The sequence below is a fragment of the Chryseobacterium phosphatilyticum genome (assembly GCF_002899825.2).
Classification (GTDB): domain Bacteria; phylum Bacteroidota; class Bacteroidia; order Flavobacteriales; family Weeksellaceae; genus Chryseobacterium; species Chryseobacterium phosphatilyticum.
On record NZ_PPED02000001.1, the window covers coordinates 865,073 to 1,095,758 of the forward strand.

Genomic DNA, 230,686 nt, shown 5'->3' on the forward strand with positions numbered 1-230,686 from the left:
CTTCTGGATAATGACAATCCTGAAGATTGTATAAAGCGTGAAACTGAAGAGGAAACAGGATATAAAATTTCAAAAGTTGAGAAAGTATTTAATGCGTATATGTCTCCGGGTTCCGTAACAGAAATCCTTCATTTTTTTATCGCTGAATATTCTAACGAGATGAAAATTAATGATGGTGGCGGGCTTGAAGAGGAAGGAGAAAATATTGAAGTATTGGAGTTTTCTTTTGAAGAAGCTCTCAACATGACAGGCACAGGAGAAATTAATGATGCTAAAACGATTATGCTATTACAACATTTGAGAATTAAAGGGATTTTATAGAATTTTCACCTTACAAAAAAGTAGTAGGGATAGTATGTTTTCCGCACTCTCCTACTGCTTTTAAATCTTCAACTCAATGAACAACATGATTCAGGATCATATTACTATCAAAAACCGCTATGCATACTTCGTTAAAAAAGTGTGCGAAACAGAAACAGTGTATGCTTTAAGTGATGGAAAAGGATATGCTACCTCCCACTCCAACGATCTGGAAGATAAAGATGGTGCACCTGTACAAATTATTTGTTTTTGGTCCGATACTGCCAGAGCAAAATCCTGTATACAACAAGAATGGAGTCATTACGAAGTTTCTTTTATTCCACTTATTGAATTTGTGGAAAACTGGTGCCTAGGAATGAACAGCGATGGATTGTTGGTAGGGATCAATTTCGACAGCCATCTTTTTGGATATGAGGCAGAGCCTCTTGAACTCTGCCTGGATATCATTAGAGAATTAAAGAACAAAGGAAAATCATTAGTCTTGAAAAAATTTAATGATATTAATGACATGGAAACTCAGATTAAAAACGTTCTTGAAGATGAGTAATCCCGGTTCCCAGAAAACTTAGCTATTAAAGAAATCGGCATCTATTGATGACAAATCCTGGTGCATAAAGATCATTCAGGCACCAGCACTTTTCTCAGTGATTATTTTCAGCATTATACTATTGAAAACGATTTCTCAATATACTTCTTTTGAAAAAAAAATGCGGCCTTTCTCATGTTTAAACATCATTCAAAAACAACAATCTCTATTTGTAAAAATTATTTCTCTTTGTTTTAAAATACTATTATGAAAATAAAAAATATAGATCATCTTGTACTTACAGTCGCGGATATTGACACGACCGTTGAATTTTATACCAGAGTCATGGGGTTTGAGGTCATCACTTTTGGGGACAATAGAAAAGCGTTGACTTTTGGTAATCAGAAAATCAACCTGCATCAAAAAGGTTATGAATTTGAACCTAAAGCAGAGTCTCCTACCTGCGGTTCTGCAGATCTCTGTTTTATTGCACAAACTGATATTCATAAAGTTGTTGAAGAACTAAAAAGTCAAAATATAAGAATCATAGAAGGAATAGTAGAAAGGACAGGAGCCTTGGGAAAAATAAAATCTATTTATTTCCGGGATCCGGATCAAAACCTCATCGAAGTAAGCAACTATATTATTTAGATTTTTATCAACCTTAGCATATTATAGTAAAATATAAAGTTCAAAAACACATACTTATCCTGCATTAACTCTGGAAAAAATAAAATCATTAAGAAAAATTTACATCACATTTATTTAAAAATTGAAAAAAATACACGCAAAAAAGATATTTGATTTAATAAAAGTTAGTGTAAAAAAATATTCATTTATTTCATTAATATTTCACCATAAAGTTACTTATTTTATTTGTTATTTCTTTTTAGTATAGTATATTTGTCACGCAAAACCAAAATGACACGCATGAAAAAAAATAGACGCCAGTATCTGAATTCCAGATAAATATACTTTATTCAATAACCATCCAATTTCAGAGGTTAATCAGTTTTTGAACAACATATTTCTTCTATATTTCTTTGAATAGATATATCATATTTCTCTTTCATAAGAATTATTCCTATTTACGAAAGACAATGCCCAGATTGGGATATGTACAAATAGCAGGAGAATAGCACCAAAAATTTTTAAAACCTTTTCTAAAAGCATGAGTATACAATATATACTGATTATCTGTCTATGCCCAATATCAAGAAAATCATATCAATAAATACAATTTAAATTATGCAAAATCAAGAAAAATTATTCGAGAAAGTTTATGAAATTTTAGCAGACATTACCGAATGTAATCCAAAAGAAATCCAACCTGATACCAATCTGATGCGTGAAATGGGAATGACCTCCCTGATGGGACTTGAGGTTCTGGTAGAGCTTGAGCGCAACTTCCAGATCAGTCTTGATGAAGAGCTGCTGGTAAATATGACCACTCCTAAAGATATTATTAAAGTTTTACAGGAGGAGCTGGCAAACTAAAGTCCCTGTTTCTTTTTATTTATTACAATTTTGAACAGGTAGGGAAATAAACAATTCATTAACAAACACAAAAAAATGATTAAAAACCTCGATACTGATGATCTGGTAATCGGAGCAGGTCTCTGTGGACTAATGTATGGCTTAACTGCCGTCACAGAAGGTCGCTCCGTTATTATTAGTGAAGCCCATCACAAAGCAGGTGGCTATGCAACCAACTTTTACAGAAATAAAAGAAAATTCATTTTCGATTGCAGTCAGCACAAAGTAAGCGGAATCAGGGAAAATGTAGGGAATCTTTGGAATACCCTGCAAAGATTAAAACTCCACTCATTACTGGAAGAGTTTATACTCCATGAGGAAATCGGAACGGTCGTTTATAAAGAACGATTTATCAGAATTCCATCGGAACCGGAGGAAATCAGAGAAGTCCTTTGCGCTCATTTTCCGGAAGAGCGCACAGGAATACAACAGCTCTTCAAAGATATAGAATCTCATGGCTATCAACATTATATGTTTTTTAGAAGACTTATGAATGAATACACCATTAATAAAGAAATCCTGAGAGAAAGCAGAGGCTTAGCCAAAATAACAGCCAGAGAATACTTTAACCGTATTTTTAAAGGGCAAGATATTATAGAAGTACTCAGCCCTATTGCGATTTATTCAGGATCCATATCCAATGAAGTGAATGCTTTTTATTTTCTTCATTGTTTATATGCAATGTTTTATGGCGGCCAGGCATATGTGAAAGGAACCGGACAAAGGCTTTCAGATGAATTACTTAAGGAGTTTATTAGCCGTGGTGGCATTTTACTGAAAAAGAATCCGGTATATGAAATGGAAGATCACCAGGAGTATATGCAGATAAAAACCCGAAAAAGAATAATTAATGCCAGAAAAGTAATTGCCACATGCCCTCCGGAAGATGTTTTGAAAATGCTTAAGAAAGATAAATATACTGAAGACTTTCAAGATGTTATCAACAATTTTGAGGTTGGATGGGGCCATTTTTGTGTATACCTTGTTATTTCTGTACCTCCTGAAGAAATAGGAATTTTTTCTCCTGAATATCTTTTGGTTTCCGATTACGGCGACAACTTTACCAGAGAAGACTTTGAAAATGACCGATATTATGATCTTTTTACATTAAGTTTAAGCAACTATCACAGATTTGATCCTGATGGTGGCTATATTCTCCAACTGGTCATGCTTGATCATGGGGACCGATGGTTTCACCTCACAGAGGAAGAATATCTAGTCCGAAAACAGAAAATCCAGGAAAAGCTTATACAGAGGGCTTTCAAAACCTTTCCTGATCTTAAGGGAAAACTGATATACATTGAATCATCAACTCCTAAAACAAACTACAAATTTACTCTTGCTACAAAAGGCTCTGCCTTTGCCTATAAAATGCTTCCTAAAACCAATTTAAGTCTGCTCAGCAGTTTTCCAAATGATAAAATCAATCTGGTCAGTACCTGGTCTGGAGGTCCCGGGTATGAAACTGCCATGTGCTTTGGTTTTACGCAGGGGAAGTTATTAAGTAAAACACAAAAATATGAATCCATTGAAGAAAAAAACACTGAGTCCTAAATTTTCAGAGCTGCTGGAAAAGCTCAACAAAGCATCTGAAAAAAAGCAAATGAGCCTTCTTCTTGATCATCCCTGGGATGAGCCTACCGAAAATGCATGGCTTAAGAAAAGAGAAAACATTTCTATCTACGGCACCCCTTATTATGATCTTGCATCAGAGGAAGAAAGAAGGTTGTTGTCTGTCTATGAAACCGGATCATGGTGGTATACATTCATTGTATTTGAAAACCTGGTTTCAGAGTATTATATGAAAATTGTCAATCATGGCTCTTTGAAAAGATTTCCAGAAGTAGTAAAGTATATTCATCATTTCTGCAAAGAAGAAATTGTTCATGCTATGGTATTCCGAAAAGCCATGAACTATTTCAATATCTCTCCTTTTCCCATGCCTTTAAATCTGAAAGAAATATACAGTCATAATGCATCAATGTCTGAATTTCCACTAAAAGCAATTTATTTAACAATTTTAATAGAATGGCTGGCTGAGAATAATGCTATGGAAGACTGCAACAGTAAAGATATTTCCAAGCTGTCAAGAGCAGTCGCTGTAGAGCATCATAAGGAAGAAGCCAGACATATAGAATGGGGAAAAAATATGATCAGAGAATTTATAGATGTTGTTCCCGAATTTTTAGATGAAGCAAAGCAAATAACGGCACCTATGCTTCGAAGTATGCTGGATATGTCGGTGTCAAGTATCATGGTATATTCCCGTGTGGGGTTTAAGGATAAGGCTTTCAGGAATTATAAGGATCTTATTCCTACAGTACTTCATTCCGAAAACAGGAAAAGAATCAATTCTAAAATCATGGCTCCAATGATGAGGTATTTTGTAGAAATAGGAGTATGCACCACCGGCAATATGCCAGTATGGAAGGAAAATGGCTTTGAAAAAGACGCAGAAGATGCGATCAGCTATTTTACTAAGAAGTCAGAATCGGAAAAAGATATAGACAATGTTATGGATAAGAAGTTTGAATAACCTAAAAATAAAAAATTATTATGCATATTAATCTGGAAGGAAAACATTTCCTGGTAACAGGTGGCGGCCGTGGAATTGGAAAAGCCATCGTCCGGAACCTGCTTTCTTCAAAAGCATCCGTCTCTTTCACTTATCATCAAAACAAAGAAACTGCTGAAAAATTTCTGCATGATCTATTGGAAGAGTTTCCGGGAAAAGTAGCTTTATACCATTCTGATATTCAAAACGAGGAACAATCAAAATCTTTAATCAATACCATTGAAAAATCTCCTTTAGGTTCTCTGCATGGTCTTATTAATAATGCCGGAATTACGGCTGATTCTCCTTTTTTCAGCATGACTCATGAGGTGTGGAAAGAGGTCATCAGCACTAATTTAAACGGAACTTATTTTCTTTCAAAGGCAGTTATAAAATCTTTTATCCGGAAGAAAAATTCAAAAATCATCAACATTTCTTCTGTTTCAGGAGTGCGTGGAGCTATGGGACAGGCTAATTACGGAGCTTCCAAAGCAGCTATCATCTCACTTACCAAAACACTGGCTTTGGAGTTTGCTAAATTCAATATGCAGGTTAATGCGGTAGCCCCCGGATTTATAGATACTGAGATGGTTGCTAAAATGAATGATCATGATAAGAAAAGAATAGATCAGATGATTCCTATGAAAAGGATGGGAACTCCCGATGAAGTTGCTGATCTGGTCATTTTCCTCTGTTCTGAAAAGAGCAATTATATAACCGGTCAGACCTTTGTTATTGATGGTGGCTTAACAGTATAAAATTAAACACAAAACATATGAAAAGAGTTGTTATTACGGGAATGGGAGTTGTAAGCCCAATTGCCTGTGAAAAAAATGCTTTTTGGGAAAAAATCCTTAACGGGGAAAGTGGCATCAATGATCTCACCAAACTAGAGCCATCTCATTTTAAAGGAATTACAAAAGCAGCAGAAGTACATCTTGAAAAAGAATATACAAATCAGGAACTTATTACCCATTTTCATCCCTTCGGAAAAGCAGTTACCTATACGGCAGCGGCTGTGGAAATGGGATTAAAAGATGCTGGTCTGGAAACTAAATTTACGTCCAAAAACAACTATGGAATTATTCTCGGAACTACTAATGGTAATCAGGATATTGTAGAACGTATTGTGGATGAATGGGATCTGGAGATGGATCATGCTCCTTTTCATCAGGAGGCCAAAGAAATCCTTGATTATTTCAGACCCATAGAACTCAGTTCAGGTATTGCCAAATACTTTAATCTTGGAGGAAGCAATATGGTAATTCCCACAGCCTGTGCAGCGGGAAATTATGCCATCGGGACAGCTTATTCTATGATTCAGGAAGGACGCTCCCCTCTCATCATTGCCGGCGGAGCAGATCCATTTACAAGATCATGCTATACGGTGTTTTATAGATTAGGAGCGATGTCAAAAGACTATTGTAAGCCTTTTGATCAAAACAGAACAGGAATGATTGTTGGTGAAGGCGCTGCCATACTGATTCTTGAAGAACTGGAGCATGCTTTAGCCCGGGGAGCAAGAATCTACGGAGAAATTAAGGGTTACGGACTTGCCTGTGACGCATATGACCCTACAGCTCCGGATCCGGAAGGCTCAGGAGCCACGCTTTCTATGAGGAATGCCCTTGTTTCAAGTCATATTGATAAAAAAAATATAACCTATGTAAGTGCTCATGGGACAGGAACCAAAGCCAATGATGCTCATGAAGTAAAAGCAATGACCAATGTTTTTGGAGAAGATATCAAAACTCTATATGTAAACGGAATAAAATCAATGCTGGGGCATTGTATGGGGGCTGCCAGTGCGCTTGAAGCCGTTACTTCATTATTATCATTGTATCATCAGCAAATTCCAAGAAATAGAAATACAGAAAAAATTGATGAATCTTTTAATACCCATTTTCAATTGCAACCACCTGTAGAAAAGGAATACCATGTAGAACATGTTCTCAGTAATTCTTTTGCCTTTGGTGGTAATATTTGCAGCGTAATATTTAGTAAATATGAAAACAACAACCAATAACAATATTGTCATTTCTTCCATAGGCTTCAACAGTGCCATGGGTACAGATATCAGTGATTTCTTTAATTGTAGTATGGATTCCTTTAGTTCGTCTGTCACTATTGAGAATCATGATCCTCAAAATTTTTTAAAGCCTAAAGGGCAGCGTTTTCTCAACAAAGCGACATTGGTCTACTGTAATACAGCATTTCAAGCGATCCATAACCGAGAATTGATTCGCTATATTGAAAAAACTCCTGAAAGAGTCGGACTTTATGATGGCACTGAGCTCGCCAATCTCGAAGATTGCTTTCTTTTTGATCTTACTGCTAAAAATCAGGGGCCGGACAGAGTAAGTCCTATGAAAGCTCCTAGTACCATTGCTAATGCAGCTGCAAGTCAAATGGCTATACAGTCGGGAATTAAAGGACCCAACTTTAGTGTTTGTGCAGGGATGGCCGGAAGCCTTCAGGCAGTAGACATTGCTTGTCTTCATCTCAAGCAGGGAATAATAGATTACGGGGTCATCGCCTCTACAGAAGTTAGAAATCAATATCAGCAGGTTATTCAAAACAACAGGCAAAAAAAATCTCAGGAATTAGGGGTTTCCATGATCCTTGAACGAGCAGAATCTCTGGAAAAAGATAATAAAAGGCCATTAGCAGGAATTGCTATGCTACATTCTGAAACCTATACAGATCATCCTGATTATTTTGAAGCCTATCTGTATGAAATGCTTGCTCCGGTCATTCAATCTTATGATCTTGATATCATAATTGTTTCAGGAGGAGCATCTACGTTAAATAGCAACCGGTTTGAAAGTTTTTTGCATGACCATAAACATTCTCTAAAAATCTTATATCCTGAAAATAATTTTGGAGATCTTGATAATGCAGGAGGAATGCTGGGCATTGCTTATGCTATTTCGGTATTTAACGGGCTACAACCTTACAAAACAAATAAAATGTACATTCTTGTTTTGTCGATAGATCCTTCCGGAATCATCATCTACACTATTATTGAAAAAAAATAAACATTTCCATGAAAAACATTTTAGAATCTTATCAGATTATCAAGCTTTTACAGTACCGATATCCTTTCCTGCTTATCGACAGAGTTACTGAGTACGAAAAAGGGAAAAGATTAAAAGCCGTTAAAGCTGTCTCTGCAGGTGAGCCCTGTTTTTCCGGTCATTTCCCGGATTATCCGATAATGCCGGGAGTTCTTATTACTGAAGCATTGGCACAGTCCTCTTCCTTAATGACTGTCTTAGATGCTTTAGATTGGAAAATAGGGGATGGTATTCCTGAATCACAGTCGGATTCGATGGGAGTTCTGGGAAACGTTCAAATCAGCTTTTTACAATCTGTATTGCCGGGAAATTTACTGGAGCTGGATGTAGAGTTGGATTGGAAAAAAGGTTCAGCCAGCTCAATACATGTGAAAGCATCTGTAGAAGGGAATGTCTGTGCAAAAGGTAAAATCACAGTAATGACTGTCAATAAGAATACAATGTTTTCATAATGAATGATCCCATTTTATTTTGTATCCCCTACGCAGGAGGTTCATCAATGTCATTCTCAAACATTGCCAGCCTAATTACTATCGAGGGGCTGGAGATCCAATGTCTGGAACTTGCCGGAAGAGGATTAAGACATAAAGAACCTGTTCCGGCTTCTGTGGATGAGGCAGTAGAGGATCTTTATTCAAAAGTACAGAAGAGTTTTGAGTTATCCCAACGCCCGGTTTTCATCTGGGGACATAGTATGGGAGCTATTCTTGCTTTATTACTTTCTTTCAGATTAGTTAATGATCGTTTTGCTGTTGCCGGATTATTAGTTTCAGGGATGAAAGCACCTACCTATCCTGCTTCTCATCATACTTTGTCTGAAAAAGCTAAAAATAAATTGTTATCAGATCTTCTTCCTATTAAATATGAACAGAATAAGGAAGCACCTCTCTTTCAACGGATTTATCAAAAAAGAATCAAAATCATGGAAAAAGATGTGGAAATATTGGAAAAATATCAGTTCAATAAATGGCCTGAAATCTTTGTCAACACAAATATATCAGTCATTATGGGTAAAGATGATGAACTCTACCCTACCCGCGAATTCTATGAAAATTGGAAACTCCATACTTCAGGTAGAACAGATTTGTTTTCCATTAAAGGGGATCATTTTTTTCCGATGCAGTATCCACAAGAAACAGCTGATTTATTAACCCAAATCATTTCACAAACAGTTAATAAAAACATTCTTTATTATTAAAAAAACAACAATGAACGTAAAAAAATTATTTTTGCCGGCAATATCTATTGCCCTGTCAGGTATTGTGTTTTCATGTTCCAATGACAATATGACATTGGAACCTATCTCTGAAACCAATGCCGAAGTATCTGCTTTATCTGCTGCCAGAAATGCTTCGTCACTGGCCGCATACTTTGGAGATAATATAGATCTCAGCAATTTACCAAACTATGCGAATCAAGCTATTCCTATGTATGTATTCAGAAATAACACTCCGTTTATTAACAGGATTACTGATGAGGGAGCAACGTTGGGGAGAGTTTTATTCTATGATAAAAGTCTTTCCAGTAACAATCGTGTTTCTTGTTCCAGCTGTCACAAGCAGGAATTGGCTTTTGGAGATGATAATGCAGCGAGTCAGGGTGTAAACGGGAAAACGGGAAGGCACTCCATGAGGCTGATCAATGTAAGATTTGCTGAGGAGTTCAAAGTATTCTGGGATAAAAGAGCCTCATCTCTGGATACCCAAACGACAATGCCTATCAGAGATCATGCAGAAATGGGTTATAGTGGTAGAGATGGAGCTCCTTCGTTTGATAACCTTATTGCAAAACTTCAAAGACTTGATTATTATCAGGAACTTTTTACCAGAGTTTACGGAAGTCCGGAAATTACAGAAGAGAAGATACAAAAAGCATTAGCTCAATTTGTCAGCAGTATTATCTCTTTTGATTCAAAATATGATGAAGGCAGGGCCATGATTTCTTCAGAGTTTCTGGATTTCCCTAATTTTACAGCAGAAGAAAACCTCGGAAAAAAACTGTATATGGAGTTCCCTGTGGCTGTGGCCGGTACGCGGGCAGGAGGAGGGCTCGGCTGCGCAAGCTGTCACTTTGCCCCTGAATTTGGAATGACCACTCTTAGTGGCAATAACGGAGTCATAGATAAAATGGGCAGTACAGAAAAAGATCTTACGGTGACCAACTCTCCTTCTATGCGGGATCTTGTGAATGCCAATGGGCAACCCCATGCTCCTATGATGCATTCCGCTGTATTTTCTACCTTAGAACAAGTCATAGATCATTATAATAATATTCCAAAAGAAGCCAGAACAGATAAACTGGATAACAATCTGCGATTAAGAAGTTTAAATGCAACTCCTGAAGAGAAAAAGGCAGTTATAGCATTTATGAAAACCCTTACCGGGAAAAACGTTTATAAAGATAAAAAATGGTCAAACCCATTTATTACTCAATAAAAAAGATCTTCTTAAAACACAAAAAGCTGGCTTTTGCCAGCTTTTGTTTATATGTCCATCTCATTTTCTTCACCATATTCTTTCCAATATTGATATTTTTGAGGATCAGCAAAGGCAGGATCTTCTTTGTAATAATGTAAAAGTCTTTCTAATGCATAGAAGTAAGGAGAATACTCCAGGGCTTTCTCGTAATGACCGATTGCCTTTTTTATGCTTTGTTTTACCCCAAAACCATGATCATAAAGAATCCCGTAATAAATGTTTGAATAGGTATCACGGTTATAATCTTTTTTTAGATAACGTTGTAGGTTAGAATAATCCCTGTTCTGATAATATATTTCAGATATATTCGCTTCATTGAATTGAAATTTCTTTTCTGCCATTTTATAATACCCGAGAGCAAGCTCATAGTCTTTCTCTACGTGTTCTCCGTAAAAATACAGATGTGCCAGATTTTCAAAGCACATTCCGTTTCCCAATTCAGCCCCTTTTTTGTAGCATTCCAGCGCTTTCTTAATATTCTGAGGATAACCTTTTCCGTTCTGGTAGTGATAACCCAAATTATTCCATGCGTACGGTTGATCCTGTAGTGCTGCTTTTTCATAGAAATCAATTCCTTTTTTCAGATCATAAAATTCAGGAATGCTCTCATCGGTATAAATAAATCCGAGCTCAGTCATCATCTCTCCGGCTCCACGATCGGCTCCTATGGTATATAACCGGATTGCCTCTTTAATATTTCCTTCTTTACGATATTCATTCCCTCTCGACTTTAAGGTTTCATTATCAAAAAACGTTTCAAATCCGAAACCAATTCTTTCCTGCCAGGTTTTATAAAAATCAAGGAAATATCTTTGATCTTTCCCACGCAAGTTGTATTGTTTTTCATACAAAGCCCCCATCTCAAAATCAGAAACCTGATGAAGTTCCCTGTTTTCATCAAGGACCAACAATTGTTTTCCTTTGAAAAGGCAAAGTAACTGCTCATGAAAATCTATCCCTTCACAGATATAATCATATAATGCACTTTTTGTATTGGTTTTCTGATCGTAATAGAACATACCTTCCGAAACGCTAATTCGGAAAATCTCCTGTTTGCAGGATTCAATTTTTTTATAATCTTTAGATTGCGGAATAAGCCAACGATCTTCAGAGGTATAATAGATGCCGGTTCCATTCTCATTGGAAACGATAAATACATTGTTCATAAATTGTGTGAACCAATCGACATGGATGTTTTCAACGTTCTGATCAGTTAACCTGAATTGTTTTTGCTGAATATCATACAAATACCATTTTTTATCCTTTCGGTAGGCAAAAGAAGTGTAGTTATCCAATACTGTTATTTTGTCTATTTGCGAATCGAGAAGGGTTCCGTCCGGTTTTATAATACTGATCTTCTTCTGAAATTTATGAGGGCTTACCCAATAGTATCCGTGTAAAATCGGAGACAAAACGTCCTCAGGATATTCACCAAGAAAGGTTCCTTCTGAAGTATAATACAGTCTTTTGGAAGTTCCTTTTTGTTTGAGGAAGATGAGGTTATCATAACCATACTCAAAAGGAGTTTCTGAATGATTTGTAATGATCTTATGGTTCAGTACATTGATGACATGATAGTGTTCTTCTTTTTTTGCATTGAATAATCCTTTATACATCAGCAATTCCAGCTCATCATACTCGCAGGGTATTGTTAATTGTCCAGTTGTAATACTGACAAGTCCCTGTTTGCCATTTATTTGTACAACACCATAGTTTTTTCCTTCGACATCAAAAGCATCAAAAGCATCTTCATAAATGCCATCTACAGCTACTATACCATTGTTCCTTATATATCCGAATTTCTTCTCTTTCTGAATAACCGCAATCCCTTCATCGTTAAAGGCAAAAATCTCCTGATACTCGGGTTGGGATATAACTTCTCCTTTCTTATTTTTGAGTCCCCAGAGTCCATTTTCTTCAAAAGTTTCTGAAGGATTCTTAAAGATTTCTTCATTCCAGTATCCTAATCCGTATTCAATCCAATCTGTTTCCAGCATCGCTAAAAAACTATCATATCCCTTAAAGATAAAAACTTCTTTTTCCAGAGAAAGAAGATCCTGGGTTTCTTCTGCCTGAATATACAAGTTGTTTCTTTCCCTGATCACTTCAGCCCACTCTTTTGCCTGATCTTTATGACTTTCTTCATTCATATGGAAGACGTCTGTGGCATCCATTACAAAAGTGTCATAAGGAAGGGTTTCAAGGAAATCAAACATTTTGTTCACAGGTTCACTATAGGCCTTTTTATAGTTCAGCTGATGATGATCAGCCAGAAACTGATAAAACATTCTCAGTCTGGCTACTCCTTCTTCTTTATCAAAATACAGAAGTTTTCCCTTTGCTCTGGGATTACCCGCAAATAAGGGAACAAGCAGTTCCGGAATTTCATAATTCCATTCGCCAAGATAATGAGGATATTCTTCTTTCGTCTTTGAATCAATATTATATAAGTAAATACGATGTGCCATATTTTTGCTTCTTACAATCCAAACTTAGAAAATAATCCGGGTTTCTTCCATGAATTTTTATATTCATCAGCAACAGGATTGTAATCGGAAAAAGAACGAACATAATCCAGAACGGCATGGGCTTCCTTAAGTTTTCCCATTTGATACAATACGATTGCTTTCGCCAATTCAACATCTTCCATCAAACTGTCATATCCCCATTCTTCAGCACTGTAAATTTTTGAAAATCTTTCGGCAAGTACGAATGTCTGTTCTTTATTATTCAATTTTGCATACACCTTAACTCCATAATGTAACCAAAGTACATAATCTTCTGCCTTCATAATTTCAGCATGTGATGCATCATATTCGCTAAAAAGAATAGCTGCATCCTCATAATTCCCTTGAAAATAATCACTTTTCACAATCATATAAAGGGTTTTAGCCTTATCAAATATATCAATCAAAAAGTCCTTTTTATTTTCCAGATAGGTTTTAGCCGTATGAGCAATTCCATTATAATCTTCATTTTCATTATAAATCTGCATCAAAACGTATTGTGGATTGGGTTCCAGAGGGAATCGTTTTGCTGTATGTTCATAGTAAGTTTGTCGGGTTATTCTGTCTTCTGCTTCAAAACGTTCATACAGAATTCTCTCCAAAACATTTTTTGCAGCCTCCAGATCCCTGTAGTCCTCATCATCGATCTCTCTGTTATCCAAAGTATGCTGATATAAAGAGGTTAGCATTTCTTCCACATCAGCATAAATATCAAAAGTCTCCAGAATACCATGAACTTCAAGCTGCCGGGCCTTATTATAAAGATTTTTATAGTAAAAATTTTCTGATTCATCATAGAGATGGAAATAATTTTCTAATGCAACGGCTCCATTTTCATAATCTTCACCATCTAACAAGGCATCAATCAGCACAAGATGAAGCTCTCCAAATTCTGAATACTGCAATCCTTCAGAAGCAGTTTCTGCTGCTGAATGTGAATCTCCCGACAGAGAATATCTGATGGCCAAATTATTACAACACATGGCTCTGGTATGCAAGTCATTGTAATAATCACTTTCAAATTTTCCCCCTTCATAATATTTTCTGAAAGCATCATAAGACTGCTGATATAGCTCTCCGATTATTTCTCCCCATTGTATTTGATCATTTTCATCTTCTATTTCATCAATAAATTCCGACAAATAAACCCCTTCGTTATAAATATCAGAAGGATAATCAGTAAACACCGGAACTTCACCTGGCACTTCTTTATACAGGTAATATTCTGATTCTACTTTCCTTCTCCATGCTGTTGCATTTGAAGACAATTCTACCGCTTTTCTAAGTAAAGAAACCGCCTCAGAATATTGTCCTTTTTCGTAGAGGTATGTTCCTGCAAAATGATACCCTGAAAAAAGCTCAGGGCGGGTATTAATGATTTCCAGAGCATGATGATAATAAAATTCTTCTGCAATGTTCAATAAATCCGGATAATTCCTTTCAATAATCAGCTGATAATAAAAGACATCAGGATGACTGAATCCTTTTTGAATCAATCCGTAAAAACGCTGATGCCACTCTACCAGCTTTTCATGAATAGCTAATGCCGAATTTTCTCCTTTAATGGCTTTCAGCATCATTTTCAAAGCAAGATCCCAGGCCCCGTTTTCATACGCAATATCAGCAAGGTTAATAAGATCATACTCATTTCTGCTTATGAATGTTGTGTGTTCTTTTTCAATAATAGCCGTAAGTTCTGCTCCTGAGATTATTTTCTCACGATCGAGAAGATAAATTTTTTTGATCCAGAAAAGAGATCTGTTTCTGTCTAGCAATTCCCGGTTATCTCCAAATTCTTTTTGGAAATAATACATACCGGCTTCCAAACTATTCAAAAGGGCTTTGCTCTCTCCCAGTGATTCGTAAATTTTAACCAAAAAATCATATCCAAAGACAGTATTTTCAGGATCTTCAAGCATTTGTTCTGCATAAAAGATAAACTCTTCTTTATTCTGTTCAGTAATATGTTTTTTTGTTTTACCAATCTGAGCCAAAGTATATTCATTATCTAAAGAATAGCTCAGGATACTGTAAAGTGATTTCTGATGATTGGGATTTAGTTTTAAAACTTTACGGAAATAGGGAATCATCTTTTGCTGTATGACATCGAAAACAGCTTCGTGCCCGTCATAATACACCTTGTCATGGCTGGCAATTGCCATCAAAAATAAAATTTCTTCATCATGCGGATGAGACAGTAAGTATTCTTCACCCTCTGCAATACACTGCTCCAGCTCTCCCCTGTAAAACAGTTGCTCTAATTTGTCGTACATATTAATATTTTGTTCTGTAATTCTATGGTTACATTTCCTGTCTCTTTACTTTTGAGCCAGGTTTTTATTTTGTGGTATGCAAAATAAATGAAAACAAAATTAAAAAAAGCTTAAAAAGCTCATAAAATGGGAAAAAATTGAATAACGAAATTATTTTAAATTATCTATTTTTTAAAATAAACCCACAATTTCTGGCTCAAAACATCTGTTGATAGTCACCTGATCTCTAAAAATCTCTGTTCTTTACGATAATTCTTATGAAAAAAATAATAATATTTTTTTTTCAAAGAACGCAAAAAATTCCTGTCATCAGAGCTTTTGGTCCTGTAAAATATGAACACCTGTGTTGTCAAAAACTTTTCCGGAGAAAATTGAGGAGAAAATACTATGATAAAACCTTCACAAAATAAAGACAGGAACCAGCCTTAGATCATAATACAAAACACTGATTTTCATAAAATTACCAAACACGTCTAAAAGTATTAATTGAAAATATTATCAAATTAATAAAATAAACACATAAAATTGGCCTAATCCTTTAATTTTCAAATTTAAAGCCTTAATTTTGGGACGAAATTTAAACATTCGGATTCTTCAATTACTATGTACATGAAAAAAATGATGGTTGGGCTTTCTTTGGCTCTATCTGTTACTACCATATGCGGGCAGAAAGCCCCTGCAAAAAACAGCAGTCTGACTCTTTACAATTATCAGACTTTCAATTGTGACAACAAAGGATATTTTGACGCGACCAAATATAAAAAAGAAGAAATAGACGGAGTCAATAAACTTTTGTATCAATTCAATGGTGTACAGTTTGATATCCAACCCGTTTTCAAGCTTTCGAATCTTGAAGAAATCCGTAAAAATAAGGAAGAGTATCTAAAACAGCTGGAACAACAATATCAGGAAAAGAAAAAGGAATTGTACAGCCTTGAAGTCATTAATCTCCCGATGTGGAAAAAGCTCCAGCAACAGACCATCGAATCTTTTGAAAATGAGTACCAGCTAAACAAAGAAGAAATTCTCGCGTACTCCGATCCCACTACCCTGAAAGACAGCAAATTCTATACTAGCTGTAGAGAACATATTGATGCAATATCCTCTCCCGACAGAGAAAAAATGTTTGCAGCATGGAAAAGCTATATTGAATTGAAGAGCAAAAGCAATGCTGATCCAAAGGGCGTACTGGCAAGATTCAATACCAAAATGAATGATCCTCAGAAAGAAGATTATGCTCTGATTGATATGATTGGGCTTAGTTTCCATAACTGCGCCAACAGTAGCTTCAGACAGAAAATTGATGAAGAAACCAATGCCTATAAGGACTTTGACAAAATATTTACTAAACTAAAAAGAAATTGTGATGAGCCGTAAGGTTTGTTGAAAGGTTTAAAGAAGATAATAGCAGTACTCTATTCGGGTACTGTTTTTTATTACGTTTATTATAAAATATGTACTCTTATATCGTCACTCCATGCGTATTCTTTACTTCAGCCATCACAAAAGTGCTATGTGTACTTCCGATAGAATCTACTGATCCCAATCTATTGAATACAAAATCCTGGTAATGTTTCATATCCCGTACCTGAACTTTAAGGAGAAAATCAAAGTCACCGGAAATATTGTAGCATTCTGCCACTTCTTCGATATCCAGGATATCTTTCACAAACTGATGTCCTACCGATCGGTCATGAATTTTCAATTTCACCTGACAAAAAACGGTAAAACCACGATTCAGTTTTTCCGCCTCTAAAACGGCTGCATAATGCTTGATATATCCTTCCTGTTCTAATCTTTTAACCCTTTCAAAAACGGGTGATGGGGACAGGTTTATTTCTTTGGCCAGCTCCTTTACGGTCAGTTTAGCATTCTTTTGCAGGATTCTTAGCAGTTGAAGATCCTTCTCATCAAGTCTTTCCACAGGATATTATTCTTTTTAGGGTTTATTTTTTCAAAAATAAAGAATATTTATCTTTTAAAACAATATAAAACAAAATATTATCCTTAAATCATAAAACAATACCAATTAAACAACTTGATTATATATCTTTACACCCTATTTTGTTCTTTAAAATACTTCATCAACCGGAAGAGGTTTTACATCCCGTAGATTAATAGGGAATCGTGTGAAAATCACGAGCTGTCGCGCAACTGTAAGTAACACACCAAAGGTTTTTATCGTAGAATATCCACTGCCAAAAGCGGGAAGGATGATAAAAACTGTTACAAGCCAGGAGACCTGCCTGTTCTGAATTGACAATGCTTTCGCGGTTTGAAGCTTTGGGTCATACAGATGATACTTTTGAACGTATTCCACCGTTAACAGGAAAATTACGTCCTTTTTGTATCTCAACATTTTCCCTTTGTTTCTTTCCGAAAAGTATTGTGAGGCATTCAAAAGAGCTTTTACAACCATTGTTTAATTTAAAAGTTGAAAAGAAAATGCAAACACACATTCTTGGCTATCCGCGTATTGGTAGCAACAGAGAGCTAAAAAAAGCCTGTGAACAATACTGGGCAGGAAAAACTTCCCTTACTGAATTGCTTGAAACGGGAAAAACCATCAGTCAGCAAAACTGGAAATTACAACAGGAAGCAAAGGTTGATCTTATTCCTTGTAATGATTTCTCCTATTATGATCAGGTGTTGGATATGACTTTAACAGTTGGTGCCATTCCTGATCGTTACCAGGAAATTGCGGTGAATGGTTCTTACTCGGAACTGGATCTGTATTTTGCAATGGCAAGAGGTCATCAGAAAGACGGGTTGGATATTACTGCAATGGAAATGACGAAATGGTTTGATACCAATTACCATTATATTGTCCCGGAATTCCAGAAGAATCAACAATTCCGGTTATTCTCCAACAAAATTATTGAAGATTTCATCAATGCAAAAGCAACAGGGGTCAATGCAAAACCTGTGATCATCGGTCTTATTACGTATCTTCTTTTAGGAAAAGAGAAAGAAAATGGTTTTGATAAACTTGACCTCATAGAAAATCTGTTACCGGTTTATATTGAAATCCTTACAGAACTCGAAAATCACGGAGCAGAATATATTCAGTTTGATGAACCTTTCCTTGCATTAGATCTTAATGATAAGGCAAAGGAAGCCTATGAATTGGTATACAGCGAAATCAGAAAGCAATTTCCTAATTTAAAATTCATTGTCGCCACCTATTTTGAAGGGCTAAATGACAACCTTTCTCTGGCTACGTCCCTTCCTATTGATGTACTTCATATTGATCTGGCAAGAAGTCCTGAACAACTGGATGAGGTGTTATCTGTAATTCCTGATACCTTAAGCCTTTCTTTAGGAATTGTAGACGGCAGAAATATCTGGAAAAATGACTTCGAAAAATCTCTACAGTTTATAAAAAGAGCTGCGAATAAGATTGGATCCGAAAGAATATTCATCGCTCCATCATGTTCACTACTCCACTCTCCTTTTGATCTTGATTCAGAGAATAATGAAGATATTTTATCTCCTGAAATCAAGCAATGGCTTGCTTTTGCCAAGCAAAAAGTGCATGAAATTGTTCTCTTGAAAAAATTAGCTTCAGGAAATCCGGATTATCCCACGTTACAATTACTGGCAGAAAACAAAAAAGCACTGGAAAATCGCAAAACATCGACCCTAATCCATAATCAGGAAGTAAAAAACCGTATTGTGATAACTACTGATGAAGATGCCCAGAGAAAGAACCCGTTTAGGGTAAGAAAAGAGATTCAGCAAAAAGAGTTGCAACTTCCATTATTTCCTACGACAACGATTGGTTCGTTTCCACAGACTAAGGAAGTCAGAGGATGGAGAGCCAAATTTAAAAAAGGGGAACTTACCGCAGAGCATTATGATCATCTGTTGAAAAAAGAAACCGAAAGAACCATCCGGTGGCAGGAAGAAATTGGAATCGATGTGCTTGTTCACGGAGAATTTGAGCGTAACGATATGGTGGAATATTTCGGAGAACAACTTGCAGGATTCGCCTTTACCCAAAACGGGTGGGTACAAAGCTACGGAAGCCGATGTGTAAAACCTCCTGTCATTTATGGCGATGTACACCGCCCTCATCCTATGACGGTTTACTGGTCACAATATGCTCAATCACTAACCCATAAATGGGTAAAAGGAATGCTTACCGGTCCTGTTACCATCCTGCAATGGTCTTTTGTACGGGATGATCAACCTCGTTCCTTAACTTGCAAGCAGATTGCTTTGGCTATTCGTGATGAGGTAAACGACCTTGAAAAGGCTGGAATCAGGATTATACAGATTGATGAACCAGCTATCAGAGAAGGGCTTCCGTTGAGAAAATCGGAGTGGCAGAATTATCTGCAATGGGCAGTGGAAGCTTTCAGAATTTCAGCAAGTGGTGTTGAAGATTCAACACAAATCCATACCCATATGTGCTATTCGGAATTCAATGACATTATCAAGAATATTGCAGACATGGATGCCGATGTTATTACGATTGAATGTTCCAGAAGCCAGATGGAACTGTTAAATGCCTTCGCAGATTTCAAATATCCAAATGAGATTGGACCGGGTGTATATGACATCCACTCTCCAAGAGTGCCATCCAAAGAAGAAATGCTTGAATTACTGAAAAAAGCACAAGCAGTAATTCCTGCTCAACAGCTGTGGGTAAATCCGGACTGTGGTTTGAAAACACGCCACTGGGATGAGACAGAAAAAGCACTTAAAGCCATGGTAGAAGCTTCAAAAGAGGCAAGCCTTACTTTCGCATAAATTCACTTAGTTTTTAATTACGTATTTCTTGAAGCAGGAGTCATCTCCTGCTTTTTTATTTGATATTATTTAAAAATATTTCTCTCTTATGAATAAAAATTTGATGTACATTTGACCTGCGAATAACCAACCCAAAATGAAATCTATTATATTCAGTATTAGCATTTTTGCCAGCTTTTCGATGTTTAATGCTCAAATTGGCAAAACCACAAAAGAGATCAACAAACAAATTTCTTTACCCGAACAGGACCGGAAGCTCGGGCAATGGTTAAAAGAAAATAGAATCCCTACCCTTGGTCTTGGAATTATTAAGAATGGTAAATTAGAAAAAGCTAAAGTCTACGGAGATTATCAGAATGGAATTCCTTCACCGGATAATATGAGATTTAATGTTGCTTCACTCACTAAACCGGTTACTGCAATGGTTGCTCTAAAGCTGGCAAGCCAGGGGAAATGGGATATAGATGAGCCTCTTGAGCACTACTGGACAGATCCGGATATAGCCAATGATCCAAGGAATAAACAACTGACGACCAGGATTGTTTTAAGCCATCAGACAGGCTTTCCTAATTGGCGGATTTTAAATCCCGATGGAAAATTAAGCTTTCAATTTGATCCGGGTACGAAATATCATTATTCCGGAGAAGGCTTTGAGTATCTGAAAAAAGCACTGGAAAACAAATTTAAGAAACCTCTCAGCCAGCTTGGTGAAGAATTAATTTTCAAACCTTTAAAAATGAAAGACACCTCTTATATCTGGGAGAAAAATACTGATGCTTCCCGCATTGCTATTGGATATGATAAAAATGGTAAAGCCTACGATCCCGTGAAAAAAGAAACAGCAAGTGGTGCTGATGATTTGATGACAACTGTTTCAGATTACAGTCGTTTTTTAATCGGCGTGATGAATGGAGAGGGACTTTCAAAAAAAATCTTTGCAGAAATGCAAACAAATCAGGTGGCGACCGTAAAAGGAAAACATTTTGGACTGGGATTTGAAATTTATAATCTTGGAAATGGAACCATTGCTTTATCTCATGGAGGATCTGATGATGGAGTAAGAACTCTCTTCGTCATTATTCCGCAAACAAAACAGGGACTTGTTATTCTGACCAATTCCGACGAAGGAACCAGGGTCTATGAAAAACTTCTGACTGATTATCTGGGAGAATATGGAAAAAAGGTTGTGGAGGTTGAAATGAAGTAAAAATATTCATAACCTTACACAGATTTATTCTGTAAAAACGGTAACATTCATATCAATATTTTGACAAACGATCATCTTTCTTTTTTTTGTTTTTCAAGTATTTTGAGTTGACCTTTTGACAACAATTTAATATTTTAATTAATTGTGTTTTCTATTTTCATTTTTTTAGTAAAAAAACAAATTCAATCACACTAAAAAAAACACATATACCATTAATAAACAACAAATTACAATTCATTTTTTTTATATATTTATACAGTAGTCACTGAAAGATATACATCAAAAAAACAAATTGATAATGGTAAAAAAAGTATTTTTTTTTGCAGTCATAAGTTTATGTACTGTAGCAAAAGCTCAGGGAGTTATTGAAGCCACACATGGAAACAAAGAAAAACGAGGAGTCCTTAACCCAACAGACAAATCCCTTATACAAGCTCCATATCTAAATCCCAAACTCAATATTGAAGAAAGAATCAAAGATCTTTTTCCCAGACTTTCATTGCTGGAAAAGGCAAAACTTACCCACGGTGCAGGAGGCTTTGCAGACTATGGAAATATTCCCAGAATCGGCCTCACTAAGCTTACAATGACTGATGGGCCGCAGGGAGTGAGAACTTCCGTTTATGCCACAGCCATGCCATGTGGCATCGCAATGGCATCCACATGGAATCCGCAACTTATTGAAAAAGCAGGAAAAATAATGGGAACCGATGCCGCTGCAACAGGAAATAGTATCCTATTAGGCCCGGGACTGAATCTAATGCGTACTCCTTTAGGGGGGCGAACTTTTGAATATTTTGGAGAAGATCCCCTTTTGGCCGGATATATAGCTGCCGGTTATTCCAGAGGAGTACAATCTAAAAACGTAGCAGCTTGTTTAAAACACTGGCTCGCCAATAACCAGGAAACGAATCGTTTAAAATTGAGTGTAGAAATTGAAGAACGCCCTTTACGAGAGTTGTACTCCAGAAGTTTTAAAATTGCAATCCGTGAAGCAAACCCCTGGTCAATTATGCCGGCATACAACAAAATAAGAGGTGAATATTGCGCTGATAATTCTTATATTAATAAAACTCTCGCTCGGAATGATTTCAAATACGACGGTGCCTTTATTACAGATTGGGAAGCGACTTCAAACCCTGAACGTCAAATTAACGGAGGCAGCACCATCAGGATGCCTTTCGATGAAAATGAAAAATATGACCAGGAAATACTACTTCTTCTGAAATCCGGGAAAATAAATCAGGAATCTTTTGATGATGCTATCCGTAGAAATTTACGATTACTTTTCAGAATTGGTGCCTTTGATCCGGCACCCGTAAATAAAGAAAAAGCTGTATCTCAGGAAGCTATTAGTGTAGCAAGAGAGGTCGCTGCTGAAAGCATTGTTCTTCTTAAGAATCAAAATAACTTTCTCCCGATTGATAAAACGAAGGCCAAAAAGATCTTGGTTCTGGGCCCCAATGCTGACAGACGCTTCACCATGTCTGATCCCAAAGACTTATCCGGTTTTGGAGGTTCGGGAGCCACTTATCCTCCCTATGAAATATCCACACTGAAAGCATTAAAAGAAAGATTAGGAAGTTCTGTTATCACTACAGAATGGGAAAATACACCGTCGCAAGAACTCCTCAAACTTGCTAAAAATGCTGATCTGATTGTATTCATAGGAGGGCTCAATCATTCCATAGATCACGAAGGTTTTGTAAATCCTCCCGACAAAACTGACCTGTCTCTACCGGGCTCACAAGCTGAAAAAATTAATTTTTTATCTCAGGCTAATCCAAACACTGTTGTTATTCTAATAGGAGGCTCTCCGATGGTGGTTGAAAAATTTGAAAAAAATGTACCTTCAATCCTTCTCGCATGGTACCCCGGAATGGAAGGCGGAAATGCTATAACAGATATTCTTCTGGGGGATCTTTCACCCTCCGGACATTTGCCGGTAACTTTTGGCAAAAAGCTTGAAGACTGGCGGGTACATCGTATGGGAGCCAACGTTTTTCCGGGATCAGGGGTAAAAAATCCTCCTTTACAATATATGGAGGATGGTATAGAAAATTACAGTGAAGGGATGTATATTGGTTACAGAGGTTTTGCAGCAGACAAAATAACACCTCGATATAGCTTTGGTCATGGACTTTCCTATACAACATTTGCATTTGAAAATCCCACAATACAAGTGGAAAAAAAATTCATAAAAATCACATTTACTATTAAAAATACAGGAAAAAATCGTGGTGCCTCAGTTCCGCAGATCTATGCTAATGCTCCTCAAAACACCAGTAATTTCCCTCTTGATGAAAGACCTGTGAGAGGATTAGCAGGTTTTACAAAAAAATATCTTCTTCCGGGAGAATCTAAAATTGTATCAATCAATATTCCAAAAGCTGATATAGCGCGCTGGAGCCCTTTAAAAAAAGACTGGATCATTGATAAAGGAAAATGGATTTTTGACATTTCGGAATCATCTGACAACACAAAACTTTCTGTTGCCATTGATTTATAGTGTTATACAAAACAAATTAATAATGAATAAGTTATGATTTTTCGGATTTAATTTCTTAATTTTGCACCCCGAAAATAAGGAATACCTATGAAAAAAATTGGTGAGCACAGAACACTTCTTGGAGTAGATAAAAATGCTACGTTAAAAGATTTAAAAACAATTTACAGAAATGTGATGAAAGATACACATCCTGATAAATTTATCAATGATGAAGCCGGCAAACTGGAAGCTGAAGAAAAGAGTAAATCTGTGATTGAAGCCTATCATTTTTTGGTAAGCATTAATCCTGAAACGCAGGAAAAATATAAGGAAGAATATACTGAAACCATTACCAAATCTAATATTCAGGATTTTTATCTTGAAAAAGCAGTATTGACGGTTCAGCATTTGAACGGCAACATGTACGAATATATCGGAGTTCCGAGAAATACCTACATTAAAATGGTGAACGCCGACTCTCCAAGCCGTTTTGCAAGAAGACATATCTATGGAAACTTTATCTATAGAAAGTCCGGTGAGGCAATGGCTGATTAATTTTTTCTCATATAAAAAATATATAAAGGCTTTCGGTAGATTCCGGAAGTCTTTTTTATTAAAAAAACATCATTTCCTGCCAATAATTAATATATATACTATAAAAAGCGCCTCAGAAAATCTGAGGCGCTTTCGGTTAATTAATAAGGTTTATTTTATTTATCTAAATGCTTGGGAGTAAATCCGTCTTCATTCAGTTCTCTGTGTACATAATCTGCTTTCATTTCAGCTTCGTAGTCTACTTTATTGTCTTTCCCCATTCTTCTTAGAATAGAATCAAATAATGAGTATACTACCGGTACAATAATCAATGTAAGGAATAGAGACGACGTTAAACCACCGATAACTACCCATGCAAGACCTTTGTTCATCTCTGCTCCTGCTCCGGTTGCCAATGCAATCGGTAACATACCGAAGATCATCGCAATCGTTGTCATCAGGATCGGACGAAGACGTGCATGATTCGCTTGTACCAATGCATCGTGAGTAGTGGCTCCGGCAGCCTTTCTTGCGTTGGTAAAGTCTACAATCATAATCGCATTCTTCGCAACAAGACCAATCAACATGATCATACCCAACATGGTAAAGATATTCAATGAATTGGCTGTCAAGGCAAGAATTACCATTACCCCGATCATCGCCAACGGGATAGAGAATAATACTACGAAAGGATATACGAAACTGTCATATAAGGATACCATTACCAGGTATACCAATACGATAGCCGCTAATAATGCGATTCCTAAAGTACCAAATCCCTCCTGCTGGTTTTCCATATCACCACTCCAGATGTAATCTACACCAATAGGCTTGTCTTTACTATCTTTAAATTTGGCGGCCCATTCATTGGCCACATCACCCACCGGTCTACCTACTGCTTTTGCTCTTACTTTTACAGATGGAGATTTATCTCTACGTTCAAGTAAACTTGGTCCTGAACCCATTTTCACATCCGCAAACTGGCTCAAACGAACCTGCTCACCCTTAGGATTTGTGAACATCAGATTTTTAACATCATCAATGGATTGTCTGTTAACATCACCAAAACGGATATTAATATCATATTCATATTCTCCGGCTCTAAACTTTCCGTCCGTATTTCCGTTGAATGCAGTCTGCATTGTTTGTCCTACACTTGAAAGATTCAGTCCTAGTGAAGCCATTTTATCTCTGTCTATATTTACCTGAACTTCAGGGCTTCCTGAGTCTGTTGATAATTCAGCATCTACTGCCCCTGGAACTTTTTTCAACAGTTCAAGAATTCTTGTTGCTTCTTTTACAGCTTTTTCATTATCCGGAGCAGTTACTACCATTTCAATCGGAGCATTTTCAGCCCCCATGATACCAATTGGCGCTGTTTTAAACTCAACTCCTGTAAACTTCTCCTCTAAAGCTCTTTTTACTTTAGCTGCCTTGATATTGGTACTTTCCGAACGCTCAGATTTATCTGTCAGGTTTACCTGAACTTCCGATTGGTAGGTTGTTGCCTGAGCCCCACCAAAACCTGTTGATTGCTGACCAACCGTAGTAATTAAGTCTACAACATCTTTATCATTTCTTAGAAACTTCTCAACGTCTAATGTCAGTTGGTTTGTTTTTTCAATGGTTGCATCCTTCGAAAGCTCCATCTGTACCAGGAACTGTCCACGATCAATCGGCGGGAAGAATTCACCTCCAATGAAACCAAAGATTACCAACAAGAATGAACTGACCAAAATAATGAAGGTAACAACCACTGTTGTAATTCTTCTTAATGTTGTTTTTAAACACCATTCAAGAATATCTGTAACCCAATGGGTAAATTTATCAATTAAACCTTCAAACCAAAGGATAAATTTCTCGAACCAGTTTTTACCGGTTAAGTGCTCCAGTTTTCCAAATCTTGATGATAGCCATGGGATAATGGTAAATGAAGCCAATAATGATAATAAGGTTGCAATAACTACCGTGACACAAAACTGAGCCAGGATGTTGGCTACAAGACCGGAACTCATTGCAATCGGTAAGAATACCACCACAATTACCAACGTAATCGCTGCAACGGTAAATCCAATCTCTGAAGCACCATCATACGCTGCCCTGATCTTGCTTTTACCCATCTCCATGTGACGGTAAATGTTTTCCAGTACTACAATTGCATCATCCACAAGGATACCTACCACCAATGATAGCCCCAGTAAACTCATCAGGTTCAAGGTATACCCCATCAAATTCATTCCAATGAAAGCTGCAATCAATGAAGCCGGAATCGACACCATTACAATGAATGCATTTCTGATACTGTGAAGGAATAACAACATTACAATCGCCACAAGAATAATCGCCAGGAACAAGTCGAAAATAACGTGGTTTGCCGATTCCAGGGTAAAGTCTGTTGTATCATTTACAATTTTCACTTTTATTCCCTGCAATTTATAAGCTGCTTCTACTGTTTTAATCGTCTCCTGAACGCTTTCAGAAACGGCAACAGCATTGGCATCAGATTGCTTTTTAACCTGAATCAAGATGGTTGGAAACTGATTAAATCTTGCTACTTTTTCAACATCTTTCTGAGAGTCAAAAACTGTTGCAATATCAGATAAACGAACTTGTGCTCCATTTTTATTGGAAACAACAAGATTATTCATTTCCTCTGTAGATTTATATTTTCCTGATAACCTGATGGTAGATTTTGTCGTTCTCGTTTTCAAGCTCCCCGTTGGAAAGTCAAGGTTTGAGGAAAGGATCGCTTGTTGTACATCCGAAACTGAAAGTCCGTAACCTTGTAATTTTTTCTCATCCAGATTGACCTGAATTTCTCTTTCCTGTCCACCTACAAGATCCACTTTTGCAACCCCGTTTACACGTGAGAAGATCGGTTCTATCTTTTTATCTAATAAATCATAAAGATCTTTACTGTTCAGTTTATCGGATGAAATACTCATCGTAATAATGGGTAGATCATCCAGGGAGAACTTATTCAGTGAAGGGGCTTTTACATCATCCGGGAAGTCTCCCAGAATTGCATTTACCTTTCTTTGTGCATCATTCAAAGCAAAGTCAACATCGGCTCCATTGTTCAGCTGAACCATAATAACGGATAAGCTCTCATAGGAAGAAGACTCTACTTTCTTTACATTTTCCAGGGAACCTACGGCATCTTCAATCTTTCGGGTTACCGAGGTTTCCACCTCTGCAGGAGAAGCTCCCGGATACACCGTAGAAATAGTTACCATATTGGTTTCAAACTTCGGAATCAATTCGTACCCCATTTGAGTATAACTCAGGATACCTCCCAGCGTCAGAATTGTAAATAATACAATTACCAACGAGGGTCTTTTAATCGATATTTCTGCTAACTTCATAAACCTGCTACTTAATGATGTTTACTTTAGATCCGCTATCCAGGTTGATTTGTCCGCTGGTTACCACTTGCTCACCTCCGTTTAATCCACTTAATACCTGAACTTTATCCCCGTAGACTTTTCCAACAGTTACTTTAATCAACTTAGCCACTCCATTTTCAACCACAAAAAGCTGACCTGAGCTTACCCCGTTTACAAAAGCTTCAGCAGGAACTGTTAACATATTCTGGGTTTCTGCTCCATGATTTGTTTTAAATGTAGCTGTAGCGTACATCCCTGCTTTTAAGTTTCCTCTGTTCTGAACTTCAATTTCAACCGGGAAATTCAAAGAAGCATCACTCTTAGGTGCGATAAATGTGATTCTACCTGAGAAAGAATCTTCCGGTAGAACATTCACTTTAATCGGAACTTCCTGCCCCAGCTGAATTCTTCCAATCTGGCTTTCATCCACTAAAACAGAAAGCTTTAAACTGTTGATATTAACAATTTCAAACATGGAAGTTCCCACAGAAACAACTGTTCCGGGCTCAACCATTTTTTTGTTAATCGTACCGCTTATTCCTGCGCGGATGCTTGTATCATTTACTCGTACTCCCTGCGCTTTTACAGCAGCCTGCATATTTTTAAGCTGTAACCTTGAATTGTCAAGTTGTTGTTTTGTAACTCCACCTGTTTTATATGCGTTTTCGTACCGTTGGTTATCAATAATGGCATTCTGAAGATTATTTTGAGCCTGAGTAACATCCACTTCGATAGCATCTCTTTTAATGGTTGCCAGGACCTGGCCTGCTCCTACTCTTGAACCTTCTTTTACCATTACATTTACAATACGACCGGCTATTTCAGAAGATTGGTTCATTTCCTGTTTAGGAATAAAAGTTCCGTTTGCAGAATAATCCGTATCAATATTCTCTCTTGAAACCGTTACAATATTAACATTGATTTTATCTACCTGCTTGGCAACTTCCTTTACTTCCTGAGTCTGTTTCTCTTTGTTACCGGCAATTTTATAAGCGGCTAAACCTATCAGTACAGCGGCTACGATGATATATATTAAAGTTTTTTTCATTTGTTTATTATAAGTTTTGTAGTGTGTTTAACTCTCCTTTTGCTTTAATTACCTTGATCTCAGCTTGTTTATAGTCCAGCAATGCATTCGCATAGTTCTGTTTAGCCTGCGTAAGAGCATTTTCAGTATCCAATACTTCAGTAAGTGTTGCCAAACCATATTGATAGTTAGACTGAGTATTTTTCTGTACTTTTTCAGCAAGATCCACATTATCCTTCATGCTTTGAATATTGATTATTGCATTTTCCATATTGGAAATAGCATTTTTATAATCTAAACTCAGGTTCAATTTTTTGTTCAGGATATCCTGATCTAGATCCTGAATATCAATTTCTGCCTGTTGAATCTGAGCTCTTGTCGCACCTCCCATGAAGATTGGAATTTTAACCGCCAGGCCAATAGATGCGTAATCTCCCCAATTGGTACCCTGAGCAGATCCTGTAGTATAGGGAAATTTATTTCCAAGACCTTGCCAACCATAGTTAGCAGTAAGCCCTACAGTGGGATAAAGATTAGCTATCGTTGCTTTTTTATTGTATTGTAAAAGCTCTTTTTGCTTGTTTAAAACTTTCAGCTCTGAACGGGTTTCCAAATTAACATTAGTTGCCAATAATTCAGGATTGGGTATAATTTCCTTTTGTTCCAGTTCAATCGGAGTATCAATAGGAACTCCCATATAAAACTTCAATGAGTTTTTTGAAACTTCTACCCCATTGATCAATTGTTGTTTATTGGATTTAATATTAGTAAGCTGAACATTGGTACGATCAAGGTCGATAGATTTGGCTAACCCATTATCTACCAAACTTTTAATAACGTTTCTTACACGTTCTGTATTGGCATAACTTTCTTCAACCGTTTTAAGATTCTCTTCCTGAACAAAGACCTGATAATAAGCTGTAGCTACATTTTCAATAATTTGTTCATTCGTTAATTCAGAATTTAAAAGATAAAATTCACGGGTTGACTTTGCCGCTTTAAGACCAATAAACACTCTTTGGTCAAAAATATTCTGATTAAGAGTAACAACATTTACAGATTGCCATTTTGTTCCGAAAGCTACCGGAATAAGCTCACCCGGTTTGCCTACGATCTCTCCCGGAAGGACAGACTTTTGCAGAATGGGATTGTATGTATTGTTTATCGTTGCACTGATCTGAGGTAGAGCTCCTGCTCTTGCCTCATCAATCTTATATTCAGCTTTTTTGACCTGTAAGGCAGCTTTTTTTGCTTCCGCCTTATTTTGAAGTGCCTGTTTGATTGCTTCCTGCAGGGAAACCTGCTGCTGGGCAGACACCGATGAAAAGCTGAAAATCATAAATGCTGCAGCTATCCCAATTTTTAGCTTTTTAGCAGTTATACGTTTTCTTTTCATAATTTTATACTTCGTTTATTTTTTATTTAGTTCAGTCTTTATTTTTCTAAATGACGAATCATTTTAAGAAATACTTTAGTTTTTTTTAATTTTTAAATAACATATTGATAATAATCCCTCTTCGTTCTGAGATAATCTTATCATATTCCTCATCATTAATTAATAAATTCTCCATGAATAGTGGTCTTATTGCACTTGGAAAAACCAATAATGAAACCATATTCAGGATAAACTGAACAGGTGCCATTTTTTCGATATTCCCCAATTCCATTTCTTTTTCGATATCCCTGTATAAATTTTTCAGAATATCCTCTTCAATTTCTCTGTGATGACAGGTTCCTTTATTGATCTGTGAAACAATGTAAGTTTCCAGATACGGATACTGAAGACTCGTAGCCAGGCTGCTTTCTATGAATTTGCTGATCTTCTCTTTAAAAGGTAGATCTGAATTCTGAATAATATTCGATTTTTCCTGTTCTACTTTCTGAGCCTCATCAAAAATGATTTGAATCAGTTTATCTCTTGATCGGAAATAATAATTAATAAGAGTTCTGTTCACTCCGGCTGCATCGGCAATCTCCTGCGTAGTAGCATCAAATTTTCCTTTCACAAAGAATAAATTCTTCGCTGTCTCCTTGATCAATTCCTGTGTTTGGTCTTTTTTTGCTTGATTTGACATTTTTGTTAAACAAATTTGTGCAAAATTAAACAATTTTCGTTTTTGACAAAATTGTTAAACAAAAAAATTAAACTAAATTGTTATGATTTGCATCATGTTTTCAAATTTTCAATCAAAAGTTCTTTTTCTATATTTTAAAGCAAAAAAAATAGGCTGCATGATGCAGCCTATTTAATTTATATTATTTAAATCAATTTTTCACAAAATCTTTTTCTATAACAATTTGATTTTATCATCTAAGATATCAATAATTTTATCTTTGTAAAGTCCTCCGACGGCCTTCTTAAAGTTCTTCTTGCTCATTTGAAGCTCATCTCTGATCTCTTCAGGAGAAGATTTATCCGACACATACAGAAGCCCATAATTCTCTTCCAGTTTGTTCAAAATCTTTTGTCTGAATTCATCAATATTTTCAAAACCTTCCGGCTGCAAAGAAATATCAATTTTTCCATCTTCACGAATCGCTTTAATATAGCCCGTTTCTTCTGATAATGGATATAACTTTTTGAATACATCAGATACATAAATCAGACCGATATATTTTTTGTTGATCACCACATTCCAGCCTAGCTCACTTTCATTCATCATAATCAGATCAACCTTATCTCCTTTTCGAAATGGCAAATCCTGATATTGTGGGTTTCTCTTAAACTTGGTAGTTCCGGTAATCAATTCCATATCTTCTTCAACATAAATGTATACCAAATACCTTTTTCCTTCAATAATTTTGGTTTTCTGCTGTTTATAAGGAATAAATAAATCTTTAATAATTCCCCAATCCATAAAAGCCCCGCTTGGAAGACTCTGAACACAGCTCATTACGGCAAACTCTCCCACTTCAGCCAATGGAATTTCAGTAGTAGCTTTTAATTTATCATCATCCTGATAAACAAAAACTTCTACTTCTTCACCTACTTCTTTTTCATTTTGAATGAAGATTTTAGGTAAAAAAGCCTTTTCACCGGATCCATCTGTCAGGATCCATCCTGAATTATTTTTTTCTGAAATTTCTAAACTTTGAGTTTTTCCGAGTTGCATTGATGATAAATTAGCTGACAAAGGTACGGAAATTTGAAGATTTCAACCTAGTTAATCACAATCTAATGTGTTTAAAGAACTAATTAATCGTTAATGAAGCCGATAAAACCAGTACATTTGAATAAAAATACTAAAACATGAAAAAATACTGGATCATAACATTTCTTCTTTGTGCCTTCACTCTGAATGCACAGATTTTTGAAAAAACAGCTTTTAATCTCGGATATCGCTATACAGGAAGAAATGTTTTACAGGCAGGGCTGGAGCTCAGAATCGGGGAATCAAGCTATAAATCAGTGATTATTGGTCCATCTGTACTGTACACCCGCATCAATCAGACGGATAAATTCCTTCCGGAAGCTAACATTTATTACACTAACAATGGGCAACTCTATGGGGCTTCCATCAATCCGTATTCGATAGAACCCAGAATTGGTATTTCCGTATTCAATCTGTTTTTTCTGAATACCGGTTACGCTTTTCCTATTCATAAAGATAAGTATTTTAAAGGCATAACTTTTGGAATACAGTTTAATATTGCTCCTACAAAAGGCTCAAAATTTTATAATCAGATGAAAATGATGTAGTTTTCAGTTACGAATTACTTTACCTCATACACGACCATTTTTATTCGTGAATAAGTGGCATCTTTTTATTTTCAATAAAATACAAAGATAGTTTCTTACTTGAAGTTTTTTGCCACGAATACACGAATAATTCTACCTTAGTTATCTGTTAATGATAATATAAGGATGTGGTTTTATGGCTCTGGAAGCTCCCTATAATCTGGAAATATAATCCATCAATTCACGTCTGCTGTTTTCAAAATCAAAAGCATCACTCACGACAAAGTATTTGTTTTTATCCACACAATTATGGTACATTGATTTAGCCAGTGCCAGTTTATTTTTATCAAAACTCATAGATTTTACAAGATCCCTGATCTGAACAGCAGTAAACATGGAGGTACGCATTTGCTGGTTAATGAACTTTATTTTTCCATCATCAAAACTTTCTTTTTTCTGTAGCATTTCGAAAAATTGACTAAAGGTACGATCGTCCATTACATTTCCGGAGTTATTCCAATTTCCGGATGAATTTCCGTACGGATTATTCCATATATCATTCCAGTCACTAAATCCATATTGCCCCTGAACAGGATAAGAATCCAGCAAATACAAACCTTCATTAGTAAAGAAATCCAGTACCATTCTATTGTTATTGCGTAGCATCAGAGTTGTTCTGTAGATGAGAAAACCATTTTCATAGATGGATATAGGCATTCTTCCCGATTGCAAATCAAAAAAACGATACTTTCCGGAGCCATTTGCCATCATCTGATCACCTATTTCAACGGTGAAAAATCCTTGTTCAGGAATACGCAAAAAAACTTCTGCATATCCATAATTTTTATTCCATTGATAGGTTGAATTCTTACTTTTATTTCTAGGATCAAATGTATTACGGTCGGAGGTTTTATTTTTCAGCCTGGAGTTATCAGGAGACTGCATTTCTGTTTTGGATGCTTCATTTCGGAGTAATTCTCCTGTTTTTCCTGCTTCCTGAGCGAATGTATTTACAGTGACTGCAAACATCAAACTTATAAAGATTTTCTTCATGTCTTTTTTCCTACATGACAGTCCATTTCTATGCCAAAAAAAGAGAAATCATGTATGATTTCTCTTTTTATATTTTGATGACTAAATCTTTAATCAAGTCTTAAATATGAATAGGTCTTTTTCCTGTAGCATCTAATGCAGCCTCTTTAATAGCTTCTGCATAAGTTGGGTGAGCGTGAGAACTTCTTGCAATATCTTCAGCACTTGCACGGAATTCCATTGCAATTACTCCTTCAGCAATAAGGTCAGCAGCTCTTGCGCCTACGATATGCATCCCAAGAACCTCATCTGTTTTCTCATCAGCAATAATCTTAACGAAACCATCAACATCACCACTGGCACGGCTTCTTCCTAACGCTCTCATCGGGAAGTTACCTACTTTATAAGCGACTCCTTCTTCTTTAAGCTGCTCTTCTGTTTTTCCTACTCCTGCCACTTCCGGCCATGTGTAAACAACACCAGGAATTAAGTTGTAGTTGATATGTGGTTTTTGACCTGCTAAAATTTCAGCAACCAACGTTCCTTCTTCACTCGCTTTGTGAGCAAGCATTGCTCCTTTGATCACATCTCCGATAGCATAGATGTTAGCCACGTTAGTTTGAAGATGATCGTTTACTTTTACTCTTCCTCTTTCATCAAGCTCTACTCCTGCTTTTTCAAGACCAAGACCTTCTGTATAAGGTTTTCTTCCCACAGAAACTAAACAGTAATCTCCTTCTACAACTACTTCTTCACCTTTTTTATCTTTAGCAGTAACTTTTACAGTATCTCCGTTTCTTTCAACACCGGAAACAGCTGTAGAAAGCATAAACTTCATACCTTGTTTTTTAAGAACTTTAGTTAATTCTTTGCTTAAAGCGCCATCCATTCCAGGGATAATTTTATCCATGAACTCCACTACCGTTACCTGAGATCCTAATCTTAAGTATACAGATCCTAATTCAAGACCGATCACTCCACCTCCGATTACGACAAGATGTTTAGGGATTTCTTTAAGATTTAAAGCTTCAGTAGAGGTAATAACTCTTTCTTTATCAAGAGAAATAAAAGGTAAAGAAGAAGGTTTAGAACCTGTTGCTATAATTGTATATTTTGATTCAATCGTTTCAGAAGAACCGTCATTTTTTGTGATTTTGATTTGAGTAGCAGATTCAAAACTTCCTACTCCTTCAAAAACAGTGATTTTGTTTTTGTCCATCAAATAGTTGATCCCTTTTGTTGTCTGATCTACCACTTCGTTTTTACGAGCAACCATTCTTTGAATATCAGCCTGTGGATCATTAATCAAAATTCCATGACTTGCAAAATTGTGTTTTGCATTCTCAAAATGCTCAGAGCTATCTAAAAGTGCTTTTGACGGAATACATCCAACGTTAAGACAAGTTCCGCCTAAAGTTGAATATTTTTCAATAATTGCTGTTTTGAAACCTAACTGTGCTGCACGGATAGCAGCTACATAACCTCCAGGACCAGAACCTATTACGGTAACATCGAATTGACTCATGTTTTTTTATGAATTTGTTTATTATTATCTATCTTAACTCTCACAAATTTACATATAAATTACCAAGCACCAAAGTGAGTTTTATCAATTTTGAGATCAAAAAATTTTAAATATCTTACCGTGGTCATCAATCTAACTTCAGCTTTCCACTTCCTATGGTTCCAGAGCTTTCAAAAAATGAACCTCCGTAGACATACCATTCAAGATTTTCCAGAAACTCTATTGTATTTTCCGGGGTTATCTGTGAACGTTCTTTTTTTGAAACAATTCCTTTGTACCATCTTCCGGATTGGGAATAATGCTCATATTCAACAAAATAATGAATCCATATCCTCTGACATAACTTACACTGCTGAATACTTACTTCCCCATGTCTTCCGTTGGTGTGATCGATACCTAATTCCGAGTTTCTAAATTCAGTATAATTAAAGTCAGGTTTTTCACAAGCGCATCCTATCTGCGAGATTTTATTCATTGAAATTTATTTTACCAGATGTCAAATCTAAGAAAATAAAAGCCCATAAGGCAAATCATATAGTGATACTACTTTATTAAATCCAGCAAAACTTTTTCATATTGATTCAAAATAATGTCCTTTGAAAATCTTGATTTAATTGAATTTTTTATGGCATCCCTGTTATAATTGTTCTGGAGAATTGTAGTAATTTTCTTAGCAAAATCTTCATAATTCTCGATATTTGAAATTTCTCCGTTGACAGTACTTTGGATAATTTCATTAATCCCACCCGGACAATTATTTGCCAGGGAATAAGTTCCACAGGCCCCTGCTTCCAACAGTACATTCGGGAATCCTTCATACCTTGAAGACAGGATAAATAGATCCGCATATTTTAAAAACTGATAAGGATTTTCCTGTCTGCCATGAAAAACAACATTTTTAAGATCCAGAACATCTCTCATTTGATACAGCATCTCTTTATCTTTTCCATCCCCAAGAATATGGAGTAAGATGTTTTCACTTTTAAGTCTTGCAAAAACTTTCAGCAAATTATCAAAACCTTTTCTGGCTGAAAGATTGCCAATAGCTACGACATGTTTATAATTGTATTTAAAACTTTCTGGTTTCAGTGATTCTGTAATTTTTTCATTAATAAAATCAAAGTCGACAGGATTATTGATCTTGACAATTTTTTTCTTTTTGATATTAAAATTATTGATGAGATCATTTTTCATATCATCACTTTGCGCAATGATTCTCTGATAGTTATTGTAAAAATTATAGAAAAATTTGATTTCTCTTCGGGTAACATGTTGGGTAACCACATTGGTCTCCCTAGCAATGAATTTCGTTCTCGGAAAAAGCTTGATAAATAAAGCCAGATAAGCATTCACCTCTCCAAAACCTGAAAAAACAATATCAGGTTTTCTTCTGTAGATTTCTCCCAATATCGGTTTCAATGAATGTCTGATTCTCTCCGTATTGATATCAATAATTTCGACATCTTTCTTCAGGAAATTAAGGTATCCCCCACTTTTACGCAACAACAAAATCTTAGGTTCAAAACGATCCCTTGAAAGGTGATTGGCAATCGTAGTAACAATTCTTTCCGCTCCTCCTGTTTCCAGATCGGGCAGAATAAATATGACAGAGATTTTTTTCATCAGTTAAAGTTACTAAAAAGTTTAGTTACAAGTCAAATATTCCTTTTGCCGTTACAGTATTTTACTCATGCATTGTGGTTAAAACAAACAGGCTGACTCAGTTTTGAATCAGCCTGTTATTTATTTTTTTTATTTCAGACCTTAGTTTGCTACATCGCTGATAAACTTGATTCTCAGCATTCTTACTTCTTCATCAGAAAGTTCATCTCCAAATTCATCTAACAATACCTTCATGCTGTCGCTTTCAGATTCGTTCATGAACTCCATAAAACCTTCTACAATATCTTCATCGAAATTATCTTCAATATAATAGTCTATATTGAGTTTTGTTCCCTGATAAACGATCCTTTCCATTTCTTTCAAAAGCTCGTCCATAGAGAGGTTTTTGGCTCTTGCAATATCTTCAAGATCAATCTTTTTATCTGTACTCTGGATGATGAACACTTTATGGCTGGATTTATTAGCCACTTGTTTCAATACCATGTCCTGGGTACGTTCAATATTATTATCTTCTACATAAGTCTTAATATAATCGGCAAACTCTTTGCCATATTTTTTAGCTTTTCCTTCTCCTACTCCGTAAATTTTGGTAATCTCATCTACTGTAATCGGATACTGAACGGTCATATCCTCCAAACTTGGATCCATAAATACCGTATAGGGCGGAATACCATGTTTTTTGGCTACTTTTTTCCTTAGTTCTTTTAAAAGGTTAAACAATTTCTGATCCATTCCTCCACTGGCCAGTTGTTGTACCTGATCACTTTCTGCCTTTGCCTGAGTAAGATCAAATTCTCGGTCTTCTGCAATTAAAAATGCTCCTTTAGACTTTCCATTCAGCACATTTCTACCTTTTTCAGCAATCTTTATGACGCCATAAGTTTCAATATCTTTTTGTAAAAAATTCTGTACCGTTGCCTGTCTAAGAATCGTTTTCCAATAATTATCTTTTTCATGTTTGCCAAAACCAAAATAAGTACTTTGTTCAAGTTTATATGATTTTGTCACAGCAGTTTCCTTTCCTACAATAACAGAGATAAGATCTTTAGCTTTAAATTTCTCCCCTGTATCATTGATCAGTTCAAGAGCCTTTTTCAAATCAGCGGTTGCATCTTTCAACTTTGGAGGATTGGATGAATTATCACACATTTTTGCTCCTTCTCCTTTCACAGGATCAAAAGCTTCTCCAAAATAATATAAGATATATTGTCTTCTGCTCATTGACGTTTCTGCGTAACCTACAACCTCGTTAAGAAGCTGCAATCCGATTTCTCTTTCAGAAACAGGTTTTTGTGCCAGAAACTTTTCTAATTTCTCTATATCTTTTGGATCATAGAATGCCAGACAATGTCCTTCACCACCATCTCTTCCTGCTCTTCCTGTCTCCTGGTAGTAACTTTCCAGTGATTTAGGAAAATCATAATGGATTACGAAACGTACATCCGGCTTATCAATTCCCATCCCGAAGGCAATGGTTGCCACAATGACGTCCACATCTTCCATCAGAAACTTATCCTGGTTTGTTACTCTTATTTTTTGATCAAGACCTGCATGATAAGGAAGTGCATTGATGCCATTGACTTGCAAAAGCTGGGCAAACTCCTCAACTTTTCTCCGGCTCAGGCAATATACAATCCCGGATTTTCCTTTATGCTGATTGATAAATTTTACGATCTCCCTATCTACATTAATTTTAGGACATACCTCATAATACAGATTAGGACGGTTGAAACTTTCTTTAAAAACTAAAGCATTTGTCATCCCTAAAGTCTTCTGAATATCATCCTGAACTTTAGGAGTTGCTGTTGCCGTCAAAGCAATCACCGGTACATTGGCAATTTTATCTATGATCTGTTTTAAATTTCTGTATTCAGGTCTGAAATCATGTCCCCATTCTGAAATACAGTGTGCCTCGTCAATGGCAAAGAAAGAAATTTTAACATCTTTCAAAAAGTCCAGATAATCATCTTTAATTAATGATTCCGGAGCTACGTACAAAAGTTTGGTTTTTCCACTTTTAATATCATCAAAAACCTGTTTCGTCTGTGTCTTGTTTAATGATGAATTTAATACGTGTGCCACCCCATCTTCTGATGAGAGGCCGTTTACTGCATCTACCTGATTCTTCATTAACGCGATTAGGGGCGACACAACGATCGCCGTCCCTTCCGAAATAAGAGCCGGAAGCTGGTAACATAATGATTTGCCACCACCTGTAGGCATCAAAACAAATATGTCTTTCCCATTCAAAAGATTTTCTATGATTTGTTCCTGCTGACCCTTAAATGTAGAAAACCCAAAATACTTTTTCAATTCGCCTGATAAATTGGCTTTTTTTGCGCTCATCTAATTTTCTATTGCTAAATTTGCATCTAACCCAAAGTTATAAAAATTCTGCTTAAAATAAAAGCGAACGAATTTATAAAAAATAAAATTTATATTAAATATTCTTTTTAAAATATAACGTTTTTTAAGAACTTTTTTGTATACCTTATCAAAGTAAAATGGAGAGAACCAACATTATATCAATTGCTAAAACTACTTTAGAAATTGAAATTGCAGAGCTTGAAAAATTAAAAAACAGAATTGATAACCAATTTGCAGAGGCGGTAGAGATCATTCATGCTGCAAAAGGGAAGCTGATTGTAGTAGGAATAGGAAAATCTGCCCATGTGGGAAATAAGATTGTTGCCACTTTAAACTCTACGGGAACTCCATCACAATTTCTTCATGCCTCGGAAGCTATTCACGGGGATCTGGGTGTAATTCAGAAACAAGACGTTGTCTTATGTATATCCAATTCAGGAAATTCTCCTGAAATTACCAATCTTGTTCCTTATTTAAAAGACTATTCTTCTGCTTTGATAGGAATGACAGGAAATAAAAACAGTAAACTTGCTGAGTTTTCCGAAATTATACTAGATACCCATGTAGATGTTGAGGCTTGTCCTAATAAATTGGCTCCTACGAGCTCTACAACAATTCAAATGGCTCTTGGTGATGCTTTGGCTGTTGCTTTAATGGAACTCAATAATTTCAAAGCAAATGATTTTGCCAAATTCCATCCGGGAGGAAGTTTGGGTAAAAACCTTACTTCAAAAGTTGAGCAGTTTCTTTCTTCACAGAAACCTCAGGTAACAGAAGATGCCTCTATAAGAGATGTTATCATATCTATCAGTGCTTCAAGCCACGGAATTACTGTAGTTACCCGTGAAGAACAAATCATCGGAGTTATTACAGACGGAGATTTGAGAAGGATGCTGATGAAGGGAGAAGATATCACCAAGGTTTTGGCTAAAGATATTATGTCTGCTCACCCAAGAACTATAGAAAAAGAATCGCTGGCCAAAGAAGCGATGAAAGTTTTAAAAGAAAATAACATCGGACAGCTGGTGGTGACCGAAAATGGAAAATATTTTGGAATCATTGATCTGCACAAGCTCCTTGATGAAGGAATAAACTAATCCTGATGTCATGAGTGATTTTCTGAAAAAACATATCAGCGAACTCATCCATTTGACTGATGATGAATTTGAAACGGTACAAACTTTTTTCATAAAAAAGAAATTCCGCAAAAGACAATTTCTTGTACAGGAACAGCAACCTGTAACCGAAATTTATCTGATAGAAAAAGGGATTCTTAAAAGCAGTACTCTCGACAGTACAGGAAAAGAACATATTCTTCAGTTGGCAACTGCCCATTGGTGGATTTCAGATTTTGCCGCTTTTTTTAAAGAGGAAATTTCTTCATTAGCTGTTGATTGTATTGAAGATTCTGAAGTATATGCTATTTCTTATGAGAATCTAAATATCCTTTGTTCAAAGCTTCCCGCTATGGAACATTTTTTTAGAATAAAATCCAATTTTGGATATGTAGCATTGCAGCAGAGAATTCTTTCATTAATGAGCAAAACCGCCAGAGAACGATATGAAGATTTCGTAAAGCAATATCCCGGATTTATAGATCATATACCCAAACAGCTTATAGCAAGCTATCTTGGAGTTTCAAGAGAAACATTAAGCAGACTATATTCTTAGATGTGACCTGAGTCACATCTTTTTTTTGACTTATATCCTTATATCAACTGCCGGAAATTTCCAACCTTTGTATCATAATTTTTAAAACAAAAACAATGAAAAAGAAAGCATTAATCGTAGTAACAAGTGTAGAAAAATACCCTGATATGGATCGGGCAACCGGACTATGGCTGGGTGAAGCTGTTCATTTTTATGAAAAACTGCATGAAAAAGGATACGAAATTGATTTCGTGAGCCCAAAAGGAGGTTATACCCCACTTGATCCCATTTCTTTGCAAATGTTTGTACAGCCTGTAGATTGGAAATATTATGCGGATAAAACATTTAGAGAAAAACTCGGAAACACTCTAAAGCCAGAAAATATTATTCCCGGGGAGTATAGCATAATTTATTATTCCGGAGGACATGGAGTGGTATGGGACTTTCCTGACGATGAAAAATTACAGGAAATAGCTCGTACAATCTATGAAAACGAAGGAATTGTTTCTTCTGTATGTCACGGAGCTGTTGGTCTTTTCAATATTACACTTTCTGACGGAGAATTATTGATTAAAGGAAAAACGGTTACCGGATTTTCAAATTCGGAAGAAATTGCAGCGGAACTTGCTGACCACATGCCATATCTTACCGAGGACGTTCTGAAGAGTAAGGGTGCTCATTATGTAAAGGCTGATCAGGATTTTGTTCCATTTGCTGTTGCGGACGGAAAACTGGTCACGGGACAGAATCCTCAATCGGGAGGCCGTGTTGCAGAAAAAGTATTGGAAATACTGGAAAAGTAAATATGGAATTGGTCGCGTTGAAAGCCAGATACAGCCAAACAAGACTCTTGATTGGCTGTATTTTTTTAAATAATATGAAATCTCAGCAGCTTAAAACTTGAAAAAAAACATGAACAATAAATTCTAAATACTGATTATTATTTCATAATTTCGCAGACTTAAACTGCTACCCTATGTTGGGTTGGCATTTTGGATAGATTCTATTTTATGGACAATAATAAAGAAATGTCCTTTCTTGGGCATATTGGGGAATTAAGAGGGCATCTGGTCCGTTCGATTATTGCTATCGTAATTGCAGCTTTTGTAGTTGGATTTAATATCAACTGGATTATGGACCATATCTTTTTTGGTCCTACAAGAAATGATTTCCCTACCTTCAAAATTGTAAATCATTTTTCGAGAATGATTTTGGGAGAAGATAGTATTCATCTGCCCAAAGATTTTCCTGTTCGTGTACAGAGGTTGTATCAGCAGTTTAATGTAATGATGGCGGTTTCAGTTTTTGGAGGAATGGTTTTGGCATTCCCTTATATTGTTTGGGAATTATGGCGTTTTATAGGCCCGGCTTTACATCCAAGAGAGAGAAAAAATTCAATCTATATTATCAATGCAGTATGGATGCTTTTTATGACCGGGGTTTTATGCGGTTACTTTCTCATCCTCCCTTTTGCTGTCAACTTCGGTGTTATTTTTAAAATCTCAGATATTATCGTTCCGTTATATGACCTCAGTGATTATACCACCTTATTTTTACAGGTAGTATTGGGGATGGGGGTGATTTTCCTCTTCCCTATTCTGATCTATTTCCTTACCAGTATCGGAATTCTGACACCAATATTTATGAAAACCTATCGTCGTCATGCTATTGTTTTAATCATGGTGGTAGCAGCAATTATAACTCCGGCAGATGTTTTGAGTATGTTGATGGCCGCTTTCCCACTGTTGATCCTCTATGAATTTAGTATTATGATGTGTACTTTTACGTATAAAAGAGTTCAAAAAAGCAATGGAAATCTTCCTGCAGTACAGAAATAATTGAATTGCTAAACTATAAAAAGAGCTGGTTCCATATGATGGAACCAGCTCTTTTTTATTACTCATATTCTAAATAACCTCCATTTTACTGTTTATTTTTTTCATCAATAATACTAATATTGTAAAAAAAATAAACCAATTGTCATTTATACAAGTTATTAATTCAATAAGTGAATTATTTTACAAAAAACAGGTGTTAAATTTATAATTTCAATATTTAATTAATTATTTTTACACCAAAATCATAAAAAAAACAATACATTACCAAATCTTTATGAAAAAGAAAATTATTTTCGTTTTTGCGTTAGCCATTGGGTTAACGAGTTTACAAGCACAACGTTGGGAAGTTGTTTCTCAGAAAATCAATCCAATAAGGAAAGAAGTAAAGGTAATCCAATCTTACAAAGTTGATCTCAATTCACTGAGAGAGTTATTAAAAACTGCTCCCGAAGCGGGTAAAGGAAATCCTATTGTGGTTTCTATTCCCACTACCGATGGTAAAATTGAAAGATTCTCAGTTTACAGTTCACCTGTTGTGGCAAAGTCAATGGCAGATAGATATGATTTGGGGGCTTATTCAGGTGTTGGGCTTGATAACCCTACAAAGCAGGTCAGGCTAAGTACGGCACCCAATGATTTCCAATCGATGCTTTTTGATACCAAGACAGGACAGTATGAATTTATAGAACCTATTAATAAAGAAAAAGACATCTTTGGAGTCTTCTTTAAATCTAACAAAACATCTGACGGGAAACCTTTTGAATGTAAACCATCTGAACCTAAACAATCAAAGGAACAGATGAAAGATCTTCTTAATTCAAAAAGTGTTTTGGAAAAAGCCGGAACATTTAACAGAAGTACAGACCAAAAATACAGAACCTATAGATTGGCAGTATCTGTGAATGGCGAGTACACCCAACTGGCGGGAGGAGTTCCCGCTGCTGCAGGACGCATCAACGCGACTATAAACAGGGTAAATGCCGTATATGAAAAGGATTTGGGAATCCATTTGATCGTGCAGGATTTACCTCAACTGATTTTTACAGATCCCGCAACGGACCCTTATTCAGATGCTGTTCTTAATCCCGATGGTTCCTATTCTGCTCCTGATGACTGGAATTTGCAGGTTCAGCGAACCCTTACCAATACTGCGGGTGTAGGCAACGCAGCATATGATGTGGGACATTTTTTTGGACATAGAGGTGGTGGCGGATCAGCAGGGGATATCGGAAACGTGTGCCGAAATCCTGCCAATAACGATGATGACACTTCAAAAGGAGCAGGAATTACCTCGCCTGCAGTAAATGATCAGCCTTTTGGAGATGCTTTTGATATTGATTACGTAGCCCATGAACTAGGCCACCAGTTTGGAGGACGTCATACCATGTCTGTTATTCATCCTCAAACAGATCGTCCGATAGAACCGGGATCCGGGTCTACGATAATGGGGTATGCCGGTATTACTCAGGCAAATGTGCAAATGCACTCTGATGCTTATTTCCATGTGTTAAACATTGAACAAATACAACAATATGTAAATTCTCAAGGTTGCGGAACAGTTACCCCTGTAGCCAATACTCCACCTCTCATACAACCAATTCCTAATAAAAACATTCCAAAAGGAACTGCTTTTGTATTGACTGCAAGTGCCGCAGATGCACAAAATGATCCAATGAGTTATACCTGGGAGCAATATGATATTGCAACCAGCAAATTTAATAATGTAGATGCTAATCGTAATAATGGAGCCAATTTCAGATCATTGTCACCTACCGATTCTCCTACACGCTATTTTCCGAAACTTTCGAGTGTCTTGAATGGAACACTTACCAATAACGCAGACTGGGAAACGGTATCCAATGTAGCAAGGGAAATGAACTTCAAAGTAACCGTGAGAGACAACAATCCGGATATTACTCAACAGCAGACTCAAAGCAGTTTGGTTAAATTGAATGTCGGAAGTGACGGGCCGTTTAAAGTAAGTTCCTCGACGGTTTATAATAATACGGCCGGAGCTATTGCCTGGGATGTGGTAAATACTAATAACAGTACCTACAATGTATCGAACGTTAAAATAGATTACACTACAGATAACGGAACAACATGGACCGTAATTTCACCTTCAACACCTAATGACGGAACAGAACCATATTCTTTCTCTTCATTGGCTACGGGTGCCAATGTAAAGATCAGAGTAAGTGCTATCGACAATGTATTCTATGCCATAGGAAATGCTACTGTTTCTGCTGCTGCTGCGTGTTCTTCCAATGCTCCGTCAGGAGTTTCTGTTTCCGGAATCACCAGAACTTCCGCCAGCATCAATTGGCCGGCTTTACAAGGTGCTACTTATTCTCTGATGTATAGAAAAACAGGATCAGCTACCTGGACAACGGTTCCTGTAGCAACAAACTCCTACTATGTTTCAGGATTAGAAGAAGCTACTCAATATGAAGTACAGGTAGCTAATATCTGTGGTAGCACTACCGGCAGCTATTCGACCTCTACCAATTTCACAACATTGTCGGTTACCGCATGTGTAGTTTCTTCCGATCCTTCAGATGAATTTATCTCCAATGTTACGATAACTCCAGTGGGAATGGCAGCCGTTTCAAATAACAGTGGTGCATCAAACTATAGTAATTTTACTACTGATCCTACAAAACTCATCACTCTTAAAAAAGGGTCTTCAGGTAATACAATCAGTGTTACAAAGCAATGGACTTCAAGCCAATACAATGAAGGAGTTACTGCCTGGATAGATTTTAATAAAGATGGGGCATTCTCTGCCTCAGAAAAAATATTCACAAGTCCTGCTAATAAAGTAACGCCTGTTTCCGGAACATTCTCCGTACCGGTAGATGCTGTCACCGGAGGAAATCTTATCATGAGAGTGACGATGGCTTATAATGCTCAGCCACAAGATGCATGTGTCAGCCCGAGCTATGGTGAAATTGAAGATTATCCTGTTCGTATACAAGATGATGCGTTAAGCACAACCGATATAACGAAAGATAACAGTAATATTCAAATCTACCCTAATCCGGCAAGTGATGTACTGAACGTAACAAAGGTTTCAGGTAAAGCTCAATTTACCATTACAAATGCAGCAGGACAGCTAGTGATGAAGGGCCAGATTACAGATAATAAAATCTCTGTGGCCAAACTAATCACGGGAGGGTATGTTATTTCAATTGAAGATAAAGGAACAACTTCTAACTTGAAATTCATTAAAAAATAAAATCATTTTTCAATATCAGGCCCGACAGGAATGTCGGGCTTTTTTATATTCTGAAAACAACAATTTTCACATTTATTTACATTTTTACTTATTCGCAATTTTGCTGTTAATTAAATTTTCTATTTTTGAAAAGATTATTAATAAAGTTAAAATGAAAAAGCTGTCATATACACTTTTATTTGTTTCCGGAATTGCCTTTGGTCAATTCTTTGAAAAGGATAAAGTATTCACTAAACAAGATACTCTGAAAGGATCCGACACTCAATTCAGAAATTTCTGGGATGTCAAAAAATATGATCTTTCTGTAGAACCGGATTTTGCCCAGAAAAGCATTAAAGGAAACAATAAAATCAGCTTTGAAATTATTAAAGATATTACAAATCCTGTGTTTCAGATCGACCTTCAGCAACCAATGAAAGCCGATAAAATAACAGGAAATTTCCCCATTAAAAACTATAAGCAGGATGGTGATTTCATTTTTGTAACAGCCAATAAAACTTTTAAAAAGGGAGAAAAATATAGTATTGATGTTACCTACTCCGGAAATCCTTTAATTGCCAAAAGAGCGCCATGGGATGGAGGCTGGGTTTTTACCAAAGATGAAAAGGGGAATCCATGGATGAGTGTTGCGGATGAAGGAATCGGAGCGTCTATCTGGCTTCCTACTAAAGATATTTGGAGTGATGAGCCGGATAACGGTATCACGATGAAAATTATTACCCCAAAGGATCTTGTAGGAGTTGGAAACGGAAGATTAATTGATCAAAAAACCGTGGGTACCAAAACAACTTATACCTGGGAGGTCAAAAATCCTATCAATGCCTACTCCATCATCCCTAATATCGGAAAATATGTAAACTTTAAAGATATTTTCAACGGAGAAAAAGGAAAGCTGGATCTGGACTACTGGGTGTTGGATTATAATTTGGAAAAGGCCAAAAAACAATTTCAACAGGTAAAGCCTATGCTCTCAGCATTTGAATATTGGTTTGGCCCTTACCCATTCTACGAAGATTCCTATAAATTGGTAGATTCACCTTACTTAGGAATGGAGCACCAAAGCAATGTTGCTTATGGAAACAACTATGAGAATGGCTATCGTGGAAAAGATTTATCAGGAACCGGAATCGGATTACATTGGGACTATATCATTATTCACGAAAGTGGCCACGAATGGTTTGCCAACAATATTACAGCAAAAGATCAGGCGGATATGTGGATTCATGAAAGTTTTACCATGTATTCAGAGGTTCTCTTCACTGAAAAGTATATGGACAAAAAATCGGCTGATATTTATATGATCGGACTGAGAAATGTAATCCAAAACGATATTCCTATCATTGGACATTATGGAGTAAGAAATGAAGGTAGTGGGGATATGTATCCGAAAGGAGCCAATATGCTTCACACCATACGACAGGTAATTAATAATGATGAAAAATTCAGACAGATTTTAAGAGGTTTAAGCAAAGATTTTTATCATCAGACCGTTACAACCCAACAGATTGAAGATTATCTTTCTTCAAAATCAGGAATTGATTTCTCAACGGTTTTTGACCAGTATTTAAGGACTATAAAAATTCCAACACTTGAATACACGCAGACCGGCAATACTTTGAAATTCAGATATACGGACATTGTGAAAAACCTTAAACTACCTATCATCATTCCCGGAGACCAAACTATTAATCCGACGGAAGAATGGCAAACCGTACAACTAAAAAACAGCAATCCTGTTGATTGGAATAAAAACTATTATATCAACTACAACAATGTTGAGTAAATAAGAGAGTAAAGGGTGAAACTTCAGTTTCATCCTTTTTTATTTGAATATCTACTATTTATTATACTTTCCAGCCTTTCAATAAATTTTAAGAAAAGTTTAATACTTCATCCCGTAACAAAATGAATAAAAAAGCAACTATTTAACTATAAAAAAGATCTTAATGAAAAAAATAGCACTTAGCTTAGGCCTTTTTGCCGCTTTTTTAGCGAATGCACAGTCTATAAAAACAACGATTGACCTCGTCAATGTAAAAGATGATAAAGTAGCCGTTACCATGGAATTTCCGAAAATGAAATCCGGGGATATTAAGTTTCATTTCCCAAAAACAGTACCGGGAACTTATTCAGAAGATGATTACGGAAGATTTATAGAGGGAATTAAATTCTACGATAATAAAGGCAGCGAGCTTACTTATACAAAAGTTAACGACAATACCTATGCGTTGAAAAACGCTAAAAACCTTACCAAAGTATCCTATCTCGTGAATGATAGTTTTGATGATGAAACGGATACCTCAAAACATAAGGCCGTATTTTCTCCTTCCGGTACGGATATCGAACAGGGGAAAGTCTATATGATCAATACCCATGGATTTATTGGCTATATCGACAATATGCAGGACGTTCCCTATCAGTTGATTATTCAGAAGCCTGCAGACTTTTATGGAACAACAGCTCTTGTAGACCAGGATAAATCTGAATCAACGGATACTTTTACTTTGGCCAATTATGCTAAGGTTACCGATTCTCCCCTTATGTATACAAAACCGGATTACATTACCTTCAATGCAGGAGGAATGGAGCTTGTATTAGGTGTTTATTCTCCTACAGGAAAGTATAAAGCGGCGGATTTCAAGGACAATCTGGAGAAAATGGTGATTGCTCAGAAGAAATTTCTGGGTGATATGAACACCAACAAAAAATATGCAATCATGCTTTACCTTTCAGGAGGTGACGGACCAAAAATTAAAGGCTTCGGAGCCCTGGAGCATCATGAATCGACGAGTGTGGTTCTTCCGGAAATGATGCCAAAAGATGCTATTGATAAAACGATTACTGATGTGGTTTCCCACGAGTTTTTCCACACGGTAAATCCATTGAAGACGCATTCTGAAGAGATTCATTATTTTGATTATGCAGATCCTAAAATGTCCCAACATCTTTGGATGTATGAAGGAGGAACTGAATATTTTGCCAATTTATTCCAGATTCAGGAAGGGCTTATCAATAAAGATGAATTCCTTGAAAGAATTGGAGAGAAAATTGCCAACTCTAAAAATTATGATGACACCATGCCATTTACGGTAATGAGTAAAAATGTATTGAAAGCACCTTACAAGGATCAGTACAGAAATGTGTATGAAAAAGGAGCGCTTTTGGCGATGTGTTTAGATATTGAGCTGAGAAAACTTTCCAATGGTGAAATGGGTTATCGTGATATGATCAGAAAGCTTTCTCAGAGATTTGGAGAAAATAAGCCTTTCAAAGATGATAAATTAATTGATGAACTGGTAACCGTAACGGGATATCCTCAGATAAAAGACTTCTACAACAAATATATTTCCGGGAATCAGCCAACCCCTTATGCAGAATATCTGAATACGGTGGGGGTAGAAATCCAAAAACAGGAAAGCCGTCCTATTTTCTGGTTTATTAAAAATCCTAATCAAACCGGATTTGATGACAAAAACAATGCTTTTGCCTTTGATGAAAATTCAGCATTATCTCCTTTTGCCAAAAGTATCGGATTTAAAATTACCGATCAGGTTCTTGCCTTAAACGGGAAGACAGTAGATATCAAAAATGTTCAGGATTTTATCGGGTATACCCAAACCATTAAAGACGGACAAGATGTTACGGTAACCATCCTTAGAGACAATGCCGGTAAGAAAGAGAAAATGACTCTGAAAGGAAAAGCGGTCCTGGATAAAATGACCATGGAAACGCTTAAATTCAAAGCCAATCCAACCCCTGCAGAATTGAAACTTCAAACTCAGTGGCTCACTGGTAAAAAATAACAAAAGCGGGGAAATCTCCCCGCTTTTTCATTATGTTTCAAGGTAAACTTATATGACCTTTTACAGTTCTGGCTACAGCTTCATCTTCCCTTATGCTTTTCTGATGGTGATTCTGAAAGTACTTCCTTTTCCGACTTCCGTCTGGGAAATTTTAATATCACCATTATGATACTCATGAATAACTCTTCTTGCTAATGACAGTCCTAATCCCCACCCTCTTTTTTTGGTAGAATATCCGGGCTTAAAAGCATTTCTTGCCTGCTGCTTGGTCATTCCGCTTCCATTGTCTTTTACTTCAATGAGAATGTTTTTATTTCTTTCGAAAACAGACATGATAATTGCTCCTTCCCCCTTCATGGCATCTACCGCATTTTTAACCAGATTTTCAATGACCCAGCTCATCAGTATTTTATTATGAGGAACCAATACTTTATAATTAGGAAGATTAAGGGTAAAATTAACTTTCCTTGAGATCCGTGTTTTTAAATAATCAAAGTTTTCCTGAATGGTTTCATTAAAATCCATGTCATTCAGCTCAGGAACAGATCCTATTTTTGAAAAACGTTCAGAAATAGTCCTAAGTCTTTCAATATCTTTTTCCATCTCATATACCCCTTCAGAATCCGGATTATCCAGTTTCATAATCTCCATCCAGCCAATCATTGAAGATAAGGGAGTTCCAATCTGATGCGCTGTCTCTTTGGCCAGGCCTGCCCACAAATATCCTTCATCCGTCTTTTTTATCGTTCTGAAAAACCAAAAAGAAAAACCAAAATACAACAGGATAAATAATCCTAAAATATAAGGTGAATATCTCAAATTATTGAGCAAATGGGAGTTGTCATAGTATACAAACTGATTATTTCCGTCAGGCACTTTAATCTCAATAGGATCATAATTTTTCTCCATAGTCATAATAAGACTTTGAAGTTTCTGAGGATCTTTTATGGTGCTTTCAGGAATATTCCTGTGATATCCCAAATCAAGAATCGGATTTTTGTATTTATCTGTTACAATAAACGGAATGGTATTATTAATATTAAGAATATCGGGTAACAGATCAAGAACATCGGTATCCGGCGTTTTTACTTCCTGCTGAATTCTTATTGCTTTAGAAAGGAGGCTGATCCTTTTGATTTCCTCTTTTCTGAGAAAATTAATAAGCGTTGTGGAAGCTACAACAATGGCAATTACCAAAGTCGTCATGACCACAAAAATAATCCAGTTATTGAGTCTGGTAAGTATGGATTTCCTCAAAGTGATTTTTATTTTAAAACATTCAGAATTTTCTGCAACTCGGTACCACCACTTCCCTGATAGTTATTGATAATAATTGAAAACACATATTTTTTGCCATCTTTTGCAGTATGATATCCTGCAAAAGATTTGGTATCTCTCATTGTTCCGCTTTTCATTTTCATCCCATTATCCTGCACAGGAAATCCATCATAATAGGCTTCGAACCAAGGTTGTTTTTTAGCATATAAAAGAGCTTGTACTTCTGCTTTTGCCGCAACATAATTTTGAGGAGAAAGACCGCTTCCGTCAGCAAAGTTGATCATATTCGGATTGATCCCTTTTGATTTCCAGAATTCTTTGAGATAGCTGACACCACTTTTAAAGCTGGAATTATCTTTCTTTTCTTTTCCTAAAGTTTTGATCAATGTTTCCCCGTACATATTGACACTTTTTCTCAAAAACCAAAACACTATTTTATCCAGCGTTGGAGACTGATAGGTTAAAATTACATTATTTTCAGGAGCTTCCAAAGCTTTTTTCCCCTCTAATTCAAGCTGTGAATTGGTCACTGCTTTTCCGGAAAGTTCAATTCCGGATTCTTTTAACCATTGATTCACTTCCATTGCCAGCTGTGCAGGTGGATTAGGAGTAGAACCGGAAACTGTTACTGTTTTTCCTCCAGGAAGCATTCCATTGATTAAAGCTACATTGGAATGAGGGGCTGTAAAAATCAAGCTCTGATCGGAACTCCCGCCTGCTTTCAGATCATTCAGCCATTTTACATTTTCCAATGGATAGGAAAAGCTTTTAAAATCTGTTCCATTGATGTTGATATCAAATTGGTTTTCTCTCCAATTAATTCCCCAGACTCCTGCTCCGTAGTAATTTCCAAGATCATCCCACGGCCATCCGCCGGGAATGGTCTGATGGTCAAAATAAGAATCATCGATCACCAGATCACCGGAAATCTTTGTGATCCCGGAATTTTTAATGGCTTCTATCAGTTTCTTTTTAAAACTTTCAGGTTTATAGGCTTCATATCGCCAGCTTCCCAGGGTAGGATCACCGTTGGAGCTGATGAAGAGGTTTCCGTTCAGATTCCCGCCTGAAATGCTTCCGGAGTAGCTTGAAGTGGTAGTATAGGTATAATTTTTCCCTAATGTTTCTAAGGCGGCAGCGGCCGTAAATATTTTCTGGGTAGAGGCTGTAGAAAGGCCTTTACTTCCCTGATATTCGTATATAAAATTACCATTTTCATCTGATACATAAAATGATAAATTAGAAGCAACTGCACTTGAAGAATCCATAAGATCTTTGGTTGCTTTATCTAATTTCTGGGCCATATTCTGGGCCGAAACCATCTGTACAGAAAGTGCGAGAACTGCAAGTGTTTTTTTCATTGCATTGTTGTTTTATACTACACATGTTATTCCGAATCCTCCCTGATAGCCTGTAAATGCAGCCCAGAAGTGAAATGAAGAATCTTTATTTCAAATCAGATTCCTCCTGCGTCGGAATGACAGTCATTTAAAATTGTATGTATTACTTTATTTAAAACGCTAACTCAAATATAGTTAAAATAATAGCTTCTTATATTCCTCAAGATCAGCGGGAGTAAAAAGAATCTGATGGCCAGGAATTTTCTCAAATGAATGGTCATATTTAAAATATTCCTCATAGCCATCCTCATCTATGAACATATCCATTTGACATTCTTTTATATATTCAAGCTTTTCTCCATAGTCGTCCTCGTGATATTTACTGGAACCCCAAGGTTCATTATGACACCGTAAACAGGATTGATGATACAGGGCTTTGTGTCCGCATATTTCACAATCTTTCAGATTTTGAAACAGGTCTGAAATCCTGCCCTGCATACCTTCCGGAAACAAATGTAGAGGAACTGCGTTTAAAAGCAGATAATAATTCGGGTCCTGTCCTGCAAAAGAAAAAGGTTCATCTGTAGCGATGGGATTTTGTATGTAAAGGTTCAGTTGTTTCAAATCGAATTCCACTTCGGCTTTTACAATATCCTTCATGTTCAGAATAGACTTCTTCTCATAAATAACATTCTGCTGTTCATCAATTTCCATGATAGGCTTCTGATCAATAAAGTGATTAATGCATAAGGTGGTTTCCCAGGAATTAATGATTCTTAATTTCCCCTCATTACCACAAATTTCACAGGTCTTTCCAGACAGTCGGGCATATTTATGAGTGATCGTTCTCAGTCTGGCATTCAATTCTTCATCTTCAGAATAAATAGAGCATCGCAATCCCCCGAATTTTTCTTTTCCAAAAACATCGTGCTTCATATTCCATCCTGCAGCAATCAATTCAGAGAGCATTTTTCCGATCAGATCATTCCAACCGGTGCTGTTTACTGAAAAATTCTTCAGATTGTGTTCTATAAAACTGTTGATGTCCTCCTGTTCCATTATAACGAGCTTCCGGCTTCTATTTCATAAGGTTCTTTTCCTTTTTCAAAGATTCGGGTCAATTCACTTCCTTCCACAGTAATTGTGTCATTGATTCTTCTGATCCAGTTTCCTTCTCTTAAGCCTACTACCTTAGTCTCATTTTGGGTAAGAAACTCTTTGATTCTGGTTTCTCTGGTTTCTCCATTATGTTTTAAATCCGGGTTCGGATCAAGATAATGCGGATTTAGGTTGAACGGAACCAATCCCATACAGTCGAAACTTGGCGGATAAACAATCGGCATATCATTCGTTGTTTTCATATTCTGTCCACCGATATTGCTTCCTGCACTGCATCCTAAATAGGGTTTTCCACCTTCCACATTTTCTTTTAAAACAAACATCACCCCTTCCTGATGAAGTGTTTTAACCAGCAAAAATGTATTGCCTCCTCCTGTAAAATATCCTTTGGCATTATGTAAAGCTTCTGCTTTATTTTCAAACTCATGAAGCCCCCTTACCTTAATATTAATAGTTTCGAAAAAAGAACGGGCTTTAGCAGTATAGTCGTCGTGGGAAATTCCACCAGGTCTGGCAAATGGTATAAAAACAATTTCATCGATTCCGTTATATAGAGCAATAAGTTCTTCTCTTAAGTATTCTAAATATTCTCCACCAAAAAGTGTGGAAGTTGAAGCTAATATAATGTTCATATAAAGATTTTATAGTAAAAAAATGGTTGAATGAACAAAGATAGAACTCCAATATCAACGAATCAAAAATTACATTAAAAAAAACATCAATCCCGTTAATATTTTCTAAAAAAACCTAAAGCTTCTAAAATTTGAGCTTTTCTGGAATTATTCTTGAACTTCAACAGTTAGAATTTTAAAAATATACGATTATGAAAATGCCGAAAGTTAATATTAAAAATCTTTTTTTAGGTTTACTACTTGTAGGAGGTGCAGGTTTTGCCCATGCACAAACTACTCAGGCGGACAGTACTGCCAAAACAGCTAATATAGCAGCCACAAGTCAAACAGCCAACCCTACTATTGAAGGTCTTAAGAAACAAATTGAAGCCAATCCAAAAGATGCTGAGTCTTTAGCAAAACTGGCTACAGCATATCAGGAAGCATCAGACTGGACCAATGCTATTGATACATGGAAAAAGATTTCAGCTTTACTCCCGGATTGGGCCCCATCATATTATAGCCAGGCTTACGCCTATCAATCTGCTAAAGATGACACCAATGCAAAACTTGCGTACGAAAAGTATATTGCAACGGTAAAGCCTGAAGAAGTAGAGCAAAATAAGAAAAATCTGGCGTATGCTTATTTTTATCTTGCTTTTACAGAACAGCAGAGCAATCCAAACAAAGCGAAAGAACACATTGCTAAATCTATACAGTATGATCCTACTAATCAGGATGCCATAAAACTTAGCAAAACTTTAAATTCATAGTATTCAAAATCCGGAAAAATTTTCCGGATTTTATTTTATCTGAAGTGGGCATCACCTCTTTTCTTAATCAATCATCTTTCCAAAAAAGTCCTTTTCACCATGCAGGTGGCTTATAATTTTTTCAATATTCCGCTGGATGCTTGCCTCGGTTTTTAAATTATTGATGTAACGGATCAATTCATTTTGTCTTGAAGGGGTCAGTTTTTCAAAGTTTGCAGCAGCAAGAGCACTGTCTTTGATTGCTTGTCCCAATTTGGGATGAATAGAAATACTTCTGTCAGAATCATCATATTCCACCACTATTTCAATAGTTTCTCCTATTCTTTTAGGAGATTTTTTAAGCATGACTGTATTAATGTACAATCTCCACTCCCCAAGGTATTTCATCAAATTTTGCTGAAATTCTTGCCCATTAACCGTTCCTTTCACCGGAATCGGACTTTTACTTTTTCCGGAATCATCAAAAATTGTGTCCAGAATTTCTTCCGGAATAAAAACAAATGGATTGATACCAATAATTTCCAGCACAGCCTTGAAAGATTTGTTTTGCATATATCAGTTAAAAGTTAAGGGTAAAATTAATAAATAGACTTTACATTAACCCGGTTTTTTTTGTGATCATTAAATTCTTATATGTTCGCCCCTTTCTCCATTCAAACTCCAAACTCTCCTCACTTTCTTACTCTAAAACTCTGCTATCCTCAAACTGCTATCCCATAAAATTCATATTTCAAAACTCAATTAATTCCCTATCTTTGTAAGAATAAATCTTTAATTTAACGAAATGAAATTTTTTATTGACACAGCTAATTTAGAGCAAATCAAGGAAGCTAGAGATCTTGGAATCTTAGATGGTGTAACCACCAACCCATCATTAATGGCTAAAGAAGGAATTCAGGGAGCTGAAGCAATCAAAAACCATTATAAAACGATCTGTGAGCTTGTAGACGGAGATATTTCTGCTGAAGTACTTTCTACAACCTATGAAGAAATGATCAAGGAAGGAGATGAGCTGGCTGCTATTCACCCGAATATTGTAGTAAAAATACCAATGATCAAGGACGGTATCAAAGCTTTAAAATATTTTTCAGACAAAGGAATCAGAACCAACTGTACGTTGATTTTCTCTCCGGGACAAGCACTTTTAGCTGCTAAAGCAGGAGCGACTTATGTTTCTCCATTCCTTGGAAGATTAGATGATATTTCTACAGACGGTCTTAACCTTATTCAGGAGATCAGATTAATTTTTGATAACTATATGTATGAAACTGAAATTTTAGCTGCCTCCATCCGTCATTCAATGCATATCATTGATTGTGCTAAAATCGGAGCTGATGTAATTACATCTCCACTTCCTCCGATCTTGAGCTTATTGAAGCACCCATTAACAGATAGCGGATTAGCTCAATTTATTGCAGATTCTCAGAAATTAGCATAAAAACAGATTTCAATCTTAATAAAAAAACCGGAATTTCGTTCCGGTTTTTTTATTAACTTATCAATCATAGAAGTTTGTGATGAATAGAGCTACCTAGCTTATTTACTTTTAATTATCAATATTTTTGACCACCTTACAAGGATTTCCTACTGCCACGACATTATCAGGGATATCTTTGGTCACAATACTTCCTGCACCAATCACTGAATTATTTCCTATCGAAACTCCCGGTAATACAACAACATTTCCTCCAAACCATACATTATCTCCTATGGTAATAGAGTGTGCGTACTCCAGACCTTCATTTCTTTGTTGCACATCGAGAGGGTGTCCGGCTGTATAAAAGCTGCAATTGGGACCAATAAAAACATGGTTTCCAAATTTCACAGGAGCACAATCTAAAATAATCAGGTTATGGTTGGCATAAAAGTTCTCTCCTACCTCTATATTATATCCGTAATCGCACCAAAAAGAAGGTTCTATACAGATATTTCCTTTTATATTGCCTATGATTCTGAGGAGCAGATTTCTTCTTCCTTCAGCATCGGAATTTTTTAATCCGTTATATTCAAGGCACAAATCCTTGCAGGCAATACGTTCATCAATTAATTCCTGATCATAATTGGCATTGTATAGAAGTCCGGCTGCACATTTTTCCTTTTCTGTCATCATATTAAAAATTCAAGGTTTAGGATGATAAAAATATAGATATTAGTCCTTATAATACGAAGTTTTGTGCATAAACTTTTATCATGATCTTATAAAAACAAAAAACAGGATTACCTGAGAAGCATCCTGTTTTTTTGTAAAATAAAATAATTTAATTCACCAGATCCGGTTCAATCGGGTTGTTATCTTTTTGAAGCATTTCTTTCGTTCTTTTTTCCATCTCTCTGAATACCTGATTCGGGTCAGAGATTTCTTTTCCATCTGCAGTTTTTACCTTAAAAACAACTCTGTTACCTGATTCACCACCATTTTTCATCATCAGTTCACGCATATTTTTGGTAGGATCATTCACATAAGCTTTCCAGGCTTTTTTAAACTGGTCTTTGGAAACCTCAATATCCTTTCCTCCCAGTCCGAGAACTTTTACATTTTCCGGCATCTGCATTTCTTTTTCTGTGTCCGGAGTTTTTACGGTCTTATTTCCGACCAATATCATGGTATGAGAGCCTGTACTATCTTCAAGTTTTATAATAAGTCCGGGTAATCCATAAAAAATATAAGGTCCGTCCTGAAAAGGAATATCTGTTGAAAACCAGGCAGTCCATTCTCTTCCGCCCAAACTAGCAGTGGCTTTTTGAGTATTATATTCCCCAATCTTTTGTTTTTCAGGCAATATTTTCCATTCCGGTTTTTTATCCTCCCGTATTTTATAATTATCCATGGAAATTTTTCTGAAAAGGTAGGTTTTAAAATCAGGATATGACTTGGACACCTTGTAAGAAACCTGTCCCGGTTTTTCACGTTTGTTGACACTTATGTTTCCACCGCCGGCTTTTAACTGTTTCTCCAGCTCTGCCCTTCCAATGGAATCTGCTACAAATGTATCCTGACTATAATAATGAGATCCGTTTTTATCAATATCCAGCAACATCATTTCCTTTTTCACCTCTTCTTTATGATCAGAATCGGGGATAAATTTATACTCATAAAAAAATCTGTTGACCTGCGCGCCGGCCATGATTCCCAGCAATAAAAAAAATAGAATTGTACTTTTACTTTTCATATGTATTATAAAAAAAGCTTTGTCAATAGGATTGACAAAGCTTGGTGAAACTTTATTTCTTTGTCTGAATTCTTATCTCGTCATCAGTACCTTTTGCCAGATTTCTTTTGTTAACGTTAATACTGGCGATAGTATCCGGGTTTAAGGAATTGGCTTCTTCTTTAGAAACCGGTCTTCCGTCGATATAGTATTTTATATTATCCGGTCCAATTACCTTGAATTTCTTAATTCCATTCAGGCCTACATTTCCATTCCCGTCTTTTTTAATATAATCCGCCTGCATAATCATTACTTTAGGAGAACCTGTGGTGGTGGTAAAGCTCATATTTCTGAAATTGTTCACGCTTTCTTTGGCTACCTTTTCAGCCTCAATCTTTGCTTTTTCAGCTTCCTTTCTTATTTTATCAGCATCCAGTCTGATTCTATCACTTTCACCCCTTACTTTATCTGCTTCCTGCCTTGCTTTATCGCTTTCTTTTCTTGCTTTTTCACTTTCTTTGAGCGCTTTTTTGGCATCTTTCATTGCTTTGCGGACTTCTTCTTTTTCTTTAGGGCTTAAGTCTTTATAATAGGAAACATTGCTATCTTTAAAGTAGGCCACTTTAGGACTTTTCGGAGAAGATAGAGGAGCTGCATGTTCTGTTGGTTCAGCTGGCGGATCAGGAAAATCAACATCTACATCGATATTGGAAAGATCCGGAATTTCAACCTTCATATTTTCAATTTCCTGCATTTTGTTTTTCCATTCCGGAGATCTGAAATATTCTGTAGTTGCTTTTAAAGCAGCATTGTCTGCTAACTTTCCTATTTCTCCGGCAAGATCATTGATTTCTTTTATTTTTTTGTTAAAAGCATCACTTCCCGGCTTTAGCTTATCGAGCTCTTTTCCTTTTTTATCAATTTTCTTTTCAATTTCAGCCAGTTTTTTGTCATCACCAGGATTCATCGCTTTTGATTCCAGGGTTTGATGTTCTGTTTTCTCAGACTTTACAGTGTCTTTCTGTATCTGTGAAACGGCTTGCTTAATGGAAAGGTTTGTTTCTTCAATTTCTTTGTTCTTTGCATTCACCAGGTAAGCGAAAGCAATAGTAAAGACAACCGGCAGGGCAAAAATTCTTCGCGCATACCCGAATTTGGTTTTTGGTTTTTGTAGCATCTTAAGTCTTTTTTTAAGGTTTGAACTAAGAAACGGACTGGTGGCAGGCAACTGTGTTCCGGAAAAGTGGCTTGCCAAAAGCATCTGCGCAAATGCTTTTGTGTCCGAATGTTTTACGGCTTTTTTATCAGCCAGATATTCATGTATTAAGTTAATTTCTTTTTTGATCAGATGAAAGAACGGATTGAACCAGAAAACGGAGGTCATCAATTCAATAAATATTTTATCAAATGAGTGTTTCTGTTCAATATGCACCATTTCATGTTTTAAAATCTGTTTTCCAATATCAGAATTCAATATAATTGTATTCTTCCAGAAAAGATTTTTAAAGTATGAAAAAGGAGCTTCAGTCAGGTCTGTACGGTAAAAATTGATCCCGTCAAAACTTTCTTTCTGAAACTGTTTTTTAAACTGCTGGATTCTAAAAATCCCATAAATCAATTTCCCTAAAAGATAGAGAGAAACCAGTCCCAGAGTTGAAAAAATAATGTTAAAATAAAGGTTACCATTGTTTAAGTTTTTTTCTGTATTAAAATTCTGAATTTTATCAAGAAGCATATACATATCATTATTCACCTCTATCGTAAAATCTTCTACTTTGATAAGCGGTAAAAGCAGCGATATCAACATTGCAGACAGCAGATAAAATCTGTTATAATGATGGAACGTCTTGTCTTTTAAAGACAACTGATAGTACAAAAATGTTACACCAGAACATAAAATTACTTTTCCAAAGTACAATAGTAGAGCTTCCATGGTTATTAATTTTTCTTTTTGAGTTCATCCAGCAACATTTCAAGATCCTCTACAGTCATTTCATTCTTTTCTACCAAAAATGAAACGGCACTTTTGTAGGACCCTTTAAAATAGTTTTTTACAAGACTTTTCATCGTTTTCCCTGAATATTGTTCTTTGGATACCAACGGAAAATATTCATGTTGTCTTCCATAAACATGAAAATCTACGAATTCTTTGTCCTTCAATACTTTTAAAATTGTTGAAACAGTATTGGTATGAGGTTTGGGCTCAGGGAAAAGATCAAGAACATCTTTAAGAAATCCTTTTTCAATTTTCCATAGATACTGCATTACCTGCTCCTCTGCTTTTGTTAAAGTTTGAATTTTCATATCCTGTTCATTTATTGTTATAATGATATCAAGTACTCAATTTTCATATCACTAATAAATTAGTTATACAAATGTAGAAATAAATCTGAATAGAACAACTATTTTTTTAGTGATAAAACATTATTGAAACATAAATAACTGAAAATCAATAAAATAAATTTACATAAAATATATTAATTTTTCATTGGAGTCAAATTATCACCTAGCTAATCAGCATAAAAATAGCTGTTTCAACCTCAATTTCTTAAAACTTGTTAATTTTTATTAAATAAAATTAAAATGAATTTGTTTAAACCGGGAAATTATATTTATTTTAGTGCTTTAAAAATTTCTCATGAAAAGATATAATTTATTGATTGTACTATTACTGCTAATTTTTAACATTACTACGGCACAAAAGAAAAGCTCTTCTCCCGCTGCCGATCTTAGTATATTAAAGGATACAAAATCAAAAATCGAAGCTACCGTTCCATTGGTTATTAAACATCTACAGACTATCGCTACCAAAGAAGGAGATAATACTATTGTCAACAACGGGAAAGTTGCCGTAGGTAAAGAATATGGCATTTTAGAATCTGAGTGGTACTTATACAGAAACAATATGAAGAACTGTATTTTAAACAACTCTTCCAAGAAAGCTAAAAAATGTATGGAATACCATACTCAGTATTTAAGAAACACCTTTATCAATTACAATAATTATATTTCAAATCTTACCAAGAAGAATGGTTACCTGGGAGTAGAAGGGGATACAAAATTTGATTTCAAACCGGCAGATATCACGACAAAATTAAGTGAAGCTTACTTTAATGCCTATGATGCAGCCGCAAGAATGAAAGCCGATCAGAAAAGGGAATTTTTGGGACAGACAATGTCTGATGATAATAAACTTACTCCTTATAATCAGCTTGCTCAATAGAAGCAATCATAATAAAATAACAAAGAGAACTACAGATGTAGTTCTCTTTGTTATTTAAAGCAAAAAACCTCCGCCGGAAAAAGCAGTTTTGTGGTACTAATCATAAAACTTCGGGGAAAAAGTAGAAATCGGCGGAGATTTTATTGCAAACACTCTTACAGGATCAAACTGTCCTACCCATGACCTGTAAGAGCAATACAAAAATAGAATTATGTGCTCTACCTGTAGAAAAATACCTGTAGAATTAAATCCTATACTTTGTAGAAGTAATACTACTTAAAGATATTGGTAATTCTGTGCTTTCTGTTAGTTTTAGTTTTAACTTATTTCCACCAATAGTAATAATTATGCAGCCCGTCATATTCAAAACTGCAACGGGGATATAATGTATTTCCAATATCATTGGTTTTCTCGGTTTCCAGCATCAGTCCACAGGCTCCTGTCTCTTCACACCATTGTTTACTACGGTTAATAAGAGCTACCGACAATCCTTTCCCTCTGTAATCCGGATGTACAAATAAATCACTCAGCAACCACTGTTTTTGCAATCTGGTATAGTGAAACAATTTATAAAGCTGTACAAAACCTACAGCCTTTCCGTCAGCCATGGTCAGAAAAATATCAGATTCGCTGTTTAAAAATCTTTCTTTAAGAAAAGCCTTTCCTTTTTCCACATCAGATTCCTGTCTGTAAAAAACACGATACAGGTTGAATAATTCTGCTGTTTCATCAAGATCCTCAAGACTTGCTTTTTTAATACTGTAATTCATCGTTATATTTATTTAGTTTGACAATGCAAAAGTATTTCTAAAAAGCCCCCTTTTTATCATCCAGATTAAAGCTATATCGCTGGTCCAGCTTTTTTTCAACAAAACAAATACCACATGTTTCGGATTTTCTACCCGGAAATAACATGTGATCTTTGCAGGATAAAACAAAATAAATGACATCAATTATCCAGAAAATAGAAGATACTGATTGGCAAAACATTACAGAAGAGATGCACCAAAACGGATATGCCCTGATTCCCGGTGTATTAACTGAAGAAGACTGTCAGTCATTAATCTTAGCTTATGATCAAGCTTCATTATATCGTAAAACGGTTATCATGGCGAGACATCGTTTCGGCCTGGGTGAGTACAGGTACTTTGATTATCCATTACCGGATTTAATCCAAAATCTAAGAACCCACCTATATCCACATCTTGCTTCTATCGCTAATTCATGGTTTAAAGCCTTACATATTGATATGCACTATCCGTCAAAACACTCAGCGTTTTTACAGCAATGTCATTCTGCTAATCAACAAAAAGCAACTGTTTTGATCCTAAAATATGGAGAAGGAGGCTTCAACACACTACATCAGGATTTGTATGGTGACATCTATTTTCCCATTCAAGCTGTATTGATGTTAAGCGATCCGGACAAAGATTTTACGGGAGGAGAATTTGTATTGACTCAGCAGGTTCCAAGAGCTCAATCCAAAGCAATTGTCATAAAGCCTAAAAAAGGAGATGTTCTTATCTTTACTACAAATTTTAAACCTGAAAAAGGGAGTAAAGGATATTACAGGGTACATATGAAACACGGTGTAAGTGAAGTAAAACAAGGTAAACGCTATGCATTGGGAATCATCTTCCATGATGCAACGAGTTAGTCTTAAAAACACATCTGAATTGTTTGTACAAAACATTTAATTAAAAATCATGATTTATCATTCCCAAATATCATCCAAAAGCTTAAGAAGTAAGATCCACAATCATGAAATTGGCCTTGGAGGAAATAGAAAACTAAAGATTTATGGATTACTCAGTTGTCAATCAGGAAAAAGAATGAAAATAGAAAACAGAGTTTTTTTTTCAAATGAATATGAAGCATTAAAAAACAAATATCGTCCCTGTGGACATTGTATGAGAAAAGAATATAAAATATGGAAGGCAATACATCTGAACATAAAATAAAAGCAATTGTAAGAGAGCAAACCAACCCAGATCTCATATCAATATTCCGTGTGTTTGATATATAGAGCAAAAAGTGAAAAAAAAATTTAAATTCAATTGAAAATGCGTGTATTTATCATATATCACAATTAAGTTACATACAATAAAAATTAAAATAAAACCACCAATAAACAATTATAAATAATTTATTAATAAAATTAAGCATATTATTTAATTAAATTCATACATTAGCTCTTACATCAAATCAAAAAACAGTTAATCATGAATTATGAAAATTTCAGTACTCTTGAACTGCTACGTAAGCAGTTCAGATACCCCTTCCCAACACTAAAAAACCCCAATGCAGAACAACTGCAAGAGGTTACTGAGAACCAATGGATCGATGGAGAATATTTATGGCTTTATGAACAGAATCCAGATCTTCGTAAAAAATACAAAAAAACCAAAACAGCACATATTGCTGCGCAATGGTTCCCTACCGCATCTCCTGAAAGATTTAAACCTATCTGCAGGCTGATGTTGTGGACGTTATACAATGATGATCTTTATGAAGAGAGCGATCCTAATGATATCGAATATGTACATATTCAATCAGTAGCAATTTTAAATGGTGAAATGACCGCTGCAGAATCCGGAATACCTTTAGGATCAATGCTAGCTTCCCTGAGAGAAGAGTTGTTACAGTTTATTCCACAAGAATCTATCTCTCGTTTTACCCACATGATCAGCAGATACTTCAGAGGTCTGGAAACAGAGTTAAAGTATAAAAAAAGTAAAACTTATCCCACGGTAGCAGAATGCATTACGTTACGTGAAAATTCTATATGCCTCTATCCGTTCCTGCAGCTGACAGAACTTGAGACCGGCATTATTCTTCCTCCTGAAATACATGAGCATCCGGTAATCCAGCGTTTGCAAGCATTAGCCTGCCATCTGGTAACATTTTTCAACGAGGTACAGTCAGTCATAAAAGATGAGGCAACAGATAGCATCTATTATAATATCGTAAAAGTGCTTCAACATGAACGACAAATGTCATTGAAGGAAGCCTGCCTTGAAGATCTTCGCTTACACAATGAAGACCTCAAAGAATTTCTGGAGTTGCAAGCCTCACTACCTGATTTTGGAATATGGCAGGATGCGGTTGTTAACTGGGTACATTATATGAGCATGGTTCTAAGCGGCTGGAAGAATATTTCCACGAAACTGGATCGGTATAACCAAGCTGAATTTCCAGGAGCGACGGAGCTCAAGGCAAAACTCGATCAGATATAAATAAAACAGTAATTAAAAACTGTTGTACTATATTTCACCCATTTAAATTCAAAACAATATGACACCAGAAGAATATAATTCAAAAGATTATTTACCCCGTGGGTATTATCCTTGGCCAGATCTTATCAATCCACATGCAGAACAGATGGGGAAAGATATGGATGGATGGATTGATAATGACTATACTTTCCTTACAGAAAAACAACGTGAAACATACAAAAAAATGAAATTGCACATGTGTACCGCACGTATGTGGCCCGACTTAACCTATGAGCAGACCATTCCATGCAACAGGTTTATGCTCCAGTATGTTGCTCTTGATGATCAAGTAGAAAATTCTTCTCTTGAAGAAATCCAACAGTTACGGATTCGTTGTGTAGATATTCTTAAAGGCGATCAGCCAAAGTCGGATGAAAATGCACTTTATCAGCATATGGCATTAATTAGAGATGAATTCCGTGCGTTCATGCCAGATCTATGGGTTGAACGTTTCATCTATTATTTCTATCAATCTTTCAGATATGGGATTGAACTGGAATATCCTTATAAAATAGCGCAACACCCCCCGTCACTCACACTTTTCAAAACCATTCGCGAGTATTCCGTTCTTATGCGTCCATATTTAATCTTGGGTGAAATTGAATCAGGTCTTGTTCTTCCGGAACATATTTTTGAACATGTTGTTGTTCAAAAAATGATATCTCATATGACCTTAGTTGTTGCATGGCAAAATGACATTCATTCTCTGCCAAAAGAAATGGCAAAGGGAACGGAAGTTTTTAATCTTGTTTTTGTATTGCAACAAGAATATAATCTTTCATTAAAGGATGCTTGTGACCGCGCATTTTGCATACATAATGAAGAAATGGAAAAATTACTTGCTTTACATGCCGAGTACCGTGAATTTGGTGAGTATCAAGAGCATGTTGATAAATTTGTTCATTATGCAGGAGTGGGATTGCAGGGAGTAAATTCTTTTTATCTGGAAACTGAAAGATACCGACATGGCGGAGTGGGATTTGCCTGGCCAGAGGCTGAAACTAAAATGTAAATAAAATTTTTTATTCCCTATATCTGATGAAAAAAAAGAGAAGCAATGTTATATTGCTTCTCTTTTTTAGTAGCGGGAACCGGACTCGAACCGATGACCTTCGGGTTATGAGCCCGACGAGCTACCTACTGCTCCATCCCGCGGTGTATTTTTAGAGTGCTTACCGAAAACACTTGCTTAGTAGCGGGAACCGGACTCGAACCGATGACCTTCGGGTTATGAGCCCGACGAGCTACCTACTGCTCCATCCCGCGGTGTATTTTTAGAGTGTTTACCGAAAACACTTACTTAGTAGCGGGAACCGGACTCGAACCGATGACCTTCGGGTTATGAGCCCGACGAGCTACCTACTGCTCCATCCCGCGGTGTATTTTTAGAGTGCTTACCGAAAGCACTTACTTAGTAGCGGGAACCGGACTCGAACCGATGACCTTCGGGTTATGAGCCCGACGAGCTACCTACTGCTCCATCCCGCGATATTGGATTGCAAATGTACGACTTTTTTTTGAAAGTCCTAATTTTTCTTTTAAATAAAGGACTTTTATAAAAACTATTTTATTATTTGTATCTTTGTTTTATGGCAAAAATATTAAAAATTTATCCTGATAACCCGCAGGAAAATCTTATAAATGAGGTTATTAAAACTTTGAATAATGGTGGTTTGATTATCTATCCTTCAGATACCATTTACGCTTTAGGCTGCAATATTTTTGATATAAAAGCCATGGAAAAGCTGGCTCAACTGAAAAAGATGAAGCTGGAGAAGGCAAAGTTTTCGATTATCTGTAATGATCTGAGTCATCTTTCGGACTTTACAAGGCCCATTGACACTTCCGTTTTCCGATTTTTGAAGAGCCATCTTCCAGGACCATTTACCTTCATCCTTGATGCCAATAAAAGTTTACCTTTAGCCTATAAGGGTCATAAAACGATTGGTATTCGTGTTCCTGACCACCCCATTCCACAACTTATTGTTGAAAAACTGGGGCATCCTATTGCATCAACTTCCATTAAAGATGATGATGAAATTATTGAATACTCTACTGATCCTGAGCTTATCGCTGAAAAATATGATCATCTTGTAGATATTGTCATTGATTCAGGATATGGTGATAATGTTGCATCAACGATTGTAGATCTTACTTCCGGAGAACCTGAAATTATCCGTCAGGGAAAGGGAATTATTTAAAGGAAAGTTTATCATTCTAGGGGTACAGAGGAAACATGGCAATACGAATTAATGGGAAATATTCGATAGGAATTTTACTCACTTTTACACTTCTGGCAGCAGCAATGTTATATGTTTTCCCCGTCATTTATATGATGACAGGGATAAAAAACATTACAACATTCACTTTTTCTCTCAGCAGAATTGCGCTCTGGACCATTTTACTGATTCTACTTTTATATAGTAAACTGGTTGAAAAAGGGCCTTTTTTACTTAAGAAGGAAAATAAATTTGCCTTATCGTTTTCTATCAAGTCCATCATCAGTCTATATCTTATCTGTGTTGTCGGCGGGGCATTGATCAATGCAGCACTTCAGTTCATAACTCAGGAAAAAATGAGTGATAAACTTTTTGAACTTACATCAATTTTTAGAAATAATTATTTTTTAATTATTTTTACCTGCTTTACGGCAGGTGCTGTGGAAGAATTTCTGATGCGTGGGTATATACAACCCAGGATTGAAAACATATATAATAGTCCGATTTCAGGAGTTTTGGTTTCAGCTATCTTGTTTGGAATTTTACACAGTACATACGGAACCATAGGTCAGGTTGCTATTCCTTTCTTTATTGGACTCGTTTTTGCCTTATTTTATAAAAAATATTCAAATATTAAAATTCTGATCATCTGTCATTTTATGATTGACTTTGTGTCATTGATGATTATGAATAGTCTTGATATTAAACACTTATCTGTATTTTAACATTATGAAAATTGTAACATCCCCTGCGAAATTAATGAATGTAGAAAACTCAACAGACCTGTTGAAATCAACTACTCCAAAATTTATTGAAAATGCAGCATTTATACAATCTTATTTAAAAGAGAAGTCTCCAAAATATCTTTCCGAGCTCATGGAAATATCTCCAAAGCTGGCAGATGAAAACTGGGAAAGAAACCAAAAATGGAAATCCAAACCTACATCCAAAGAATCTGCACCTGCAATGTTTGCTTTTACAGGAGAAGTGTACAGAGGATTAGATGCCAAAACACTGGATAAAGATGCGGTAGATTACCTGCAAAAGAATTACAGAATGCTTTCCGGGCTGTATGGTCTGTTGAGACCATCTGATAGAGTAATGCTTTACCGCTTGGAAATGGGACGTCCCTTTAAGTTTGATCAATATAAAAACTTATATGACTTCTGGAGAGAAAAGATTACTGAACAACTGAATTCTGAGATGAAAAAAGGTGAAGTTCTTCTTCATCTTGCCAGCAATGAATATGGAAAAGTAATCGACAGAAAGAAACTCAACCATCCTGTTGTTGATTTTGATTTTTATGAATTAAAAGATGGAAAACTAAAAACCATCGTAGTATATACCAAACATGCAAGAGGTCTCGTCGTGAGATATTGTGCAGAAACAAACGCTAAAACGTTAGACGATGTCAAAGGATTCAACTATGAAGGGTATAGAATTGACGAGGAAAAATCTACAGATACAAAACTGGTTTTTACAAGATAGATGACAATTTCAGCATTTAAAAAATATTTCAAAACTGAACTTTCCGACCTTTATACCGAGTCGGAAAGTGCTTTTTTATCCTCTATATTTTTACATAAAATTGTTGGTTTTGACAATTTCCAACAAAGAAGGCTTTCCGAACAGGAGCTTTTAGTGGATGATGAACAGCAACTTTGCAGTATAATTTCCCAATTAAAGACAGGCAAACCCTACCAGCAGATCATGGGAGAAAGTGAATTTTACGGAATGAAATTCTTTGTTGACGAAAATGTACTGATTCCACGTCCTGAAACAGAAGAACTTCTAGAAATAGCCATCCGTGAAATTCAGGACTTACGATTTAATGCTCAGGTTGTAAAGATATTGGATATCGGAACGGGAAGCGGTGTTATTCCCCTTGTTTTAAAAAAACATTTTCCAGAGGCACAAGTCTCTTCCATTGACTTCTCTGCAGAAGCTTTACAAACAGCTCAACGAAATGCAGAATATCACCAACTGGATATAACTTTTATTCATGCTGATTATCTGGATTTTGAACTCAAAGAACAATATGATATTATTATTTCAAATCCTCCTTATATCGGCATAGAAGAAGAAGTTGAAATTGCTGACTCTGTTAAAGAATTTGAACCTAAAATGGCACTCTTCTCTCCTACTTCTGATGCATTGATCTTTTACAGAAAAATTGCACAAGACTCTAAAAAACACCTCAATAGCGGAGGCCTTTTATTTTTAGAAATCAACCAGAAATTAGGTCCGGAAACATTGGAATTGTACCATTACTTTTCCAAAGCCCGATTGCTAAAAGATTTGTCTGAAAATGACAGGTTTATTTATGGAAAAAAGTAAGTGTATTAATCCATGATAAGTCAATTATTTTCAAGGCTTTAATAAATATTTTTTGTTAATTTCGCTGGACAACTCATTAAAACAAAAACATTTCACTCATGGTAATCAAATCCCATCATATTAACAATACAAAAATTGCAGAAGTAGTTTCCGATGAAATCATCATCCGATCTGCCGAAGATGGACTGGATCTTATGGGAAATATTTATTACCAGGGATTTGATAAAGTTGTTCTCTACGAAAAAAATATTACCCCTGGTTTTTTTGATCTGAAAACAAAAATTGCCGGTGAAATTCTTCAGAAATTTTCAAACTATCGTATCGGATTGGCTATTGTTGGTGACTTCAGTAAATATGAAAGCAAAAGCATGAAGGATTTTATTTTTGAAAGCAACAAAACAAAACATATTAATTTTGTAGAATTGCTGGAAGAAGCATTAGAGAATTTTTCAAAATAATTTAATTTTCTTAATTTGAAATAAACAATAAAGATTAATTCATTCAAATATGCCCATAAAATAATTTTATGGGGTTTTTATTTTCATTTTTTTTAAATAAAAGTATTTCAGAATGTTACCATTTTGCTACCGAAAAATAATCTATAAAATAGATAAAATAAATAATAATTTAAATAATAAATTTATTTTTAATTAAAAATATAAATAAAAATAAATTTAACTCCTGAGATACAATGGATTAACGTAATTTTTCCTATATTTGCAACAAACACAAGAGGTATGAATTTTAGTTATTTACCAGCCGAACAATATTGATATCATCATATTAAGGCTTTTAACTCACATTTTTTTCACTCTTTTTTTAACAGAAATTTTACAGAATCTCTTCTTAGAAGTTCTTATAATTCCTGTAGCAACTTTTGTGTGCGTAGATTAAATCTTATAATGCAGTACAACTTACTGTTATAATTTTTTTTCTACCATTCAATGCTATTTTATTAAAAAACTTAAACCATAAAACACAAATCATTTCATAGATCACAAACCTTAACAAAAAAATAAATTACACTATGATGAAAAATCATTTCTTATCCTTCGCTTTTTTATGCATCGCTTTATTCTGTAACGCCCAGGTAGGGATCAATACTCCTGCTCCTGATAATAGTGCTGCTCTTGATGTTTACAGTCAAAATCGGGGAATGCTGATTCCCAGACTCACGACTGCTCAAAGAAATGCAATTACAAGCCCCGCCAATTCACTTCTAATTTATGACACTGATAAAAAATGTTTAAGCCAGAACATTGGTACTCCAACTAGTCCCGATTGGTTATGCATCAGTGGTAATGCAGTTAAAATGTTTTATATGCCAAGTGTTTCTTTTGATACTTCCAGAAATGCCACTGCTCAAACTAAAGATTTATATACATTATACAAGAATCAATTTGGTTCTCCGAAAGCTAAAAGTACGAGTGCACCAGCATCTATTCCTTTTTTCCCGTCCAATAGAGACCTTTATTATTATGTAACGGACGCGGATTCCAATGTATTCAGTAACATCTCTATTTCGGATACAGGGGTCATGACTTATGATGTAAAAGCCGCAGCAACAGATTGCTCTTTTATTAATATTGTTTTTGTAGTGAAATAATTTGAGTTATGATGAAAAGTATCTCAGTTTCAGTATACAATAAGCTTTTATTTATTTCTTTATTGTTTATTTTTTCTCAAAACATCAGAGCGCAAAATGAACAAGGAACAGGTTATCCCTATTTCGTGAACTTTACTCAGGGATTACAACCTCAGGAAGCTTATAAAGTAACAACAAGTGGTGTTCAAAATGATGCAACTTTTACTACTGATGGCTTACGTTTGACCAGAAATGTGAATAATATTTCCGGTGGGGTTATATTAGCTGATAAAATATTTAAAAGTGATCAGGGAATAAAATTTGAATTCGAATATGTAATCTATGGCGGAGACTCCAATGGAGGAGATGGTATTTCTATATTTTTAGTAGATGGGTCAATTCCCAAACAACAACTCAATATTGGATCTTACGGAGGTGGATTAGGCTATACTCATGTGATGAGAACCTCGAGATGGGGAGGAAATTTAGAGGGGCTGAGAGGAGCTTATTTAGGAATTGGTCTGGATGAATTTGGAAATTTTAAAACCAGATTCCTTCAGGGAGACAGAACAAGAAACGGACTTACTGATGTATCATTAGCTGGGGGGCGTAGTAATGTAACTTTAAGAGGTAAGCGAGGAAATCAATATTTATCATCTTCAGAACCTGCCGGATATAATGGGTATCCATTATTGTACAGCACAGCGACCAATGTGGCTCCTTCAAGTAATAACCGTTCCGTCTACCTGGATGTTCAGACCGGTAAGCATGTGGGTATTAAAAATCCCAACTTTGGCCAGTTCAATATGGAAAATGGTGGAACTTCAATTCCTCAAAGTGATACGGATGCGAGATTTCGTAAAGCCTATGTAACATTAGTCCCTAATCCTTCAGGTGGTTATAATGTTACCCTGGAGATTCAGCATGGTACTGTTAAAGAGAAAATCGTTGATAATTATTACTATCCCACATCTTTAAAATATACGGAGAATGCCATGCAAAACAATCAGGTAAGAACCCTGGACACTTCACCTCCTGCTACTTTCAGGATTGGATTTGCAGCCTCAACGGGTGCTGCTAAAAATATCCATTTATTAAAAAACCTGGGAGTAAGTAAACCATATGCAGCCGAAGTAACAGATGATTTGTTTGCAGGATGTCCTAAAATAAAATCAATATACTCCCCCTTATTAAATGATGCTGCTTATTCTAAAAGAAACGGGCAAAATCCTCCTACGGCTTCTTATGATAATATTGATTTCAACTCGTTCAGATTTTTGGATATTAATGGTGCTGTCATTCCAAATATTGTAGGTGGAGTTTACACGAATAATGAAGGTACCTGGACCTATTATCCATCTACCGGAAAACTTTCTTTCAAACCAGCTGATGGTTTTACCGGAGTTGCTCAGATACGATATGACATAAAAGGTGGAGGCAGAGACGGAACCGAGATTCCTTATAATCAGGAAGATTACAGATCTATGCCCGGATTAATACAAGTCAACATCTCAAATTCAAACAATTGCAGTAAGGCCTGCGTTATTTCGAATAAAAATGTAACTCAAAAGATAAAAACTGAGTAAGAATCAGTAAGAAACTCATCATCCTAAAGCTTCTTCTTAGAACATGCTTTAGGATGATTTTTATTAAAAGGCACTATATTAATTCAGTAAGCTCAAAAATACCTTTAGCTCAATGCAAAAAATCACGGTATTTTCACTAGACTAAAGTATTCAATAGCATCCTGTAACGCCTTGTCTATAGATTTATACCGAATACCAAGTTCCTCTACTGATTTTCGGTTGGAATAGTAATTATGAACCTGAAGAGCTTTCATATTGGAAGTACAGAGATTCGTTTTTATATTCATCTTTCTCAGCCCATCCCCTATCCAACCCAGAATACTGATAACTGTATCAGGAATCGGAATCATAACTGTTTTCTGATTGGTAATATGATTTACTTTTTTAAAAAAATCTTTATACTTTAGGTTTTCATGGGCTAAAAGGTATTTTTCACCACTTTTCCCGTATTCGATAGCTTGTACAACTCCTTGTGCTGCATCTTCTGCATGAACAAAATTTTTCCCGCCTTTAGGATAGAAAATCACTCTCTTTTTCCATGCCCAAAAGATTATTTTTCCAGAACTTGGCTTATGATCATATTTACCTATCATAAAAGTAGGATTAAGAATAATGAGCTGTGTTTTTCCAGCATGCTGCAACAAATAATCCTCTGCTTCCATTTTGCTTTGAGCATACATTGATTTTGTAAAAGGATAAAGTGGAGAACTGTTTTCATTTCCCGGATTTTTCCGGCTTCCATATCCTAATGTATTAGCTGAACTTATAAAGATAAATCTTTTGACACCGCAAGCTTTTGCCTGCGTAAACAAACTCAGTGTTCCGTCATAATTCACCCGTTTATAATCTTCGTAAGTAACAAGATCCTGCCGGGTTTCGGCAGCAATATGAATAAGACTGTCTATTTCGGGAAGAAATGAAGAAATATCGGCAAATAAATCTCCTTCAATAAGCTTCAGATTCTCGTTCTTTTCACCCAAATAGCTGCTTTTCTTGCGCACCAAAGCAATAACAAAATAACCATCTTTTAACAATTTAATTATAACATTCGCTCCCAGAAGCCCTGTAGCTCCGGTAATAAAAATTTTCTTCATGCTTCAATTTCTTTTTTTATGGCCTGAGTCATCAACGGCAGCTTTATCCAGATTGGCAAAATTTTCATAACCAGCCAACTTATTGGATTCACCATAATTACGGAATCTTTTTTAAATAGCTGCCGGATGCTGTATGATGCCACGTTATCAGGATCCAAAAGCGTCAGTTTACCCCAAAACCCCTGTTTTTCAATCCTTTTACAGACATCAGCGTTGGTTTTCATCGCACCCGGATTCACAACACTTACAAAAACATTGGTGTCTTTTAATTCTTCATGTAAGCCTCTGGAAAATGAATGAATAAACGTTTTGGATGCAGGATAAACCGTTTTAAATCCAATGGGAGAAAAAGCCGCCATACTGGAAACATTCAGGATATACGCCCTGGGTTGTCTTAAAAGATTGGGCAAAAGCTGGTGGGTAATCAATGATGTTGCGGCCACATTAACCTGTAGAATTGTATTGATATAGTCTGAGGTCGCTTCTGTAAACTTTTTCGTTCCCCCAAGGCCCGCATTATTGATTAAAAGATGAATATTAAAGGATTGGTTGAGCCATTCCGTAAGCTTCATCACGTTTTTATTCACCGAAAGATCAACTTCATAATAATGAGCCTTTATAGGATAGTTTTCCTCTAATTTCCGACAAAGATCTTCAAGCTTCTGACCCGGAAGGCTTACCAAAATAAGATTGATATGTTTCTTTGCCAGGTTTTCTGCAAATGCTTTTCCTAAACCCTGGCTTGCTCCTGTAACCACGGCGTATGATTCTTGGGTATCCATAATATTAAATTTTACAGTACAAATCTATTATGGAAATGCTCTTTCTATGTTCAAGTTGATCTGAACGAACCTATTTTTATACACAAAAAAAATAAAAAATAATAATTTGATTAACAGCAACTTAAACAAAAACAAAAGTAAAACTTTATAAATCGGAACCTATTTTTTAAACTCGGAAGGAGTTAAGCCGGTCACTTTTTTAAAAGTGGTATTAAAAGAGGTCTTGGAATTGAAACCTGATTCATATGCGATTCCAAGAATGGAAAGTTTAGAATCATTTTGTTTCAGAAGTACTTTTGCATATTCTACCCTGAACTCGTTAACGTATTGGAAGAAATTCTTTTCAAAACCGGTATTGATCACGTAGGATAGTTGATGGGTAGAAACGGAGATCATGTCAGCCAATTTGATGAGATTCAACTCACTGTCTAGGTAGGGCTTGTGAAGCTCCATGGTATTTTCCAGCTGTGTTTTTATCTTTACCAGTTCTTCATCAGAAATGAGTTTTCGTTTTACTTCTTCTGTATCAGAATCTGCGTCGATAGAAATCAGCTCATTTCGCTGTTGCTCTTCCAAAGGATAAATTTCTTTCTGTTTCAGCGAATAATAAGCTACAAAGTAAATAACCACAAGAAAAACCGTGTTAATGAAAAAATTCAAAGATTTCGGATCATACAACAGATTGTAAATCACATAAATGATATTTACAATAAGAAGTACCAGAATAATATATTCCAGCCAATTCAGGTTAATCCCTTCAGTGTTGGATGAAAACTGCTGAATTTTCTTTTGATGTTTTCTGATAGTTATATAAGAAAGACCCGTGTAAAACAGTGCCTGAATCAAAATAAGAATAATACTGAGATATTCAAATGGCTTTTCATAGCCTAAAGCAATACACCAGAGAGTTATCAAAAATACCGTAGGAAGAAGAAAGTATTTGGTATCTGCAATTTTAAAAGTAAAGGAAGGGTTTGTAAAGAATAATACACTGAAATAAAAAAAGATTGGAGTAAGATATTGTATAAAGCGAACGGGAAGCAAAGAATGAAATTCTATGGGTGAGTCTGTAACGAGAAATAGAATTTCGTCCAGCCAGAATGTAGACCACAAAAAGAGAAAAAGCCCAAACCAGAAGTTGGCCTTCTTATTTACTTTTAAAGGATTGGCCAAGGTCAGCAAAGACAGCAAAACCAATGAACCATAGATGAGTATCGCGATGAAACTGTTTAATTCTGATGTGTTCATTGGTTTTGATATTTTATAGTAAAAATAGTCTTTTATCCTATTCTTTTCCTTACAAATATTTCATAGGCCAGATAAATTAACGGAAGTGACATAATACCAATGTATATTCCGTTATTCATTGCCTGTTCGGGAGCATTCACAATAGCGTACAAAAGCCCCAGAAATGCACCTCCCAAATGGGCAGCATGCCCGATATTATCGTGAGGTCTGGGATTCATCATCATATATACAGAATACCCGAAATAGACTAACCCGAAAATAAATCCGGGAATTGCAATCGGAATGAAGAACATATAAATTCCGCTATTGGGATATAATGCTATGGAAGCAAAAAGAATTCCTGAAACACCACCACTCGCTCCTACCGCAGAATACCAGGGTTGCTTTTGGTAAATATACAAGGAAAGAATATTTCCTAAAAGGATCGATCCAATATATACAATCAAAAAACCTATGTTTCCAAAATGCTGCATGACAATAGGTCCAAAGAAATATAAAGTCAGCATATTAAATACAAGGTGCATAATATCTGCGTGCAAAAATCCGGATGAAAGCAAACGGATGTATTCTTTCCGATGCAATATCGCCCCGACACTAAATTTATATTTCTCGGTAATCGCCGGGTTATTAAAAGCAATAAAGCTTATAATAGCTGTGGCTATAATACACAATATCAAGATATTCATCTTATTTAATTTTCAGGTTCATCACTTTGAAACAGATCCCCGATCATTCCTCCTTCATCATCAGAATCTCCTGTAGATTCAGGTTCTTCATATACTTCCGGTTCTTCTTCTACAGGTTCAGGAATTGTTATATTAATGGCTTTTACTTTGAATTTTGTGAATTGATTTCCAATCGCTTTTATTCCTTTTACTGCAATAAATTCATCAATATTGACAGTTTCAGGTTCACGTTCTTTTCCTTTATCCTTTGCAAAAATAATTTCTGCAGTCACATCATTAGCAACAATCACATTTTCGATGAAAGATTTCGGATGTTCAGATGGCATGAAGGTTTGTACGTTCACCGTATTCTCCAATAAGAATCTTTTGATGAAATAAATATCTTTTTCCCCATCGTAGTAAATGCAGGTAATCGGCTGTGCAGGTCTCCATTTTTCCAGAACCAGGTACTCATCATCAAAACGGTTCCCCAGATCAAAAGAAACCAATTTGACTTCTCCATTGGTATTAATCGTTAAGATTTTGTCATCACCTTTAAAGTTACCCAGCAAAGTTCCTCTTGCATCTGCATTCAATCTTCTTACCGTATCGTCAAACCAGATTTTTCTTGGAGCCAGTGTAGAAACACCTTCTTCTTTCATATCTACTTTTTTTACCGCATACTTGGTCACCAGATTTCCTTTGGAATCACGTCCTTTGATGGCAAGCTCTGAGAAATTGATTTCCATCTTATTCTTTCTGATCCTTGGATTGGGCTTTAAAAGTACAGTCACCGTTTCTGCTTCTCCGTTTGGATTTGCTGAAAAATAAAGTGTCTCAGACCCTTTTTTATCTGAAGCTAACGGATAGTCGGTATTTCTTGTCACCCCGGTCACAGAGAAACGTTTCATATAGTAGGGACCTTCCCTGCCTTCACGATAGATCATATTATAGACCGTTCTTTTATCATTTTTCTTCCAGATTGCGACGTGGAGAATATCTTTTCCTACAAAGGTTTTAGCTTCCACTTTTACCACTTTCATGCTTCCGTCTTTTCTGAAAATAATGATATCATCAATATCAGAGCAATCAAAAAGATATTGATCTTTTCTAAGAGAAGTTCCAATGAAGCCTTCTTCAAAATTCGCATAGAATTTCTCATTGGCTACGGCTACTTTTGTAGCATCAATCGTATCAAATATTCTAAGTTCAGTTTTTCTCTGCTTATCTTTTCCGTATTTTTTCTGAATGTTTAAATAGTAATCAATGGCGTAGGCAATCAGATTCGCCAGATTATATTTTACCTGTTCTATTTTGCCTTCCAGAGCAGCTATATTCTCTTTAAACTTATCTAAATCAAATCGGGAAATCCTCTTGATTCTGATTTCTGTAAGCTTCAGGATATCTTCTTCTGTGACAGCTCTTAAAAGGTGTTTTGTATGAGGCTTTAATCCGGCGTCAATCGTTTTCAAAACATCTTCCCAGGTTTTTACTTCTTCAATGTCATGATAAATCCTGTTCTCGATGAAAATTCTTTCCAGAGAAGAAAAATGCCAGCTTTCCTGAAGTTCATGAAGTTCAATTTCCAGTTCTTTTTGAAGTAAAGAAACGGTATGATCCGTATTCATTTTCAAAATATCGGAAACATTCATAAACATTGGTTTATCTCCAACAATTACACATGCGTTCGGGGAAATGGTCACCTGGCAGTCTGTAAATGCATATAATGCATCAATCGTTTTATCAGGGGAAACGTCATTATGAATATGAACAAGGATTTCTACTTTATCAGACGTGTTATCCTCAATTTTTTTGATTTTAATTTTCCCTCTCTCATTAGCTTTTAAGATTGAATCAATCAGGTCACTTGTCGTTTTGGAGAATGGAAGCTCAGAAATTACCAACAAGTGCTTGTCAGTTTGGGTAATTTTTGCTCTGGCTCTTACTTTCCCGCCTCTGTGACCATCATTATATTCCGAAACATCAAGATAACCCGCGGTTAAAAAGTCCGGGAATATTTCAAACTTCTTTCCTTTCAGATGGGCTACAGAAGCATTAATCAATTCATTAAAGTTGTGTGGAAGGATTTTTGTGGAAAGTCCGACCCCAATTCCCTCTACTCCCTGGGTAAGAAGTAACGGAAATTTAACCGGTAAATCGATGGGTTCATTATTCCTACCATCATAGGATTTGGTCCAGTCAGTCGTTTTAGGATTAAAGACCACTTCCAGAGCGAAAGGTGTCAGTCTTGCTTCAATATACCTTGCTGCTGCAGCTGAATCCCCGGTATAGATATTTCCCCAGTTTCCCTGGGTATCAATCAGTAATTCTTTCTGCCCGATCTGTACCATGGCATCTGTAATGGAAGCATCACCATGAGGGTGATATTTCATAGTATTTCCTACGATATTGGCAACCTTATTATAACGGCCATCCTCCAGTTCCCGCATAGAGTGCATGATTCTTCGTTGAACAGGCTTTAACCCGTCAAACACCGAAGGAATAGCCCTATCTAAAATTACATAGGAAGCATAATCCAGAAACCAGTCTTTATAAAGACCTGAAACTTTCTTCAAGCTTTCACCTTCATGCGAATATTCTTCTGTCGTCATCTGTTTTTACTATCTTTTTTTCTCTTTATTAGCTTTTACTACTTTATTCAGAGAGAGTTTTAAATCATTTACTTCTTTTCTGGTCAAGTAAGAAATCTGGTACTTTAACATGGTAGAACCATTGGTCTTACTTGAAACGGTCACATATAATCTTTTCATAAAGAAAATAGTGACCACATCATATTTTATGAGTTTATATTTAGGAAATTCATCATGAAGAGGCTTGTTTAAAAAGGGAATAATATTCCTGTTTTTGAAATTCAATGCTTCTCCATCACTATCATATTCAAAAATTTGCCGACCATTAAGATGAAATACAATCAATAACAGAACAGGAATAATAATCATTAAATAACTTTCCTTTCCCACTGCCTTGAACCGGTATTCATTGGCTAAAAATCCGACTATACCAAACACGACTACCATTATCAGTAGTGTGTTTATAAAATTATAAACTGATGCTTTGTTACGATTACTTAATCTCATTTTGCTCTTTTGGTGTAAGTTTCGAAATACTTACTTTCTCCCAAAATGTGTTTTTATATATTTTTTCCAGTCTACATTTTTTAATTTTCAACTACATCAATGATTTCTTTTTTGTCAATATCAGTATCATCTTCCACAACCAGATTTTCGAGGATAAATACCTGTCTGTCGGGTGTGTTTTTTCCCATATAAAACTCCAGAAGCTGCTCGATGGTCTGATCTTTTCCTACCACCACAGGTTCTAAGCGGATATCTTTACCAATAAAGTGTTTAAATTCATCCGGAGAAATCTCTCCAAGTCCTTTAAATCGTGTAATCTCAGGGTTTCTACCCAATTCATTAAGAGCTTTTACTCTTTCTGTTTCTGAATAGCAGTATCTGGTTTCTTTCTTATTCCTTACCCTGAATAAAGGGGTCTGAAGAATATAAAGATGTCCGTTTTTGATCAGATCAGGAAAGAATTGCAGAAAAAATGTAATCATCAACAGACGGATGTGCATTCCGTCGACATCGGCATCAGTTGCAATAATTACCTGATTATATCGTAGATCTTCCAAACTTTCTTCGATATTCAGGGCTGCCTGAAGAAGATTAAATTCTTCGTTTTCATATACGACTTTTTTCGTGAGGCCATAGCAGTTCAAAGGCTTACCTTTTAATGAAAAAACAGCCTGTGTTTCCACATCTCTGGATTTTGTGATAGATCCGGATGCAGAATCTCCTTCGGTAATGAAAATTTGTGTATCTCCTTTTCTTTCGGCTTTCTGGTCGTTATAATGTTGTCTGCAATCACGCAGCTTTTTATTGTGAAGAGATACTTTTTTTGCTCTTTCTCTTGCCAATTTCTGGATTCCGGAAAGTTCTTTTCTTTCTCTTTCAGAGATCAAAATCTTTCTTTGTATAGCTTCAGCTATTTCCGGATTTTTATGCAGGAAATTATCCAGTTTACTTTTAAGAAAATCGATAATAAAGGTTCTCACGGTAGGTCCGTTTGGTCCCATATCATTAGATCCCAGTTTGGTTTTGGTCTGAGATTCAAAAACCGGTTCTTCTACATTGATGGAAATTGCAGCAATAATTGATTTTCTAATATCTGAAGCATCAAAAGTCTTATTAAAAAACTCACGAATCGTCTTCACATAGGCTTCACGAAAAGCATTAAGATGCGTTCCTCCTTGTGTAGTATTCTGTCCGTTAACGAATGAGAAATAGGTTTCAGTCTGTGATTTATCAGAGTGGGTAATAGCCAGCTCGATATCGTCACCTTTCAAATGAACAATCGGATAAAGAATATCGCTTTCCAGTTCTTCTTCCAAAAGGTCTTTAAGACCATTTTCAGAAAAATAGGTTTCCCCGTTAAAAATAATTTTCAATCCCGGATTCAGGTAAGCATAGTTACGGAGCATCCTTTCGATGTATTCTTTTCTATACTTAAAATGAAGAAATATGTCACCATCAGGAATAAAGGAGATTTCTGTTCCGTTTCTGTCTGAAGTTTCTTTTTCATCGAAATTTTCAGTGATAATTCCCCGGGAAAACTCTGCTACTTTCATTTTGCCGTCACGGAAAGAACGCACTTTGAAGTACTCTGAAAGAGCGTTCACTGCTTTCGTACCAACCCCGTTCAGACCGACCGACTTTTTGAAGGCTTTGCTGTCGTATTTACCTCCGGTATTCATTTTGGATACAGCATCTACCATTTTCCCCAGTGGAATTCCACGACCAAAGTCACGGATAGTAACTTTACCATCGTCCAGTTTTATTTCAATTCTTTTACCGGATCTCATCCTGAACTCATCAATTGAGTTATCCAGAATTTCTTTAAGTAAAATGTAAATACCATCATCAGCTGAAGAACCATCACCAAGCTTCCCGATATACATTCCGGGGCGCAAACGGATGTGTTCCTGCCAATCGAGGGTTCTGATATTATCTTCTGAGTAGGTTGGATTTATTTCTTGTGACATATATGATTTCAGCAAACATACAAAAGTACGAAATTGTCTAAAAATATCCGAATTTTTTCCATTTGATTTTTAGTATTTCCTCTGATATATTGCATTATTATTTTTCAAAGCATATCTTTACATTATTATTCAATAATACGTGAAAAATTTATCTGTTTCTCTAATAAATATTTATTTTTTTCTTTTATCTTCAATATTTTACGCTCAGATTCCCGGGTTGGTAAATTATAGTGAAGAAGAAGGATTGAATAGTTCGTACACCTACACCTTAAGCCAGGATATGAATGGTTTTATCTGGGTTGGAAGCGATAATGGACTATTCCGGTTTGACGGAAAAGAATTCAAGCAGTACAATAAAAAGAACGGTTTGAAAAATATTGAAGTACTATCTAGTCACCAATTATCCAATGGTGAAATTTTCATTGTCTCTTTTTTAAATGATTTTGCTTATTTGAAAGACGGCATAATTGTTAATTCCGATGTAAACAAAGAACTTAAAAAAATACATTTCGAACATAATCCCAGTGTTTATATTCACCAGGATGCAATCTATATGTATGCAACCGGCGATCCTAAGAATATTTATATGTACAGAAACGGGAAGGTACATACAATTCCGATATCCATTAGCAACAGCAGATCACCTGACATGTATACCTTTTCCTTTGACCTTTCTAACCACCTGCTTTACTTCTCTGATAAAAATATAAAAAAGAATATTGAAGCGTATGATATAATTACAAAAAAGAAAACATCCTGTAATATTTCATTAGAGAAATACACAATGGTATACAGGAAAGATGATTATTATATTTTTAAAAACAAAGGAAAAATTGATATTTATAAGCTATACAATAAGTTTACCTTTAAAAAAATTCAGACTTATTTCACTAATGAGAAAATTCAGCATGTACTGGTAGACAATAATTACGGTATTTGGCTATGTCTGGAAGATGGCGGTGTACTGCACTTCAAACAAACCTTACTGGACAACCGGAAGCTTTCTGACCCGATCAAATTTCTGGACAAGTATGTCATCAACAGTATTCTGGTAGATCGTGATAATAATATCTGGTTTTCTACCCAAAACAACGGAATTTATTTTATAACCGAAAGATTCCTTAAAAGCTATATGCATTTGCCGATCAAAAATAATTCGTCTTATATTACGGCTATAGCCAAAAATGACAGTGGTGTTTTTTTAGGATATAATGAAGCAAAAAGTGGCATATACAATGCCAATATTATAAAGGATATCACTTTTGAAGAAAACAGAAAAATAGAGCATAAAGCAATATTTTCAGAAGGAAACACGGTGATCTTTGGCTTAAGCAGGAGTATTATACAATACAACACAACGACTCATCAAAAGTATATTTTAAATTCTGGAGATTATAATCCGAAAAATGTCCTGCCCTATACCAGGGGATCTGCATTAATCTGCTCAAGCGCGGGTCTGGCTGCTTATAATTACAGTACTCATCGATATTCCCCAATATTGCAGCAGGAAAGAATATATACAGCCCTGCTCTATGATAGCGACAGCCTTTTTGCAGGAAGTTTTAAAGACCTGTACAAACTGGACGTAAAAACAAAAAAGAAAACCTTATTCCTGGAAGGCTATTATTTTACAGACATTAAAAAATTAAAACATAATGTATATGTAGGAGCTACCAATTTGAATGGAATTATTCTTTTCAGCAATAACAAAGTCCTCAAAACAATAGCACAAAGCAATGGTCTTCTGACCAGCCAGATCAAAAAAATAGAGGTAGAAAATGAAAATGTGTTCTGGGCAAGTACCAATTCGGGAGTAAGCAGAATTGAAATCCGGGGAACAGATCTAAAAATAAATAACTTCACACAAACTGACGGTTTGCCTTCCAACGTTGTGGCGGGATGTGTAATCAAAGGAGATACGCTCTTTGCCGGAACTTCAAAAGGCTTGGGAATACTTTCGATCAGAGATTTATTATCGCAACAAAAATTCATTAACAAAAGGGTTATCATTAACTCTGTTACCATCGGCAATCGGGAATTTTTCAATGTAAAACAAAAACTTACCGGCCAGACTCCAAATAACAACATCATATTTAACCTGAGCTTCCCGGACTATGCCTCGCAGGGGAAAATAAGTTATAAATATAAAATTGAAGGCCTGAATAATCATTGGGAAACCAGCAGTTCTCCAAAGATCATACTGAATGCTATTCCTCCGGGAGTGTATACCTTTAAAGTATTCGGGATAGGCTATAACGGAAAGCAATCATATGCTTCTTCGGATGTTAGTTTTGAAATTGAACCCAAGTTCTGGCAAACTTGGTGGTTTAAGTTCTTAATGATCATTCTGGGAGCTTCTGTACTATGTATTTTAATTACTTTGTATTTTCAGAAGAAAAGAAATAAGAAACTGGAAACTCTTTATTATGAAAAGAAGATTGCAGAGCTGGAACTGCAGGCCATAAAAGCACAGATCAATCCTCATTTCATCTACAACTGTCTCAATTCTATACAATTTTTATTATATAAAAAAGATTATGCAGAAACAGAAAATTATCTGGATGTTTTTTCGCAGATGATCAGAAAAACATTGCATTATTCTGAAAAAACATTTATGCCTATACAGGAAGAAATAGAATACCTGTCTCTTTATCTGAATATGGAGAAACTCCGTTTAAAAGAGCAATTCGATTATTCAATACATGTATCCGAAACGGTGGATAAAAGCTGGACCATTCCTTCTTTACTGATACAACCTTTTGTCGAAAATGCAATAAAACATGGTATTTCAAAATTATCAGACCGAAAGGGAGAAATAGATATCCGGTTTGATTATATGGATACATCACTGTGTATAAGTATTGAGGATAACGGAAACGGAATAAACAACAAAGATCAAACAAGTATAAAATCCGGTTCTTTTGGGGTAAAATTATCTCAAAAAAGAATTGAAACATTTAAACAACTTTTTGAGACTAATATAACTTTAGTTATCAACAACCTTTCTGAAGAAAAAGAAAAACAAGGAACACAAATTAAACTTTATATTACTCCTTATGAAAACCAAAATACAAGCCTGCATCATTGATGATGAACAAGACGGTAGGGATTATATTGCTCTCTTATTGCAAAACGAGTTTCCGGAAATTGAGATTGTATTTCAGGCAACAAGTATAGAGGAAGCTTATATTTATCTTTCCAAGAACTCACCGGGTATCCTTTTTCTGGATATCCAGCTCAAGGATGGGACAGCTTTCGATCTGTTATCAAAATTCAAATTACTGGATTCTCAGATTATTTTTATTACTGCATTTGAAAATTTTGCAATCCAGGCGATTAAAAATGGTGCTGCAGACTATCTTTTGAAACCCATCAAAAAAATAGATTTTATCATTGCTGTTAATAAGACCTTAGAAAATATTAAAAAAAACAAGATAATCCCTGCAGGTTCTTCGAAGAAAAATAAAATTAGCCTTCCGACTCTGCAAGGTTTTAAATTAACAGATATCGGTGATATCATACGATGTGAGGCAGATTCCAGCTATACTACATTCTACCTTACAGACAAAACCAAAATTATCGTTTCCAAAACACTCCATGAATTTGAAGAACTCCTTACAGATTATAATTTTTTCAGAATACATCATAAACATCTCATTAATCTTAGCCATCTTAAAGAATACATCAAAGGAAAGGGAGGTCAGGTGATTATGACGGACAACTCTGTGCTGGATGTTTCAGTTCGTAAAAAAAATGATTTTTTATCCAACATAGAACAAATGGATTAAAAGGAAGGATTCAGAAATATCAAAAAAAATAACGATTATTATTACACCATAACCTCAATTATAAGAGACTTACAGACATTTACTAAGAAAATCTGTACACTTATCAACTGGCATTACCGCCTGTTTCAATATCATAATACCTTTATAAAAGCCAAATACACAAATTTTAATCTTAAAGTTTTTTATTGATTTTTGATGCATAAAATCAATACTGTATTATGATAAATACGTACATTTTTACCATCTGCATGTTCCTGGGGAGCCTGCTCATTAAAGCTCAGGCACCTTGTTCAGATTTTAACTCCACTACCTTTCCGTCCGGAAACTGGGTTCCTGCTCCTTTTCCTAATGGCAATGTAACTGTTTCAAGCGGTAGTCCCAATACTCTGGATGGCTCACAGTTCCTCAAACTGGTTGATGACTCCGGCGGTTCACTGCTTATCAATACTATAGATTTTAAAAATCTGGGACAACGGTTTCAGGGACAATGTTTATTTTTTGATTTCTATCTTGAAAATGACGGAACTTTTAACGGATCTCCTCCTATACATCCATCGATTCACATCATGTCCGGTAGTAAAATAATTACTTTTGTTGCTAATATTACCGTAACAGAAGGAAGCGGATGGGTCCGGGTACGCGCTCCTATTGCCAACTGTACAGGCTCAGTTCTTCCTTCCAATTCCGAAGGGACATGGACAATGGATCCCAGTAGTGGTACAACCTGTACGGATTTCAATACTATCATCAATAATTCAACCGCAGTAATGATCACTCCTGATTATACCGCCAACCCTGTTGAAAGAGTATGGTATGATAATATCTGTGTAAAACCATGTGCTGACTGTGACCCGAATTTCAAGCTGGAAACATCGTTTAGTTCTACAAGCAATACTGCAACAGCCAAAGTACTTTTAGACAGCTATAATCCTCCTAATAACTATTCTGTAGACTGGGGAGACGGTACACCACTTACTGATCATATGACCGCACATACCTATAACACACCCGGTTCATATACAGTCTGTGTTATTCAATCTGACAGCAGGGGATTAAAAAAATGCAGCACTTGTATTACATTCTGCTATTCAAGAAGAGTTATTTTAAAAGAGACCAGCAACATGGGACTCAATCAACTTCCAGACCTGGAAGCTATTTCTAAAGAAGAAATTCAGGCTAACAAACAAAGAGAAATTTCTTTGGTTCCCAATCCCGCGAAAAACTATGTAGATGTGCAAACTTTTTTTTTAAAGAAGGAAACGGCAACGGTAAGGATTATTGACAGCTCAGGAAAAACGGTATTCGAAAAATCTGAAAGTCTGGATAGCGGTCGCCCGAGGATCAGATTAAATACTGAAAATCTCATTGAGGGAACTTATATCGTTGAACTGAAATCGAACGGTAAAACAAATTCTCAAAAGCTGTTAATCTCAAAGTAACTGAATTTAGAGTTAAAATAAAGTTTTGCATTTAATTCTTTTGAATATACAGTTACCAACAAAACAGTTACACTTACAAATTACCATTTGATTTTGAACAGCAATCTATCTAATCTTGTTACAACATTGTAAATAAAGTTCGTCAGCTTAAGAAGTTATGAAGACAATAACTTTATCAGCAATGAAACAAGGGTAAAAACAATAAAATGAATCAAAATGAAACTAGAAAGTTTAAAATCTAAGAAATTCAAAAAGCTGGAAAGTCATCAAATGACTGAAATCAAAGGGGGCTTAACTCAAAGAACCGGGGCGGGTTCTCTTATAGGCCTGCCGGGAGGCGGAACAAGAACGGCAAGTTCTGATACACTCACGTGGGGAGATAACGGTGAAGGGCTACAATTTGTAAGTTTTGTAGACGCTAAAACCGGATTGGAAATATCTTATCCTATGTAAAACAGACTATAAAAAAGAGGTACAATTAAAATCTAAACAACATGAAACTAGAAAGCTTACAATCAAAAAAATTCAAAGAATTAAACAACGACCGTATGGCTAAAATAAGAGCCGGTGTGAATGTGGGGACAAATGCGGGAGCATTTATGAACGGTGGCGTTCCGGATCTTTCAACCCATGATATCAATGTGTATAACGACAGAGGAGTCTTACTCACTCAAATATTCTATGCTACGGATGGCAGTAAACATGTCATATCCGTGTAAAAAAAAACGCTGAACAACTACTTCATGGCGGTAAGACAGAAGTATAAACCAAATCAAAAAATCATGAAAAAATTAGAAAGTTTAAAGTCTTTGAAATTCAAAGAAATAAGCGCAAGTCAGATGAGTATCTTCAAAGGAGGAGCCATTATTTCAACTACGGGGTCCTATTCACCAGATCACGGAAAATCATGGATACGATGCCCCGACAGGGAAGACACTGTTCTTAAATGCAGAGAATATCTTATTAATGATGTATGGTATGGTGGTACTTATTAATCATCAGCTATTATAATTATCACAGTAATATTTAAGTTATTGCGGGATGCGATAAGTATCCCGCATTTTTGTATACAGGTGATTACATGACCTATTCATTTTACTAAGCAAAATAATTATATGTACTTCATTCAAAGCAATAAAGATGACCATTCAACCAATGATGTACTGGATTGGCTTTTCTATCTGGAAAAAGAATCTATTATTAATCGATTCAATAATGAAACATCAATTCGCGCAATCAGCTTTAGTATCTCTAATGCTGAAGGTCTTTCTACTAAAATATCTACCGATAAGGGAGCATTAGACGCAAAAGAGATAAAGCACTTCTGGTATCGGCGAGGAGGCTTTAACTGGAATACTTCTTTTACATTTCCTTCTGAAGATATTACATTAAAGAACCTGGTTTTTAAAATTCAGAATAATTTTCAAAATGAAAATGAAAAGATGACCGATGTTCTCTATTCATCCTTTGAAAAAAACAAAAGAATCAACAATTTCCGGGAAAATTTCACCAATAAAATCCACAATCTTTCAGAGGCTCATTATGCAGGATTAAAAATTCCGGAAACATTAATCACCAATAATATGGATGAGCTGGTAGAATTCTCTTCCAGATATGATTCAATCATCACAAAAGATATTGAGTTTAATACATTTCACTTTACTTACCAAGAGAATCAGGAAGTATATATCCATCAGCCGGTTGTAAAGCTTTCAAAAAAAGAAATTCAGGATCAGAGCTCAAAGACTGCAGAAAGAGAGTTTCAACACTTTTCTATGTATCAGCAATACACCGAGAAAAAGTATGAACTGAGGATTTTTTATCTGAGAGGCAGGTTTTATACAATGGCCATCTTCTCGCAAGCTAATGAGAAAACAAAAACAGACTTTAGAAATTATGATACAGAGAGACCCAACCGATGTATTCCTTATCAGCTTCCTCAAGACATAGAAGAAAAGCTAAATCTATTCATGCAGAATATCAACCTTAATTGTGGTTCCATAGATATGATTTATACTCCGGAAAAAGAGTATGTTTTTCTGGAAGTCAACCCTATCGGTCAATTTCAATGGTTATCCAAATCTTGCAACTATGATATTGAACGACAAATCGCCATGAATCTGTTAAATGAAAAAACATGAAAGAAGAACAACAAAAAATAAAAAAGGAAATACAAACCTGGATAGAGAAAAATCAACACCAACTCTCTCCCAATGCCAACAGCTGGCAGGTTGATGTATTTGAAAAACCAGAAAAGACAGATCCAACGAAGCCTATAAACATTGGCAGGTATAACGCTGAGCTCACACAAACAGATCCTTTTTATAAACCATATTCTAAAATGCATTTATTATAGCTATGAACCCATTATTACTTCTGTATAGCCACTGTGTCATCGTAAAAGGAGCTTCCCGTTCAGTAATCTGTGATCTTCAGAGAAGGAAAATTCATCCTGTCCCTGATTCTTTTGTATCCTTATTTACAGAGGATAGATATTGTAATGTTTCAGAAATACACTCGCAACTGGATGATGAAGGAAAAGAAGTTCTTAACGAATACCTGGAATTTATGGAAGAGCATGAATTAGCATTTTATTGTTCCTTCGAAGAATTGCCCCTATTCCCAAAAATGGCTGAAGAGTGGCTCTTTCCGGCTCATATTTCTCATTGTATATTAGATGCTGAGCAGGATTTATTCTATTTTGATAAAGGTTTCTTACAACAGCTTGAAAACTTATGCTGTAATTTTATCCAATTTCGTTTTTTCAAAGAGGTGTCCTTCACAGAATTGTATCGAATAATGGAACTCGTAGCTTCTTCACAAATAAAGTCAGTGGAAATCATCCTGCCTTACACGGAAGAAGACAATTTTTATCAAAATATAGAATTATTGGTCAGAAAATATAGAAAAATAAGCAGTCTTACCATCACCGGAGCCTCGTCAACAAAAATTCACAAGGAAGGTAACTATGGGATGGGATTTATTCTTCAAACGGATCAGCTGATTGACAGCGAACTTCACTGTGGTGTTATTCACAACAGTTTATTCTCCATCAATATCCCCACCTATACTGAATCCTTACAATTCAATTCTTGTCTTCACCGAAAAATCGGGATTGATAAAACGGGGAATATTAAAAATTGTCCCAGTATGAAAGAAAGTTACGGCAATATCACAAGTACTCCTTTGCAGGAAGCCGTTTATCATCCTGAATTCAAAAAATACTGGACCCTTCATAAAGAGGAGATTACAAAGTGTAAAGACTGTGAATTTCGTCATGTATGCACAGATTGTCGTGCCTATCTGGATGATCCTGAAAATATATATTCAGCACCCCTCAAATGTGGCTACGATCCTTATACCTGTTCATGGGAAGAATGGAGCACCAACCCTTTAAAACAAGAGGCAATATACCATTATAAAATGAAGGAATTCATTGCTGTATAAAAACAAATATTTCCACTCTCAAAAGTTTTTCTCTTTACTCATAAAACAATTCCAAACAGTCAGAACCGGCAACCCCGGGCAACTTAAAAGCTTTTCGTATTTATCACGCAACCGTTTCAAATATTTCATTAAATTCGATATTTACAAAATTGCTTTTATGATACAACTTCCTTTATCCAAACTTTCCAATGTGGGAACCACCATTTTCAGTCAAATGACCCAACTGGCCAATGAAAATGAAGCCATCAATCTTTCACAGGGATTCCCAGATTTTATGCCCGATCCGGAACTATTAAACCAGGTTGATTATTTCATTAAAAAAGGGTTCAATCAATACGCTCCATTAGGGGGAATGATTGGTTTAAAGGAAGAAATTGCAAGAAAAATCGAGAACAGCCATCAGGCCATCTATCATCCGGATACTGAAATAACGATAACCGCAGGAGGTACTCAGGCAATATTCACCACTATTGCAGCTTTTATCAAAAAAGAAGATGAGGTCATTATTTTTGAACCTGCTTATGATTGCTATGAACCTACTGTAGAGCTTTTCGGGGGTATTGTTAAACGATTTGAAATGAAAGCTCCGGATTATGAAATCGACTGGAATGCTGTAAAAAAACTGGTTAGTGAAAAAACCAGAATGATTATTCTGAACAATCCCAACAATCCTTCAGGAAAGATTTTAAAGGAGAATGACATTCAGGAACTTATTGATCTGGTAAAAGGAACTTCTATTCTCATCCTTAGTGACGAAGTATATGAAAATATTGTTTTTGACGAAAAGAAACATTTAAGTATTTGTAAATATCCGGAGCTTAAAGAAAGAAGCCTTCTGGTGGCGTCTTTTGGAAAACTTTTCCATGTTACAGGCTGGAAAGTCGGATATTGTGCTGCCCCTAAAAATTTGACTGACGAATTCAGGAAAGTTCATCAGTTCAATGTTTTTTGTGTAAACACCCCCATTCAGCTGGCTTTGGCAGAATACATGAAGAATGATGAACATTACAGTCATCTTAACCAGTTTTTCCAGGAAAAAAGAGATTTTTTAAGAAAAGGACTTTCCGGAACCTCTTTTGAATTGCTGGATTGTGAAGGCACTTACTTCCAGGCGATGAAATACAACAAAATTTCAGATAAAAATGACCTTGATTTTGCCACTGAACTTACCATCAATCATAAAGTAGCCACTGTTCCTTTTTCTTCATTCTACAAAAACAAATTGAATGAAAATGTAATCAGATTATGTTTTGCAAAAAAACAGGAAACATTGGAGAGAGCAATTGAAAACCTGTCGAATATTTAATCTTAGAAAAAAATATTTTATTATAAAGAACCATCCTTCCGGGTGGTTCTTTTGTATATCATTAGTATCTCTACTGATTTCTGATGGATTTCAATTATTTTACTTATTTTAGTGTAAATCAAACCTATAAAAACAAAACCATGGACAAAAAACTTTTATCTAAAGGCAAAAAGCTTAGCAAAAGAGAATTAAAAACAATTGCAGGAGGATTGCTCAACTGTATGCAACCGGGAACTCCTTGTGAAGGACCGCTTTGCGATCCACCTATCGTTTCTGATGATCCGAGAGATTACTGCACAATCTTTTCTCCACGTTGTGCACAAATAGTGTGCAGACCTTAATTTCTTTAACTATTAACCATTAAAAACAAAAATATGAGTAATCAGAATGTAAACAAAGGAAAAAAATTAACTAAATCTGAATTAAAGACAATCCACGGAGGTCTTGGAACTTATCCATGCGCTCCTGACGGGTACTGTAAGTTTATAGGACCGGGCTGCAGAGAAGAGAAATGTCAGCTACCCATACCTGTAGAACCCATTGACCCTGACTTTCCTGTTATAATTCCTTAATCCGGAAGCTTATCATTATAAAAAGAACCAACTTTATCAGGTTGGTTCTTTTATTCTATTTAAAAAATTCTGAGATTCAGATTCTTCCTGTTCTTAAAGAAACATTCCTCCTGAAGCTTCAATTCTTTGCCCGTTGATCCATCCTGCATCTTCAGTACATAAAAATGCTACTACTCCACCAATATCATCAGGAAGCCCTACTCTACCTAGCGCTGTAGCACCGGCAACCACTGCATTAATCTCCTTATTATCCCTTACTCTTCCTCCTCCGAAATCAGTTTCAATAGCTCCGGGAGCAACAACATTTGCTCTGATCTGTCTTGATCCCAACTCTTTAGCCATATACTTCGTTAGCATTTCTACTCCGGCTTTGATTGATCCGTACACAGATGATCCCGGCGTTGCAAATCTGGCCAATCCTGAGGAGATATTAATGATGCCACCTCCATTATTGATGAACGGTAAAAATTTTTGAGTTAAAAAGAACACTCCTTTGAAATGGATATCTACCACATCATCAAGCTGCTCTTCCGTCACTTCATTAATCGGTGAATATAAGGCTGTTCCCGCGTTATTGATCAGGTAGTCAATGTGAGTACTTCCTGTATTTTCCTGTAAATGATCTGTTACTTCTTTGATAAATGCATCAAAGCTTTTAAGGTCTTTGGTATCCAACTGAAAAGCAACCGCTTTTCTTCCCATTCCTTTTATTTCGTTGACTACCGCTTCAGCTTCATCTTTGTTACTTCTGTATGTAATAATAACATCCAATCCTTTTTGAGCAATTTTAAGTGCGGAATTTTTTCCTAATCCACGACTTCCTCCTGTTATTAATGCAATTTTTGTTCTTGTTTCCATTTGTCTTATTATTTTGATGATACAAAGTTGGGAGATTTTCGAAATAAAATGTTTGCTTGAATCAATCTGATATTTGCAAAATTCAAATTATGTACGAAATTCTAATGGAGTAAATGAAGTCTTTCTTTTGAAGAAGTTTGAAAAGTGAGCAATTTCTTCGAAACCTAAAGCATATGAAATTTCAGAAACATTCCATTTTGTTTGTTTTAAAAGTATTTTAGCTTCCTGAATAACACGGTCAGCAATCAATTCTGTAGTTGTTTTTTCAGTATTTTCTTTCAATTTTTTGTTGAGATAGTTTACATGTACCGCTAGTCTTTCTGCATAGTCTTTTGCTGTTTTCAATTGCAGTCTCTGATCCGGTGACTCGATGGGAAACTGTCTTTCCAGAAGCTCTATAAACAAAGATACAATTCTCATTGAAGCATCATTTGAAGTTGATATTTTGGTTGCAGGTTGTAGCTTTTGACCATAATGAATCAGTTCCAGAACATAGTTTCTTATCAAATCATATTTAAAAATATAATCAGAATCAATTTCTTTCTTGATCTTCGTAAAAAGGATCTCAATCTCATCGGCCAGCTCATCATTAATTTCAAATACAGGCACGCCTCCGGGTTGAAAAATCGGAAGATCTTCAAGATTATTGAAAGAGGTACCTTTAAAAAGGAAATCTTCTGTAAATACACAAAAACTTCCCGACTGATGGGGATCTTCGGGCACCCAATGATAAGGTACTCTGGGAGTGGCAAACAATAGAGCATTTCCTTTTATTGAAATTGTCTTGTCGGCATATTCTGCCCTGTTATTTCCTCTGATCAGGCTTATTTTATAATATTTCCTTCTGTTGTAAGGCATTTCAGAGGTCATCTTTACCTTCTCAATCGTTTGAGCGATATCAAACACATTAAAATGACCGATATCTTTGTGAAGACCTTTTGGAAAAATACTTTCGAGGTCTTTACCTAGTTTGGCAGCCATTTCTGTATAAAAGTCTTCCAGTGAAGTATGAGCTGTTTTTTCCATTGCAGAATATTTGTAAAATTCAAATATACAAACTAATTGAAACTCATTTGATTTTTATATTTTTAAATTATATGGGTAAGCCACACTTCACTTTTATCAAAGATTTTTTGCAGATATTCCAAACTCTTTTTTGAAGGCAAAAGAGAAATGTGAGAAATCTTCAAAGCCCAGATCAAGATAGATATCTACAGGTCTTTGTTTTTTCTCTTCAATCAGAAAACGGGCTTCCTGTAAACGTCTTTTTACCAACCACCGATTAGGTGTTTCATTAAAAATCTTTTTAAAATCTCTTTTAAACGCCGATAAACTTCGCCCGGTAAGAAAGGCCAGCCGCTCTACATTCACATTGAACTTATAATTTTTTTGCATAAACTGCTCAAGGTCCAAACGTCCGGGAATTCCAAAATCAAATAGTACATCTGATAATTCCGGATGTAATTGTAAGAGAATAAGCAAAAGTTCTTCTCTTTTTATATCGGAAAAGGCATCGTTTATATTCCCCGAATCATTATAGTAAGGCTCTAATGAAAGTAAAAAATGGTCAATCAGCTTATCTTTTTTTATGGAGATAAATGCATCTTTTGAATAAAAATTCTGAAAAGACAAGCTATGTTTTTTCTGGAAGTCTTTTAAGAACTGTTCATCAAATATGAAAATCACTTTTTCAAATTCGTTGTTATCTTTTTGTTTATTGTAACGGGCCAGCCGGTTTTTCCGAACAATGCAGCTCTCCCCCGGTTTAAGTTTGTAGTGCTTATTCCCATCATAGCCATTCATTATTCCTTTTGCCAGAAATAAGAAAAAGTGCTCTGATATAAATTGTTCAGGAGAAACAGCAGGGCCCACAAAACAGGATTTTATTTCCGTAATCTTCATTGTTTACTACTTTATGTTTTTCCACCATTGATTAAATGATTGGGTATGATCATCCAGTCTCACTATTTCACCAATCATTGGGGTAGCTAAACGATAGTCTTTTGATTGAGATAAGGTATAAATTCTGTTCAGAGGTTCATTCCATGGATGCCTTGCCAACGTAAACTTGGAATGATGCACAGGCAGGAGATTTTTGGCTTTTAATTCTGTAGTTGCCAAAGCTACTTCTTCAGGCAGTTCGTGTACTGATTGCCACGCTTCGTTATATTGTCCACATTCCATAATCGCCCAGTCCACAGGGGGATATTTTGCAGCGATTTTCTTAAAACGATCACTATACCCTCCATCTCCGCTGTAGTAGATATTCATGGAAGGAGACTGAATAAAAAAAGACAACCACAATGCCTGGGAATCGGTAAATCCTCTACCTCCGGCATGATGTGTATTTTCTGCATAAATCGCAAAACCCGGTCGTACTTCCAGTTTATCTCCCCAATCTTTTTCTATGATCTGCTGTGGTTGGTAGCCCCATTTTTCATAATGTGCTCCTGCTCCTAAACCGCAGATGACAAATTTTACTTTAGCCTGTAATGCCTTTACAGTTTCATAATCCAGATGATCATAATGGTCATGAGAAAGCAACATATAATCAATCTCAGGCATATCTGCAACGGTATAGATATCACTCCCTTTATAAGCCTTCACACCCCAGGGCAAAGGAGATGCTTTACCACTGAAAACAGGATCCACTAAAATTTTCACCCCATCTAATTGCAAAAAGAAAGAGGAATGCCCAAACCACACTATCACATTATGATCGGGAGGAATAGATTTGAGATTTGTTTTTACTGAGGGTAAAACATCTACGGGCTCGGTATTCGGATAGGTTTCAACCAGAGATTTCCATATTTCGGTTATAAAATTATGTCCCGGGGAAATAACAGGTTTTTCTTCAAGGTTTCTGAATTTTCCATTCTTGTAGTGAACTGACTGTTTGACCAACTCCAATCTTTTACCTTCCGGCAGTGCTCCAAACTGCGGCTGTTTCGTATAAAAATAGCCAATAATGACCATTATTAAGATCAGTGAAAGTAATACAACAAATGTTTTTTTAATAACCTTTAAAAATCTTTTCATCGGGCAGCTTTTTTTATGTCCTCAACTTCCAAGACAGGAGTCTTATATCCGGTTTTTGCACAATGAATCATCGCTAAGCCAACTTCTTCCATCTTACAAATCCAACCGGGAAAAAGAAAGTACCATACGGGTGAGAGGACATCAAAAATACGGTAAATAAAGCGAACATTCTTTTGGCCTTTCACAGGTCTCATAAACCCAGGACGGAAGTTATATACTGCTTTAAAAGGAAGCCTTAACAAAGCATTTTCTGTTCGTCCTTTTACTCTTGCCCACATTACCTTTCCCTTTTCGGTGCTATCGGTACGATTTCCTGAGACATAGATGAAAGTCATGGCAGAATTTATTTGACACATTATTTCTGCAAAAGATACTACAAAATTGTAAGTCTTTCTTGTAAAACTTTCTTCGGTTTCTCCTACAGAACTCACCCCCGCACAGAAAAAACACGCATCATATCCCATTAGCTCTGCATTATCATTCTTAATTTCAGAAAAATCCTTTATAATAAGTTCTTTCAGCTTAGGGTGTCTATGCCCTGATGATTTTCTGCTCACCGTCAGTACTTCTGTGATTTCGGGATTTTTCAGGCAGACCTGCAAAACACCTTCGCCTACCAGTCCGGTTGCGCCTGTAATAATAACTTTCATTTTAAATCTGATTAAATTTGATTAAACTTTTGGCAGCAGCCACTATCGCCTCCTCTGCACTTCCCGGATTCCAGTTTAATACCGTTTTTGCTTTTTCATTACTTGCTCTTTTTACAAGTCCTAAATGGGGAACGATCATTTTTATTTTTGGATTAAAAACTGCTAATATTCTTATCATCCAGTTGGGCAGTTCTTTTGCAGGTGTTTTACCAGCGATATGCCCCAGGTTTTTTCTCAGAATTTTTGCTACGTCCAGCATTGATAAAGCTTCTCCGGAAACAGCGATAAGACGTTGTCCATTTGCCTCAGGCATTGTCAAAGCTCTGAAGTGAAGATCTGCAACATCCCGAACATCCACATAGCCGGTTACCAGTTTAGGACAACCTTTCATCTCTCCGTTTAACATCTGCTTTATAATCTGAATGGAATGGGCATAATCACTTGATAAAACAGGTCCCATCACCGTTGTTGGATTAACGACTGATAACTCCATACCATCTCCTTCAGTCCGGATAAATTCCCAGGCTGCTTTTTCAGAAATGGTTTTGGATCGCTGATAAGGAAAAACAGTATCATTAAGTACTGTCCAGTCTTCTTCTGTATAGGGAGTGTCTTTAAGGGTTCCATAACTTACCGCTCCAAAAGCAGAAGTTAACACAACTCTTTTCACCCCCTCCTTTTTGGCAGCCCGTAGCACAAAAAGAACGCCATTCCTGGCCGGAATAACAAAGTCATCTTCTGTTTTTGCTTCAGTATGTGGGGTTGGCGAAGCGGTATGAATAACATACTGACAACCTTCAACTGCTTTTTCCCAGCTTGCTTCATTTTGTAAATCGGCCTCGGCAAAAGATAAATCTTCAAAAGTCTTTATTCCTCCTTCTTTCAGCATTTGCTTTACCAATTCTGCTTTTTTAAGAGAGCGAAGTGTAGCTCTCACTTTATATCCGTTATTCAATAAAGTAATCATACAGTAACAGGCTATAAAACCTGAACCTCCAGTTACCAAAACGGTTTCTTTTTTTTCCATTTTATTGATGTATTGATAAAGCAAATTTCTTTATTAAAATACAAATAAAATTTGTTGAAAAGTCCATTTTTATGTGTTGAGAAGTTCAGTCTATTGATAGGACTTAATTTAGGTTATAATTATACATTTATTCATATTTGATTAAAATTATTCTTATTTTTTCCACAAAATGTGATATACGTTCAATTATTTTCATTACATTAGCTACAACTAACTCATTAAAAATCAAACTCATGAAAAATCAAATTTCACAAATTGGCAAAAAGCTGAACAAAAAAGAATTGAAATCTATCACAGGAGGAATGTATGACTGTATGGTTCCTGAACCTTGTGAACCTTACCCTGGAACTTGTGAATCTCACGCCGATGCTAATGGTTGTACCATGATCCATCCTCGTTGCGGGCAAAAAATCTGCAGACCTTAATTATAATCTAAATGACGATATACATCTAATACCATGAAAAATCAAAATTTAGCCAAAGGGAAAAAACTCAGCAAAAAAGACCTGAAATCAATCACCGGTGGTTTGATCAGTTGTGTTGATTTAACAACAGGGCGCTGTTATATAACAGGAACAATTTGTGCGGAAAGACAATGTCGATTCGTCCCTGAGCCACATCTTCCTTAGTGAAGGACTTTAAAAAGATTTATCCTAAACCATCACATACATGAAAAACCAACTTTTAAACAACGGAAAAAAACTCAACAAAAGAGAATTAAGAAGTATTACCGGAGGATTAAGGCAATGCATTGATCCTATGACAGGTCAGTGTCGTGCATTTAGTATAAGATGTGCTGAACCACAATGCATGCCAATATTGGAACCATAAAACCTGTATTCATTTTCAGGAAGTTGATCAAAAAACATAAACTTTAAACCATCAAACACTATGAAAAATCAAAATCTCAACAAAGGAAAAAAGCTCAACAAAAAAGAGTTAAGAATTATTACAGGAGGAAAAGAAATGTGCTGGCTGTCTAACCTGGTATGCAGTAAAATTTCTTTTAGCTGTGCAGAACCACAATGCCAGCCAAGCATTGAAATTGAATAATATAACAAAGGAAAAGCACTTTCATATATCCGGAGGTGCTTTTTTTATATTTTTTATGTACAACAAAAAACTAAACCATTTGAAATTCAAAAAATAATGAAAAAACAAAATTTAAATCAGGGAAAAAAACTGACTAAAAAGCAATTAAAAACCATTTCAGGCGGAGTCATGATCTGTACTCATGGTGGTAGATGTGCCCAAATTCACCCATCATGCTATGAAAAACAGTGTCGCCCGGGAGCAACTGAAGTATGCATGCCTACCTCCAATACATGTACAAAAAAATCTTTTAGTTGCGTAGAGCCACCATGCTGGCCGGATTTAGAACCTCCAATTCAATAAAATACAAACGCTTCCTTTGCAGGAAGCTTTTTTTCTGCAATATAAAAAGCGCTTCCAAATTCATGGAAACGCTTTTTATTACAAACTAACTTTAATATTTTTCTTTTATACGTTGAATCTAAAGTGCATGATGTCACCATCCTGAACGATATATTCTTTACCTTCTACAGAAAGTTTTCCGGCCTCTTTTATTTTCACTTCTGAACCATAGTGAACATAATCAGCATACTTAATAACTTCTGCACGGATAAATCCTTTTTCAAAGTCTGTATGAATTACTCCTGCAGCCTGAGGAGCTGTCCATCCTTGTCCGATAGTCCATGCTCTTACTTCTTTTACTCCGGCCGTGAAATACGTCTGAAGTTTTAAAAGATCATAAGCTTTTCTGATCAAACGGTTAACTCCCGGTTCTGTAAGACCTAATTCATCAAGGAAAATTTCTCTTTCTTCAAAAGTTTCAAGTTCATTGATGTCTGCTTCAATCTGAGCTGCTAAAACAACAACTTCTGCCCCTTCATTTTTAGCCATTTCTTCAATCTTACCGATCCAGTCATTTCCATTTTTAATAGAGTTTTCGTCTACATTACAAACGTAAAGAACCGGCTTATTGGTTAACAACTGAACTTCTCCGATAATGGATTTCGTGAAGTCATCTGTTGCAAACTCTCTTGCATTTTTTCCGTCTTCAAGGAATTTTTGCAAGTTCTGAAGCGTTTCGTAGGTAAGGATATCCTCTTTCTTTCCAGACTTGATGAATTTTTTAGCTTTTTCAACCGCTTTTCCTACTGTTTCAAGGTCTTTCAATTGAAGCTCAATATCAATAATTTCTTTATCTCTTAAAGGATCTACAGAACCTTCAACGTGAACGATATTTCCATTATCAAAACATCTTAAAACGTGGATAATTGCCTCACATTCGCGGATATTTGCCAGAAACTGGTTTCCTAGTCCTTCTCCTTTGCTGGCTCCTTTTACCAAACCTGCAATATCAACGATTTCAACTACAGCCGGTAAAACTCTTTCGGGTTTTACGATTTTCTCCAGTTCAAACAATCTCTGATCCGGTACAGAAACCGTTCCAAGGTTCGGTTCTATGGTACAGAAAGGATAGTTGGCTGATTGAGCTTTTGCATTACTCAAACAGTTAAAAAGAGTTGATTTTCCTACATTTGGCAGGCCTACGATTCCACATTTCATATTGTAAAATTCAAAGTTTAAGGTTTATGGGTAAGACAAGGTATCTATCACTTTAAATATTGAACTATGAACCTTGAATTACGAGTGTGCAAAGATAGTGAAGTTTAACCAGAATTAAAAATGTTTATTTGTAATTAGATTTTTGAATAAAGTCATATAAATTTTCTACTATAGAGCATATTTTAGGATTTGATTTAAAATCATTCCAAGTTATTTGTTCTTTCTCTGTTAATTCTAAAACTTTATAACTGACTTCAGATTTGTTCATTAAAGTTCCCTCAGATTTATCCCAAATTTTATTTAACTCCGGAACATTTGCTTTGATATTCTTTAGCAACTTTCCAATATAGTCACCTTTATAAGTCTCTTCATTTTTTCTTTTTAAGGAATTTGAAATCTTATCTTGAACTTTTTTAAAATCTTCTTCAGTTTTTACTGTTCTCTTATCACAGAAATTTATTAAAATTTTATCCCAAATATTAAATGGTAATAAATTTTCAATTTCTTTATAATCCTTAGTTGTATGATATTTAAAATTATTATTCTCCTTTTCTATTTCTTCGTAGAAGAAATGTTTTTCATCTTTATAAGGACCATCATAATCAGAAATCAAAAATATTTTATTATTAATTGAGAAAGCATTTATTTTTTCTTTTAATTCATCTTCATCAAAATTATAATGATCAATATTACTTCCTGCATATTCAATGAAAGCAAATTCAATATCTTCTTTAGGATAAACCTTTAGAGTATCTTTACAATAAGCTTTTAAAAATGCTTTCAAATAATTCCTATCAGAAATTCCCTCAACCCATATAGAACAATTCGCTAGAAATACAGAAGAATTGGTTACACCAAGGTATTGAAGAGCAGAATTATCTCCATGATTAACATTTTTTACAATAAATTTATCCTTATTTATTTTATTAAATAAAAAAATAGAAATATCTTCTTTTTCAATTGTTAAGTCTAAGAAATGATTTGAATGCGTAGATATAAAATAGGTTATTTTCTTTTCTTTTAAAAACTTATTGCTTGTAATCTGTTCTAGAAATAACCTCTGCATTCCCGGATGCAAATTAATTTCTGGCTCATCAATAAAAATAATACTATCATTTTCGCAAGTGTAAATTTTATACATTAAAATAAATAAAGCTTGAATTCCATCGCCTAGCTCATGCAAATCTTTACTTTCTTCATCAATAAAAACATTAATAATTTCTGAATCATCTTTACCATTGTGTTTATCATAAATATTAAATTTTGCTACAATTTCTACACGTTTACCATGAAAAAAGTTTTGAGATAAGAATTCTTCAAATTTTTCAAAACCTACCCTTTTGTCTTTTATATCGTTCCTTACATTTACAATTTGATAATATAAATCCATACCAGTAAAAACCTCAACCATTTCATTATCTAGGTGGTAGCTTTTTATAATTGTATCTTTTAAAATATCTGTTGAAATTTTTGAAAAGCTATTATCATCTTTTCTTTGAAAAATTGAATGTGCCGTTCGAAGTGTTGGAATAAAAATTGTTTTCATCCCAGATTTTATTAACTTTTTCGAAATTGAATTAGTTAAATTATCAATCAGCTTATTAATTCTTTTTAGATCCGAATCATTAATACCGTAAAAATCTCCATTTAGACGAATATTACTGTTTTGAATAATTCCAACATTATTAAAAGCTAAAATATCTTTATTCTTATCCAGTAATTTTTTATTTTCGTTTTCAAAGTATAGATCATTCTTCTCAAATTTCACTAATTTAACTTCTCCATAATCACTCTCTAAATCTTTGACTAAGAAGCCTCCTAAATTTTGATGTCTCTTATAGTTATTAAAAATTACATTTTCATCATTAATACTTAAATTCCAAAAGTTTATTAAATTTCTTATTTCTTCAATAAATATTTTTTTGCTTTGAGAAGTTGTTAAATTTCTAATGAATCGACTTTTACCACTGTTATTAGCACCTACAAAAAGATTAATGCTAGATGCATTATTTAACAATTTTAAAGTTCTATTTTCTTCATTATAATATGATTTAAATGATTCTGATTCCTCTAAAATTATATCGTATTTCATACATAGTTTTTCCAAAAATACAAAAACTATCTAAAAAAATCTGTCAGCTTTCTGACAGATTTTCAAACGATTTTGATCTACCGAACAGGTTTTAGGGATTGTTCCCGGTGGCATTCTGAGCCAATGGCACATCATTAGGTGCCTCCTGTAAAGTTTTATCTAAAGTAAATAAAGATTCATCCGTGGCACGGTCGCCTCCGGCAATTTTTAATTTATCTATTAAGTTCTGAGCCAGTGTTTCTTCTTCAATTTGCTCCTGTACAAACCACTGCATAAAATTCCATGTCGCCCAGTCCTTTTCTTCCATGGAAAGGTCTACAATTCTGTAAATAGCCGTTGTATTATCAACTTCGTGTTTAAATACACCATCAAAGCAAGCGGTAAGGCTGTCAGGATCTGAAGGCGGAGCAGGAATAGCGTCCACTTTTGGTTTTCCACCTCTGTTTAAGATATATTCCATGAATTTAATCGAATGGTTTCTTTCTTCCTGTGCGTGTCTGTACAAAAAGTTGGCAATTCCCTGATATCCTTTATCATCTGCCCAAATTCCATAAGATAAAAAAACGTGTGATGCATGAATCTCCTTATTCATCTGGTCACTAAGTGCTTTTTCCATGTTGGTGGAAAGTCTTTTAGTATTCATAATGTTATATTTTGGTGATTATAGAGTTAATCATGCAAATATAGTTCCGATAAAGTTTTTATTTTCAACCAAATACCACACAAACTATTTATATAAATCTGATAATCATTATTTTGTGTTAATAATTTATATCTATTCTAAAATAAAATCTTTAAGTTTTGTGGTATAAGGTTATATCTCAAACTGCTGGACATTTACTCTTGTCTACCTCCTGATTATTTCAGAACGACAAACTTTGTGTTGTATCACACAAGATTATGATGATGACTTATTCTGGTCATTCCGTAGGAATCCAAACTCCTTTTTAATGATAGAACTGGACAATATGTTGAAGTAAACGATGCTCAAAAAAAGAGGTTCAACATAAAGTTAAACCTCTTCTAAGTTATATAAGATCTCTGGCAGCGAATTACTTCACTTTTTTTGCCATATAATCACTTTCATTTCCCAGCCTGTCTATCGCTTTAATGGCTAATGCATTAAGCTTTTTTCCGTCTTTAAACTTGGGAATATCTTTGGAAAGAGTATCCAGCGTCATAATTTCTGTTTCCCAAACGCCATTGTATTGCTTGAAAAGAACCCATTGAAAGACATTTGCTATATTCCTAGAACTCCAGCTTGCCTGTGCAAAGCTTCCGTTATCCGTAATAAACAAGGTAGGTGTCTGCAATGGAACGGCTTTGATCCATGGCGTTTTCGGAACTAATGCTTTTTCACTGTATGGCCCGTTTTTCAGGGTGGGAAGCATACTGGCATTTTTTGTCAATCCGGCAATGCTCCAATGAATTTCTCCGGCATCCTTTTTCAGGATGTTTCTGGAAATTTCAATCTGGTTCCTGATTTCTGTCGGACGATCCGAGACTTTGATCTCAACGGTATTCAGCCCCGGCCATAAGTGACGATTCATGGTATTTTCAGACTGCCACCAGCTTAACAAGGCTTCGAAGCCTTGTCCTTTAGAATCAATCGGCCAGTATAATTGTGGTGAGAAATAATCTACCCAACCTCTGTTTAACCATAATTTAGCATCAGCATATAACTCGTCAAATTGAGAGGATCCAACAATTCCGGCCGGATATCCGGGTTTCCAGATTCCAAAAGGACTGATTCCAAATTTCACATAACTTTTTTCAGCGTGAATTTCTTTATAAATCCGTTCAACAAATTTATTGACGTTATCTCTTCTCCAGTCTGCTCTTGATAATGTTCCTCCACTGCCTACATAAGCACTCCATGTTGCGTTATCAGGAAAATCTGCTCCTTTGTTGTAGGTTGCATAAGGATAAAAGTAATCATCGAAGTGAATGGCATCAATATCATATCTTGTGACAATATCCTTTACCACATTGGAAACGTGGCCTTGCGTTTTAGGATTAGCAGGATCAAACCAATACATTCCGTTTTTTAGCCTTACAACAATGTCTGAAAGTTTATTGGCCATAGAAAGTCCATTGACAGCACCTCCATTGGTATGGTGAGCACGGTAAGGATTAAGCCATACATGAAGTTCCAATCCTCTTTTGTGTGATTCTTCAATCCAAAACTGAAGGGGATCATAATTGGGATAAGGAGCTGTTCCGGTTTCTCCTGTCAGAAAATAAGACCACGGTTCGATATTACTGGTATACAAAGCATCTGCCGACGGTCTGATTTGAAAAATAGCTGCATTGAAGTTGTTATTTTTCAACATATCAAGCATATTGATTGCTTCAGCTTTCTGTTGATCTACCGTAAGATCATTTCTTGAAGGCCAGTTGATATTAGCTACACTGGCGATCCATGCTCCGCGAAATTCCCTTTTAATCTCGGGAAGATTCGTTCTGAACACCTCATCTGCAGATGTTGGAGGTGTTACCGTTGTCGGTTTTGTTGCCGCTACAGGAGGTTTGGGTTGAGTGGTATTGTTGTTGGGTTTTGTTGTATTTTTAACGGGAGGAGTCTTCGTAGCATTGTTCTGAACGGAACATGAGGTACTGTAAGACGCAAAAACTCCCAATAAAACGATAAGTTTTAATTTATTCATTTTCATAGCCGCAAAACTACTTTAAATTATATTTTACAATTTGGATTATTCCATTGAAAAAATAAACATTTTTTCTAATGTATCAGAAAAAAAGCCTCGAAAAATCGAGGCTTTGATTTTATTTATAAGAATGTTATTACGCTTTAGCTGATCTTTCCACTCTTTTTCTTTCTTCTTCAGAAAGAAGTTTCTTTCTCATTCTGATGAAGTTTGGAGTTACCTCAATCGCTTCATCACCCTGAATATATTCCATACATTCTTCTAGTGAGAATAAGATTTTTGGAGCAACACCGGTATCTTTATCTTTACCTGAAGCTCTCATGTTATTCAACTGTTTTGCTTCAACGATGTTTACAACCAGGTCTCCCGGTTTGTTTTGTTCACCGATGATCATTCCTGCATAGATTTCCTCACCCGGATCAACGAAGAACTTCCCTCTGTCTTGTAGTTTCGCAATAGAATATTCTGTAGCCGGCCCTTGAGTTTTGCTGATTAATACCCCATTGTTTCTTCCAGGAATAGCACCTTTGAAAGGCTTATATTCAGTGAAACGGTGTGCCATGATCGCTTCACCTGCCGTAGCGGTCAACATCTGAGAACGTAATCCGATCAAACCTCTTGAAGGAATCTCGAATTCCATGTGCTGCATTTCACCTTTTGTTTCCATAATGTGAAGGTCACCTTTTCTCTGAGTAGCAAGGTCAATCACTCTTGAAGCATACTCTTCAGGAACATCAACAACTAAAGATTCATAAGGCTCACAACTTACACCATCAATTTCTCTTAAGATAACCTGTGGCTGACCAATTGTCATTTCATATCCTTCTCTTCTCATAGTTTCAATTAAAACGGATAAGTGAAGAATACCTCTACCAAATACTAAGAAAGTGTTTGCATCATCAGTCTGCTGAACTCTTAATGCAAGGTTTTTCTCTAACTCTTTAGTTAATCTTTCTTTCAGGTGGTTGGAAGTAACATATTTACCATCTTTACCAAAGAAAGGTGAATTGTTGATCGAGAACGTCATGTTCAATGTAGGCTCATCAATTGCAGTTCTTTCCAATGGCTCTGGATTTTCAAGATCTACGAAAGAATCTCCGATCTGGAAAGCATCGAAACCTACTACAGCACAGATATCTCCTGCTTTTACTTCAATTACTTTTTTCTTTCCTAATCCTTCGAAAACGTAAAGCTCTTTTACTTTTCCTTTCACCACTTTACCATCTGCCTGAGCTAAACCAATCCATTGAGATTCTTTAAGCTCTCCTCTGGTTACTTTTCCGATAGCAATTCTTCCTAAGAAAGAAGAGTAATCAAGAGAAGTAATCTGCATCTGAAGATTTCCTTCAGTTACTTTTGGAGCAGGAACATATTGTAAGATTCCATCTAATAATGGTAAAATATCTTCAGTTTGTTCTAATGAAGTGTTGAACCAACCTTGTTTAGAAGAACCGTAGAATGTTGGGAAATCCAACTGCTCTTCAGTAGCCTCCAGGTTGAAGAATAAATCAAATACCTGATCGTGAACTTCATCCGGACGACAGTTTGGTTTGTCTACTTTATTAATAACAACTAATGGTCTTAAACCTAATTCCAACGCTTTCTGAAGTACGAATCTTGTTTGAGGCATTGGTCCTTCGAAGGCATCCACCAACAAGATAACTCCATCAGCCATTTTCAATACTCTTTCTACTTCCCCACCAAAATCGGCGTGACCAGGAGTATCGATTACGTTAATTTTTGTGTCTTTATAAGTAACAGAAATATTCTTGGATAAGATCGTGATCCCTCTTTCTCTTTCAAGATCATTGTTATCCATAATTAATTCCCCACTCTCCTGATTTTCTCTGAAAATGTTGGTAGCGTGGATGATCTTGTCAACCAAAGTTGTTTTTCCGTGGTCAACGTGTGCGATAATCGCAATATTTCTAATGTTTTGCATATAGGATTTTTACGGGTGCAAAAATAGTGATTTTAAATGAATTAATTAAAATGTTTATGCAATATTTAACAATTTCATAATGAGAATTTTAGATAATTCTACTTTAATCGACCTAAAAAATATAGAACAAACAGCTTCTGTGATTACCTTAATTTCACTCTATTTTAAAATAATTCCAGGGAATAGTTCAGATAATGGTAAATAAGGCATTCGATACTTAGTCATGTCTTTTATTAATGTCTTATCAATCGATACAGCAATACTACATCAATTAATACAACAATAATAAATTTCATCAGGAAAGATTTCTTGGAAATTTTATGATTAAAGAGAATCATTCCTGAAGCAGCTCCTACAATCCCACCCAGCAACGAAATTCCTAAAAGAGTATTTTCAGAAATCCGCCATTGATGTTTTTGGGCTTGCCATTTATCAAATCCAAAGACACCAAAGGCAGTCAGGTTGATGATGAGTAAAAAAGGGATCATTCTAAAATTAATTTAATGCAAAAATAAAGTTTAATTTAAATATAGCTGAGGCTGAAGAAGATTTATCATTGTACCGGACTAAGATTTTTTAAATTTGCAGTCTATAAAAAATAATCAATGACAGTTCATGATCTGGCCGGAAGTTACTCTATTAAAGGAAGTAACCAGGAAGAATCTAACCACACTTCTTATGAGGGTATATTAATTTTATCCATTGATGAAAGCAACCGTATTATTGCCCAATGGATCATTGGTGACCATATACAAAATGGCACAGGTTTTTATAAAGATCAGATTTTAGTTCTCAACTTTAATTATGAAGGAGATGATCACAAAATGTATAAAGGAGTTGCTGTATACCGTTGTCTGAGCAAAGATATTCTGGATGGATTTTGGTCTGAAAAACATGGCAATCCTTTATACCTGGGAAGTGAGTATTGTATGCGTATTCAGAATTCATGGCTATTTAATTAATTCAGCAATTTTTAAAATAAAATTTTCAATAGTATAAAAAAAGCCCGGAATGTCTAAATTCCGGCTTTATAATTTTTAATGTGAACTATATACCTTGTTCCACATGTTTTCCTTCTTTGAATTCTTCTACCATTTTAGCATTAAAGGCAGGAAGATCTTTTGGAGTTCTGCTTGTTACCAATCCGTTGTCCACGACAACTTCCACATCTTCCCAATGAGCTCCGGCATTTATTAAATCTTTACTAATTGAATGTACAGAAGTCATATTTCGACCATTTACCACTTCAGCATTAATAAGTATTTGTGGTCCATGGCAGATGGCTGCAACCGGCTTATTTTGTATAAAGAAATCCTTTACAAAGGCCAGCGCCTTATCATCAGTCCTCAGCTTATCAGGATTAAGAACACCTCCGGGAAGCACTAACGCATCATAATCTGAAGCTTTAACCTCGCTCAATGTTCTGTCAACACTATATTCTTTTCCCCAGTCTTTTTCAGCCCAGGCTTTGATGGTACCGGATTCAGGGCTTACAATGTCTGCCCTCCATCCCTGCTGCTCCAGATATTCTTTTGGAGATTGAAGTTCACTTTCCTCGAAACCGCTTGTAGCAAGAATTGCAATTTTTTTTGACATAATATTATATTTTGGTGTTATTTGATTAAAAGAGAAAATATGATGCCGCATTGTATAATAAAATGCTAAAAAAAGTTAAATAGATACCACGGAAAAGCCACCTTTTTCAAGGTGGCTTTTCTGTATTGAAAGTGTATTCAATTATTTTTTTGCTTTAACATCGATGGCAATTTCGATATCTTTACTGATCATCCATTCAGCAGGATCAGCTTCTGAAGTACCGAATTTGATTCCCCAATCTGTTCTGTTTACTGTAAACTTAGCCTGAATATCTGCAGAATTATCTGTAACATCTACTTTAGCAGGGAAAGAAACATTCATTGTTTTTCCTGATAAGGTAAGGTTTCCGCTTACTGTCTTATTAGCTCCTGCTACCGCATCCTTAGGTGCTTCTTTTAAATCTGCTACGCTTGTAATTTTAAAATCTGACACCGGGTTCTTTGCTACATCAAAGAAATCAGCGCTTTTTAAATGCGTTTCAAGCTCTGCAGGTTTTTTATCTTTTTCTGTTACTGAAGCAGGATCAACTTTAATAGAAGCCATATCAATATTGAAGTTTCCGGCTACAACTTGTCCTCCTTCAATATTTAAATCTCCAGATTTTACGTTAAGAGTTCCCCAACGAGGTGCAAAACCTCCTTTATGAAAGGCTTTCCAGTTTACTACAGAAGTTGTGGTATCTACCGTTAATGTTTCTCCTTTTCCTTCTGCAACAGCTTGCTCTGTAGCTACTGCTGTATCTGTTTTTTCTTTACTGTTACATGATGCTGCAAGCAATCCTACTGCTACTAATGCAATTACGCTAATTTTTTTCATATTGAACTGTTTAAAAAAGTTTATTTAAAATCTTTGTTGTTTTCGGATACAAAAATAGAAAAACATTATGATTGACATCTTATCATATATCAAGAAATGCTCTGCTACAATTTATGATAACTAATGGTGAAAAATATAGAAAATCTTACATCATTTTGTCAAAAAACATCAACACAATCACATATATTGAAAAGTAAATAACAAACCACCTTATATATTGAAAATAAATAGTAATTTTACACAAAACACAATCAACAAAATACATAATTACTTAATTAATTATAAAATCAACAAAAACAATTACATGAATTTAAAAAATTAAGACAAAACATTTATCACCCTAATAATCTACTATATGAAACAATAAATAAGAAAATAACAAACAGATCCCCCTTTCACCTATACCCTCTAAAATATGAAATAAAAATAATTATTCTTTAAAAAAACACCTTCAGCTATATGAAAAAAACATTACTATTCAAAAAGAAATCCTGTTTCATATGGGTTTTCTTATTTTCGATTTTATACTGTCAATTATTGTACGCACAAACACCTCCCACATGTTCAGGTTCATGGGGTCCCCCTATTGTCAATCAAACATTTGGCCAGGGGAGCCCAACAACAATGTGGCATGGTCCTTTAGCTAGTTTTGCTCCAGGTGTAAGCACCGGAACTGTTTTCGTTGGGCCAAATGGAGGAAGTGCTAACGGGAACCTGGCCCCTGGTGAATCCGGATTAGTCAGAAATTCAGGCACACCCGTAGTAAACGAGTGGTGGATCAATCAAACAGACCATACAGGTAATCCTAATGGACTTATGATGTTAATAGACGCTCCTTTAACCCCTAATAAAATTTTGGCTGAATACTTAATTAATGATCTTTGCCCGAATACAACTCTACGTTTATCCATTTGGGTATTAAATACGAACCTTGCATCCAGTACTAATTATCAAGGTTATGTTTATCCTAATCTTACATTAAAAGTCGTAAACCCTACATCAAATGCAATTATTGGATCATCCATAACAGGAAATGTTCCGGCCGACACCAACTGGCATCAATACTCTCTGATTTTTAATAATTCAAATGATTCTTCTATCCGACTCCAAATCATAAGTCACGTAGCGGGTCCCGGCAATGACCTGGCTATAGATGATATTACTGTACAACCCTGTATTCCGGCAACTATTCAGGCTATCCCCGGAGCAAGTACCATACTGTGCCCGAACGTAAATGCTACCGTAAACTTTACGGCAACGCTTACCGGAAGTTCATACAATCCAGCCGAATATCAATGGCAATATAGCAGTGACGGAGGAGTAACCTGGGCAGATCAGGGATCTCCAACTGGCAATCCTACTTACACCTTCAATTCTAATGGCAAGCCTCCCGGTAATTATTTAATCAGATTCAAGGTAGGACCTCAGGGATCAGTTTTAAATTCACAATGTAATGCAGTAAGCCAGACAGCCTCAGTTACGATTGGGAGTCTTCCGGTTGTTACTGACAGAACAATAAAGTCATGTTATATTCAAACCAATCCCTCCACGGCTTCTTTTAATCTTACAACAGCTAATATAACTTCCGAGCAGGGAACCACCAAACGATATTTCCCATCCTTAACGGACGCTACTAACGGGACAAATGAAATTACCACTCCCACAACATATATTGCACCTAATGGATTCGTATTCGTGAGGGTAACGAATAGCAACGGCTGTTTTGCCGTTGCAAAAGTTACATTACAAGTGATTCCCCCAACAACATCTCCGGTATTGGTTGATCAAATTATTTGCATTGAAGGAAGAACCACTCTCGATGCGGGACCTGGCTTTAACTCTTACATCTGGAACACAGGAGCTACCACTCAAAAAATCAACAATGTAGGTGTAGGAACATACTGGGTAGATTTAAAAAGCGGAGAATGTATTACCAGACAAACAGTGAAAGTATATGCCTCATCTAATCCTGTCATCCAATCTATAGATATTACCAACAATACGGCAACAATTAATGCCAACGGAGGAACTCCCCCCTATCAATTTGCATTGGATCAAACCGGTAACTGGCAGGATTCAAATATTTTCAAAAACCTTACAAGGGGGCAACATATCTTCTATGTAAAAGACAAATACAACTGTATCCCGGTTTCTGTAGAATTAACGGTTGTTAACCTCGTCAATATCATTACTCCAAACAATGACGGGAAAAATGATAGTATTGATTATTCTGCTCTGGCTTATAAGAAAAATCTGAATTTTGAAGTATATGACCGTTATGGAAAAAAAATATATGTGGCCAATAAAATAAGAAACCTTACATGGGATGGCACCTCGTCAGGGAAAAAACTTTCTACAGCAACCTATTGGTATACCATCTCCTGGAATGAAAATAATAAAAGTAATACTGCAATCCGATACAATGGATGGATACTTGTTAAAAACAGAGACTAGCCACAGTACGCACGATATTTATTCTGCTATAAAAACAATACTTCCCTTGTTCTTTGAGCAAGGGGATTTTTTATTTTAGCCAATACCGTTTCAGTTGTACAACCTTTCAAAATTCACTATCTTAGTAAGCAATTATAAGACAGATTATTGCTAATAGCTCAACATCCAGATGGCAGCAGTACTGCTATTTTTCACTCTGATTGGGATATTGTTGTTTATCATTCTGTGATCACACATATAGCAGCAATATTTTCTATTACAATAATCAATCGGTAGCGTTCAATGATCAATTTAATTTTTTTTAAAATATGAATCAGCAATTATTCGAAAAAGTGGATCAGTACATCAGTACTCTTGTTGCTCCTGAAGATACTGTTCTTCAGGAGACTATTCAATCGTTGGAGGAAGCTTCCATGCCTCAGATCAGTATTTCCCCGACACAAGGAAAATTTCTTCAGCTGATGCTTCTTACCTGTAAAGCTAAACGCGTATTAGAATTAGGAACTTTGGGAGCTTACAGTACAATTTGGATAACCAGAGCACTTCCAGCAGACGGTAAAGTAATTACCGTGGAGTTTGACCCTCATCACGCTCATATTGCCAGTCAGAATATTGCAAAAGCCGGACTTTCTGATCAAATTGATTTACGAATCGGTAAAGCAATGGATGTCTTAAAAGAATTGATTGCCAAAGGCGAAGAACCTTTTGATTTTATTTTTATTGATGCTGACAAACCACCTTATACTGAATATTTTGAATTGGCATTACAGCTTTCACACCCGGGGACATTGATTATTTGTGATAATGTCATCCGGGAAGGTAAAGTTTTAGACGAAAACACCCATGATGAGAAAGTGAAAGGTGTACAGCGTTTTAATCAAATGCTGGCTAATCATCCAGGAATTACAGCTACCATTATGCAAACAGTAGGAGCAAAAGAATACGATGGAATGGCAATAGCTATAGTCAAGTAAATCTTAGCCCCTGAATCTTCATCTCAAAGGAAAAAACTATTCAAGGCGTGGCAACTCGCCTTTTTTCTTTTTAAAAACCTTATTTTAGCTATCCGAAAACAGAACAATGACGACCGTAGAATTTATACAGAAGCAGCTCAGTATTTCTGAAAAGAGCATCAACAATACGTTACAATTATTAGCAGAAGACTGCACCATTCCTTTTATTTCCCGTTATCGTAAAGACAAAACAGGAAATCTCGATGAAGTACAGATCGAGCAGATTTCAAAGATCAGCAAGCAATTTGAAGAGATTGTTAAAAGAAAGGAGTCTATTTTAAAATCAATAGAAGAGCAGAATGGTTTGTCACCGGAACTTCAGCAAAGAATTGAAGAAAGCTTTGATATTCAGGAACTGGAAGACTTATATCTTCCTTTTAAGAAACGCAGGAAAACGAAAGCAGATACAGCTAAAGAGAAAGGCCTTGAACCTTTAGCCAAAATCATCATGAGCCAGAAAAATAACGACATTATGTTTCTGGCTTCCAAATATCTTAATAAGGAGGTTTCGTCTGAAGAAGAAGCTCTTCAGGGAGCAAGAGATATTATGGCAGAGTGGATCAATGAAAATATGTATGTTCGTAAGAATCTGCGTCACTTGTTCCAACGCCAGGCTCTTATTACCTCTAAGGTTGTTAAAGCTAAAAAGGAAGAAGAAGAAGCTCAGAAATTTTCTCAATATTTTGATTGGGAAGAAAATCTCAGCAGAACTCCTTCTCACAGACTTTTGGCGATGTTGAGAGCGGAAGCAGAAGGCTTTGTGAAAACCAATGTAGGGGTTGATAAGGAAGAAGCAATTGGCTTTATTGAAAAAGCAATCATTAAATCCAACAATGAAAGTTCTGAACAAATAGCACTTGCCATACAAGACAGTTACAAAAGGCTTTTGGAGCCTGCTATTTCCAATGAAGCTTTACAGGAAGCTAAAGAAAAAGCAGACCAAAAAGCAATCGAAATATTTTCTGAAAATCTTGGCCAGTTACTTTTGGCTCCTCCTTTGGGAGAAAAAAGAATTCTGGCTATTGATCCAGGGTACAGAAGTGGATGTAAAATCGTTTGCCTCGATGAAAAAGGAGATTTACTTCATAATGAAACCCTCTATCCTCACGCACCGCAAAACGAAACAGGAATGGCAATGAAAAAGATTCGCTCTATGGTGAATGCTTACAATATTGAAGCGATTTCTATTGGAAATGGAACTGCAAGCCGTGAAACTGAATTTTTTATCAAGAAAATTGCATTTGATAAGCCTTTACAGGTTTTTGTGGTTTCTGAAGCGGGAGCCTCAGTGTATTCTGCAAGTAAGATTGCCAGAGAGGAGTTCCCTACCTACGATGTAACGGTTCGTGGCGCTGTATCTATCGGGAGAAGGCTTTCTGATCCGCTCGCCGAATTGGTTAAAATTGACCCAAAGTCTATTGGAGTGGGACAATATCAGCATGATGTGGATCAAACTCGATTGAAAAGTGAACTGGATTCTACCGTGATGAAATGTGTAAACTCTGTAGGAATCAATTTAAATACAGCAAGCAAATCTTTATTAAGCTACGTGTCCGGAATTGGAGAGAAAATGGCAGAAAATATTGTGAGTTACCGTGCTGAAAATGGAGCGTTTGAGGACAGAAAACAATTAAAAAAAGTACCGAGACTTGGAGATAAAGCTTTTCAACAGGCAGCGGCTTTCGTAAGAATATCAAATGCAAAAAATCCATTAGATAATTCAGCAGTACACCCTGAAGCGTATGGAATTGTAGAAAAAATGGCTAAAGATCTGGGCATTAAAACTGATGAACTGATTGCCAATAAAGAAAAAATTGCTCTGGTAAAACCCGAAACCTATATCACAGATGAAATTGGAATTTTAGGCGTCAAGGATATTTTAAAAGAATTGGAAAAACCAGGATTAGATCCAAGAAAAGCTGCTAAAGTTTTTGAATTTGATCCCAATGTAAAAAGTATCAGGGATCTTAAAACCGGGATGATTCTTCCGGGAATCGTCAATAATATTACCGCTTTTGGCTGTTTCGTCGATCTGGGAATCAAGGAAAGTGGATTGGTTCATATTTCCCAGCTAAAAGAGGGTTTTGTATCTGATGTGAATGAAGTAGTAAAACTTCATCAACATGTAAGGGTAAAAGTAACTGAAGTGGATGAGGCCAGAAAAAGAGTTCAGCTAAGTATGATTCTATAATAAGTTGAATAGCTCTTCACAGTACATTGACCTCAAACTAAACTATAAAAAATCTTGAAATATAAAAATTTAATCTTCGATTTAGACGGAACGTTATGGGATCCGAGACTGACTATTATCAGCATATGGAACGATGTCTTACAAAAACACCAACTGGTACAAAGAGAACTAAAGCCTCAGGACATGGACCCGTATATGGGATTATTGGCGATAGACATTGTAAAAGATATTATACCGGGAATCACGGATCAATATGCTCAGAAAGTTCTTTCAGAAATTGTAGCTCAGGAAAATAAAATTTTACGTGTAAAGGGCGGAATTTTATATGATCGTATTAAAGATACGTTAGAAAACCTGGTGAAAACGCACCATCTTTTTATTGTAAGCAATTGTCAGGACGGATATATTGAGTCTTTTTTAGAATATTATAAGTTCTATGATTTATTTGTTGATTTTGAATCTCATGGACGGACCCGGAAGCCAAAATCTGAAAACATACAGCTTCTCATGGAAAGAAATCAATTATCTGTCGAAGATTCCGTATATATTGGAGACACCCAAACGGATTATGACGCCGCAACCACCAACGGGTTGCCATTTATTTTCTGTGAATATGGCTTTGGAAAATTAAACCAGAATCAATACGAACCCTTGGTTTCTGCATTTCCGGATATAAAACTTTACATTTAATTTCAAAATAGAAGGGCTGTAAGACAGCCCTTCTATTTTAATTTGGGATTAATCAATACATAAAGAAGGTTGACATTGGGATCCATCCATACACATAAGGGTACATTGTTGCGTATAACATAAAAACTCTCCTATCCTGCAAGGCCTTTCACCAATACCTCCATTAATAGATTTTAAATATTCTCTTGCCATTTTTTTTAAATTTTTCATAGTCGTTTCGTTTTTGAATTTGTTACTGTTTTTTTGTATTCAAAATATCTTTGATGTTTTAAAAATAGTATTTTTTTTAAAACAAAAAGCTGAAAACACCCTCACTACAATTTTTAAATATCTGACACACATTGTATCATCAATAAAAAAGGTTGCCATATTTGACAACCTTTGTTTTATTTTTATTCTTAAGATCAATTTTTACTTATAATCTTTCGAGCTCCTTCTCGGTTCTTTCGCCTCAGGCCATTTCACGGTCTCCCCTTTTTCGTCTTTTGGCATTACACGTTTTTCTCTATTGGTAAATTCAGGATCTTCAGATGCCATATAGGCTAAAGTCGCTGTTAAGACTACATTATTTTTCACTTCATCAAAAACAATTTTATCATACGTATCCTTTGTAGTATGCCAGGTATAGCCAAAATATCCCCAGTTTAACGATCCAAGAGAGATTCCGGGCACGCCAGCTGCGACAAATGATGCATGATCAGAACCCCCGCCACCAGGCATTCCCGGGAAGTCGGTTTTAATATGCCCTCTTACCGTTTTTGGAACACCATCCAGCCATTTCCCAATATAATCGTATGCTTTAACGAATCCCTGTCCGCTGATATTGACAACACGTCCTGTCCCGTTATCCTGGTTAAAAGCAGCCTGCACTCCTTTTATAATTTGTGGATTATCCGCAACAAAACCTCTGGAGCCATTTAAACCCTGTTCTTCACTTCCCCAAAGCCCGATCACGATCGTTCTTTTATTATTCGGATAGTATTTTTTCAGGAGTCTCATGGTTTCAAGCATGGTAAGGGTTCCTGTTCCATTATCTGTAGCCCCCTGAGCCCCATCCCATGAATCAAGGTGGGCAGAAAGGATTACATATTCATCTGGTTTTTCTTTCCCTTTGATCATTCCGATCGTGTTGAAATTTTTTGCTTCGGGAAGTATTTTGGATTGAGCATCAATTTTAATTTTAGGCTGTGCCCCCTTTTCCGCCATTCTGTAAAGCATCCCGTAATCTTCTACATCAATATCAATCATTGGGATTTTGGATGTTTTTGCGCCAAATATCCTGTTGGCTCCCATAATTCCTGTCCAGTTTGAAATAGCTATTCCTGCTGCTCCTGCCTTTTCTAAAGCTTCCGGAAGTGTATTATTATCATAACCAATATTCTTTACATAGGCTGTAAAATCTTTGGTTGCTTTCTCTTTTTCGGCTTTTAACTTTTCGTATAATTCCGGAGTTGCAAATTCTTTAATCTGCTCATCAGAACGTCCAATCTTCTGGTATTGTGCTATAAGTACTATTTTACCTTTTACGGAAGGAAGCCATTTATCGAAGTCTGCTTTGGAAGATATTTTAGGCAAAATAATTACTTCTGCTTCCACTGCTTTTTTAGTAGCCGGACTCCACGCCAGTTGTGTTGCTGTTAATGATTTTGTTCTTGGATATACCATGTCTACATGGGTTGTTCCTCTCTGCCACCCTTTCCATGTTCCGAATTGTTGCAGATTGGCTTCAACACCCCAAGAGCGTAGTTTTTCAGCACTCCATTCATTTGCTGCCAACATTTCCGGCGTTCCTACCAGTCTTGGACCAATTCCATCCAATAACTCATAAGCCATATTTTCAAGCTGGGAATTGCTGTTAATTTCATCTACAAAACTTTTAACGATAGGATCAAGTTTTTCTGACGGTTCTACCTTTACCTGAGCCCATGAAAATTGGACAGCCAACACTACAGCCGGTACTGCAAAAAATCTATTTATCTTCATAGTATATATTGATTGGTTTAAAGATAAAAGAAATTGCGGAGATGATAAAGAAATTAAATCAAAAAAGTCTTTAAACATTACTATTTAAAGACTTTTTTGTGTAAAAATTAAATTATTACATCAATCTACCGATTTACAAGCATAAAATTCTAAAAAAGCTCTATTATTTTGATTCAAAATCAGGCAACTTTCTGTTAATAAAATCTTGCTCTTCTGCGGAAAGTAAGATTGCACTATTTTTATTCTCCTGTACCGAAACATTATCCCAGATATTTTTACTAAAATCTACTCTGGGGCTTATCCCTTTGTCATCAGATTTTTTAAAAGTATTATAAATAAGCTCCCTGCTGATTTTCCGTTCATGTTTAACTCCCTTATAATAGGCAACGTATTTATTGCCTTCAAGTCTGCTCATAGCAGGAACATACACTCCCCTGTTTTTATAAAAATCAAAAACAAGTATGGCATTTCCCAACTGATAATCAAACTCTTCTCCTTCTCCTGTTGTTCTTTTGAGCATCGGATACTGGTCCTGTAAATAATGTATTTCAAAATAGGTAATGACCTTATCCGCCTTATTATACCTTAATTCACCTTTCATTTCAATTCCTACTCCGGACCTGATTTTAAAAGTAATAAATTGCTCGTCACCCTCTTCAAAAATTATCCATCCGGAATATTTTGATTCCTTATTTTTTACATGTGCCAAAACTCTTTTTAATTCAAAATTGAAGAAATAATTCCCCATATATTCATCGGAAAACCTTTTTAAGCCCTCTGTAAAAATGCTGTCCGATCTTAGATCTTTCAGATATTTTACATTATTAAGCTGCATCTGAAGATTCTTATCAAAAGATTTGTTGCGATCGTAAAAATTAGTTTTGCTCCACAGCTTTGCTTCTGCAATCACTAAAAAATGAAGTTTGTTATTATCACTCCTTTTTTCTTTGTAAATGATGTCGTAGAGGGAAGGCTCATTATAATATCTTTTCTTATAGTTCTTTTGAACGTCTTCAAAAATCTCTTTTAGATCTACTTTAATCAGTTTCACTTCATCAATATCCTTATATATTCTTTTCAGCTTCACCGAATGGCGAAATTGCTGAATTTTTAGCTTTTGAAATCCTGTTGCTGAAATTTCAAAAATTGCTGAACTTTGGTCTACAGGAGCAAAACCATCTTCATTGGTGTAAACAATCTGATCCTGCAATACAATTCTGGCATTGGGAATCGGACTTCCGTTTTCAGAATCCAAGACCTGAAGTTTCTGTGCTGAAAAAAGGTTAAAAAAAAGAATAAACAAGAAATAAGAATGTTTCATCATATTCTGCGTAATTGGTCTTCCTAAAAATACAAATTATACAGATAAACAACACTTCAATATAAAATTTGTTCTTAAAATGAAAAGACCTGAGGTCAGGTTTATGAGAGAAAAAACCAGAATACTAAGACCTTGAAAAGATGCTAAAACCTTTGCCAGCCAAATATTTTAAGAGATTATCACAGTCATTATCAACCGATAGATACAGATATAAAAAAACCGGCTTCAAAAGCCGGCTAAAGGTGAATTATTTTTTAGCTTCTTCTACAGAAACTTTTCTGAATTCTTTGAACAATTTGCTTAGTTCTAAAGCTGCTTTACGAGCTCTTGTACCAGCTGCCTTGTTTCCTTTTTCCGCTTGTTGGTTTGCCTCAGTTGTAAACGCTTCGAATTCCGCGTTGATTTTTTCAATTAGTTCTTTCATTTATTTAAAAATTTAGGCTGCAAATATAGGTTTTATGGTGATTCCAGCCTAATTGTGCATAAAAAAAATATCAGAATTTGAGAAATTTGGCTACTCTCTCTTAAATTCAATTTATTTTTTTAAATAGAATTAAGATTTTGTAGTAAATTCGGCACTTTCGCAGATCAAGATTATACATAAAATTAATATTCTGAGCGACAATCAATTAATCATTCTGTTTCTTAAAGGTCATCTATCAAACGAACCCTGATAAATCAAAAAAAATCAGGTTGAGTCGCCTGTAAAAATTAAATTAAGCCTAATTCATTTTTTCTTTAAAATTCTTGTGTTCAAATAAACTTCTGTGCCATTTCACCTACATTTCTCAACAGAAAACAGCTTTCAGAACTAATTCTTTCGGCAAAAACAATTCGAAAATGATGACTATATTTATCTGTGAATGAAAATATAGTTCCCGGAGCAAACATAACCCTACTCTTTTCACAATATTCATAGAACTTTTTCATGTCTGTACTTTCCGGAAGTTGCCCCCAAATACAATATCCACCTTGCGGTCTGTGAAAATAAGCTTCCTCCGGAAAAGTTTTTCTCAAGATATCTAAAAGAGCAACTGCCTGTTGATTGAGTATTTTCCTAAAGGATCGTAAATGTCTTTCATAGCGGTTAGTTTCTAAGAGCTTAAGCATCAACTCCTGATAAACAGGAGAAACAGTTCGTCCTGTAATGAATTTAGCTCTCTCCGATTTCGAATAAAAAGAACCGGCACACAACCATCCTAGCCGGATACCAGGAGCAAGTGTTTTTGAAAATGAGGAATACACCATGACCAGCCCTTTTGTATCAAAACTTTTAATGGGACCTGGTCTTTTTCCATCAAAATAAAGATCAGAATACATATCATTCTCTATAATGCATACCTGATAAACTTCAGCAATATCTAACAATTCTTTTTTGATTGCATCGCTCATCCGGATTCCTGTAGGATTATGAAAATTCGGAGTCACTATAAGTGCCCTGACATCATTCTCAGTACAAACGTTGCGAAAATATTCAGCATCAAAACCAGTACGGTAATGTACAGGAATTTCAATCACTTTGAGATCAAGATTAGCAATAACTTCCAGAACAGAAAATACACACGGACTATCTACAGCGACTACATCGCCTGCTTTAGTCACCGATCTTAATGCAATCGTCAGTGCCTGTAAAGCTCCGTCTGTAATGATTATCTCATCCGGATTCAGTAAACAACCATGCATAGCCATTTGTTTTGAAATTTGCTTTCTTAATGTTTCCAACCCGTCCGAAGGGTAATATCTTAGAAGAGCAGCACCCTTTTCACGAATTACTTCCTGCATTGTTCTGAGTATTAATTTCTGCGGAATTAACAAATCCCCCGGCATAGCTGTATTAAAGGAGGCAGACTCAGAGATTTTTTTAGAGGTTAACAACATATTTTTAATAAATGTCTCGTCTCTTACTACTGCAGGAAATACAGTCTTGTTTTGAGGGATATTTTCTTCCGTTTTTTGAGCAACAAAATAACCTGAACGGAGATGGCTTTCAACCCAACCTTTGATCATGAGATATTCATAACCGGTTTGAACAGAACTCGTACTCAGTTGATATCTTTCTTTAATTTCCCGAACAGAAGGCAAGCGATCCCCTGGCTGCAAAGTCCCGTTGCGGATTTGCTTTTCAATGCCATTTGTAAAAACTTCGTATTTGTATCGTTTCATTTTAACAACCTTATATCTGTACTGAACAAATTTACAAAATACATTACTGTACCGGTTATATTTTAATCAACTGTATCCCTTCTGAATCAATTAATCTTATAATTTTGAATAAAAAAAATCATGGATATCATTTCAAAATTTACTGTGGGTTCTGAAGGAGGAATTTCTGATCTTATAACCATTATAGATTCTTCGGTTGGTACTTTGTACAAAGATTTTGTTTCTGAAGAAAGCATTAAAGAATACAAAAACTCAATAGATCCAAGAAAGATGATCAATGACCTGAATGATCTTTCCAATCAACTTGTCATGACCTACGCGGACCAGCAACCGATAGGATACAGTATTATAAAGAGTGGTTCTCAATTTCCGGGCATACCGGAGGGCAAAAGGGCTACAGAAATCAGTTTTGTTATCCTTCCCGAATTCGATTCTCCTGAAACAAGAGAATCACTCTGGAAAAAATGCAGATCTGCTATCAATTTTACCGATATCATATGGATCAATATTCTGGCTCATGACCCTCTTTTAAAATTTTTAAAGGAAACGGGTTTTACGAATATAGCCGATGATCATACAGGGCCTTTTAACCTTCCGTCACAAATTTTAACCATGGATATCAACAAAGGATAAAAATAATTGAATCGTAATCGCAGACCGGCTATTCTGCTCCTTGTCGAGCATTTTTGATCGTAATCGTTTTTATGTATCAAAACCATAGCTCAATATGTTTCAAACATTTCTGTATCTTTGATTTTTATAATTTTATACTATGAGTGATCAGCTGGAAACCATTGAAGATTACTATAAACGTATTCGCCAAGACAAGAATAAAGTATTTGATTCAGAGGATTTTGAAACAGGAAAATCTCATTTCAATATTTCCATGCGAAAATATTGTAGCTTTAAAAGCCCCTACAATCGCCGTGATTATTATAAAATCAGTTTTATTATAGGAAAAGGAACAATTCATTATGGTGCTCATGAATTGTATATCGATCGTCCTGCTTTATTTTTTCCTTCGCCCAGTATTCCTTATTCATGGGAATGCACAAGTGATTTTCAGGAAGGATATTTTTGTCTCTTTAACCAGGAGTTTTTTAACGGAAATTCAGAATTCAACCTTTTTAAAAAAACCTCATTATTTAAAGAATGGAGTAAACCTGTTGTTTTTTTAACGGAAGAGCAAACGCAGCTGGCTACTCTTTATTTTGATCAGATTTATAAAATGAATAATTCTGCATATCCGTATCGTTGCAACAGTATCAAAAGCCATCTGGCATCTGTTCTGCATCTTGCTTTGGAAAACCGTGTAGAGGATGTTAATCCCAGTGAGCTTCCGGCTAATGTAAGATTATACCGTTTATTTGACGAATTGCTGAATAAACAATTTCCCTTAGATTCACCGGCTTACCCACTGGTTTTGCGTACACCTGCGGATTTTGCTCACCATCTGAATGTTCATGTTAATCATTTGAATTCCTCGGTAAAATCGGTAACCAATCTTACAACCACACAGATCATTAAAGAAAAAATGTTTGAAGAGTCTAAAAACCTACTAAAATATACCAACTGGGATATTGCTGAAATAGGATATACTTTAGGATTTGAACAGCCTTCTCACTTCAATAATTTCTTTAAAAAGCATGCCCAAACTTCACCCCTAAAATTTAAAAACTCATATTAAATATTTGAATTTTGTAATTTTTACTTTGTCTTTTAAAACTGATCTTTGCATTTCTTAAGCTAATTTTGCAATGTAAAAAATGAACGAATATGTTGAGAGCAGCGTCTGAAAAACGTATCAGACTAATTACCATTATGGCTTTTGTATCGATCCCGCTTTCCGGGTTCGTCACAGATATTTATTTACCTTCATTTCCGTCGATGGCCAGAGAAATGTCAGTTTCTGAAAAAGATATCCAGATTACTTTAACTACTTATCTTTTAAGCTATGGGATTTCCCAGTTGTTTGTGGGTGGAATTCTGGACAGCATAGGTCGTTATCGTCCTAAATTACTCGCTTTATTTCTATTGATCATCAGTAGTATTTTAATTACAATGACCAATAGTATTTTTCTGATCTGTTTACTCCGTATCCTTCAGGGAGCAGCGGTTTCTGTACTTGTAGTCGCTACCCGTGCTATCTTTGTCGACATCTACGATTCTGAAAGAGTGAAGCATTATCTTAGTTATTTCACTATTGTCTGGTCTTGCGGCCCTATTCTGGCGCCTTTTCTGGGAGGATATCTTGAAAAACTTTTTAACTGGCATGCCAACTTTTATTTCCTTGCTTTTTATGCAGGATTTCTTTTCCTGTTTGAATGGTTTTTCAGTGGTGAAACTCTACCACAAAAAAAGAAACTTAACCTTTCAGAAAATATCAGTTTGTATGCTATGATGCTTAAAAATAAAATTTTCATGTTGGGAATTTTAATTCTGGGATTAAGTTATTCAATTGTTATGGTATTCAATATCACAGGACCGTTTATTATTGAAAATACGTTTCATTTTACCCCTGTAGTAATAGGATATTGTACATTGATTCTAGGCTTTTCATGGATGATAGGTGGTTTTATAGGAAAACGAAGACTTTCATTGGGTTTCAAATCAAGAATTTTACAACCTATTTTACTTCAACTGATCCTTATTGCCTCTTTAATTATTACCAGTAGCTTCATAGAGAACCTATTTATTATGATTCCTTTTGCATTTTTCATCCATATATGTTCAGGGATTCTATTTACTTCGTTCTTCACTACAAGTATGTTGTATTTCCCTAAAAATGCCGGTACAGCAGGAGGTTTAATGGGTGGGCTGGTTTATGTCATTACTTCTCTTACCAGTTTTATTATTTCTATAACCGGAAATGTAACAGAACAAAAAGATCTGGCCTGGCGCTATTTGATTATAGCCTTTATTCTTCTTGGAATAATCCTCATTATGAATCAAGCCGTAAAAAAAGAAAAAGCAGAGAATTAGTCTCTGCTTTTTTTATGTAAGCCAAAATATCAGTTTGCTTGTTTTTCATGATTTATTCTCTACTATTATTTTCCCAATGATACTTTCGGACTATATTTAACTACTTTCAAATAAGCCTCTATCCCTAAATCAATAATAATTTAGCATCAATGAATGGTGGATAAGAATGATGACTGTAAAAACACAGATTTTATTTACCGTGATCTCTAAAGATTAAAGATATCGGGAATCAGCAGATGGCAACCTGTCTTATATTTTTACCTAAAAGCAAATTCTTTCAAAGAACAAAGAATTAAAAATAATTTTGGTGAGAATATATGTCTTTTCAATATCCTATCTGATTTTTTACAATTATTCATTACCCATTTTAAAAAATTAAACTATTGATTAATTATAAAACAAACGTAATGAAACTATTGGCTGGGCTTATTATGATAGTATCCGGAATACATTGTGTACATGCTCAAATGGCACTCAGCTTTTCTGAAGCAAGGGAAATGATGATGAACAAGAATATTCAGGTAAAAATAAATAATAAAAAAATAGAAACTGCCAATAATAAGATCAAAACCTCACAAAGTTTGATGTTTCCTCATTTTAAAGCTTTTGGAACAGCTTCTTATGTAGACCGGGTATCAGAAATTGATCTTAATGACAAAAGGGATGGATTGGCAACATTATTAAACCTCTCTTCACCCGCTGTATTGGGGAATTGGGACTTTACCTTCCAGAAAAAAGATATGGCATTCGGTGGGATTTCAATGAACTGGCCGATATATGCAGGTGGAAAAATAAGGTCCGCAGTTAAAATTTCTAAAATAAGTGCTGAAGTTACTAAAATAGAAAAAAACGATTCTGAACAAAGCCTTGTTTCGGAATTGGCTGGTAGTTATTTCAAGACAAAACTGGCCGAAGAAGCTGTAATGGTAAAAGAGAATGTTGTAGAGGTTATGAATGTTCATTTATCCAATTCTTTAAAGCTGGAACGCAATGGGCTTATTGCCGGGGTAGAAGTATTACAAGCTAAAGTAGCCGTAGCTGAAGCTGAAAGACAACTGCTATCCTCTAAAAAAGACCTTTCTCTGGCAAGAACAGCCCTTTCTGCAACATTGGAACAAGAAGAGATGTTTATTCTTACGTCACCATTCTTTTTGGAGGAAAATATGAGCACATTGGAAGAATACAAAGAAAAAGCAGCCGCCAACTATCCCCAAATACAAAAATTAAAACTGCTTGAAGAGATTGCCCAACAGGGAATCAATGCGGAAAAGGCAAATTATCTGCCCACTGTTTTATTAACGGGTCAAAAGATTATTGCATCTCATAACTATCCTTTGGTAAAAAATCCCTTAACTGTAGGTGTTACTGTCACCTACGATATTTTTGACGGATTTGGAAGAAAGAATAAAATTCTGACAGCCAAAAATGAAAAAGAAATGATCGAAATGTCCAGAGAAAAACTTCAACTCGACATTAAAACTTATGTTGAGAAGCTTTACAACGAACTAAAAAAATCAAATGAACAGATTGTATCCTTAAATCAATCTATACAACTTGCCGAAGAACTTGTAAGAATACGAAAAGCTTCTTTCTCAGAAGGAATGTCGACCTCTACTGATGTGATTGATGCTGAACTGGAGCTATCGGGTAAAAAAATTGAGCAACTAAAAGCCTATGCAGACTACGACATCAACCTCGCTAAGCTATTTGAAATGTGTGGAATAGGCAATGATTATATCCGCACTGCCCAATAAAATCTAAAATATTACAACTTAAAATTACTACAATGGCGACAAACCAGAAAAAATCAGTTACATTCATCAATATTCTCATCATTATATTAATATTTGGAGCGATAGCTGCTGTATCAGTGTATTTTCTCACATCCCCTACAAAAGATTATTTACAAGGGCAGGCTGAAGCTACTGAAATCCATGTAGCTCCTAAAGTAACCGGAAGATTGGAAAGCAAGCTGGTAGAAGAAGGACAAACGGTAAAAAAAGGACAACTTCTTGCAATACTTTCCAGTCCGGAACTTGATGCCAAACTTATTCAGGCCCAATCAGCAAAGGATGCCGCTACCGCTCAATATGATAAAGCATTAAACGGGACTCGCTACGAACAGATTCAGGGAGCATATAATACATGGCAACAAGCTAAAGCTGCAGCTGATTTAGCAGAAACTACTTATAAGAGAATGGAGAATTTATACAACGAAAAGGTAATTCCTGCACAAAAAAGAGATGAATCAAAAGCTCAAAAAAATGCATCCAGAGAGCAAGAAAAAGCGGCATATAATAATTATCTGATGGCGAAAAACGGAGCAAGAATGGAAGATAAAAATGCTTCAGCTGCTACAATGAGACAGGCAGATGGTGCTGTAAAGGAAGTTAATGTATATAGAAATGAAATTAATGTAATTGCACCGGCGGATGGAGAAGTTAATCAATATTTTCCCAATATGGGGGAGCTCGTTAATGCAGGATATCCCATTGTAAATCTTATCGATCTTAATGATATCTGGGTGGTTATTAACATCAAAGAAGATCAGATGGGAAAATTTAAAATGAACAACAAATTTGAAGGGATTATACCTGCATTAGACAATAAAAAAATTGAGCTACAGGTAAAGTATATTGCTCCACTTGGTGATTTTGCCACCTGGACAGCAACCAAAACCAAAGGTGGTTTTGATATGAGAACATTCAAAATCAAGGCCTATCCTACAAAGAAAATAGAAGGGTTCCGCCCAGGAATGAGCGTACTGGTACCATCTGTAACATTATAACAAACCCAAATGGACACAATGAAAAACGGTTTTTGGAAAGTATTTTTTTATGAATGGAAAACAATCGTAAGAAGACCTGGTATAGTACTTTGGACCTTAGGAGTTCCATTAGCAATATTCATCCTTTATGCTGCAATTTTTGGGGATGGTGTACTCCGTAAACTTCCAATAGCCATCTTAGATCAGGATAAAACTGCTATATCCAGAGAACTGATCAGACAAATAGATGCCAACTCCACATTAGACTTCACAAAAGAAGTAAATAATCAAAACGAAGGACTTAAACTGATCCAGACCAGTAAGGTATTTGGTTTGATTATTATTCCCGGCAATTTTGAGAAAGATATCAGCCGTGGAAAAAGCACAAACGTAGTATTATATGTCAACAATGATTACATGACCCCGGCAGGGCTTATTAATAAAGGATTTAATACTGTAGTAGGAAGTTTCTCTACCTCTGCAAAAGTGAATGTAATTATGAAAAAAGGTTCATCCACTTTACAGGCAAAAGATATTGTTCAGCCTGTCATTATGAGGAGTCATACCTTGTTTAATCCTTTTGTGAACTATGCCTATTACCTTTGTCTTTCACTTTTCCCAATGGCATTACAACTTACTGTAATGATTACTACATTATACCTTCTGGGAAGTATCTTGAAATACAACAAAGGCAGAAGCCTGTACAAATTGAGTGGAGAAAATGTTCTGTCTGCATTTTTCGGAAAGATATTACCTTATACCCTTATTTTTTCTTTATTAACCATCCTTATGGTCGCTTACCTGTTTGGTTATCTGGGTATCCCCATCAACACCCACGCTATAAATGTATATCTATTGACCCTGGTTTTGATTATTGTCTATCAATTGATGGCTGTCTTTTTTGTAACCATTACAAAGGATTTCAGATCCTTATGTGCAATGGGAGGAGGTTATTCATCTTTAGCATATTCATTTAGCGGTTATACATTTCCTCAGGAAGGAATGCCAACAGCCATTAAAATTCTTGACTCAATCTTTCCATTTTCTTCATATTCCAGGGCCCTTACCAATATTGCGATTAAAGGGATGCCAATGATTGAATCCCTTCCCTATTTGATAGGTTTTGGCGTTTTTGCTTTGATAGGCTTACTCTCACTAAAAAAATTCAGTTATCAGCTGCAAAAAGGACATTATGAAAAATAATTTATTTTATAGAATTATAAAAACCATATTCAATGCCTGTCAGGTAGAATTACTCCATTTTTTTGGTGATAATGCTTTACGGACGACATTTCTTGTATTTACACTTGTTGTTGCTTTTTTAAACAGTTCTGTCTACAATAATGAAATCATTGAAAAAACACCTGTAGCTGTGGTAGATTTGGACAAGACCAGTATGAGCAGAAACTTTATAAGAATGTTGGATGCTACTCAACAGGTAAGGGTATTATCAGTTTCTAATGATATGAATCTGGCAAAGAAAGAATTTACTCAGGGAAAAGTTTTTGGAATATTGATTATCCCTGAAGATTTCGAGCAAAAAATATCTCTTGGCCGTCAAGCATCCTTATCACTTTACAGTGATGCCTCAAACATGTTACACAATAAAGCTGTATCTGGGGCAACAAATTCTGTTATGGGGACTTTCAATGCCCAAATAGAAGTAAATAAATCTTTGCACAGCGGTTTAAACTATGAAAACAGTACGATTTCCCGCCGATCAATTGCTTCTATAACAAAACCCCTGTTTAACCCTTATGGTGGTTATGGGACATTCCTGTTACCAGTTGTATTTCTGGTGGTTATGCAAACATTATTGCTTACAGCAATTGGGGTCTTGGGAGGAACTTTCAGAGAGCAAAACAAATATCTTGAAACATATAATATTTCAGATTCTATTCATCTTAGAATAATTCCGTTACTGCTAGGCCGAGCACTTGCTTATTTATTATTATGTATTTTATTATTTTCAGTAATGGTAGGGTCTACATTCACAATTTTCAAATTACCTTTCAGAGCAGCCTTTGGAGATGTCATTGTATACTTAATTCCCTTTTTCTTAGCTGTAATATTCTTAGGATTTGCCTTAATGGGAGTCTTCAAAAGAAGAGAAGATGCTGCAATGTCCATTACATTTTTGTCTACTCCCGCTGTTTTTCTTACAGGAATTTCCTGGCCATCAGTCGTTTTTCCGCAATGGGTGAATGTATTATCCTATGCTTTTCCCTCCACATTGGGAGCCAGAGGATTTCTGGCACTCAGTCAGTTTCAAGCCGGGTTAGGGGATGTAAAAGATATATGGGGTCAGATGTGGTTAACAGCAATTTTCTACTTTATTATTGCTGTACTAGTTAATTATCGTTTAAAAATTTCACAATAAATGCATCAAAAAATCGCCTATAAAACGAAAGAATAGTTTGACTTGTATTCATCAACTCTGAATCTTCTTAATGATTCTTAAGTGTTTTCATGACCATGATAATTTTATGTTGTTTTAGTAATAAATCAAAGCTTTCACCTTAGACTTCCGTCTTCTATTTTCCTGTCATAAAATAATTCATTACAAAGAGAATTGCGGACTATTAGAGGAGAACTTCAGACAATAGATTACCGGGTATTCGTCGATATATTTGCAGTATTAGTTAAAATGATAATCCTGATCCTGAACAAATAATATACAATAACCTTAAACTTTGAGTAATCCTTACTTAACCCGTGATTGAGTTGTTTGTTTATTTGGTATTAGATTCAACAATACATCACGGGTATTTTATTTACTTTCTAATATGCATCATTAAAAACATGATACAGAGTGATTCGAACTACTAAAAGAGAATTTCAGATAATAAGTGACCAAAGGGTCATCAGTAAATTTGTCAATAAGAATACTAATTTATTATTCATTACAAGACATAATTCAAATGATTAAATTAACACATGAATATGAAGAAAATTATCATTGTAGGAGGAGGATTTGCAGGCACCAATCTTGCCAATAAACTTGCAAAAAATAAAAATTTTGATATTACTTTGGTAGATATCAACAATTACAATTTTTTTCCTCCATTAATTTATCAGGTAGCCACCGCTTTCATTGAACCATCCAACATCAGTTATCCTTTTCGTAAAATGTTTCAAGGGAAAGAAAATGTTGAGTTTCATTTAGGTTCTCTGGTTATGATACATCAACAGGCTAATATTGTGGAAACTGACAAAGGTTATCTGAAATATGATTATCTGGTTCTGGCCATGGGAACAGAAACTAATTTTTTTGGCAACAAAAATATTGAAGCTAAAGCCTTCCCAATGAAAAATATAAATGATGCAGCCGCATTACGTAATCATATTTTACTAAGCCTTGAAAAAGCAACCATTACCAGCGATATTGAAGAAGAAAAGAAATTACGAAATATTGTCATTGCCGGAGGAGGAGCTACCGGAGTTGAAGTTGCCGGAATGCTTTCAGATATGTCCCGTAATATCATGTCAAAAGATTATCCTCATCTCGTTCAGGGAGTTGGTAAAATATATCTTATAGACGGTTCAAACGCGTTACTTGGGCCTATGAGCCAGAAAGCTCAACAGGAAGCACTAAAAGTACTAAAAGGAAGAGGTGTAGATGTCATTTTAAATACTTTGGTAAATGATTACAATAATGATATTGTCACCTTGGGAAATAATGAGAGCATACCAACAGCTACTCTGATTTGGGCTTCAGGAGTAATTGCAAGACAAGCCCCGGGCTTACCGGAATCTTCAATAACCAGAGGACGCCGGATTATGGTAGATGAATACAACCGTGTTTCAGGTACAGAAAATATTTTCGCTCTTGGTGATCAATGCTTTCAAACATCAGATAAAAATTATCCTAACGGGCACCCCCAACTAGCTCAAATTGCAATACAACAAGGGGTTTTGCTGGCAGATAACCTCATCAGACTGGAAGAAAAAAGAGCTCTTAAACCTTTCTCCTATCACAATAAGGGAAGTATGGCCGCTATTGCAAAGTTTAAATCTGTAGTTGACTTTCCAAAAGGAGGATTCATGAAAGGGTTTATGGCATGGTTAACCTGGTTATTCATTCACCTTATTCCTATTGCCGGATCTCGTAATAAATTTAAACTCGCAACGAACTGGGTAGTAAGTTTTATGACCGATGACCCTACCTTAAGATTAATTCTGGGAGCTGAGAAAAAAGATCCTACACCATAACAAACCATCACTACTTAAAATTTAATACACAATGGAAAACATTAATTACTCGATCCTTGCCTTAGCTGCATTTGGACAAAAAATTCTAACTATTGATCCGGAAACCGGTTCAGCAAAAGTACTTATTAATACTCCGGGAAAATCTCCTGACGGAATTGTTGTAGATAATGAACATGGACATATTTATGCTACCAACATGGGAATTCCTACAGGAGGAGAAACACTATATAACAATGATGGTTCAATTGAACGTATAGATCTGGATGGTTCTAATCATACGATAATCATTCCTGTTGGTGCAACTACCACTCCAAAACAACTTACACTGGATCGTAAAAACAAACGGATCTATTGGTGTGATCGTGAAGGAATGCGGGTTATGAGTGCAAAACTGGACGGTAGTGACATCCTCACACTTGTTGAAAGAGGGAAAGGTAAAGAAGATATGATGGATGAAAATAAACACTGTGTAGGTATTGCAGTAGATCCGGATGCAGGATATTTCTACTGGACACAAAAAGGTCCGGCAAAAGGAGGAAACGGACGTATTTTCAGAGCTAATATTGAAATGCCAAAAGGAGACTCAGCCAACAATCGAAGTGATATCGAATTGCTTTATGAACATCTCCCGGAATGTATTGATCTAGAATTAGACTTTGTAAACGGATATCTGTACTGGACAGACAGAGGAGAGGAAGCGTTGGGAGGAAACACATTAAACCGTGCCAAGCTGGAAAATATTGGTAAAAGTAAAATTGAAATCGTAGGAGCAGGCCATAAAGAAGCTATTGGATTAGCTATTGCTCCGGATCATAATTCAGTATACACCGCCGATTTAGGAGGCCATATAAGACAATTTAATGTTAAAACCGGAGAACAGAAAGTCATTTACCAAACAGGAAAAGATCAGCTGTTGACAGGCATTACCATCTTGATACATCAATAAAATTAATATTGTACGGCCTTTTTACATTTATTCTTTTAACATCACTTCAAATAATATAGTATATCAAAAAAAAGAAATCCCCAATTAAAATGTAGACTGAGCCGTACTTTATTTACCTATTGATCATCTTCTAACACAATAAAAACATAAATATGCAAGATTATCGTTTCATAAAGAGATTAATATTTTCAATAATTACTTTCTGGGCTTTAGATATCCATGCACAAAAGGCTAAAGATTTTTATGTAACAGCCGGATGGATGTATCTTGCCCCGCAATCCAACAGTTCAACATTACGTATGACTCAAATGGGATCAACCCCCATGGATCAGGAAGTCCCCCATACAGCTGTAAGGTTGGGCAAATCCAATACATTGGGCTTTTCCGGGGGATATTTTTTTACTGATCATTGGGCTGTAGAACTTACAGCCGGAATTCCGCCGAAATTTGACATTAAAGGATGGGATGCACTGGCACCCCTTAATAAAATTGCCGAAACTACCGCCTGGACACCCATATTACAGGTAAAATACAGACAACCCATCATCCCCAAATTAAGTGCCTCACTTTCGGCAGGTTTCACCTATTGTTGGTTTACAAGTAGTAAAGTAACCAATGATCAGTTGAACATAATGCTGGGCGGGCCTACAGATCTGAAAATAGATGGAGCCTTCAGACCTGCATTTTCTACTGGTCTAACCTATGCTTTGACAGATCGCTGGTTTGTGGGCGGTAATTTCTCTGTAATTCCATTAAAAGTTAAAGCAACTCTTACCACTCAAAACCAAACTACCAACCAGGAGGATAAATATAAAATTAATGTGGACCTGAATCCAATAATGACCTATGCAACCATAGGATACGTTTTTAAAAAACGTAAAAAATAATACTCCTATTTATTATTAATTACTAAACACTTTTCTTATGGATGATCTAATGGCCGCACGTTCTCAGATGGCCTTCACTTTGGGGTTTCACATCATATTTTCTTGTATTGCAATGGTAATGCCCTTTTTCATGGCTATATCTCATTTTCGATACTTAAAAACAGGAAATGTAGTTTACAAAAATATTACAAGAGCTTGGGCAAGAGGAGTTGCCATTCTCTTCATTACAGGAGCCGTATCCGGTACAGTACTTTCTTTTGAATTAGGACTATTGTGGCCAAAGTTTATGAAACATGCCGGTCCTATTTTCGGAATGCCTTTTTCAATGGAAGGTACCTTTTTCTTTATAGAAGCCATTGCTTTAGGTTTTTATTTATATGGAGCCAAAGTATTTAACAAGTGGTTTCATTGGTTTACAGGTGTTGTAGTAGGAGTAAGCGGAATGGCTTCAGGAATATTGGTAGTTGCTGCCAATGCGTGGATGAATAGTCCTGAAGGTTTTGATTATATCAATGGACAATTTTTAAATGTTGACCCAGTAGCTGCAATGTTTAATAAAGCATGGCCATTACAGGCCCTGCATATGGTACTTGCAGCAATTTGTTCCACCGGATTTGCGGTAGCCGGAGTTCATGCTTTGATGATTTTAAAAAGAAAAAATGTAGAATTCCATACCAAAGCATTTCGCATTGCAGCCATCTTTGCTTCTGTAGCTGCATTATTACAACCTCTAAGTGGTGACCAGTCTGCAAAAGATGTTGCAAAAAGACAACCCGCAAAGCTTGCTGCAATGGAAGCCCACTTTAAAACGGAAAATAAGGTTCCCTTAATTGTTGGAGGTATCCCTGACGAAAAAAATGAAACAGTAAAATATGCCATTAAAATACCGGGAGGCCTTAGTTTTCTTGCTTTCTCGGATCTTAATGCTAAAGTAACAGGTTTAGATGCTTTTCCAAAAGATGAGCGCCCCCCGGTTGTAGTGACCCATTTTGCTTTTCAAATAATGGTAGGCTTGGGAACATTTATGATGGGTATTGGAGCGCTTTATCTATTTGCCAATTGGAGAAAAAAAAGATGGCTTACCCAAACATGGCTGTTAAGATTATTTGTTCTTGCTATACCTGCTGGCTTTATTGCTCTGGAAGCAGGGTGGACGGTCACAGAAGTAGGACGACAACCATGGATCATGTACGGAATTATGAAGACAAAAGATGCAGTGAATCCTATACTAGGACTTGTTTATTCCTTTTATCTATTTTCAGGGATCTATATACTTTTAGGAATTACAGTAGCCTATTTGCTTTACCGCCAGGTAAAAATGGTAGACAAGCTATACGATATTGGTGATGCAGAAATAGATGCCCATTAAAACTTCATTTATTAATCTTTTAAATTAAAAACTCATGTTTTATATAGTATTAGCATTTCTATGGATAAGCACCCTTCTTTATGTCATTATGGGGGGGGCAGATTTTGGCGCCGGAATTGTAGAATTTTTCTCCAGAAAAAGAGCTAAAAGCCGAGTGGGTAAAATAATGTATCAGGCAATGGGACCAATTTGGGAAGCAAATCATATGTGGCTCATTCTGATTGTCGTTATATTATTTGTAGGATTCCCGGATATATATACGATAGCTTCTACTTATCTTTATATTCCATTAATAATTTTATTATTTGGAATTATTGCAAGAGGTACTTCATTTGGATTCAGACATTATGACTCCATACAGGACAATATGCAAAAGCTATATTCGAAGGTCTATGTATACTCCTGTCTGGTCACTCCTTTATTTCTTGGGATTATTGCCGGAAGTATAATCTCCGGAAGGATAGATATCCATGCTACCAATTTTATGGATTCATATGTACATCCCTGGCTAAGCCCATTTCCCGTTTTGACAGGTTTTTATACCATCGCTGTATTTGGTTTTATTGCTTCTATATTTATTATCAGAGAAACCGGAGACAATATCGAAGAAAAGAATTATGCTATTCTTAAAGCTAAACAAATGAATATCATATGTATCCTATTGGCTATCGCAGTATTTATAGTTGCCCACAATAATAATATTCCTCTCTCAGAATGGCTTTTAGGAAATTCTGTAAGTTTAACGTGTCTTATACTTTGCTTATTATCTCTTATCTGGATGTGGTACCTATTGTTGAAAAAAGACACGTATTTTCTAAGAATTATTGCTGGTGGTCAAATCACATTATTATTTATTGCCATCACATATACCCTCTATCCAACTATAATAAGACTCAAAGGTAACGAAGGGCTATCATTATTAACAAGTGGTAATGAAAAATCTATTAATTATTTAGGTACTGCTTTGCTTTTAGGAGGTATTTTTATCATGCCTTCTTTTGCCTATTTAGTATATGGATTTAGTAAAAAGAAATTCTGGTAAACAAGATTTCTTTTCGCACCTATAAATAGATAATACAACGATTGCGCTGTATCATATACCATTTCTATACAGATTAATATTATATATATTGTAATACCCTACACAAATACTACATACTATTAATAACTCAACCAAAAATCTACAAGATTATAGAATACTTTTTACTTTTATCCTTGTTAAAATAAAAAATAATATAGCAAACATATAGCCTCCTTGTGTGTTATAACCTGAGATATATGTCAATAAAAGTTGTTCTATGATAATAGTGCTTACCGTTTTTTATCTTATTCCAATACTATAACTGAATATTACACTTTATATAAAACTAGATAACATAAGATCCTTCAATCAACCGCAAAACAAGAGTGTATATTTATTCGATTCCAATCCCTACCTGTTATTTTAAAAAATATAACGGAAGGAAAAAATTAAGATCTCAGCAAAAACACTGATTTAGTAAATCAGAAAGCAAAATCTTGTAAGTATGAATGACTTATATTTTTGAAATCAACATTCTTAAATGCTTTCAGAAATACAGTAGTCAGATTTTCAAAAAACAGGCTCTTTTATGATAATACAAATTCATAAGCCTGATAACAATCAGTCCAGTACTGACCACTATACAAGTTCAACAAGTATGATCAATATTTCTAAATACATGGAACAGAATAAAGAAATTCCGATATGTAAAATATCTGAAATGGTAAAAGATATTGATGATGATAATTGGAGTTTTGAAGACTATTATATTTCTTCAGATAATGTGACTAATGAACCTCAAAACAAACCCGTTTTCAGACCAGACTTTTATGCCCTAATTTTAGGAACCGATGGCTGGTTGGATATCAAAGTAAATGATGAAGTTATCAGAATTGGTAAAAATACCTTTTTTGCAGTAGGGCCAAGCCATACGCTCCAAAGAATATCACAAAGCGAAGACTGCAAAACAAGAATTATTCTGTTTACAAAAGATTTTCTTGTTAACAGCTCAAATAATTATTTTTTTTTAGAATCATTTAATCATTTTTCGATTCATTTCCAAAACCACATTAAACTGAATGAAGAAGATATGAACAAGATCATGGAACTTTATACTTCTCTTCTTACCAGACGCGACAAGATAAATTCTAACCTACATATTGAAGTCATTAGAAATTTAATCATTTCCTATGTTTTTGAATCAGCAATTATATTTTATAAGGAATTAAAAATCGATGCCCTGCAGGTACATACGCGCAGCGTTGTCTTTACAGAAAATTTTAAGAAAATGGTTTTTGAAAATTGTCTCAGGGAAAAAAATCTTCAGTTTTACGCTGATTCTCTTTTTGTATCACCCAAACACCTTATTAAGATTATCAAAACGACTACTGGTAAAGCACCGGGCTACTTTATCAATGATGCTATTGCTTCTATCGCAAAAGTACAGCTGAAGAAAAACAAACTTTCTATTAGTGAAATAGCAAACTCCTTCCCTTTTGCTGATCTACAATCATTTAGTAAGTTTTTTAAAAGACAGGTAGGAATATCGCCTTTGCAATACAGATATAAGCTGGGGTTAAAAAATATCTTGGACTAATTACCACTCACAAAGTGATTCATAAATCACCAAAAGAAGAAGATAGAACAATAAAAAGAGAAATTGAGATAATAAAAAGTACCCTGATCCAGTATAATTTTGTATAAAACACTGATCAAAAAAAAGATTCTGGAGCGTTTTTCAAATCAAAGCTCTTTCATCAATAAAATCATTTTATCACAACATTTGACAGACAAATATAATCATTTCATTAATAATCCAAATACAAAAAAAATGAAAAAACAACCTCAAAAATTAAATTTAAAGGGTAAAAAAATTACCGTAATCGGAGGAGGCTTAATTGGAGCATCCTGGGCGTCACTATTTCTTGCACAAGGGATGAAAGTAGTTATAAGTGACCCAAAGCCGGATATTCAGGACTATTTTAATGGCAAATTAGACGGTAATATTGCTGATCTGAAAAAATTGGGCTATACTATTGACTCGGATTATAAAAATAACTTAAGCTATATAGCTGATACTGCCAGTGCAGTTCAGGGTTCAGACTATGTACAGGAAAATGGTCCAGAAAACCCTGCTTTTAAACAAGATTTATGGCAACTTATTGAAGCCAATTCACCGGAACATTGTTTATTTCTTTCTTCGAGTTCAGGAATAACCATTTCACAACAGGGTACAAAAATGAAAAACTCATCCCGCTTGTTAATTGGCCACCCGTTTAATCCGCCACATTTGATTCCTCTTGTCGAAATATTAGCCAAAGACAATGACGCAGGAGTTGCTGCAGCTATGGATTTTTATCACTCATTAGGAAAAGTCCCCGTATTGCTTCATAAAGAAACTCCGGGGTTTGTTGCCAACAGGTTACAGGCTGCCATTTTCAGAGAATGTGTATCATTGGTTGCAGACGGTGTTGTAAATGTAAAAGAACTGGACGATATCATGACTGCTTCGCTTGGAATTCGATGGGCAGTTGGAGGACCATTCGTTTCATTCCATCTAGGTGGTGGAGATGGAGGTTTCCCATTCTTCTTACATCACCTTGGGCCAGGTATGGAACTTATCTGGAAAGATGAAATGTCTAAACCCGTTACTTATGATGAAAAAACTACTCAGCTACTCGACAGCCAGGTGAAAGAACACTACGGGAACAAAAGTCTTGTACAATTAGCAGAAGAACGAGATGAACATCAGATTGCATTAATGAATACTTTTTCAAAAATGAAATAATTTTTTTAAGAATAAAAAATATAAAAATGGATCAAAATAGTATTAAAGTAGATTTAGAAAAAATAATTCATAATAATCTTGACAATAGATTAACCACAGATGAATTTGATCTTCATGCGGAAACTGAATATATACTCAACACTGTAGGTGCCTCATTGAAAGATTTTGGAGGGAATCTTACTTTTTATGGCAAAGACCCTATTATTCCAAGTGTTCTACGCTATGGCGCTCAATCGGCAGTTACTCTTGCCGCAAAAGCGGCTCAGATTGCAGATATATGGAGACTTAAAACAGGTGAAACACAGGATATTCATGTGGATTTGAGAAAAGCATTGAGAAGATTTGCCAGTTTTTTTGAAGGAACTCTCGAACAGGTAAATGGCAAACCGGGAAATGCAAATTCAGAATTGGGCACCGGATTAGCGCCTAATATATTCTATAAAACAAAAGACGATAAATGGATTCAGTTTACCTGTCTTTACCCAACATTAAGACTTGCTGCATGCAAAATGTTAAACTGTATATTTACTGAAGAAAAAATTAGAGAGGCTGTTCTACAATGGAATGCTGCCGATCTTGAAGAAGCAGGAGGCAAAGCAGGAATACCGTTATATATACTGAGATCTCCCGAAGAGTTTATGAAGCTCGACATGTTTCAACAGGTTGCCAAACACCTTCCTCTTATCAAAATTGAAAAAGTAGCAGATTCTGATCCCATTCCCTTACCTAAAGGAGGTGATGACGCCTTGAGTGGCATCAAAGCTCTAGGACTTGGACATGTTATTGCTGGTTGTGGAATAGGCAGAGCTTTGGCTCTTCATGGCGCAGATGTACTTAATGTTTGGCGTTATGGTGATTATGAACATGAATTATTCCATTTTACTTCCAATGTGGGCATGCGTTCTACTTGTCTGGATTTTGATAAAAATGAAGAAGATGATAAAGCTTTTCAGGAACTTTTATCTACAGCAGATATTTTCTTTTCCAATAGAAGAAGTGGATTTTTAAACAGAAAAGGATTAAATCTTAGAGAACTGGGAAAAAAACATCCGGGATTAATTACTGCAACGGTATATTTCAACAGTGAAGAAGGGCCGGGAAGTGACAGGGTTGGTTTTGATGTTTCTGCAGGAGCTCTTGCAGGTCCCTATTGGTTGGAAAGTCTGGGGGGAACATACAAAAAAACAGATCACCCACACCCTACTCCTCAAATTGCCGTTATCAACGATTATATGGCAGCATGGCTTGCTGTAGTAGGAATTTTACAAGCACTGAAACTTCGGGCTACAGAAGGAGGATCTTATAAAGTGAGTGTCTCTTTAAGCAGAACCGTTGCATGGCAATTGGGAATGGGAATTTTTGATCAAAAATTTGCATATGAGAAGGCGAACTCAGATGATGAACATGCCTATGTTCTTCCGGACTTTATTGAAGAGCAAACTCCAATGGGATTTTATAAAGGCGTTGCAGAGCAGGTAGATATGACTAAAACACCAGGAAAATATAAATACCTGCTAGAGCCCTTACGATCTTCGCAGCCTAAGTGGGATAATTAATTCATATAAGTAAAAAAGCCTTAATTGGCTCATCATTCAAATATTACAGAGCCTTATCAAATGACAATCGGCTTTGCCAAGCTGAGGGTAAGAGATAAAGCGTTGCACATTCTCTGTCAGTTGAGTAATAATAGATATCAATCCCATTTATTTCTATTTCAAAACAAGGGGATGAATATATATCTGGACATAATAAAAATCCCCTTATTTTTTTCATAATTTATAAAAAAATGTACAACAAGCTCTGTAATATTTACTATAAAAAAACTAAAAAATATAAATATATAGATACACCTTTATTTTCCGGTAATTGCTTATTATTCGGAAATATTACAGAACCTGTAGGTTGGCATGTGGTTTTGATAAAGTGCCAATACCCGTTGTACATCTCGTATTTAGCTGAGTTATCACATAACTTTAAGTCTATTCAGTTCGTTTCACAATAACGGTTTTGCACTTATTAATCTTAAATAACGTCTTTTTTCATTACGAAGATGTACAACAGGTTCTGTTAATATTAATTCTAAAAAAAGTAGAATCTTTAAATATTAATCCTATGACACCAAATTATAGCTATATAAATACTTTTAATACTCAAAACAGAATTAAAATAATTAAGCAATCTTTATCTCTTATGATTATTGTTGCAAAATATCTAAGAGTATCAATACTACGTTAACCCAATCACCTTATAATAAATATCTGATCAAATTACGGATATATGAAAACTATTGCGCCTTTATTCATAGACAGAGATCTGAGTTGGCTATCCTTTAATGCCAGAGTACTATCTGAAGCAGAAAAGGATACTGTTCCTTTAATGGAACGGCTTAATTTTCTTTCTATTTTTTCTTCCAATCTTGACGAATTTTACAAAGTAAGAATTCCCAAATTACTGGTTGGAAAGGACAAAACATTATTAAAAGACATTCATAAAGAAATCATAAAACAACAGGAATTTTTTGGAACGATATTATTTAACAAAATTCTGCCACAGCTTCAAAAGAATAATATTGACCTTATTTATAACAAGCCCATCCCTATCTTTATGAAAGGTAGGCTCATCCAGTATTTCACCAATAGTTTGGCTCCGGCAATAGAACTATATCCGCTTCCACTTAAGGATAATTTCCTGATTAAGAGCAACTCTTTATATCAAATAATTTTTATCACTTTGGAAGATGGTAAGGAAGAGATGTATATACTTAAAATCCCTGACCACAAATTCCCAAGGTTCTATGAAACAGAGCGAAATAATTGCAGGTATGTAGTTTTTATTGATGATATTTTAAAAACGTTCCTACCGGAAATATACTTTTCAAATACAGCAGTTAACATATGGAATTTTAAAGTTACCCGTGATGCCAATATCAATTTTGAGAAGGAAGAAGACCTTTTGGAAAACCTCGAGATCTACCTTAAAAATAGGGAAAAGGGAAAAACAACAAGATTTTTGTATGAAAAAGATATGCCTATAAAAAAGCTTCAAAAACTATTGAGTCAACTCAATATTCCTCTTAGGGATGCAGTACCCGGAAGTGCTTATCATCATTTGAAGGATTTGAATATGATTTCAACCGAAGATAAAGAAGCTTTTTATCCCCCAATGAGGAGTATTGAAAGACATCCGGACCAAACTTCTGTATTTGATCTTATCAATGAACAAGATTTGATGATCCATACTCCTTATGAATCTTATGATAAAGTCATTGATTTTTTTATGGAGGCAGCCACGGATGAAAAAGTAACCGAAATGTATATTACTATTTACAGAACAGCCAAGGATTCTGCGATTATTGAGGCTCTTATGATTGCCGCTAAATTAGGAAAAAAGGTAACTGTATTTATAGAACTTAAGGCAAGGTTTGATGAAGAAAACAATCTTAAATGGTTATGGAAAATGAAAAATGCGGGAGTACATATTATTACCAGCATTCCTAAACTAAAGGTACATGCAAAAGTAGCATTGGTTAAAAAAAATAAAGAGAAATATGCCCTTATTTCCACCGGAAATTTTAATGAATCTACAGCTCGTTATTATACCGATCATATTCTTTTTACAGCTAATCCTGATATTTCAGGTGAAATGGAAACCTTTTTTAATTTTTTAATAAAGAAACGAAAACCTCTAAGCAGTGATGAATTAACCTTTAATCATCTCGCAGTAGGACAATTTAATCTGATGTCTTGCATTCTGGAAATGATTGACAAAGAAATTCAAAATCATAAGATGGGTAAACCTTCCGGAATTATTATCAAAGTAAACAACCTTGAAGAAGTTGTTATTATAAGCAAACTATACGAAGCCTCACAAGCAGGAGTGAAAGTTGAACTTATTGTCAGGGGCATTTGTTGCCTCGTTCCTGCTATTCCGGGGCAAAGTCAGAATATAAAGGTCATCAGAATTGTAGACCGTTATCTGGAGCATGGCAGAATTTTCATCTTTAGAAATGCGGGAGATGATCATATTCTTATTGGCTCTTCAGATATTATGAACCGGAGTATGTATGAAAGAATTGAAGTTTTATGTCCTGTTTATTCACCTCAATTAAAATATGAAATCATGGAAATTATAAGACTTCAATTAAAAGACAATGTGAAAGCAACAGAAATTAACCTGGAGATGGATAATAAACCGGTGGTTCCTTCCAATAGCCTTATGATCCGTTCACAATATGATATTTATGATCATATTCAACAAAATTTCACTGAATAGACCAGCCATTCAGCAGGTATCTCAAATTATGTTTTTTTTAAAAACCGAAACAGATAACAGATCACATGTTCAATACCAACTATTCCTAAAGACCTTTTACAATGATTTTAAACAAAGCTATTTCTAACATTATCCAAGAAAGTTCTGTTGATTTATCTTTTGGTCCTTTTTTGCAATATCTGAAAGACTGTGCCAACAGGGACAGTACCCTCAAAAAGGTCATCAAAAGTTCAATAGAAAAGGTTAACAAATATTTTCCTGATGGAGAATATACTATTTCTTATGAAGAAATTCCTCAATATGAAGATCTTTATTCTCTGGTATACCAATTAATGAATGCAACTCTGGTAGATGAAAACAGCTTCTCCTGGGGCATTTCCGTTCCGTTTTCATATGATTTTATATTTGGAACATCTGCTATTTCAAAGCAATTAAAGTCTATCCAGTCCTCAAAAAAAGTGAAGATTATACATTGGCAGGAAAATAAAGTTCTCACGGAAAAAGAGATATTAGAAACATTAGCCTATAATTTTATTATCAGGCGGATCTATGACATCCATTTTTCAGATGAAATAGAACTTGTGATCTGCGTTAATGAAAATAATAGCTCTGACCAATACCTGAGGTTTGATATTAATGATAATTTTGTTGAAGTAGAGGGAGAATTTCCAGATATTACCAATATGAATATTGAGGTAATTTCTAAACCGTCAGTTTTAGAATTCCTAAAAAAAAATGTACCTCTTGAGAAGCTTATATTCAAAGGATTCTCTCTCATTCATATTGAAAATATCACTTATCAAATAACGAAAGAGAAACTTCGTAAGCTTTTTGTTGCGCAGGACATTGAAAACGATTTTCTACTTCAGGCAACAGAAGCTATGAAAATCATGATTGGATCAGGTGATATCGATCTCCTGTTTTTACCTATTTTACAAATAGACGGAAAACTAAATACGGATATTTGGAAAGATTTTGATATTGTACTCTCCAGACTTCTTACAAAATTTGGAGCTTCATTCTCAGATTTTTCCACTTTTATTGAACGTTACATTAAAAATCCGGATGTCCGGCATGGTAAAAGTGATAAAGAGACCTGGTATTCATTTGAAAACACTTCTATTTCAGGGCTTTTTGTCCTTCCTTTTTTTCATCAGGAAAAAATCATCGGAATATCCATTATCCTTTATGAGAATGCAGGATTCCAGACCGATTTGGTTATTTCAAGTTTTAAGGAGTTTACATTTCCCCTTCAAAATCTCTTTATCTCCATTATTAATAAATATTTGGGAGAGCTCAATCAAACCATTAAAAACCACTTTACAGCCATCCAGCCAGCTGTGGAATGGAAGTTTCATGATGCCGGAGTCCGTTATTTAAAAAATCAAAAAGATGGCGGAAAGATCGATCCTATTCCTATCCATTTTGATGGCATTCATCCTATTTATGGTGCCATAGATTTCCGGAATTCAACTATTGAACGTAATAAAGCTTTGACTGAAGATTATACCACTCAACTCAACGCCTTAATACAAACGCTCAATGCTTTAAAACAAATCCGAAATGTAGATCTTTTGGGCGAGCTGATTTATCAGTCAGAAGTTTTTCTCAAAAGAATACAGAACAATAATTTAAGTATTAATGATGACGCTGAAATCTCCTATTTCTTAACAGTGGAATCACTGGAGCTTATTCTGCAAATGGGTCTTAATGACGAAACTGTTCAGAATGTTACAGCACCCTATCTGAAAGAGCTCTCCGAAGATGGAGCCTTTCATAAACAAAGTGCTGCATTAGAAGAAACCTTTCTGATACTGAATACACACATTATTTCAATATTGGACAAAATGAATGAGGAATTACAAGATTCTTATCCTTATTATTTTGACCGTTACCGTACAGATGGAGTAGAATTTAATATCTACATTGGTCAGTCCATAGCTCCTGACAAGCCTTTTAATGAGGTCTACCTCAGAAATGTCCGGCTGCGTCAGCTTATATCCATGGTCAATACAGCTATTATAACAGAGTCATGCCAGAATTTTCTGCCTAAAAAAATTCAGACAACACAACTTATTTTTGTACAGCCTAATACCATCACCATTAGTTTCCGTAATGACGAAAAAAGATTTGACGTGGAAGGTGCATACAATGTGCGGTATGAAATTATCAAAAAAAGAATTGATAAAGCCCTAATCAAAAATACCAGTGAAAGACTTACACAACCCCGGAAAATAGCAATAGTTTATTACAATAAAAAGGATATTGAAGACTATCTTAAACATATTGAATACCTACAGAAAAATAAAATTCTGGAACCTTCAATAGAAGATGTAGATCTCGAAGATATGCAAGGAGTATCCGGGTTAAAGGCCATAAGAGTGACTATTCAAAATACCATCGTAAAATAGCATAAAAGACACAAACAAATGATAAATTATAAAGAACTCTCGTCAATGGCTGAAGCTGAGGTAACTCTTTTTTTTGACTCCAACCGGCATCAGGAATTTACCTACCACAATTTACAACATACTATTTCTGTGGTAGCAGCTTCGGAAATAATGGCTGCTTATTATCAGTATGAAGAAAGACCTAAAGCTCTTTTAATGATTGCAGCATGGTTTCACGATACCGGTTATCCGGCAACCCGGGGAATCAATCATGAATTGGCAAGTACAGAAATTGCAGAAGATTTTTTAAAAAAGAATAATGTATCACATGAGGAGATAGACTTTGTAAAAAGATGTATCCTCGCAACGAAAATGCCTCAAAATCCACAAACTGAAGAAGAGAAAATATTATGTGATGCCGACTTACATCACTTTTCTTTACCCAATTTCTTTGAATATAATGAAAAACTCCATAAAGAAAGGGAGAATATATTAGAAAAAAGTATTCCCAAAGAAGAATGGCTGGCTGATACCCTCAAGCTTATGTCTGCTCACTCTTATTTTACATCTTATGCTGAGGCTCACTACAATCCCGGAAAAGAAAATAATAGTAATCAAATAAAAAAAATACTCCAACAAAATATACCGGAAAATCTTTCATCTCCTAAAAAAGAAAAAGTAGAAAAACCTGGTAAAGGCGTTGAGACCTTGTTCAGAATAGCTTCCGGAAACAATCAGAAAATGTCCGACATGGCAGATAAAAAAGCTCAGATTCTCATAACAGTCAATTCTATTATCCTGTCTATTATTTTTAGTCAATTAATACGAAAATTAGATGAAAGTTCCTACCTCAGCATACCAACTTATGTTATCTTATCAGTCAATATTTTTTCCATATTTTTTTCCCTCCTTGCAACCCGTCCTAACCTTTCTTCCGGAAAGTTTAATCAGAAGGACTTAGAAGAAAAAAGAGTAAATCTCATATTTTTTGGAAACTACTATAATATGTCTTTTGACGAATATTATAAGGGGATGCTTTCTGTAATGAAAGATGAGCCCTACTTATATCAAACGCTGACTAAGGATATCTATATTCAAGGGATTGTCCTGAGTAAAAAATACAGACGTTTACGTATTTCTTATAATGTTTTTATGTTTGGTATTATACTCTCGGCGTTCAGTTTCATTATGGCCAGCTTTTTCCTGAAATAGTTCAAAAAAACGATTTTCAAAAAACAGGCCATTAAAGGAATGAATGAAAACATCAACCTTATCAATTTGTAAAATTATGCAATTCAATATTAAAAATACAGTCCCCTTTTCCATTAAAATTTCTATTCTTGGAATCATCCTTCAATCTTGTGCAACTTATGATTTACAAAAAGGAAAAGCTTTAGTAGAACTTCCCCTACAGGATTCTTCTAAAGTGGCTCATCAGTTCTTCCTTATCGGTAATGTAGGAAGTACAGATCATCATAAGAATAAAAATACTTTAAAAACATTACAAAACATACTCAATACAGCCCCAGCCAGTTCAACATTGCTTTTTCTTGGTGACAACGTTTATCCACAAGGTATGCCGGACAAAAATGATAACGAATATAAAAAGGCAAAATCAAATCTTGAGGATCAGCTAAATATCACTAAAAATTATAAAGGAAACACAGTGGTTATTCCCGGTAATCATGACTGGCATCATGGTCTTAAAGGGCTAAAAAATCAGGAAAGAGTTGTTACCCGATATCAGAATAATAAAAAAGGATTCCTTCCCAAAAATGGCTGCCCAATTGATAAAATAAAACTGGAGGATAATATCACATTGATTACTATTGACAGTCAATGGTTTCTGGAAAATTGGGAAAAAGATCCTAAAATCAATGCAGATTGTGATGTTAAAACCCGGGAAGACTTTTTCAAGGAATTTGAAGATCTGATCAACAAAAGTCAAAACAACCTCATTGTTGTTGCTATGCATCATCCATTGATCAGCAACGGAATACATGCCGGATATTTTTCCTGGAAAGACCAGCTTTATCCTCTTGGAAGTCAGGTTCCTTTACCGGGAATCGGAACTCTTATTAATCTATTTCGTTCCACATCAGGCATTAGTCCCCAAGACCTGAATAATGCCCATTATATTGCGCTCAACAGTCGCATCAAATCTATTGTTCAAAATAATAACAATGTTATTTTCGTATCAGGACATGACCATAATCTCCAATATCTGGAAGAAAAAAATGTGCGACAGATTATTAGCGGAGCCGGGTCTGAAAAAGGAGCTGCAAAAGCAACACATCCACAGGATTTTTCTTTTGGAGGAAACGGATATGCTGTCTTGAATATCAATAAAGACAGAAGCGCTAATGTATCCTATTATAACACTGAAAATAATTCTGAAAAGCTTTTGACAAATATTGAGGTCTTAAAGAAAGCTCCCGAACCTCCAGTTCAAATAAAGTATCCTGAAAAATTCCCTCAAACCGTAGTGACTTCTGTTTACCCGGAATCTTTAACAAAAAAATCAAAGTTCTATACATGGTTATGGGGAGAACACTATAGAAAATACTACAGCATGCCAGTTCAGGCTAAAGTTGCAACTCTTGATACTTTAAAAGGAGGCCTTTCTCCTGAGCGTGCCGGCGGTGGACATCAATCCAATTCATTACGACTGATTGCTAAAAATGGCCAGGAATATGCCATGAGAGGTGTGAAAAAAAGTGCAATACGGTTTCTTAATGCCGTTGCCTTTAAAAACTCAAGTCTGGGAGAAGATTTTAAAGGAACTTCCGCCGAGAAATTTTTACTTGATTTTTATACAACGGGACATCCATATACTCCTTTTGCTATTGAAAATTTTGCAGAAAAATTAAATATTCTCCATTCCAGTTCTCTACTCTATTATATCCCTAAACAAAAACAACTGGGCGAATTTAACAACGAATATGGAAATGAACTTTACCAAATTGAAGAACGTTTATCAGGTAGTGAGGCAGATCTTAAAAAACTCAATGGAGCAACCACCACAATGAATACTTCAGACATGATGGAAAACCTGCATAAATCTGAAAAATATTCCATCGATCAGCAAAGCTATATCAGAGCCCGTATTTTCGATATGCTTTTAGGCGATTGGGACAGGCATGAAGGCCAATGGCGTTGGGTTGAATATAAAGAAAACGACCATTATATCTATAAACCTATCCCAAAAGATCGTGACCAGGCATTCAGTAAATATGATGGTTTTTTATTTAAATTTATTATGCTGTCTCCGCCATTACGTCACATGCAGACTTTTAAAGAAGACATCAGGGATGTAAAATGGATGAACAGAGAGCCCTATCCTCTTGACCTTACATTTTTAAGAAATGCTACCGAACAGGACTGGAAAAAAGAGGCAGAATATATTCAACAAAATCTTTCAGATCAATTTATTGATGAAGCATTCCGAAATTTACCTAAAGAAATACAGGATGAAACCATACAGCTTATCCAAAAAGATCTGAAGATAAGACGAGATAAAATGGTACAATACGCTACAGACTATTATAAAGTCTTACAAAAAACAGTTGTTCTGACCGGCACCAATAAAGAAGACAGATTCGTCATTAAAAAAGAAAAAAACAAAGTAAATATTGTACAATACCGTGTAAAAAAGGAGGGCGATGAACTTGTTTTCCAACGAGAATATTCAAAAGATAAAACAAACGAAATTTGGGTATATGGGCTTGATGATAATGATACTTTTGATGTATCAGGAACTGAAAATTCAGGGATAAAAGTAAGAATTATTGGTGGCGAGAATAACGATGTTTATAATATTGCTAACGGACGGAATATTAAACTTTACGACTTTAAATCTCAAAATAACACCTACAACCTTACCGGACATCCTGCGAAAAAGATAACAGATGAGTATGAAATTAATACTTATAATTATACAAAACCAACTTACAATTTTTGGGCAGGATATCCCAGTATAAGCTATAACCCCGACGAGGGAGCCAAAATAGGAGCTCTTATCAGTTATACACAGAATGGTTTTGAACGAAATCCATATTCCGCAAAACATGATTTCAAGGCAAGTTATCTCACTGCAACAAACGGTGTTGAATTGGTCTATAATGGGAGTTTCCCTAATGCCATTGGAAAATGGACATTTGATATGAAGGCTCGTTTTACCACTCCAAATTTTGCTCAGAATTACTTTGGGTTTGGAAATGAAACTATAAATAATGAAGATGTAGTAGATAAAGATTATAACAGAGTAAAAATGCAACAACTTCAGATCTTCCCTTCTTTATCCAAAAAGAGCTTTCTGGGGTTGGTACACACCATTCAGCTGGGATATGAAAATTACAAGGTAAAAAATACTCCTGAACGTTTTATTATACAATCCTCTCAAATTGATCCTCGTGTGTTGGACAACCAAAGATTTTTAGGAGCTAAATATACTTTCAGCTACGACCATAGCGATAATCCGGCCTTTCCTACTATGGGATTTGGATTCGCTATCTCTGCTGCCTGGAAAACCAATCTTGAAGATACAAAACGAAATTTCATGACCTATGATGCTCTTTTAAATATCGCCCACCGTCTGGATAATAACGGACGTTTTGTCCTGGCAACAAAAGTACGGGGAAAGTATATCAACAACAAGGATTTTGATTTTTTTCAGGGAGCTGAATTAGGAGGAAGTAACGGATTAAGATCTTTTAGAGATTACCGGTTCCTGGGGCGTTCTTCCCTGTTTCAAAGCAGTGAAATCCGATGGAACTTTGGAAAAGTTAAAAATAGTGTTGCTCCTGTAGATTTCGGAATACTTGGAGGATATGATTATGGACGTGTATGGATGGATGGTGATGAATCAAGAAAATGGCACCAGTCTGTAGGAGGAGGAATCTGGATGATTGCCTTAGAAACCCTTTCAATACGGGCTACTTATTTTACAGGAAGCGAAGGTGGCCGATTCACTGCGGGCGCCGGATTTTGGTTTTAAAATAATCTAAACAATAAAAAAATGAAAGAAACTTCAAATTATTTACAAAAGAGTGTAGATGGCAAGTCCCGGGAAATATACTACACCTACTACCAGCCTGAAACAACGGACATCAAGGCCACTATACTGATACTCCATGGGATGCAGGAACACAGTGGCCGCTATGCAGATTTTGCAAAATACCTGGTGCATCAGGGGTTTGCTGTGATTACCTACGATCATCTGGGTCATGGAAAAACAGCAAAAAGCAAAGAAGAAATGGGATTTTTTGCAATTAATAATCCGGAAAAGCAACTCATCAATACAGCCAAAAGTATGGCCTCAATTTTAGATAAAGATTATCCGGAAGTACCTCATTTTATAATAGGCCACTCCATGGGGTCTTTTATTACAAGGTGTTTGTTGAGAAAACAGTCATCTCGTTTCAGAGGAGCAGTCATTATAGGAACCGGTGGTGAAAGTCAGCTTCTTGGTCCGGTGAAAGGATTACTTTCTTTTCTTACTTCCTTATCTCCTCATACCCATAGTGAACTTATCGCTGATTTATTTGGTAAAGTAAGCAATAGTCATTTTAAAAATGAAGAATATGATCATGGTACCAATTGGTTGAGTGTAAATAAAGAGAACAGAAAAGCTTTTATGCAAGATGAACTATGTGGTGTTCCATTTACCAATAATGCATTCTATACTCTTTTTTCACTCATGGAAACAGCAACATCCAGAGATTGGGCAAAATCTATTTCAAGGGAGTTTCCCTTTATGTTTGTAAGTGGTGCTGATGATCCTGTCGGAGATTTTGGCAAGGGAGTACAATCTACGGTAGATAACCTCCGGACAGATGGGTTTAAAAATGTACAACTGAACCTGTATACAGGAATGAGGCATGAAATATTAAATGAAGATATCAAAGAACAGGTATATGATGATATTGTAACATGGCTCAATTCAATATTAACCCAATCTTTACTTCAAAAATCTTAATAATAAATATCTTTATATAATGATTGGATATTATTATTTTGGATTTAATACCACACAAAAATGACAACCTCTATAAGTTGTCATTTTTTGTACTGTATATTCTGAATAATAGCCTAAAACGATTGAGGATTGATATTATTTATTTTTACCTCAAACTGTACATCGGGTGTTAAGCTTTTACCATTAAGGTATATCCAGTCTGTTCCTGATTTATTATAGACTTGCAGATAATACGTATTTCCTATTGAAGTTTTATCTTTGAAAGCCACAATATCTCCATCTTCAATACTGGAAGAAGTATTACCCGTCTTTTTCTTTACGATTTGAATTCTGAGATTGGTAAGCGATTTTCCCCGTTTCGGATAAAGGTAATAGCTTCCACTGCTCACTGAATCCCAATACCAAAAATTATTAATAAGCTCACTGCTTTCCACTCTTACCAGCCCTTCTTTTAAATCAAAATAATTGTCTGTATTCCCTATGTTTATAATATTAAACCATGTTTTTGCATCAGCCTGCAAAGAAGAGACGGTCAACCAGTCATCAGATTTTGAAAGATTCATATTCACATATTTTCCTGTAGATACGGATTTCAATGAAACCCGGTCATATTTTCTGAATTTCAGACTTTGGGTTGGGGTATTCTGGTCTGAATATATATTTCCTTCTACCGGGTAATGATCTGAATAATCTGTCCAATAGTATTTATCTCCAGTAAAATTTACATAAGTCATAAGCGTTGAAGACACCGGATCAAATACAATATTTTGCCAGCTAGGCGGTACATAATGATCATTGGAAACAAAAACGTAATCAAGATATTCTCTCTGATTGGCCGGATAAGGATAATGATAAGAAGCCATTGTATTGGTCTTGGTATCCCAGGTAGATGATAACCCTTTATAAACAGGTGGGTTAACATTAAGAGTTTGTAGCATTTTAGGATATTCCTGACTATCTTTTATAATATTAAAATCTCCTCCGTAGATGACCATTTCATCGGCAGGGATTTTTAACCCATCAATATAAGCTTTTATAATCTCCAGCTGCTGTTTCCGGATGGTTACCTCTTTTCCCTGACATGAAGGTTGCGTAGATTGGGTATGAACTGAGATAAGATGAATACGCTTTCCGTCTTTTACTATTCTGGCGTAAGCAAATCCTTTTAAAGAAAGAGCATCAAAATCACATCCCGCAGGAAATATATACTGATCCATTCTTTCTATGGGATACTTACTGGCAATCATGACTCCACCGTTTTCAAATCCTCCGGAAGTTGCTTCCCGCCAGTCACCATAAGTATTATCCCATCCGTTTTTTGTCTGGCCTACAACCGGAGTCTGATAAGGAAAAGAAGAGAGAAGCTTTTGTCGTAGTTTATTGGCCGCCGTATTATCGAAGCATTCCTGAAGCAAAAGAACATCATAGTTCTTTAAAAAAGAAGCTTCCCCTAATTTCTCTGCCCTGGCCTGCTGAGACCATTGCGTCGTAGAAGAAATACTGATATCACGTAACAAAAAGGTATTATATGTCAGAACTTTTATGTTAGGGGAAACATTTCGTCCTGCGATCCGCTGAGTATCAGGTAATACTTCATCTGTCAATGACTGATCTGATCTGCATGAAAAAAGACATAGAAGACAAAGGGTCGGTAGCATTCTAAATATCGTGTGATAAATGTAGTTCATAGATGTTTTTTAGTTTTAAAAAATTTTCACTAAACTATGAATTAAACCAGTCAGGAAAATGAACGTATTGTTATCTGTTTTTTAAATATTTGTATTTGTATCTACATTTTAAACATAATAGAAAATTCATTCTTAGTATTTTACGAACAATTAGTTTTAATTAAAACTAATTGTTCGTATATTTGTTAGAAAGCATAAATCACAGAAATTTTTCATGTTTTATTTATCAAAATATGTCTGAAAACCAAAAAACCATATCAGAACTGGCTCTGGAACTGGGTTGGGCAATGAGTGAGATGAAAAGTCGTTTACGACAAAAAATTCAGGCCTGCGTGAGTGAGTACGATCCGAATCTTTCGGTTGAGCTGATAGAAATTCTAGGACTTCTTTCCAGGAATGACGGGATCAATCAACAGGAAATAGCCAACAAAGTGAGTAAAGATAAATCAAGTATTACGTATCTTATCAACAGTCTGGTAAAACGGGATTTGGTAGAACGGGTTGCTTATAAAAACGATCGGAGGAATAATCAGATTTTCCTGACTTCAAAGGGGAAAAAAATTGTAGAAAAGGTTTATCCGTGGGCTTTGGAACTTTATACAAAGGCTGTAGACGATCTTGACAAAGAGGACATCAGCCAGGCTCTTCTTTTAGTAAAAAAAATGACCGCAAACCTGGATAAACCGGGTTATAAATCCACATAATATGAGAACAATTCTTGTACCTATTGACTTTACATCCACTACAGAAAATGCTGTACAAGTCGCCGCAGAATGGGCTAAACACTATGAATATCAAAACATTATCCTTTTAAAGATTGCAGGAGAATCCGAATTTGATTACCTGCATATTGCAGAAGGCCACTCATTCGTCAATGAAGAAAGTGTTAACAGCCTTCTGGAAAGGACAGAACTACGATTTGACCAGCTCAGTAAGGTCATTTCAGAAATTTCGGCAGAAATTAAGGTTTCAAGACTACTGAGTGACTGGGCATTGACCAGAAGTATCAATGAAGTCCTGAAAAATCAGCCGTCCATTGAAATGATCATTTTAGGAAGTGATGATTCTACTTCCTCTGCTGAAAGCTTTGTTTCTGATAATATCATAGCTATTTCAAGAACAAGCCCTGTTAAAACCCTTATAATACCTAATAGCTACAGATACAGCAGCATCAAAAACATAGTCATTCCCTGCGATATCAATGGTATTAAAAAACTTGAAAGGCTATTTCATCACAAATCAATGATTGAAAAACAGGATCTCCGGCTATCATTCCTAAACATCAATACAAAGGAAGGAACTGATATCAATCCTGTAAAAAAGAAAGAGCTGGAAGATTATATTCACCAACACCTGACAGATTTACCCGGCAGCATTTATTATTCTTATGATGAAAATGTGATTAAAGGAATCCTGACGTTTGCATCCGCCAATGGGGCTGACCTTATTATTGCATTACCGGGCAGCCATAGTTTCCTGTATTATATGGCAAGCAGAAGTATTTCTGAAGGAATTTATCAGAACACCAACCTTCCTGTTCTGGTATTAAAATAGTTGAGTTGCCTTTAAAAGAGTACTCTAACTGTATGTTTGTGAAAACGCACACCAGTTATTCCGGAATTACTTTGAAGATAACAGAATTAATAATAAATTTTAGTACTGTCGAGCTTAACAAGCCTTTGTTCTTCCATTTTTTTAACATATCGGATGACCGTTTCCACCCGAAGGCCGGTTAAGGTGGCAATCTGTTGTCTCGTATAGGGAATAAGAAATGAATACACTTCATCAAACCCGAAGTATTTTTTAAGATGATCAAATAGTTTTCTGAGCTTTATAATAGGATCAGAAATTGCAAGAAAACTGGAAATCATATACCGGAAATGCAATCGGTCTGCAGTATAATTATTCAGCTTCAACATGAGGGCAGGATTTTCCAGTAAAAGAGGTAAAAATTTAGTCTTCGGAATTTTAACAATTTCACAATCGGTAACTGCAATCGCATTTACAGCATAATTATGTCCTGTAAAAAGATAGCTTTCACCAATGCAATGCCCATCAAAAGGAAGTCCATGAACAAACTCTTTTCCATCTTCCAGAAACGTATTTAATTTTACGGTTCCGCTTTTGATCTGTAAATAAAATTTAGCAAATGCTCCCTCCTGAAAAATATAATCTGCAGAATTATATTCCACCAATTGAGCCCCATGAGAAAAGAGTAAGTCTTCGCATATAACCATCTTGTCATTATTAATTTGAGTAAAAATAAATAAAGTAGAGGAAATAATACAACTTATCAATCCATAAAAAACTTAAAGTTATGTTAATTTATATATAATACATTTTTATTGATTTTATGATTACACTTCGCGTCATTAAAGAATCATTATTTCAAAATACTGAAAGTCAATACAAAACAATGATCCTGAAAATTATCAGCAAAAAAATACCATCTCAAAACAAAATACATAGTATAACAATGTATTTTGTTGTATATTTGAAAAATGAATCAGGAATTTATAGACAAGTGGCAATCACAGGTAAAGAAAGGAAGCTTATCCTTTATCGTTTTGCTTGTTTTAAAAGAGCAGGAACTTTACGGATATGAACTCATTGAAAAAATTAAGAACGTAACCAGTATAGATATAGCGGAAGGTACCCTCTACCCCTTAATGAATAGGTTAAAAACAGAAAAACTGTTAGAATCAAAATGGGTGGAACAAGAAACCGGTATTCCCAGGAAGTATTACTTCTTAACCAGTACAGGAATAAAAACCCTTTCAGAAATGAAAAAACAATGGACTGACTTACAAACTATAATACTCAAAATCATGTAAGATATGGAATTCAAAAAAATACAGTTTAAAAATGCTGAAACTCAGAAAATATATGAGGCTTATATCCATCAGGTTCAATCAGCGACCAGAAAACTTTCTGATGAAGATCAAAAAGACATTCTGATGGAAATAAACAGTCATATCTTTGAAAGCACATCCAGACAGGCAGAAGAAAATGATTCTGTTTCCAACCTTAAGAATACACTGTCCAAAATAGGCAACCCTCATGAAGTTTTAAAGCCTTTGATTGCAGAAAAAAAACTAAATCAAGCGACCAGAACGCTGAATCCAATCCACGTCTTTCAGGCGTTGACCCTCAATTTTTCATTTGGGATCATCTATTTTGTATTTTTCATTTTGTATTTGTTTCTGTTTTCATTTATATTACTCATTTTTGCCAAAATTTTTGCTCCTGACCATGTGGGATTATATTACAAAAAGGGAGAAATTTTTCAATATGGCGGATTTATTCAGAGCGAACATTTACAGCCCTATGAAATTCTTGGAAATTGGTTCATTCCTGTAACAATTGGATTGGCTGTTACATTTTATTTCGTCATTACACTCCTTCTGAGATTAAAAAAGAATATAAAAGCCAGGACTAAAGGGTTAGCAGTGTTTGTGAAATAAAACACAACTTTATTCTATAAACATCCAGCTCATTATACAGAAATAATGAGCTGTTTTTTATAAAACACCAGCCTCTGATTTCAGGTTGTAATTTTCTTTTTATGTTTTCTTCCCCAATCAGCCAATGCAGCAATCACATCTCTTAATGACTGGCTATATGCTGTAGGAATGTATTCTACCAATACGGGTTTTTGATCGGCAAGCACTTGCCGTTCTACCAAATGATTCATTTCCAGCTTTTTCAATTCATTTGATAATACCCTTGCTGAAATTCCATCGACCGTTCTCTGTAACTCATTGAAACGATTATGTCCGCCTAAAATGGCTATCATTACCCGTAAAGTCCATCGACCTCCCAGTACATACAATGCATCTTCTGTAGCAGAAAGATGAGTACTGCATTGAGGTTGCGAGTACAGTATTTTTTCTTCTTCCATTGTCTTTATTTTTCAGATAACTAACCTAAATGTTACTACTAACCTTTTGGTAACTACTATCTTTTTATTAGTAAATATAAATAATTTTGAAATGTAAAATTTTAAAAAATAAAAAAATGAAACAAGTACTTCATATTACTTCAAGCCCACGAGGTGAATCTTCAGTAAGTAAAAAATTAGGAAATGCTGTCGTTGAAAAAATCAGGGCAAAATATCCGGATAGTATTTTCAAAAAAAGAGATTTAGCCAACCCACTTTTCCCTCATCTTGAAGAAGCACAGATCAACGCCTTTTTCACCCCGGCCGAAAATCGCACTGCAGAGCAATCAGAGTTTGTAAAACTTTCCGACACGGTTATTGATGAATTGCATGAGGCTGATATTATCATTATTGAAGCCCCTTTGTATAACTTCAGTATCACTTCTACTCTGAAATCATGGCTGGACCATATTGCAAGAGCAGGACATACCTTCCGTTACACTGAAAACGGACCGGAAGGAATGGTAAAAAATAAAAAAGTATATCTGGTCTTTTCAAGTGGTGGGGTCTACTCTGAGGGAGAAAGACAGGCATATGATTTTGTTGTTCCCTATCTTAAGAAAACTCTCGGATTCATGGGAATGACCAACATATCGGTTGTTCGTGCAGAAGGGATGTCAGTTCCCGTTGTTCAGGAGACCGCTTTACAAAAAGGAATTGAAAGTATTCTGGTAGAGTAAATTATGTAAAATGCTGTTCATCGTAACAGCATTTTTCTTTTTTAAACAAACCAAACCTTCAATATAAACAATTTCGATCTGCTTTTCTTCAACAAATGTAAACGTTTTCTTTATTTTAAAGCTTCATTTTTACACTTAAAAATAGATCATGGAAAATAATAATCATCCTCAGCTTATCAATCCTAAAGAATTGTTTAATCCCGGTCCCTATGGATTTTCACACAGCATTTCAGTGGAATCCCCTTTTCAGATGTGTTTTATATCAGGACAGAGTGGCGGTGTCGGAGAACATCACGTCTTAGCTCCCGACTTTCAAACACAGGTTAAGGATGCTTTGGAAAATTTAAAAATAGTCCTGCAGAGCCATTCTATGACATTTGACCATGTTCTTAAAATCACTCTTTTAATTGTGGACCACAATCAGGAAAAGCTTGGAATATGGGCTGAAGAAGCAAAGAAAGTCTGGAAGACAACTTATTTACCTGCAAGTACACTTATTCCGGTAAGCCGGCTCGCATTGCCTGATATGTTATTTGAGATCGATGCCATTGCGATAAAACCCAGATAACCTTTTCTCTGGTATTGATATAAAACCACAAGCTTTTAATTAAACCGTGGTTTTATATATTTCTCTTTACGTATTGTTTTAATCTTAATTCTGTTCAATTAATATTTTCTGATCTGTACTGAAGAAACACCAAACATTTTGACCTTCTTTCCCGTTTTTTTAAGAAGTCCAGTTTCTGCATTTCGTTTAAATACAAACGCATCACCGCTTACGGAATTGGTAGCTATTAAAAATTTTCCGGTCTCATCAAGGGTAAATACCCTTGGATGTTTCCCTTGGGTTGACTGATAGCCTACCGTTTTCAAGGTTCCGTCATTTTGAATTGAAAAAATAGCAATATTATTTTCAAGCCCACGATTTGACGCATACAAATAACGCCCGTCCGGAGAAATATGAATATCTGAACTTTCAAAATTATCTTTACCCTTTTCTGAGTGTGTGTTGATTCTTTGAATACTGTTCAGTTTTCCGTTGTCATAAGTGTAAGCACTTACAGCTCCTCCCATTTCCTCTATGCAATAGGCAAACTTACCGTTAGGATGAAAAGCAAAGTGCCTTGGACCACTTCCTAAAGTTGTTTGTGTAAAAGAGACTTCTGCTTCTGATAGAGGTTCTGTTTTACTATTTTCAAACGTATATGTTCTGATTTTATCCGCTCCAAGATCAGGTGCGAAAACATAACCATAATCAGGTGAAAAAACGGTGGAATGAATATGGGAACGTTCTTGCCTATCCGGATCTATACTCCCGTCTGAATACTCAAAATTCTGCACCCTGGGTTGTATAAATCCGTTCTCTGAAACCGGATAAACAGACAGACTTCCTTCTGTATAATTACCATTTATCAACCATTTACCATTTTTGTGTGCTGTAATATAAACGGGATTTTCTCCTCCGGTTCTTTGACTGTTGATAAAGGTCAAAGATTTTTTTCCGGGATTAAATTCAAAGCTGCTTACACTTCCTGCATTTTTAGTTTTGCTTTCAGTACAGGCAAAAAGATATTGACCATTGGGAGACAGAGTCAGAAATGACGGATTAAGAATTCCTTTTACTGTTGTTATTTTTGATAATTTGCCTTTGATTGTATCCAATTCATATACATAAATTCCGTTATTGGCTTTATCACGGTTAAACGAACCAAAAAATACGTAGGTATTTTGTGAATATAATTTCATGCCCGATAAAATTATAAACAGCATGCTTACTATCTTCTTCAATTTTTTATTAGTTTTTAAATGGTATGGAAAGTACAGAGATAAAAAGCAAATGTATGTATTTACTTCTATTTGTAATATAAAATCTGAAGATTATTCTTTATAGCAGGCACATTTTGATGGTAAACAGTACCAGTCCTAGAAGGGAGTCCCTACCCAAAATAATTGGAAAGCATGAAGATATCTATTTTTCTGTTTGATCCTGTTCCGGTATCAGATTTTCATAGGTTTGTTCTATTAAAAACGAGATTGCTTTTTTAACATGGCTACGCCCCTCAGGAGTATTCATATCTATACCACAAAAAATACTACCATTCAAAGAAGAATACATATTCAGATAATATAATCCTGCCACTATGATAGCGAGAATCGAACGATAAATTCCCATTTTTTCCTTAAAATGTGGAGTCATCATCAATTCAAAAATATATTCTCCGTTTTGCTCCTGTTCATCGATCATTTTTTTTAATGATTTGCGGGGTTCGGAAATACTCCACAATAATAATTTCTGGGCTTCCTTATTATTATAGACATAATCAAATTGTGAAATCAGCATGGCTTCAATAAACGATTTTCCTCCATCCTCTAAGTTGGGTTGTATTTTTTCAACTTCCTGGCTATTTACCCGAACCCAATAATCCTGAGTACGAAGATATTCGTCTATCAAACCGTCCATTCCTCCAAAATAGGTATAGATCATCTTTTTGTCTACTCCGGCCATCGCTGCAATATCATTTATTTTTAATGCTGCAAATCCTTTTGTAGTCAAAATTTTTCCAACTGCATCCAAAAATTTCTGTTTACTTCGTTCCTTATTTCGGATGCTGCCCGCTGCTGATTTTCTTTCCATGATAAACATTCAAAATACAAGTTTAAGGATTTTTTTTTCATTTTTGAACACCAACAAGTGTCTTATTGTTTATATTTGCAATAAATAAATCATTACAGTTACAGAAAAAATATCAGAATAAGTACCAAAATTATGATGTTTTAAATGATAATTGAACTATTAACACGCTATTACCAGCTTTTAAATAAAAAATTATTGAGCTGAAAACCAAATAATTACAATAAATTTTCAACTTTTTTAAAATTTTTAGACACTTTGAAGTGTCTTATTTGTATATTTGTCGAAACTAAAACCATCTATATAAACAAAAACACTATCGGATTGAAAATTAAAAATTTCGATTATGTTCCTTGATTAAAATAATTAGTTTCTAAAATTAGATAATTAAGGTAAAAAACACTACTGTAAGCAGCAACATTATTTTTTAATGATGCTGTTTTTTAATTGTAGAAAATTACATGAAAAGGCTATCAAAAAAAGAGATGGAAATATATTTTTTATTTTAAATTAAAAATTATTCACCTGAAAAACAGCACATTAAGCAATATTAACAAAAATTTTTACATTTTACACACTTCAAAGTGTCTTATTTTATATATTTGCACAAACTAAAACCAACTACATACATAAAAACACTATCTAGGTTGAAAGAAAAACAATGCAAATTGTATTATTACGTTCCCTCACGTTAAGACAATTTCGAAAACAACTAAGGTAAAAACACGACGCAAACAACCCCATTACGACTAATGGGGTTGTTTTTTTATATATTAAAAAAGATTTCCAAGGATTTTATTTAACCTTATCATTCTTATCCTCTAGTTTATCATAGGAATGATCTATTAAGAAAGACATCGCTTCTTTGATCTGATCACGTCCTTCAGGACTGTTGACGTCAATACCACAAAAAAGACTCCCGTTGATAGAAGAAAACATATTCAGGTAATAGAGTCCTGAAACCATAATAGCCATTATGGAACGGAAGACACTGTCATTTTCTTTGAAATGAGAATCCGCAAATAACTTAAAAATGTATTCTCCATTTGCTTCCTGTAGATCGGTTAATTTTTTTAATTCTTTCCTGGGCTCGGATAAACGCCAGAGCAATAATTTTTGTGCTTCTTTATTCTTGTATACGTACTCGAATTGAGACAAAAACATTTCTTTTGCAAATGTCTTTCCGTAATCATCTATGATTGGCTTTATCTTTTCGACTTCTTCAGCGGTCATCTTACTCCAAAAATCTTGTGAACGAATATATTCATCCATCAGACCATCCATTCCGCCAAAATAGGTGTAAATCATTTTTTTATCCACTCCGGCGGTAGCAGCAATATCATTAATTTTTAACCCAGTATACCCTTTTGTTTTCAGAATTTTTCCAACTGCATCCAAAAACTTTTTTTTACTGCGTTCTTTGTTCCTAATACTGCCTGCTGCTGATTTTCTTTCCATTGTAAAAATTCAATGATACAAGTTTAAGAAATTTTTTAAACATTTTGCACACTTTATAGTGTCTTATTTGTATATTTGCACAAACTAACAACCTTTTCATACATTAAACATGACACGCAACGGCATTATTAGGTAACTAATAGTGCTGTTTTTATTTTGATAAAAACCAGCTGTAGTAGCCATCTTCAGAAGAAAAATTCATTTTCAACAATAGCATTAACACCTATATCTGTATTGAATCGAAGTCAAAAAACGATTACTGCATACGATCAGAAAAGTTTATATATTATTCGGAATCTTTTAAATTATCATAGGTTTGCCCCAGTAAAAAAGATATTGCTTTTTTTATTTTATTGCGCCCCTCCTCCGTACTAACATCTATTCCACAAAAAATACTGCCGTTCATCTCAGCATACAAATTAAGGTAATAAAGCCCTGAAACCATGATAGCCATTATAGAACGAATATCGTCAGAATGCTTTCCAAAGTTATCACCATTCATGAGCTTAAAAATATATTCTCCGTTTTCTTCTTGGGTATCGGTTAGTTTTTTTAATGCTTTTCTGGGCTCAGACAGACGCCACAGTAATAATTTCTGTGCTTCTTTATTTTGATGAACATAATCAAATTGTGACAACATCATTTCTGTCATAAATGATTTTCCTCCATCATCTACTCTCGGCTTTATATGTTCCAGTTCCTCGGGTGTTATTTTGCTCCAAAAGTCTTGAGAGCGGATATATTCATCCATCAAACCATCTATTCCCCCAAAATAGGTATAGATCATTTTTTTATCTACTCCGGCGGTAGTGGCAATAGCATTTACTTTTAACCCTGTGTATCCTTTTGTTTTTAAAATTTTTCCAACCGCATCCAAAAACTTCTTTTTGCTTCGTTCTTTATTACGAATACTGCCTCCTGCTGATTTTCTTTCCATGGTAAAATCGTTCGATGGTACAAGTTTAAGAAAATTTTAATGATATTGCACACTTATAAGTGTCTTATTTTATATATTTGCACAAACTAAGACCAACACTATACACAAAAAACACAGGTTACGTTGAAAAATTAAGATTTTAAATTGCGTAATGTTCCCCTGATTGAAGACAAGTTAGTTCGTACATTAAGTGATTATGGTAAAAACACTCATTGTAACAGCATCATTAGATTTCTAGTGGTGCTGTTTTGATTTTGAAGAATGAAGTATCAACAAAGAAAGGTATTGCTGCACTTTGTATTTAAGGAAACCTGTAAAAATATCCTGATCATAAAGCCTGCTTTTACTAAAGATAATTTATCATCATTACAACAAATTAATAAGAGCGACGACTTACGCAAAAAAAGGGCACTGGATGCTTCTAAAATTCGTATTCATGAAGCATGGGAAGTACATTGGGACTTACGAGAGAACGGTTGGAAAAAGATGTTCGGGAAGTAGGACATCTTTAGCTGCTGAAGAAAATACCTTGGCAAATAACATAAGTACCATATTAATCAAAAGACTACCTCAAAAATGAGGTAGCCTTTTGATTTTATTAAAAATGTTTTTTTATCTATATAGTATACGTATTCAGAGTTTTACATTTTACAATGTTTTAGCTACTGGCTTTTTCATCCGTAAAAAACTGGAATCCTTCTTTTTTCTCAATGAGCTGCATAGGGTAAAGTGTGGGATTATATTCTCCGTTTAGCACCTCATTCAGGGCATGTTTTTTAGATTCCCCGAATGCTACGACCAATATATTTTCAGCTTTGTTGATTAATGGCGCGGTCAACGTAATTCTAAACATTTCCTGAGGTTTCAGATAGTAGGCAGACACCCACTTTTCTTTTTCGTTCACGACGTCTTCACCCGGAAATAACGACGCAGTATGGCCATCATCCCCCATTCCTAAAAGGATAAAATCGAAAATCCCATCGTTTCCAAGAATGTTTTTAATTTTCTGTTCGTATTCTCTGGCGTAATCTTCAGGTTCTGTTCCGTCCTGATACATCGGAAAAATGTGATCTTTATTCACGGGAACATGGTCAAGAAGAGCTTCAAAAGTCATTTTTGCATTGCTTTTATCATCATTCAAAGACACCCATCGTTCGTCAACCCAAAAAAAATACACCTTACTCCATTCAATTTTATTTGAGTATTCTTCTGTAGCCAGCAATTTAAAAATGGCTTTAGGAGAAGAACCTCCACTTAAGGCTACTGTAAATTGATTATGTTTCTGAATCGATTGTTTTGAAAGATCTACAAAAGTATCCGCTGCTTTTTTATACAGTTTCTCCAGGTCATCAAATACGGTAATATTCATTTTCTGTCTGTTTAAGTTTTTAAATTGTTTTACACCCAGTTGTGGCCTTGTCTCTCCACCAGTGTATTGCTGTCTTCCGGACCCCAGCTTCCTGCTTTATAATTAGGAAATGACAAATCCTTATTATTCTCCCATGCTTCCTGAATGGTAGTCACAACGTCCCACGCCTCTTCTACCTGATCAGAACGCATAAATAATGTAAGATCACCTAAAAGGGCATCCTGTAAAAGGGTTTCATAGGCTTCCGGAGTATCATCCTGACAGGCAAAATTATCAAAAATCATCTCTACCGGTTTAAGATCCATTGCCAGTCCCGGTTTTTTGGCCATAAACAGAAGTCTGATGTCCATCATAGGCTGAATATTAATGATCAACCTGTTGGCAGATAAATGATGGGGTGTATCTGAAAATGTAGAATGAGGAAGCGGCTTAAACTGGATGGTAATATAAGAATGCTTTTCTTTCATTTTTTTTCCGGTACGCACATAGAAAGGTACATCCTGCCACCTTTCATTATCCAGATAAAATTTTATAGCTGCAAATGTTTCTGTATTTGAATCCGGAGCAATACCATTTTCCTGGCGATATCCTTTAATTTCTCTTCCTCCGACAACACTTCTTCCATATTGCCCTCTTACTGCATAATGGTCAACCTGATCCGGGGAAATCCTGCGAATAGCTTTTAAAACATCCACTTTCCGGTCTCTGATTTCACCTGATTTCAAAGAAGCCGGTGGTTCCATAGCCACCATACACAAAATCTGCAGTAAATGGTTTTGAATCATATCTTTCAACGCCCCCGTCTGCTCATAAAAAGCACCTCTGGTTTCCACTCCTACTTCTTCGGCTACCGTGATCTGTACAGATTCAATATATTTATGATCCCACAACGGTTCAAAAATAGAATTTCCAAATCTGAACGCCAGGATATTCTGTACGGTTTCTTTTCCGAGATAATGATCAATACGATAGATTTGCTCTTCTTCAAACGTTTCAGCCAAAAGGCTGTTGAGTTCAGCTGCCGATTGTTTGTTATGTCCAAAAGGTTTTTCAATAATGATACGGTCTTTTTTAGGATCAGAAGCTAATGAAGTATTCTTGATGTGATTCGAAATCGTTGAAATAAAATTAGGAGCGATTGATAAATAGAACAACCGGTTAGCCCTCATTCCATAAACGGCATCAAAATCCTGTAATTTCTTATATAAATCTTTGTATGAGCTTTCTTCGTCCAATTGATGTTGGAAGTAAGTAATATGTGCCTGAAAGCCTGCCCAATCTTCAGAAGTCACCTTTTTTCTTGAAAAACTTTCCAGGTTTTCTTTGATGTAATTTCTGAAATATTCATCCGTGTTTTCGGCTCTTCCTAATGCAATAATATTAAAGCCTTTAGGCATTCTGCCGTCAATATATAAATTATAAAAAGCCGGAAAAAGTTTTCTTTTCGCCAGATCTCCTGTTGCCCCAAAAATAATAATCGTTGTGGGCTGTAACATTCTATTCTCGTTCATTTTTACCGGATATTATGGGTTTAGACTATGCCATGAAGTGTGGAATACACCTTCTCTGTCGATTCTCTGGTAGGTATGAGCTCCAAAATAATCACGTTGAGCCTGGATTAAATTGATCGGCAGATATTCTGTAGTATAGGCATCAAAATATCCGAGAGCAGTTTGAATTCCTAAGCTTGAAATTCCGTTTGAAACAGCAAAAGCAGACGTCTTTCTTAAAGAACCTAGTTTTTCCTTAACGATTAAAGCAATATCAGAATCCAAAAGGATATTAGATAAATCAGGATCTTTGGTATATGCTGTATAAAACTTCTCCAGTAAAACTGAACGGATGATGCAACCACCTCTCCATATTTTTACCACATCCTTCAAAGGAATTTCAAATTTGTATTCTTCAGACGCCTTTACCAGTAAGGCCAATCCTTGCGCATAACTAATGAGGGTGGCCAGATACAAAGCATCTCCGACTTCCCGGATAAATAATGCCGTGTCTTCCGGAGTGGCAATTTCTGCTTTAGGATACAACTGAGAAGCCTGAACCCTCTCCTCTTTATATGCTGATAAAATTCTTGAAGTTACCGCAATATCAATGGTTGGAATAGAAACTCCAATCTCCATTGCCTGCTCGGAAGTCCATTTTCCGGTTCCTTTGGCTCCTGCTTTATCTAAAATCTGATCAACAAGATGCTGATCTGTTAATGAATCTTTCTGTTGGAAAATATCTCTGGTGATTTCAATCAGGAACGAGTTCATTTCCCCGTTATTCCATTCTTTAAAAACTTCATATAATTGATCATTATTCAGTTTTGCTCCTCTTTTCAGCAAGTCATATGCTTCACTGATAAGTTGCATAATCGCATACTCGATTCCGTTGTGCACCATCTTTACATAGTTTCCGGCAGAACCTTTCCCCATATAGGCTGTACATGCTTCATTATCAACTTTTGCGGCAATAGACTCCAGCATCGGTTTAAGAAGATTAAAAGCTTCCGGATCTCCACCCGGCATAATACTCGGTCCCGTTCGGGCTCCCTTTTCACCTCCGGAAACTCCCATTCCCATAAAGTGCAGATTTTTCGAGGCAAGATCAGCAATACGTCTGTTTGTATCCTCAAAATAGGAATTACCGGCATCAATCACGATATCTCCTTTGTCTAAAAATGGGGTCATGTTTTCCAATACCGCATCCACGGGCTTTCCTGCAGGAACCATCAGAATAATTTTTCTTGGACTTTCCAGTGCGGAAACAAAATCTTCTAAAGAACCGATACCTTTAACCTTCATTGTTGAAGTGGCACCCTCCTGTAATTCTTTTACTTTCTCTTCATCAAGGTCAAATCCTGCGATTGAGAAACCATTATCTGCAATATTATAAAGAAGATTTCGCCCCATTACTCCAAGGCCAACCATTCCGTAATTATATCTCTCCATTGTATTGATATTAATATGAATTCTATTATACAGAGAATAAAATTACGCAAATGCTTATGAGGAAAAAAATAAAGCAGGAAAAAATTTTCAGACCTTTTTACTTATTGTTCATTTATAAGTTGATACAATTGTATTTTTTTTTAGGTTTAAATTTTTAAAGAAAAATAAAAAAATACTTTTTTTATTTAACAGGATTTCATTTACTTAATTGGAGTCTCTAAATATCAATGTTTTACCATAAAAAACATCATCTCGGAATAGTGAATTTTCAATAAACGGAACAAAATTCAATCATTATAATGGGAATGATCTATTAAAATGGTACTGGTATTTGAAATAATTAAACTTATCTTTACCAAAATTTAAATTAATGAACTACAAGCTTGAGCTCAATACTCAGGAGCCTAATTCTAAAATTGTTTTTAATACCATCATATTTGATTCTTTTAAAATTAATATAGTTGAAAGATATATTGGATCTGCGAAATCCCGTCCTACATTGTGTGAGGCTTTATTTAAAGTAAGAACTTTGGATGATCAACTTGTTCAAAGAAGAGATGGCAATACGAGGGTAAAAATTAAAGGGGATGATTTTGAAACCTATCAGGGATTATCAAGAATGCTGAATTCGTACGAATACAAAAACAAGCTCCTTAGCAGAAAGGATGCAGATCAGGACTATGTGCATTTTATTCTGAGGATGGTTATTATGAATTACGATCTTAACTAGTTGTATTTGCGTTTTTGCTGATACAGATATTTCTTGATGTCTTCCGTAAAAAATTACTCAACATTCGCTGCTTTACTGACCCATTTCAGATGTAATACAGGGAGTGATGTGCACTGTTTTTAAAGTAAGAACAATAAGTATACAAAGCCCGGAACTTCGTTAAAAGAAGTTCCGGGCTTTGCCTTACCATAAGTATTCAATTTATATTATTCTGTATTCTTCAGAATGAAAACAAAAAAAGCCCCAATAAAGGGGCTAAAAGTGATTTAAAAGTTACTTTTTTATGCGCTTACTGTTGCCTTTTCAGTATATACCACCCCTTCATAGCAAGCATTGTAGATTACTTTTAACTCATCTAATGTAGGAACTCTCGGGTTAAAGCCTGTACAGGGATCTGCCAAAGCATTGGCTGCAATGTAATCAAGATTTTTATCCCAATCTTCTCTTGAGATTCCAAACTCTTTGATCGCTGACTGATTGTTAACATCGGAGCGCAGAGTCTCAATAGCCTGAGCAAGTTCTTCACTTGTTTCTTTTCCAATGACCCTTGCCAGATCAGGATAACGTTCTGTTGCGAATGAATTGTACCGGATTACATTCGGAAGGAAAATGGCATTAGAAGCTCCGTGAGGAATTCCGTACAGTGCACCTACCTGATGAGATAAAGAGTGAACAATTCCCAACCATGCATTATTAAATGCAAGACCTGCCATAAACGAGGCATCATGCATATTCTGACGAGCCTGAATATCATCAGGAGATTCAACTGCTTTTTTAAGATTATCAAAAACAATCTCTAATCCACCCCTGGACAAAGCGTCAGCAATATTATTATCAATATTTGAAACATAAGCTTCCACACAATGTGTTAATGCATCCAATCCTGTATTAGAGGTAACATGGGCAGGCATTGACGCACAGATTTCTCCGTCAACAATCGCAATATCCGGAGTCAACTCATAAGAAACAACAGGATATTTTACTCCTTTTTCTCTATCTGTAATAACAGCAAGACCGGTTGTTTCGGTTCCTGTTCCACTGGTAGAAGGAATCGCTATAAATTTTGCTTTGTTTCTCAGAACGGGTACAGTAAAAGGTTTTATTAAGGCCTCAAATTCCACCTCAGGGTATTCATAAAACACCCACATAATTTTTGCTGCGTCAATGGCTGAACATCCTCCTAACCCTATAATCCAGTCCGGCTGAAATGTTTTCATCACCTCAGCTCCTTTCAGACAAGTTGCAGATGAAGGGTCTTCTTCTACTCCTTCAAAAATCTGAGTTTCGATCCCGGCTTCATTAAGGTAAGCCACCGCCTTGTCAAGAGTTCCGCTCTTCTTCATCGAACTTCCTCCTGTCACAATAACTGCTTTTTTACCCTTGATATTCTTTAATTCATCAAGACTTCCCGCACCATGGAAAACCTCTCCCGCAATAAATAATTTGCTCATTTTTTATTTAATTTTTAATGAAACAAAATTAGATAAGCCTCAACGAGCTATGTTATACAAACAGGACTATCCGTTATACATTTGCGCCAGTTCCTGCTGGAGTTCAGTAGGGGTTTCTTTGAGTTTTGCTTTTACAAATTTATTGAGTGCCGATGGAGAGTTGAATCCCAGATCAAAGGCAATTTCCTTGTGGGAAAGATCAGAAAACATTAATTGGCGTTTGATTTCCGTTAAAATCCGGTTATGTATCGCCTGAATAGCCGTTTCTCCGCAATGTTTTTTGGTGATTGAGTTTAATTTTTTCGGCGTAACAGCTAATGTATCAGCGTAATATTGCACGGTTCTGTATTGCTTGTAATGCTCGTTCAGAAGTTTCTTAAATCTCACGTACACAGGTTGGTCAGCTGTTTTTTGATTCAGAATCGGATGCAAACCGTGAACAGATTCAATTAATCCCAGAAGAAAAATTTTAATATAAAATCTTGCCTGCTCCTTCTTGATAAGGGTGGGCTGTTCATAAATGTCTCTGATCATCGAAATGTTCTGTAAGCTTTGTTCAAACACGTGAGGGTCAAGAATTGTACAATTAAGCTGTGTAGAAAGGTTTACATTATAAGTACTCAACTCATTTTTCAGTATATCAGAACAAAATAAAATTTCCTCAAAAAGAATGATTTTCCCTGTCAGATCTTCACTTAAATCAGTCACAAAATGAACCTGATCAGGAAATATTACCGAAATCTTTCCGGCTTTGAGTCCATGAATCCTATCTTCAATATGGATTTTGATTTTCCCTTTTTCTACTACAACAATACAAAAATGATCTTTTTTGTGAGGTTTTATGTATTGGTTCAAATGATCTTTATTCAGATCAAAAATTCTAAAAGACAAACTTTTATCTTCCTCTTTTTGAATATTTTTTTTGATTTCCAGTTTCTTCATAATTCCCATTTCAATGCCTTGTTTAAAGGAAAGCAAATGTAAGGCAAAATAAAGATAAGAGGTTACAAAATAAAAAAGACGGAAAAAAGATTTTTCCGTCCGGTTAATGATATTATCTATTTGTAGACTTTCCCATAAAAAAGTCCGAGGCCTTAGTCTTATTTTACCACTCCTTTGAATGAAAGTGTTTTAGGCGTTTTGCTTTCACTTGTGGTAACATTTACTGTTTTCATAAATGGTCCGGCTGCTGCAGCGTTATAACTTGCTTCTACAAATCCTTTTTTCCCTGGCTGGATTGGCGTTTTTGTGTAATCAGCTGTTGTACATCCGCAAGAAGGAGCAACATTCTGGATAATGATCGGTGTTAAACCTGTATTGGTAAATTCAAATCTGATTAATTTTGGTTTTCCCTGAGGAATATTTCCCACATCAATAGATTCTTTATTCCATTTGATAGCATCAGCGAGTACATGTACCACTGACATCCCGCCATCAGCGATTACATTAGCATAAAAAGGAGAAAATGCCAATACGGCAAGTAGTGCAGTAATTTTTAAATTTTTCATGAGTATATATTTTAATTATTAAACTTATATGACAGGTGTCGTCTTTTATTTCAGCAAATGTAAAACCTGATAACCAAAGAAGTTGTTAACTGCTTTCAAACATTTGTTAACGAGTTGTTAATAGCAAAGAAATAATAGATATTTTTGGATAATATTGTTTCGGCTAATGGAAATAAAGAAACTTAATATTATTATCACGCTGGGATTTTTTGCTATTATCGGTATTTTAATAGCACAGCTTCTTTGGGCCCGGCAGGCCTATACTCTTGAAGATCAGAAATTCAACCAGAAAGTGAATATTGCATTGATGGAAGTGGTTGATAAATTATCCGGGAAAGAAAATTCGTTTACCGAAAATCCGGTACAGAATATTGCCAATGATTATTATCTTGTCAGTATCAATAAAGAAATTCACCCTACCGTCCTTGAGTATTATTTAAAAACGGAATTCAATCGTTTTCAGATCCATACGGACTATGTATATGCTCTGTACAATTGCCACAATGATAAAATGATCTATGGGAAATACATCTCTTCAGCTCAGGAAAGCTCAAAGACAAAAGTGATCAAATTTCCAAAGCATAAAAATCTGGTTTATTATTTTTCAATACGTTTTCCGGATAAAAACACTTATCTGATCAGTTCTCTGAGATTCTGGTACGTTCTTACGTTTGCTCTTATTATTATTTTGCTGGTCTATGTATATTCCATTTATACCATCATTCAGCAAAAGAAATTCTCTGAGCTTCAGCGTGACTTTATCAATAATATGACCCATGAGTTTAAAACTCCCCTGTCATCCATCTTACTGGCCTCTGAGTCTCTCAATAAGCAGTCCGCAGTGCAGGAAAATGCCAAGCTAAAAACTTATACCTCTATTATCATCAATCAAAGCTTAAAACTGAACAGTCATATCGAGAAAATACTCAACATTGCCAAAAATGATGCTTCAGGTCTTTCTTTAAAACTACAAAAGATCAATTTATTTCCTTTCGTACAGCACATTGTAGAATCGGTTCAGCAGAAAAATGAAAATGTGGGTATTAAGATGGATATTGATCCCGGCATTTCTATTATTGCAGATGAATTTCATTTCAGTAATATCATTTACAACCTTCTGGATAATTCGATTAAATATTGTGAAACTTATCCTGAAATACTCATTACATCGTATAAAAACACAAAGGGAATTTATCTTATTTTTAAAGATAACGGGATAGGCATTCCTGCTAAAAATATTCCTCATATATTTGATAAATTTTACAGAGTGAATACGGTAAAGAGTGACGAAATTAATGGTTTTGGTCTGGGCTTATTTTATGTAAAAAAGATTGTACAGCAACACAACTGGAAAATTTCTGTTGAAAATAATCCAGACTGTGGAATTACAACTACCGTTTTTATTCCTTTTTAAATTTGAAAACACCCGACATGGAGAAATCAAAAATTTTATATGCTGAAGATGACGAGACGATCGCTTTCCTGATCCAGGACAGTCTGGAAAATTATTATCAGATCCATCATTATCGTGATGGAAAATCGGCTCTAAATGCCTTCAGTAGCCAAATTTTTGATATTTGCTTATTGGATATTATGATGCCTGAGATCAATGGTTTTGATCTGGCTAAAAAGATCCGTGAAGAGAATACTGAAATTCCCATCATTTTTATTTCTGCCAAAGCCTTAAAAGAAGACAGGATCCGGGGATTAAAAATAGGGGCAGATGATTATCTGGTGAAGCCCTTCAGTATTGAGGAATTAATCCTTAAAATTGAAGTTTTTCTGAAGCGTTCAAAAAAAACACAGCCCGTTCCTTTACAGTACAAAGTTGGAAAGTTTGATTTTGACCCTAAAAATTATACCTTGAAATGTGATGAATCTTCTATTCCCCTTACCCAAAGAGAGTCTGAATTGCTTTTCTATTTCTTACGAAGCAAGAATGTCGTTTTAAAAAGGCAGGATATCTTACAGGCTATATGGGGAGATGATGATTATTTTATGGGACGAAGCCTCGATGTATTCATCTCACGACTCCGGAAAATATTAGTCCACGAGCAGAATATATTCATTGAAAACATCCATGGAATCGGTTTTCGTTTTTCTGAGAAGGTTGAGGAAAGATAAGGGGTGAAAACTCAGGAAAAAATCTTCGCCATGGCCACTCCGACTACCAAAGCAACCACAGCAGCAATAATAATCTTCGTATAATCGGTTTTGCTGTTCTTTATTTCTGTATTTAACCTCGAATTTTCCTGTTGTAATGATTCCATTCCGGCCTTTAAAGAGGCTGTTTTTTCTTTGATTGCTGATTGTATATTTTTATCGTGAAGAAGGGCTATTTCTTTTTTATAGCTTTCCATTTCCTCCTGACGTTGCTTCTGTTGTTCAGCAAAGTTCTTTTGTGTTTCCTGAAGTTGGCGGGCTGATGATTCCTGAAATTTCTGAAATTCTTCTGTCCTTTTTGAAAGCTGTTCTGTAAGGGTTTTCACTTGTTCACCGTGCTTTTCTGAAAGGTCTTTTTTCAGTTTTTCAACCTCTTCATTACGCACTTTTAGCTGCTCAGTAAAAGTCTTAACCTGGTTTTCCGCTTGCTCTTTGAAGGTCTTCTGAGCTTCGGTAAATTCTTCATTCTTTTTCTTAAGCTGCTTTTCTAATGTTAAAACCTGTTCAGCAAACTGTTTGGTCACATCTTTTTTAACTTCATCAATCAAGAGTGCCCTGGAGTTTGATTTTTCATGCAAAAGTTTTTCAACCACAGCATGCAAACCCGCTCCATAATCATGAGGTAAATGGAATCTTTTATCGGCCAGCTTATCCAATAACGTTTCATCTACTGTGTGACCAATAGCTGTCACGGTCACTGCATTCAGCTCAATAAACAGCTCAGACAAAACGATATCATTAAAGGTTTCCATACTCTGGCGATCTCCGCCCCCTCTTACCAGTGCAATGATATCATAATCCAGTGCAGAAACCTGTTCAATTTTGGATATAATAGAGGTTGATGAAGTGATGCTGCATGTATATTCCGAAACCTGAAAATACTTCTGTGAAACATCCAGTCCTTCTGCAAAATCACGCTGAACAATGGCATTATTTCCATAAATATTGGCAATTCTGACCGGTTCATCTTTCAATATTTTTTCCCTGATCATGGTTTCAAAATCTTTGGAACCCTTTTCAAGCTTTTTCTGGATCAGTTCATACCGTTGTAATTCTTCATCTGAAATGGCCCGTTCTTCCTGCTGAATAATCTCATCCACCACAAATCGCAACTCCACAGAAGAGTTTTTAATACTTTTTTCAATATATCCTTTCAGCGTATAGATTTCATTATTTTCAATTTTACTTCTTAACAAAGCAGAAACACGCACCCCAATTGAAATATTATCAGATTCTGAAAACAAATTATCGTAATAATAGCTTCCATAAGCTTTTCCTCCTCCAAAGGCATACCTCCCTTTGAGATAAATAAGATTCACTGTTGCGTTTAGTTTCAGAGCATTACTGAATAGTCCCAGAACTGATCCGGGAGAATATATCTGATAAGCAAGTTCGTTTCCCTGCATGGTATGAAATGAAAATTAAATAATGTGCTCAAAGGTATTGCTATTTTATGATATTGGGGAGTTTGAGGTTTATAAAATAAGTCATATGAGCATATTTAATTCAATTTTTATAGATGTGCTATCCGGGCTGATTTCTCTCTTTTTTCGATCTGTCCGGATGAAAATATGATCCGCTATCCTGTAATTTTTATACAACCTCCCGAATTCTTTTGTAATTTGTGTGCAGATTGTTCGCTGTAACTCTATTTAACAGAAAGAACAATTCACAGACTATATGAATTTATAATGCAAAAACAATAAAATAAAATGCTTTTAGAAAAACTATTGAAGGAATTTAATGTGGATGAAAGTATATTCAGTTCGGAAGAATTGGCGTTGTTTGATCAATACTTTGAACATTTTCCAGCTCCAAAGAATACATTCATAATTAAGGAAGGGAAAACAGAGAGCTACAGCTATTTTATTTTTGAAGGACTTGCCCGTTGCTGGACACTAGACCATAAAGGGGAAGAACAAGTCTTTTGGTTTTGTAAGGAAGGGACATTTTCTATGTCCAATATCTCATTTACTTTGCAGCAAAAGTCTGCTTTCAATGTACAAACTACTGTAGACAGTATCCTATACAGGATTAATAAAGAAAAGGCAGAGCAATTATATGAAGCCATTCCAACTTTAAAAGAAGTTTTTGGAGATTTAACAGCTCAATTATTGAACAGGCTTTTACAAAGGAATATTGACCTGATTAAATATTCACCTGAACAATACTATCTGCAAATGATTGATGAATACGGAATTACTTTAAATTATATTCCTTTAAAAGATATTGCGTCCTATTTAGGAATTACCCCACAAGCTTTAAGCAGGATCCGGAAGCGGATTTTTTAACCTGGGTTCAGTGGTGAACCCAGGTAAAATTCGATCTTTGCCATTCAAAATTTACAATTATGATCAGAAAGGTAACAACGTCAGATTATCCCCGCCTGCTAGAAATATGGGAAAGTGCGGTTCTACATACCCATGATTTTCTCAAAGAAGAGGATTTTATCTATTACAAGCAAGCTATTCCTTCCTATTTTGAGCATGTTACACTTCTTGGCATTGAACAGAATAACAGGTTAGCCGGATTCATGGGAATCAGTGAGGGAAATCTCGAAATGTTATTTATTCACAATGATTTCCGTAATCAGGGCTTGGGCAAAAAGCTTATTACTTATGGGATAGACTGTTTTGATGTAACCAAAGTAGATGTGAATGAACAAAACTCCCAGGCAGTGGGGTTTTATCAGCATATGGGGTTTCAAACTTTAAGAAGATCTGAACTGGATGGACAGGGCAAAAGCTATCCCATTTTACACATGGAGTTATACCTGTGAATCGGATGTGGTTATTCACAGATATAAAAAAGAGACCTCAAAAGTCTCTTTTATTTTTTATAATGACAATACAATTTTACCCAATAATGGTCTGTCACGTTTGGAATCTTCCATTCTTTGATGGGCATCTTTCACTTCTTCAATAGGATATATACTGTCTACCACCGGTTTAATATGTCCGGCTTCAATCAATTCAGTGATATGATGAAGCTCATCTCTGCTTTGCCGGGTAAAAACAAAATGGTAGGTTGCATTTTTTTCCCATGCATTGATAAGGTTTTGCGGCTGAGGAATATCAACAAGCGTTACAATTCTTCCGTAGTTTGCCAAAGCAAGCGGAGCATCTGAAAGTGTTGTCCCCCCTACAGTATCAATGATGACATCAACTCCTTTTCCGTGAGTATGCGTCTGTATTTCATCAATATAATTCTGATGGTGATGATCAAAGATTATATCTGCCCCCAGTTCCTGTAATTTTTCATGCAAAACCCTTTGCCCTGTAGTATATACAAAAGCACCCAATGCTTTTGCCACCTGTATCGCCAGTGTTCCAACGCCACCTGCCCCACCAAGGATCAGAATCGATTCTCCTTTCTTTAATTGGGCTCTTACGACAAGCATTTCCCATACTGTTCCACCAATAAGCGGCATGGCCGCCGCTTCCTCGTAGGAAAGACCTTCAGGCATTTTGGATAATGAAAATTCGTTGGTGAGATGATACTCTGCATAACTTCCGAAACCGCCAAATTGTGGGGAATAATAGACTTTATCTCCCGGCTTCCATTTTTTCACGCTCTTCCCTACTGCTATGATGTCGCCTGAAATATCATGGCCTGTTGTAATGGGTAAATCGAACAGAGCTGCATAGTCACCTCGTCTCACCTGATAATCAAGTGGATTCACCGATGTTGCTCTTACTTTTACCAAAACCTGATTTTCATCTGTTATAGAAGGAGTTTCTACCTCCGTTAGGGTGAGAGCTTCCGGTCCTCCATAGTTTTTGATTACAATTGCTTTCATAATTTAATATTTAGATATTTCGCTTATTTTCGAAATGTTTAGATAAAAAAAATCAGAAGGTCTTCTGAATTAATTGTCCCATTACCTTAAGAGCTTCTTCATTACGCTTATAGTAGGTCCATTGTCCTTTACGTGTAGCTACAATAAGTCCGCATTTTTGCAACAAGCTAAGGTAATCCGACGTTGTAGAGGGAGACAGACCTGCTTTTTTTGTAATATCGCTTACACACACACCGAGGTTTGCGTCATAGTCTTCAAGCTCTTCAGCAGGAAAATGGATATAAGGATCTTTCAGCCAGATAAGGATGTTGATTCTTGTTTCGTTACTGAGTGCTTTAAAAATGGTAATTAATTCCATGGCACAAATATATCGACATTTTCCGAAATACCGAAATTAAAATCAAAACATTTTCTATTCTTGAAAACCGTTTTTACTTAAAGTCCCGATTTTATCAGTTTCCAAAATTCACAAAATGCGGAATATCTGTACCGAAATTGTTTATAGGTAAAAGGTTATTCCGATTGCTGTTAAAATCAAAAACAGAATTATTGTCGAAAGGAACACGAGGGTAATAGGTGAAAGAGATTTGAATCCTGTTGAAAACCAGAAACGGATTATTGATCAATACCCCCACTCCTATTTTTGTGTTTGCTTTTGTTTTTAGAAGTGTATCATCAGGCATTCCCAGCCAGCCAACCGCAGCAGTTAAATAGGGACTAAAATGAAAATTTTTCCATGTTTTTTTGATAAACATTTGAAGCTGGTATCTTAAAACCATTTTCTTTGTCCCGATATAGTCCGAATTATAAACAGGAAATTCGTCCGGGGAAGTAAGAGTGATTCTGTCTTTATAAGAGTAATTATGTTGTGGATTTCCCAATGCCAGCGTGGGAGAAAAGAAATGTCTTACTTTGGCGAACTTCCAGTCCATAAGATTTGTAAAATAGGTTCCGTCCAGACGAAAGGATTCGCGATTCCTGTCGTCTTCATTGAAAAATCTTCCAAACTGGGCTTTCACTGTGAAATAGCCCAAGGATGTAAATTTACCATAAGATGCAGAAAGTCCTACATAAGGTTTTACATCATTACTTCTTGATAAAGCTCCGGCAGTCACATTTACAGAATTCCCATAGGCAATATCCTCGGGTAAATCATACTGAAAAATATTCTTCTGAACCGAAAAACTTCTATTATTATATCCGACAGACATCAAAAAACTGTTGTAAGAGCTGAAATATTTATACTGATCGATGCCCGGACTGTCTTTGTATTGATAGTTTTGAAATCTTCCGATAATGGCAATATTACTTGAAATTTTTTCCTGAGGATCGGATGAAACGGGAATCTGATAACCACCCCATAAATCCTGACTATATACTTTGATCTGAACCTGCGGATAAGTAGTATCTGTTCCTATGGGAAGCAAAACATTTCGCATAAAGTATTCAAAATTAAAACCTCCAGCCCACTTTGTGAGAGGTGAGAAAAAATCTCGTTTCACATTGAAATTGATCCTTTCATTTTTAAAAAAATCTCTTTCTCCCAGAAGCTGAGCCGTGATATAAGAACCAAAAAGATTGTAGGTCGTATAGCTTGCTAAAAGATAATTTTGCTTTTCTTTAGAATCATTTCTGTACAGGAAATCAAATGTGTGCCCCAATCCCAATACATTTTCTTCGGTAACTCCTAAACCAATCTTGCTCCCTGAATAACTGACCCTCGGCTTTAAACTCCAGGAATCCAACACTTTTACAATAACATCGATAGAGTCTTTACCGGAAGTATTGTCTGAAACACTGATATTCACTCTGTTGATAAAGGGCATCGTTCTCAATAAACGTTCGGATTCGTAGAGTTTCTGAGCATTGTATTCTTCTCCCTCTTTAAAAAGTAAATAATTATTAACGGTAGATGTTCTCGTATTAGAATGAAGATGGTTGGTCACCCAGTCGTACCATTTTGAGGTATCTTTACTATCTTTAGAACCATATCCAAAGGGGTCAATAGTTTCTATCCGGATATTTCTTATATACTTTTTATTGTAAGATTCTTGTGACAACTTTTCAATGACAGATTTCACAGATGTAGAGTCTGCCTCTCTACGAAATATGAGACGATGAATAAATTTGGTAACTTTTCTCTGATCCGAAAATTCTTCTATCTTATAATACAATGAATCTTTTTTTTCCTGTGCCTGTAAAAAGAAAAATCCGCTTAAAAAAAACATTAAAATTGTAATAGATTTAGCCATTAGTCATCAAAATTCAAGAAGTTTATAACATCAATTTATAAGCCAATTTAGATTAAAAATATACTAATGATTGGAAATAGTTCTATGCAAAGTTTGATTTCTGCTGATCATTAAAATGGTAACAGAAATACAGTTGGTCATTTTTCTGGTTGTATTCGAAATGCATTTTAAAGAGATGAACCGGTATGTCATTGATTTTCATACGTTAATTCAAATATAATAAGAAATAGTCGGAAAGTTCAGCTCCACGCTCCTTTTCGTTATTTTCTGTTTTTAGATTACTTTTTTTTCATATTTAATTTATTTTTAAAATTAAATTGTACTTTTGTTTTTCGATTATGCAAAAATTTCTCAGAGTCTTTTTTGTTTTCTCTTTATTCCTGATATTTATTTCTAATATCAGTGGTGTAACCACATGTTTTGATCATGCGAAACACTCCAAGAGTAAATTGATTTATAAAAAAGGGTCTAAAGAAGAAAAAATCCCTACCTTTTCTCAGGACGATGAATGCCAGTGTGCTCTTCATATGCATATGAATAATGTTCTCCTTCCTGAACCTTTGGACATGGATTTTGCCATCAATATCTCTAATGACAACGAAATGCCTCAACCAAAAGCTATTTCTTATCGTTGTCTCCTCGACTTTTTCAGTTCCAGGGCTCCCCCATCTGAATTTTTCACGGTAGCTTAAATTATACTACCGAGTTCTATGGATACAGATTCATTATTCTGTATCACTATTCTGTGGGTATGTATGGTTGTATCAACAGCCTATATCCTTATTATTAATGGGGCGTATTCAATGCCCGTTTAAGCCTATTCATGATTACCAATAATTTTTATTATCAGGGAATAATTCATTTTATTTCCCAAAATTCTGTAAGCTTTTTTAGTTTAAGTTTCATCGTAGCATCACCACTACTTCATGCGCAGTCCAAACCTCAGGATACTTTATCGAAAATGGTACAAACCGTCGAAATTACCGGAAGGAAGTCTAAAGATTATACTTCTGATTATTCATTTGCCGCCACTAAGGTTGCCATGAAAAATAAGGATCTTCCTTTAAGTCTTAATACCGTTACCAAGGAATTGATTACTGATCGTCAGGCTTTTCAGCTTGGAGATGTCATGAAAAATGTAAATGGTGTATCCCCCTCAAGTTACTATAATCAATACAACATCCGGGGAATCAGTCAAAATGAAGAAGGCCAGATTATCAATGGGATGCGGACAAGGCAGTATTATTTTTTACAGCCCATGACCTCCAATATTGAACGTGTGGAGGTTTTCAAAGGCCCGGCAAGCATTACCATGTCCAGTGTTGATCCCGGAGGAACAATTAATATGGTGACCAAAAAGCCGTTATCAACTTCCAGGCACGAAGTCAGTCTATCAGGAGGTAGTTTCGATACCTTCCGTGTCACAACAGATCTTACAGGACCTCTTAACAAGAGCAAAACTCTTCTCTATCGTTTTAATGGAGCTTATCAAAATGCTCAGTCTTTCAGGGATCATGTTAAGAACAGTGGTATTTTACTTTCTCCTTCCCTTACCTTTATTCCAAATGAAAAAACATCTGTCAATGTAGAGATGATTTTTAATGATCTGTATGGAAATCTGGATCGGGGTCAGCCTATCTTCGGAGCTATTGCCGGGAAGACAGATCTTAACAGTACTCCAAGAACATTGAATCTGGGTGCTCCGGATGACTTTTTTAAAACCAGAGACCTCATTATCATGGGAAGTCTGTCTCACCATTTTAACCGATCCATCAGTTTTAACGCTTCTTACATGAAACAGTACTGGCGGGAAAACCTGCAGGAACACAGAACAACCAATTCTTTTGTTCCGGATATGAATAATCAACCTATTTCAAACCTTGCCATGATGCAGTTTGTTCAAAGAAAGCAAAAATGGGCAGTAGACAATATCAATGCCTATTTTAATTTCAATTTTAAAACCGGCTCATTTCAGCATCAGGCATTAATAGGATATGACAGTCAGATATGGGAAAAACGTAAAGATGGTCAACAAAACGCAGCAAGAGGTTTTCTTCTAAAAAACGGTTCTGTCGTTTCTTCTTACAATCCTTCCAATGCGGCTGATTATCAAACCATCAATTACTACGGAATCCTTTTACCTAAACCTAATGTCAATCCGTTTGATCTGAGTCAGGGAGCAGAAAATCATCAGGGAAATGATTTTAATACAATGAATATTACAACCCAACTCCCTTCAGCCCTAACTACTACTCATGCTGCTTATATACAGCATCTCCTGACCTGGAAAAAATTTAAGCTCTTATCAGGTATACGTCAGGAATGGTTTGAGGACACCACTAACTTCAGAGATTCCAATGAGTCTTCTTTTCGCAACCATAAACTGCTCTACAGGTTGGGGATTACCTACAGTATTACAGATCACATTAATCTGTATGGAACCTACCTTACGGGATACCAGCCGCAATCCAATACAGTCACACTAATGCCTAATACGTCGGCTCTTACCGGTTCTCAGTCTGCAGCGAGATTTAAACCTTTAACTTCTAACCTTAAAGAACTGGGAATCAAGGCTCAGCTCTTTGGAAAAATATCACTGAATATTGCAGTGTATGAAATTAACCAGAGAAATATTCTGATTAATGCTAATAATCCGTCGGAGCCAGATGAGCTCATCCAACGGGGAGCCGACCGTAGTAGAGGGTTTGAGGCCGAGTTTACAGGGCATATTCTTCCTCAATGGCACATTTACGGGGGATACAGTTATATTGATGCTAAAATACTGGATGACACGACCCCTGACCTTGTAGGTAAAAGAAAAGAAAATACTTCTAAAAATTCAGTTAGTCTATGGACACGTTATAACTTTTCGGCAATCAATGCACTCAAAGATTTTGGAATGGGTGCAGGAATGCTGTATCAGAGCTCAAAAGTCCCCTGGTTTACAAGAAGTTTTGAGCTTCCCGCTTATACCACAATAGACGCAGCAATCTATTACAGCCCGCCAAAATCTAATATACAGTTGTCTCTGAATCTGAATAATATCACCAACAAAGTATACTGGATCGGTGCACAGAACTATCTTAGATTATTTCCGGGTACCCCAAGAAATTACTTACTAACTGCTACTTATAAATTTTAAATTATGGCTATTTCAAATGTAAACCTGATCGTGAAAAAAACCTGGCAGGATTTGTTTAAAAGGAGGCAAAATCTGCTTATTATGATCATTGTACTTCTATTCTGTATGCTTAGCGTTGGCATAGGGTATACAAAATATACGGATAATTTCTCAACAATAAAGCAATACCGGGAAGAGGTCCGGGAAAACTGGGAACACAGACCTGACAAGCATCCGCACCGCATGGCTCATTATGGTTATTTGGTTTTCCGTATCGGTCATCCACTGAGTATTTTTGATAACGGGCTGGATGATTATCTCGGAAACGTTATATTTCTGGAAGCTCATAAACAGAATACGGCTAATCTTTCAGAAGCGGGAGGCTCAGGCACTTTGGTCAGATTCGGATCTTTCAGCAGTGCTTTTATCCTTCAGAGTATTATTCCCCTTATTATTCTTTTTTCAGGATTTGGATTAATTGTACAGGAGCGTGAGCATGCAACATTAAAAATCATGAGTGTACAAGGAGCCTCGGGAAGAGAACTTATCTGGGGAAAAATTCTGGGGCTATGGTTCTTTTCTTTGTGTTTTTTAATTCCGGTAGTTCCCGTTGTATTCGTGGCAGCTTCCATGTCAGAAACCACAAGCCTGACTGATATTTCCCTAAGATTATCATTTTTACTCCCGGCTTACATGATTTATTATTTCTTCATCAGTACCTTGACGGTTGTAGTATCTGCAAACAGTAAAACGACTTCATCAGCATTGATCAGCCTTATTGGATTCTGGCTTCTTTTCATTATTATTTTGCCTAAAGGAATTCAATTTGCAGCGCAAAACCTATACCCTTCTCCATCCCGTATTGCCTTTGAAACCAATCTCGAAAAAGATATTTTAAAATCAGGAGACAGCCATAATCCGGATGATCCGCACTTTAAAAAAATTAAAGATTCTTTACTGTCTCGTTATAAAGTGAACTCTACCGACGAACTTCCCTTTAACTATGGAGGATTTGTAATGAAAGAGGGGGAAAAAATGAGTTCATCTATCTATATCCGACATCAGAAAAATCTGCAAAATATTTATCAGCAGCAGCAAAATCTGACAGACCTATCAGGGTTCATCAACCCGGCTCTTGCTATTAAAAATTTCTCGATGATATCAACAGGAACTGATTTTTTTTCATTTACACAATTTCAAAAACAGGCTGAAAAGTACCGATATCAAATGGCTCAGCATTTAAATAATTTGCAGATTGAGCATATCAGCAATATAAAACCTGAAAAAGGAGGACCTCCTGCGATCATCGATCATGATAACTGGAAGAAATTTCCGGATTTTAATTATCAGTATACTCCTTTATCTGATGGTATAAAAGAACAATCCATACCAGGCATTGCATTGCTTGTCTGGTTGGCTATATGCATCATTATGATCGAAATAAATGGAAGAAAATTAAAATTAATCTAAATGAATCATTATTTATATACCCAATTTTATCGCAATAAAGCATACATCGTTGCTTTGCTATTCTTGTTCATCGCAGGTCTTATGGCTATTTTCACAGGAAAAAAATTTCTGGAACGAAATGAAGATATTATTTCAAAAAGCGGAACATTTCAAAAGGAAAGCATTGAAAGAAATACCCGGTTTCATAAGGATGACCTCGGGCTTGTTTTGTACTATATTAAATTTAATTTAGTCAATGAAACACCCAGACTGGCTGCCTTAAATATTGGACTGCGAGATTTAAACCCTTCTATTCAAGGAGTCACCATCCGTAATCTGGAAGAACAACGCTACAATTCAGACTTTTATAATCCCGCCAATGCTGCGGCAGGAAACTTCGATTTTAGTTTCGTTGTGGTTTTCCTTTTTCCATTGGTTATTGTTACGTTTTGTTATAATCTGATTTCTGAGGAAGAAGAAAGAGGAACCTGGAAGCTTCTTGCTGTGCAAAGTGGCAATTTAAAAAGACTGATGGATCATAAAATGATGATACGGCTCTTTGCAATAACCTTAGTATATGGAGTTTTACTGATCATTGCTTCCATTTGGATACAAATACCTTTAAACAAATACTATATTGCTTTTATCATCAGCGGATGGCTTTATATCCTATTTTGGTTTGCTCTGTGCAGGTGGATCATTTCCTTTAGAAAATCATCTGCACAGAATGCGTTAATACTGCTTATTGTATGGGTGAGCATTAATTTTATTATTCCAATGAGCAGTAATATTCTGATTCAGAAAATCTATCCTGTACATGAATCACTGAAAGCTGTCATGGAACAAAGAGACGGCTATCATAATAAATGGGATGAGGCGAAACGCCCTACTATGGAAAAGTTTTACAGAGTATATCCTCAATACAGAAATTTCGTCGTTGAAGAAAACGACAAGTTCACGTGGACCTGGTATTACGCCATGCAGCATATGGGTGATCTGGAATCTTCAGCCTCTTCAAAACAGTATACCGAAAAAATGCTAAAAAGAAACCAGGCGGCCAGCTATCTGGGATATCTCCTTCCGAATCTTCATACCCAGCTCATCGAAAGCCATCTGGCAAAAACTGATATGGAAAATCATTTACAATATGCCTCCTCGCTCACTACATTTCATGAAGAAAAACGTTTATTCTTCTACCCGCTTATTTTCTCAGGAAAGAACACTGAATCTGTAGACTGGCCAGGGCAAACTATAAAAGTATTCAGCGTTTCTGAAAACTTACAGCTGCTATCGCTTTTTCTTCCTTATCTGATTTTCATTTCCTTATTTATTATCCTTTCACAAAACAAATACAGAAGACTATGTTAAAAACAATCAACCTACATAAGAAATACAACGACTTTACAGCACTTCATTCTCTTAATCTGGAAGTAAAGAAAGGGGAAATATTTGCCCTTCTCGGACAAAACGGAGCGGGTAAAAGCACAACCATCAATATTATTCTGGGGCTTATTAAAGCTACTTCCGGTGATGCTTTCATTCATGATATCTCGGTAAATGACCATCCTCAAAAGATAAAACAACACCTTGCTTATATTCCTGAAACCGTACTTTTATATCCTCATCTTACCGGAATAGAAAATCTGGACTTCTTTTCTAAAATTGCCGGATTTAATTACCAAAAAGAAGAACTATCAGCATTATTACTGCGGACCGGTCTTCAGGAAACAGCCCATCATAAAGCATTGGGAGGATATTCTAAGGGAATGCGCCAAAAGGTTGGAATTGCTATTGCGCTTGCGAAAGATGCAAAAGTACTTTTATTGGATGAACCCACCAGTGGGCTGGATCCAATAGCTACAGCAGAGTTTACAGAAATTGTCCGACAGCTGGGCAAAGAAGACCGAACGGTGTTGATGGCAACGCATGATATCTTTAATGCAGCAAGTGTTGCAACTCATATTGGTATTATGAAACAGGGGGAACTGGTACAGCATGTCCCTTCAAAAGCATTTACTGCACAGGAATTACAGGAATTATATCTGAAAACAATTTGATGATGTATCTTCTCACAACCTGTTGTCTGGGAGATTAAGCATTCCATTCTAATAAAAATGCCAAACGGAAATAACTGTTTGGCATTTTTATTTGTTTATAAGTTCAGAAAAAAGACTTATCTATTGATTAGTTCTTTCCTATTGAATATTCTTCATAAACTGTTGTAATGAGATCTTCGGAATGAAGGTTTCTTGCGAAGATAGGATAATGAAAACGATCCAGTTTGTTAAGAATTCGGATAAGATCCATTTTCTCGTTGTAGGTAAGGTTTCCGGCTACAATTTTGGTTGCCTGTCGGATCTTCGCCATCTGTCGTTCCAATGCCTGCAACCCTTCCTGTGAAATATGAATGAGTTTACTTCGTTTATCAATATTAGAGTCAATCTGTTCTACCCAACCATGACGAAGCAAACGGGCAATGATTAACATTCCGACAGGTTTTTCTTGGATATTCTTTTTAATAAGCTCCATCTTGGTCATCTGCCCGAAAGCTTTAAGGTTGATCAGGTAAATAAAGTCTTCCTGAGTCGAAAACTCGGAATCTGAAATAGCAGACTTGGAATAGGTTTTTGCATATCGGTTGAGATGAACCAATAATGTATTGATGGCACTTTCCGGTGTTCTCCCATTTTCTTTTCCTTCCCAGTATGGTTCATCAGTGTTTTCGGCCTGTACAGGGTGTTCTTTATCAAACATCCATGCCTTAAAGCCTTTAAGGGTTGCGGGATAGGACTCAGGATAAGCCTGAACTTCTGTTTCAAACTCCTCAAGCAGCCCCATAAAATCCTTGATCAGTGTGTAATTCATTTTGATTAAATAGTTTACAAATATACCTTTTTAAAAGCTTATCGTTAATTTACACCAAATAGAACTGATTGAGTTTTTCTTCACAAAGAGTTCTGATGACTTCAATCCAGCGATCCTCGTCATTTAAACACGACAGGTAAGTAAAACTTTCTCCTCCTGCTTGCAGAAATTGTTCTTTCCCTTCCACAGATATTTCTTCCAGGGTTTCAAGACAATCGGAGACGAAGGCAGGACATACTATAACCAGTTTTTTTATACCTTTTGCCGGAATGGTTTCCAGCGTATGATCTGTATAAGGCTCTATCCATTTATCTTTTCCCAGTCTCGATTGAAAGGAGACAATAACTTTATCTTTCGGTAATTCCAGTTTTTTGATTACCGTTTCAGTGGTATTGAAACATTGATGACGATAGCAGAACGGATGGCTGGGATTGGTTTCCCTGGAACAGCAATCATTCAGATTACAGGTTTTTGTAGGGTCTGTCTTATAAATATGTCTTTCCGGGACTCCATGATAGGAAAACAATAAAGCATCAAAGTTCTCGGGAAGTTTCTCCCTGATGCTTTCTGCCAGACAATCAGTATAAAGTTCCCTATGATAAAAAGGCTGAATATAATTGATTTTTATATCAGGAAATTTTTTCTTTCTTATTTCTTCCGCTTTTTCAATAACCGTTTCTGTAGTACTCATCGCGTATTGCGGATAGAGCGGAAACAAAACGATCTCAGAAACTCCCTTTTCAATCAGATTTCTGATACCTGTTTCAATACTTGGTTCGGCATATCTCATTCCGATTTCTACCGGTACATTTACTCTCTTTTGAAGCTTTTGCTGAACTTTTTTGGTAATCACAATCAAGGGCGAGCCCTCCTCTGTCCAAACTGTTTTATAAGCTTCAGCTGATTTTGCGGGTCTGGTTTTCAAAATAATTCCCTGAACCAGAAGTGCCCTGAAAATCCACCGATAATCAATCACTTTTTCATCCATCAGAAATTCATCAAGATATTCTTTCACATCTTCGACTGCGGTTGATCTTGGAGAACCAAGATTAATCAATAAAATTCCTTTTTTAGCCAATGTTTTTTATTTTTAATAGTCCATATATTTATTCTGCCAATGCTTCTTTATACGTTTGCAATGCCCGTTCCCTGGCTGTTGCATGATCTATAATGGGCTCTTCTTTATAATGCTCAGGAAGCCATTTCTTAATATATTCTGCATCTTTATCAAATTTTTTCGCTTGTTCATAGGGGTTGAAAATTCTGAAATAGGGTGCCGCATCACAACCACATCCTGCAGCCCATTGCCAGTTACCATTATTGGCAGCGAGATCATAATCCAACAATTTCGCGGCAAAATAAGCTTCTCCCCACCTCCAATCGATGAGCAGATGTTTGGTAAGGAAACTTGCGGTGATCATTCTTACCCTGTTATGCATAAACCCTGTTTCATTGAGTTGTCTTATCCCTGCATCCACTATCGGATATCCTGTTTTTCCTTCACACCAGGCTTTAAATTCTTTTTCGTTATTTCTCCAGACAATATTTTCATATTTCTTTTTAAAACATTGGTGAACAACTTTTGGAAAGTGAAACAGAATCTGCATAAAAAATTCTCTCCAGATCAGTTCATTAAGCCATATTTCATTATGCTCAACTGCATATTGTACACAACTCCTGATTGAAATAGTTCCAAAACGAAGGGCAATTCCAAGATGTGTGGTATGGTCCATCGCAGGAAAATCTCGGTATTTTCCGTAGGAATCTATTATTGTTTTTTCCAGCGTAGGCTTTGTAAACACAATATCTGTTTTTTCAAATCCTATTGCTTGTAATGAAATGATTTCTGAAGATCCCTCAGATTTTGCAAAATGTTTCCACTCGACACTAACGGGTTCAATCTTTTTCAAGCGCTCTTTCCATTTTTTTGAGTAGGGAGTAAAAATGGTGTATGGAGAACCGTCACTTTTTACAATATCATTTTTTTCAAATATCACCTGATCCTTGAAATCTTTAAATTGGATATGATGTTGAGAAAGCAGATCTGATATTTGTTGATCACGTTGAATAGCATTAGGTTCATAATCTCTATTACAAAATACGGTATCCACTGTAAAATCACCGGCAATTTTTTCAAAAACCTCTGTAGGTGTTCCATGATACACATAAAGCCGACTATCATGCTCTTTCAATTCTTCATGAATGCTTTGTAATGCCTGATGAATATAATCTACCCTTCTGTCATTTTTGTCCTGAAGCTGATCCAATATCCCCGAATCGAAAATAAAAACAGGGATCACCTGCAATCCTGAATGAAGAGCGTGGTAAAGTCCAATATTATCTTCTATCCTCAGATCTCTTCTAAACCAAAAAATATTTACTTTATCCATGACTTATTATTTAAAAATGTAATCATTATCTATCCGTATTTAAAAGCAACAACAAAAACATATATTACAAATATACCATTAAAAATAAATAAAAAGAATATTAATAAACTAATTATTTTTATACGGTATAAAATTTGTTGAAAAATAAACACGACTAATAATAATGGTATGGATCATATAGAAACCGATCTGGTACACCCGGTGAGAGACAAAAATATTATTGACGAATACTTCAATTTAACCGTCAAAAAAGAATTGAATATAGATATTAATCTCAGTGATGAATATGTTATTGCCCAAAATATTGTCTCTAAAAGATTAATTCTGGTCAAAACATTTTCGGAGATCATCATTATGAATCCTGAACTGTATTTTTTACTACAGTCCTTAATTCAAAAAATAAATACCGGAGTTCTAAGTAAGAGCCAGGTAATTAAAACGTTAGAAATCCTCAGAGAGGGTAAATAAAATAATTCACAAAAAAATCTCCCAATAGTTTTGAGAGATTTTTTATTATTTTTACCTGTACAGATAAATATCCTGATATTTTTATACTTGTTCTTTCATGTGTTTGGCCACTATTTCCTCCAGATCATCAAGATTAAATGGTTTTGAAACATAATCATCCGCCTGAGCTTCAGCAGCCAAAGCAACAATGTCATTATTAGCCGTTACATAAATCACCGGAATATGTTTGAATTCTTCTGTACTCTTAAGAAGTTTCGTGGCTTCCACCCCTCCTATTTTTGGAATCCAGTTATCCATGAGAATAACATCTGGCTGGTAGTCTGCTACTTTCTCCAGGATATCATGTGAGGTTTCCGAGATTTTAACATCATAGCCATTCTCCTCAAATATGATAGTAACTACTTCTAAAATAGCAGTATCATCGTCAAAAATTAAAATTTTCTTTTTACTCATTTTATTTAGATTATCTTTTTTCAGTTGTTTTATAATTGATTGATATAATCTGCTAAGTTAGCAGGTCTTATAATTAAATCATAGTCAATTTCTTCTATAGCATGTCTCGGCATATAATCCACTTCTGCAGTTTCCGGATCCTGAATCCACACTTTTCCGTTATTCTTTTTAATATAACTTAAGCCTTCTACCCCATCAGCATTGGCTCCTGACAAAAGAATTCCGATTATATTCTCTCCATAAACTTCTGCCGCTGACCTGAAGCTAACATCGATAGACGGCCGGGAATAATTCATTTTCTCGGAGCTATCCAGTGACATATTTTCTCTGTTCTCAAACAGCAAATGATAATCTGCCGGAACAATATATATGGCGTTATGCTGAACGTCAGTTTTATCCTCAATTTCTATAACCGGTATTTTAGTAAACTGCTGCAATAAAGTCTGCAGAATATTACCGGACTGGGCCTTACGGTGAAGAACCAGTACCATTGGAAAACTCAAAGTATTATTCAGTTTTTTAATCATCTCAATAATGACCTGTAAGCTCCCTGCTGAACCTCCTATAATCACCAATTCTATGTTTGTCTGTGGATTCATGGTTGAAAGTATTAATGGTGATCCAGTTTTTTCCAGATCTTCTGTTCTTCAACCTGTTGATAATTTTTATCAATGGTAGAAAACTTCAATGTTTCTTTGGCGCCCAAAGCCAGAAACCCCAGATGTTCAAGGCTGTTATCAAAAAGTTTAAAAACTCTTTCCTGCAATTCTCTGTCAAAATAAATCAGAACATTCCGGCAGACAATAAGCTGAAAGCTATTAAAAGAACTGTCTGACACGAGATTATGGGTCGATAAAATAAGTTTTTCCTGCAAGCTTTTATCAAATTTCACATTATTATAATTGGCCGTGTAATAATCGGAAAAATCCTTTATTCCACCTGAAAGTATATAGTTTTCAGAATATAGCTTCATCTGCTGCATAGGAAAGACGCCTGCTCTTGCAGTTTCGAGGACAGAAGGATTCAAATCAGTACCATAGATCAGTGATTTATGATAAAGACCCGCCTCTTTGAGCAGAATAGCCATAGAATAGGCCTCCTCTCCCGTTGAGCATCCTGCAATCCAGATTCTGATTAACGGATAGGTTCCGAGCTGTGGCAAAATTTTCTCCCGCAATGCCTTGAAGAATGAGGGATCGCGAAACATTTCCGTAACGTTTACGGTAACTTCTTCCACAAAACGCTTTAAATATTCGGGATCATTCAGGATGGTATACCGAAGTTCAGCAAAACTGGTAAACCTGTCCAGGAGACAAATTCTGTTTACCCTACGTTTAAATGAAGCCCTGCTATAACCGGAAAAGTCGTAGCCGTACATCTCATAGACATCATCGATTAGATTTTCTACTTCTTCATCTTTTACAATACTCGGTTCCAGCATTTATGTCAGTTTTTCTATAGCTTTTATTAAAATGTCTACATCGATGGGTTTTGACACATAATCATTGGCTCCCACATCGATACATTTCTGACGGTCTTCAGGCATGGCCTGTGCAGTAACAGCAACAATAGGTATATCCTTAATTTCAGGTGTATTTCTTATGATCCGACATGCTTCATAGCCATCTATCCCGGGCATCATCATGTCCATCAGAACAACAGAAAACTGTGGATCTGAATTCAGGATCTCAAAAGCTTCCTGAGCCATGGTACAGCTTTCAATAGCGTATCCGCGGGCCTTTAAGGTCAGTTTTAATGCAAATATATTACGTGGATCATCATCCACGATTAAAATTTTCTTTTTCATCAGAATTCTATCTGTTTAACTTTCATATAACCACACCCGAAGGAGAGATAATAACTGATCAATATCTACGGGTTTTGAGATATAATCCGAAGCTCCTGCTGTGATACATTTTTCACGTTCTCCAATCATTGACTTTGCAGTGATAGCTATAATAGGTAACCTTTTATAGGCAGGCATTTTTCTGATCTCCTTAATGGTATCATAGCCATCCATTTCCGGCATCATCATATCCATTAGAATAACATCAACATCAGGATTTTGCTGAATTTGCTTAAGGGCATCTTTCCCATCCATAGCTACAATCACCTCAACTTTATATTTTTCCAGTGCTTTGGTTAAAGAAAAAATATTGCGGACATCATCATCGGTAATCAGTACTTTTTTCCCACTCAGAACCTCTGTTAAAGACCCCAATACCCTACCTGAATTATTCTCAGGGGAATTATTTTTTTCTTCCACCAAATGTAAGAATAAACCCACTTCATCTAAAATTCTCTGATAAGAATGTGCTGTTTTTACGACAATAGAATCAGCATACTGTTTGATCTTCAGCTCCTCTTCTCTGGATAAGTTTTGTTCTGTAAAAATAATAATCGGAAGATTTTCCAGCCCTTCATACCTCTTTATGGATTCAATAACCTGATATTCATTTCCTTTTGAGTTTCCAATATCCAGAATAACACAGTCGACAAGATCGGAAGTTAAGGCTTCCACACTATCTTCCACATTATGCACTACGCATAGAGAAATGTTAAAATTACTCAGGAAGTAGGATAATGCACTGGCATGCTTGGCATTTTCTTCAACGATTAAAACCTTCTCAGGTCCCTTTTTCAATGCCTCTTCAATTTTTCTGAATACGTCTGTCATTTTATCGAGGGCTACCGGCTTATTGATAAAGTCGACAGCACCTTTCATAAGACTTTCTTTTTTAAGATGAAGTACTGACATCATATGCACAGGAATATGCTTGGTTCCTGCGTATGATTTCAACTCATCCATGACTTCCCATCCATCTTTTACAGGTAACTGAACATCAAGCAGAATAGCATGTGGACGATACTTCTTCGCTGCAGACAGCCCGTGATCTCCTCGTACCACCACAACTCCTTTATAATTTTGCAGATGAGCAAACTTTAAGAGTGCTTTTGCAAAATTAATATCATCTTCTATGATCAGAATAACTTTATCACCTTCTTTAATCTGGTCTCTGTCATCAGCTACATTTTCAGGAATTTCCAGAGTATTTAACAGGATAGATTCCGGTTCTCCCTCTTCAAGAATATTTTGAATTTCTTCTACATCTTCCCGGATGATTTCTACCAAATCCTGATCTGTTTCGTTATGAACAATCTCGGTAACTGCATGCACAGGAATGATAAAACTGAACTCACTTCCTTTATTAAGTTCGCTTTTCAAAACAAGCTCACCTCCGAGAAGTCTTGCAATTTCCCTACTGATGGAAAGCCCTAAACCAGTCCCTCCAAATTTTCTTTTTGTAGATCCGTCTGCCTGCTGGAATGCTTCAAAGATAATTCTTTGTTTATCTTCTGCAATTCCAACTCCGGTATCTTTTACGGAAAATATAATAAAATCATGTTTCTCAGCATGTTTGCTGACATGTAAGCCAATGCTTCCCTGTGTTGTAAACTTCAGAGCATTTGATAATAAGTTTCTCAATACCTGATCAATTCTCAAACGATCACTTTCAATGATTTTCTGAACGTTGGAATCAATCTGAATATTAAATTGAAGGGCTTTCTCCTGAAATACAGGGTTGAAAAGACTTTTTAAATCCTTCACAACTTCTTCAAGCACGACATCCTGATATTCCAGCGTCATTTTGCCGGATTCAATTTTTGCCAGATCGAGAATTTCATCAATAAGGGTTAATAAACTAGTTCCTGAGCTTTGAATCACTTTTGCAGACTCAATCTGATCTTCATTCAGATTTTCATCCGGATTCTCTGCCATCAATCTTGATAAAAGAAGAATTGAATTCAAAGGGGTACGCAGTTCATGGGACATATTGGCCAGAAATTCTGATTTGTACTTGGTACTCAAGGCAAGCTCTTCTACTTTCTTTTGAATTTCATTATTACGTTCAGCAATCAAATGATTTTTCTCTTCCAGCAGTCTGGAACGTTCCTCCAATTCAGCATTGGCCTGCATCAGCTCTTCCTGTTGTACTTTTAATTCTTCTTCTGAAGCCTGTAATTTCTGAGTTTGTGCTTCCAGTTCTGTATTCAGGTTTTCGAGCTCAGAGTGCTGAACTTGTAATTCTTCGGACTGGGCCTGGGTTTCCTCCAGCAATTGTTGTTCTTTCTCTCGTCCTTTAGCAGCATTTAAAGCAATTCCTATATTAACACAACATTCTTCAAAATAACTGATTCTGTCTTCGTCAAAATTGGATGTGGAACCTAGCTCCAGAACACCAATGGCATGACCATCTGCAAAAACAGGGATCAATAGTATTCCGTAGATCTTAATGGTACTGCTGGCAAAGGTTACCACAAAATCTTCTTCATGGAGATTATTATATACCTGTGTCTTAGCATTAATGAAAGCCTGTCCCACCATTCCTTCTCCCGGCTCAAATACCTTTTTCATATTCGCTTCCAGTCCAAATGCTTTATTAAGGATTAAGAGTCCTTCATCGTAAAGATACAGTGATCCGTTGATGCATTTCCCATATTCAATCAATTGACTTAAAGCTTTATCAGAAACCTCTTTTACCGATTTATTTCCGACAAGAGATTCATTCAGCAAGGCAAGACCTTTCTGGCGCCAGTCACTTTTATTTATTTTATCGAAAGAGGTTTTAAGAGATTCGGTCATGTGGTTTAATGATCCTACAAGATCTCCAAGATCATCTTCTGCATTATCAATGACTTTTTCACTGTAATCTCCGTTGGATACCCTATTGGCAATCTTTTGAATGGCACTTACGCGTCTTGTCATTTCCTGATCTTTCTCCCTCAACATTTTCTCAAGCTCATCTCTTCTGATCAGATCTGCTCGCATTTTAAAGTAAAAAAATGCAGTCACTACCACTGCAGCCAACGCAGAAAAAATAATAAAAAGAACCGTTGTTTCTGAAGATCGCGTTAAATCCCTATTCTTGATTTCAACCTGGCTTTCTTCATATTGTACAAAATTACGAACCAGTTTCCGGCACTCATCCATATAGACTTTACCGGTAACAATCTGCTGCTGGGTCATCACAATACCTCTGCGTCTGTTTTCAACCAGATTTTTCAGATTGTCCATTACCTGATTCACAGCGATCTCCAAATCGGCAAGCCTTTCTTGTTGATTTTTATCCTTTACCCCCAATGATTCAGCAAGTACCAAAGCTTTTGAATATTCTCTCACCCCTCGTCTGTAAGGTTCAAGGAAGTCTTCCCGTCCGGTAAGCTGATATCCTCTGTTTCCTGTTTCAGCATCCAGTAAAGCAACAAGGACATCTTTAACAGCCGTTACAGAACGCCTGCTTTTAGAAAGACTCTCCCGATGACTCATCTGATTTTGAATACTCCAATAGGAAGCTACTGAACTCGCTAATAAAATCAAAAGCGAAAGTCCTATTCCAATCTGGAGATTTCGTATAATTTTTTTTCGCATAAAAATCAATTTAGTGGTAAAGTGAAATAAAAGGTAGAACCTTCGTTGATGACGCTTGAAACACCTACACTTCCGTGATGCTGTTTGATAATTTCGGAACAGATAAACAACCCGATTCCCATTCCCTGAAATTGCAGTGATGATTCTTCTACGCGGTAGAATTTCTTAAATACGGCTCCCTGTTTAAAATCAGGAATACCGATTCCAAAATCTGTAACACTGACTCTTACTTCCTGAGCTTCTTCATCTACAAAAGTAGTGACAATAACCTGGTTATTATGGGGAGAATATTTAATTGCATTGGTCAAAAAGTTGATCAGCACCTGTTCTATCCTTATTTCATCCAGTGGAATTAATATATCCGGTTTAACCCCATGACGGTCAATTTTCACTTTATTTTCATCATGGGTCTGAAGAATAGTATCAATCGCATTGCTGATTACATGTTCCAGATTCACCGATTTTTTATTAATTTTTAATTTACCGTTTTCTATTTTGGAAACATCAAGCAAATCGGTGATCAGCGTATTCAGTTTTTCGATCTGATTTTGTGCTTTGGCTACAAATCCGGCCTCTGAACTGTCTTTATCTAATTTTAATTTTCTGTCTAAAAGCTGTATATATGCCTTAATACTGGTCAAAGGTGTTTTTAATTCATGACTTGCAATACTTAAAAACTCATCTTTTTCCTTTTCAGCCTTCTTCTGCCCGTCAATATCAGTGAAGGTTCCTACCCAGTTTTTAATACGGCCTTCGTCATACACAGGAGTAACGCGAAGCAAATGATAACGATAGTCTTCAGAACGTATATTCTTGATTCTTACTTCCAGTTCAAGAGCTTTACCTCTCTTCCTTGCTCTTTCAAACTCTTCCAGGATATTAAAATCATCCGGGTGGGTTTCCGGAAAGTTTTGTTCAGACTCAGAGTAGTCATACCATTTACCATTTACAAAATCTATCGTTCCTTCTGCACCCACTGTAAAAGCAATCTGCGGAAGAGACTCCAGCATCAGATGAAAATGATCCAACTGAATTTTCATCGTTACCTGTGATTCTCTTCTTCCTTTTACCTCGAGTTCCAGATTTTGCTGCGTCTTTTTCATCGCTATATTCTGCTCCTGAAGATTATAAAAAGTTTTCACCTTTAGCAAAAGGATCTCAGGATCTACAGGTTTTGTCACATAATCTTTTGCTCCTGAAGCATAACCTCGTGTTATGAATTTCTTATCTGTATTGACAGCGGATAAAAATATAATGGGAACTTCTTTAGTTTTACTATAATCTGCCAGTGTTTCAGCAACTTCAAATCCGTCCATATCAGGCATTTGAACATCCAAAATAATTAAGGCATAGTCGTTTTTCAGTGCTTTACCAAGAGCCTCTTCACCGGAACCAGCAGTATCCACAAGGAAATCCTTAGATTCAAGTAACTTTTGCAATGAATAAAGGTTACTTTGGTTGTCATCAACAATTAAAATCATAGAAATTAAAATCAATAATTAATTATAGTAAGTTTAGGTTCAAAAATACTCACAATATTTCAAAAAACAGTAATTTTTAAATTATTATGAGTAGACATTTGATACCATATTTTACAATAAAAATATGAATGGCATACGGATTGAAATCGTTTATTATATTTTTTAAAAAAGTAAATTTCTATCCTCAAAAAAATATGACTATGAAAAAAACAATAAGCTGCATGAATATCGACGAAAATACGCTTCGTTCATTTGGTGGGGAAAACGTCAGATATAAATCTAAAGAGTTTATTTTTAAAGAAGGTGAACACTCGCTTTATTATTTTCAGATTATCAGTGGAAAAGTAAAACTAAACACATTTCATGAAAGCGGAAAAGAATTCATTCAAAATATTCTGGGTAAAAACCAAAGTTTTGGAGACCCTCTTCTGTTCATAGACCGGCTGTACCCCACCAATGCAGTAAGTTTAGAGGCAACAGAACTCATCAGAATGCCCAAAAGCAATTTTTTAGAAATGCTGGAGAAAAACCCCGATATCTCTCTGGAGATGAATGCTTGCTTATCACAAAGATTGTATTACAACAGCCTGATGGTTCGTAATATGGCTTCTCAAGATCCTATCCATCGTTTACAGGGTTTGATGGAATATCTGAAAAGCTATTACGATGGAGATTGCCAACAATGCTTTCCTGTAGAACTCACCCGTCAGCAGATTGCTGACTTGACTGGATTAAGGGTTGAAACAGTAATCAGGACCGTAAAAAAAATGGTTAATAATCAAACGATAAAGCTTGACGGAAGAAAAATCCTCTATTAATTCCTTATTTTCTCAGGATGCAAAGATACCACATATTATAATTTTGATTCGATATGGCCTCATACTTGTAGAAATTATACCAATCAAATCACAATAAATATAGAATAATATGGAAACGAAAAAAGCACCCAGAAAAAGAAGTATACCAGCAAAATCAAAGCCGGCGGCTAAAATGTCGGCAAAAAAAGATGCTGCCAAAGACCTTAAAGACCTTTTTGAAGATTCATTAAAAGATATTTACTGGGCAGAAAAAGCATTGGTGAAGGCCTTACCTGTAATGATAAAGAATGCTACGGATAAAAAGCTTAAGACTGCTATTGAAAAGCATCTTACGGAAACGAAAACCCATGTAGAAAGGTTGGAAGATTGTTTTAAAGTAATAGGTAAAAAAGCACAGGGAAAAAAATGCGATGCGATGCAGGGTTTATTGGATGAGGGAAAAAATATCATTAAAGAAACAAAACCCGGAGCAGTACGAGATGCCGGCATTATTGCCGCCGCACAAAAAGTAGAGCATTATGAGATTGCAACCTATGGAACTTTAGCCGCGTTCGCTAAAATACTTAAGAAAAAAAAGTGTCTTAAAAATTTCACTGACACTCTGAGTGAAGAGAAAAAATGTGATGAACTTCTTACAAAAGTAGCCGATACGACACTGAATAGTAAAGCAATTTAAAAAAATAAAAAAAGAGGCTTCATGCCTCTTTTTTTTTGCAATTACCGTAATCTTATATTGTTATATCAATTATACTAATCCGCGTTCACTATTATACAGCCTTTCCGCTATCGTTATTTCGCTTTTTTAGTTTTCTTTTCTTCCGGTGTAATAATCTCCCATAGGATATCTTGGGAATCTGGTACACCCAGTTTATGCAATCATATAATCCAGGATCACATAAAAGTAAACCACAAACTATATGAGTATGGGGTTTGCAACTAGGGATATTAATCTTCTTGTTCTGCATCGAAATTAATATAGTTCTCAGCAATTTCTGTAAGGTTGTAATCTGTATCTTCTTCCTCCTGTAAGGTTTGTTCCAGAAGGTTGGCGGCTGTATCGTGCCCCATGGTGAGTGCAAGCTGTACAAGCCCTCCATAGGTAGCTATTTCGTAATGTTCTACTTTTTGTGCAGCTATTATCAGAGCTGCGTCACGGGTCATAGATCCATCATCAGTAGATTTTATAATCTCTTCACATTCTTTGATCATCCCTTTAATAGCTTCACATTCTTTTTTCTCCGGTGTTTCATCCAGAAGTCTAAATACTTTTTCCACTCGGCTTAGATGCCTCTTGGTCTGAAGCTGATGATCTTCAAAAGCTTCTTTTAATTCTTCGGTGGTGGCCGCCTCCTGCATTTTATCCAAAGCTTCTATAATAACATCTTCAGCAAAGTAGATATCTTTAAGTGCAGATACAAAAAATTGATAAAGTTTGGAACTTTCTTTCCCATCTTTATCCGTGCTCTTCTTTGAAGTTGAGGGTTTCTCAGTTGTATCTGAACTTTCAGATGCTCCTGTAATACTTTTGGTGTCTGATATTTTCGTTGCCATAATATAAAATGAATATTGTGATTTGAGAAAAATCACCTCTTTACTCATCATAAAGAGGTAATCTTAGAAGTGAATTATGAATTGTTACGTCTGCCTCCGAATCCAGATCTACCTGATCCTGATCCTGATGATCTGCCTCCTCCATGGGATGCCTGACCTCCCATTCTAGCAATTCTGGTACGATCTGCTTTGCTCATAGAAGCAAAACCTCTTCTTGAAGTTCCATTCCCTGAACTTGAACCTGAGCCACGACCTGAGTTAGTGCTATTACCTGAACCTGATCTGGAACTCCTATTGCCATACCCTGATCTTCCTGAATTTGAGCTAGAATTTGATCTGGACCCTGAACCTGTGCTACGACCCGACGAAGATGATCTGCCTCTGCCACCAGAACGCGAACCTGATGCAGAACCAGAACCTGAGCCGGAACCTCCTCTTGAACCTCCTCTTCCGCTTCCGGATGTAAATCTTCCCTGACTATCTCTCTGTTGATTTCCATTTCCTCCGTTTCCACGACCTCTTCTACCCCTGTTCTCATTGTCGTCGTCATAGTCATCATCATCATAGTCATCGTCGTCGTAATCGTTATCATAATCGTCATCATCATAGTCGTCATCGTATTCGTTATCAAAATAATCTTCATATTCTGAGAAATCATCATCATAATCCTGGTCCTGAGACGCATCATTATAACCATGATCATATCCTAACTGATAAACATCCTCAAGATTCTCTGATGAATGTGAACTTCCTCTTGAACTACGGTTTCTTGAATTTCTAGTGTTCATAACTTAATTTTTTGTATTAATATTTAGTGATGATTATTGCAGGCCGTGACTAGTATTAGACAGCAATAACAGTTGAGTGTTTTGATATTATTATCTTGTGCCGGATCTGATGGCACTCCTCTAAAAAGATCTGTTGAGAGGTGTTATGTTATATATACCCAAAGCTATCATTCTCAAATTCATCTTTATATGACTTGAGTCATAGCAAACGATATTTGATTATTCTTTTTTATTTCTGTGCAAAGTCTGGCAAATAGTATTAACAATAAGTAATTTCATAATAATAGATTTTGTGGTGTGTATGCTATCAAAGGTAGAAACTAAGAATATGGAACTTTATGACTACTATCATAATAATGCTTTATTTTTATATTTTTCAATATAAGATCTACGTTTCATTCTCAGTATTCACATTATGAGCATAATCATAAAGTCTGAAATGAAGCATTCCTATATTTGGTATACTAAAATTTTCATCATTACTTTTTGCTCAAGATTAATAAACCTTCCTTAAGCTGGAAGGTTTATTAGTTTTTACTCCTCAAAACTCTTTTGTTTATGAGCCAGATCATAAGCATTGATGCGCATTTTTTTTAGCTTTGTCATTATAAGCAAAGAATAATTTGCAAAGTGATACCGGCGTTTCTCTACAGCATTAAAGCTTCCTCCGCCCCAAGAACTTTATGATACACCTTTTAAATTATATAATATGAACAACGAGAAAACAGTTTCAGTACTGAATGATTTACTGAATATTACGAATGACAGAATTGAAGGATTTTCGAAAGTGGAAGAGAAAGTATGGAATACCCGTACTTCATTAAAGAGCGATTATGACCAGATGGTCTCTCAGTCGCAGGCTATGAAAACAGATCTTATCAGACTCATCAACGAGCGGGGAGGTAACCCAGATAACACGACAAGTACAGCCGGAGCATTACACAGAGCATGGATAGATGTAAAGAACTCTTTTTCCGGTGATAATGCAGAATCAACTTTAGAAAATGTTGTTTTTGGTGAAAAAGCAGCCATAAAAGTTTATGAAGATGCTCTTGATAGTGGAAACCTTTGCTCAGAAAGTACTCAAGTGGTTTCTGAACAATTACATCAACTTAAATCTTCATACAGAAAATTTGAAAATTTAGAGGAAAGAAATTAAAGATTAGTATGTAAGAAAAACGTGAGTCATTTATATGATTCGCGTTTTTTTATTATTTCAGATTGTTTACCCATACTATGATCTCGCCATAATAAACAGATAGGAAAGGATCATTGCACACCAATATTTTCATTACAATTTTTAAAAGTTCCGTTATGCATATTCTTGAAACAATGTGGGGTTCAGGAACTTCACTAAACTCTTTTCAAATGGGGATCCGTGGAATAATCGTTTTTATTATTGCATTATTACTCATTCGTATTTCAGGCCGCAGATCATTTGGAATACGTTCCCCTTTAGATAATATTATTGTTATTCTTGTTGGTGCCATTTTAAGCCGTGCTGTGGTAGGTGCGTCTCCATTTATTCCGGTAGTCTCCACCTGTCTTACTATTGTAGTACTTCACCGTTTGATGAGTTGGATTAAAATCAAACGTATCTTTTATAATACTATGATTGATGGCAAAAAAATAATGGTTTTTAAAGATGGTTAATTTTTACAATCCAATATGGACAAGGGACTTGTTTGTAAAGAAGATATTTTGCAGGGAATCAGGAAATCTGCATTAACAGATAATCTGGATGTAATTAAATATGTATATGTTGAACATACCGGAGAAATCACAATTGTGAAAAGGGATAACCATATGATTGCTAACGCAATAAATAAAATTGGAAATATAAAACCATAGTTAACTTTTATTTTGACAATACATTATTCTAATGAATAAAAATAGTAAACATATATAATCAATAAAAAAAAAGTTTATGAATAATCAACAAATTGTATCATTACTTAATGATCTGCTTCAGATCACCAATGACAGAATTGAAGGTTTTTCAAAAGTTGAGGGAAAAGTCTGGGAAATGTATCCTGATATCAAGGACGAATATGATCGTATGATTTCTCAATCCAAAATTATGAAAAATGAGTTGATCAATCTCATTACTGAGAAAAATGGAAACCCGGACGACTCTACTTCGATAGCCGGAGCTTTTCACAGAATATGGATTGATGTAAAAAATTCTTTTACCATCGGCACTGTGGAAGATTCTACTCTTGAAAATGTAATTTTCGGTGAAAAGGCGGCGGTAGAAGCTTATCAAAAAGCTCTTCAAAGCGGAAATCTTGACCAAAAGAGTGCTAAAACTGTATCTGATCAATTACATCATTTAAAAGAATCCTATCAGGAATTTAAAAAAATTGAAGAATATAAAAAGAATGAATAATTAGCCAATAAATGATGAAAACCTTACATCAATATTCAAAAATAACAGGTCTTTGTAAAAACAAAAGCCCCTCTATAAAGAGGAGCAATTAATTGATACAAAATAATACATTGTTTTTCAAAGATACAGAATAGCTTCATTTTACATTATAATGCTACTCATATTTGGACTCGATTATTTTACAGCATTTTTAGCTTTTTCTGATTCTTTTAAATGATGTTCAAGCGTTGGAAGTGTTTTGCTGGCAAAAGATTTCAAAGCGGTTTCTTTTCCTTCTGAAACTTCTTTTTTAAATTCACTTATATCCATTTTGTGATCACTGACCATAAGATCTGCGTACTTTTTATCAAAGTCAACTCCTTTTTTTGCTTTCAGCTCATCATAGATCTTCTGTTTTTCAGTATCTAAAACCGCTGGTAAAGTATACCCTGTTGTGGCAGCCCATTTCATAAGCACATCATTTGCCTGAGTATGATCTTTAACCATCATTGCGCCTAATGCTTTCACAGTAGAGCTGGCAGCGTTGGTTTCTGCAAGTTTTCCCAGCATAACTTCCATCATCCCACCTTTTGCAGCAGCATCTGCAAATTTTTTATCCTGATCACTCAGGGCATTCGTTTGAGCCATCGGAGTTGAAGTTTTGGTAGAGTCACTTACCGTCATTCCCGATTCAGCAGCAGGAGCCACTGCTGTGCTTTCTGAATTTTGATCAGGGGGCGGTGTTTCATTTTTTTTGCACGCGACCAATGTGGCCACTGCAAAAAGTGTTGCAACAAAATTTTTCATAATAATAAATTTAAAGTGATGATTCACTTTACAAGCAACAATTAATTTGCCAAACACAATCAGTAAACATACCATAAAGCATCTGAAGGCCTTCCAGTAAGCTTGTCGGATTATTTAATATTTTTAATCAAATAATTAATTAAACAGAAAAAATTAAGTTTAAAATATATGCTCTGATGATTTAGGTAGTCAATTTTTCACTGTTATGCTTGTACAACACAGAAGGAATTTCCTTCAGTATCCACGAGTACTACATAATCTGCTTCATGTTCATAGTTCCAGCCTTCCATTTTCGTCGCACCCATACTAAGTAAGCGTTGTATTTCTTCCTCTTGATTATCCGTAATCAAATCAATATGATGCCTTTTGGGTTCTTCAGAAGCGGTTAATTTTAGTGACAGCTGTATTCCTTCTCCCGAAACAGGAACCAGAATAGCAAAATCCGGATCGGGATCACGTTTTAACCTGTAATTTAGTGCTTCCGACCAAAAGGTAATCGCTCTTTCCAGATTTCGGACACCCCAGACTATTGAAAGTATTTTTAAATCCATGTGATATTGGTGTTTGATTTATTATCAAGAAGTTTGTCTGTATCATCAAATTTAAAAAAATATACTTACTTGCGTATCAACTAATACGGTATCTGACCTTTTCTCAATTTCAATACCACATTTTGAATATGCGGAAACACTAAAAGCAATCCGATCACACAAATTACTCCAATAAGCATGAAGTCATAATAATCTCTTGTGGCACGCGCCAGAATCTGTTCTTTTACCAGCTCATTTATATATTCCGAAGAAGCATACTTTGCTGTATAAATGTCGTTACCTGCATTCATGTAAGTTTGATAAGCATCCTGTACGGTAGCTGAAAATTGTGGATTGATTTCATTTATTGTTTCACGCACTTTTTCTCTTACTGCAGATCTGGTATACAATTGAAGTTCATTGTTGAATGCCAGGCTTGATGTAAACCCTGTAAATCTTGCAAAAATCCCTACAAGTGACGCATTAACGGCAATCTGCGGCGGTACTGCAGAAATGGTAAAAGAAACAATCGGAACAAACAAAACTCCTGTTGCCAAACCATAGATCAATAAGGGAATAATAAAATCAATTGTTTCACCCTGCACAGAAACAAACAATACCATATACCCATAATACAAAGCCATTATCCCAAAACCCGCAATGATTATCCTGATCAGATTATACCCCATCAACACAAACCGGGAAACTACAAACATCCCAATCACTGTTCCGGTAATAACAGCAATCCATATGGGAATTGTACTAAGAGGATCATTTCCCAGAACAACCTCCAGATATCCGTAAGCCAGGCCTGTACTTCCTTTAAAGATATAAAATGTAAAAAGCAGCAGCAGGCCAATGACAAAATTCTTTGCTTTAAAAATATGCAGGTTGATCAACGGACGCTTTAATTTTAATTCTCTGTTTATAAAAAGCAGAAAGACACATGTGTTACCAGTACTTAAAACAATAATCAAAGGATTTCCGAACCAACCCAGTTGCCGCCCATAAACGAGGATATATCCCAACGTCAGAATAAAAATAATATAGAGCAGATATCCTATCCAATCTACCTGATAGAGAGGAATTTTTTTATGAAATCTGGCTTTTCCGTTCATGGTAATCAATATGATACACGCCAGAATGATCAGTAAAATATCTAAACCATAAAACAACCAGTTAAAATCAAAAAAATGAAGAACAGTACTATAATAAATGGAATAGATAGGAACGGAAGTCTGTATACCGCCATACAATATGGTATACCCTATAATCCTTGCCCGTGTCGATTCTAACCGGGGAAAGATAAGATTCAATACGATTCCCGACATCAATGCACAGGTGATTCCCTGAATAAACTGAGACACCATAAAAAAGGACCAGTTTCTGGTATGGAAACACAGCAGTGAACATCCTGCATTAACAGCCAAAGCGGTCAAAAGGTATTTACGGGGAGCGAAGTATTTGACCATCCGAAAATCTAACGCAAGAAAAGCTACTGTGGATCCATAAATAACCACCATTGCATATTGGATATCTGTAACTTCCACTCCGTAAAAGCCCATAATTGCGACCGGACTTGTAAATAAAGCAAAACTATATAAACTCGTCATCAACAGGAAGAATATCACTGATCTTGCCAGCCATTCTGATACCCACGGTTTAAAAACAGGAATTGTATGTGCTTGCATCATTTTTATTTTATAACATAAACATTGGCGTTCATTCCCGCTGAAAGCCGTACTAATTTTCCCGGAGCATCAGTCAGTTTTATACGAACAGGTATTCGTTGGGTAATTTTCACAAAGTTCCCTGTAGCATTATCGGGTGGAAGGAGCGAATAGCGGGATCCGGTTGTTGGGGAAAGGGATTCTATACTTCCTGAAATTTTTTTTCCCGGAAAAGCATCAACCTCAACAGAAACTTTTTGACCTACCTTAAAGGTTCCAATCTGTGTTTCTTTAAAATTGGCTATTACCCATTTTTCTTCTGAATTGTTCACCATAAAAGCCACAGTCTGGCCGGGCTGTACCAACTGCCCTTCCTGAATGGTCTTTTTCCCGATCTGACCGTCAAAAGGTGCCGTGATAACTGTATATTTAATATCGAGTTCCTGTCTGTTCAGTAAAGCTTCCTTACTTTTTATTTCAGCATATACTGCTGAACGTTGTGCCCTGAGATCATTTAATCTGGACTCTGCAACCCTTAATGAGGCTTTTGTTTGCTCATATTCAGATTGATTGATAGCAAGAACAGTACTTATATTATCAAACTTTTGTTGGGTAGTCGACTCATCAGCCAGCAGATTTTTGTAGCGTGTAAATTCTCTTTGTTGCTGTTCCAGTTTGGCTACAGCTCCGGATAATTGTGCTTTACTCACTTCAATATTTTTAATCTGTGTTTCTTCGTTGGCCGCCAGAATGGGCAATTTGGCACGTGAACCCATCAGTTCCGCCACTGCAGCCTCTTTTTTAAGCCTGTATTCATTAAGGTCGATGATCATCAGCGTGTCTCCTTTTTTTACCTGTTGATTGTCCTTGTAATAAATTTTACTGATATACCCTCCTACTTTAACATTGACAGGTGACAAATAGGCCTCTACCTGTGCATCATTGGTTTGTTCGTAATGAAACCCTTTCCAGAAGTAAATTCCTCCCCAAATCACTAACGCAACCAATAAAGCCCCTCCTAACCATTGAGTAAGGTTCACAATTGCTTTATCTGTTCTATTTTTATTCATTTTTGATATTTTTATTAAAGAATTCCTACGATTGCCAGTAATCTTATATGGCTTAGTTTTGCATTAACCTGAGCTGTGGTAAGGTTAAATTTTGCCTCAAGAAGTACATTTTCAGCATCCAGCAGATCCGTTAAAAGGGACTCCTGACTCAGATAACTATTTCTGATTACGCGAACCGTTTCTGTTGTTTTTATAATATTTTTCTCTGCCATTTCTACACTCTCCAAAGCTTGTTGCTGTTGCAGATATGCTTCTTTCACCTGCATACTGATTTCATCTTTTTTAATACCGACGTTTTCTTTCTGTTGTTCGAATAAATTGCGGGCATGAGCTACCGTATGTTTGCTTTTATAAAGATTGTCTATAGAAAACTGTACTTTGATTCCTGTCTGCCCAAATCCCCATAAATCGTTGGAATAAGGATAAAAAGTAACCTGAGGATAGGTATAATTATAAACAGAATACAAGGAAATTTTTGGTAATACATTCGCTTGCGCCTGTTTGACATTCATCTCACTTAATGTGATGTACCGACTGACTATTTTGTATTGAGGAGATTGACCTAAAGCAATCTCCAGATATCTCTTATAGTCTGCCTCTCTGATGCTATTGGGTTCAAAAATGTTCTGGTAAGAAATTTCAAAATATTCTTCTCCGTCACGGCCCATAAGAACATTGAGCTTTTGTCTGGTTACTTCGATTTTCTTTTTGATATCTGACAAACTTAATTCGAGCTGAGATAATTTGACAGATGTTCTTAACACATCACTTTTCATCACAATGCCATTTTTATTAAGGTTTTCTATCAGCGTAAGTTGTTTTTTCTCCGAAGCAATTTCAGTAGAAACGAATTCACTAAACTGCAGGAATTTGTAGAGGTCACAGTAGGCAACTGAGGCATTATATTTTACATTATTCTTTTGTAATTCGAACTCATATTGCTGTATAGTTTCCTCTTCCTCTTTGATTTTAATATTCCTTCTTTCTTTTCCACCGTTGTAAATAATAAGGTTCAAATTATATCCTGTCCCATATCCATACCTGGAAACCGGCACATCCTGTGGAGATGAAAATAGTCCGTTGTCATAAATAAGGAATTTTGAATTGAGCTTAAAATCACCTCCCACAGACAATTCGGGTAAAAGCTTGTCTTTGGCTTCAAGAATGCTTAACCGGCTTTCCCTACGATGCAAGTCTGATACTTTCAATTGTCTGTTATGGGATTCCGAAATTTGCCATATTTTTTCCAGAGATAATATTTGCACACTATCCGAAATTTGTGCTTTTATCTGCCACGGAATGAAGAAAACTGTTGTACTTAATACGATGAGTAATTTATGATGTCGCATGAGGTTCTTTGCTAAGTGCTTGTTTTTTTTTAGTTTTCACTTCTCGTTTCCAATTTTTGATTATTTTGATCAGCTCTTCAACTACAAATGATAAATCAACCATAGGAATAAAAGGATATGAACAGGCAGAATGGAATAAAAAGTCCATTTTTTGCCAATCGTCATCCATTGAATTTTTAATACCCAATTTATTTTTTACCGGATCCTGATATATTTCATTTTTCATAACCAATGTTTTCGTAAAACTTTGATACAAAATTATTTCAATAGCATTCGGAGCATTTTATATAATTAGCCTAAATTTTGTTTATTTTAGCCAAATGGAATTTTTAGAAGAGCTTAACAGAATTGTAGATCAGTATGATGATTCAATTTTGGTGATGCGGCAGCAGATCGAACAGCGACTACAAGCCCATCAGCATAAGAAAGGACAGTTACTGTTGGTATTTGGGGGTATAGCTTATCTGCAGACTCACGAAAGAGATTATTATATTCCATCTAATCATTACCTGTGGATTCCTCAGAACTATCCACATAATCTGATGTACAATACGCAGGACCTGCAAATCATTAACATTTACTTTCCTGAAAGTAATGGAGATGAATTTTACAATCAGCTGGGAATCTACCCTGTCAGCAAGCTCCTTTCAGAGATGCTTGCTTTTAGTGAGAAGTGGCAGGGTAATTATTTTTGCGGAGATTGGGAATTCGAGTTTCTAAAGACACTACACGGCCTCCTCTCTAAAGAAAAACTAAAAAAATTCTCTATTCAACTTCCTACCACGGATGATGAACGCCTGAATAGCATTACAACCGACCTGCGAAGAAGAATCAGCGAACCCATTACATTACAGGATACAGCAAATCAATTTGGTCTAAGTGTGAGAAGCCTGACCAGGTTATTTCAGGCTAAACTCCATATATCGTTTATCCAGTACCTCAAAATGCTTCGTATCATCAGGGCTATGGAGCTTATCAAAGACACCCATCTTACAGTTACAGAGCTGGCTTACGAAGTGGGATACTCAAATATATCTGCCTTCAGCAATACTTTTTTCCAACTTACCAATATGCGACCTACAGAATTCAAAAATATGCTGTAGAGGTGGCTGTAACATTATTCCAATTCCACAAGGCGTTGTAAGAAGTCATAATCATGCTCCGCTATGGATTGAATTGAATACAAGAAATAAAAAGTGAAACCTGCTGTAAATCATATTATATTCCTTTTTATAACCCAAGAATGTCTTTTTGATACAACCATTTTTAGCTATTTTTACGTCAAAATATATAATCATACATGAGAAAAATAATATTGACAGGAATAGCTGTTGCCGGAGGCTTTCTAAGTACCAATGCACAATGCAAAACAGTATCTGCTCTTACAGAAAATTTTGATACGTGGAAAGATATTAATAAGTGTTGGACGGCTCAATCCGGAAAAGCAATGCTGTACCCCAGCGACAAAAGAGTTATATTTTATTCAATGAACAGCCCGGGAGAAAATATGTATCTGATTACCCCACAAATTCAGGCAGGAACCTATACCCTTTCATTAGACCTTTCTGACAATGGAGGAGAAACAACAATAGAACTGTTTTCTATCAACAATACCTCTGATGCAAAATCCTATGTTTCAATAGCCAAACCCTCAAAAATAACAGGTGAGAAAAAAGTGCTCAACATTTCTTTAAAAAAAGACTCACATTTGGGAATCAAAGTTTTATTAAACGGAATTCATCAGGCAGTTTATCTGGATAATTTGTCTTTGAAACCAAAAAAATAATTATTAAGATCTGGAAATATTGATTAGAGATCATACAAAAAACAAAGCATTATAAATTAAAATAAAATGTATAATTACATAAAAAGGGGCTATACAGTCCCTTTTTTAATTGAGAAGAAATAAAAAAAATCAATAATTATTGAATTAAATTCATTCAGCGTAAACCCTTATTACAAGGGCAATAAGAACAAGTGTAGTATGTATGTAGTGATGACTTAATTCTAATTTACAAAAAAAATACAGGGTGTAAACAGATTTTTATTTATAGATTTGAACGTCAGTCATGATTTACGTTTTAGTTATCATTATGGCAAAAATTATATCATAAAACCAAAATAAAATTACATCCGATATGAAAAGAGCAACTATTTCTTTATTGTTGTTAAAAACTTAGCAACCTTACATTTGACTTTATAGATATAGAAACGGTACACTTCAATCCCTACTTTTTATATCATCCCCTTCTTATAGAAATTTCTATATAGCTAGATAGCATCTGGTATTTTATGACTGTCTTCAAAAACAGATTTAAAAAGAATTGCTACCGGTTATATGAAAATTTTCTGCAGATAAAATATTTCACAACATATAGATTAGTTTAAAAACATTACTCACACAAAAACAGCACTATTATGGAATTACACAAGAAGATCTTACTTGGATCATTTATTTCAATTGCTATGGTATCATGTAATACCACCAATGACAATGTAGAAGAAAAAAATCCACAGGCACAGCAAGAAACTTCATTATTGCAAGCCATACCACAATCAGATATCCCTGCAGGTTTTGAAACAACACAAATGTGTAAAGATGTTTATCTTCCAGGAGAGGGATATGATCCCGGAACGGCTTCAAAAGGAGCTGTTGTTACCAGTAAAAAATGGGCGAATGGTACTGTTCTGACAGTACTTCTTTCCGGAGGTACGACAAAGGTTCGCAATAAAGTAATGCAGTATGCACAGGAATGGTCAAAGTATGCGAATATTACTTTTAAATTTGTAACCAGCGGAACAGCACAAATCCGTGTTACGTTTACATCTGGTGCTGGTTCTTACTCATATATAGGAAAAGATGCCCTTAGTATCGCTTCTAATAAGGAAACTATGAACTTTGGCTGGTTTAATGACAATACAAGTGATACTGAATTCAGCAGAACAACGATCCATGAATTCGGACATGCATTGGGTATGATTCACGAACATCAACATCCATTGGCTGCTATCCCATGGGATAAACCAAAAGTGTATGCCTACTACGCAGGATATCCAAATTATTGGACTCAGGCTCAGGTAGACAATAATCTTTTTGCCAAGTATTCAACTTCACAAACGCAATATAGTGCTTACGATAAGCTATCCATCATGCATTATAGCATCAGTTCCGATCTTACCACCAACGGATTCAGTGTTGGAAATAATACAGTTTTATCTGCTACCGATAAGCAATTTATCGGGACAGTATATCCAAAATAAGACCTTAAATTTATAATCTATTTTGTCTACCTTGATTTTTCAGGGTAGACTTTTGAGCATTAGTATAAGTATAATGCAATTGAAAATCAATCCGCAGTTTTTTTCAAAATCATCGGTAAAATGTATTGTACAAAAACTAAAGACCTCGTTAATAAAAATATAGCAACACTTTATAATAAAAAGACATAGCCAATACTATGTCTTTCATTATGTGTCATAAGGTGCAATCGTTTAGGAGCAGGGGGAATTGGCAGTAAATACCTTCCCAAATTTCTAGAACCCTTTCTCCCGCTAAACGAAAAGAGTTAACTTTAGATAAAAATATTTCCATGCATCATTTAACAAAATGTTCTTTATTTCTAGAATTCTTTTTATTTGAGTCATCACCCCAACCAATAGCTGTTGGTACTGGTTTTACAATACAGGTTATTAATGGCACCAACTATTTAATCACTAACTGGCACAATGTAACAGGGAAAAATGCTGAAACAGGCAATTCCTTATCTAAGAATGGGCATACTGATCCTGAGTTTATGATAGTTCATTTTTTAAAAAAAGACCGGATCAATGAGTGGGTCAAGAAAAAAGTATATTTGATTGATGAAAATTTTAACAAATTATACTTAGAACATCCAAGAGGTAAAGAAATTGATGTAGTCGCAATAAAACTACCAGTTTATGATGATGTGGATATACATAATTGCTTTGATGCACTAACACAGCAGCAATTTACAAAACAGGTATCAGATTCATGTTCTATAGTAGGATTCCCTAAAGGAATAAGTACGGCCGGAAAACTTCCGATATGGAAAACAGGTAATATTGCAAGCGAACTAGAGATTGATCATGATGAAAGACCGATGTTTTTAATTGACGCATCTACCAGAGAAGGAATGAGCGGTTCACCTGTCTACTGCATCAGTAAAGGTGAAACCACATTTGGTGACATAGTAACAATGGGTCATGGAACCCCAACAATCAATTTTTTAGGTGTTTATTCTGGTAGAATTGGCACTGACATTGAAATAGGACGAGTTTTCAAAGAAAGTTGTATTATCGAAATCTTAAGACATCACTCTCATCACCCAATTACACAAAATCGGATTACATCTTATACTTATATTCAAAGATAAAGCCCCAATTAAGGGGGTTGTTTACTTTTTTGGATCATGTTTTTTTATTTTTCGGTGCAAAGCTTAATTTTTGACTACAAATTATCAGTATAGATATAAAATAGATGTATTATTCTTTTCACAAAGACTTTTAGAGGGATTAAACTGATCACATCAGCTTCAAAAGGCCTGTGTTTATAATCCTAATCTGTAATGATGCCATATTCAGGTTTAGGAAATTCACCGGGAATTTTATATCTGGTTGAATGGCCTTTGTGATACCATGCTCCAAGCCCAGAGATCATCAATGCCATATTATGAACGAAGCGTGCCACATACTTTTGCTCTCCACCGAAATCAGGTAAACTATTCTGTAGTTCTACAAATTCACGTACATACGAATCGTGAATATTTACTGCTTCGACAATGGCTTCTTCCACTGAAATATTATACTGATTCTTTACAACCAATATAATATTCATAATTTCCGTATCAATTCCCCATTCCTTCTCTATTGAAGCAAAATCATTCTGAATAGCCATTATTCTGCACATCAGCATTTTTAGCCGTTGTATAATGGGATGTTTAGAGACATACTCCGGAACAATATAATGAATAGAAGCTTCTACAGGATCTCCATATGGGTACATAGAAATCGAATATTCACGGATAAGCAGAAGATTACTAAGCGTAGGAAATTCCTTTTTTAATTTATAAGAAGTTTCTTCCATAATTCCAAAGGTTGTGTACCTATAAAAATCTTTTGTCCAACGTTCGAACCAATCATTATTAACATAGGGCTGAAATTCTTTCCGGGTTAAAGCTACCTGTCTCATTAGTCCAATATCGTCCGGCTTAGGATCAGCCCCCCTCATAATATCCATGATATAATCTCTAACATCCGCAAGCTTATCAACCGGACATAGTTCATAATAATCATCAAACAAAGTCAGCCAGACCATAAATCGTGCTATAGGTCTCATCTGTTCTTTGGTACTGGCCGCGGGAAACATATACGATGCAGCCTCTACGAGGCCGTGTTTCTTATATTTAGTTCTTGTCGCCTGAGACATAAACTGATAATCTGTATCAATCCAATCGGCCTCTTCTTCATAAAAAGATTGAGAGAACGGGCCGATCTCATAGACCCACGGATATTGCAAAACGGGAATATCTTGCTGTTTCATATTAGGTTGAAATTAAAGATGAATTGTTGAAGTTACCCTTTAAAAAAATTTAATTTCAACCCGCTCCAGCGTTTCACCTTTTCCATTGGGAGGTACTGCAAATCCACCAGGTTCATATCTTTTTGTCCCACTTTGATAATACCAGTTATTTAACCCACTGATCATTTGCTTTATGTAGTAAATAAATTCTTCTGTTTCTTTTTGATATGGACTGAAATCCGGTAAATTGTTGGACAACGTTACCAATTCATCTACAAACTCGTCATGAATTCTCATTCCTTCCTTACAGGCCTCATCAAAAGACATTTTATTGTGATGCATGAGCAGTTTGATGATATTGAACATTTCTGATTCTATTGCAAGTTCTTTTCCGATCGTTGCAAAATCGTTTTGCAGGGCAACTATAATCGACTGAAGCATAATTATACGCTGGATAACAGTATGATTATAAATAAAATCAGGCAAAGCAAATCCCGTTGTCGGACAAATCAAATCAATAAATGGAATCATACCTATTGAATTGGCACGAATTAAGTGAAATAAAGGAATGGGAGGAATTTCCTTACTGATCTTATAAGGGGATTCTTCCATAATTCCATCGGTAACAAAATTATACTTATATTTTTTAGCCATTCGCTCAAGCCAGAAATCAGGCATTCCGAGTGCAATCCATTCTTTTCTGTTAGTATGCATTTGGCGGAATATTCCTAATTCATCAGGCCTGGGCTCATCCCCCATCATAACCTCAAAGATCCGGTCTCTAAAAGCTGCAATTTCTTTTAAGGGTAAAAGCTCAGCATAATCATCGGTTACTGTCATATAGATCGCAAAACGGGTAGCATGAAGAATTCGTTCTTTTTCGGTAGCACCGGGTACCATAAAGGGGCCCACATCTATTAAGCGCATTTTTCTATATCTTGCCATAGATTCCTTTGAAAGAAACTGATAATCCTGATCATACCAGATCGTTTCTTCATTATCTAAAGTTCCTGCAAAAGGACTGTGAAGAGTTTCCCATGGGTATACTGGTTTGGGTACGTTAAATTGTTTGTTCATAACATATGGTTTTAGTTTAATAAAATAGGATTCTATTTTCAGCAGTTTCATTTTTCCCAAACTGCTATATATAATTGTAAATCCTGTTGATTTTTACATTAAAGTTGGCTTAGTCTTTCTTTCAGTTCATTTGCCTGAGGAAATGCCATTGCATTGTAGCGGTCAAGTTTAGTAGATATATTTTTCCAGCCACTCAGTACCATGCTCATATAATGTACCCAGTTCACCACAGCTTCATGCCAGGATCCAAAATCAGGAAGTGATGCCTGCAATGCAACAAACTCGTTCAGATCTTCATTATGAAGCCGCAGATCTTCAAGACATGCCTCTTCCAGAGACAGATGATGTTCATTCTGAATTACTTTCACGATATTATAGTAAATGCTTCCAGTAGCTTCATCTTTCATAACGGATTGCACTTCATTGAAAAAGGTCACCAGGTGGCATGCCAGCGCTTGTAACCGGCGTACTACCGGATGTTCGTGAATTTCAGAAGGAAGAATAACCCCTGTTTCCACTTCTGTAAGCTGCAAAAAAGGATAAAGGCAGATTGAGTCCTCTCTTAAAGCAATACATTCCATCACAGTCGGGAAAAACTTATTTTTTTTATAGTCCAGCTCTTTTTTCAGTCCGGTAAAATATCTGCTGATCATTTGACTAAATCGAATTATCGATTCCTGGGGAATAAACTGAATCAATTCTTGTCTTAATGAAGCCAGCATAGAAGCCAATGGTATTGTAGACTGAGCAACAGAGATTTCCCCATTCAGTATAGCAATTGATTGGGCATGTACCTCATCAATATCATCAGGGTTGCTTTCCTCATACAAATCATCATTGTAGAGGGTCCAGAGCATTAGCCTGCAGATGGGTCGGAAACGTTCAGCAGATGCAGTAGGAAACCATTGAGCTGCGATGTGGGCAGTTTTGGTATTCTTATACTTTTTACGCAGATCAGGATTATTTTGATACAGCCACCTATATTCACCATCAATCCATTCTGTTTCTGTTATGTGCTGCAATTGATCTGCATGAGGATTTTTTAAAGTTGGGAACGGATACCTGAACCTTGTACGAAGAAGTTCAAGAGGGTTAAAATTTTCATTACTCATGACTTTATGTTTTAATGGTTGCTAACTTTAAGGGTAGTTTTATTTTCAAACATATGACTCCGTATCATAACAGAACCATACTTAAAAACACATACTACATTAATTATCAACAAAATACAGTCATGAATAACGAAATAAATGTACAAATTAATTTTATTAATTAATATGGAATTTTGTCACATTATTAAAATATATTTACAATACTGATTTACAGTAATTTACAGGTTAACTTGAATAATAACTCAATTTTACACATCAGATTATCAACACATTACATCTTATTTACTTCATCTGTAATTGAGAAAATCTCCCCTCTTTTTATTCAAAATGAAAATTGATTTTTTAAGGGGTACAGGCCTTGATTTTACATTTTCAAGATAAAATTTGAACTTTTTATTTTGTTCTTTCTATTAAAAATGATGTCCTTGTTTAGCGAGTGGAGTATTATTTCTATAATGTTCTTTGTTTTATGAGAGTAATAAGACAAAGACAAGAAAATTAGTTGGGAGTTACTGTATTTGATGACACTGGCATTTCCTTCTTAATCTCTTCTTGCATCTTATCAACGTCCTTTATCCAACTTTCTCCATTGTTTGAGTAAGTTCTCAGATATATAAATAAAAAAAGCCCCTAAAAAGGGGCAATCTGTGACTTCGGAGGGGTTCGAACCCCCAACCCTCGGAGCCGAAATCCGATATTCTATCCAGTTGAACTACGAAGCCATTTTTTATAGAGAATAAGTAATTAATAATGAAGTATACAAATATAGTTTATTATTAATTACTCATTACTTAAATTTTAGAATGTGATCTTCACTCCTCCCAGAATCTGAGCACCTAAGACTTTATATCCTTTGTACGTCTGGTATTTTGAGCTTAGAAGATTATTTCCGAGTGCGAAAATACTGAAATTTTTGTGAATTTTATACTCTGCGGAAAGATTTATATCAGCATAACCTCCAACTTTATCGTTGGTGTTCTCTGTAGACTGGAAAACCATGTTTGGATTTGCCACACCTTCGATCATATAAGAGTTTGTTGTTCTGTCACTTGCAAAGATTCCCTTAAAGCCCAATAACAATTTTTTATCCAGCATTGTATATTTTGCACCGATGCTCGCATTGAACAATGGAACGTTATAAATATTGTCGTAATTCTTCAGACTGTACTTGGTAAACCTCAAATCACCGTCAATAATTAAATTGGCAAGTGGGAAATACTGAATACTCCCTTTGATATCACTTACATTTCCGTCATCGTAAACGGCAGAGAATGTATTGGCAAAATTATACGGTGAACGGTTCAAAGTAAAATCAATATCAAACAGTCCGTTGGCTCTGAAGAACATAATGTCTTTCATTTTTCCAAACCCTGCAGAGAAGTCATATTTTACAGTTTCATCAATATCCCCTCTCAAACCTACATAGAAATGATATTTCGTTTCCGTAGGCTTTAAATATTGATCAGAAACCAAAAATGGATTAGCTTGTAGAAGATCTCCGTATGTATTCAGTTTAAGACCTCCGTCTACTCCACCATAGAATTTAAATTCTTTAGCCGCTGCCACCTGGAATTCAGCTTGCGGGAACCAATACGTTTTATTGTTTTTTAACTGATCCATCTGAGTGTTGGAGTTCTTAGCATTCAGGAAGGAGAACGAAGATCCTAGCATCAAATAAGATTCCCCTTTTCTGAAGGTTACTTTTGGGGTCAGATTCGTATTGAAGAAATTGGAAGAGTTTTTATCTCTGATGGCAAAATCAGTCTTTACAGCGTCCAAACCAACTCCTAAATCGGCATTCAGATTGATCCCGGATTTTCCAAGCTCAACGGCATGCTTTGAGAAGTTTGCAAGGATGGAAACCTGATTTTCCTGTGCATCAAAATGATCTTTCAGGAATGAAGACTTCACTCTGACATCATTTAAAATTTCATTGGAATAGAAATCATAGTATCCGTTTACTTTAAACTGGTTTACATTCTGTTTCAGATCAACATCTGCAGAAGGCTGCATCGCATAAATACCGTAGTAATTATAGTTATTTAAGCCATACTCGGCATTCACATTAAACTTTCCTTTCTCCCCGTAGGAATTAAGGAATGCTGCAAAAGTGGCTGAAGTTTGTTTTGATTTCCAGTCATACTCTTTTTTAAGACCATTGGTAGACAATACATGAACATCTCCTCCTACTTCAATCTTGTTTTCAAGGGTTTTGGAAACATTTCCATCCAACAGGATCTTGCCATAATTACCCATTCCAAACTGGAAGTAATTATTCTGGGCAGTTCCGTCAAATTTCGGAGCAACATCTTCCCCCTGAATCGTTGAAGTTTTGAAGTCAGAAACCGCAGGAACATCTGTAATGTTGTATTTCACAGGATTCTGGGATTTCTCTTCCGGTGGATAATTTTTAATGGTTTCCACAGAAGTTTTCTTCTTCTCGATCTTCTTCACCTCCGGTTCTCTCTTTTTATTAAGAACCAGCTTTTCCTCCTTGATCTGGGAAAACGCAAACTGCGAAACCCCTAAAAATAATATGGATAATAATTGAATTTTTCTGTTCATTACTATTGGGTGTATTTGTGTATTCACATCCGGTACATCAGTGTGCACTTCTATGAATAGGATACTACATTTTTACTTTTTAATCTGCTTTTTAACCTCTTTAGCTTCTGCCACGATTTCAGGGAAATCTTTATAATTCGCAATGATCTGGTCACATGTATAACTTGCCTGATAATTGTCTTTTAAACCGATATAGTTTTTAGCCATCAATACCAAAGCTTTTGCTCCCCAGTATTCTTCTGATGCATAATTATTGGCAAGCTTAAAGATTGTTTCATTCGAAGATTTGAATGCTTTTCCTTTATTCTGATAATAGGCTTTTGCATAGAATGCTTCTGCTGCTACCGAAGTATTGGACGATTTTTCAAGAGAAGTGTAGGCAGATTGTGCATCTTTATCTTTTCCTGAATTCATTAAGCTTCTGGCTTTAATTACTTTTGCTGTTTCAATCACAGCCGAAGAATTCTTGGAATTGGCAATTACTGCATTCGCCAGTTTTTCAGCTTCGGAAAAATTCTTTTCACCCGCATATAGTTTCATCAACTCTACATTCGCATAATTTTTAATGCTGATATCTGAAGAGTTTCTGATATTTTCAAGATACTTTTTAGCTTCCGCTGTATTGCCCTGAGCAATAGATATCTGAGCTAAACGAGTTTGTGCATCATCCTGGTAATCGTTCTGAATTCCAGCTACTTCCTGTAACACAAGTAAAGCTTTTGTTGAATTGTTGGTCTGGTAATAACTTTCTCCCAATTCATACTTCGCCTGGTACAATCCTTCCCCGGTAGGATTTTGGGTCAGGTACTTCTCGTAATAAGAAATAGCGTTCTTGTAATCTTTCTTAGAGAAGTATTGTTTTCCTGTAGATAAATTGATCTCATCGATTTCAGAAGCGTCAACATTTACCCCAATACTTTTAGCAAAGTTTTCATATCCTCCTACATCTCCGTTCTTTGTGAAAACAGGTTTTGCCGCCTGAACAATCTTCTGAGCATATGTAGTATTTTTATACTGCTCTCCCAATGATTTCAACTCAGATAATGCTTTATCGTTTTGATTCTGGTCGATATAATTCTGAGCTCTATAAATAGAAGCATTGGCAATAAGATCCTTATCAGAAGAGGTCTTGATCACTTTTCCGAAATAGTCATTGGAGTTGGCAAAGTCATCCTGAGCGGCATATGCTGTTCCTATTTCGTATTGTGCATCATCATAATATTCCGAGTCCGGATATTGAGATAAAAGATTTTTTAAATTGGTAATCTTCGCCTGAGTATCTCCTTTAAATCCTAAAGCCATTGCTTTTTGATACACGGTATAATCTGTAGCATCTGCATTTTTATCATAGATCGCAATTGCTTCATTCAGATCATTATTGGCATAATGAATATCTGCCAAACGAAGTTCTGCATCATTTTTAAACTCAGGTTTCGGATTAGTCAGGTACTGCTTGAAGTACGTTGCAGCCTGGTCGAATTTTTTAGATTTAAAATATGCATATCCTAAATCGTAAGGTAGCTGTTGTTTTTCAGGGAAATTCTCGTTAAGAAGTTTTTCGTAACGAACAATCGCAGACGGATAATTTCCTTTCTGATAATAGACCTGAGCCAGCCAGTACAATGCTCTGCTGTTAAATTCTTTATTGATATTAAAAGCAAGACTTCTTAAGAAATACTTTTCTGCTTCATCATAATTTCCTTTGTTGAACTCTTCTGTTCCCAGCAAATAAGAAACTTCCTGATCCACTTTGTTGATTTCAGGCGTCGAACTTTGCAATCTGTCGATCGCGTTCAGCGTTTCTTTGTAGTTTCCTGAATACAGATAAGACTTCACCAATAATGATCTCATTTCTGATGCATTGGCAGCATTCTGGTTTTCGTTGATATAGCTTTGAATGACCCCTGACGGGCTTTCAAACGGGTTTCCAATATCGTAACTCAATTTTGCATATTGCTCGTGAGCCAGCTTTTTCACTTTTGCATCGTAATCCATCTGATAAGAAGAGCGGAATGCAGAAAGAGCTTCCTGTTTTTTATCAACGGCCAGATAGGCATTTCCTAATTGATAGTAGGCATTTTGTGCCAATGCAGAATTGCTGTTGGTAAGCTGGTTGTAATAAGAAACCGCCTCATCATATTTTTTCAGCTGGGCAGCTACAAATCCCATTTCATACAAATCGTTCTCAGATGGATTCTGCTGTACATTCAGGTAATCTTTAAGGTGAGGATATGCCGAATTATAATCATTCTTCATAAAGTAGCTTTCCCCAATGATTTTATGAACCTCAGCTTTATAAGATTCTGAAATATTTTCATTCAACAAAGCATTACCTTCTGAAATTGCCTGGTCATAATTCTTGTCATTATAATACAACTGTACATAATAAGGGCGAACGAGCTTTGAGAATTTTTCATCGTTTTTTACAGAATCAAAATATTGGAAAGCTCTATCATTTTGCCTGTTGCTGTAATATAAATGTCCCAACATATAGGCAATATCTCCCTTTTGAGATTGGTCAGCCGTTTTATAAGCTTCTTCCAGAGCATCTGTAGCTCCTTTTGAATCTCCTGTCATAAACTTGGCATATCCCAGTTTCAGAATATATTGTGTATTTTCCTCTTTAGAAAGCTGATATTGGTTTACTTTTTTCAAAGTTTCCAACGCTTTATCAAAATCTTTTTTTGCCAGATAGTAATCTGCCAGAGGGAGATTAGCCTGAGCAAAATAAGCAGAGTTTGGATACTCTTTCATAAAAGCCGTTAATCCATCTTCAGCATGGTTTTTCTGAAGAATCACTCCTATCACATTATCAAAAAACTGCGCACCTTCCTTCTTTGAACGGGACAAATTCTGATTGTAGAAATATTGTCTTGCATATTCATACTGGGAGGCGTTGTATATTTTTGTCTGATAAAGATTTTCAGCTAGATTGAATCTATAATTTTCTTTCTGGGTAAAATATTGGGACTGTTGAGCATCGGAGATTCCGAAATAGATCACGGCAGCCGCTAAAAGTATTTTTTTTGATTTCATTCTTCTCGATATAAGAAAATTAGTCTAAATAAGTTAACGAAAATATTAAAAACTTATTGTTTAAGCAAGTTTTCGCAGATGTAATACCTAAAAATAATGATTTCATAACAATGAAAACCATTTCACTGTTTCATGATAAAATTTCTTACTTTAGTCTGCTAAAAAAGATAAACAATTTTAGTAATCAATTATCAAAAACATATTTTTGATGTGATACTCTTTCAACAGCAGCTAAAAACATACCATAAACATCCTATAACATGAAATTTAAGATACTTTTAGCATTAATTTTTGTCAACCTGATGCAGGCACAAAAGTTTTATTTTCCAAAAACGGCAGTCACAGACTCTGTTGTTCTGGAAAAACAGATACCCAATCTGGCTCTGCAGATGATTCCCCAGCTACAAACCACCAAGCACAAACCGGAAAACAAAATTGATTACCTGGATATTCTCTTCCGTTTAGAGATGCTGGCACAGGATTATAAAAAATCAATAGCGAGTCTTTCTGAAAACCGTAGTCTTTTTGCTGATCACAATATGGGTGGATACCGATTCATAGGATTGGAATTGTACAGCATGGCTAAAATAATTCAAAAGGAGAATAACAGTACATTTTCCAATGCGCTTCAGAAAGCATTTCATCAAAAATATGAAAGTCTTCCGGAAAAACTGGTTCCCAGACTTGGACTTGCCCTTGATGGGGATGTGAAGGAATCCAGAAAACTTTTGAAAAAAGTACTGGACAAACAAAAAGATAAAGACAGTATTGATTATGGAACTGCCCTATCATTATGCAAAAGTTACCTGAATTATAAAACTTATTCGGGTATTAAACCTCAGGTGATGCAATTGCTGGCATCAAAATGTAAAGAAAGATTCATTACAGAAACCAAAGATCTGAAGTTAAAAAACGGAAATATCCTAACCATAACCATTGTTCGAAAAAAAGACAATACTTCTCCACTTCCTGTCATTCTTACTAATAATATTTATGCAGGAGCAATTGATGATTTCTTCGGAAGGAGAGCTGCTACGTATAATTATGTAGGAGCTGTTGTCAATACCCGCGGAAAGAGAAACAGTACTAGTATAAACAACCCTTTTGAGCATGAATCAGAAGACATTTATGAAGTAATAGACTGGGTAAGCAAACAGCCCTGGAGCAACGGAAAAGTGGGAATGATCGGGGGAAGTTATCTTGGTTTCAGCCAGTGGGCTGCTGTTAAAAAGCCGCATCCCGCATTAAAAACCATTGTCCCTCAGGTCGCTGTAGGTATTGGGATCGACTACCCTGCTCAAAATAATATCTTCATGAGCTATATGCTGCAATGGATTCAATATGTTACCAATAACAAATTTACAGATGAACCAGACTTTGCCAATGCCACAAAATGGGACTCCATCAATACAAAATGGTATAAGAGCGGTACTTCATTCCGATCTCTTGATTCGATAAGTGGTAAACCAAGTAAGATCTTCCAGAGATGGCTGGATCATCCGGGATATGATGAATACTGGCAAAAAATGGTTCCTTATAAAGAAGATTTCAGTAAAATAAATATTCCGATCTTAACGACGACGGGATATTATGATGACGATCAGATCGGTGCACTCTATTATTTTAAACAACATCATCAGTATAATAAAAATGCAAATCATTATCTGGTTATAGGACCTTACAATCATGGAGGAGCCCAAAGTTTCGGTTTTACTTATGTGAACGGCAATCCTATTGATCCGGTGGCCAGAATAAGTATTGATGACCTTGCTTTTTCATGGTTTGATTACATTCTTAAAGGGGGCAAAAAGCCGGAAATTCTAAAAGACAGGATTAATTTTCAGGTAATGAATACCAACACCTGGAAACATGTTTCTGATCTTGATAAAATGCATACTTCCACCTTGAAATTCTATCTTCAGGACAAAAAAAACACATCATCAGTATTTGATAAGCCTGTAACCAAAAATTTCACAAAACAAATTGTTGACTTTACAAACAGAGACCAAAAAGAAAGCTATTATAAAGTCGGTAAAAAAGATAGTATAAAGACAACTCATTCGATTGCTTTTGAAAGTGAAGTATTCGATAAGGATATGATCATCAGTGGAAACTTGTCAGGTGTTTTTAACGTCTCCATCAACAAAAAAGATTTTGATACAGATACTTATTTATATCAGATCCAACCGGATGGTAAGTCTTTTTTATTATCTACCCATATCGTAAGAGCCAGCTATGCAAAAGATAATGCGGTACGAAAACTTCTGAGTCCGAACACCATTGAACAGATTCCGATCAATAACTCCATATTTATCAGCAAAAAAATAGAAAAAGGGAGTAAATTACTGCTATTGGTAGGAGTTAATAAAAATCCTAACTGGCAGATCAATTACGGTACAGGCAAAGATGTAAGTGATGAAACGATCAAAGATGCGGGGAAACCTTTAGAAATCAAATGGTACAATGACAGCTATGTGGAAATACCTGTTTATAAAGACTAGACAGGTCTGGTTAAGTAATTTTATCCAAATGTCGTTAACAACTGTTAACATCAAAATAAAAAATCATTACATTTGCTTTTTTTCAAATCAAATATAGTTATTGAATGAGTCAACTTTTTAGAAGAAAAATCTATTCAGATACAGATACTTCAACAGGACTGTTAAGAGTCTTAGGTGTATGGGACATTGTATTTTTTGGTATTGCGGCGATTATAGGAGCAGGGAGTTTCAGCAGTTTGGGAGAAGCCGTTTTCAGAGGTGGTCCCGGTGTAATCCTTCTATATTTGATTTGTGGTTTCGCCTGTGGATTTACTGCTTTATGTTATGCTGAATTTGCCAGTAGAATTCCCACCGCCGGTTCTGCTTATACCTATGCCTATGCCAGTTTTGGAGAACTGATAGCCTGGATCATTGGCTGGGCATTAATTATGGAATATTCTTTCGGAAACATCTATGTTGCATTTTCGTGGTCAGATTATTTCACAAGCTTTTTAGGCCGTCTCGGAATGCATATTCCTGATTATCTTACCTGCAGCTACACAGAAGCGCGAAAAGCGGTTCAATACGGATCAGAAAATAAAGAATTATTGAATGCATGGAACACCGCTCCTTTATTGGGAAGTTTAAAATTCATTGTCGATGTTCCGGCTTTAGTCATTAATGGGCTCATCACCTGGCTTTGCTATGTGGGAGTTAAGGAAAGTAAGAACTTCAACAACTCTTTGGTTATTTTAAAACTGGGAGTTATTCTACTTGTAATCCTGGTAGGTTTTGCATATATAAACACTGAAAACTGGACTCCTATAAGCCCAGCGACAGGTACCCCCTCTTTCATGCCGAATGGCTTTGCCGGGGTAATGAGTGCTGTATCAGGAGTATTCTTTGCTTATATTGGATTTGATGCCCTAAGTGTACTTTCAGAAGAAACAAAAGATCCGCAGAAAACACTTCCAAAGGGAATGATTATCTCCCTTGTTTTGTGTACTGTAATTTATATTGCTTTAACATTGGTATTAACAGGAATGGTGGACTACAAGAAATTTGACGGTGTAGGAGATCCTTTATCATTTATTTTTGAGAAAACCAATGCCAATGTAGCCTGGATGGAGCTTGTTGTTTCCTTTGTTGCGATTGTTGCCATCACTACAGTACTATTGGTTTTCCAAATGGGACAACCAAGAATCTGGTATGCTATGAGCCGTGACGGATTAATGCCTTCAAGATTTCAGAAGATACATCCTAAATACAAAACACCTTCCTATGCAACTATTGTAACCGGAATTGTCGTAGGTATTCCCATCTTATTTACAGATAAAACGTTCATTCTTGATTTTACAAGTATTGGAACCATTTTCGCATTCGTATTGGTATGTGCAGGAGTTCTTCTTCTTCCTGCCAAAGAAAAAATCAAAGGCAGATTTCATCTTCCTTATGTAAATGGTAAAATGATCTTCCCTGTTGTTTTCATTGGTGGATTGATTGCTTTCTATTACTGGCAGCCTGAGTTTTTCCATACTCTGATGGACTGGTCTGATGCTAAAGAAGGGGAATTCAGAGCTTCTATTTTCTTCTTTATTATCATTAATCTGATCTTGTGTGTGGTAACTTTTATAAAAAATCTTTCATTAATTCCTTTAATAGGCCTAAGTTCATGCTTATACCTTTTGACAGGGATGAGCCACGAAAACTGGTTCTGGTTTGGAATGTGGTTCCTGATCGGAATGGTCATCTACTTCTTCTACGGATACAAGAACAGTAAACTTGGAAAAGAATTAAGAAATAAGTAAAAGCAAAATTGCAAAAACTACGGAAGGGCAAAACTGCAGAAAGATAATAACAATATTCTCCTTTAGCAGTTTTGCCTTTTCTTCTTTTATTTTTATCAGATCGGCAAAGTTATTGCTACAAACCTAAGATAAACCTTAAACTAATGTTGCCATGTCTGAAAGAATAAAAACATATAGGGAATTTTATCAGTTTTATCTTACCGAACACAGTAAAACAGGAACACGAATTTTCCACTTTATAGGTACATTACTCGTATTTTTTGTGATCGGATATGTCATCAGTTCCGGAAAGGAACGTTTTCTATGGTACATCCCTATTTTTGGATATGGCTTTGCCTGGTTCAGTCATGCAGTGATTGAAAGAAATAAACCTGCAACATTCAAATATCCGCTGTGGTCTTTAATTTCGGATTTCAGATTATTTTTTGAATTGTTAATTGGTAAACAAAAGTTTATAATTCCGGACAAGAAACCCCAGAATCAATAACCGTAACTCTTTACTTTTAGTCTCTAAATGACAAAAAACGCTTGTTTAACAAGGTGACAATATCATCAGTTGAAGTCCATTTTAATATTGTTTTTCAAGAATATCGTAATGAATGGTATTCGTAACTTTTTCCGATAATGCATCTCCGTCAATCTTAACAAAAGCTGGTTTATAGTCCGAAAATGTCATGGTTTTATCTTTATTCAAAGTCACAACAACCTCTTCCAGGATATTTTTATCATCAACAAAAAACTGAATTCTGTTGTCTATAATCCTCCAAAAGGAAAGTCTTGGTTCAGACGGGCTACAATCACCTGTACTTCCTTCAAAGTAATTATACACCGCAAAACCATCTTCGCGGATAGCATAATTTCTCATAAGACGACAATTGTCAAAGTTTTTAACAACTTTCTCTTTATTTTCATAGAAACCGGCTTCTTTTAATTTCCAGAAACCAATAACATTGTCTTTTTTAAGTTGCTGAGCATTGATCAGCGAAGAAGTTGCTATAAGAAAAGCAACGGGAAGTATTGTATGCATTATTAAACTTGTTGAAATGGGCCTATTTTGGGCGAATATACGATAATTGAGTAAAAGAGGTTTTGGGCGGGCAGCTTTGCTGCCCGCCCAAAACCTTAAACTTAGGTTAAGACTTCTATTTAAACCTTTTCTTAAAACTAAATTTAAGACTGTTTATCAATCCCGGTTCGATAATATCAATTCCCAATCCAAAATTGCTGTCAGCAATCGTATGATGATCTTCTCTAAATGCTTCAAACTCATTTTGCGGAATTTCAAGATTGACCAAAGGACTATACTCGATAAATACGCTGGCTCCGTTCTTGCTGATCTTCTTACGGCTTTTGAAATCAAAATAAGGATTAGTGATTGTACTCTCCTGGACGGTATATTTTTCACCCGTATCAATTTTCTGATCTGTATATAGGTTGATCTCATACTTTTCGCTATCGTAATTATGCCAGAAAGGTAAGTCTTTATGCATAAAATCTCTTGCGCCGGCCTTTACCAGATTTCTGTCGAAGTACATCAGAAAACGATTTTTCTGCGGATCTACATAATAAGGATTATCCACTGTCGCAGTATACTGAATCTTTACTTCATTGAGCTTTTTATCATCACCTACCACATCAATAACAGCATCTTTAAATATATTTCTTACATCGGTTCCGTTCCTGTCGTTAGAATAATTAAGGCTATAAAACAGGAAACTGTTCCAGCTGTCAATGATCTCTCTTTTATTTGTATTTTTAAAATATTTTCTCATTGCATTGGCTCTATTTCCTTTATAGACAGTGATCAGATTAAGTTTCCCGATATTCCCCTGAACATGAAAATCAATTTTCTCATCCACGCAGAAATAAGGGAATTTATAGGATTTTCTCATCTGTAATTCCTGATCTTTTTTCACCTCCAGGTACTGCATAAAATAAATAAATCCTCTGTTTTCAATTAAACCGAATTCATCACGAGTCGTAGCGTCAATAAAATATTCCTCACCCTTATAGTTTACTTTTACCACAACGTGATTAAAGCTTAGCAATGACGGTAAATAATATTTGATATAATAATCTGTATTAAAATTAACCAATACTACAGATGCATCAACTCCAATATAATCGAGAATAATTTTCAGTAAAACGGATTTCGCTTTACAATCCCCCTGTTTATTTTCATACGTTACAGATGGTTCCTGTGGCTTATGCCCACTCATTTCATCTGCATTAAAAATATAATAGATATGATTCTGCACATATTCAATAGCAAACTGAAGTTTTTCGTCCTGATTTGAAATAGCATCAAGTTTTTCAATAAGATTGGGTGCAAAATCCTTTAAAAAAGATGTATTTAAAACTTCATCATACATTGGGACAATATAGTTTGAAAGCTCTTTCCAGGTACTTTCCGTAGCAAAATCGATATAAGGAAAAATTTCACGTCCGGAATCTACAGGATTGATATAGTTCTGTTCTTCAATCACGAATTGCTCACCTTTGTTTAAATAATTAATTTCGGGTTCCAGAACATTCCCTATCTCATCCCTGAAAAAAGTCTTTTTATAAGCTACCCTTTGCTCACGTTCATTGATAAATGTAAACTTGAAGAGACCATATGCCCAATAATTATCGGGGCTTACCCATACATATTTTGAAAATGATTTTCTCAAAAAGTCACGATCTGTAAATACTTTTACCCGCGTATCTTCCAAAATCAGAACATCATACAACCTAAGATCTTTTATCGTAATATTAATCTTTTTATTACTGCTTAAAACGCCTCCGCTGCTTTGATTTTCACTATCCAACACTTTGATTTTCGTATCCGGAATTTTATCAATAAGCACCCCATCTCTTAAAACACTGATTCTATGAATCTGATAGACTTCATTTTCTTCGACAATAATATCAGAAACAGAGGCCCTTTCGAGGTTTCCCGGCTCATTTAAAGTGTAAGCCATAAAAACATATTCGCTATTCTCGGTATTGCTGCTGTAGTATTTTTTATCTAAAAAATAACAATAATCTCTTCCTTCATCAATCTGTTTTTTCGCAAATTCAGAGTCCTTGATTCGGTCTTGTAATTCCTGATCTCCGATATTTCCGGCCCACATTTCAGGTTGTTGAATCTTATAATTTTCAACTTGAACTTGATTTTCCATATTTATTGTAAAAATTATGTTTTCTGGTTACAAACATTAACAAGTTCAAATTAAACAATTAAAAAACCAAAAAGCAATAGCAGAACTACGACAATTATAGAAAAAATTTCGGCATGGTAATTGCGAGGTATCGCGTAAAAATCAAGTTTATGAAAATTTTAGCAACAATTCTAAAGGGAACAGCACCCGCATTAGCATTATTTGCAATGACACAATGTACAACAACCAGCGCACTTTCTTCCGGTGATGAAAAAACATTCATCGTAGGTCCACAGACTGCAGATTGTACAGGAGTAGCGCCTATGAAATGTCTGCAGGTAAAGGAAAAAGCTTCAGAAAACTGGACGAACTTCTACACTAACATTGAAGGATTCACGTATGAGCCAGGATATGAATATGTATTAAAGGTAAAAACGGAAAAAATCGCCAATCCACCAGCTGACGGTTCGTCTATAAAATATACCTTGGTAAAACAAGTTTCTAAGGTTAAAAAAGAAACCGTTGCCGCTAATGAAAAAACAATCATTGTAGGCCCTCAAACAGTAGACTGCTCTGCAGGAGCAGGGCGTATGAAGTGCATGCAGGTAAAAGAAAAAGCTTCAGAAAGCTGGACGAATTTCTACAGCAACATTGAAGGATTTACGTACGAACCGGGATATGAATATGTTTTGAAAGTAAAAACAGAAAAAATTGAAAATCCACCAGCGGATGCCTCTTCGATAAAGTACACTTTGGTAGAACAGGTTTCTAAAACAAAGAAGTAACAATAAAAAATCTCCTGAAATTTCAGGAGATTTTTTTCTTTATTATAGGAATCCGTTTAAAGTCTACACTTGAGCTGAAGTAAAAAAGTCTTCATCTCTATTTTTGACTGTAACAGCTGTCCTCTTTCAATTTTCCACTATTAATAACCTGTTTCCTTTTTTGGCGGATCCGGATATGTACCTTTGGTAGTCTCTCCTACTGTATTAGCTGTGGTCATGGCAACGACAAGATCATTAAGCATTCCGCTTGCTGCAGTAGGTGAATTGGGTAAAAGTACAAGATTACTTCTATTGCTGGCTCCCACAGAATGTAATGTATCATAATGCTGGGTAACAACTATAAGGGCTGACGCCTCATGTGAATTAATATCTACATTATTCAACATCCTTACCGACTCTTCCAGACCTTTGGCAATTTCTCTTCTCTGATCTGCAATCCCCTGCCCTTGCAACTTTTTAGATTCAGCCTCTGCTTTTGCGACAGCTACAATACGGATTCTCTGTGCTTCAGATTCGTATTCTGCCGCTGTTTTCTCTCTCTCAGCAGCGTTGATTCTGTTCATCGCATGCTTTACCTGCTCATCAGGATCAATATCCGTTACTAAGGCTTTGATAATATCGTATCCGTAACTGTTCATTGCCTCCTGAAGTTCTCCTTTTACGGCAATAGCAACATCATCTTTTCTTACAAAAACATCGTCGAGTTTCATTTTCGGAACTTCTGCACGTACGACGTCAAAAACAAAAGACGTAATTTGGTTTTCAGGATTTTCCAAACGATAATAAGCGTCTCCTACCTGATTCCTGATCACCTGATATTGTACCGATACTTTCATTTTGATGAATACATTATCCAATGTTTTTGTATCAATCATCACATCAAGCTGCTGAATTCTCAGATTAAGTCTTTTAGCAATCTGATCAATAATCGGAAGCTTCAGATGAAGTCCGGAATGTTTTACAGCCTGAAATTTTCCAAAACGTTCTATGATCGCTGCCGTCTCTTGTTTTACAACAAAAAACGATGCGAATAAAATGATAAGCCCGAAAAAGATAACGGGCGCAAGATAAATACCCATGGTTTAATTTTTATAATAAGTCGTTAATATCTATGTTTCGTTAAAATTCCTTATAGTTCTTCAATCTTAAAAGGTCAAAATACCATTACAAATGGTTAACGATTTTTATAAATATACCACTTATTTTTAAACTAAACGGTCATTCCGATATCTATTCCTTTAATTTTTCTGTACAAATCAGTTGCATAATTATCGGTCATTCCTGAAACAAAATCAATAATTCCAAGAACTTTTTGATAATCTGTTCCGGTCTCATAGACAAACTGTTTCGGAAGCAGTTTCAATGCTTTTTTATCATAGGACTTTCTCTCATCATCCGGTTTCAGAATGGATGGAATAAAATGATCCAGCAATTCGTACATTACATTGTATCCGGCATTTTCAATTTCAACCACGGCTTTATGATTATAAATCTTCTCAATAGAGAATGATTCGATATCCTGTAAAGCAGAGTTTTCAGATTTATAGACATCCAGAAGTCCCTGATTAAGGTTTCCTTCCAGAATGGTTCCAAAATTTTGTTTGTAGATTTCCAGCGATTTATTGATCAATGCATTGATGGCTTTTGCTCTCAGGTAAGAAATCTTTTCATTTTCATTGGAAATCGAACTCAGTTTATTCTTAACGCGATCAATATCATTGCTTTCTGATTTCACCAATTCAAAGAACAGGTTTTCACAATCAGAAGTAGAAACGATTCCCAATCTGTGGGCATCTTCCATATCAATGATGTTATAGCAAATATCGTCGGCAGCTTCTACAAGCCATACAAAAGGGTGCCTTTTGAATATATGAGGTTCTTCACATTCAGAAATAAGCTGGGTTCCTTTAGCAATTTCAAGGAAAATATCTTTTTCATTCTGGAAGAAACCAAATTTCTTTCTGTGAATGATTCCTTTTTTCTTAGCAATAGCTTCACATGGGTATTTGGCAATACTTGCCAATGTGGAGAAAGTAAGCTGGATACCTCCTGCATCTTTCCCTTGCTGTTGCTGAGCCAGTACCCTTATAGCATTGGCGTTTCCTTCAAAATTAACCAGATCTGCCCATTCTTTATCATTGAATTTTGCCTTCAGGTCTTTTTCATTTCTCTCAAAATAGCTTGCAATAGCATCTTCACCGGAGTGTCCAAATGCAGGATTCCCCACATCATGGCATAAACATCCCGCAGCTATTACATTTCCTAAGTTGTATAAATAAAAATTCTTTGCCTCTTCTGTCAGATCATTTTTGAAATCTTCTGCAATAAATTCACCAATAATACTTCCTAAACTTCTACCTACAGATGAAACTTCCAGTGAATGTGTCAACCTGTTATGTACAAAAACACTTCCGGGAAGTGGGAAAACCTGAGTCTTGTTCTGCAATCTTCTGAATGCAGAAGAGAAGATAATTCTATCGAAATCTCTTTGAAAATCAGTTCTTGAAACTTTAGTCTGTGGATTGTTTCCTGTACGTTGATTGGTAAAAATCTGGTTTAAATTCATCATTTTTCAAAATTACTCCAAATTTTCATTGTATGGAAGTGTATTCAGATATTTCTTAAACATACATTATCATTCAAAAAATCTATTGTTATGAGAGTTTTTTCCATTGATCAATACAGGTAAAAACATCCTACATTTGAAAAAATAAAAACTATTATAAATGACAGACAATACGTGGCTTGATAAGTGGAATGAAAGGTATACCCATGAAGAATTTGTATACGGAACAGAACCCAATCTGTATTTACAGGAAAAGCTTGAATCATTGGAACCAGGTTCTATTTTATTCCCTGCAGACGGTGAAGGACGCAATTCTGTATACGCTGCATTACAGGGATGGCAAGCTTCAGCATTTGATATCAGTGAACAGGGCAGACATAAAGCTTTAC

General features: G+C 35.7%; 203 protein-coding genes, 5 tRNA genes and 1 riboswitch (2 of these 209 cut by a window edge). Of the genes, 111 read left to right on the plus strand and 97 right to left on the minus strand.

What is annotated here, in order from left to right; all coding sequences use genetic code 11:
- From nudK to C1631_RS03990, 12 genes are all read left to right on the plus strand, one after another.
- Positions 1–321, plus strand: the 3' portion of a protein-coding gene (nudK, locus tag C1631_RS03935) for a GDP-mannose pyrophosphatase NudK (protein WP_103248857.1). 261 nt of this gene lie to the left of the window's left edge; the window shows 321 of its 582 coding nt (coding positions 262–582); the start codon falls outside the window, past its left edge; it ends in the stop codon at positions 319–321.
- A gap of 76 nt (positions 322–397) precedes the next feature.
- Positions 398–868 (plus strand): DUF2750 domain-containing protein, encoded by a 471-nt coding sequence (locus C1631_RS03940; protein ID WP_228441003.1) that lies wholly within the window; start codon positions 398–400, stop codon positions 866–868.
- Positions 869–1,114: 246 nt separating this feature from the next.
- Entirely contained in the window at positions 1,115–1,498 is a 384-nt protein-coding gene (locus C1631_RS03945) for a VOC family protein (RefSeq protein ID WP_109710589.1), read from the plus strand.
- Positions 1,499–2,095: 597 nt separating this feature from the next.
- Entirely contained in the window at positions 2,096–2,344 is a 249-nt protein-coding gene (locus tag C1631_RS03950; RefSeq protein WP_103248856.1) for an acyl carrier protein, read from the plus strand.
- Between the two features lie 75 nt (positions 2,345–2,419).
- Positions 2,420–3,937, plus strand: a complete 1,518-nt coding sequence (locus C1631_RS03955) for a phytoene desaturase family protein (protein ID WP_103248855.1) — start codon at positions 2,420–2,422, stop codon at positions 3,935–3,937.
- Entirely contained in the window at positions 3,903–4,919 is a 1,017-nt protein-coding gene (locus C1631_RS03960) for a diiron oxygenase (RefSeq protein ID WP_109710591.1), read from the plus strand. Before C1631_RS03955 ends, C1631_RS03960 begins: the two co-directional genes overlap by 35 nt.
- 20 nt (positions 4,920–4,939) lie before the next feature.
- Positions 4,940–5,695 (plus strand): SDR family NAD(P)-dependent oxidoreductase, encoded by a 756-nt coding sequence (locus tag C1631_RS03965; protein ID WP_109710592.1) that lies wholly within the window; start codon positions 4,940–4,942, stop codon positions 5,693–5,695.
- A 17-nt stretch (positions 5,696–5,712) separates the two neighbouring features.
- On the plus strand, positions 5,713–6,963 hold the full coding sequence (locus tag C1631_RS03970; protein WP_109710593.1) for a beta-ketoacyl-[acyl-carrier-protein] synthase family protein: 1,251 nt from the start codon (positions 5,713–5,715) through the stop codon (positions 6,961–6,963).
- Positions 6,944–7,975, plus strand: coding sequence for a beta-ketoacyl synthase N-terminal-like domain-containing protein (locus C1631_RS03975; RefSeq protein ID WP_109710595.1), 1,032 nt, complete (start codon positions 6,944–6,946; stop codon positions 7,973–7,975). The genes C1631_RS03970 and C1631_RS03975 overlap by 20 nt, the downstream gene beginning before the upstream one ends.
- An 8-nt stretch (positions 7,976–7,983) precedes the next feature.
- Positions 7,984–8,466, plus strand: coding sequence for a 3-hydroxyacyl-ACP dehydratase FabZ (gene fabZ, locus C1631_RS03980; RefSeq protein WP_109710596.1), 483 nt, complete (start codon positions 7,984–7,986; stop codon positions 8,464–8,466).
- Positions 8,466–9,212 (plus strand): thioesterase II family protein, encoded by a 747-nt coding sequence (locus C1631_RS03985; protein WP_103248249.1) that lies wholly within the window; start codon positions 8,466–8,468, stop codon positions 9,210–9,212. Before fabZ ends, C1631_RS03985 begins: the two co-directional genes overlap by 1 nt.
- A gap of 10 nt (positions 9,213–9,222) precedes the next feature.
- The gene (locus tag C1631_RS03990; protein WP_228441006.1) at positions 9,223–10,449 is read left to right on the plus strand and encodes a cytochrome-c peroxidase; all 1,227 of its coding nucleotides are present in this window, start codon (positions 9,223–9,225) and stop codon (positions 10,447–10,449) included.
- A 47-nt stretch (positions 10,450–10,496) separates the two neighbouring features.
- On the opposite strand, the gene C1631_RS03995 is transcribed toward C1631_RS03990, so the two are convergent.
- Both C1631_RS03995 and C1631_RS04000 read right to left on the minus strand, forming a co-directional pair.
- Positions 10,497–12,959, minus strand: coding sequence for an SEL1-like repeat protein (locus tag C1631_RS03995; protein ID WP_109710597.1), 2,463 nt, complete (start codon positions 12,957–12,959; stop codon positions 10,497–10,499).
- A gap of 11 nt (positions 12,960–12,970) precedes the next feature.
- Positions 12,971–15,271, minus strand: a complete 2,301-nt coding sequence (locus C1631_RS04000; RefSeq protein WP_109710599.1) for a tetratricopeptide repeat protein — start codon at positions 15,269–15,271, stop codon at positions 12,971–12,973.
- Between the two features lie 609 nt (positions 15,272–15,880).
- Between C1631_RS04000 and C1631_RS04005 the strand changes: the two genes are divergently transcribed.
- The gene (locus C1631_RS04005; protein WP_103249747.1) at positions 15,881–16,648 is read left to right on the plus strand and encodes a hypothetical protein; all 768 of its coding nucleotides are present in this window, start codon (positions 15,881–15,883) and stop codon (positions 16,646–16,648) included.
- Between the two features lie 85 nt (positions 16,649–16,733).
- Here the strand turns inward: C1631_RS04005 and C1631_RS04010 are convergent, their stop codons facing one another.
- Entirely contained in the window at positions 16,734–17,195 is a 462-nt protein-coding gene (locus C1631_RS04010) for an Lrp/AsnC family transcriptional regulator (RefSeq protein ID WP_109710601.1), read from the minus strand.
- A 154-nt stretch (positions 17,196–17,349) separates the two neighbouring features.
- Positions 17,350–17,535, plus strand: a riboswitch (cobalamin riboswitch).
- A 181-nt stretch (positions 17,536–17,716) separates the two neighbouring features.
- Here C1631_RS04010 and metE point away from each other — a divergent pair.
- The 4 genes from metE (at position 17,717) to C1631_RS04030 (ending at position 24,276) form a co-directional block, all read left to right on the plus strand.
- Positions 17,717–20,026 carry a 5-methyltetrahydropteroyltriglutamate--homocysteine S-methyltransferase gene (metE, locus tag C1631_RS04015; RefSeq protein ID WP_109711451.1) on the plus strand — a complete coding sequence of 770 codons (2,310 nt, stop codon included), beginning with the start codon at positions 17,717–17,719 and terminating at the stop codon, positions 20,024–20,026.
- Between the two features lie 136 nt (positions 20,027–20,162).
- Entirely contained in the window at positions 20,163–21,233 is a 1,071-nt protein-coding gene (locus C1631_RS04020) for a serine hydrolase domain-containing protein (RefSeq protein WP_109710602.1), read from the plus strand.
- A gap of 298 nt (positions 21,234–21,531) precedes the next feature.
- The gene (locus C1631_RS04025) at positions 21,532–23,742 is read left to right on the plus strand and encodes a beta-glucosidase (protein WP_109710603.1); all 2,211 of its coding nucleotides are present in this window, start codon (positions 21,532–21,534) and stop codon (positions 23,740–23,742) included.
- 87 nt (positions 23,743–23,829) lie between these two features.
- Complete coding sequence (locus tag C1631_RS04030) at positions 23,830–24,276, plus strand: KTSC domain-containing protein (RefSeq protein ID WP_109710605.1); 447 nt, start codon at positions 23,830–23,832, stop codon at positions 24,274–24,276.
- 155 nt (positions 24,277–24,431) lie between these two features.
- On the opposite strand, the gene C1631_RS04035 is transcribed toward C1631_RS04030, so the two are convergent.
- The 5 genes from C1631_RS04035 to C1631_RS04055 all read right to left on the minus strand — a co-directional run bounded on the left by C1631_RS04035 (position 24,432) and on the right by C1631_RS04055 (position 31,781).
- Complete coding sequence (locus C1631_RS04035) at positions 24,432–27,620, minus strand: efflux RND transporter permease subunit (RefSeq protein WP_109710606.1); 3,189 nt, start codon at positions 27,618–27,620, stop codon at positions 24,432–24,434.
- Positions 27,621–27,627: 7 nt separating this feature from the next.
- The gene (locus C1631_RS04040; RefSeq protein ID WP_103247877.1) at positions 27,628–28,689 is read right to left on the minus strand and encodes an efflux RND transporter periplasmic adaptor subunit; all 1,062 of its coding nucleotides are present in this window, start codon (positions 28,687–28,689) and stop codon (positions 27,628–27,630) included.
- A gap of 7 nt (positions 28,690–28,696) precedes the next feature.
- Positions 28,697–30,064, minus strand: coding sequence for a TolC family protein (locus C1631_RS04045; RefSeq protein WP_109710608.1), 1,368 nt, complete (start codon positions 30,062–30,064; stop codon positions 28,697–28,699).
- Positions 30,065–30,149: 85 nt separating this feature from the next.
- Complete coding sequence (locus C1631_RS04050; protein ID WP_109710609.1) at positions 30,150–30,743, minus strand: TetR/AcrR family transcriptional regulator; 594 nt, start codon at positions 30,741–30,743, stop codon at positions 30,150–30,152.
- 213 nt (positions 30,744–30,956) lie between these two features.
- A complete protein-coding gene (locus tag C1631_RS04055; RefSeq protein ID WP_109710611.1) occupies positions 30,957–31,781 on the minus strand; it encodes a CvfB family protein in 825 nt (274 codons plus the stop codon).
- A gap of 137 nt (positions 31,782–31,918) precedes the next feature.
- On the opposite strand from C1631_RS04055, the gene C1631_RS04060 reads away from it, so the two are divergent.
- Positions 31,919–32,368, plus strand: coding sequence for a hypothetical protein (locus tag C1631_RS04060; protein WP_103247880.1), 450 nt, complete (start codon positions 31,919–31,921; stop codon positions 32,366–32,368).
- Positions 32,369–32,560: 192 nt separating this feature from the next.
- On the opposite strand, the gene C1631_RS04065 is transcribed toward C1631_RS04060, so the two are convergent.
- The 5 genes from C1631_RS04065 to recQ form a co-directional block, all read right to left on the minus strand.
- A complete protein-coding gene (locus C1631_RS04065) occupies positions 32,561–33,400 on the minus strand; it encodes a proline and serine-rich protein 1 family protein (RefSeq protein ID WP_109710613.1) in 840 nt (279 codons plus the stop codon).
- Between the two features lie 100 nt (positions 33,401–33,500).
- The gene (gene lpdA / locus C1631_RS04070; protein WP_109710614.1) at positions 33,501–34,904 is read right to left on the minus strand and encodes a dihydrolipoyl dehydrogenase; all 1,404 of its coding nucleotides are present in this window, start codon (positions 34,902–34,904) and stop codon (positions 33,501–33,503) included.
- Positions 34,905–35,031: 127 nt separating this feature from the next.
- Positions 35,032–35,379, minus strand: coding sequence for a hypothetical protein (locus C1631_RS04075; protein WP_103247883.1), 348 nt, complete (start codon positions 35,377–35,379; stop codon positions 35,032–35,034).
- A 68-nt stretch (positions 35,380–35,447) separates the two neighbouring features.
- Entirely contained in the window at positions 35,448–36,527 is a 1,080-nt protein-coding gene (locus C1631_RS04080; protein WP_109710616.1) for a glycosyltransferase, read from the minus strand.
- A 141-nt stretch (positions 36,528–36,668) separates the two neighbouring features.
- Entirely contained in the window at positions 36,669–38,873 is a 2,205-nt protein-coding gene (gene recQ / locus C1631_RS04085; RefSeq protein ID WP_109710617.1) for a DNA helicase RecQ, read from the minus strand.
- 158 nt (positions 38,874–39,031) lie between these two features.
- Between recQ and C1631_RS04090 the strand changes: the two genes are divergently transcribed.
- From C1631_RS04090 to C1631_RS04120, 7 genes are all read left to right on the plus strand, one after another.
- Positions 39,032–39,991 carry a KpsF/GutQ family sugar-phosphate isomerase gene (locus tag C1631_RS04090; protein ID WP_109710619.1) on the plus strand — a complete coding sequence of 320 codons (960 nt, stop codon included), beginning with the start codon at positions 39,032–39,034 and terminating at the stop codon, positions 39,989–39,991.
- Positions 39,992–40,001: 10 nt separating this feature from the next.
- A complete protein-coding gene (locus C1631_RS04095) occupies positions 40,002–40,565 on the plus strand; it encodes a Crp/Fnr family transcriptional regulator (protein ID WP_109710620.1) in 564 nt (187 codons plus the stop codon).
- A gap of 95 nt (positions 40,566–40,660) precedes the next feature.
- The gene (locus C1631_RS04100; protein WP_103249381.1) at positions 40,661–41,347 is read left to right on the plus strand and encodes a type 1 glutamine amidotransferase domain-containing protein; all 687 of its coding nucleotides are present in this window, start codon (positions 40,661–40,663) and stop codon (positions 41,345–41,347) included.
- A gap of 207 nt (positions 41,348–41,554) precedes the next feature.
- Entirely contained in the window at positions 41,555–42,382 is an 828-nt protein-coding gene (tatC, locus tag C1631_RS04105; protein WP_103249380.1) for a twin-arginine translocase subunit TatC, read from the plus strand.
- 274 nt (positions 42,383–42,656) lie between these two features.
- A complete protein-coding gene (locus tag C1631_RS04110) occupies positions 42,657–45,620 on the plus strand; it encodes a reprolysin-like metallopeptidase (protein WP_109710622.1) in 2,964 nt (987 codons plus the stop codon).
- A gap of 151 nt (positions 45,621–45,771) precedes the next feature.
- Positions 45,772–47,403: a M1 family metallopeptidase gene (locus tag C1631_RS04115; protein WP_109711453.1), complete on the plus strand. Its 1,632-nt coding sequence runs from the start codon at positions 45,772–45,774 to the stop codon at positions 47,401–47,403.
- A gap of 163 nt (positions 47,404–47,566) precedes the next feature.
- Positions 47,567–49,423, plus strand: coding sequence for a M61 family metallopeptidase (locus tag C1631_RS04120; RefSeq protein ID WP_109710624.1), 1,857 nt, complete (start codon positions 47,567–47,569; stop codon positions 49,421–49,423).
- A 90-nt stretch (positions 49,424–49,513) separates the two neighbouring features.
- Here C1631_RS04120 and C1631_RS04125 read toward each other — a convergent pair whose 3' ends face one another.
- The 4 genes from C1631_RS04125 to pepE form a co-directional block, all read right to left on the minus strand.
- Positions 49,514–50,680 carry a sensor histidine kinase gene (locus tag C1631_RS04125; protein WP_109710626.1) on the minus strand — a complete coding sequence of 389 codons (1,167 nt, stop codon included), beginning with the start codon at positions 50,678–50,680 and terminating at the stop codon, positions 49,514–49,516.
- An 8-nt stretch (positions 50,681–50,688) separates the two neighbouring features.
- Entirely contained in the window at positions 50,689–52,062 is a 1,374-nt protein-coding gene (gene dacB, locus C1631_RS04130; RefSeq protein ID WP_109710628.1) for a D-alanyl-D-alanine carboxypeptidase/D-alanyl-D-alanine endopeptidase, read from the minus strand.
- A gap of 174 nt (positions 52,063–52,236) precedes the next feature.
- The gene (locus C1631_RS04135; protein WP_109710629.1) at positions 52,237–53,100 is read right to left on the minus strand and encodes a hypothetical protein; all 864 of its coding nucleotides are present in this window, start codon (positions 53,098–53,100) and stop codon (positions 52,237–52,239) included.
- Entirely contained in the window at positions 53,100–53,792 is a 693-nt protein-coding gene (pepE, locus tag C1631_RS04140; protein WP_109710630.1) for a dipeptidase PepE, read from the minus strand. Before pepE ends, C1631_RS04135 begins: the two co-directional genes overlap by 1 nt.
- Positions 53,793–53,983: 191 nt before the next feature.
- Between pepE and C1631_RS04145 the strand changes: the two genes are divergently transcribed.
- Entirely contained in the window at positions 53,984–54,544 is a 561-nt protein-coding gene (locus C1631_RS04145) for a tetratricopeptide repeat protein (protein ID WP_109710632.1), read from the plus strand.
- A 63-nt stretch (positions 54,545–54,607) separates the two neighbouring features.
- On the opposite strand, the gene C1631_RS04150 is transcribed toward C1631_RS04145, so the two are convergent.
- Positions 54,608–55,096, minus strand: coding sequence for a YdeI/OmpD-associated family protein (locus C1631_RS04150; RefSeq protein ID WP_109710633.1), 489 nt, complete (start codon positions 55,094–55,096; stop codon positions 54,608–54,610).
- Between the two features lie 232 nt (positions 55,097–55,328).
- Between C1631_RS04150 and fsa the strand changes: the two genes are divergently transcribed.
- The gene (gene fsa / locus C1631_RS04155; RefSeq protein WP_047429579.1) at positions 55,329–55,982 is read left to right on the plus strand and encodes a fructose-6-phosphate aldolase; all 654 of its coding nucleotides are present in this window, start codon (positions 55,329–55,331) and stop codon (positions 55,980–55,982) included.
- A gap of 108 nt (positions 55,983–56,090) precedes the next feature.
- Here fsa and C1631_RS04160 read toward each other — a convergent pair whose 3' ends face one another.
- From C1631_RS04160 to C1631_RS04175, 4 genes are all read right to left on the minus strand, one after another.
- Complete coding sequence (locus C1631_RS04160; protein WP_306461379.1) at positions 56,091–56,654, minus strand: sugar O-acetyltransferase; 564 nt, start codon at positions 56,652–56,654, stop codon at positions 56,091–56,093.
- A gap of 148 nt (positions 56,655–56,802) precedes the next feature.
- Complete coding sequence (locus C1631_RS04165) at positions 56,803–57,714, minus strand: GLPGLI family protein (protein ID WP_109710637.1); 912 nt, start codon at positions 57,712–57,714, stop codon at positions 56,803–56,805.
- 52 nt (positions 57,715–57,766) lie between these two features.
- Positions 57,767–59,626: a M56 family metallopeptidase gene (locus tag C1631_RS04170; RefSeq protein ID WP_109710638.1), complete on the minus strand. Its 1,860-nt coding sequence runs from the start codon at positions 59,624–59,626 to the stop codon at positions 57,767–57,769.
- A 5-nt stretch (positions 59,627–59,631) separates the two neighbouring features.
- A complete protein-coding gene (locus C1631_RS04175) occupies positions 59,632–59,997 on the minus strand; it encodes a BlaI/MecI/CopY family transcriptional regulator (RefSeq protein WP_103249831.1) in 366 nt (121 codons plus the stop codon).
- A 334-nt stretch (positions 59,998–60,331) separates the two neighbouring features.
- On the opposite strand from C1631_RS04175, the gene C1631_RS04180 reads away from it, so the two are divergent.
- Positions 60,332–60,916: a hypothetical protein gene (locus C1631_RS04180; protein ID WP_103249832.1), complete on the plus strand. Its 585-nt coding sequence runs from the start codon at positions 60,332–60,334 to the stop codon at positions 60,914–60,916.
- A 323-nt stretch (positions 60,917–61,239) separates the two neighbouring features.
- On the opposite strand, the gene C1631_RS04185 is transcribed toward C1631_RS04180, so the two are convergent.
- Positions 61,240–61,686 carry a GNAT family N-acetyltransferase gene (locus C1631_RS04185; protein WP_109710639.1) on the minus strand — a complete coding sequence of 149 codons (447 nt, stop codon included), beginning with the start codon at positions 61,684–61,686 and terminating at the stop codon, positions 61,240–61,242.
- 173 nt (positions 61,687–61,859) lie between these two features.
- On the opposite strand from C1631_RS04185, the gene C1631_RS04190 reads away from it, so the two are divergent.
- The 4 genes from C1631_RS04190 to C1631_RS04205 all read left to right on the plus strand — a co-directional run bounded on the left by C1631_RS04190 (position 61,860) and on the right by C1631_RS04205 (position 65,203).
- Positions 61,860–62,573, plus strand: coding sequence for a 2OG-Fe(II) oxygenase (locus tag C1631_RS04190; RefSeq protein WP_109710642.1), 714 nt, complete (start codon positions 61,860–61,862; stop codon positions 62,571–62,573).
- 49 nt (positions 62,574–62,622) lie between these two features.
- Positions 62,623–62,877 carry an Ada metal-binding domain-containing protein gene (locus C1631_RS04195; RefSeq protein WP_109710643.1) on the plus strand — a complete coding sequence of 85 codons (255 nt, stop codon included), beginning with the start codon at positions 62,623–62,625 and terminating at the stop codon, positions 62,875–62,877.
- A gap of 261 nt (positions 62,878–63,138) precedes the next feature.
- On the plus strand, positions 63,139–64,152 hold the full coding sequence (locus tag C1631_RS04200; protein ID WP_109710645.1) for a terpene synthase family protein: 1,014 nt from the start codon (positions 63,139–63,141) through the stop codon (positions 64,150–64,152).
- A 58-nt stretch (positions 64,153–64,210) separates the two neighbouring features.
- On the plus strand, positions 64,211–65,203 hold the full coding sequence (locus C1631_RS04205; protein WP_109710647.1) for a terpene synthase family protein: 993 nt from the start codon (positions 64,211–64,213) through the stop codon (positions 65,201–65,203).
- Between the two features lie 70 nt (positions 65,204–65,273).
- Here the strand turns inward: C1631_RS04205 and C1631_RS04210 are convergent.
- The 4 genes from C1631_RS04210 to C1631_RS04225 all read right to left on the minus strand — a co-directional run bounded on the left by C1631_RS04210 (position 65,274) and on the right by C1631_RS04225 (position 65,679).
- Positions 65,274–65,346, minus strand: a tRNA-Met gene (locus C1631_RS04210).
- A gap of 38 nt (positions 65,347–65,384) precedes the next feature.
- Positions 65,385–65,457, minus strand: a tRNA-Met gene (locus C1631_RS04215).
- A gap of 38 nt (positions 65,458–65,495) precedes the next feature.
- Positions 65,496–65,568 (minus strand) — tRNA-Met (locus C1631_RS04220).
- A 38-nt stretch (positions 65,569–65,606) separates the two neighbouring features.
- A tRNA-Met gene (locus C1631_RS04225) sits at positions 65,607–65,679 on the minus strand.
- 101 nt (positions 65,680–65,780) lie between these two features.
- Here C1631_RS04225 and C1631_RS04230 point away from each other — a divergent pair.
- The 7 genes from C1631_RS04230 to C1631_RS04260 all read left to right on the plus strand — a co-directional run bounded on the left by C1631_RS04230 (position 65,781) and on the right by C1631_RS04260 (position 71,918).
- Positions 65,781–66,392, plus strand: a complete 612-nt coding sequence (locus C1631_RS04230; RefSeq protein WP_109710649.1) for an L-threonylcarbamoyladenylate synthase — start codon at positions 65,781–65,783, stop codon at positions 66,390–66,392.
- Positions 66,393–66,427: 35 nt separating this feature from the next.
- Positions 66,428–67,135, plus strand: coding sequence for a CPBP family intramembrane glutamic endopeptidase (locus tag C1631_RS04235; RefSeq protein WP_109710652.1), 708 nt, complete (start codon positions 66,428–66,430; stop codon positions 67,133–67,135).
- A gap of 4 nt (positions 67,136–67,139) precedes the next feature.
- On the plus strand, positions 67,140–67,898 hold the full coding sequence (gene yaaA, locus C1631_RS04240; protein ID WP_109711455.1) for a peroxide stress protein YaaA: 759 nt from the start codon (positions 67,140–67,142) through the stop codon (positions 67,896–67,898).
- On the plus strand, positions 67,899–68,747 hold the full coding sequence (gene prmC, locus C1631_RS04245; RefSeq protein WP_109710654.1) for a peptide chain release factor N(5)-glutamine methyltransferase: 849 nt from the start codon (positions 67,899–67,901) through the stop codon (positions 68,745–68,747).
- 98 nt (positions 68,748–68,845) lie between these two features.
- A complete protein-coding gene (locus C1631_RS04250) occupies positions 68,846–69,205 on the plus strand; it encodes a DUF4180 domain-containing protein (protein WP_109710656.1) in 360 nt (119 codons plus the stop codon).
- A gap of 569 nt (positions 69,206–69,774) precedes the next feature.
- The gene (locus tag C1631_RS04255) at positions 69,775–70,353 is read left to right on the plus strand and encodes a phage tail-like protein (protein ID WP_109710657.1); all 579 of its coding nucleotides are present in this window, start codon (positions 69,775–69,777) and stop codon (positions 70,351–70,353) included.
- A gap of 8 nt (positions 70,354–70,361) precedes the next feature.
- Positions 70,362–71,918, plus strand: a complete 1,557-nt coding sequence (locus C1631_RS04260) for an L-type lectin family protein (protein WP_228441009.1) — start codon at positions 70,362–70,364, stop codon at positions 71,916–71,918.
- A gap of 122 nt (positions 71,919–72,040) precedes the next feature.
- On the opposite strand, the gene C1631_RS04265 is transcribed toward C1631_RS04260, so the two are convergent.
- The 7 genes from C1631_RS04265 to C1631_RS04295 form a co-directional block, all read right to left on the minus strand.
- Positions 72,041–73,012 (minus strand): NAD-dependent epimerase/dehydratase family protein, encoded by a 972-nt coding sequence (locus tag C1631_RS04265; RefSeq protein ID WP_109710659.1) that lies wholly within the window; start codon positions 73,010–73,012, stop codon positions 72,041–72,043.
- The gene (locus tag C1631_RS04270; RefSeq protein ID WP_109710661.1) at positions 73,009–73,794 is read right to left on the minus strand and encodes an SDR family NAD(P)-dependent oxidoreductase; all 786 of its coding nucleotides are present in this window, start codon (positions 73,792–73,794) and stop codon (positions 73,009–73,011) included. Before C1631_RS04270 ends, C1631_RS04265 begins: the two co-directional genes overlap by 4 nt.
- Before the next feature lie 159 nt (positions 73,795–73,953).
- The gene (locus tag C1631_RS04275) at positions 73,954–75,042 is read right to left on the minus strand and encodes a helix-turn-helix domain-containing protein (protein WP_109710662.1); all 1,089 of its coding nucleotides are present in this window, start codon (positions 75,040–75,042) and stop codon (positions 73,954–73,956) included.
- Positions 75,043–75,074: 32 nt separating this feature from the next.
- Positions 75,075–75,728: a rhomboid family intramembrane serine protease gene (locus tag C1631_RS04280; RefSeq protein ID WP_109710664.1), complete on the minus strand. Its 654-nt coding sequence runs from the start codon at positions 75,726–75,728 to the stop codon at positions 75,075–75,077.
- A gap of 5 nt (positions 75,729–75,733) precedes the next feature.
- A complete protein-coding gene (locus C1631_RS04285) occupies positions 75,734–78,319 on the minus strand; it encodes a DNA gyrase/topoisomerase IV subunit A (RefSeq protein WP_109710666.1) in 2,586 nt (861 codons plus the stop codon).
- 9 nt (positions 78,320–78,328) lie between these two features.
- Positions 78,329–78,805, minus strand: a complete 477-nt coding sequence (locus C1631_RS04290; RefSeq protein WP_228441012.1) for a hypothetical protein — start codon at positions 78,803–78,805, stop codon at positions 78,329–78,331.
- Positions 78,806–78,885: 80 nt separating this feature from the next.
- Positions 78,886–80,772 (minus strand): DNA topoisomerase IV subunit B, encoded by a 1,887-nt coding sequence (locus tag C1631_RS04295; protein WP_109710667.1) that lies wholly within the window; start codon positions 80,770–80,772, stop codon positions 78,886–78,888.
- Between the two features lie 217 nt (positions 80,773–80,989).
- Here C1631_RS04295 and C1631_RS04300 point away from each other — a divergent pair, with 217 nt between their 5' ends.
- The 12 genes from C1631_RS04300 (at position 80,990) to C1631_RS04355 (ending at position 91,324) form a co-directional block, all read left to right on the plus strand.
- Positions 80,990–83,860, plus strand: a complete 2,871-nt coding sequence (locus C1631_RS04300) for a sensor histidine kinase (protein ID WP_123966586.1) — start codon at positions 80,990–80,992, stop codon at positions 83,858–83,860.
- Positions 83,829–84,560 carry a LytR/AlgR family response regulator transcription factor gene (locus tag C1631_RS04305; protein WP_109710671.1) on the plus strand — a complete coding sequence of 244 codons (732 nt, stop codon included), beginning with the start codon at positions 83,829–83,831 and terminating at the stop codon, positions 84,558–84,560. The genes C1631_RS04300 and C1631_RS04305 overlap by 32 nt, the downstream gene beginning before the upstream one ends.
- A gap of 218 nt (positions 84,561–84,778) precedes the next feature.
- Positions 84,779–85,999 (plus strand): T9SS type A sorting domain-containing protein, encoded by a 1,221-nt coding sequence (locus C1631_RS04310; protein ID WP_109710673.1) that lies wholly within the window; start codon positions 84,779–84,781, stop codon positions 85,997–85,999.
- Positions 86,000–86,215: 216 nt separating this feature from the next.
- A complete protein-coding gene (locus tag C1631_RS04315) occupies positions 86,216–86,452 on the plus strand; it encodes a hypothetical protein (RefSeq protein ID WP_103249447.1) in 237 nt (78 codons plus the stop codon).
- A 41-nt stretch (positions 86,453–86,493) separates the two neighbouring features.
- On the plus strand, positions 86,494–86,718 hold the full coding sequence (locus C1631_RS04320; protein WP_103249448.1) for a hypothetical protein: 225 nt from the start codon (positions 86,494–86,496) through the stop codon (positions 86,716–86,718).
- Between the two features lie 63 nt (positions 86,719–86,781).
- Positions 86,782–86,994, plus strand: coding sequence for a hypothetical protein (locus C1631_RS04325; protein ID WP_123966588.1), 213 nt, complete (start codon positions 86,782–86,784; stop codon positions 86,992–86,994).
- A gap of 120 nt (positions 86,995–87,114) precedes the next feature.
- Entirely contained in the window at positions 87,115–88,140 is a 1,026-nt protein-coding gene (gene gwsG / locus C1631_RS04330; protein ID WP_109710677.1) for a grasp-with-spasm system ATP-grasp peptide maturase, read from the plus strand.
- The gene (locus tag C1631_RS04335) at positions 88,137–88,355 is read left to right on the plus strand and encodes a hypothetical protein (protein WP_103249452.1); all 219 of its coding nucleotides are present in this window, start codon (positions 88,137–88,139) and stop codon (positions 88,353–88,355) included. Before gwsG ends, C1631_RS04335 begins: the two co-directional genes overlap by 4 nt.
- A 2-nt stretch (positions 88,356–88,357) precedes the next feature.
- The gene (gene gwsS, locus C1631_RS04340; RefSeq protein WP_109710679.1) at positions 88,358–89,446 is read left to right on the plus strand and encodes a grasp-with-spasm system SPASM domain peptide maturase; all 1,089 of its coding nucleotides are present in this window, start codon (positions 88,358–88,360) and stop codon (positions 89,444–89,446) included.
- Positions 89,447–89,603: 157 nt separating this feature from the next.
- A complete protein-coding gene (locus C1631_RS04345; RefSeq protein WP_109711459.1) occupies positions 89,604–90,752 on the plus strand; it encodes a methionine aminotransferase in 1,149 nt (382 codons plus the stop codon).
- 140 nt (positions 90,753–90,892) lie between these two features.
- Entirely contained in the window at positions 90,893–91,093 is a 201-nt protein-coding gene (locus C1631_RS04350; protein ID WP_123966590.1) for a hypothetical protein, read from the plus strand.
- Between the two features lie 33 nt (positions 91,094–91,126).
- Entirely contained in the window at positions 91,127–91,324 is a 198-nt protein-coding gene (locus tag C1631_RS04355; RefSeq protein WP_109710683.1) for a hypothetical protein, read from the plus strand.
- A 93-nt stretch (positions 91,325–91,417) separates the two neighbouring features.
- Here C1631_RS04355 and C1631_RS04360 read toward each other — a convergent pair whose 3' ends face one another.
- The 6 genes from C1631_RS04360 to C1631_RS04385 all read right to left on the minus strand — a co-directional run bounded on the left by C1631_RS04360 (position 91,418) and on the right by C1631_RS04385 (position 96,898).
- Positions 91,418–92,182: an SDR family NAD(P)-dependent oxidoreductase gene (locus tag C1631_RS04360; protein WP_109710685.1), complete on the minus strand. Its 765-nt coding sequence runs from the start codon at positions 92,180–92,182 to the stop codon at positions 91,418–91,420.
- 87 nt (positions 92,183–92,269) lie between these two features.
- Complete coding sequence (locus tag C1631_RS04365) at positions 92,270–93,208, minus strand: helix-turn-helix domain-containing protein (RefSeq protein ID WP_109710687.1); 939 nt, start codon at positions 93,206–93,208, stop codon at positions 92,270–92,272.
- A 96-nt stretch (positions 93,209–93,304) separates the two neighbouring features.
- Positions 93,305–94,084 (minus strand): helix-turn-helix domain-containing protein, encoded by a 780-nt coding sequence (locus C1631_RS04370; RefSeq protein WP_109710689.1) that lies wholly within the window; start codon positions 94,082–94,084, stop codon positions 93,305–93,307.
- 6 nt (positions 94,085–94,090) lie between these two features.
- A complete protein-coding gene (locus C1631_RS04375) occupies positions 94,091–95,221 on the minus strand; it encodes an MBL fold metallo-hydrolase (protein WP_109710691.1) in 1,131 nt (376 codons plus the stop codon).
- On the minus strand, positions 95,218–95,871 hold the full coding sequence (locus C1631_RS04380; RefSeq protein WP_109710692.1) for an NAD-dependent epimerase/dehydratase family protein: 654 nt from the start codon (positions 95,869–95,871) through the stop codon (positions 95,218–95,220). The genes C1631_RS04375 and C1631_RS04380 overlap by 4 nt, the downstream gene beginning before the upstream one ends.
- Position 95,872: 1 nt before the next feature.
- Positions 95,873–96,898 (minus strand): SDR family oxidoreductase, encoded by a 1,026-nt coding sequence (locus tag C1631_RS04385; protein ID WP_109710694.1) that lies wholly within the window; start codon positions 96,896–96,898, stop codon positions 95,873–95,875.
- A gap of 233 nt (positions 96,899–97,131) precedes the next feature.
- Between C1631_RS04385 and C1631_RS04390 the strand changes: the two genes are divergently transcribed.
- Complete coding sequence (locus C1631_RS04390) at positions 97,132–97,323, plus strand: bacteriocin (RefSeq protein WP_109710696.1); 192 nt, start codon at positions 97,132–97,134, stop codon at positions 97,321–97,323.
- Positions 97,324–97,789: 466 nt separating this feature from the next.
- Positions 97,790–97,951 carry a ComC/BlpC family leader-containing pheromone/bacteriocin gene (locus C1631_RS23945; protein ID WP_165828231.1) on the plus strand — a complete coding sequence of 54 codons (162 nt, stop codon included), beginning with the start codon at positions 97,790–97,792 and terminating at the stop codon, positions 97,949–97,951.
- A 447-nt stretch (positions 97,952–98,398) separates the two neighbouring features.
- On the opposite strand, the gene ychF is transcribed toward C1631_RS23945, so the two are convergent.
- The 6 genes from ychF to C1631_RS04430 form a co-directional block, all read right to left on the minus strand.
- On the minus strand, positions 98,399–99,490 hold the full coding sequence (ychF, locus tag C1631_RS04405; RefSeq protein ID WP_109710703.1) for a redox-regulated ATPase YchF: 1,092 nt from the start codon (positions 99,488–99,490) through the stop codon (positions 98,399–98,401).
- Positions 99,491–99,614: 124 nt separating this feature from the next.
- Entirely contained in the window at positions 99,615–101,582 is a 1,968-nt protein-coding gene (locus tag C1631_RS04410; RefSeq protein WP_109710704.1) for an AAA family ATPase, read from the minus strand.
- Between the two features lie 91 nt (positions 101,583–101,673).
- On the minus strand, positions 101,674–102,225 hold the full coding sequence (locus C1631_RS04415) for a ferritin (protein WP_109710706.1): 552 nt from the start codon (positions 102,223–102,225) through the stop codon (positions 101,674–101,676).
- 409 nt (positions 102,226–102,634) lie between these two features.
- Positions 102,635–104,254, minus strand: coding sequence for a glycoside hydrolase family 10-like protein (locus tag C1631_RS04420; RefSeq protein WP_103249147.1), 1,620 nt, complete (start codon positions 104,252–104,254; stop codon positions 102,635–102,637).
- 130 nt (positions 104,255–104,384) lie between these two features.
- The gene (gene typA, locus C1631_RS04425) at positions 104,385–106,190 is read right to left on the minus strand and encodes a translational GTPase TypA (RefSeq protein WP_109710708.1); all 1,806 of its coding nucleotides are present in this window, start codon (positions 106,188–106,190) and stop codon (positions 104,385–104,387) included.
- Between the two features lie 233 nt (positions 106,191–106,423).
- Positions 106,424–106,678, minus strand: coding sequence for a DUF1294 domain-containing protein (locus C1631_RS04430; protein WP_109710710.1), 255 nt, complete (start codon positions 106,676–106,678; stop codon positions 106,424–106,426).
- 117 nt (positions 106,679–106,795) lie between these two features.
- On the opposite strand from C1631_RS04430, the gene C1631_RS04435 reads away from it, so the two are divergent.
- Positions 106,796–107,152 (plus strand): hypothetical protein, encoded by a 357-nt coding sequence (locus tag C1631_RS04435; protein ID WP_103248765.1) that lies wholly within the window; start codon positions 106,796–106,798, stop codon positions 107,150–107,152.
- Positions 107,153–107,237: 85 nt separating this feature from the next.
- Here C1631_RS04435 and C1631_RS04440 read toward each other — a convergent pair whose 3' ends face one another.
- Positions 107,238–107,786 (minus strand): type 1 glutamine amidotransferase domain-containing protein, encoded by a 549-nt coding sequence (locus tag C1631_RS04440; RefSeq protein WP_109710712.1) that lies wholly within the window; start codon positions 107,784–107,786, stop codon positions 107,238–107,240.
- Positions 107,787–107,927: 141 nt separating this feature from the next.
- Positions 107,928–108,602: a YceI family protein gene (locus tag C1631_RS04445; protein WP_109710714.1), complete on the minus strand. Its 675-nt coding sequence runs from the start codon at positions 108,600–108,602 to the stop codon at positions 107,928–107,930.
- A 459-nt stretch (positions 108,603–109,061) separates the two neighbouring features.
- On the opposite strand from C1631_RS04445, the gene C1631_RS04450 reads away from it, so the two are divergent.
- The 4 genes from C1631_RS04450 to C1631_RS04465 all read left to right on the plus strand — a co-directional run bounded on the left by C1631_RS04450 (position 109,062) and on the right by C1631_RS04465 (position 114,950).
- Positions 109,062–111,056 carry a T9SS type B sorting domain-containing protein gene (locus C1631_RS04450; protein WP_109710716.1) on the plus strand — a complete coding sequence of 665 codons (1,995 nt, stop codon included), beginning with the start codon at positions 109,062–109,064 and terminating at the stop codon, positions 111,054–111,056.
- A gap of 308 nt (positions 111,057–111,364) precedes the next feature.
- Positions 111,365–112,030: an O-methyltransferase gene (locus C1631_RS04455; protein ID WP_109710718.1), complete on the plus strand. Its 666-nt coding sequence runs from the start codon at positions 111,365–111,367 to the stop codon at positions 112,028–112,030.
- Between the two features lie 106 nt (positions 112,031–112,136).
- Entirely contained in the window at positions 112,137–114,260 is a 2,124-nt protein-coding gene (locus C1631_RS04460) for a Tex family protein (protein WP_109710720.1), read from the plus strand.
- 54 nt (positions 114,261–114,314) lie between these two features.
- Positions 114,315–114,950 carry an HAD family hydrolase gene (locus C1631_RS04465; protein ID WP_165828232.1) on the plus strand — a complete coding sequence of 212 codons (636 nt, stop codon included), beginning with the start codon at positions 114,315–114,317 and terminating at the stop codon, positions 114,948–114,950.
- 48 nt (positions 114,951–114,998) lie between these two features.
- Here C1631_RS04465 and C1631_RS25090 read toward each other — a convergent pair whose 3' ends face one another.
- The 5 genes from C1631_RS25090 to C1631_RS04485 all read right to left on the minus strand — a co-directional run bounded on the left by C1631_RS25090 (position 114,999) and on the right by C1631_RS04485 (position 120,417).
- Positions 114,999–115,160 carry a bacteriocin-like protein gene (locus C1631_RS25090; RefSeq protein ID WP_438502067.1) on the minus strand — a complete coding sequence of 54 codons (162 nt, stop codon included), beginning with the start codon at positions 115,158–115,160 and terminating at the stop codon, positions 114,999–115,001.
- Positions 115,161–115,361: 201 nt separating this feature from the next.
- Entirely contained in the window at positions 115,362–116,933 is a 1,572-nt protein-coding gene (locus C1631_RS04470; RefSeq protein ID WP_109711461.1) for a M28 family peptidase, read from the minus strand.
- Positions 116,934–117,096: 163 nt separating this feature from the next.
- Positions 117,097–118,257, minus strand: coding sequence for a carboxypeptidase-like regulatory domain-containing protein (locus C1631_RS04475; RefSeq protein WP_109710724.1), 1,161 nt, complete (start codon positions 118,255–118,257; stop codon positions 117,097–117,099).
- A 244-nt stretch (positions 118,258–118,501) separates the two neighbouring features.
- On the minus strand, positions 118,502–118,678 hold the full coding sequence (locus C1631_RS04480; protein WP_002978882.1) for a BF3379 family histone-like protein: 177 nt from the start codon (positions 118,676–118,678) through the stop codon (positions 118,502–118,504).
- Between the two features lie 329 nt (positions 118,679–119,007).
- Positions 119,008–120,417 (minus strand): aminotransferase-like domain-containing protein, encoded by a 1,410-nt coding sequence (locus tag C1631_RS04485; RefSeq protein WP_109710726.1) that lies wholly within the window; start codon positions 120,415–120,417, stop codon positions 119,008–119,010.
- Between the two features lie 120 nt (positions 120,418–120,537).
- Between C1631_RS04485 and C1631_RS04490 the strand changes: the two genes are divergently transcribed.
- From C1631_RS04490 to C1631_RS04585, 20 genes are all read left to right on the plus strand, one after another.
- On the plus strand, positions 120,538–121,050 hold the full coding sequence (locus C1631_RS04490) for a hypothetical protein (RefSeq protein ID WP_109710728.1): 513 nt from the start codon (positions 120,538–120,540) through the stop codon (positions 121,048–121,050).
- Positions 121,051–121,189: 139 nt separating this feature from the next.
- Positions 121,190–122,104: a helix-turn-helix domain-containing protein gene (locus C1631_RS04495; RefSeq protein WP_109710730.1), complete on the plus strand. Its 915-nt coding sequence runs from the start codon at positions 121,190–121,192 to the stop codon at positions 122,102–122,104.
- Positions 122,105–122,193: 89 nt separating this feature from the next.
- Positions 122,194–123,399 (plus strand): Bcr/CflA family efflux MFS transporter, encoded by a 1,206-nt coding sequence (locus C1631_RS04500; protein WP_109710732.1) that lies wholly within the window; start codon positions 122,194–122,196, stop codon positions 123,397–123,399.
- A 407-nt stretch (positions 123,400–123,806) separates the two neighbouring features.
- Positions 123,807–125,153, plus strand: a complete 1,347-nt coding sequence (locus C1631_RS04505; protein ID WP_109710734.1) for a TolC family protein — start codon at positions 123,807–123,809, stop codon at positions 125,151–125,153.
- 32 nt (positions 125,154–125,185) lie between these two features.
- A complete protein-coding gene (locus C1631_RS04510; RefSeq protein WP_109710736.1) occupies positions 125,186–126,187 on the plus strand; it encodes an HlyD family secretion protein in 1,002 nt (333 codons plus the stop codon).
- Between the two features lie 18 nt (positions 126,188–126,205).
- Positions 126,206–127,369, plus strand: coding sequence for an ABC transporter permease (locus C1631_RS04515; RefSeq protein WP_165828233.1), 1,164 nt, complete (start codon positions 126,206–126,208; stop codon positions 127,367–127,369).
- A complete protein-coding gene (locus C1631_RS04520; protein WP_109710740.1) occupies positions 127,359–128,546 on the plus strand; it encodes an ABC transporter permease in 1,188 nt (395 codons plus the stop codon). The genes C1631_RS04515 and C1631_RS04520 overlap by 11 nt, the downstream gene beginning before the upstream one ends.
- 563 nt (positions 128,547–129,109) lie before the next feature.
- A complete protein-coding gene (locus tag C1631_RS04525; protein WP_109711463.1) occupies positions 129,110–130,378 on the plus strand; it encodes an NAD(P)/FAD-dependent oxidoreductase in 1,269 nt (422 codons plus the stop codon).
- A 31-nt stretch (positions 130,379–130,409) separates the two neighbouring features.
- On the plus strand, positions 130,410–131,324 hold the full coding sequence (locus tag C1631_RS04530; protein WP_103249596.1) for an SMP-30/gluconolactonase/LRE family protein: 915 nt from the start codon (positions 130,410–130,412) through the stop codon (positions 131,322–131,324).
- A gap of 152 nt (positions 131,325–131,476) precedes the next feature.
- Positions 131,477–132,211: an OmpW/AlkL family protein gene (locus C1631_RS04535; protein ID WP_109710742.1), complete on the plus strand. Its 735-nt coding sequence runs from the start codon at positions 131,477–131,479 to the stop codon at positions 132,209–132,211.
- Between the two features lie 37 nt (positions 132,212–132,248).
- Positions 132,249–133,580 carry a cytochrome ubiquinol oxidase subunit I gene (locus tag C1631_RS04540; RefSeq protein WP_109710743.1) on the plus strand — a complete coding sequence of 444 codons (1,332 nt, stop codon included), beginning with the start codon at positions 132,249–132,251 and terminating at the stop codon, positions 133,578–133,580.
- A 34-nt stretch (positions 133,581–133,614) separates the two neighbouring features.
- Positions 133,615–134,622, plus strand: a complete 1,008-nt coding sequence (locus C1631_RS04545; RefSeq protein WP_109710745.1) for a cytochrome d ubiquinol oxidase subunit II — start codon at positions 133,615–133,617, stop codon at positions 134,620–134,622.
- 568 nt (positions 134,623–135,190) lie between these two features.
- Complete coding sequence (locus C1631_RS04550) at positions 135,191–136,198, plus strand: helix-turn-helix domain-containing protein (protein WP_109710747.1); 1,008 nt, start codon at positions 135,191–135,193, stop codon at positions 136,196–136,198.
- Positions 136,199–136,432: 234 nt separating this feature from the next.
- Positions 136,433–137,389 carry a 3-hydroxyacyl-CoA dehydrogenase NAD-binding domain-containing protein gene (locus tag C1631_RS04555; protein WP_109711465.1) on the plus strand — a complete coding sequence of 319 codons (957 nt, stop codon included), beginning with the start codon at positions 136,433–136,435 and terminating at the stop codon, positions 137,387–137,389.
- A gap of 26 nt (positions 137,390–137,415) precedes the next feature.
- The gene (locus C1631_RS04560) at positions 137,416–138,945 is read left to right on the plus strand and encodes a CoA transferase (RefSeq protein ID WP_109710749.1); all 1,530 of its coding nucleotides are present in this window, start codon (positions 137,416–137,418) and stop codon (positions 138,943–138,945) included.
- A gap of 721 nt (positions 138,946–139,666) precedes the next feature.
- Positions 139,667–141,661, plus strand: coding sequence for a polyphosphate kinase 1 (gene ppk1 / locus C1631_RS04565; RefSeq protein ID WP_109710751.1), 1,995 nt, complete (start codon positions 139,667–139,669; stop codon positions 141,659–141,661).
- Between the two features lie 101 nt (positions 141,662–141,762).
- Positions 141,763–144,072 (plus strand): hypothetical protein, encoded by a 2,310-nt coding sequence (locus C1631_RS04570; RefSeq protein ID WP_109710753.1) that lies wholly within the window; start codon positions 141,763–141,765, stop codon positions 144,070–144,072.
- An 18-nt stretch (positions 144,073–144,090) separates the two neighbouring features.
- Positions 144,091–145,263 carry a Pycsar system effector family protein gene (locus C1631_RS04575; protein WP_109710755.1) on the plus strand — a complete coding sequence of 391 codons (1,173 nt, stop codon included), beginning with the start codon at positions 144,091–144,093 and terminating at the stop codon, positions 145,261–145,263.
- A gap of 76 nt (positions 145,264–145,339) precedes the next feature.
- Positions 145,340–149,047, plus strand: coding sequence for a metallophosphoesterase (locus C1631_RS04580; RefSeq protein ID WP_109710756.1), 3,708 nt, complete (start codon positions 145,340–145,342; stop codon positions 149,045–149,047).
- Positions 149,048–149,068: 21 nt separating this feature from the next.
- Positions 149,069–150,028: an alpha/beta fold hydrolase gene (locus C1631_RS04585; protein WP_109710758.1), complete on the plus strand. Its 960-nt coding sequence runs from the start codon at positions 149,069–149,071 to the stop codon at positions 150,026–150,028.
- Positions 150,029–150,141: 113 nt separating this feature from the next.
- On the opposite strand, the gene sph is transcribed toward C1631_RS04585, so the two are convergent.
- Positions 150,142–151,716 carry a sphingomyelin phosphodiesterase gene (sph, locus tag C1631_RS04590; RefSeq protein WP_109710759.1) on the minus strand — a complete coding sequence of 525 codons (1,575 nt, stop codon included), beginning with the start codon at positions 151,714–151,716 and terminating at the stop codon, positions 150,142–150,144.
- 233 nt (positions 151,717–151,949) lie between these two features.
- On the opposite strand from sph, the gene C1631_RS04595 reads away from it, so the two are divergent.
- The gene (locus tag C1631_RS04595; RefSeq protein ID WP_103249566.1) at positions 151,950–152,420 is read left to right on the plus strand and encodes a MarR family winged helix-turn-helix transcriptional regulator; all 471 of its coding nucleotides are present in this window, start codon (positions 151,950–151,952) and stop codon (positions 152,418–152,420) included.
- 1 nt (position 152,421) lies between these two features.
- Positions 152,422–153,270, plus strand: coding sequence for a universal stress protein (locus C1631_RS04600; protein WP_109710761.1), 849 nt, complete (start codon positions 152,422–152,424; stop codon positions 153,268–153,270).
- Positions 153,271–153,356: 86 nt separating this feature from the next.
- Here C1631_RS04600 and C1631_RS04605 read toward each other — a convergent pair whose 3' ends face one another.
- A complete protein-coding gene (locus C1631_RS04605; protein WP_109710763.1) occupies positions 153,357–153,953 on the minus strand; it encodes a Crp/Fnr family transcriptional regulator in 597 nt (198 codons plus the stop codon).
- 264 nt (positions 153,954–154,217) lie between these two features.
- On the opposite strand from C1631_RS04605, the gene C1631_RS04610 reads away from it, so the two are divergent.
- Together C1631_RS04610 and C1631_RS04615 are read left to right on the plus strand one after the other, a co-directional pair.
- Positions 154,218–154,550 carry a PadR family transcriptional regulator gene (locus tag C1631_RS04610; RefSeq protein ID WP_103250333.1) on the plus strand — a complete coding sequence of 111 codons (333 nt, stop codon included), beginning with the start codon at positions 154,218–154,220 and terminating at the stop codon, positions 154,548–154,550.
- A gap of 3 nt (positions 154,551–154,553) precedes the next feature.
- Positions 154,554–155,180: an HAAS signaling domain-containing protein gene (locus C1631_RS04615; protein ID WP_109710765.1), complete on the plus strand. Its 627-nt coding sequence runs from the start codon at positions 154,554–154,556 to the stop codon at positions 155,178–155,180.
- A gap of 80 nt (positions 155,181–155,260) precedes the next feature.
- Here C1631_RS04615 and C1631_RS04620 read toward each other — a convergent pair whose 3' ends face one another.
- On the minus strand, positions 155,261–155,617 hold the full coding sequence (locus tag C1631_RS04620; protein WP_109710766.1) for a winged helix-turn-helix transcriptional regulator: 357 nt from the start codon (positions 155,615–155,617) through the stop codon (positions 155,261–155,263).
- Positions 155,618–155,733: 116 nt separating this feature from the next.
- On the opposite strand from C1631_RS04620, the gene C1631_RS04625 reads away from it, so the two are divergent.
- Both C1631_RS04625 and C1631_RS04630 read left to right on the plus strand, forming a co-directional pair.
- Positions 155,734–156,336 (plus strand): FMN-dependent NADH-azoreductase, encoded by a 603-nt coding sequence (locus tag C1631_RS04625; RefSeq protein WP_109710768.1) that lies wholly within the window; start codon positions 155,734–155,736, stop codon positions 156,334–156,336.
- Between the two features lie 148 nt (positions 156,337–156,484).
- Positions 156,485–156,904 (plus strand): RidA family protein, encoded by a 420-nt coding sequence (locus tag C1631_RS04630; RefSeq protein WP_103249802.1) that lies wholly within the window; start codon positions 156,485–156,487, stop codon positions 156,902–156,904.
- Between the two features lie 98 nt (positions 156,905–157,002).
- Here C1631_RS04630 and C1631_RS04635 read toward each other — a convergent pair whose 3' ends face one another.
- The 4 genes from C1631_RS04635 to C1631_RS04650 all read right to left on the minus strand — a co-directional run bounded on the left by C1631_RS04635 (position 157,003) and on the right by C1631_RS04650 (position 161,363).
- Positions 157,003–158,082 carry a lactonase family protein gene (locus C1631_RS04635; protein ID WP_228441016.1) on the minus strand — a complete coding sequence of 360 codons (1,080 nt, stop codon included), beginning with the start codon at positions 158,080–158,082 and terminating at the stop codon, positions 157,003–157,005.
- 223 nt (positions 158,083–158,305) lie between these two features.
- A complete protein-coding gene (locus C1631_RS04640; RefSeq protein ID WP_109710772.1) occupies positions 158,306–158,971 on the minus strand; it encodes a TetR/AcrR family transcriptional regulator in 666 nt (221 codons plus the stop codon).
- 792 nt (positions 158,972–159,763) lie between these two features.
- Positions 159,764–160,426, minus strand: coding sequence for a TetR/AcrR family transcriptional regulator (locus tag C1631_RS04645; protein ID WP_109710773.1), 663 nt, complete (start codon positions 160,424–160,426; stop codon positions 159,764–159,766).
- A gap of 286 nt (positions 160,427–160,712) precedes the next feature.
- Positions 160,713–161,363 carry a TetR/AcrR family transcriptional regulator gene (locus C1631_RS04650; RefSeq protein WP_109710775.1) on the minus strand — a complete coding sequence of 217 codons (651 nt, stop codon included), beginning with the start codon at positions 161,361–161,363 and terminating at the stop codon, positions 160,713–160,715.
- 261 nt (positions 161,364–161,624) lie between these two features.
- On the opposite strand from C1631_RS04650, the gene C1631_RS04655 reads away from it, so the two are divergent.
- Positions 161,625–161,864, plus strand: coding sequence for a hypothetical protein (locus C1631_RS04655; RefSeq protein WP_103248439.1), 240 nt, complete (start codon positions 161,625–161,627; stop codon positions 161,862–161,864).
- A gap of 157 nt (positions 161,865–162,021) precedes the next feature.
- Here the strand turns inward: C1631_RS04655 and pgl are convergent, their stop codons facing one another.
- The 3 genes from pgl to gnd are packed head-to-tail and all read right to left on the minus strand — an operon-like array spanning position 162,022 to position 165,674.
- On the minus strand, positions 162,022–162,732 hold the full coding sequence (gene pgl, locus C1631_RS04660) for a 6-phosphogluconolactonase (protein ID WP_109710777.1): 711 nt from the start codon (positions 162,730–162,732) through the stop codon (positions 162,022–162,024).
- A 29-nt stretch (positions 162,733–162,761) separates the two neighbouring features.
- The gene (gene zwf / locus C1631_RS04665) at positions 162,762–164,243 is read right to left on the minus strand and encodes a glucose-6-phosphate dehydrogenase (RefSeq protein WP_109710779.1); all 1,482 of its coding nucleotides are present in this window, start codon (positions 164,241–164,243) and stop codon (positions 162,762–162,764) included.
- A gap of 12 nt (positions 164,244–164,255) precedes the next feature.
- A complete protein-coding gene (gene gnd, locus C1631_RS04670) occupies positions 164,256–165,674 on the minus strand; it encodes an NADP-dependent phosphogluconate dehydrogenase (protein ID WP_109710781.1) in 1,419 nt (472 codons plus the stop codon).
- A gap of 370 nt (positions 165,675–166,044) precedes the next feature.
- Between gnd and C1631_RS04675 the strand changes: the two genes are divergently transcribed.
- Positions 166,045–166,404: a prevent-host-death protein gene (locus C1631_RS04675; RefSeq protein WP_109710784.1), complete on the plus strand. Its 360-nt coding sequence runs from the start codon at positions 166,045–166,047 to the stop codon at positions 166,402–166,404.
- A gap of 281 nt (positions 166,405–166,685) precedes the next feature.
- Here the strand turns inward: C1631_RS04675 and C1631_RS04680 are convergent, their stop codons facing one another.
- From C1631_RS04680 to C1631_RS04690, 3 genes are all read right to left on the minus strand, one after another.
- Positions 166,686–167,855 carry an iron-containing alcohol dehydrogenase gene (locus tag C1631_RS04680; RefSeq protein ID WP_109710786.1) on the minus strand — a complete coding sequence of 390 codons (1,170 nt, stop codon included), beginning with the start codon at positions 167,853–167,855 and terminating at the stop codon, positions 166,686–166,688.
- A 66-nt stretch (positions 167,856–167,921) separates the two neighbouring features.
- Positions 167,922–168,797, minus strand: coding sequence for an AraC family transcriptional regulator (locus C1631_RS04685; RefSeq protein WP_109711467.1), 876 nt, complete (start codon positions 168,795–168,797; stop codon positions 167,922–167,924).
- 158 nt (positions 168,798–168,955) lie between these two features.
- Positions 168,956–169,363, minus strand: a complete 408-nt coding sequence (locus C1631_RS04690) for a DUF1573 domain-containing protein (RefSeq protein ID WP_103248722.1) — start codon at positions 169,361–169,363, stop codon at positions 168,956–168,958.
- Positions 169,364–169,529: 166 nt separating this feature from the next.
- On the opposite strand from C1631_RS04690, the gene C1631_RS04695 reads away from it, so the two are divergent.
- Both C1631_RS04695 and C1631_RS04700 read left to right on the plus strand, forming a co-directional pair.
- Entirely contained in the window at positions 169,530–170,777 is a 1,248-nt protein-coding gene (locus tag C1631_RS04695; RefSeq protein WP_109710788.1) for a sensor histidine kinase, read from the plus strand.
- Positions 170,778–170,794: 17 nt separating this feature from the next.
- Entirely contained in the window at positions 170,795–171,487 is a 693-nt protein-coding gene (locus tag C1631_RS04700) for a response regulator transcription factor (RefSeq protein ID WP_109710790.1), read from the plus strand.
- Positions 171,488–171,498: 11 nt separating this feature from the next.
- Here the strand turns inward: C1631_RS04700 and C1631_RS04705 are convergent, their stop codons facing one another.
- Positions 171,499–172,932, minus strand: a complete 1,434-nt coding sequence (locus C1631_RS04705) for an exodeoxyribonuclease VII large subunit (protein WP_109710792.1) — start codon at positions 172,930–172,932, stop codon at positions 171,499–171,501.
- 306 nt (positions 172,933–173,238) lie between these two features.
- Here C1631_RS04705 and C1631_RS04710 point away from each other — a divergent pair, with 306 nt between their 5' ends.
- Together C1631_RS04710 and C1631_RS04715 are read left to right on the plus strand one after the other, a co-directional pair.
- The gene (locus tag C1631_RS04710; RefSeq protein WP_109710794.1) at positions 173,239–173,817 is read left to right on the plus strand and encodes a Crp/Fnr family transcriptional regulator; all 579 of its coding nucleotides are present in this window, start codon (positions 173,239–173,241) and stop codon (positions 173,815–173,817) included.
- Positions 173,818–173,876: 59 nt separating this feature from the next.
- The gene (locus C1631_RS04715; RefSeq protein WP_109710796.1) at positions 173,877–174,305 is read left to right on the plus strand and encodes a GNAT family N-acetyltransferase; all 429 of its coding nucleotides are present in this window, start codon (positions 173,877–173,879) and stop codon (positions 174,303–174,305) included.
- Between the two features lie 57 nt (positions 174,306–174,362).
- Here the strand turns inward: C1631_RS04715 and C1631_RS04720 are convergent, their stop codons facing one another.
- The 3 genes from C1631_RS04720 to C1631_RS04730 form a co-directional block, all read right to left on the minus strand.
- Positions 174,363–175,325: a zinc-binding dehydrogenase gene (locus C1631_RS04720; protein WP_103249892.1), complete on the minus strand. Its 963-nt coding sequence runs from the start codon at positions 175,323–175,325 to the stop codon at positions 174,363–174,365.
- A gap of 52 nt (positions 175,326–175,377) precedes the next feature.
- Positions 175,378–175,683, minus strand: a complete 306-nt coding sequence (locus C1631_RS04725) for an ArsR/SmtB family transcription factor (protein WP_109710799.1) — start codon at positions 175,681–175,683, stop codon at positions 175,378–175,380.
- Positions 175,684–175,777: 94 nt separating this feature from the next.
- The gene (locus tag C1631_RS04730) at positions 175,778–177,553 is read right to left on the minus strand and encodes a BamA/TamA family outer membrane protein (protein WP_228441019.1); all 1,776 of its coding nucleotides are present in this window, start codon (positions 177,551–177,553) and stop codon (positions 175,778–175,780) included.
- Positions 177,554–177,915: 362 nt separating this feature from the next.
- On the opposite strand from C1631_RS04730, the gene C1631_RS04735 reads away from it, so the two are divergent.
- The 5 genes from C1631_RS04735 (at position 177,916) to C1631_RS04755 (ending at position 184,204) form a co-directional block, all read left to right on the plus strand.
- Positions 177,916–178,269: a hypothetical protein gene (locus tag C1631_RS04735; protein ID WP_103249496.1), complete on the plus strand. Its 354-nt coding sequence runs from the start codon at positions 177,916–177,918 to the stop codon at positions 178,267–178,269.
- A 131-nt stretch (positions 178,270–178,400) separates the two neighbouring features.
- Positions 178,401–180,719: a TonB-dependent siderophore receptor gene (locus C1631_RS04740; protein ID WP_109710802.1), complete on the plus strand. Its 2,319-nt coding sequence runs from the start codon at positions 178,401–178,403 to the stop codon at positions 180,717–180,719.
- A gap of 3 nt (positions 180,720–180,722) precedes the next feature.
- The gene (locus C1631_RS04745) at positions 180,723–182,168 is read left to right on the plus strand and encodes an ABC transporter permease (protein ID WP_109710804.1); all 1,446 of its coding nucleotides are present in this window, start codon (positions 180,723–180,725) and stop codon (positions 182,166–182,168) included.
- Entirely contained in the window at positions 182,169–183,515 is a 1,347-nt protein-coding gene (locus C1631_RS04750) for a DUF3526 domain-containing protein (protein ID WP_109710806.1), read from the plus strand.
- Positions 183,509–184,204, plus strand: a complete 696-nt coding sequence (locus C1631_RS04755; protein ID WP_103248656.1) for an ABC transporter ATP-binding protein — start codon at positions 183,509–183,511, stop codon at positions 184,202–184,204. The genes C1631_RS04750 and C1631_RS04755 overlap by 7 nt, the downstream gene beginning before the upstream one ends.
- 127 nt (positions 184,205–184,331) lie before the next feature.
- On the opposite strand, the gene C1631_RS04760 is transcribed toward C1631_RS04755, so the two are convergent.
- The 3 genes from C1631_RS04760 to C1631_RS04770 are packed head-to-tail and all read right to left on the minus strand — an operon-like array spanning position 184,332 to position 187,402.
- Positions 184,332–185,012 carry a MarR family winged helix-turn-helix transcriptional regulator gene (locus C1631_RS04760; RefSeq protein ID WP_103248657.1) on the minus strand — a complete coding sequence of 227 codons (681 nt, stop codon included), beginning with the start codon at positions 185,010–185,012 and terminating at the stop codon, positions 184,332–184,334.
- Positions 185,013–185,061: 49 nt separating this feature from the next.
- Complete coding sequence (hemH, locus tag C1631_RS04765) at positions 185,062–186,090, minus strand: ferrochelatase (protein WP_109710808.1); 1,029 nt, start codon at positions 186,088–186,090, stop codon at positions 185,062–185,064.
- Between the two features lie 28 nt (positions 186,091–186,118).
- Positions 186,119–187,402: a cryptochrome/photolyase family protein gene (locus C1631_RS04770; RefSeq protein ID WP_109710810.1), complete on the minus strand. Its 1,284-nt coding sequence runs from the start codon at positions 187,400–187,402 to the stop codon at positions 186,119–186,121.
- Between the two features lie 168 nt (positions 187,403–187,570).
- On the opposite strand from C1631_RS04770, the gene C1631_RS04775 reads away from it, so the two are divergent.
- Positions 187,571–187,870, plus strand: a complete 300-nt coding sequence (locus tag C1631_RS04775; protein ID WP_109710813.1) for a hypothetical protein — start codon at positions 187,571–187,573, stop codon at positions 187,868–187,870.
- Positions 187,871–187,951: 81 nt separating this feature from the next.
- On the opposite strand, the gene C1631_RS04780 is transcribed toward C1631_RS04775, so the two are convergent.
- From C1631_RS04780 to C1631_RS04805, 6 genes are read right to left on the minus strand one after another with little or no spacing between them, the layout of a single operon-like run.
- Positions 187,952–188,323 carry a response regulator gene (locus C1631_RS04780; protein WP_109710815.1) on the minus strand — a complete coding sequence of 124 codons (372 nt, stop codon included), beginning with the start codon at positions 188,321–188,323 and terminating at the stop codon, positions 187,952–187,954.
- Between the two features lie 29 nt (positions 188,324–188,352).
- Positions 188,353–188,922, minus strand: coding sequence for a chemotaxis protein CheB (locus C1631_RS04785; RefSeq protein ID WP_103248999.1), 570 nt, complete (start codon positions 188,920–188,922; stop codon positions 188,353–188,355).
- Between the two features lie 11 nt (positions 188,923–188,933).
- Positions 188,934–189,764, minus strand: a complete 831-nt coding sequence (locus C1631_RS04790) for a CheR family methyltransferase (protein WP_103248998.1) — start codon at positions 189,762–189,764, stop codon at positions 188,934–188,936.
- The gene (locus tag C1631_RS04795) at positions 189,765–190,130 is read right to left on the minus strand and encodes a response regulator (protein ID WP_185144645.1); all 366 of its coding nucleotides are present in this window, start codon (positions 190,128–190,130) and stop codon (positions 189,765–189,767) included. It lies immediately after the preceding gene.
- A 15-nt stretch (positions 190,131–190,145) separates the two neighbouring features.
- Positions 190,146–193,754, minus strand: a complete 3,609-nt coding sequence (locus C1631_RS04800) for a response regulator (RefSeq protein WP_109710817.1) — start codon at positions 193,752–193,754, stop codon at positions 190,146–190,148.
- 5 nt (positions 193,755–193,759) lie between these two features.
- Positions 193,760–195,235, minus strand: a complete 1,476-nt coding sequence (locus tag C1631_RS04805) for a hybrid sensor histidine kinase/response regulator (protein ID WP_109710819.1) — start codon at positions 195,233–195,235, stop codon at positions 193,760–193,762.
- 200 nt (positions 195,236–195,435) lie between these two features.
- On the opposite strand from C1631_RS04805, the gene C1631_RS04810 reads away from it, so the two are divergent.
- Together C1631_RS04810 and C1631_RS04815 are read left to right on the plus strand one after the other, a co-directional pair.
- Positions 195,436–196,053, plus strand: a complete 618-nt coding sequence (locus tag C1631_RS04810) for a Crp/Fnr family transcriptional regulator (protein ID WP_228441021.1) — start codon at positions 195,436–195,438, stop codon at positions 196,051–196,053.
- A 109-nt stretch (positions 196,054–196,162) separates the two neighbouring features.
- Entirely contained in the window at positions 196,163–196,729 is a 567-nt protein-coding gene (locus C1631_RS04815) for a YciE/YciF ferroxidase family protein (protein WP_103249196.1), read from the plus strand.
- Positions 196,730–196,998: 269 nt separating this feature from the next.
- Here the strand turns inward: C1631_RS04815 and C1631_RS04820 are convergent, their stop codons facing one another.
- Together C1631_RS04820 and C1631_RS04825 are read right to left on the minus strand one after the other, a co-directional pair.
- Entirely contained in the window at positions 196,999–197,604 is a 606-nt protein-coding gene (locus C1631_RS04820) for a YciE/YciF ferroxidase family protein (RefSeq protein ID WP_109710821.1), read from the minus strand.
- Positions 197,605–197,678: 74 nt separating this feature from the next.
- Positions 197,679–198,392: a KGG domain-containing protein gene (locus C1631_RS04825; RefSeq protein ID WP_109710823.1), complete on the minus strand. Its 714-nt coding sequence runs from the start codon at positions 198,390–198,392 to the stop codon at positions 197,679–197,681.
- A 709-nt stretch (positions 198,393–199,101) separates the two neighbouring features.
- On the opposite strand from C1631_RS04825, the gene C1631_RS04830 reads away from it, so the two are divergent.
- The 4 genes from C1631_RS04830 (at position 199,102) to C1631_RS04845 (ending at position 200,781) form a co-directional block, all read left to right on the plus strand.
- Positions 199,102–199,551, plus strand: coding sequence for a PA2169 family four-helix-bundle protein (locus C1631_RS04830; protein ID WP_103250192.1), 450 nt, complete (start codon positions 199,102–199,104; stop codon positions 199,549–199,551).
- 155 nt (positions 199,552–199,706) lie between these two features.
- On the plus strand, positions 199,707–200,045 hold the full coding sequence (locus tag C1631_RS04835) for a DUF421 domain-containing protein (protein WP_103250193.1): 339 nt from the start codon (positions 199,707–199,709) through the stop codon (positions 200,043–200,045).
- 15 nt (positions 200,046–200,060) lie between these two features.
- Positions 200,061–200,243: a hypothetical protein gene (locus C1631_RS04840; RefSeq protein WP_109710825.1), complete on the plus strand. Its 183-nt coding sequence runs from the start codon at positions 200,061–200,063 to the stop codon at positions 200,241–200,243.
- A gap of 76 nt (positions 200,244–200,319) precedes the next feature.
- A complete protein-coding gene (locus tag C1631_RS04845) occupies positions 200,320–200,781 on the plus strand; it encodes a PA2169 family four-helix-bundle protein (RefSeq protein ID WP_109710826.1) in 462 nt (153 codons plus the stop codon).
- 174 nt (positions 200,782–200,955) lie between these two features.
- On the opposite strand, the gene C1631_RS04850 is transcribed toward C1631_RS04845, so the two are convergent.
- The 6 genes from C1631_RS04850 to C1631_RS04875 form a co-directional block, all read right to left on the minus strand.
- Positions 200,956–201,567, minus strand: coding sequence for a DUF4142 domain-containing protein (locus C1631_RS04850; protein ID WP_103249922.1), 612 nt, complete (start codon positions 201,565–201,567; stop codon positions 200,956–200,958).
- A gap of 203 nt (positions 201,568–201,770) precedes the next feature.
- Positions 201,771–202,118: a VOC family protein gene (locus tag C1631_RS04855; protein ID WP_109710828.1), complete on the minus strand. Its 348-nt coding sequence runs from the start codon at positions 202,116–202,118 to the stop codon at positions 201,771–201,773.
- Between the two features lie 80 nt (positions 202,119–202,198).
- Positions 202,199–203,788 carry an MFS transporter gene (locus C1631_RS04860; protein WP_109711471.1) on the minus strand — a complete coding sequence of 530 codons (1,590 nt, stop codon included), beginning with the start codon at positions 203,786–203,788 and terminating at the stop codon, positions 202,199–202,201.
- A gap of 5 nt (positions 203,789–203,793) precedes the next feature.
- Positions 203,794–204,837 (minus strand): HlyD family secretion protein, encoded by a 1,044-nt coding sequence (locus tag C1631_RS04865; RefSeq protein WP_109710830.1) that lies wholly within the window; start codon positions 204,835–204,837, stop codon positions 203,794–203,796.
- A gap of 14 nt (positions 204,838–204,851) precedes the next feature.
- Positions 204,852–206,186, minus strand: coding sequence for a TolC family protein (locus tag C1631_RS04870; RefSeq protein ID WP_109710832.1), 1,335 nt, complete (start codon positions 206,184–206,186; stop codon positions 204,852–204,854).
- Complete coding sequence (locus C1631_RS04875; RefSeq protein WP_109710835.1) at positions 206,173–206,412, minus strand: hypothetical protein; 240 nt, start codon at positions 206,410–206,412, stop codon at positions 206,173–206,175. The genes C1631_RS04870 and C1631_RS04875 overlap by 14 nt, the downstream gene beginning before the upstream one ends.
- A 94-nt stretch (positions 206,413–206,506) precedes the next feature.
- On the opposite strand from C1631_RS04875, the gene C1631_RS04880 reads away from it, so the two are divergent.
- The 4 genes from C1631_RS04880 (at position 206,507) to C1631_RS04895 (ending at position 210,580) form a co-directional block, all read left to right on the plus strand.
- Positions 206,507–207,289, plus strand: coding sequence for a helix-turn-helix transcriptional regulator (locus C1631_RS04880; protein ID WP_109710837.1), 783 nt, complete (start codon positions 206,507–206,509; stop codon positions 207,287–207,289).
- A gap of 197 nt (positions 207,290–207,486) precedes the next feature.
- Entirely contained in the window at positions 207,487–207,972 is a 486-nt protein-coding gene (locus tag C1631_RS04885; RefSeq protein WP_103248489.1) for a hypothetical protein, read from the plus strand.
- Between the two features lie 632 nt (positions 207,973–208,604).
- Entirely contained in the window at positions 208,605–209,447 is an 843-nt protein-coding gene (locus C1631_RS04890) for a M12 family metallopeptidase (RefSeq protein WP_103248488.1), read from the plus strand.
- Between the two features lie 329 nt (positions 209,448–209,776).
- Complete coding sequence (locus tag C1631_RS04895; protein ID WP_103249828.1) at positions 209,777–210,580, plus strand: trypsin-like peptidase domain-containing protein; 804 nt, start codon at positions 209,777–209,779, stop codon at positions 210,578–210,580.
- Between the two features lie 182 nt (positions 210,581–210,762).
- On the opposite strand, the gene C1631_RS04900 is transcribed toward C1631_RS04895, so the two are convergent.
- The 6 genes from C1631_RS04900 to C1631_RS04925 form a co-directional block, all read right to left on the minus strand.
- On the minus strand, positions 210,763–211,746 hold the full coding sequence (locus C1631_RS04900) for a terpene synthase family protein (RefSeq protein WP_103249829.1): 984 nt from the start codon (positions 211,744–211,746) through the stop codon (positions 210,763–210,765).
- 39 nt (positions 211,747–211,785) lie between these two features.
- Positions 211,786–212,802, minus strand: a complete 1,017-nt coding sequence (locus C1631_RS04905) for a terpene synthase family protein (protein WP_123966592.1) — start codon at positions 212,800–212,802, stop codon at positions 211,786–211,788.
- 98 nt (positions 212,803–212,900) lie between these two features.
- Entirely contained in the window at positions 212,901–213,914 is a 1,014-nt protein-coding gene (locus C1631_RS04910) for a terpene synthase family protein (protein ID WP_109710841.1), read from the minus strand.
- 648 nt (positions 213,915–214,562) lie between these two features.
- Positions 214,563–214,636: transfer RNA gene (locus C1631_RS04915), tRNA-Arg, on the minus strand.
- Positions 214,637–214,712: 76 nt separating this feature from the next.
- Entirely contained in the window at positions 214,713–216,479 is a 1,767-nt protein-coding gene (locus tag C1631_RS04920) for a TonB-dependent receptor (RefSeq protein WP_109710843.1), read from the minus strand.
- Positions 216,480–216,551: 72 nt separating this feature from the next.
- Positions 216,552–219,515, minus strand: coding sequence for a tetratricopeptide repeat protein (locus C1631_RS04925; RefSeq protein ID WP_109710845.1), 2,964 nt, complete (start codon positions 219,513–219,515; stop codon positions 216,552–216,554).
- A gap of 260 nt (positions 219,516–219,775) precedes the next feature.
- Between C1631_RS04925 and C1631_RS04930 the strand changes: the two genes are divergently transcribed.
- From C1631_RS04930 to C1631_RS04940, 3 genes are all read left to right on the plus strand, one after another.
- Positions 219,776–222,016, plus strand: a complete 2,241-nt coding sequence (locus tag C1631_RS04930) for a CocE/NonD family hydrolase (protein WP_109710847.1) — start codon at positions 219,776–219,778, stop codon at positions 222,014–222,016.
- A gap of 104 nt (positions 222,017–222,120) precedes the next feature.
- Positions 222,121–223,803 carry an APC family permease gene (locus tag C1631_RS04935; protein WP_109710849.1) on the plus strand — a complete coding sequence of 561 codons (1,683 nt, stop codon included), beginning with the start codon at positions 222,121–222,123 and terminating at the stop codon, positions 223,801–223,803.
- 151 nt (positions 223,804–223,954) lie between these two features.
- Complete coding sequence (locus tag C1631_RS04940) at positions 223,955–224,290, plus strand: Mpo1-like protein (RefSeq protein WP_109710851.1); 336 nt, start codon at positions 223,955–223,957, stop codon at positions 224,288–224,290.
- Positions 224,291–224,371: 81 nt separating this feature from the next.
- Here C1631_RS04940 and C1631_RS04945 read toward each other — a convergent pair whose 3' ends face one another.
- Together C1631_RS04945 and C1631_RS04950 are read right to left on the minus strand one after the other, a co-directional pair.
- On the minus strand, positions 224,372–224,830 hold the full coding sequence (locus C1631_RS04945; protein WP_109710853.1) for a lipocalin-like domain-containing protein: 459 nt from the start codon (positions 224,828–224,830) through the stop codon (positions 224,372–224,374).
- A gap of 115 nt (positions 224,831–224,945) precedes the next feature.
- On the minus strand, positions 224,946–226,967 hold the full coding sequence (locus C1631_RS04950) for a hypothetical protein (RefSeq protein WP_109710855.1): 2,022 nt from the start codon (positions 226,965–226,967) through the stop codon (positions 224,946–224,948).
- Between the two features lie 149 nt (positions 226,968–227,116).
- On the opposite strand from C1631_RS04950, the gene C1631_RS24325 reads away from it, so the two are divergent.
- A complete protein-coding gene (locus tag C1631_RS24325; protein WP_228441024.1) occupies positions 227,117–227,731 on the plus strand; it encodes a DUF4377 domain-containing protein in 615 nt (204 codons plus the stop codon).
- Positions 227,732–227,871: 140 nt separating this feature from the next.
- On the opposite strand, the gene C1631_RS04965 is transcribed toward C1631_RS24325, so the two are convergent.
- Together C1631_RS04965 and C1631_RS04970 are read right to left on the minus strand one after the other, a co-directional pair.
- The gene (locus tag C1631_RS04965; RefSeq protein ID WP_109710857.1) at positions 227,872–228,810 is read right to left on the minus strand and encodes an SPFH domain-containing protein; all 939 of its coding nucleotides are present in this window, start codon (positions 228,808–228,810) and stop codon (positions 227,872–227,874) included.
- Positions 228,811–228,941: 131 nt separating this feature from the next.
- The gene (locus tag C1631_RS04970; RefSeq protein WP_109711473.1) at positions 228,942–230,297 is read right to left on the minus strand and encodes a deoxyguanosinetriphosphate triphosphohydrolase; all 1,356 of its coding nucleotides are present in this window, start codon (positions 230,295–230,297) and stop codon (positions 228,942–228,944) included.
- 160 nt (positions 230,298–230,457) lie between these two features.
- On the opposite strand from C1631_RS04970, the gene C1631_RS04975 reads away from it, so the two are divergent.
- Positions 230,458–230,686: the 5' portion of a class I SAM-dependent methyltransferase gene (locus C1631_RS04975; RefSeq protein WP_109710858.1), read on the plus strand. 398 nt of this gene lie beyond the right edge of the window; only the first 229 of its 627 coding nucleotides appear in the window; the start codon lies at positions 230,458–230,460; the stop codon falls past the right edge of the window.

Coding starts and splice junctions, on each gene's coding strand:
- C1631_RS04880 (WP_109710837.1), top strand. CDS start 206,507: ATGGAATTTTTAGAAGAGCTTAACAGAATTGTAGATCAGTATGATGAT.
- C1631_RS04110 (WP_109710622.1), top strand. CDS start 42,657: ATGAAAAAGAAAATTATTTTCGTTTTTGCGTTAGCCATTGGGTTAACG.
- C1631_RS04230 (WP_109710649.1), top strand. CDS start 65,781: ATGGCAAAAATATTAAAAATTTATCCTGATAACCCGCAGGAAAATCTT.
- C1631_RS04850 (WP_103249922.1), bottom strand. CDS start 201,567: ATGAAAAATTTTGTTGCAACACTTTTTGCAGTGGCCACATTGGTCGCG.
- C1631_RS04730 (WP_228441019.1), bottom strand. CDS start 177,553: ATGTTTTTTTTAAGCGGATTTTTCTTTTTACAGGCACAGGAAAAAAAA.
- C1631_RS04845 (WP_109710826.1), top strand. CDS start 200,320: ATGAATAATCAACAAATTGTATCATTACTTAATGATCTGCTTCAGATC.
- C1631_RS04265 (WP_109710659.1), bottom strand. CDS start 73,012: ATGAAGAAAATTTTTATTACCGGAGCTACAGGGCTTCTGGGAGCGAAT.
- C1631_RS04965 (WP_109710857.1), bottom strand. CDS start 228,810: ATGGGTATTTATCTTGCGCCCGTTATCTTTTTCGGGCTTATCATTTTA.
- yaaA (WP_109711455.1), top strand. CDS start 67,140: ATGAAAATTGTAACATCCCCTGCGAAATTAATGAATGTAGAAAACTCA.
- C1631_RS23945 (WP_165828231.1), top strand. CDS start 97,790: ATGAAAAATCAAAATCTCAACAAAGGAAAAAAGCTCAACAAAAAAGAG.
- C1631_RS04885 (WP_103248489.1), top strand. CDS start 207,487: ATGAGAAAAATAATATTGACAGGAATAGCTGTTGCCGGAGGCTTTCTA.
- C1631_RS04690 (WP_103248722.1), bottom strand. CDS start 169,363: ATGAAAAATTTAAAAATTACTGCACTACTTGCCGTATTGGCATTTTCT.
- C1631_RS04495 (WP_109710730.1), top strand. CDS start 121,190: ATGAGTGATCAGCTGGAAACCATTGAAGATTACTATAAACGTATTCGC.
- C1631_RS25090 (WP_438502067.1), bottom strand. CDS start 115,160: ATGAAAAATTTAAAAAAAATGGCAAGAGAATATTTAAAATCTATTAAT.
- C1631_RS04835 (WP_103250193.1), top strand. CDS start 199,707: ATGCATATTCTTGAAACAATGTGGGGTTCAGGAACTTCACTAAACTCT.
- C1631_RS04620 (WP_109710766.1), bottom strand. CDS start 155,617: ATGGAAGAAGAAAAAATACTGTACTCGCAACCTCAATGCAGTACTCAT.
- C1631_RS04580 (WP_109710756.1), top strand. CDS start 145,340: ATGCAATTCAATATTAAAAATACAGTCCCCTTTTCCATTAAAATTTCT.
- C1631_RS04030 (WP_109710605.1), top strand. CDS start 23,830: ATGAAAAAAATTGGTGAGCACAGAACACTTCTTGGAGTAGATAAAAAT.
- C1631_RS24325 (WP_228441024.1), top strand. CDS start 227,117: ATGAAAATTTTAGCAACAATTCTAAAGGGAACAGCACCCGCATTAGCA.
- C1631_RS03975 (WP_109710595.1), top strand. CDS start 6,944: ATGAAAACAACAACCAATAACAATATTGTCATTTCTTCCATAGGCTTC.
- C1631_RS03955 (WP_103248855.1), top strand. CDS start 2,420: ATGATTAAAAACCTCGATACTGATGATCTGGTAATCGGAGCAGGTCTC.
- C1631_RS04505 (WP_109710734.1), top strand. CDS start 123,807: ATGAAACTATTGGCTGGGCTTATTATGATAGTATCCGGAATACATTGT.
- C1631_RS04470 (WP_109711461.1), bottom strand. CDS start 116,933: ATGAAGATAAATAGATTTTTTGCAGTACCGGCTGTAGTGTTGGCTGTC.
- C1631_RS04080 (WP_109710616.1), bottom strand. CDS start 36,527: ATGAAAAAAATCTCTGTCATATTTATTCTGCCCGATCTGGAAACAGGA.
- C1631_RS04260 (WP_228441009.1), top strand. CDS start 70,362: ATGATGAAAAGTATCTCAGTTTCAGTATACAATAAGCTTTTATTTATT.
- C1631_RS04285 (WP_109710666.1), bottom strand. CDS start 78,319: ATGACGACAGAAGAATATTCGCATGAAGGTGAAAGCTTGAAGAAAGTT.
- C1631_RS04120 (WP_109710624.1), top strand. CDS start 47,567: ATGAAAAAAATAGCACTTAGCTTAGGCCTTTTTGCCGCTTTTTTAGCG.
- C1631_RS04685 (WP_109711467.1), bottom strand. CDS start 168,797: ATGAAGAAACTGGAAATCAAAAAAAATATTCAAAAAGAGGAAGATAAA.
- C1631_RS04930 (WP_109710847.1), top strand. CDS start 219,776: ATGAAATTTAAGATACTTTTAGCATTAATTTTTGTCAACCTGATGCAG.
- C1631_RS04235 (WP_109710652.1), top strand. CDS start 66,428: ATGGCAATACGAATTAATGGGAAATATTCGATAGGAATTTTACTCACT.
- C1631_RS04560 (WP_109710749.1), top strand. CDS start 137,416: ATGGATCAAAATAGTATTAAAGTAGATTTAGAAAAAATAATTCATAAT.
- C1631_RS04200 (WP_109710645.1), top strand. CDS start 63,139: ATGAATTATGAAAATTTCAGTACTCTTGAACTGCTACGTAAGCAGTTC.
- C1631_RS04830 (WP_103250192.1), top strand. CDS start 199,102: ATGAACAACGAGAAAACAGTTTCAGTACTGAATGATTTACTGAATATT.
- C1631_RS04595 (WP_103249566.1), top strand. CDS start 151,950: ATGTCTGAAAACCAAAAAACCATATCAGAACTGGCTCTGGAACTGGGT.
- C1631_RS04475 (WP_109710724.1), bottom strand. CDS start 118,257: ATGATGAAACATTCTTATTTCTTGTTTATTCTTTTTTTTAACCTTTTT.
- C1631_RS04190 (WP_109710642.1), top strand. CDS start 61,860: ATGACATCAATTATCCAGAAAATAGAAGATACTGATTGGCAAAACATT.
- C1631_RS04800 (WP_109710817.1), bottom strand. CDS start 193,754: ATGCGAAAAAAAATTATACGAAATCTCCAGATTGGAATAGGACTTTCG.
- C1631_RS04585 (WP_109710758.1), top strand. CDS start 149,069: ATGAAAGAAACTTCAAATTATTTACAAAAGAGTGTAGATGGCAAGTCC.
- prmC (WP_109710654.1), top strand. CDS start 67,899: ATGACAATTTCAGCATTTAAAAAATATTTCAAAACTGAACTTTCCGAC.
- C1631_RS04250 (WP_109710656.1), top strand. CDS start 68,846: ATGGTAATCAAATCCCATCATATTAACAATACAAAAATTGCAGAAGTA.
- C1631_RS04725 (WP_109710799.1), bottom strand. CDS start 175,683: ATGGAATTAATTACCATTTTTAAAGCACTCAGTAACGAAACAAGAATC.
- C1631_RS04040 (WP_103247877.1), bottom strand. CDS start 28,689: ATGAAAAAAACTTTAATATATATCATCGTAGCCGCTGTACTGATAGGT.
- C1631_RS04925 (WP_109710845.1), bottom strand. CDS start 219,515: ATGAAATCAAAAAAAATACTTTTAGCGGCTGCCGTGATCTATTTCGGA.
- C1631_RS04695 (WP_109710788.1), top strand. CDS start 169,530: ATGGAAATAAAGAAACTTAATATTATTATCACGCTGGGATTTTTTGCT.
- C1631_RS04775 (WP_109710813.1), top strand. CDS start 187,571: ATGGATCATATAGAAACCGATCTGGTACACCCGGTGAGAGACAAAAAT.
- C1631_RS04060 (WP_103247880.1), top strand. CDS start 31,919: ATGAAAAAATACTGGATCATAACATTTCTTCTTTGTGCCTTCACTCTG.
- C1631_RS03985 (WP_103248249.1), top strand. CDS start 8,466: ATGAATGATCCCATTTTATTTTGTATCCCCTACGCAGGAGGTTCATCA.
- C1631_RS04900 (WP_103249829.1), bottom strand. CDS start 211,746: ATGAAACAGCAAGATATTCCCGTTTTGCAATATCCGTGGGTCTATGAG.
- C1631_RS04910 (WP_109710841.1), bottom strand. CDS start 213,914: ATGAGTAATGAAAATTTTAACCCTCTTGAACTTCTTCGTACAAGGTTC.
- C1631_RS04205 (WP_109710647.1), top strand. CDS start 64,211: ATGACACCAGAAGAATATAATTCAAAAGATTATTTACCCCGTGGGTAT.
- lpdA (WP_109710614.1), bottom strand. CDS start 34,904: ATGAGTCAATTCGATGTTACCGTAATAGGTTCTGGTCCTGGAGGTTAT.
- C1631_RS04680 (WP_109710786.1), bottom strand. CDS start 167,855: ATGAGCAAATTATTTATTGCGGGAGAGGTTTTCCATGGTGCGGGAAGT.
- C1631_RS04640 (WP_109710772.1), bottom strand. CDS start 158,971: ATGGAAAGAAAATCAGCAGCGGGCAGCATCCGAAATAAGGAACGAAGT.
- C1631_RS04650 (WP_109710775.1), bottom strand. CDS start 161,363: ATGGAAAGAAAATCAGCAGGAGGCAGTATTCGTAATAAAGAACGAAGC.
- ychF (WP_109710703.1), bottom strand. CDS start 99,490: ATGAAATGTGGAATCGTAGGCCTGCCAAATGTAGGAAAATCAACTCTT.
- C1631_RS03965 (WP_109710592.1), top strand. CDS start 4,940: ATGCATATTAATCTGGAAGGAAAACATTTCCTGGTAACAGGTGGCGGC.
- C1631_RS04860 (WP_109711471.1), bottom strand. CDS start 203,788: ATGCAAGCACATACAATTCCTGTTTTTAAACCGTGGGTATCAGAATGG.
- C1631_RS04270 (WP_109710661.1), bottom strand. CDS start 73,794: ATGGATACCCAAGAATCATACGCCGTGGTTACAGGAGCAAGCCAGGGT.
- C1631_RS04890 (WP_103248488.1), top strand. CDS start 208,605: ATGGAATTACACAAGAAGATCTTACTTGGATCATTTATTTCAATTGCT.
- gnd (WP_109710781.1), bottom strand. CDS start 165,674: ATGGAGAGATATAATTACGGAATGGTTGGCCTTGGAGTAATGGGGCGA.
- C1631_RS04525 (WP_109711463.1), top strand. CDS start 129,110: ATGAAGAAAATTATCATTGTAGGAGGAGGATTTGCAGGCACCAATCTT.
- C1631_RS04865 (WP_109710830.1), bottom strand. CDS start 204,837: ATGAATAAAAATAGAACAGATAAAGCAATTGTGAACCTTACTCAATGG.
- C1631_RS04335 (WP_103249452.1), top strand. CDS start 88,137: ATGAAAGAAGAACAACAAAAAATAAAAAAGGAAATACAAACCTGGATA.
- C1631_RS04720 (WP_103249892.1), bottom strand. CDS start 175,325: ATGAAAGCAATTGTAATCAAAAACTATGGAGGACCGGAAGCTCTCACC.
- C1631_RS04005 (WP_103249747.1), top strand. CDS start 15,881: ATGAAAAAAATGATGGTTGGGCTTTCTTTGGCTCTATCTGTTACTACC.
- C1631_RS04645 (WP_109710773.1), bottom strand. CDS start 160,426: ATGGAAAGAAAATCAGCAGCAGGCAGTATTAGGAACAAAGAACGCAGT.
- C1631_RS04000 (WP_109710599.1), bottom strand. CDS start 15,271: ATGTACGACAAATTAGAGCAACTGTTTTACAGGGGAGAGCTGGAGCAG.
- C1631_RS04435 (WP_103248765.1), top strand. CDS start 106,796: ATGACAGTTCATGATCTGGCCGGAAGTTACTCTATTAAAGGAAGTAAC.
- dacB (WP_109710628.1), bottom strand. CDS start 52,062: ATGAAAAAAACACTTGCAGTTCTCGCACTTTCTGTACAGATGGTTTCG.
- C1631_RS04790 (WP_103248998.1), bottom strand. CDS start 189,764: ATGCTGGAACCGAGTATTGTAAAAGATGAAGAAGTAGAAAATCTAATC.
- ppk1 (WP_109710751.1), top strand. CDS start 139,667: ATGAAAACTATTGCGCCTTTATTCATAGACAGAGATCTGAGTTGGCTA.
- C1631_RS04945 (WP_109710853.1), bottom strand. CDS start 224,830: ATGCATACAATACTTCCCGTTGCTTTTCTTATAGCAACTTCTTCGCTG.
- C1631_RS04715 (WP_109710796.1), top strand. CDS start 173,877: ATGATCAGAAAGGTAACAACGTCAGATTATCCCCGCCTGCTAGAAATA.
- C1631_RS04390 (WP_109710696.1), top strand. CDS start 97,132: ATGAAAAATCAAATTTCACAAATTGGCAAAAAGCTGAACAAAAAAGAA.
- C1631_RS04755 (WP_103248656.1), top strand. CDS start 183,509: ATGTTAAAAACAATCAACCTACATAAGAAATACAACGACTTTACAGCA.
- C1631_RS04550 (WP_109710747.1), top strand. CDS start 135,191: ATGATAATACAAATTCATAAGCCTGATAACAATCAGTCCAGTACTGAC.
- C1631_RS04420 (WP_103249147.1), bottom strand. CDS start 104,254: ATGAAAATGAATAAATTAAAACTTATCGTTTTATTGGGAGTTTTTGCG.
- C1631_RS04380 (WP_109710692.1), bottom strand. CDS start 95,871: ATGAAAGTTATTATTACAGGCGCAACCGGACTGGTAGGCGAAGGTGTT.
- C1631_RS04825 (WP_109710823.1), bottom strand. CDS start 198,392: ATGAACACTAGAAATTCAAGAAACCGTAGTTCAAGAGGAAGTTCACAT.
- C1631_RS04655 (WP_103248439.1), top strand. CDS start 161,625: ATGAAGTATCAACAAAGAAAGGTATTGCTGCACTTTGTATTTAAGGAA.
- C1631_RS04360 (WP_109710685.1), bottom strand. CDS start 92,182: ATGGAAACAAGAACAAAAATTGCATTAATAACAGGAGGAAGTCGTGGA.
- C1631_RS04795 (WP_185144645.1), bottom strand. CDS start 190,130: ATGAAAAAGAAAATTTTAATCGTGGATGATGATCCACGTAATATATTT.
- C1631_RS04785 (WP_103248999.1), bottom strand. CDS start 188,922: ATGAATCCACAGACAAACATAGAATTGGTGATTATAGGAGGTTCAGCA.
- C1631_RS04745 (WP_109710804.1), top strand. CDS start 180,723: ATGGCTATTTCAAATGTAAACCTGATCGTGAAAAAAACCTGGCAGGAT.
- C1631_RS04180 (WP_103249832.1), top strand. CDS start 60,332: ATGAAAAGATATAATTTATTGATTGTACTATTACTGCTAATTTTTAAC.
- C1631_RS04540 (WP_109710743.1), top strand. CDS start 132,249: ATGGATGATCTAATGGCCGCACGTTCTCAGATGGCCTTCACTTTGGGG.
- sph (WP_109710759.1), bottom strand. CDS start 151,716: ATGAACTACATTTATCACACGATATTTAGAATGCTACCGACCCTTTGT.
- C1631_RS04500 (WP_109710732.1), top strand. CDS start 122,194: ATGTTGAGAGCAGCGTCTGAAAAACGTATCAGACTAATTACCATTATG.
- C1631_RS04255 (WP_109710657.1), top strand. CDS start 69,775: ATGATGAAAAATCATTTCTTATCCTTCGCTTTTTTATGCATCGCTTTA.
- C1631_RS04430 (WP_109710710.1), bottom strand. CDS start 106,678: ATGATCCCTTTTTTACTCATCATCAACCTGACTGCCTTTGGTGTCTTT.
- C1631_RS04635 (WP_228441016.1), bottom strand. CDS start 158,082: ATGAAATTATATTCACAAAATACCTACGTATTTTTTGGTTCGTTTAAC.
- C1631_RS03945 (WP_109710589.1), top strand. CDS start 1,115: ATGAAAATAAAAAATATAGATCATCTTGTACTTACAGTCGCGGATATT.
- C1631_RS04895 (WP_103249828.1), top strand. CDS start 209,777: ATGCATCATTTAACAAAATGTTCTTTATTTCTAGAATTCTTTTTATTT.
- C1631_RS04150 (WP_109710633.1), bottom strand. CDS start 55,096: ATGCAAAACAAATCTTTCAAGGCTGTGCTGGAAATTATTGGTATCAAT.
- C1631_RS04445 (WP_109710714.1), bottom strand. CDS start 108,602: ATGAAAAAAATTAGCGTAATTGCATTAGTAGCAGTAGGATTGCTTGCA.
- C1631_RS04630 (WP_103249802.1), top strand. CDS start 156,485: ATGGAAAATAATAATCATCCTCAGCTTATCAATCCTAAAGAATTGTTT.
- C1631_RS04160 (WP_306461379.1), bottom strand. CDS start 56,654: ATGATGACAGAAAAGGAAAAATGTGCAGCCGGACTTCTATACAATGCC.
- C1631_RS04095 (WP_109710620.1), top strand. CDS start 40,002: ATGAGTGATTTTCTGAAAAAACATATCAGCGAACTCATCCATTTGACT.
- C1631_RS04195 (WP_109710643.1), top strand. CDS start 62,623: ATGATTTATCATTCCCAAATATCATCCAAAAGCTTAAGAAGTAAGATC.
- typA (WP_109710708.1), bottom strand. CDS start 106,190: ATGCAAAACATTAGAAATATTGCGATTATCGCACACGTTGACCACGGA.
- C1631_RS04770 (WP_109710810.1), bottom strand. CDS start 187,402: ATGGATAAAGTAAATATTTTTTGGTTTAGAAGAGATCTGAGGATAGAA.
- C1631_RS04940 (WP_109710851.1), top strand. CDS start 223,955: ATGTCTGAAAGAATAAAAACATATAGGGAATTTTATCAGTTTTATCTT.
- C1631_RS04520 (WP_109710740.1), top strand. CDS start 127,359: ATGAAAAATAATTTATTTTATAGAATTATAAAAACCATATTCAATGCC.
- C1631_RS04345 (WP_109711459.1), top strand. CDS start 89,604: ATGATACAACTTCCTTTATCCAAACTTTCCAATGTGGGAACCACCATT.
- C1631_RS04440 (WP_109710712.1), bottom strand. CDS start 107,786: ATGTCAAAAAAAATTGCAATTCTTGCTACAAGCGGTTTCGAGGAAAGT.
- fabZ (WP_109710596.1), top strand. CDS start 7,984: ATGAAAAACATTTTAGAATCTTATCAGATTATCAAGCTTTTACAGTAC.
- C1631_RS04135 (WP_109710629.1), bottom strand. CDS start 53,100: ATGGAACAGGAGGACATCAACAGTTTTATAGAACACAATCTGAAGAAT.
- C1631_RS04065 (WP_109710613.1), bottom strand. CDS start 33,400: ATGAAGAAAATCTTTATAAGTTTGATGTTTGCAGTCACTGTAAATACA.
- C1631_RS04710 (WP_109710794.1), top strand. CDS start 173,239: ATGCTTTTAGAAAAACTATTGAAGGAATTTAATGTGGATGAAAGTATA.
- C1631_RS04570 (WP_109710753.1), top strand. CDS start 141,763: ATGATTTTAAACAAAGCTATTTCTAACATTATCCAAGAAAGTTCTGTT.
- C1631_RS04035 (WP_109710606.1), bottom strand. CDS start 27,620: ATGAAGTTAGCAGAAATATCGATTAAAAGACCCTCGTTGGTAATTGTA.
- C1631_RS03995 (WP_109710597.1), bottom strand. CDS start 12,959: ATGGCACATCGTATTTACTTATATAATATTGATTCAAAGACGAAAGAA.
- C1631_RS04370 (WP_109710689.1), bottom strand. CDS start 94,084: ATGAAGATTACGGAAATAAAATCCTGTTTTGTGGGCCCTGCTGTTTCT.
- C1631_RS04350 (WP_123966590.1), top strand. CDS start 90,893: ATGGACAAAAAACTTTTATCTAAAGGCAAAAAGCTTAGCAAAAGAGAA.
- C1631_RS04090 (WP_109710619.1), top strand. CDS start 39,032: ATGGAGAGAACCAACATTATATCAATTGCTAAAACTACTTTAGAAATT.
- C1631_RS04045 (WP_109710608.1), bottom strand. CDS start 30,064: ATGAAAAGAAAACGTATAACTGCTAAAAAGCTAAAAATTGGGATAGCT.
- C1631_RS04175 (WP_103249831.1), bottom strand. CDS start 59,997: ATGAAAATTCAAACTTTAACAAAAGCAGAGGAGCAGGTAATGCAGTAT.
- C1631_RS03990 (WP_228441006.1), top strand. CDS start 9,223: ATGAACGTAAAAAAATTATTTTTGCCGGCAATATCTATTGCCCTGTCA.
- C1631_RS04735 (WP_103249496.1), top strand. CDS start 177,916: ATGCAAAAATTTCTCAGAGTCTTTTTTGTTTTCTCTTTATTCCTGATA.
- C1631_RS04600 (WP_109710761.1), top strand. CDS start 152,422: ATGAGAACAATTCTTGTACCTATTGACTTTACATCCACTACAGAAAAT.
- C1631_RS04490 (WP_109710728.1), top strand. CDS start 120,538: ATGGATATCATTTCAAAATTTACTGTGGGTTCTGAAGGAGGAATTTCT.
- metE (WP_109711451.1), top strand. CDS start 17,717: ATGCAAACACACATTCTTGGCTATCCGCGTATTGGTAGCAACAGAGAG.
- C1631_RS04625 (WP_109710768.1), top strand. CDS start 155,734: ATGAAACAAGTACTTCATATTACTTCAAGCCCACGAGGTGAATCTTCA.
- C1631_RS04325 (WP_123966588.1), top strand. CDS start 86,782: ATGAAAAAATTAGAAAGTTTAAAGTCTTTGAAATTCAAAGAAATAAGC.
- C1631_RS03960 (WP_109710591.1), top strand. CDS start 3,903: ATGAATCCATTGAAGAAAAAAACACTGAGTCCTAAATTTTCAGAGCTG.
- C1631_RS04545 (WP_109710745.1), top strand. CDS start 133,615: ATGTTTTATATAGTATTAGCATTTCTATGGATAAGCACCCTTCTTTAT.
- C1631_RS04365 (WP_109710687.1), bottom strand. CDS start 93,208: ATGGAAAAAACAGCTCATACTTCACTGGAAGACTTTTATACAGAAATG.
- C1631_RS03950 (WP_103248856.1), top strand. CDS start 2,096: ATGCAAAATCAAGAAAAATTATTCGAGAAAGTTTATGAAATTTTAGCA.
- tatC (WP_103249380.1), top strand. CDS start 41,555: ATGGACAATAATAAAGAAATGTCCTTTCTTGGGCATATTGGGGAATTA.
- C1631_RS04510 (WP_109710736.1), top strand. CDS start 125,186: ATGGCGACAAACCAGAAAAAATCAGTTACATTCATCAATATTCTCATC.
- C1631_RS04750 (WP_109710806.1), top strand. CDS start 182,169: ATGAATCATTATTTATATACCCAATTTTATCGCAATAAAGCATACATC.
- C1631_RS04310 (WP_109710673.1), top strand. CDS start 84,779: ATGATAAATACGTACATTTTTACCATCTGCATGTTCCTGGGGAGCCTG.
- C1631_RS04290 (WP_228441012.1), bottom strand. CDS start 78,805: ATGAGATTAAGTAATCGTAACAAAGCATCAGTTTATAATTTTATAAAC.
- C1631_RS04275 (WP_109710662.1), bottom strand. CDS start 75,042: ATGAACACATCAGAATTAAACAGTTTCATCGCGATACTCATCTATGGT.
- C1631_RS04875 (WP_109710835.1), bottom strand. CDS start 206,412: ATGAAAAATGAAATATATCAGGATCCGGTAAAAAATAAATTGGGTATT.
- C1631_RS04855 (WP_109710828.1), bottom strand. CDS start 202,118: ATGGATTTAAAAATACTTTCAATAGTCTGGGGTGTCCGAAATCTGGAA.
- C1631_RS04375 (WP_109710691.1), bottom strand. CDS start 95,221: ATGAAAAGATTTTTAAAGGTTATTAAAAAAACATTTGTTGTATTACTT.
- C1631_RS04605 (WP_109710763.1), bottom strand. CDS start 153,953: ATGGTTATATGCGAAGACTTACTCTTTTCTCATGGGGCTCAATTGGTG.
- C1631_RS04055 (WP_109710611.1), bottom strand. CDS start 31,781: ATGCAACTCGGAAAAACTCAAAGTTTAGAAATTTCAGAAAAAAATAAT.
- gwsG (WP_109710677.1), top strand. CDS start 87,115: ATGTACTTCATTCAAAGCAATAAAGATGACCATTCAACCAATGATGTA.
- C1631_RS04165 (WP_109710637.1), bottom strand. CDS start 57,714: ATGAAAAGTAAAAGTACAATTCTATTTTTTTTATTGCTGGGAATCATG.
- C1631_RS04530 (WP_103249596.1), top strand. CDS start 130,410: ATGGAAAACATTAATTACTCGATCCTTGCCTTAGCTGCATTTGGACAA.
- C1631_RS04115 (WP_109711453.1), top strand. CDS start 45,772: ATGAAAAAGCTGTCATATACACTTTTATTTGTTTCCGGAATTGCCTTT.
- C1631_RS04020 (WP_109710602.1), top strand. CDS start 20,163: ATGAAATCTATTATATTCAGTATTAGCATTTTTGCCAGCTTTTCGATG.
- C1631_RS04315 (WP_103249447.1), top strand. CDS start 86,216: ATGAAACTAGAAAGTTTAAAATCTAAGAAATTCAAAAAGCTGGAAAGT.
- C1631_RS04810 (WP_228441021.1), top strand. CDS start 195,436: ATGAAAAAAACAATAAGCTGCATGAATATCGACGAAAATACGCTTCGT.
- C1631_RS04575 (WP_109710755.1), top strand. CDS start 144,091: ATGATAAATTATAAAGAACTCTCGTCAATGGCTGAAGCTGAGGTAACT.
- C1631_RS04410 (WP_109710704.1), bottom strand. CDS start 101,582: ATGAAATACGATATAATTTTAGAGGAATCAGAATCATTTAAATCATAT.
- C1631_RS04820 (WP_109710821.1), bottom strand. CDS start 197,604: ATGGCAACGAAAATATCAGACACCAAAAGTATTACAGGAGCATCTGAA.
- C1631_RS04740 (WP_109710802.1), top strand. CDS start 178,401: ATGATTACCAATAATTTTTATTATCAGGGAATAATTCATTTTATTTCC.
- fsa (WP_047429579.1), top strand. CDS start 55,329: ATGAAATTTTTTATTGACACAGCTAATTTAGAGCAAATCAAGGAAGCT.
- C1631_RS04780 (WP_109710815.1), bottom strand. CDS start 188,323: ATGAGTAAAAAGAAAATTTTAATTTTTGACGATGATACTGCTATTTTA.
- gwsS (WP_109710679.1), top strand. CDS start 88,358: ATGAACCCATTATTACTTCTGTATAGCCACTGTGTCATCGTAAAAGGA.
- C1631_RS04815 (WP_103249196.1), top strand. CDS start 196,163: ATGGAAACGAAAAAAGCACCCAGAAAAAGAAGTATACCAGCAAAATCA.
- C1631_RS04455 (WP_109710718.1), top strand. CDS start 111,365: ATGAATCAGCAATTATTCGAAAAAGTGGATCAGTACATCAGTACTCTT.
- C1631_RS04935 (WP_109710849.1), top strand. CDS start 222,121: ATGAGTCAACTTTTTAGAAGAAAAATCTATTCAGATACAGATACTTCA.
- C1631_RS04025 (WP_109710603.1), top strand. CDS start 21,532: ATGGTAAAAAAAGTATTTTTTTTTGCAGTCATAAGTTTATGTACTGTA.
- C1631_RS04305 (WP_109710671.1), top strand. CDS start 83,829: ATGAAAACCAAAATACAAGCCTGCATCATTGATGATGAACAAGACGGT.
- C1631_RS04700 (WP_109710790.1), top strand. CDS start 170,795: ATGGAGAAATCAAAAATTTTATATGCTGAAGATGACGAGACGATCGCT.
- zwf (WP_109710779.1), bottom strand. CDS start 164,243: ATGAACGAGAATAGAATGTTACAGCCCACAACGATTATTATTTTTGGG.
- C1631_RS04050 (WP_109710609.1), bottom strand. CDS start 30,743: ATGTCAAATCAAGCAAAAAAAGACCAAACACAGGAATTGATCAAGGAG.
- C1631_RS04840 (WP_109710825.1), top strand. CDS start 200,061: ATGGACAAGGGACTTGTTTGTAAAGAAGATATTTTGCAGGGAATCAGG.
- pepE (WP_109710630.1), bottom strand. CDS start 53,792: ATGAACATTATATTAGCTTCAACTTCCACACTTTTTGGTGGAGAATAT.
- C1631_RS04610 (WP_103250333.1), top strand. CDS start 154,218: ATGAATCAGGAATTTATAGACAAGTGGCAATCACAGGTAAAGAAAGGA.
- C1631_RS03970 (WP_109710593.1), top strand. CDS start 5,713: ATGAAAAGAGTTGTTATTACGGGAATGGGAGTTGTAAGCCCAATTGCC.
- C1631_RS04480 (WP_002978882.1), bottom strand. CDS start 118,678: ATGAAAGAACTAATTGAAAAAATCAACGCGGAATTCGAAGCGTTTACA.
- C1631_RS04280 (WP_109710664.1), bottom strand. CDS start 75,728: ATGAATATCTTGATATTGTGTATTATAGCCACAGCTATTATAAGCTTT.
- C1631_RS04870 (WP_109710832.1), bottom strand. CDS start 206,186: ATGCGACATCATAAATTACTCATCGTATTAAGTACAACAGTTTTCTTC.
- C1631_RS04295 (WP_109710667.1), bottom strand. CDS start 80,772: ATGTCACAAGAAATAAATCCAACCTACTCAGAAGATAATATCAGAACC.
- C1631_RS04920 (WP_109710843.1), bottom strand. CDS start 216,479: ATGAACAGAAAAATTCAATTATTATCCATATTATTTTTAGGGGTTTCG.
- C1631_RS04515 (WP_165828233.1), top strand. CDS start 126,206: ATGAAAAACGGTTTTTGGAAAGTATTTTTTTATGAATGGAAAACAATC.
- recQ (WP_109710617.1), bottom strand. CDS start 38,873: ATGAGCGCAAAAAAAGCCAATTTATCAGGCGAATTGAAAAAGTATTTT.
- C1631_RS04320 (WP_103249448.1), top strand. CDS start 86,494: ATGAAACTAGAAAGCTTACAATCAAAAAAATTCAAAGAATTAAACAAC.
- C1631_RS04705 (WP_109710792.1), bottom strand. CDS start 172,932: ATGCAGGGAAACGAACTTGCTTATCAGATATATTCTCCCGGATCAGTT.
- C1631_RS04805 (WP_109710819.1), bottom strand. CDS start 195,235: ATGATTTTAATTGTTGATGACAACCAAAGTAACCTTTATTCATTGCAA.
- C1631_RS04555 (WP_109711465.1), top strand. CDS start 136,433: ATGAAAAAACAACCTCAAAAATTAAATTTAAAGGGTAAAAAAATTACC.
- C1631_RS04970 (WP_109711473.1), bottom strand. CDS start 230,297: ATGAATTTAAACCAGATTTTTACCAATCAACGTACAGGAAACAATCCA.
- C1631_RS04460 (WP_109710720.1), top strand. CDS start 112,137: ATGACGACCGTAGAATTTATACAGAAGCAGCTCAGTATTTCTGAAAAG.
- C1631_RS04145 (WP_109710632.1), top strand. CDS start 53,984: ATGAAAATGCCGAAAGTTAATATTAAAAATCTTTTTTTAGGTTTACTA.
- pgl (WP_109710777.1), bottom strand. CDS start 162,732: ATGAATATTACCGTATTTGATGACCTGGAGAAACTGTATAAAAAAGCA.
- C1631_RS04485 (WP_109710726.1), bottom strand. CDS start 120,417: ATGAAACGATACAAATACGAAGTTTTTACAAATGGCATTGAAAAGCAA.
- C1631_RS04450 (WP_109710716.1), top strand. CDS start 109,062: ATGAAAAAAACATTACTATTCAAAAAGAAATCCTGTTTCATATGGGTT.
- C1631_RS04415 (WP_109710706.1), bottom strand. CDS start 102,225: ATGAATACTAAAAGACTTTCCACCAACATGGAAAAAGCACTTAGTGAC.
- C1631_RS04905 (WP_123966592.1), bottom strand. CDS start 212,802: ATGAACAAACAATTTAACGTACCCAAACCAGTATACCCATGGGAAACT.
- C1631_RS04170 (WP_109710638.1), bottom strand. CDS start 59,626: ATGGAAGCTCTACTATTGTACTTTGGAAAAGTAATTTTATGTTCTGGT.
- C1631_RS04615 (WP_109710765.1), top strand. CDS start 154,554: ATGGAATTCAAAAAAATACAGTTTAAAAATGCTGAAACTCAGAAAATA.
- C1631_RS04355 (WP_109710683.1), top strand. CDS start 91,127: ATGAGTAATCAGAATGTAAACAAAGGAAAAAAATTAACTAAATCTGAA.
- C1631_RS04385 (WP_109710694.1), bottom strand. CDS start 96,898: ATGGAAAAAAAAGAAACCGTTTTGGTAACTGGAGGTTCAGGTTTTATA.
- C1631_RS04075 (WP_103247883.1), bottom strand. CDS start 35,379: ATGAATAAAATCTCGCAGATAGGATGCGCTTGTGAAAAACCTGACTTT.
- C1631_RS04950 (WP_109710855.1), bottom strand. CDS start 226,967: ATGGAAAATCAAGTTCAAGTTGAAAATTATAAGATTCAACAACCTGAA.
- C1631_RS04185 (WP_109710639.1), bottom strand. CDS start 61,686: ATGAATTACAGTATTAAAAAAGCAAGTCTTGAGGATCTTGATGAAACA.
- C1631_RS03940 (WP_228441003.1), top strand. CDS start 398: ATGAACAACATGATTCAGGATCATATTACTATCAAAAACCGCTATGCA.
- C1631_RS04535 (WP_109710742.1), top strand. CDS start 131,477: ATGCAAGATTATCGTTTCATAAAGAGATTAATATTTTCAATAATTACT.
- C1631_RS04100 (WP_103249381.1), top strand. CDS start 40,661: ATGAAAAAGAAAGCATTAATCGTAGTAACAAGTGTAGAAAAATACCCT.
- C1631_RS04675 (WP_109710784.1), top strand. CDS start 166,045: ATGAACTACAAGCTTGAGCTCAATACTCAGGAGCCTAATTCTAAAATT.
- C1631_RS04760 (WP_103248657.1), bottom strand. CDS start 185,012: ATGAATTACACACTGATCAAGGATTTTATGGGGCTGCTTGAGGAGTTT.